The sequence below is a fragment of the Persicirhabdus sediminis genome (assembly GCF_016595495.1).
In the GTDB taxonomy this organism is placed as follows: domain Bacteria; phylum Verrucomicrobiota; class Verrucomicrobiia; order Verrucomicrobiales; family Akkermansiaceae; genus Persicirhabdus; species Persicirhabdus sediminis.
This window is the reverse complement of sequence record NZ_JAENIM010000016.1, coordinates 1-167,354: the sequence shown is the minus strand read 5'-3', so window position 1 is coordinate 167,354 and position 167,354 is coordinate 1. Positions and strand designations below refer to the sequence as shown.

Here is a 167,354-nt window from a genome sequence, read left to right as displayed (position 1 = left end):
AGTGAAAATGGTTATCCATCAAACAATAAGTCAGGATTTTTATGCCTGAGAAGCGCGCCATGCGCCACATGATGCGCAAAAATGCTTCTTTTTCCTGGTCGCCAAACAGGTAATCTCCACCCGCCGTGCGACTCATCACGTGGTAACAATACGAGTGCCGATCATCGCCAACAATGCGCACATGCCCACCCGATGGCGGCGCACAAATCATGCCCGCCGCGCCACCAGAAAAACCCGTTTTACAATCCGCCAACTGCAGCGGCGTAAGCGGCTTACTTGCCACTGGTTTTTGTTGATTCTGCAATGGTTCTGGAGATTTCATAATCACCAATATCGCACAGAATCAGTGGCTTGCATCTCAAAAATGCCGTGCATCTTTTAGCTAGCCCATACATTTTCAACCTCAGACAAAAAAACCTACACAAAAAAGAAGCTAAGCACTTCCATTTTGCGTAGGCTAAATATCAACTCGGACCGTTCAGGCCCTGTGAGCTAATCACACACCAGCGTTAGCCGCTACTCATCACGCCAACGCGGGATAGTTGCCTCCCACTCGTCGATGAGTTTTAACAACTGCTGCACCATCTCTGGATTCTTGGCTGCTAAATCTGTAGTCTCCCCCACATCATCCTTCAGGTTGTAGAGCTCAGGAGGCAGGAACAAGGCGCGATCGCGCTCAGCCTGAGTGACCATGCGTCCTTTTTCATGCACAATACCTTTAGACTTCAACAAGGCGGCCACCTTCCTGCGATCCACAGGCATCACAAGCTTCCAGTCACCGGAGCGCACTGCGATAGCGCCACCATTACGCCAGAAGAGCACTTTTCTGCCTTCAGCTGCAGTTTTCTCGCCGCGGATAAATGGCATCAGATCGTAGCCGTCGGTTGGTTTACCTTCAGGCATGTCAGCACCAGCGATGGCAGCAAATGTCGGCAACATATCTAGGGTGGAAACAAGTCCATCATACTTGGTTCCTGGCTTGATTTGTTTTGGCCACTTCATTGCAAATGGCACCCGCACGCCACCTTCATAGAAGGTGGCTTTACCCGCTCTGTATGGGTCATTCCCGTACTCTTTTTTACCACCATTATCATCGGCAAAAACAATCACCGTATTATCTTCAATTCCAGCTTCGCGCACGGCATCGAGAATCCCACCTACAGACACATCTAGGGCCTGAATCACCCCATCGTTAGGGCTTCCCCCTTCTGGAGTATATTTCGGCGGTGCGAGATCAGGCGCGTGCACATTATATGGCGCAAAGTAGACAAAAAATGGCTCGTCGGTTTTTGCCTCCTGTTTGATCCAATTGGCGGCATCGGCCGTAAAATGCTCTGTGAGATACCCATGCATCTGTACAGATTCACCATTGCGCACGATGTCCAACATTGGCTTTTCACCCTCTTTTGGCGTATATTTTTTACCCGCGCGCGCGGCCTGCACTTCACTGCGGAATTGATAATACCCACAGCTGCCACGGTAACCAAACCAATGGTCAAATCCACGCTGGTTTGGCTGAAAATGATCATTAGTACCTAAGTGCCATTTACCAAATGCAGCGGTCCGGTAGCCGGCTTGTTTGAGCACCGCAGGCATCATCACCTCGTTGACATCCACGCCAAAATCATCCTTGATTCGGCTTTCGGTACTGCCTGGCAAGGTTTCGTAATCAAATCTAGCTTGATATCTACCTGTCATCAGGCCTGCGCGGCTCGGCGCACAGGTCGCGTGGCTAGAATACCCTTGAGGAAAAAATACCCCTTCGTGGAAGATGCTATCAATGTTTGGAGTTTTAGCCTTGGTATTATGTGAGCCAGTGGCACCTAGAGCGCCGTAGTGCATATCATCAGAAAAGATCATGATGATATTTGGCTTCTCGGCAACCGCCAAGCTGGCGCTAGCGAGTAGCCCAATAGTGATTTTTTTTACTAGATTCATGTGCTTCGGGTTAGTTGAAAAATGTATGTATTCATATAATCAACGTGCGCGAAAATCGAATCTGGCTGAAAAACTAATTATTTATCGCATAAATGTTAAACCAACTATGAAGCTGATATGAGAATCCCCCTCACTCAACCAACTGCCACATTTTCAATGCCGAAGCATTAGCCATCACATCGTGCACACGATGCAGCCGCACACCGCGCTGGTGAGCGGCGAGCGTCATTGCCACAGTGGGCACAATTCTGTCATCTATCTTATCGGCGCCGAGCAGGCGGCCAAAAAGCGACTTCCGAGAAATCCCCAACAAAACAGGACGGTCATGCACACCTAGCTGGTTAATATTTTTCAGCAGCGCGATATTATGCTCATCGGTTTTACCAAAACCAATGCCTGGATCAAAACAAAGACATTGAGCATCCATGCCACGAGCCACCAGTTGGTCGTGGCGGGCTGAAAAATATCCAGCTAACTCGGCCACTACATCATCGTATTGCGGGCTGGCCTGCATGGTTTTTGGATTCCCCTGCATGTGCATGAGGCAAACGCCTGCGCCAAGCTGAATACACACATCGGCCATATTTTCGTCACCCAGCAGGCCAGTGACGTCGTTAACAATCTCAGCGCCAGCCAGCAATGCCTGACGCGCCACCTCAGCCTTCGATGTATCAATAGAAATGACCACATCTGGTTGTCTAGCCACCAATGCCTCAATCACAGGAATCGTGCGCGCCAGCTCTTCATCTAGGCTGACTGGCTCAGCGCCGGGACGTGTCGACTCACCGCCTATGTCGATGATTTTTGCCCCTTCAGCCATCATCTGCTGCGCACGACTAACTGCTAGATCCAGCTGGACATTTTCTCCACCGTCAGAGAATGAATCTGGGGTGACATTGAGAATGCCCATCAACCAGCTGGAATCGTTTATTTTCAGGTGTTTAGTCTTGGTTTTCCAAATCATTGTTTTCTTCTTGCCGCGCTGTATAGACCCACTAATATCAGCTGAGTTTGTTACAACAATCATGAAAATCATTCATTCCCTTTCACTGCTAGGCGCCGCATCTCTCGTTTTTTCTGCCACCTTGTCAGCCCAAAACACTGAGGGAGTTAGAGAGAACAAAGTAACTCTCACCGAGCACCGCCACAACAACTCAATCACTGAGTTCAAAGGCACTCCAGATGATCGTGTATTTCTAAAAACCACACTTGGCCCAGCCAAAGCCAATGGCGAGCGCCAGACCGTGATGACCACCATTTATCGCAAAGACGCCAAAGGTCGTCTGCGAAGCTGTAAAATCCACGATGGCGCCGGCAAGTTACTTTTCCGCGTCAGATACGGCTACGACCCAAATACAGGCAGACTGGCACAGGAACAAATGCTCGACGCTCAAGTGAAACGCGTCGACAAAGACGGCCAAGAAGCGCCAGTGCGCACCGTTTACCATACCTACAATGCTCAAGGGCAAGCCAACCGCCCAATCGGCGTGGTTCACATCGCTGGCACAACTGCTGAGAAATTCTTCAGCAAAGACGAAAGCACTTACGTCAACCCAATGACCGTAAACCCTAACGCTCGCCCAGTAGGCAATCGTTAACTTACCAATTTCCAGCTGGATCGCGGCAATATTCGCCGCGTCCGCTGAGTTACATTTTCATGAAAAAAACCGGCCAGCTGGACATCCAGCTGGCCGGTTTTTTTGGTAAATCATTGATCGCGATGAGCCTATGGCACGCGCGGGAATTTTGAGAAATCTGGCTGACGTTTTTCAACAAAAGCATTTTTCCCCTCTTTCGCTTCCTCGCTCATGTAGTAGAGCAGAGTTGCGTTTCCGGCGAGGTCAAGCAGCCCCATCTGACCGTCACAATCAGCATTGAGTGACGCCTTGAGACAGCGCAGAGCCAGTGGCGAATGAGCGAGCATTTCGCGGCACCACTGCAGTGTTTCAGTTTCCAGCTGGTCATTTGGCACCACGGTATTAACGAGTCCCATTTCCAGCGCCTGCTGAGCATCGTACTGGCGGCACAGGTACCAGATTTCACGAGCTTTTTTCTGTCCAACGATACGCGCAAGGTAGCTAGCACCAAGCCCACCGTCGAATGACCCTACCTTTGGTCCAGTTTGGCCAAAGCGAGCATTTTCAGCGGCGATCGTGAGGTCACAAACAATGTGCAGCACGTGGCCGCCACCGATGGCGTAACCAGCAACCATAGCCACTACTGGCTTAGGAATGCCGCGGAGTTTTTTCTGCACATCGAGGATATTGAGGCGAGGAATGCCGTCTTCACCGACGTAACCAGCGTGGCCACGAACTTTTTGGTCACCACCAGAACAGAATGCCTTATCCCCTTCACCAGTGAGAATGATCACGCCAACTTGCGGGTCTTCATGCGCAAGATCCAGCGCAACCAACAATTCCTTCACCGTCTTCGGACGAAATGCATTACGCACTTCTGGGCGATTGATGGTAATTTTAGCAATGGCTCCATCGTCACAAGTCTCGTAACGAATATCTTCAAAATCCTTTTTTGAGGTCCACATGATGCGGGGAAATTAAGCACAGCTCGCTGGAAGAGCACGCCTTATTTTTACTCACCAGCTGGAAATGATAAAAAAATCCGCCAGCTGGTGAGATGAACCAGCTGACGGATGGAAAAATGCTCAATTTGAAATGATTTACTGGGCGAGCTTAGCTGCCTTGATGGTATTGGAGATCAACATGGCGATCGTCATTGGACCCACGCCACCTGGAACTGGAGTGATCGCTGCGCACTTTGGCGAAACGGCATCAAAGTCGACATCTCCAACGATGCGGTAGCCGCGCGGAGCGGATGCATCTTCCACGCGGTTGATGCCTACGTCGATCACAGTGGCTCCATCTTTCACCATGTCTGCAGTGACAAAATTTGGACGCCCAATAGCAGCGACTACGATGTCGGCGCGACGGCAAACTTCAGCTAGATCTTTGGTGCGGGAATGCGCCACGGTGACTGTCGCATTGCTGTCTTTACCCATCAGCAGAAGCGCCATTGGCTTGCCGACAATCATGCTGCGACCAATCACGACCGCTTCAGCACCTGAGGTTTCAATCCCCGCCTCTTTAAGCAGACGCATGCAGCCAGCTGGCGTACATGGCACAAAACCAGTGGCATCTTCCAGCGCGAGCTTGGCAACATTCACTGGGTGGAATCCATCCACGTCCTTAGCTGGATCGATGGCACGCACGATGGCATCTTCGTCAATCTGCGGCGGTGGTGGCGACTGCACCAAAATACCGTGAATCTTTTCATCTGCATTGAGACGCTCAACTACAGCAAGAACTTCCTCATGAGTCGCATCAGCTGGCAGCTCGATCTTTTCTGAATGCAATCCAAGCTCAGCACACTTACGTACTTTTGAGCCAACATAGACCTTAGAAGCAGGGTCATCCCCAACCAATACAACGGCCAAACCCGGAGCGATTCCCTGCTCTTTGAGCTGGGCAATCTCTTGCTTACATTCTTCGATCACCTGTGCGGCGACTTGTTTTCCATCAATCAATTTCATTGCTTTTTAGAGGAGTTGAAAATTTTCGTAATTACCCATGCCACAGTTTCAGCCAGCTGAATACTGCAATTTTTAGTTTTCTTTCACCGCTGGCTCACCAGCCAGCGCGGCAGATTTCATCGTCTCTTCGATGCGGCTGCGCCAATCTTCCAGCTGGTCGTTATCCAGCCCATGCGGGACTTCTATAGCCTCAGCGAATTCCACATCCACCTTAGTAAATGGCACCGGGATCATAAAGCTGTCCCAAGTTTTCAGCCGCCAAACTTTTTGGTATTTGATATGCACGGGCACGATGGGCGCACCACTGGATTCAGCTAGCTTGAGCGCGCCAGCGTGCATGTGGTACATCGGTCCACGTGGACCATCTGGCGTGATAAATAGATTCTCACCCGCGCGGATCAACTTTTGCAGCGCTATCAATGCGGCCACACCACGGCGCGAGCTAGACCCACGCACAGCTGCATGACCGTAAACACCAGCAACTCCAGCCAGCATGGCGCCATCTTTACTTGCGCTCGTAAGCACAGTGCAGCGGATTTTGCTACGTGTGCGATCCCACGCTGGCAAAATGGAAAATAACCGGTTGTGCCACATGAGGGCTATCACGCCACGATTTTGCTCATTATACGCAGCAATGCGATCGTGACCTGTCACGCTGTAACGAAGCGTCAAACAATACAAGCGGATCAGCCAGCCAATAGCCGTGCCGATACGCCTTTCTTTTTTGCTACCTCTGATATCTTGAGCCATGAGATTATTTTCCAGCTGCGGCAAATAAGTAAATCTGCCAAATTGCTGCCGCGCAGGAAGCCAGTAGTATCACCAGCGAGATTGATCCCGCAATCAAATCAGCACTGCGAATACTTGGTCGCGATGAAGAAATTGATCTGGGAAAGGCAATGAAGGCATAAACCATGCCAGCCAGTAATCCACCTAGATGCGCGGCATTATCCACATATTGGAAGCCAAGCAAACCGAGAACTACCATCAATATCAATCCAGCTAGCAAGCGTTTGCGCGCACTGACAGGAACCAAATTTTTATGTAAGGTTTCAAAAACCAGCAAAAACCCGAGCAAGCCCATGATGCCGCCGGAAGCGCCAACTGAGGGCACGGCTGGAACCATGATTTTAGTAGCCAACGAGCCAGAAATGATGGCGACCAAAAAGGCAATCATCAAATACGGCCAGCGCGCTAGCAGCTCGGTGCGCCGGCCAAGGTAAAGCAATCCACCAGCATTGAGCAGCCAGTGAAGGATATTTCCGTGCAAAAACGGCGCGGTAAATTCTCGCCACCACGCACCAGCGCTGAGCAATCCACGGTTGTGGTAAATAACCGCCTGATCCTTGAGTAGACCAGCAGCTTGAATCGACGGATTCAGCCCACCTTTATTTCCCCAGTCGACATACAGCTGGGCCAAACCAGCACACACCATCATGGCGATCAACAAGTGACAAAATGGGATTTTTCCACGCTGCAGCCAGATATCAAACCTCGCTTCAGGCACCTCAGCCTGCATGGCTGCGGCATCGTAGTTTTTCAACACCCGCAGCCGTTTCCACGATTCGTACATTGGCAAAAAGCCAAACATAAAACCAAGCATCAACATCAAGGCTGACGGTGGGTAGCTGAAAACATCTTGCCATTCAGCATCGGGGCGGCGCCACGCATAGCTGGCGGCCCATAGAAATACGCCGCCAAAAAAGAGAAACCTCATCCGAGCCGTGGCAAAATCTCCACGGTACAGCCGGCGCTGACGGTTCTTCCAGGCTGGCAATAATTCAGCCACCTGCTCGGGCGGCACAAGAAATGGATCTGCCGGCGACCAAACCAGATGGACAGGGTCGCGAGTCTTTTCAACTTTCTCAACCAGTTGGTCGATAGAATCACAAACGACCTCAATTCCCCGCTTCCCTATAAAACCAAAAGCACCAGTTGATGGCTTTGCCGGAAAAATATCCGGCCGAGCCCAAACTGGTGCATGCGAGGAATCAGACACAAGGTCGTGATTGGGTCAGCAGAGTAGAATTACTCTGACTTAGGAGCTTCAGCTGGAACTGCAGGAGCAACGGCTTCAACAGCTTCTTTAACTTCAGCGTCAGCCTGTTCAGCAGCTGCTTCAGCTACCTCTTTGACTTCTTCTTTTGCTTCAGCAACTTCTTCAACAGCTTGCTGTGCAGCTGCACCTTCTTCGGCGGCAGCAGCTTCGATTTTTTCTACAGCTTGTTCAACCGCGGCGTCAGTAGCTGGAGCTTCAGCATTTTCTTCAACGATTTCAGCCACCTGCTCAGCATCTACGGTAGATGGAGTAACAATCTGTGCTTCTTCAGCTAGTGGAGCTTCAACAGCTACTTCAACTTGAGCGCTTGGTCCGCTATTGCCAACCTTGCTCTGAAGAACTGCGAGCACCAATGTGATCGCGAAGAATGCGATGCCGAACCAAACAGTAGCTTTTTGCAAAACATCTGTAGTGCGAGCACCAAATGCCTGATCAGTCAGGTTAGCACCGAAGGCGGCGCCTAAGCCTTCCTGCTTGGGGCGCTGCATCAATACAACGAGGCCAAGGAAAAGGCATACAACAACGTGAACCACCAATAACAAATTGATGGAAATAGAGAGCCAATTAGTTTCTGCGAGAATCATGAGCGGCGGAATATGGTAGAGGGACGCTTGCTTGTAAAGACGAGATTTCGAGATTAACGGGCTTTTTTCACCCACCCAGCAGCAATGCCGCACTCGTCCAGCTGGTCACTTAGATTAATTTTCAAGAATGTGAGCGATTAGGCTCCTTTGCGGATAATTTCGTTATCTTCGTTACAAACGATCTTCTTTGGCAAAATAGGCACCTTAGACATGGCAAAGGCCATAATGGTAACTCGTTCGCCTTCCTTAATGAGATGAGCGGCTCCACCATTCATGATGATGCGCCCTGTGCCCGGCTCACCAGCCAGCACGTAAGTTTCAAGCCGATTACCTGAAGTAGCGGATGTCACAAGCACACGTTCGCCTTCCCAGATGCCAGCGGCTTCCATCAAATCAGCAGGAATCTCAATACTGCCTTCGTAGTCGATAATCGCCTGCTTGATGCAAGCGCGGTGAATCTTCGACTTTAGTAGGTGGTGATACATGCGAGGGAAGAAAGCCCCCACAGGCGCTCAAGTCAAATTTCGAATTTTGAAATTTGCATTTGTAGTCATTTTGAACTACTGCCCGCGTATGCTCAGAGCAGGAATCGTAGGACTACCAAACGTCGGCAAATCAACACTTTTCAATGCATTAACACGTACTCGTAATGCAGAAGCCGCCAATTACCCATTTTGCACCATCGACCCAAACGTCGGCGTAGTGACTGTCCCAGACAGCCGTCTCGACGTTCTGGCCGAAATGAGCAAGACTCAAAAAATCATCCCAGCCGCGATTGAGTTTGTTGACATCGCTGGACTTGTGGAAGGCGCATCAGAAGGCGCTGGCCTCGGCAACAAGTTCCTCGCCAACATCCGCGAGGTAGATGCCATCGTTCAGGTGGTACGTTGTTTTGAGAATGACGACATCATTCACGAACTCGGCAGCGTAGACCCGATCCGCGACATCGAGATCATTAACTCCGAGCTCATCCTCTCAGACATCGCAGCGCTGGATAAACGTAAAATTTCCCGCGCCAAGAAAGCCAAGAGCGGCGATAAAGAATCAAAAGCTGAAATCGACCTGATCGACAAACTTCTCCCTCACCTCGACGAAGGCAAGCCTGCTATCACGCTCGAGCTCACCGACGACGAGAAAAAACTACTCAAAGAATTCTTCTTACTTTCATCTAAGCGCACCATTTATGCGTGTAACGTTTCTGAAGACGAGCTTGGCGGCGCACAAGCTGATCCAGACAGCCTTCCATTGGTAGCTAAGGTGCGTGAATACGCAGCTCAGTCACACGATGCAGAAGCGATTGTAATCTCAGCACAAATCGAGCAAGAGCTCGTCGACCTCGACGACGAAGAAGCTGCTGAATTCCTCGCCGACATGGGCGTGACAGATTCAGGTGTTTCCACCCTGATCCGCGCCGTTTACCACCTTCTCGGCCTGCGCACCTACATCACTACTGGTGTACAAGAAACTCGCGCATGGACGATCACCGCTGGCGACAAAGCTCCAGCTGCAGCTGGCGTGATTCACGGTGATTTCGAACGTGGATTCATCGCCGCTGAAGTTTGCCACTACGACGACCTCGTAGCCGCTGGCTCAAAGTCTGCCGCTCGCGACGTTGGCAAGCTACGCATCGAAGGCAAAGAATACGTCATGAAAGATGGCGACGTTGTTGAATTCCGCTTCAACGTATAATTCACCACAGATACATCTTCTAAGAAATAACTCCGCCAGCTGGACATCATCCAGCTGGCGGATTTTTTTTGCGCAAAAATCGATCCGCAAAAAACTCACTCACCCTCATCGGGGTCATTAACCACCACCCATCGGCTGGAAATCACCTTATCCACCAAGAGCGCTTTTTTATGCCGCGCCTCATCTGGGAAACGTAGCCGCAAAATCAATGGCTCACCCAAGGACGAGCGACTTGATATCATACGAAAATAGGCTCGCAGGTATCGGCCAGCTGAAGAATTGCGCTCCACGTAGGCATATAGGTTTTCTTCACCTTCTTTAGCGGTTACCTGATAACATTGGTATTTTGCCTCGTCGGAAAAATCATACACGTAGTGAGGGACTGGTACCACACGCACACGCATATCTAGACTTTCAGTTGGCCGCTGAGCAATAAATTCATCCCACGCCATTGGCATGTAATGCACATCATTCCCCCAATCAACTCGAGCCACACCACTTTCACCCTGCTCAACAACCAATAATCGTCGACCACCATCTTGCACCCTCACTGAAACCATAACAAATGGACGTGATGAAAATGATCGGGGCGCACGAGATAATACCTCTACCACTTCCACCGGCGCAATTTCATGAGTTTGGTAATATTCACGCATCAATGGCTCCACACGCTCCGGATGACGCACCCATTTGAGTTTCTCCTCTACCGATTCAGCCGATAAATAATGGCTCACGACGTCATCTAAATTCGTCACCGATTCTATCAAAATCGCATTTTCATCCACCTGAGCGGCTGCAACCTCTTCCACATTAGGGCGAATCCTGGCTCCACCCCAGAACAAGGCAGCAAGAATGACAATCGCGACCAAGAAAATCCAGCCAACTGGAACCACACGACGCGAGCCACCCCAATCATCTTCTAGATCAACTTCTGCATTTTTGTTTTTCAGCAAATCATAAACATCCGCATCATTTTGGCGCTCAATTTTTGGGCCAGCCTTCTGGTCAGCTGACCGCGGTGCCTCATCTAATACCAAGACCAGATCATCATCCGCATTCAATACCCGCAGTTCAGCCTCCTCTAACTCCCTGCGCCTAGCCTCAAGCGTGCCATCCCCCATCGATCGCCACTTTTTCAGCAGCTTCTGAGAATCGACTTCATCCTCCAAGCCATCGCCAGCTGGCTCATTAGGGTTATTACCATTTTCCATGAACAATCAATTAGGCTAAATGGATCTAATTGACAAGAATCTTGCTAGAAATAATCGAGCCCAGAAAAAACCACTCTGCACGCCCCCAACATCATCAGAATACACGCCTAACTAGTCACACATATCACAGATAAAACCCTCATTTATTTTAAGAATTAAACGATTAATTTAATGCGCAACCACTTGTAGTATAACAGATTATCCAGACGATTAAAACATTACCGTCAAAATAATCCTTGCCGATAAAACCCTCCAAGGTTATAAAACGAACATACGGATTGATAATTATTTATCAACCCAACCCACAATGTAGCTCCCGCAGCTACCCCCTGCATTGTTGCCACAAAGGCTTTCGCTAACAAAAAGCCTCGACAGAGAAACCACATCAAAAAGGTTTGACCTGTGCGCAACTGCACCTTTCCCCTAGCTATTGCAACCGCGCCAGCGTCTCACATTTTTATGCGCGCACCTTACCCGTTACTACCTCTATTCGGGCCCAAAACAATCAAGCAAACCCCCGTAGCTACAAACAAAAACATACATATAATCATGAAAAAATTCATCAGCCTGTGCTTAGCATTACCCGCGCTAGCGACGGCACTTCACGCCGATAACTCTACCCCAACCGGCTCACTTACAGCTCCGACTTCTGTACCAGAAGGCACACAAGCAAAAATCGCCTGGAACATCGTCCTCCCCGACGGCGGCGCTAACATCACGGATCAAGACACCCTTGAGCCATTACAAAAGTCAAAAATTGAAGTTCGCTGCATTGGCGCCGGTTACTGGGGCGGCACCAAGACCGTTAAGCTGCAGATGAAAATCAACAACAAGACATACCAGTTGTTTGACAATAAAGCCAAATACTTCACCTCTGGCACCATCCTAGCTGAGAATATCACCGTAAAAACAACGGACAAAATCAACTTCGGCATGATGGGTGTAAGTAACCAATCAGGTAAATATTATAGATGGTCAGACACCCCGCGCACAGACCCCGACCATTCATTCATCGCTCTAGCCAATGGCGATGATTTTCCAAACTACACACCTATGGGCAGTGACGGCGACGTCGACAGCTACCTTCGCCCATACCTAAATGACGACAGCAATACCGTATCTATCGGACCTAAAGACGTCATCTTCATTGCTGAGCTCGACAGACGATACACCTACGAGCAAAGCGGTGACCCAGCTGATAAAGGTTACGACATGCAAGACATGGTCTTCCTCGTTTCATTCATTCCTATTGGAAATAATTAACCAATTATCAACTCTATTGATAACACAAATTCTTTCCATGAAATATCCAGCCTTTATTGTAACTGCTTGCATCCTGGCATCATGCCCACTTGCTAGCGCTCAAGCCGAAATCCCCAAGGTACGTAAAAAGAAAACTCTTGCAGATTACTGCCTCACGATCACCGGCCCCTCAACATGGACATACATCCCCAAGGGATCTATCATCCACACCCCAAAAAGGCTGAATAATAACATCAACGGCAGTACCCAAAACAAATCAGAAGTTACTTGGCAACAATTCGCGCAAGCCAACCCAACGACAGTCAAAGCCTTCGAGGTCACTATCGAACAGGCTCGCGGCCTCCAACCTATCGCTCAGGAATATAAAGATCAGTTCCTACTTCAGCGAGTCATCGTCGTTGCCGTGCATAACGGCAGCCCAATTCAGATGATCACCCCAAGTAACCCAGTTGCGGAAAACACCAACCAATAATACAAATATTATGAAAAATCTTACCTTAATTACATCGCTCGGGGTTTTAGCGAGCCTTAGCATTGCCTCGGCAGATAACTACACGAACTATATCTTAGAAATTCCTGTAGATGAAAATCTACCAACCCAAACGCATAATCGCCTCGATAACATCGGTGATGGCTTCTCCAAAAATACCGTTGAAGCCGGCGGCACAAACTTCAAGCTGTTCACCACCCATGAAGGTGGCAGCGAATGGCTGCTCGATACTGCATTTGTCGATGCTTCAGCCAAGAGTTCTCTTTTTATCGTTCAATCACAAGATCCAACTGTAGAGAACGGCAACACCTACCGCACAAGGGCTGACAAAGGTTATAGCCTAACGAGCATCACTTCAGGCCTACTCCCGCGCACAGACGATGATCCAGCTACGGCTGATGTCGATGAATCGTCAACCTATACAACATCTTCTGTAGTCCTCAGACACGAATACTCTCTATCTGACGATCCAAATACGCTATATCTGGTAGAAGCCGATTTACTGCTCGCCCCTACATTGGACGAGCTCAGCAGCAGCTATACGTCTGCCGAGCTAGCTCTGATGAAAAGCAATGGCATTCAAGTTCCAGCTACGGATGGTACGGTCTCGGTCACTTTCGAGACCGCGACACAGAGCACCAACATTGAAGCAACTCCAAAAGATCAAGCTTATGGCATCGAGGAAATCAGCATTTTGGGAGTCTCCGCAGTGCAAAATGACAGCGCCAAATCAAACAATGGCCACGGCAATAACGTTGATGGCGTAGACTCTAGCAACCCAGGAAAATCCAAAACTGGCGAAGATACAGATCCTTTAGTTGACGATGAAATCAAAGCCCGCGTGCTGCTTAACCAACTCACAGAAGAGGATCTGATAATCAACACTGCTAAGGTTAAAATTTTCCCTAAACCTACGGGCACAATTTCTGGAATTACTAACGGTCAAAAAATTGGTGCTGATTTCCCATCCATCACACTGAACTATGACAATTTGTACCCAGGCTCCGACACCTACCTTGTCATCTACAAACAAGGAGAAGCGGTTCCAACTAAAGAATTTGGATACAATATGAAGACCGTACGCACCGACCAAGAGCCCGTATCTTGCTCCAGCGTCTTCGACAGCCTTGGCCAAGTAATCGATTCAGAAGGATCATGGATTCTAGAAATCCGCCACGACTCACCATTTGAGATAAGTGAACTCTTGGATGACAGCAATAGCTCATCAGGCACTGGCGGCGGCACTGACGGCGGCACTGACGGCGGCAACAAAAAGGTAATCGAAGTCCTCCCAACAGTGAAAGTCAACGCTGACATCAATACCGTCAAATAATTGAAATAAGAGATCGTGGTAATGATAAATAAGCAACAGGCTAGCATAAGGAGCAAGGGCAGCATCCTTATAGAAATTAGCGCGGCAATCATAGTCATGGTCATGTTGGCCACGATCTCTTTTCAATCTCTCATGAATACACTGTCTACGAGGAATTGGACAATTTCCAAAACTCTCGTGAATGCCTACATGAGCACTGAGGTGGCAAAAGCAAATGCCATCCCCTTTGAACTGATAGACGAGGAAAATGGTGGAACCGACTGGGACAACTACCCTCTCTACATTAACGGTGACGCACCCTATGAATATAATGTCGTTATCGGCCATCGATCAGGAGGCGAAAATAGCAAGGGAGGAATCAACGAGGCCACGCCAGTCAACGCCACCATCACCCGCGCTAGAGAACAGGTCATGATGACTACAGCTGATGGTGACAACCCGCTTTCAGACGCATGGAATATCCGCATTGTGCTGCAATATTCGGTTAATGGCAAAAACTATGTAACCTCCAGAACAGTAGTAAGAGTTGAATAATGAAGCAGCACTTAGACACTAATACCACAAGATCCAACAATTCCCCATTAGAAGTTGGCTTCACACTCGTTGAATTGACCGTCGTCATCGGCATGATGGTCATCATTGCAGGCATGGGCATGGGGCTTCTAAGCCAGCAGGCGCGGCTGCAAAACATCTTATCCAATCAAAACTTTCTGGTAGATGACGCCCCGCAAATAAGCAACATGATAGGCAGAATTTCCCAGCGAGCTGACCGCTACCAAGTCTTCAACAACCTAGCCCAAGCCACCGTCCAGCGGCCCGTTGGCGTAGCCTCTGGTCAAGCCATCACGTTTATTTTCCGCGACGCTCTAGGCAACAAAGAATTTGGTTTACTATCAGGCGCCACCGAAGATGGCATGACCACACTCACCTACCATTATGGCGACAACGCCATACCAGACCAGACCCCGCTCTGGACAGTCGCCCAATGGAAAGCCCCAGCTGATGGCAGCGAAGGGGTTACTTTTTCATCAGAGAATGGCATTTTAACTATTTCCCTCGTCGGGCCACACAATGAAAGGATTACCTATGCAGCAACAGCTCAACTATAATAAGCGTGCCAGTAAAACCAGACAGGGATACGCGGTAATGCTCTCAGTCGTTACCATGAGCGTCTTGGTTTTGGGCCTCATGTTTATTAACTACTCAAAGGCATCGCAAAATTTGCACGTAGCCAAAGATTCGCACCTGCGCATGGACTACGCACAAAAGGAAGATGCTTTCCTCAAAGCACTTGTGCAAATTGTCCCTGAACGTGCCAAAATGGCTATGCAAAACCAGAGCTCAACTGGTGGCAAATATGAAAACATGGTGAGCTGGAATCAGATTTTCCAAGAAGCCTTCGACGCCGCCAATGCTGAAATCTCACAGGACAACCTGATCGAAGCCCTGAGTGACAGCAATACCATCTCAGGCAATGCTGGCGATACAGAAAACACAGGCGATTTACTCAAGACGATTGTCGGCTACAACAAAGCTGCTGGCACATCTGGCATCACCTTTACGATCAAGGACCAATCCATGCCAACTATCTTGCAATACGCTCAAGGGTCGCAACTGAGCCTAGCTGACGATATGTTTGCTCCCATTATTTCTCATGAAAAAGGCTATATCCTTGAGAGTGACATGCAATTCAGCCTCTACGATAGCATTCCTTATCCCAATATTCACTTTGGATATTGCAAACCAGGTGAGCCATTTGTTGCCAAACGTAACTGGTGGGCATTTAGCATCAACTTTGCAGACGACGGCACTGAAAATTACAAAGGAAATACAGCCACTACTGGGTCCACTCAAAAGAATTACATTATCTCGCTCTATGAAGTCCCATCTCAGCTGCCTATTTCAGCTGACGGCTTTATGGCTTTAGGGAGACACGCCAATGACCAAGCATGGGGAGACCGCATCAACATCGAAGGCGGCGTATACGCACGCACCGTTGAACACTCAGGCAATGATACTCAATTTGATCGAGTAGCTGCTACCAATTCTGTTCTCATCACAGATGCCACTAAGATTGGTGATATTGGAGAAGTAGCTGGCGGACAACATGACTACGAAAACCAGAAAGCAAATATCTACGGCGACGTCGAAGGTTTTTACCCCATCTCGCGCTCCTCATCATCTGGCAGAGTGGCCTTCATTCCCATCAACGGCGGCTACGATAGCATCAAGTTCAACGGGTCATCAACCGACAGCTCAGATAATTCACTCTCGCCGACAACTTGGTCAGACTATTCCCGTGGCGCTCGTCAGTGTGAAAGCAGAGTCGAGATCATCGACGTCCGCATTGACCAAGAGAAAATCATTATCGACGGCGTGCGCATCAAACTCAAGAAGTCAGATGGCAACCTGAAAACCATTTTCCTACTCGACAACAGGCATGATCTGGTTGGCAAAAATAGCCGCCACGTAAACTGGAATAATGAAGCTGATACACTGCCCATCATTAGATCATTTAATGAAACCACTCAGCAAACTGTTATTCAGCTAGACATGAGCAAATGGAAAGCATTTGTGGAATCTTGGGACGTAGATCTAGAAGACAACAATACCATCGTCTTTGACTATAAAACAGTTAGCAACTACACCGCCAAGACTTTAGAGGGCGATTATGTACTGAACGACGAGATGTTTGATAACCCAACCGGGGTTACCGACGACGGCCTCAATAATGACAATACTGACATCGCCTTAGAAATTATTGGAGCTAGCGACTTAGCCACTGATTTCAGCTCGGGTTTCTCCATCGTTTCCCCACTCAGAACTTACTTCAAAGCAGATTTTAACAATACAGAGCTGACTGACAAACCCGGCGAATATCCACCAGTATCGGTATTCTCTCCAGAGCCAAGATTTGGATCCTCCGAAATGAAAGATCAGGCACCAGAACTGAACAACTCAAGAATCAATATCCTGCAAGCAAATATCAGATCTGACGGAGCCGAAGAACTTACCTTAAACCCACTCGATTTGAAGTCCGCGTCAGGCGCTAGCTATGGAGATCAGGTCCGTGCTAACTTAAAACCTATCACAGACCCACGCCTCGTTCCACCTATCCACTTCGTCAACTGGCTGGTAGTTGTTGAAGAAGTGATCGACTAACTCCCCCACTCTAGCGGGTCGACTTGATAGTATTCCCTGAGCTGATCGTACAGCTCAGGGTAATTTTTTTGTAGCTGGGCAGGTTTTTCGTAAAATGTCTCCGTGACTACGGCGAAAAACTCCGCTGGATTTGTGCCACCGTATGGGTCGATCACCGTTTTCTGCCCTTTATTTAACTTGGTGGTAAATTTGCTATATGCTGAGTGAAATACTCTAGCCCAGTCGCGATAGCCACCTTGCTCGAGCTCAGGCGCACCATCCGCTTCTCCATCTGCTTGATCTAGCTGATGAGCAAATTCGTGCAGTACCACATCGTGCCCGTCGTTGCTATTTTGACCGCCGGCTAACACACTCTTCCACGACAAAACGACAGAACCGGTGCCCCAGCTTTCCCCAAGGCGCACGTCGGTGCCGCCCTGGTGATTGGTCGCTTTATAGGCATTAGGATAGAGCAAGATCGTACGTAAGCGTGGGTAGAAATCGTGTTTGCGGTTGAGCAATAACAAACAAGCCTGCGCCGCAATAACCTGCTTCATATGCAGCGTCACTTCTTCTAACTCACCACACGGCTCGAATGATTTTTCCTCGATAAAGACGTGAACCAAGCCATCTAACTCGTCGCGCAAATGATCGGGCAATAGCCCATATAGATGAAAATCTTTAGCCAGAGCGGCGCGTTCATCAGCGCTAAGATTATTAGCTAACAAGCTCGCCCGTTTTTTATTTTTCAGGTGGCTGCGCCCGGTGATAGCTGCAAACACAGTCGCTACGAGGCCTGAGGCCACTAAAAGTCCAGTCATATATTTTGATTGTTAGTCTTTAGAAATTTCCACTTCCAAGCCCATACCGCTTTCGGCAGTGATAGTCACGCTTGTGCCTTCGGCTACAAATACCTCCTTGGCAGTAACATCTAATGTCTCACCATCAAATACAGCCTTGCCCGCTGGTCTCAGATCTGTGCTAGCCACACCAACCATGCCGATGCGCTTACTGCGCTCGACTCTATCATCTGTGCCATCACCTTTACCAAGCTTGCCGTCCATCACCATTCTATTAAACAATGGCATCTGCGGTAAAAAGCGCATCAATAAAGCAAGAATTACCAGCGAACCAATAACGCCAATAGAGAGCTGAAAGATTGCACTTTCAAAAGGTGAGAAATCCATGACTGCATCTTTATCACGTCCTTTGAAATCTTCCAATGATACATCATCTATCATAGCGTAGAAAATCGACCCCAGAACCATGCAGCCGCCCACTAAACCCGGAATGATTAGACCGGGCGCGATGAATAGTTCAAAAATGATTAGAATGATGCCAATCACAAAAACCGTTAGCGCACCGTAACCAGCTAGATTGCCAGCTAGGTTATTGCCAAAGAAAAATAACCCAAAAGCAAATAGCGAAATGGCGCCACCAATGCCAAACCCAGGCGTTTTCATTTCAAGGTAAGCCGCTCCTAATCCAATCATAATGAGCAAACCTGAAATGCCAGAAATCCACAGCGCAATTTTCACCATGCCCTCTGGCGCCGCATCAACGACCTCCTTATCAGCCAGTCCTTCTGTAGCGATGACTTCATCTAGCGAATCAATGATCCCAGCTGCTAACAGTGGCTTACCATCAACTTCACGAACAGCCTGCTGGGCATTCAATGTTAGCAATTCGTCACTATCAACAAAGATACTTCCCTCTTCATAGATATACTCCACCTTCATCATGGCGCGCGCTAGTTCTGGGTTATGCCCCTTAGCCTCAGCCACGCCTTCAACCGCAGCAATCAGATACGATTCCGCTTTGGCCCGCTCAGTATCTCCCATTTCACCACGGCTAGAAACAACAGCAGCCGCACCAATGGCAGATGCAGGCGCCATGTAAATCACATCGCAACCCATGCAGATCATCGCACCCGCCGACACCGCACTTGGATTGACATAAGCAATCGTCTTCAGCTTAGTTTTGGCCAAATCCTGCATCATGAACTCCGTAGTTTCCCACGCCAGTCCACCAGGAGTATTAATATCAAAAACAACCGCTGCAGCGCCGTCTTCTTCAGCCTTTCTCAGGCTTCGGCGAATAAACTTATAGCGTTGTTCATAAATCAGATCTTCCTTACCAACCTTAATAACAACAACCTTATCGCGATAGCTAATCGTCTCAGATTTGCCAAATAATCTCTTTGCCGGCTGTTTCTCAGGCTCGCTAGCTGGCTGGGACTTCTCCGCCACTTCTGGCTGGTCAGCCTCGCTATCAGCCAAGCAAACCAGCTGGCTGAATACGGTCAAACAAAAGGTAATAAAGAAAAGCATCGGCTTCATGATGCTAATGTATCGCTGAAGCCGATATTGAACAGCCGAATTTACAAAATCTATCAAGTAAACGCTAGCCGGCAAGCTCCAGCCATCACTACTCGCCTTTTGACTCGGCAATTCGCTTCTTCAGCTCAGGCCACTGATCTTGGCTAACAATATAGCCGATGCAGTTATCACTTCCACAGAGGCAGGGGTGATCTTCATAACAATCAATATCGAAGCCGTAATCAAATGTTAGTTCCTCGCCATCTTTGATGTCTCGCAGGGAGTAGATGAAAATTTGCTCATCTTCAATCCAGGCCTCACAGTTAGGATCACAGGAATGGTTAATCAAACGAGCATCATTCCATGGCACATTGCCGTCGATATCCCACTTTTCATCTAAGGTGAAAATATAAACTGCAGCCTCACCTTTTTCTTCGGCTTTTGCATATTGATCCCAGGCGCGCTCCTCACTCTCCTCTTTGTCAATAGGCTCTCCAATATATTCGATGATCTGAGATTCCTTTTCGATATCCTGAGTCGCATAAACACCACGCCCATGGATTTCGGAATTTCTAACCTCACAGAGCTCGCTCTTACCACGCAAGTAGTGAAGGCGCATTTTGTGCACAAGCTTAGCCTCTTTAGCCAACAGCTTATCGCGCTTAGATTGCTTCTTACCCATTACTTTACTTCCTCTTTTTTACAAACTGGCAACTGCAAACCATTCGCCACTGTTGGGATGGTTGGGAATAGGCTTCGCAAATCAGCTTCACTGATAGTAGCCCCATCGATGAAGGTCCATTCGTTCTTGCCCATCTCAGATACCGCTACTTGAAAGCCGTATGAATCAATATGGTGAACCTTACCTGCCTTTTGATCTATAATGCGAAAACGGGTTACTGTTGGAACCATGGTTAGATGATGCTTAACTACTACTTCCTGTTTGCGCCCGTCTATCACCCGCTCAATACGACTTGGCCATACTTCGTAAAACTGCGTTGGACGATCAGCTCTGAAAGAAATGATAGAAACTCCGGCTCGAAGCAACTCGTCTGGAACCTGCTGCATGCGAGCTACCAGCTTATCTTCGCCGCCCATCTGCATCGCCAAGCGCGACTTCCATCGTGGGTAAATTTTCTCAATAGCAAAGTTCACATTGTTAGCCATGACCTCATTGCCGAGTTTCTGCACTGACTGGCGAGCAGACTCCTCTACATTTGGATCAACAAAAACCTGAGCTGAGGCCAAACCAAAGCTCATCATAAGTATGAATAGACTGCGAAAAATCATCAGGCACATTCATCACCAGCACCTAGCCGAAGTCAAGCATCGAGAAGGATTCTTGCATACTTCCAGCTAGCTAATGCAAACGACATCGCAAATGAACCAGCAAAGTCCGCTTTGGTAAAATATGCGTACATTTCAAACGGATGCGCCAAGCTTTGAATGTCGTCAAATTTGCTCATTGAAATCATGCTTGCTGACGCAATTTGCAACAAGACAAAGTATGAAAAACACAACAACACTACTTGCAGGCATTTTCATGACAGGAGCCCTCACCGCCGGTGAGCCTATCATGGCGCCAGCTCCCTCAGTGGACGCTTTTGCTAGAGCGATTCGCCCTATTAGCAACCCTACCCTGTTTGACCTCGCCAAACCACAAACTAACCTTCACGGCATTTTCATGTACCAGAACCATCCGGACATGATCAATACTACAGCTGGACAGGTTCCTATTGGCGGCGACGTGCAACTCTACGCTCTCCAGCTGGAATACGCCTTCAATGAGCGCATTTCATTAGTAGCCACCAAAGACGGCTATGCTGACTTCAACCCAGACCACACGCTCAACCAAGCCAGAGGCTGGGCAAACCTAGCAGCTGGGGTAAAATACGCATTCATCTACGACGAAGCTAACGAGCACATTCTCAGCGGCACCGCAACTATCGAAGTCCCAACTGGCGACGATGACATTTTCCAAGGCAACGGTAATGGCGCGGTAAACCTCATCCTCAACGACCTCAAGCTCTGGGGGCCATGGCAGTTCTCCGGTTCTATCGGCGCACGCCTTCCATTCGACGGCGATGAAAACTCAACATCAGGTTTTCTCAGCACGCATGTTAGCTACGCCGTGACTGAAAAATTCATCCCTCTAATCGAACTCAGCTGGTTCCACGTATTTAGCGCAGGTGATGGCTCAGCAGACTTTGGCAACCGTCAAGGAAACGACCTCGTCCCTTCAATCGTTGAATTCGAAGGTGGCGATCTGTGGAACCTCGGCGCAGCTAACGCTACTAACAACCGTGATCAAGTCACTCTCGCACTTGGCGCCCGTTACCTTGTTACTGATAGAGTAAATGTAGGTGCCGCCTACGAACTTCCACTCACAGACGAAGAAGACGGCCTACTCGAAGATCGATTCACTCTCGACGTCATCTGGAACTTCTAAGCCCCAAATGGCATTCTCCAGCTGACTAAAATCAGCCGGATGTTCTAACTTTATAGCTAAACGACCCAGTTCCTCAGTGAGCTGGGTCGTTATTTGTTTACCAGAACAACATCTACCACTCAACCAGCCAAAAACCTAACTAAAACAGCCCATCATAACATTCATTCACGCGTCACGCCGGATGGCAACCAATCGTCACCAATCTGCTCAATAGATGACTTCTGGGCACCTTCCACCTCGCCACCGCTATAACTTTTAGAAGCTTCGACCATGGCCACAATGCGCTCTTTAGGTGCGCCACCGCGCATAATGTTTCTCTGCACGCCGCCATGGTAAAACTTCAGTGTAGGCACAGCTGTGATCATCTCATCTTGCGCCCACTGTCGCTGATCTCTAACGTCCACTTTGACAATGCGTACCAAATCACTTTGCTCTTTTGCGATTTGCTCCAACACGGGAGCCAATTTTTTACACGGTCCTCATGTATCGGTATAAAAGTCGACTAACACGACACGAGATTCTTCATTGATAATCTGTTTAAAGGTAGGTCTATCAACCTTATCCACGCTCACCGTCGCTGCCTGCGGCTGGTCCATTTTCTCAACCGCCTCATCGAGAGCATTTTTCACTTTGTCACAGCTAGATAGCAGCAGACAAATCGACGACAGCAAGGCCGTCGAACAAACTATTTTAATCATACTCATAGGGTCAGGAAAGGTGGGGAATGGTTAATATAATTCCATTATCGTCAAACGTCCAATGCCAATTGGCTAACCACACCAGCGTGACAGGTCACACGGCAAACCCCACTCCAGCTGAAAAATAAATTAAATTTGGCATTTTGCTTTTTGCAATTGGAAATTAGAGTCTCGCGCAAGTCGTACCAACCTCACACATATGCCATCCTGGATTATACTCATTGCATCATTCTTATTAGGCTCCATTCCCTTTGGCCTAATTATAGCTAAATCTAAGGGCATCAACATCCGCGAGCATGGATCGGGCAACATCGGCGCAACTAACGTGCTGCGAGTTGTTGGCAAAAAATACGGCATCAGCTGCTTCATTCTCGATTTCTTTAAAGGCTTCACGCCAACTGTAATTGCCGCCGCCGTTTTCCTCATCGAGGGCGAACAGCCACTCATCGCCATTCCAGCGCTGGAGTCATTCGCCACCACATACACCGCGGATCAAAGATCATTGGCTCAAACATTAATCATCCTAACCGGCCTGCTCTCCATCCTCGGGCACAACTACTCACCGTGGGTTGGCTTCAAAGGCGGCAAGGGAATCGCCACCTCAGCTGGCGTACTTGTTGGGCTACTACCATGGCCAGCTATCACCATCCTTGTCCTCGTTTGGGTCATCTTATTTTTCACTACCAAGTACGTATCTGTAGCCAGCATCGGCGCAGCTATTTCCGTGCCCATCGTCTGCATCTACGGCTCATACGCACATGGAAAAATTGCCGACGGCACATGGAATATACCTCTCTTTATTTTCGCCCTAGTCATCGCGGCTCTTGCCACATGGCGGCATAAATCAAACATCCAAAACCTCATCAATGGCACCGAACATAGATTCGGCAGCAAGAAGAAATAAACCTAGACTCTCACAAATATGACGATTGATAGAACAACAGCCGGCATCGTCGGCACAGGCTCATGGGGTAGCGGTCTAGCTTCTCTACTCGCTGGAAATTTCAAGCAAATCAACATGATTGGCAACCACCAAGAAACGGTGGATGAAATCAACGAGCAGCACACTAACAAGCACTTCCTTCCAGCTCTCACACTGCCAGAAAATGTCCATGCATTCATGGATCTAGAGGCTCTCAAAGAATGCTCCATCGTTCTCGTGGTTATTCCAACATCTGGCGTTAGAGCTACGGCAGCTAACATTGCTAGACTCGGATTAGCAAAAGAAACCGTCATCATCTCCTGCTCCAAAGGCATCGAACATGCCACAGGTGATCGCATGAGCTCGGTTCTCAAAGAATTTCTCCCCGATAACCCAATCGCTGTACTATCGGGGCCTAACCACGCCGAAGAGGTTTCCCAACAGCTCGCCACCTGTGCAGTTATCGGCGCCGAAGATGAAGCGCTGGCTCTCGAGCTGCAGAAAATATTTAGCGCTAGCTATTTCCGCACCTACACCAGTGACGATCTAGCTGGAATCGAGCTAGGCGGAGCCATCAAAAACGTATTTGCCATCAGCGCTGGCATCGCCGACGGCCTAGGTTTAGGTGATAACGCCATCGCAGCTCTCGTCGCCCGTGGCCTCGCTGAGATGACACGATTAGGTGTTGCTCTTGGTGGCAGAACGGAAACATTCATGGGCCTTTCCGGCATTGGCGACCTCATGGTGACCTGCTACTCCAGCCACTCACGTAACAACCGCGTGGGCAAGGCCCTCGGACGTGGCGGCAAACTTGATGATATTGTCAACTCACTCGGCATGGTAGCTGAAGGTGTACCCAACACCAAATCTATCTACGAGGCAGCTAGAAAAGCAAATGTCCGCACACCGCTCATCGATGCGGTTTACGACATTCTATACAATGACAAATCCTCCCAAGAAGCGATGCACGAACTCCTCAACGGAGACATGCGTAGCGAAATTGAATAATCCCCTCACAGCACCACAAAGACAAACAACTCTATGAACCAACTCGACCAACTCAAAAAATACACAACTGTAGTAGCTGACACTGGCGACTTTGAATCCATCAAGGCATACAAGCCACAGGACGCGACCACAAACCCGTCACTCATCCTTCAGGCAGCTAGCAAGCCTGAGTACAAACACCTCGTTGAAGCCGCTGTGCAAAAGCACGCTGGCTCAGAGCTAACAGGCCCGGCACTCACAGAAGCAATCATCGACGATGTGCTCATCAACTTTGGCAAAGAAATCCTCGCCATCGTTCCTGGCCGCGTTTCTACAGAAGTCGACGCTCGTCTCTCATTCGACACCGAAGGCACTGTTGAAAAAGCCCGCCAACTCATCGGCATGTACGAAGCTGAAGGTATCGCCAAAGAGCGTGTACTCATCAAAATCGCTTCTACATGGGAAGGCATCAAAGCTGCTGAAATCCTTGAGCAAGAAGGTATCCGTTGTAACCTAACTCTCCTCTTCTCATTCGCCCAAGCCGTAGCTTGCGCCGAAGCCAAAGTGCAACTCATTTCACCATTTGTTGGACGCATCTACGACTGGTACAAAGCGAGCACAGGCATCGACTATGTTGGAGCTGAAGACCCAGGTGTGATCTCCGTTCAGAGCATCTACAACTACTACAAAAAATTCGGCTACCAGACCGAAGTTATGGGCGCTTCATTCCGCAACAAAGGCCAAATCACAGAACTAGCTGGCTGCGATCTCCTCACTATCAGCCCAGGCCTACTAGACGAGCTGCAAAATGCTAACGAAGAGATTTCTGAGAAAATCAACCAAAGCACAGCTGACGCATCTGACGTCGAGCAAATCAGCCTCGACGAAAAAGCATTCCGCTTCATGTACAATGAAGATGCTATGGCCACTGAAAAAACAGCCCAAGGCATCCGCGCATTCTCAGCTGACATCGTCAAGCTTGAGAAGCTGATCGAAGAAATGATCTAATGAATTAGCTTGTCGCCAGCTGGATCTAGCTCCTTGCGAAACTAACTCCAGCCAGCAAACTAAAAAAACTAGCCAATGAGCCAGCCCACGTGCTGCTCATTGGCTTTTTTTGTGTCTCATTTCACAGGCACTGCAACACAACCAAAAAACCGTATCCGCTCGACACACTCCCAGCCTGCTCGCCCCAAACGCGCAGGCTGGGAGATCTATCAATCTCGGACCAAAAAGAAAAATGTTTTGTGTTAGCCCGCCACTGTCATCGCCTAGGCGAAAGGCAAATAACAATGGCGTGCTTAATCGTATGATTAGACTATAACACAAATCGGCCTTCAATAGCCAACGACCACATATTGGCTCATATTCATCCCCATGTCATGCCCACGATGATGCAGAGCATTCATCACCAGCATGAATGATAAAAACAAGATGAAGAGCAGCTGCAGAAAGTACAGGCAACCACTCGCTCCCCCGAGCATCACTTTTTTGAATCTACGCATAGACCCAGCTTAAACGGCTCATCACTAGCAGGCTAACTAAATTAGCAACAAGCCCAACAGGCATGGTTAAATTGATCAAACCCATGACAAAAATAAAGCTTGCAATAGCTCTAATATAGTTAGAAGTAGATTTACAAACAAACTAATGAAACATCGTTAGTTTGCCATATCCCATACATATCCCTATGAACTTACATCAAAGAACTGCTTTTACAGCAGCATTCTCTCTGGTTCTGTGCGCCCAGCACTCTACACTAACAGCTGAAGATTATCAAATACCCGGGCTCCCCACCCCACTCAGCTCATCGCTCCCCTACGATGTTGACATTCCAGCCCTGAGAGCACTCAGCGTTGACCCACAAAAACAAAACCCACCCTTCACCATCCCCGAAGAAAACATCCCCCTAGCTCAGCGCTGGTTTGATATTTTTTCGTGGCAAACATTCCTCGCATTAAACTGGCCAGCTGATGCCTCTGGCAATCCAGATACCAGCAAAACTCTATCAGACAATTCCTCCCCGCGCGTATGGGAAGGATTTGTAGAGATCGGTCAAGTCTTCCGTGAAGACGGCAAAGCTCCTGATGAGTGGTCCCAGGCCGTAAAAAACAGCTGGAAAGATCGCACGCTATGGATCAACGGCATGGGGCTAACTGACTCAAAAAGTACTGGCGACGGCACCATCAACGCTCCCCTGCTAGATGAAAGCCTACAAGCCTTTACCGGCCCTATGATTGACCAAAACGGCAAATGGGTGCGCTACCAAGTTGCCATCAATAATGTAGAATTCGACTATCTAGTAAAAAACGAACTCTACAACCAGGACGGTCAGGCCAAATTTACTGAAACACAGAAAATTCAGTTTCCTGCTAACAATGGCACCGAAAGTTACGGCGCTATGGAAATTAAAATGTCGTGGCTGCAGCTCTCCGAGGAATCGCCACGCGAGCGTTTCTTTATACGCAACGCCAAAGTGATCCCACACACAGGTGAACCATTCAAAGCAGATTTTGGCTTGGTCGGCATGCACATTGCCGTGCGCACGCAATCAGCCCCAACATGGATCTGGGCGACTTTTGAACAAGTCGACAATACCACCACGAATAATCTGGAGCGCGACAGTAAAGGTAGATCATTGCGACCTAACTTCTTCAATCCAGACAACCCAACAATTCCAGTTAACACTCTGGCACCTAAAAATGCGGCCCCTGTTGTGCAATACAATCCAGCTACAGGCAAACTTGATGGCCCCGCTGTCTTCACCAGCTGGGATGAGGAAAAAACCACCACCCCTACCCAGACCTTAATGGTTTTCCCAATCGACAAAGCTACAGCAGCTCTGAACAAACAAGTCCAGCAGCTACTCGCACAGCAAAACTCGGTTTTTCAGTACTACGAGTTAATCGGCACCCAGTGGCCATCCGCTCCTAACTTCCCAGCTTTCTCTAATGGTGTAGCCAATCAATCTAATGGTCTAATGCTTCCTTCATCCCCCGAGAGCATTCTCTATAAGATCCCAGGCAAAGTCGTCCCAGTACATCTCATCAATACAACCATGGAAACATTTTTCCAAGAGGGCAACCAAGTAGCCGGCCCCCTAGCTGATGATTACCGTCTGCCAGCTGGATTACTCGCCGACCCTAACATTGTATTTGCGACTGAGAGCTGTGCTGGTTGCCACTTCTCCGCTGGTGCGGTGATTGGTTTCAAAAAGGACTCACGCGGCCGCTACATTGTGCAGCAGATGAATAACAAAAACTACCGCATTCCCATCTACGGTCAAAATTCAGTCGAAGGCATGACTGGTGACGCAGACTACAGCTGGCTCCTGCAACTCCGCGCTAAGAGTAAACCTTATGAAGGCAAAGATGTTGTTACCCTTGAAGAGGCAGGCGTCTTGATTCCAAACAACCAGATTCTTTGCCCAGCTGAGAAGTAAACTTAAAAATCATTCAAAATAACCCCCAAATTTCTAATCATATCCTCTAATCCCATGAGTTTCCCATTTGTCCCTATCGACCAGTTCACGCCATCAACACCCGCGTGGAGCACCATTGGCAAGATCGATTCTTGGTCCGCCAATACTAACAAAACGCGCTACACCTTTGTTTTTGGTCAACGCTCACTATATATTGAAATCCTCGGACCGCAATCATTCCGACTGCGTTTCAACCCAGCTGAAAATGCTCAATACAACTACGAGACATCTACCGCAGTCATCAACCGCGATCTAGGCATCTCCGAACTAACAATCACTGATAGTCAGCCAGCTGACGATCAGTTAGTCATCAGCACTGGCACCATAGATATTCATGTAGATCTGAGCTCTTTTGAAGTTTCAGTATACAAAGGCAGCCAGTTGATCCATCGCGATGCACCAGGTGAGGGCATCCTCTATATCCCTGGCCAAGAAGTCACCGCCATCATGAAGTCCACTGGCCCAGGTTCAAAATACCTAGGCCTCGGTGAAAAGGCTGGTGCCGAGTTATTCAAAAATAACTTTGCTTATACATTCTTTAACTTCGACTGCTTCAGCTATGGCGGGCCAGCACTCGGTGAACCCGGTCCACTAAACCCAACTGAACCGCTCTACTGCTCGATCCCATTTTTGGTAGAATCTAACCCACAGCCACCTGGACCATTTGCTGGCTCAGCTTACGCTACAGGTGTATTCCTCGATAACCCATCGCAAAGTTATGCTAACATCGCCGCTAATATCTACAATGATATGACTGGCAAATACTATCTTGGCTCGCTCTACAATGAGCTGGATTATTATTTCTTCGCCGGCGACCAAGTCACTGACATTTTATCCCAGTACACCACGCTTACTGGTCGCAGCCAAATGCCTCCAAAATACATCTTTGGTTACCAGCAAGGTGCTTATGGGTACTTCGACCGCTACAAACTATCAATTGCCGCCAATAGCTTCCGCGCCGCTCGTATTCCATGTGACGGCCTGCACATTGATGTCGATTTTCAAGACAACTACCGCACCTTTACCCACAGTGAAATCAAGTTCCCTAACGTCAAAAGTTATTTTGAGGAATTGCACAGTATTGGATTCAAAATGTGCACCAATATCACGCCAGTCATCACCGACAACCCGCTAGACCAGAGCGGGCAGAAAGCGCCATACGAGCAGCGAGATAACCTCTTTGCAGCCGACTGCATGATCTACAATACTCGCTATGAGGGTGGTGAATCAGCTGATGTCTATCCGGGCGGCGTCAACTACGGCTTCAACCGTGGCAACAACCCCTATCCATCGCCACCTTTGCTACCTAACCGCCAAGGATTAGTACCACTAGCAGCCCCAGGCAACTACCCAGATTTTGGCTTACAAAAAGCGCGCGAAACATGGGGCGAGCAATACGACCACCTGATCAATGAAGTTGGCATGGATTTCATCTGGCAGGACATGACCTGCCCCGCAATTAACGCCAACTTGTCGCCTGCTAACGTCTACATGAAAACCTTCCCCCAGGACCTCATGATTGCTCAAGAGCAGACCATGGAGGACGGATCTGTTGAAGTCGTCTATCACCCAAATGCAAAGGTCCATAACAGTTACGTCAATAACTTGCTAGATGGCACATGGAATGGCATTAACAAACTAGCCCCACAGCGCAGAAACTTCATCATCGCGCGCGGTGGTTACGCTGGAATGCAGCGCTACGCAGGTCTTTGGACTGGTGATTCAGCATCTACTTGGGATTTTCTCAAAATCAATCTCCCTGAGGTTCTTAATCTCGGCCTATCAGGCGTGCCTATCAGCGGCTGTGACATTGGCGGCTTTGCCGTTGGTTACGGTCCTAGCTCAGGCACAACCTCTCAGTCATATGTAGACGACGGCGAGATCTTTGGCGGCATCACTAACTACGAACTGCTTACCCGCTGGATGCAACTTGGCTCGTTCCTGCCTTGGTACCGCAACCACTACGATGGATACAACAAGCAGTTTCAAGAGCCATACGCATACCAAGAACCAGTGCCTAGCAACTGCAGAAAGTATGTAGAACTACGCTACCGCATGATGCAGGTTTATTACGATGCCATGTACAACTGGACACAAACTGGCAACCCAATCTGTCGCCCATTGTTCCTCAATGATTCTAATGATTTGGCTAGCTACGATCACGCCAACGACCAATTCTTTGTTGGAGGCGACTTCCTCGTTGCTCCTATCATAACCCAACACGAAACGGCCAACCCGCCAACTCCTCCTACTCGATCTGTCTACCTTCCAGCTGGCTCAAATTGGTATGCATTCATGGATAATGCGAAACCCCTAGCTGGCTCCGTGCAAGGCGGCACACTCATCAACGACTACTATGCAGATCTCTCACAAGTCCCCTGTTACGTTAGAGCTGGCGCCATCCTGCCATTTGGTGAAGTTGAGCAATTTGTTGGCCAACTGAAAGACAACCCAATCACTCTGAACTGCTACCCTGGGCCCGACCGCTGGACGGACGACCAAGCCTACTCCATGTATCAGGATGACGGCATTTCACCTGATGAAGAAGGAACCAACTTCCGTTTAACTAAAGTCTATCAGCAAACAATTACTGATTCATCAACAGTCACTAGAAATATCCGCATAGCCAAACAGACCGACAACTATCAACCTGGCGCTAACTACCATTACATAGCCCTGCTAGGCAGTGTGAGTGCCGCTTCTCAAGTCACCCAAGATGGCGCTAATTTGCCCAATGTAGGAGGTGCTAACAACCTGCAAGCATCAGATTCCCCATGCTGGTATTACAACGAATCCATCGACATCGTCTTCGTCAAAGTTTATGATGACAAGTCGGACACCACCATTTCAGTAAAATACTAACCCCCAAAGATTGAGACCATGAAAACTAGACTCAACCAAGGCGCAACGCCACAAATTACTTTCACCTCCGACTTCCACGAACTCGTCCAAGGCGACCTCGTCTACGGGCCGTGCAAACTTAGATACGACCCGCTGCGCCTACTAACATCCGATCACCGAGGCACCCAACATAAAATCAATGCTCACCTTGTCTTTCACCCTAGCGGACAGGAATGGCACGGCGAGATGACATTGCCAGCCGAAGCTCCGCTCGGCCAGCTAGTAGACGCCTCAGCGCATAAAGGTGTCATGCTAGAAACCACCTTCTCAATCCCAGAGGGATGCGAAGAAATCGAAGCATGGTTCTCCTGTGAACACCCCGATGGCGATACCCACTGGGACAGCAATCTAGACAAAAACTTCCGCCTAAGATTTGGACTTCACGACCTAACGATTGAGAAAGCCATCGTGGTTTCTACAAAGAAATCACCCTGCGACTGGCTAGATATTGCCGTCGATACCAGCTCGGCAGTCGACACACTCAGCATCCGTTGGCACTCGCCATCGCACCCAGCTGAGCCACGCCACCAAACCGCCCTGAGCCAGACCACACAGACAAAAGATAAAAAATCATGGTCGCTCCCTGACAAACAAATCGTCATTCCAAAAGGAGCCACCCTAGCCTTCGACCTTATTTATACAGTCGACGGCAACAAATTTACCGACGACAACCAAGGTCGTTGGTACATTGCTGATTAATTCTGATAAATCACTCAAAACTAACAAAGAGAGCCTCTCACCAGAGGCTCTCTTTTTGCCTACAATAAAAACGACCACTCATTTTACCTCATATTCATTAAATATTCGCTTGCCAGCCAGCCCCTACATGAACTATGAATTCCGCGCCTTGCAATTCAGACTTCATGAAGTCCCAAACAATGGCTACCACACAGTTTTAAAATGCGCCCATAGCTCAGCTGGATAGAGCACCGGATTTCTAATCCGTAGGTCACAGGTTCGAATCCTGTTGGGCGTGCTCTTATTTCCCTTGATATACAGAGAGGTCGGGGTCATCCAGCTGTGCCAAAGTGGCCCACAAGTACTTATTTCGGGTCAACTCGTTGTTATTCACCCCTCTCACATGTGACCTATAGGGCGTACGCGTAATTACCACGAGATACGTGCAATAAATAGCTACCTATGCCAACCGTCAAATAGAAGACATACAGATATGGCAATATGTCACCCTTTGTAACACGAGACCTTTCAACCCACCCAACCAAACTAACACCTTTCTATATATATAACAAGAAAGTTAAAAAATACTCCTCCAACACATCCTATATCGTTGACAAAAAAAATAATCAGAAGATATCTAACGACCCAAATCTATCAACTTTAGATATCGATGACGCAGCAACAAATCAAAGCCACGCAGATACTTAAGGCATGGCATCGAGTAGAGTTTTTCCAAACTTACTCATTACCCGAAGATAGCACACAAGACAACAGTTCGACTAAGATCTCCACTGAAGAGTTCTTCAAATATGGAAATTCCATTCTACCATGGCTTAACGCGAAATTACTAAAAAAAGATAAATCCTGCAGTACTAAAACTGTCTATACTCTACATTTAGGCTTGTTTGATACAGCAGTCATCTCAGATGTGATTAAGCAGCATACAGCATCGATAACATCTGGCAGCATTTCAGCAACAGAATTAGAACAACGTCTAGAGATTAATGGCCTTAGCTGCTTTGCTAAATTAGAGATTGATGAGTTCGGCACCCCCCAGCCTGAGAGTCTATCAGTAAGCTCACTCCCTTGGGCTATTGGAATGCTAATCAACGGCCAGCTAGATGAAATGTCATTTGGCACTTTATCAGAAGACAGCCAAAACCTTAAGGAATCCATCTATCAAATCTTTTCAATTCTACCTGCCTGCAGCCACGATTCAAAAATACAATGCCTTGACTCGCACGCAATAAATCAAATTTGCGTGACTCTGTACAAGTGGGCTGGTTTAACCCAGAGTCAAATTGCTAACTCAGGATCGGCACCTAAATATATTTTCCAAATTCATTCACGTGAAATAAGGATACCAGCTAAAAAAGATGAAACTTCTGAAGATGAAACTTCTGAAGATGAAAACGCTTCGAATCAACTCCCCATATTGAATAGCTTTTACATAAGAGACTTAGAAATCGCGATAAAAACAATCAGCTCAGGAACTGCAGGCAAAGGACTACTTAGATATTTAGGCTTACCCGCAGCACATGACATCGATTTGTATTCCCAAGAAGCTCTACCGAAAATAGCAGAACAACTCCACCCCTCACTTACACCAGAAGGAAGATGGCCCTCTCCTCCCGTTCACAATATGTCATTGATGCAGCAGTTTGCTGTTAATACGGCCTTTGAGGACCTGAAAGAAGAAGGCATCCTATCGGTCAATGGCCCCCCTGGCACCGGCAAAACTACTCTATTACGTGATATCATTGCCCAAAACCTGGTAGGCAGGGCTAAAGAATTATCACGTCTCGATAACGCCCAAGCAGGCCTTAACAAGGACGGATCTTTGATCGACGCTCTTACAGGTTTTGAAATGGTAGTCGCCTCGTCGAATAACGCGGCTGTGGAAAATATATCCAAAGAACTCCCCCAGAATAAATCCATCGACGAAAACTACGCTGATTGCAGCTACCTTCAGCCCGTAGCAAATCAAATTGCAGCTAAAAAGGATAAATCTAAAAAGCTTCAACCAATAAACAATATCCCCGAACAATCTTGGGGTATGATCTCGGCGATATTAGGAGCAAAGAGAAATCGCAGCACTTTCACATCGCGGTTATTCTTCGAAAACCACTGGGGGCGTAACCCTCCAGAAGCGCGTAATAAACCAAATGACTTTTTGAACTTCTGGCAATTTCGAAAACTCTACAAAGGACCTACTTTCAAAGAAGCAAAAGATAACTTCAACGCTAGGATCAAAGATTTTAAACAAGCAAACGCTCAAATTCAAGAATTTGAAGCACTGCTAAAGAGCTGCGACCCAAAGAAATATCAGAACATCAAAAATGAAATATCAGAGAAAATAGACCTAGCAAAATCAGCTGAAGAAAATCTACACTATAAGTTAGGCGAACTTAAGTTTACCCAGGCAAATCTAGAACTTAAGTTATCAATCGAAGAAACATCGTTAGAAAAGGCACGTTTAGATCAACCCAACGTGATTGCTCGCATTTTGAATTTTAAGAGCAATAAAATCTACACCAAAAATCTCAAGACCATTCTTGAAGCTATAGAGAAGATAAAACGTGAACTTTCAGAAACAAATAGAATAATTCACACCCGCCACACATCCTTAAAATCTCTACAAATTGAGCAATTAGGCTTCTCTGACGAGCTCGATAATATAATTACAGAGCATGAAACAAAGCTAGCCAAGCTTTCTAAACAAAGCATACAGTTCGAAGCATTATCAAAACCTGATTACACACAATCAATTGGTGATGCTGACGTCCAGCGTAATGCTTTTTGGCAAGGAGAACAAATTAACAATATCAGATCTAAGGTCTTCATTGCAGCAATGCAACTACACGAAGCTTGGCTTATAGAGGCATCTGATGACAACGCCTTCAGAGCGCAGATATATGGAATACCAAACCTTCTACAAGGCAAAAAAACAGCGTCCTCTGTTAGCTCATGGCAAACCCTTTTTATGATGGTCCCCGTAGTATCAACAACCTTTGCCGCTATGGGCTCTATGTTTTCCGATGTACCGATAAATACTCTAGGATGGCTAATGATAGACGAAGCTGGACAAGCTGTACCACAAGCCGCAATAGGCGGAATCATGCGCTCGAAACGCACTATCGTTGTAGGAGACCCCCTGCAAATTGAACCAGTTTTCACATCTCCTCCAGATCTTGTAAATTACTTGATGTCTTCGAAACTTGGCAAGGAAGGAGGCCATTGGAGCCCTTCCTCTGTTTCTGTTCAGCAGCTAGCAGATCGTATTAACCCACATGGAGGTAAATTAAATGAAACATGGCTAGGCGTCCCCCTGAGAGTTCATAGGCGCTGCATAGAGCCAATGTTTAGTATTTCAAATCAAATTGCATACTCAAACAGAATGATTCACGGCAGCCCAAATGAAGATGCAATCAAGCAAAAAAAACACACCGCACTCGGACCAAACAACTGGATAAATTCTAATGGAAAATGTACCTTCAAGCAATTTACGGATAGTTTAGCTGGAGACGTCCTCGATCTACTGATTAAGGCGACCAGCAAAGGTGTTAGTTTGAATAGCTTCTATATAATCACTCCTTTCAAAGCAGTTAAAGCCGAACTGATCGCCAAGCTTAAACAAGATGACAGTCTCTTACAGATAGGATTCGGAGGCAGGCGCGCTGCATTGAATAACTTTCTCAACAAAAATATTGGCACGGTACATACCTTTCAAGGCAAGGAAAACGATACAGTCATACTAGTTCTTGGGTGTGACGATTCTTCAATAGGTGGAGCCAATTGGGCTGCAAGCAAGCCAAACCTACTTAATGTAGCGGTAACAAGAGCTAAGAAACACCTCTTTGTTGTCGGAAACTCTGAGATATGGTCAAAAATGAAACACTTCAATCAACTACATCAGAAAGTCCACAGTCTTAATGCTAACGAGACATCCATCGTATAGAACCCTCAGATACAATTAAGCGGATGTTTACCTAATCCAGATATCCCATCCCCCCATCGCACACACAGGAGGGCACTATTTTTAAAAGCCACTCCTAAAAGATATACCGCCCTTTACCTTTCGAGCACTAACTAATAGTTCATAATGACCTATGCTCTATGTCAAACTACAGAGTTCATTGTAACGCTTGCCCGATGCTACGCCTTATCCACCAAGCATACTAACCTGCCCCTCTTCTATATTTCATTAGTCAATATGACCTCATACAGTAAAAAAGTATCCCGCCCTTAAACCTAACACCCTTCAGGTCATGGCTGCACATTTTAGCTCAAGCACTTCGCAGATGTTGAGGCATTGGTATTCTATACTATCTACCTGATTGCTGAAGGCACGGTGGTAATGGCCATAAATAGAACAGTTCGCGCCCGATGTGATAAATGTTTCGCTCAAGCGCTGATTCTCGCTTTTCAAATCAGCCATTAGATTGGGATCGTCTGGCAAAAATCGCTTAACAAAACTACTATCCTCGCAGCTTTCAGGCACACCTTCAATAGTAGAACTATGGCTGAGCATAATATTAAAAGTACCTAACTCACCGACTAACTTGTGTGTTTGCTCAACAGCATCTGCAGGCACAGCTTCGGTGTTGGGCCAACAAAACCCAACATCAGTTCTCTTACTCGTTCGGTCTACAGAAATGGCGCCACTAACACAGAGAATATTTACATCTCGCCACTGCAGGCTATCAACTTCAGCTAGCAAGGTCAGATTCGAGTACCTCTGATTCACGTGCTCTCGTTCAGCACGCCAAAATACTGGATTATCATGATTGCCGCGCAATAGGTATGCGTGGAGGCGGTACTGAATGAGTAGGTTATTTAGGTCGCCAAATTGGCTCATGAATTGCGCTGGGTAATCACCCAAAAAGACCACTGCAGAATTTGGCTGCAGAAGTGCCAACATAATCTTCAAGCGGCGCCCTTGCTCGTGATAGTCACCACATACGTATAGGTTTGAATTTTCAATCTTCATCAATCCAGAAATTCTAGCAGTAAAACCTAGCAAATAGCAACATTGAGTTTAACAAATACACAGCAAACATCTATGTCAGCTTGAAGACCTGTACTACGATGACTATGTGGCATCCAAAACCTAAGCTTCAATTTTCATAATCTCACAGATGTCTAACGCTCGAAAATTGGCACCAGAAAAGTCGACGTCGCTAGAGTAATGATAGTGGCCAAAGATGGAGCGTGGTGCGCCAGAAACTTGAAATGCTTTACTCAGGCGCAATGCTTCATTTTTCAGATCATTCTCGAGCTTCTCATCTATGGGCAAAAAACGACTCACAAAGGCAATTTTCTCAGCACAAACAGGCTCGCCCTCATTTGTGCATGTATGACTGAGCATGATGTCGAAGCTACCGAATTCATCGACCAGCGCCTGAGTGCTCACAGCCACATCCATTGGAACCTGCTCATCAGTTGACCAGCAATCAACTTGATCCATTCTATCACCTAGCCGATCAGCCGAAATAGCTCCACCGATGCAGAGTACGTTGAGACCCTGCCACTGCAGAGAATCTACGTCAGCTAGCAACGTTAGATTTGCAAACTTTTGATTAACATCTTCTCTATTATCTCGCCAAAACTGAGGGTTATCATGATTCCCGCGTATCAGATAAGCCTGCAACTCGAAGTTCCCTAGCAGAATACTTAATGTAGCTAGCTGACCAGCATGGTGTATGGGGTAATCGCCAAGGAAAACGACCGCTGAACCCGCTGGGATGCTGACCAATTGCTTTTTAAGTTGCTCCTTCTGCCCATGATAGTCCCCGCAGATGTATAGGTTTGTCGCTTCAATATGCATTTGCTTGTGGCTAACTTAGCCATTTCAGCCAGCAATAACAATTCATCACTTTATATATTGGCAATACACTCGTAGTGCAGCTGGATAAAACATAAATAACTTCGTATCAGTCGAATGATTCACCTTTTTCCGCTAGGAAGATTTTACCGCTTTATTCATTTAGCAAATTGCCTCAGCTTCAGTGGCACCAGATCACAGGTCATCTGGAGGCTAGGAGCAGTCATCAGCTAGTACTATGACTATAACTAACTCCAACAATTCCTGAGCTACTAAATAACAAAGCCCTCATCCAGCCTGCCATGTTTCGTTTCATTCACACTGCCGACATTCACCTAGATAGCCCATTACGAGGTCTCAACAGCCACGCAGATGCCCCTATTGATCAGATCAGAGGAGCCAGCCGACGCGCGTTAGAAAGCATTGTTGAGCTGGCAATTGATAACCAAGTACACTTTCTACTCATCGCAGGCGACCTCTACGACGGTGATTGGCCAGACTTCAGCACGGGTTTGTTTTTCAATCAGCAAATGAACAAACTCAAAGAGGCAAACATTTCCGTCTACCTCATCACAGGCAACCACGACGCGGCATCGAAAATAACAAAAAGCCTCAAACCTCCAGCTAACGTCACCACTCTATCTAGCAAAAAACCTGAGTCCATCATTATACAAGATCTATCAGTGGCCATCCACGGGCAAGGTTTTGCCACACAAAGTGTCCCTGAAAACCTAGCAATCACCTACCCTGAAGCCCTTGCCGATCATTTTAACATCGGCATGCTGCACACTAGCCTAACTGGAAACATCGACCATGACCCCTATACTCCATGTTCACTCGATGACCTAGCTAGCAAGGGGTATGATTATTGGGCTTTAGGCCACATTCATAAACATGAAGTGGTTTCAAAAAATCCACACGTTGTCTATGCTGGAAACCCGCAAGGTCGTCATATTCGTGAATGTGGCGAGCGCGGATGCTACCTCATTGAAGTCAATGACGGGCTAGAAATTGACAAGCTAGACTTTCTAACTACCGACCAGATCCGCTGGCAGCATCTAGAAATCAACCTCACGACTGCCGAGGAAGATGATGATCTTAGAGAACTCATTAGCCGAAATATAAGCTCCGCATTGCAGTCAGCTCAGGGACGTCTGCTAGCCATTAGAATCACTCTTTTCGGCGATACCCATCTACACGACCAACTACACGCAGAGCAAGCGCAGTGGTTCGCAGAATGCCAAAGTATCGCAGAGGAAATCGACGGAGCTAACATCTGGCTAGAACGACTACGTTTAAAAACAAAACCCACCTACGACCCGCAAGAGCTCGCCGAACGAGACGAACTCACTAAACTCGTTCTCGATGCGCTAGGCGAATTCAGCCCAAGCAAGGTTCCTAGCCCTGTAGCCCAGCTCAGCAGCAAGCTCGCCGGGGTTAATAACCAAGAGCTCAAAGAGCTACTCACCCTTGACGACGAAGACGAGCAACTCAAAGAAGACGTCACCGCCATCGTCCTGCAGAGCATTTCTAGCAGCGCACACTAACTACTATAAGCCATGCGTTTCGACTCCATCAACATTCCCGCCTTTGGCCCATTCACCGAATTCAATCAAGAATTTGGAAATTCCGGCTACGACATTCACCTCATCTATGGGGCAAATGAAGCTGGCAAGAGCTCGCTTTTACGGGGCATCCACCAAATGTTCTTCGGCATCCCCAGCCAGACCAAAGACAATTTCATTCACCCTAACCCAAAACTCCGCATTGGCGGAACCATTTCAAATACCGCAGCGTCACTAAGCTTCCTGCGCAAGAAGGGTAACAAAAATACCCTGCTAGATCATCAGGGCAACAGCATTGATGATAAGGAACTAGGCATTTTTCTAGGCAGCGTTAATGGCGAGTTTTTCGACAGCATGTTCGGCTTGGATACCCAGTCATTGCGCAACGGAGCTGACGCTCTTCTTGCAGGAAAAGGTGACCTAGGCACGCAGCTATTTTCAGCTAGCCTCGGCGGCACACCTATTGACAGCGCTATTCAAAAGTTAGAATCGGAAGCTGAGTTACTATTTAAAGGCACCGCGGCAAAAAACAAAACCATCCTACCAGCACTCAAAGCATACAAAGAGGGTGAAAAGTTAGCCAAATCCACAGCAACCAAAGTAACTGCATGGAACTCGCTAATCAAAGAGATCAAGGCAGCTCAAGCGGCATTTGATCTAGCTGACAAGGAATTCAATGCTAACCGATTAGAAATCGTCAAACTCAATTCCCTATCAAGTGCGCTGCCAAGTTATGATAAATTCATACAACTAAGCCGTGATCTAGTTGAGAATGAAGCACCAGAAGTTAGCTCGGACTTCGTCGACCGCTTCCGCCGCACACTAGCCAGCTACAGAGACCTTGCTCGCCAATTGCAAATCCTCCAACAGAACATAGCTACACGGCAAAATGAGTTAAGCAGTATCCCCAAAGCAAGTGAGGTGCTCGAGCAACAAGCCAAGATAGAATCCTTAGGCAGTGGCTTGGAAACCTATCGCGCTAACATAGAAATCGTCGAACACCTAAGGTTAGACATAGAATCAGCTCAAGCGAGTTTAGAGCTTTTTGCCGATCAACTCGATCTAAGCTCAGCAGACCAGATCAACGAGCTAACAACCATTTCGGAAAGTCGGCACAGTCAGTACAAACAGCTCGCACATACGCTGAACAAACAAGAGCAACAAAGACAAAGCGCTGATGCTGAATTGGTCGATGCTGAAGCTCGTATTGCCCGTCACGAAAGCGAACTGAAAAACTTTTCTTCATTCCCTGACACCAGTGAGATGGAGGAGCTGATAGGTCGCTGCAATAGCCACCAACACGAACTCGCACAGCAAGCTGAGCTAGAGGACAAATCCCATGATCTCAGGCACAGCAAAAACATCCTTAAAAAACAACTCCAGCTAGATATTGAGGATGTCGAGATTGCTAGCATGATTGTACCTAGCGAAAATGCCATCCAGCTAGAACAAGAGCGAGAGAACGAGCTGCGAGGAAAGATTGATGCTCACCAACAAAAGATTGAAGACTATAACGAAGAACTGGCTGGTGAGCAGGCGCAGTTAGAACAACTAAAGGCCAACGCAGCCCTATACAGTCACGCCGACCTAAGATCAGCACGGCAAGAGCGCGACAAACTACTAGATCAACTCAGTGACAATCATGCTCTTGAAGCAGAGCAACAGAAACAGGCGCTTTCTCAGTTAGGCAAGCTAATCACACTAGCTGATAAAATTGCCGACACATTGCACAGCAATGCTGAGAACATCGCCAATGCGCAAACCCATCTAGCTAAGATAGAGACGCTCACACTGAAGAAACAAAATTCACAAAACTACAAACAAGAATCTCAGCTAGAGTTAGACGAATGGGCGCAACAATGGCAATCTCGCTGCACGAGCATTCCAGCTAAAACATTATCCCCTGCCGATCTACTCCACTGGCGGTCGCAGTGGCTCGAACTTTGTGAAACAATCAGCGCGCTAGAAAAAATCGACCGCTCGTTAGAAAAGACCCGTGGTCGCAGCGATGAACTAGTCGCAGCTATGCAATCAACTCTTCAGCTAAAAGAAACCCATTTCCCAGCGCTGCTAACTACTCTGAAATCAGAATGCAAAGCGGCTACGCAAGCTCAAGGAAAGGTCGAAGCAACACAAGACTCCCTTGCCGAAGCTAAGCTAAAACGACAGCTCAGCAATGAAAAGTTAGATGCAGCTGAATCAGCCTTAGCGGAAAGCCAAGCGGCCTGGGGAACACTGTGTACGATCGACAATTTCAGCTCCGCAATCACCGCTGACCAAGTCATCGACTTAATTCAATCACGTAAATCAGCCCAACAGGAGATGATTCGCCACCAGGCTAACATCAAGGAACTGACAGTCAAAGATGAAGCTATCAAGGTCTTCGAAGCTGCGACTAGAAAGCTTACTGAATTACTACAAATCGCAGACCAAGCGGACGTCAATACCAGCGTCGCCATGCTTAAACAGCAGTTGACTACCACACAACAAGATCACACCAAAGCCAACACCATCACTGCGGCCATTGAATCCGAGCAGAAGAAGCTGCCGCAGATCGAGCTGCAAATCAAAGATCTTAAAAGCCAGCTAGAAAAACAAATCCAGCTAGCTCAGGCAAATGGACTGGATGACATGGAGCGCGCTATTCTTGCCATTGAGAATAAAAAGAAACTAACTGAGTCACTAAATTCGCAACGCGACACCCTGACTCAGCTAGCTAAGGGGCTAGAGTTAGATGCTTTCATTGAAATACTGGACGGAGTAGAACGCGACCAGCTGGCCGACAAGCTAGAAAAACTAACTAAAGAAGCGCAACCGCTGCAAGAAATCCGCGACACAGCGCTCAAACATCTCGACGAGCTGAAACATCAACAGAGCCAGCTGGAGCTAGCCAGCGCTGCTGCCGCTGGCCACAAACAAGATGCCGCTAACGCCCTAGCCATTTTAGTCAAAGATAGTGAGCGATTCATCCGTCTGCAATACGCGATTCATTTCCTCAAAGATCAGGTCGAGGCCTATCGCAAAGAGTCACAAGGGCCGATGATGGAAAAAACCTCACACTACTTTAGCGCCCTAACGAGTCATCGCTACAGCGGGGTGGCCGCCCAGCTAGACGAAAAAGGCCACCCACAGTTAGTAGCCATTAGACAAGAAGGTGAGGCTCAAACTGAAATTCACACCACAGGTCTATCAGAAGGTACCGCCGATCAACTCTACCTCGCGCTGAGGCTAGCTGCCATCGACTTGCACCTAGACAAGCACACCCCAATTCCACTCATCCTAGATGACTTATTGATCACCTTTGATGATGATAGAACCAAGGCGCTATTGCCAGTGCTCGCTGAGCTGAGCAAAAAAACTCAGGTATTAATTTTCACCCACCACCAGCACATCTGCGAAATCGCTAGAGCACATGCGCCGGAAATCAACTATCACCAGCTGCCAGCATGACCTAACGATAGCCGACTTCCCCCATCAGCTAGCAGAGAGCAAAATGATTGATTCGCTAGCTAGATTTGCTATCTCGATGACATGCAGCCAGCTGATTACGAAACTATCGCCGAGGGCAAATACCTCGGGCTCTACAAACGCGACACATGGGAATTCAGCGACCGACCAAATTCCAAAGGCGCGGTTGGCATCCTAGCCATCACGCCAGCTAAGGAAATCGTATTGGTTGAGCAGTTTCGTGTGCCTATGCAGGCGCGCGTCATTGAGATTCCCGCTGGCCTGACTGGTGACATCCCAGAGCACGCCAATGATTCTCTGGAGCAATCCGCCGCGCGTGAGCTAGAGGAAGAAACTGGCTATGTGGCTGGCAAAATAAAACACCTGATCAGCTCGCCAACGTCCGCGGGAATGACATCTGAGTTCACCCACCTGTATGTGGCCACTCAGCTAGAAAAAATCTCCGCAGGCGGAGGTGTTGACGGCGAGGACATCGTGGTGCATGTGATTGCTCTCGACGAGCTGCACAACTGGCTGAGCAGCCAGCAAAGCGCTGGAAAATTGATTGATTTCAAAATCCACGCGGCGCTCTGGCAAGCCAAGCAGCTAGAAATTATCTGAATAAAAAAGAGCACTAAAATATGGACCCAATCTGGCTAGAAAGATTCGGAGGCATTGGCCGACTATACGGAGAAGATGAGCTGAGATCCTTTTCCCAAGCACACGTTCTGGTTGTCGGTATCGGCGGTGTTGGCTCATGGGTGGTGGAAGCGCTAGCTCGCTCAGGCATTGGCCACATTACCATGATCGATCTCGACGAGATCTGCGTCACCAACATCAACCGCCAGCTGCACGCGATGGATGGCGAAGTAGGCAAACAAAAAACCACCGCCATGCGCGACCGCATTCTGGCTATTAATCCAAAGTGCGAGGTCACCTGCGTGGAAGGGTTCTATTCTGAAAAAAACTCCAGCAATCTGCTGCATGATGGCATCGACTACGTGATTGACGCCATTGACGTCATTCCCCCCAAGGCACACCTGCTCGCCGAGTGTGTGAAAGCCAACATCCCCGTGATCACCTGTGGGGGCGCGGGCGGACGCCGAGACCCAAGCGCCATTCGCGTCGGCGATCTGGCGCGGACTTCCGGTGACAGTCTGCTAAACCAGGTGCGTAAAAAATTGCGCAGCCAGTACGGGTTTCCTAAAGGAATCGTCAAAGGCAGAGCAAAAAAATTCCATATTGAAGCCATCTATTCTACCGAACAACCCGTTTACCCGACCTGTGACGGCGGCATCAGCAAACAAAAACCAAATAAGGAAAGCATGCGCCTGAACTGCGCTAGCGGCTTCGGTAGCATTACCCATATGACAGCTACATTTGGTTTATTTGCGGTTTCCAGGTGCCTAAATAATATCGGAAATTTTAGTAAACCCGTTTAAACTAACTGCAAAAACCCTCCATAACCCCTACCCTTTGATAGAATTAAGCATCCCGTATTACACCTAGCGGGCAAAAATAAAGAACTTGCAGATTAGGGTAAATTCCCATATTCTGTATGCCTATTCCGAAAGGAACAATACAAAGCAGCCCGATTGGTAATACAGTTCACTAGGTTATGGGGGTTTCCTATTGAACTAACGCCAAGCGGGCTGTTTCATTTTATAAATCGGTATTTTCCACCGCAGCCATCTTTCATGGCGATTTCTTGAGCCCCTTTTAATCGACGGCTCCATTTGCACTCACCCTGGATATCTGATTGGTATTATTTGGCCATCTCATTGATGGAAAAAACGGCCCTATATCAGCCATTTAAATGCCCAGTAATCAGCTTAGATTCATCATTCGAGGATGGAGCAAAGCGTCCAAAAAGGTGTCATCCCCAAGCAGTGAAATCGCGTCACCTGACAATACAATAAAAGTCAGCGTCGTCCGGACAAAAGATAGAGAAACCTGCAAAATACGACAAATAGGTCACTATAGCCTAGAAAAAGCGACACTAAACCCAAGTGACGCGTGTTAGCAGTTTTCCAAAAATCTGTAAGTTGCGAAACCAAAGCAAACATAATGCGACACTAGACAAGGGGCACCTCTTAGACAAATGATTGGAAATGTGAAATATTTCTGCAAAACAGATAATATTTAAGAGCAAAAAAGAAATTCACCAATTAAAACCTAAATCGCCTATGAAATTTGCCACTTATACGTTTCAATAATTGGAAACTCTCACCAGAAACACAAACCATTATGGCTATTCACGCATCCTTATCACCCGAAGCATTGTCTGCTCTGCACAAGCAACAACGCAACTCAGCTATCAGCAGCGGAATCATCGCGCTGCTTACCATCGTATTGGCAGCCGTCATCCTCACCCTGCTATTTGTCCAAGTCGTAGAAAAAGATAATACGCAAATCGTATCCTACACGGGCAGCCCTGAAGCCCAAGAGGAGACGATGAAAAAACGTCAAATTAATCGACAAATTGAGCGTACACCTAGCTCCCCATCATCTAGTCAAGCACGCGTAATCGCAGCCAATACGGTATCGAACATTGCCGTCCCTGTACCAGAGAAAGTTAACGTAGAACTTTCAGAGGACTACGGTGATGGCGATGACTTTGGCAGTGGCTGGGGCAGCGGTGACAGCTTTGGCGGCGGTGGCGGACCCACCTTCTTTGGGCAAAAAGTAAGTGGTGGCAATATCGTCTACATTATCGATTACTCAGGCTCAATGAAAGGCCGACGCGAACAACTCATGCGCGACGAGCTATGCAGATCTATCAGCGAGCTAGCACCGGGAACTAATTACCAATTGATCTTCTTTGCAGGCCCAACATGGATCGCTGGTGACGAAGTCATCGGCAATTGTGGCACAGGTGATCGCACCGCCGAAGTTAAAAGCAAAGGCGGCAAAACTTACAAATATACCAATAGCGGCGGTTGGCACGGCTGGAACTTCGACGGCAAAAAAGTGACTGCAGATTGGCTAACAGTTAAAGATTCCAACATCAAAAACAGCATCAACCTGGTTAGGGATCAAAAACTCATTAACGGCACTGTCTGGAAACTTCCGCTAGAAGTCGCCATTGATATGAAACCCAAACCAGACACCATTATTTTCATGACCGACGGCATCGCGGGCAAAGACTCGATGGAAGTCGCCGAAGAGTACGCAAAACAAGCTCGCCGGAAGAAAATTACGATCAATGCCATAGCCCTAATGGAGCCTAAGGCATACGAAGCAATGAAGGTCCTAGCAGAAGAGACTGGCGGCACCTTTGCTCTCATCAACTCTGATGGAAAAAAAGAAGATGTGAAAAAATAAATACACACACTAAAAAAAAAGGCTCACCATCACTGGTGAGCCTTTTTTGTTATTTAGAAATATTAGTCTGTCTCTTCACCACTAACCGCGCGCACCTGCCCCGGTGTATGCTCAAAGGTCATCTGCATCTTCTCCTTGAAGAAATCCAAGCCCACCTCTGGATGATAGGCCGCCATGCCATATAACCATGATGAATAATCAACACCAGCAATGCGGCGTGATTGCCAGCCTGGAGTCGCTGGCGACCAACGTGGTAGAATACGCCCAAAGCGAGTCACCTGCTGTTTTTGGTGGTTAGCGAAGATCATACGCAGATCGTCAACTGCGACTGGATTAGTTGGGATAAAACCAGCAATGATACGCGGTGTGACCACATCCTCTTTGTTATCATTATAAAAGGCATCCACCGAATAACCACGCTTTGGCGTTGAGCCAGGAGACACTCCCCACGCCGTGCGGTTTTTATATTTCTGAGTGCTCCACATTCTATCAGCCCACCCTTGCGCTGCTTGATAGCTGAAGAATAACTCGTCACCACAAAGGTCCGTCATGTAAAATGGAAACTGCACATGGAATGATGGAAGCATGCCACCAAAGATGCATGAAGGAACAACTCGGCCCATGAAGACACTCTTTGTTACGTCTTCTAATGGCGTCATGATCTGCCGCGGATTTTCAGCGACCTGATCTTCGTATTTCTGGCAGAACCAAGCTAACATAATGTACTCGCTGAACAAAATGGTGATCTCATCCTTCACGCCATCGATGCTCTTGCCTGTCATGTGAAAACTCTCATTTTCTAAATCGGCAATCGCTGAGGTCCAGTCGATAGAACTCCAGAGCTCATCAGCTTCAGCGCGGATCTCGTCACTATCAAAAGTATTGCGCGCCATCAATGCACCCGCCACGAGGATACAGGTATCGATGGTAGAAAACTCAGAATTACTTTCCCCCGTGCGGATATTAATAAAATGATGCCTCCAGCCAGTATGGTGGCGGCGCGGATGAATCGTCTCATGTTTATTATTAAACAGTCTAAGTGTACGTAGCGCCTTAGCTTCAGCTTGCGGATCTCTACCAATGTGATGGTTGATGCTATAAGCCATCAGCCCTTGGCCACAAGTGGCTACAGAGGATGTAGTTGCCGGATCGGCGCCGTGTTTATAGTAATTACGCACAAAACCATCCTCGCTAGTCTGGTAGTCATAAAAATCAATGCCAGCAAAAAACAGCGGCTCTAACTCAGCAGCAAAATCGCGCTCACGAACCAGCTCAATCTCGTGGATTTTCAAACTCGCATTTCCAGCTGGCTGGAATTGATAGAGCATTTCTAACTCCACATCATCAGTGAGATCAAACGAACCCCAGTACTCACGGAAATAATAAGCTTCGATTTTATCGCGATTCTCCTCTAACTCGTCTGCTTCGATTTCTGTACCATCGGTGAGATAGAACTTCTTGAATGTCTCAGCGCCTAGATACTGGACTGGCTTGGATTTTTCCTCGCCGTTAAACTTGAGTCGCGCATGAGCTTCTGCGTGGTCACTAAAATAAGTCACCCACAGTTGGTATTTCCCTTCCTGCTCAACCTTGCCTTGCCAAGTGAAACCACTGGCTGGATTCTGAACTACCAGATCACCATCTGCCAGCGCAACCTGTCCAGCATGCCCCAGCTTCTCAGCCGCAAGCTTGAGGTCAGCTAAGCCCATTGAATCTTCCAGCTCGCGTAGCTTCTTACGCACGTTGCCACAGTCTTTATTGCAGCTCACTTGAGTGAGCAATAATCCAGCTAACATGCACAAAGTCAGCAAGGTATTCAGCTTTTTCATGAATCGTAATTGAATCGATATTCCCATCACAAATGCAATACGACAGGAAGCCCGCAAATCATTCACCGCCAATTTATTAAAATTAAAACAACCGCATGCTTATCCACTTACCGCAAGTAATGGCATCAAATCAGCTAGCACCACCAGTTGCCTTGTTAGCCGAAAATCAAAACCTTTGCGCATAGTCAACTGCAAGAATGGCATCAACCATCGCGAGCTGTGAGCCATAAACAACAAATTCGCCGAGCCTCAATGAGACTCGGCGAATGGCTATAAAAATAATAACAAATGCTAACTAGCTGGACTACTGCTTAGCTTCAGCCAAGCTCTTCACTGCAGATAAATAGGTCGCTAAACTTTCTTCTGGCTGCAATTTCAATGCAGATTCTAGCAGCGGAATAGCATCGACGTATCGACGTAGAGCAACAAGCATTTTGCCGTGCTCTAGCTTGGCCTCACGTTCCACTTCAGCTACTTTGGCAGCTTGCTCAAAGAGCATTGCCGCCTCCTCAGTGCGTTGCTCAGAAATACGGAATTTTGCTAATAAAACGAGCGCCTCGCCGTCGAGTGGATCCTCAGCAATCAACTGCTCAAGAATGCGCACACCATCGGCTGGCGCGGATTCTGAATCGATACTAATGATAGCTGATAGACGGCGCTGACGACGGTCTAGCTGAATGTCTTCGCTCTCAGGCCAAGTGCTTTTTACCGCCACCAAAAACTCACTAGCTAGCTGCCACTCGCGCAGAGAAACTACATACTCAAGGCTATTGAGAGCCGTCGCCAGAGCCGGTAGTTTTTCCTGTTTAAGTGCATTTTGAAGCACTGGTCTAGCCAGCTCTAGCTGACCAAGTTGCAGGTGCAGATTAGCTAACAACAGCTGATTCTCAGCGTCCAACTTTTCATACCGTCTCAGCAATTCCAGATTCACTCTGGCGTCAGCTGGACGTCCCATTGCCAGCTGGATAGAAGCCTGCAACAAGTAATAACTATCTTCATCAGGACGCGACTGAATCACTTCTTCAATCAAGGCTAAGGCCTCTTCATTCTGATTCAGGAACTGCAAACACTGAGCCACACCAGCCTTCCAGTCGAGGCTATCAGGCTCAGTGATCTGCGCCATGCGATATGCCTGCAGAGCCGATGCGTATTGCTCTTTTTCCATGCGACAATAACCTATCAGACCATAAACGGATCCACTCTGGTCACCTAACTCAAGAGCTTGCACCAGGTGCGGCAAGGCATCATCCCACTTCAGTTCACGGGCGTAAACGTAGGAAATGTTGCGGTGAGCACGGCGAAATGTTGGTAACTTTTTCAGCGCGCTCTGAAAACTTTCCAGCGCCAGCTCGTTCTCCCCTTCTTCAAAATACAGGTTACCGAGGTTGAATTGAATGGCAGCAGAATTTCCAGCTAGCGGGCTCGCCTTGAGTTTATCAATCGCCGCCTGCCGCTGGCCGTCAGCCATGTTTTTTTCTATCGAAACCAAAAGAGCACGCTCTTCACCCGTGACGTTAGGTTCAACACGAGCATTGATGCGGTACGAGCCATTGAAGGCTTTGAGAAAGGCATCATCCTTCCAGTAATGCGACGACAATGGCAGTGGATCAGCTGCACTGAGTGAGCTGAATGAACCGCCGAGAATAATAAGACTGAGGAAACTTGAAATGGCTTTCATGTTATTTGATCGTAATCGGCCAGCGCATGCGCACTTTGACCGGCTTTCCTTTATGAGTGGGTACAGTGAATCGTGAACCGTTAGCGATACGTGTCGCTTGCGGGATGAGTTCACGGTTTGGTGAATTGACTTTGCCAACCAGACGAGTTCTGCCAGAGGTATCAATTTCCACCTCCACAGTAACTCTGACACTACGTACACCTCGGCGAGTTAGAGCCGATGGATACGTGATCGATGGCGCATGTAACAAACGCGGCGCTGAATCTAACTCACCAACGGAATATGTTGAGCGCGGCTTTGGGCTAGCCTTACTTTTGGGTTTAGCCGGCGGCGCTACAGCCTTTGGTTTTGGTGCAGGTTTGGGCACCGCAATCGGTGATGGTGGCGTATCACTAAAGAATGTTTCGACACTCAATGACGGGTCAAACTTCAGCTCCGACATCATCATTGCTGGGCGCGCCACATCTTGCGTGATCTGCAAATCAGCTACCGACGGTGGTGGCGGCGGCGCGTCTTCTGGCGGAACTTCCTCTGGCTCAGGAGTAGGAGGTTCGGGCTCAGAAGCAACTGAGATCTCAGTGATTTCAAAAACCTTCTCGTCGGGCTCGTGAACCATCAGCCGCGTCATCACTAACACCCCCATGAGGATGGCTGTGATCGCTACTCCAAAAATAATTGCTCTGATGGCCATATGGGTAATTATTTTGCCGTTGCTAGAGAAACACTCTCGGCGCCACCTAACTTTGCAGCATCAAGAACTTTAACCACTGCTCCGTGGCTGGCTCCTTCGTCACCTTGAATGATGACCGGCATGGTTTCATCTTCCTGCAGGCGAGCCGAAACGATGCTCTGCACACCATCTAACCCGACCACTCTACCACCATGATAGATTTGGCCGTTAGCGGTGACAGCAAAGAGAATCGATTGTGCTTCGAGGTCCTGCGCAGAAGCAGCACGTGGTTTATTGACATCCACACCGGTCTGCTCGTTGAAAACAGCGGTAACGATGAAGAAAATCAAGAGAATGAAGACCACATCAATCAATGGTGAGATGTTGATCTCAGAGGCCGCGCCGTCCTGGCTATTAAAATTGCGAAATCTTCTCATAACTAACTATTTTTTACTTTCATTTCGACCAAGCCCATGTGCAACCCTTGCTGCAGGTAATCATGGGTTTCCGAGGTTTTTTTACGCAAAACCGCTAATAAAAACGCTGCGGGAATGGCTATCAACAAACCTGCTTGCGTGGTGACAAGCGCTTGTGAAATACCCGCGGAAATTTTGTCTATCGGCTGAGCTTGGCTACTGGTGGCCAAACCAGAAAACATGACTAACATACCAGCTACAGTCCCCAGCAAGCCAAGTAGTGGCGCGACGCTAGAGAGCACCGCAATAAATGGAATGCGCCGCTGGACCCAAGCTAACTCATCGAGCTCGAACATGGCAAATTTGCGCTCGACCTGTTTGATATCATCGACCTCAGCCAGCTCTTGGCGATGCGCTTTGATCTGCCTACGCACACGAATCAAGCCAAGCCAAGTCACCGCTAACATCATGTAGACAGATAAACTCAAGGCAATCAGCCCCCAGAGGATAAATCCCCCGTGCTCGAGCATGATTTTGAGTTCGTTTAGAAACATATCAACAGTAAGTATTAGTTAGCTTTTTCTTCACTACCACCGCGCAGACCATTTACAAAGGTAAGCCCTAACTTCTCCGCTGCCTGTGAAATACCCTGACAACGTCTAGATAGGAGCGCATGTAAAATCAGTGCCGGAATCGCGACGATAAGACCAAACAATGTCGTTACCAAGGCCTCGGAAATACCACCAGCTAGCGGACGAGGGTCACTCGTGCCAACCACAGTGATGACGTTGAATGTTTTGATCATGCCGGAAACAGTCCCCAACAGACCGATCAATGGCGCTGTAGCTGCGGTAATGGCAATGAATGACAGCCACGTTTGCAGTTTGCTCTGCACACCTATCAACTGCTCATAAACCACTTCCTCAACAACGTCTGGGCCAGCTTTTATGAAATCGATAGATTTTTTGATCAACCCACCTACCGGATGGTAAGCGCGGTCACAAATCTCCTTCGCATTCTCAAGCTCCCCTTCGCGCACAGCCTCGAGAATTTGCGCCAGCCAACCGTCACTTGGTGTGCTCACGCGGTAAATTTGAGTCGCCTTAATCAAGGCGCAGATGAGTGAGATCAGAGCGATGCTGATGATTGGCCAAATCCAGAAACCACCTTTTTTGAACAATGACCAACGGTCGAAGCTGAGCTCAGCTAAAGCCTGTGCTTTACCGCCGGTGACATCAACCATCACCTTGGCTTCACCGCCAGCTGCTAGATACTTTACATCACCAGCATTGCCTTGGCTAACCATCGGGATGGCACTGCCTTTTTCGTATACTACCGAGCCAGCTAGAGAACTATCATCAGCGACAAACCAAGCCAGCGGACCAGCTAGGTAGTAGTTACCGGTTTTCACTTCACCGCTCACCGCGCTGGCTTTTCCAGCTACTACGGCTCCGCCCATCAGTTGATCAAGTCGATCCACACCTAGCTCGAGCACCTTCACGCCTTGAGTTAGTTGATCTTTTGTAGACAGCGACTTCGCGCCGAGCAGTTGGTCAAATGTCGACTTATAAGCTTCTTTCTCTCCAGCTAGCAGAGCATTTTCAAACTTGATGCCAAAGTCACGAGTCAGGCCTGATAGGTATTGAATATCTTGCCCTTCAGTATGCTTGCGGCGTTTGAGTTCTTTGAGCAGCGACTCCCTATCAGCTTCCGTCATGCGCGCCAGGCGCACCTGACGGCGACGCTCTAGCAAATCAGCTTTGGTATTTTCAAATGCCTTTGCTAGCTGCGGTTTTTCCTGAGCGATTTCAGCTCGTTGCTCGCTGAGTTTTTCAATGGCGAGCTTGAGGTCTTGTTTGATAGAATCATTCTCAGCAAACAAGCTGGTGGCAGCCATAGCTGAACAAACCCACAATGTGATCAATTTTTTCATGACGATAGATTACTTGCTGATAGTGAGTGGGAGTTCGGTAAGTTGCGGTTGAGCTTCGCGCTCGTAGATGGCAATCGCTTGGCGGATAGATCCAGCTAGCTCGGGTTTAGCAGTCCACTGCCAGCCATCAGCTGATGGTTTCCCCGTACCAGCATTGCTGCCATTTCCAGAAACATAATAGGCCTGCGCGAGGCCAAGATAGAGCACCTTGCTAGCGAGCTCTTTTCCATCAACCGTATCGATACTATCAGCGATGGTGATGCTGCGGTTAAAACGTGCCGCACCAGAAATAACAGCAATCATCGCCTGCAGCACCTCACGTGGTTTGTCGATTGCACTCAGCTCATTTAAAGCCACTAGATCTGCATCCAGCTCAGTCTTCAATGGCTCAGGAAATCGCACGGCAACACTAGCTAACTTTGGCTGCAAACGCACTAAATTTTCAGCTAGATAGCGGCGATTATCACGATGCTCAGCCAGATCAGCTTCCAGCTCTTGTTTTTCTTCGTTCACCAAAGCAGCAGCTTGGCCAGCTTGGTCGATCTCCTCGCTGAGTAATTTCAGCTCTGCCTGATAGAGCTCGAGCAGCTCTTGCATATTGGCTTTATCCGTCTGCCAGCTGGCGAGTTCCTCAGAAGCTAACTGTTCAGTTTGCACCCACTGACGAATCATCTCTCTATCTTCGACAGGATTGATTTTAGCGGCGTTTTCATCTACGGCATCTGGCTGGGCTAGCAGGCAAGCTGGCACAGACATTAGGACCATTACAGTTAACTTCTTCATAGGATTAATTTTTAAGTGCTGACAGCGAACGCCCTATAGGACGCTCGCTGACAGACTACCAGTTCTTTATATTATGTATTATGAACAATGAACAAAAGATTTTGATTAGAATGTCACTTCGAAGCCAGCGTAGAGCTGACGTGGAGCGCCACTGCGAGGTCCTTCTGGAAGACGAGTGGTAATGTACTGCTCGTCAAACAGGTTGTGGACGCCACCGAGGAGTCTCCAGTTTTCGTTGATTTGATACCATGCTGAAACATCAAACAGAAGCGCATCGTCGATTTTTCCTTCGCGAGCAGAATCTTCAGGCGCGTCGAGGTTTTTAGCCGTGCCGTAGCTACCACTAACGTAAGTCATATCGAGGTTAGCTCCCCAGTTATGAGCAGCGTAGCCCACACCTGCAGCGAGCTTCCACTCAGGAACGTATGGCATCATGGCGCCATCTTCGCCGCCAGCCCAGATTCCGTCGCCACCGCCTTCTTCTAGCGCATTCTCCAGAGTCGCCTTTGAGTAAGTCAGAGAGAGGTATGTTGGCAGGTTGTAGCTAAATCCGTTCTCAGCTGCGTAGTCGTAGCTGATCAGAGATTCGATGCCCCAGATGCGTGCATCACCAGCATTTTCATCATCGTTTTGACCTGTACCAATGCTCTCACGGGCAATCAAGTTAGAGTAATCAGTATAGAAACCAGCAAGGTCAATCAGGACACCATTTTGCTTGGTTCTCCAACCTAACTCCAGCGAGAGGGATTCTTCATTCTCCACTGACGAAGTAATTGCAGCCTTAGCACCGGGAGTCGAGATACCACGGTAAATACCACCATAGAATAAGTTGTTGTCATCAAGAGTATAAGTTGCGCCGATGCCACCAGACACCGCCGTTAGTGAATCTTCCTGAGTTTCTGCACCATCTCCTTCACGGAACTCGTAGTTCATGTGCTCGATACGCACACCTGGCTTTACAGTCCAAGCACCGAAGCTAATATCATCTTCTAAGAACAATGAAGTCGCAAATGTGCTATCAAAACGTCTAGCATCATCACCTGGATCGATAGCAACAGGGCCAGAGAAGTAACCATTGCCTAAAGAATTGTATTCATCAGCATAATGATCGCGCTGCACACTGTCATAGTGGAAACGAAGTCCGCTAGAAATGTTGTGATGTACTTCACCGTGCTCTAGCTGGAAATCTCCAACAAACTGCACACCGTAACTATCATAGGAGCGGTTATTGCCTTTAACATCAATAGTACCAGTTGATGTACCTTTCAAAATAGAAACACTAGCTGGATCAAGCAGGGCCTTGTTAAGGCTTTGATCATCCACCTTGTTGAGCTTGTACCAATTACGCTTAAATTTGTTATAATAAGCAGTGGCATTCAGCTGGACATTGTCCTGTGGGTGCACGGTGTAGCTCAGCGCTGTGCGGTGATGCGAGCTATCCATGTTATCAAACTGAGTAGCGGCATAACGGTCGTGTGGGTTGTTACGCACATCGTATTCAGTTAGCCCAAGGTAACCTTGATCTTGCTCAAAATCAGTATAACCATATTTGAACTCAACGCGCTGGTAAGCAGCTGAATCTGGCTCCCAGAACACTTTGAACATTGGCTCAATGCGCTGATAACCTGTATCACCACCGTTAGGTAGTTTTTCGTAACCGTCAGAGCTCTGGTAGAGAAGCTCAGCTAGATAGCCCACTTTACCATTTTTGGTCTGCACGGTATTGCCGTAGTTAGCGTGTAAGAACATGGAATTCCATGAACCATAAGTCGCCTTGGCGTAAAATGTTTCTTCTTCAGGAACTGGTGTTGATAGATAGTTAATCACACCGCCAGTTGTGTGCGGGCCGTATTTGATCTGGCTAGATCCCTTAAGGACCTCAAGGCCAGCCATACGAGCTACCGCTGGAGAATAATAAGCAGCTGGAGCTGAATAAGGAGCTGGTGCAGCAATCACACCATCTTCCATCAGCGTAACTTTTGAACTACGAGTTCCATCCACACCACGGATAGAAATATTTGGGAAATTACCAAAACCATCTTCCTCGCGTACATATACACCAGGAACTTTAGCCAGCACGCGGTTCACATTGTTATAACTCTGATCGCGAATATCAGAAGTATCCAGGTAAGCTGCCGATCCAGCTAATTGCCAGGCTTTTTCTTTACTACCAACAATAGTCGTAGTGGCGAGCTCTTCTAAAATCGATGACTCAGTGAGAGAATCAACAGGCTCAGCCTGACCTTCTACCTCAGCAGCAAATGCAGCTGAGCAACCTAGACTCATAATGGAGACGGCAAAGTATAGTGTTTGTTTTTTCATAGGGTGATGTTGACGCTGGCTGCGCCGGCGGCGTTTTATTGCAATCGATTCTCAATAGCAAGTAATTTTGACAGGAAATCAGAAAATGCCACACAGTAAACACTGAAAGTGAGACACTTAGAAATGAAAATTATCCACAAAAAATCACCCCAAAGGCACAACAACAGAAGCAAACAATACAATTTACTCAACAATGACATCTACGCGACACCCCAAAGCCACCCTCACCAATCGGAGCTCATAACCGAAGTCCAACAAAGCAAAACAAACATAAAACCCCAGCCAGCTAGAAACCCAGCTAGAAACCCAGCTAGAAACCCAGCTAGAAACCCAGCTAGAAACCCAGCTAGAAACCCAACCAGAAACCCAGCCAGAAACCCAGCCAGAAACCCAGCCAGAAACCCAGCCAGAAACCCAGCCAGAAACCCAGCCAGAAACCCAGCCAGAAACCCAGCCAGAAACCCAGCCAGAAACCCAGCCAGAAACCCAGCCAGAAACCCAGCCAGAAACCCAGCCAGAAACCCAGCCAGAAACCCAGCTAGAAACCCAGCCATCTGACTAACCCGAAGGGTTATAAGACTTTAGCCGCGGGTCAGCGAGCGCAGCGAGTGCAACCCGTGGTTACCGGCTAGCAGATGATTCCCCGGAGGGGAAATGGAACCAGCGTGACGTGACACACCCTGCGCCGTGAGAAAAACCTATTTCCCCAAACAGAAAGTGCTGAAAATTTGATCCAACACATCGTCAGTATCAATGCGACCTGCGATCTCACCGATGGAATCCATCGCATCGCGAAGATCCATAGAAATAAACTCGCTGCTCACGCCATCAACTAAGGCCTCGCGGCCAGCTAACATAGAAACCCGAGCGCGCTTGAGGCAATCTTGGTGACGAGCATTGATAGCCACCGCGTGGCCACCCCACTCACCTTCACCCATAGAAAGCTCGTTGATAATCACATTCCCTAACTCGTCGACGCCATGATCCTGCTTGCAGGAAATACGAACCCCCTCAACCTCAGCCCAGCTGGAATCTTCACCGAGGTCGGATTTATTAAGAATTAAAATATGGTGACGCGCCTGTACACTAGCTGCATCCACAGCTCGATGGTGCGGCTTACTAACATCAACCACCTCAAGCACCAAATCAGCCTGCTGCAGCTGCATTTTTGCACGCTCCACCCCCTGCTGCTCGATGACATCTTCCGTCTCACGCATGCCAGCAGTGTCTACCAGACGCAGCGGAATCCCCTGCACATTAACCACCTCTTCAACGGTATCGCGGGTTGTACCAGCTAGATCGCTAACAATAGCACGCTCGTATCCTAGCAGACAATTCAACAAGCTAGATTTACCAGCATTTGGCTCACCGGCAATCACAGTACGCACACCCTCACGGATAATGCGACCTTGCTCAGAGCTAGCTAACATCTTATCAATACCAGCTAGGATCACATCCACCTTGTTGACTAACTCGTCGCCAGTCTCAGGGTCGATATCTTCATCTGGAAAATCAATGTAAGCCTCGACGTGTGCCGTTAGCTCAATCAACCGCGTGCGAATTTGCTCCGACTGGTTACCTAACTTACCTTGCAGCTGCTCGTGAGCTGCGCGCACTCCCAACTCAGTTTGCGCAGAAATCAAATCCATGATCGCCTCCGCCTGAGTCAGGTCCATCTTACCATTAAGAAATGCACGGTGGCTAAACTCACCCGGAGACGCCGCGCGAATGCCTAACTCATGCAGGCGCTCGAGCACACGGCGCGTGACTAACACACCACCGTGACACGCGAGCTCAACGACATCTTCGCCAGTAAAGCTTCGCGGACCATGGAAACAGGTCGCCAGCACTTCATCGACTATCTCACCATCAGCATCTAGTAATCTAGCTAAAACAGCCTGGCGATCCGGATAGTCGGCCACAGCGCTGAGCGACTTTGGCACCGCCTTCAGGCTATCACCAAAAAGCGTAAATGCATCAGGACCAGAAACGCGCACGAGAGCCACAGCTCCCATTCCAGGCGCGCTAGCTAGAGCCGCAATGGTATCAGAATTCATCATCAGACTAGAAAGATAGAGTTAGGGATAGATAGGAAATTCAGCCAGCTGGAAATTACGCCTTAGCGCAGTCAAGTACTTGATCGAGCACTTCGATGCAGCGGGTATTTTCCGCTTCAGTACCGACAGAAATACGCACCCAGCCAGGAAGTTTGTAGCCACTCATGGCACGCACAATCACGCCCTGCTTGAGCATATCAGCAAATAGCTTGTCGCCATCACCCACATTTACTAACACAAAGTTAGCGTAGCTTTTCACATACTCCAGCCCGCGTTCATCAAATGCCTTTTCGTAAAATGCCAGCCCAGCATCATTCATCGCAATGGTATCTGCAACGTGCTGAGTGTCTGCTAGAGAAGCCAGCGCCGCCTCTTGAGCCGCCGCATTTGTATTAAATGGCTGACGTGCTTTTTGTAAAATGCCAGCGACTTGTGGCGCGCACAAACCGTAACCAATGCGCAATCCAGCTAGCCCGTAGGCCTTTGAGAAAGTTCTCAGAACCACCACATTTTTTCCTTCACGGATATATTTCACCGTATCTGGCGCGTCGTGGACAAATTCAAAATAAGCTTCGTCAAATACAGCCACCACATGCTCAGGCAGTCTATCAACAAAAGCATCTAGCTGCGCCTGTGTCACCATCGTCCCTGTTGGGTTGTTTGGATTAGCCACAAATACCAGACGAGTATTTTCTGTGATCGCGTCCGCCATGCCGTCGAGGTCGTGGATGAAATCAGGATCCGCCACTTCTACATACTTGGCGCCAAACAAGGTCGCCATCAGCTTGTAGACCACAAAAGCATGCTCAGCGGCAATCAGCTCAGCATCGCGGTTAAGATAACAATGGCATAACAGCTCAATGATTTCGTTAGAACCATTACCGAGAACGATATTCTCCATGCCGAGGTCGTATTTCTCAGCCAGCGCGCTACGCAGCTTGTAGCCACCACCGTCTGGGTAAATGTGCAGCTCATCGACCATGTCACAGAGCGCTTTTTTCGCCAGCGGCGCAGGACCAAGCGAGTTCTCGTTAGATGCGAGCTTCACAATGGAATCGGGATCTAACCCAAGCTCACGGGCAGTCTCCTCAATTGGCTTTCCGGGTTCGTAAGCCACGAGGTCGCAGACAAATTGATTGGCGAATTTCTGAGTCGTCATGCGCGCAGATTAGCGCGTCTAGCCCGCTTGCCAATGGCGAATATCATGAAATTAGCGTGTTTTTTTTCACCACGCGACCAGCTGACAGCATGCACCTCGCAGCGCCGCCAGCTCACTCCCGCTGACTATTTGTAAATAGACTTCTGCACTTTGCTGGGAATCACCTCTTGATTCACCTGCATCCATTCTTTCGCGCCAGCTGGATCCTCTTTCATCCAGCGCCCTAAGATGGTGGTAAAATGCTTATTTCGCTTCTGTTCGTTTTGAATCAATGTCGCCCCCTCCAGCGCAGCTCCCGGGTTATTTCTAGCTGCGGTATAAGCTAAAATTTCCTGCGCCCGAGACAGGCTAACATCATCTCCCATCGAGTACAGCCAGTCAGAGGCCGCATAAGGATCTGTCTTGGCTAACTCACGCACCAGCTCCGCGGCAGCATCTCTACGTCTTTCGCTAGGCAAGGTTTCCACCCATTTTTGCGCCTGCTCGATGTCCGTCTTCACCCATTGTTTGGAAACTGCAGCCAATACCTGCGACTGAGTTTTGCCATCTGTAATTTCACTCGCCCACTCACCAGCTCGCGCCGCGTCTAAGTCGGTCATCTTTCTAGCAGCCATGCGGTATGCCTCATTCTGCAGCGAGGCATCATCAATGCTAGCCAGCCACGTCTGCGCAGACTCAAATCCGCCAGCTGTAATATATGGCATCATGCCAGCTAGCGCTTGCCGCTGACCACCCGCCCCCTCAATTTCAGCTAACACAGCCTTCGCCGCATTCACATCCTGCTCCGCAATGCCACGCGCCACGCCCGTTAGCCACTGCTCACTTCCATCTAAAGCTTTCTGCTCGCGCGCCCATACGACCGCAGCTGTTGGATCGTTAGCCGCCCAGCCAGCAATCGCATTCATTCGCACGCCGGGAGCTGGATCATTTTCTATCACATGCTGCATTGCCGCATGCGGATCTTTTTGCACCCACGCCCGATAGAGCATAGATAATTCACCACGTCTAACGTCAGCTAGCGGATGATCGCAGATCGACTGACATGCTTCGGAAAATTGTGCACTATCCATATTTCCAATCAGCGAGATCATCGACTCCATGCGCAATAATGAGTCAGTCTGATCCAACACAGACATCAACTTAGCACTCGCCTCATCCTGAGTATAACGCACGCGTTTGCTAGCCACCCCGGTGCGTTTACTAGCAGAATGAGAATCTGCTCCCGCCGCCATCTGGCTAGCTAATCGCCGCTGGCCATCCGCTGAAACATCCACTCTAGCTTCATCATCTGGCGCCAGCCGCGAGCTAAGACCCGCGCCCATCATTCCACCAATAACAAAACTCGCCGCCACCATCACCGGCATCACGGACATCTTCTTTTCAGCTGGCTTTTTCATCATAGCTTACAACGATTGCAAAAAATCGATTATCTTACAGATACGTCAACTCGCGGCAAATTGTTCAACAACTATGGCAAAATAACATCAAAAAATGCCATTTACCCCCAAACCACAAGCAAACAGCTGTATCAACCCAAAGGTGACAGATGCGAAACAAATGCACTCAGCCAGTCGACAGTTCACGCTAACAATGCTAACTTCGGCTAAATGAAAATGACCTCATCCATTGCCTTGCAGTATTCAGAACTCTGCGACAGCCCAGCAGAAGAGCGCGCCAGCATGCTCACCCATGCATTTGGCGTCGCGCTCAGCTTGGTTGGACTCGTTGGCATGCTCACGGTCACCGCTGGTGATGTCTTTCGCATTGTTTCCGCCAGCATTTTTGGCGCCACACTCATTCTGCTCTACCTCGCCTCCACCCTCTACCACAGCTTCAAATCTCACAAGCTGAAGTCGATTTTCCAAACCATCGACCACGCCTGCATCTACTTGCTGATTGCTGGCAGCTACACCCCACTCACTCTCGTTAGCCTTCGCGGCACCTGGGGATGGTCACTCTTTGGCACCGTCTGGGCGCTCGCCGCCACCGGCGTCATTATCAAAACATGCTTCAAAGGCAGAAAAGACAGTTGGGCATCCACCGCCCTCTATCTCCTCATGGGCTGGCTTGTGGTCATCGCCATGAAACCCGTCATCGACGCACTTCCCGCCGCAGGTCTATCATGGCTCGTCGCCGGCGGGCTTTGTTATTCAGCTGGCATCATCTTCTACGCATGGGAAAAATTGCGCTTCAACCACGCCATCTGGCACCTCTTTGTGCTCGGCGGCAGCGCCTGCCACGTCGTCGCCACCTGGGCATACATCCTGCCTAATGGGTAGGTCTTGCTGGCTGACTCAGCCGGCCACCTGCCCATCTTGATCAAATCACCCACCACCTTGATGGATGGGATCTCCACTGTTTGTTATTACACATCATTGCTAGCGAAAATCTGCGGCTCAAAACGCTAGCTGGCTTGCAAAGCACCCAGCCAGTGCAGCCAACAGATTTCCCCCCTCTAAGTCAACAGGTCCAAAGGACCGAGAGATTACAGCCCTGAGCAAGGCAGAGCTGAAAGCTCAACGCAGGTCAGGGTAAACAGAAAAATAGCCTTCAAGCCCCAAAGGGGCGAGAGAAAGCTTAGCTACTAAAAAAACCTCCCCCCACCCTCTAATCGAATTTCCTATTCATCAGCTAGACCACCACCTAGCTGCCAGTATCGATAAAAGGAAATCGCTGGACGCTAACTGATAAATCAGATAGATAGCATTACTAAGATATGCTCAACTGTATAGACCCCAAATTTATGGAATTTTTAAAAGTCGCCCTAATGCTCATAGGTCCTCTAATTGCTGTTTTCATTTTCTTCGGTACTCAAGTCATCACCTCGAAAAGAAATTTGATAGAATCACTTATTACAAGGCGCTTAGATCTACACGCCGAATTTTCTCAGCTTTTCCTAGAGCACAATTTACAAGCTGTTGGTATATTAAGAAGTATAGAAACTGCTAAATTCTCAAATCACGCATATTCTAAACCCCACGAGCACGTGACCCCTTATCTTAACGAACTAACACTAGAAGCAGAATTGAACAGGTTCGACGCAAAAAAGAAGCTAGCGCTTGTCTATACAAAAATAGAACTCTCTCACCCTGATAGACTTTATCAGATCTACGGGAAAGCATTCAGCTATATCACCGATACAGATAAGAAAATCAATGAGATTGTAAAAGACGCAAAAAAGAAACAAGACCCAGACCGCCCTCTAAAGGTTAAAAATCTTGCTGACGAAATCAAAGATAATGATGCCGCCACAAATATTCAAAAAGCGATCAAGGCTGACATTAAGAAAAGCTCTATACTCTCCCAATCATTACCTAAACTGCTCTTTTGCAAAGCTGAAGTTGATATGGACGCAGCTGATTATATCTAATTTACCATTTCCTCACCCTGCTGTTTTTCAGCTTCAGCCAGCGCTTTCACCGCTGGCTCGACGATGGACCAGATCGCGAGCGCGTATTTCAGGCAATCGAGGAAACAATAACCAAGCACTAACAATAGATTCAGAAAATCTAAGCAAGTACCCCAGGCAGGAATCGAACCTGCATCTAAGCTTTAGGAGAGCCTCGTTCTATCCATTGAACTACTGGGGCAAAACCAGCGGTTTTTTATAGAGTCAGCCAGCTGGATGCAAGTGAAGAATGTGAAAGCTTTGCCCTAGCGGACTAAAAAGCCAGTCCGCTTACTTCATCAACTCTTCAGCCTGAGCGATGTCGTGCGGGAAAGTGATTTTCGGGTTTGGGCTAGGATTTTGCACCAGCTTGGTGGCCACGCCTATCAGCTGGAGCGCGGAAACCTCGTCGGTCACTCGCTCATTTTTCTCAGCTACAGCGAGGTACGCGCGCTTGAGCAACTCAGCCTGAAATATCTGTGGCGTTTCCATCAACCAAAGGTTATCGCGGTCCACTGCCTGAGTGACAAAACCGGCTTCGTTAGAGCGCTTGACGGTTTCCGTCACCAGTCGCGCGCTGGTTGCCGCGCGATGCTCAACCGCCTCAGCTAACACATTTTCTATCTGCTCTGGCGTGATCAATGGTCGCGCACCATCGTGTACCGAAACAAAATCATACTGGCTAGCGCTAGCCGCCAATCCAGCAGCCACAGAGTCGTGTCTATCAGCACCGCCATCCACTCGCTGAATTGGTTTTTCTCCCGCTGCTGATTTCACCAATTCATAGCGCTCGGGCGAAGTCACCACGATGATCTCAGCCACCGCATCACATTGAGCAAAGGCAGCCACCGTGCGCTTGAGCACTGGCTCACCAGCTAAGGGAGCTAACAATTTATCAAAACCCATACGTCGGCTACTACCGGCAGCAACGATAATTGCGGAAATTTTCACTGATTCAGACACGCCCACATCCTGTCGACTCTGACGAACGATGCAAGTCATTAGAGGCATACCACAGTCTCAAATTCGTCAGCCCGGCGACAACCAAAGATCAAAGAAGATGGCTTCATGCCAGTGGCATCCTACAAATGGGTAAACGGCTATGTTGTTGAGTGGCGTAAATAATCCCAAGCTAACTACCCTATAAAAAAACAGAGGGCACCAGCTGGCACCCTCTGAACGCTTGGGGATTCCTCTCCGATCCGAAGATGGAGTTATTTTACATCGTAGTGTTTGGTATACTTGAAGTCGTCGAGCACAAACACCAAGGGGCTATCCTCTGGCCAATCTTTGGCATCTAACTTAGGCACCTTAATTTCTATCTGCATCTTATCATTTAGCGCGTACTCAATTGGCTGATCATAACCAAGCAGACGAATCGGCTTCTCCTCGCGCTCGACAAAAAATGACTCAATAATCAAGGTTGAGTTAGGCTTTGGTGCCTTCATCACAATCGCATAAGTCATCTTGCCATCTTTACTTTGCGTGAATCGCATATCCTTGTCGTGATAAGGATTAACTCCTCGAGCCGGCTTTGACCTGAGATGCGGACCTTCTGCAGCCACGATAGCTGGCTTCACCTCCTTCACGGCTGCGGCATTGCGCTTCAACCACTCAGCATCTTCCTGCAACTTCTTCCAGATGGCATGATATGGCCTCATGTTGTTAGTCCCTTCTACCAGCTTTGGCGCCTTGGCATCAAAACCCTCAATAGCAAAAGCTACTGGGATTTGTTTTTTGAATTTTTCATCAGACAATGCCGGCACCTCAATGGCGAGTTTACCGTCAGCTTTCACATTGAACCCAACTGATCCATCTCTACCAAGAATGCGGATGTTAGCCTCCTCTCCTGCTTTGAACTGACCATCTATCAATAGCTCGCCAGCATCTGGCCTAGCCATGACAATCGCATAGAGAATCTTACCATCCTTAGAAGTGGTGAAGTTTACATCTGCGTTAGTATATTCACTCTCATTACCTTTAACGCGAGCCGACTTACGGTACTTCTGCCAGATAGGTCCCTGAGCACAAGTGCCCCAAGTGCGGGTATTGTAAATGCTCTCACCATTCACCTTGAGCCACTCACCCGTCTCCTTCATGATCTGCGTTTGATCATCAGGGAAAAGTCCATTGGCATCGGGAGCGACATTCAGCAAAAGGATGCCATTTTTAGAAACGATATCGATCAACATACGTGTCACCTCCAGCCCAGTCATGATGCCTAACTCTTCCTGACGCCACTTGTTGATATACCAGAATTTTTTCCCAACAGAAGTGTCTACCATCCAAGGAAATGTCTGCAGGTCACCAAAGCGACCGCGCTCGCGGTTCACGCTACCAATCTGGCTACCATCTTTGTGGAAAATAGTGCCATCCACTTTTTCTTTCTCACACCAGTTGTAGTAGTTAGCTGAAAATGAAGTCCGTTGCTCGTCACTGAGTTTACCAAAGCCATAATCAAAATAGATCGCCGTTGGTTTGTATTTCTCCAACACCTCAAAAACACAATTTTCCCAAAAATTGAGAATCCTATCAGAATAGGGATCTGTCTTTTCGTGCGGCTCGTTGTATAAATTCACATGATCACCAGGAACTTTGCCGTCAAACAAAGTTGCCCTATGAAACCATGTCCAAGATACCAGACTATGAAAAGTGGTCACAACTGGCATATCGCGCTTGGCAAATTCTGCATTTAATAGACCGGTAATATCTTGTTTGGGCCCCATGTCAGCAGCATTCCATTTGGTCACCTCACTGTCCCACATCGCAAAGTTATCCACCCACATCACATTGATACCGGCAAATCTGGCACCCGCATCGTGATAGGTATCAGCCCAGTGAACAGCATCAAAGTGCTTTGGCTGAAAATTGCCAATGACATCTTTATACCCAACCTCGTTAGGATCACCATAGTGTTCTTTATGATAGGCGTTAGCGGCCCGCTCCTCCATGTACATCTCCGACAGATAGTGGGTATGCTTCACGGGAATGTTCTGCCTAAACCAGCTCGTTGGCCCCCAATGAGCCCATAAGCCAAATTTGGCATCGCGCAGCGTCTCTGGCATCGTCTGCTTTCCACGTAGTGATTCCCATGTTGAATATGGCCCATCAATGGTTACTGGCGGCAGCACATCCTCAGCACTAACTGGAAATGTGATGCTAGATGCCATCACTACCGAGCAAAGGGACCAGTTTGCAACTTTTCTGTTTCTTCGATTCATTGTCATTGTTAGTCAGCGTTTACGGTCAGGTTTATGGAATGCACACGGCTACTAGCTACAACCGCACACACCCCATAGTGGACTTAACTAAGATACAAAAATCAAACACCCTGCCTATTAATTTCGACCCGGAAACACACAACTCACTCTGAACAAATAACTAACGATAAATAATAATTTCCAAAAGCAAAAAAAACCAGCTAAACCAAGGAAAGAAAACATGGACAAATCAACTATAAAGCTGAACACATCAAAGATGAACCATACTGCACGCCATCAAACTTCCCTACTGCGCTGCAACTCAATGGAATCAAAAAATGACCATGGTGAAAGCTAACAATGAAGCATTCAATACGCCACCTAACAAATCACACCATGCACTGGATAGACAGTCAAAAACAATCACCGAAAACTAACAAGAGATAGACTGCAGCAGTCAAATAAAGTCTCCACGTTGATTAAATAGCAAATTGGCCATTGATGCCAATCTACCACTAGCTAGAGCGGGTTTTCGCTAGGGTGAGCCCAATGCTTAAATTTATCATTAGAGGCACGCACATTAAGTATTTTCCCATCCATACTCAGTCTAATCACCCAGCCTTCATAGTTTTTGCCGTGACGAACGGTGCTGGTTACGTGGGTGGAATGGTTACCAAACCCAGTATTACCGTGGTTAGTTGTCGATGTGACTTTCTCACGTTTGGGTTTTTCGTATAAAAAGTCAAAGTACTCAGCCTTCTTTAAACTACCATCTACCGTGTAGGTCCTGCGATCACGCTTGAGAATTCGCTCTGTGGTATTCACCCCTTCTTCGTAATTACTGCCAAGCCAGAATATATCTAACTTCAACGTACCCGACCCTTTCGCCTCCATCGCCACCTTAACAATTTCGCCACGATAACGCGCGCGCTCTACGCGACTCCAATCATTCGCCCAGTAATGCTTGATCACTTCTGGACTCTTTTCATCCCATGCACCAAAGCGCACTAACTTAAATGGTCCAGCATCCACGGAGCCGGACTTTTTATCACTAGAACCACTGCGACTAGTAGATGAAGTTGACTTCTCGACATCCTCTTTAGCTACCGCTGGCGTCGCTAACTTTTTTGCGATGCGAAGCTGATCAGCACGGTCACCTTCGCGATAAGCCTTGGCCTTCTCCGCATCAAAACCGCCAAGCTCTTCCTGTATCTCCTTAGTCAAATCTTCATAAGCAATGGTCGCACTTCCCGCAGCATGGAAAATCTTAATCCCATCTGGCAAAATCTCTCTAATCGTTACGCTTTCATAAACTTTACCCGTCTTCAAGGTCAAGGTCTCAAGATCTGAAGCGTGAACGCTAACAACGGAGGCAGAAAATAGCAGTGAGGCCATCAAGAGTTTGTAATATCGCATGTCAGTTTATGAAATCCATTTTTATTTAGAGTGATACAAGCGCATTTTGCAATGCCATATTCAGCGTTAAAAATCCATATGACACCCCATCCTCCACAACATCTGGGCAAGGTGATAGACTCCAGAAAGGCAAATAAACACGCAGCGTAATAACAAATCCCAGCAGTAATACAAAAATAAAGACATCTATTTAAACAATATACATCAATTCGTTAGGACGATAAACTTATTACCCGAATAACATTAATGCATATAGCGATAACGGAATTCAAACAAACGTTTTCAGCTGAACTCCAACAAAATCGTTAATGTTTAGGACCCTGTATTATTGCCCTTGCCGTGAGATAAAACTTTTGTTTTTTCTGTTTATGTAAGCGAAGTTTGTTGGACTAGTCTTATGCCTGTTGCCTCCTACCTCCCTATCCCCCAACACAAATATTAGTCCATCTAAAGATTCGTGAGACTTGTTATTCAGGGGATAGAATTATGTCAAAGGTACAAAATTATTTAAAATCTAGCTATTTAGTTAGTCTTCTAATCATTATCAGCTTCATCAAGTGTTGGGCTGTGGTTTATCCAGATGATGATTTTCTACTCGCTCGCGAGCGCGAACGTCTAGCCGCTCTAGCACTGGTCAACCCAGACTACGCCACACACGTGAGCATCAAATCAGGTTCGTGGTCAGACACGGCGACCTGGTCCAATGGAGCCATTCCTAGTCACGGTGCACGGGTAGTCATCAGTGACGGCCAGAAAGTCACTATTGACGGCGTCATTGCTGAAGCCGCTATGACCATACGGGTGGACGGAACCTTATACTTTACCCCTGAAGCTAACACGGCTCTCAACTTCGACACGATGGTCGTTAGCGAAAGTGGACTTTTGCAAGTTGGCACCACCGAAAACCCAGTAACTGAAGATTTCACTGCAACTATCACCATTGAAGATCTCAATGGCGGCTTTGACTCTAACCCGGTCAGCCCAGACTACGACTTCTACCAGCTCGGCCAAGGCATTGTTGTTCTTGGAAGAATTGAAATGCACGGCGCAGCCAAAGATGGCTACGCCGCCATCGAAGCAATACCTGTTGGAGTCACGCAGTTGAAGTTTCCAACAGCTCCAGCTGGCTGGCAAGTTGGCGACCTAATTGCTATGCCCGGCTACACAGGCAGCAACACCGGTGACGAACTTCGCCAAATCAGCGCGATCTCTAGCAATGGACGCAACATCACCTTCCAAGCGGTTTCTCAACCAGATGCGATCGTAGCAGGTCGCACATTTAGCAGCACAGCTGCAACTATCGAACCACGCGAGATCATCACAATTGCTGATCTCCAAGAGATTGACCCGAGCATTGACAGCTGGGAAAGCTTTACTGAGATCTCTAAATGGAACCATTTCCCTCGCCAAGCATGGCGCCGCGACGAGGACAATCAACTGATCCCTCTAACGAATCAGGAGAAACAAGCTCATTCCGTTAAGGCCATGTTACATGTGCTAAACCTTAGCCGTAACGTCTCAATTGTTAGCCGTTTCGACCAGCGCAATCAGACCGTCACACAATATATCGACCCAGACGGCCTCAATACCGAGGTTATTGAAAATACCGGCCGCGGTCACGTGATGCTACTGCACAACAACCGCGGTGACATACGCAACGTTGCCTTTAATGGACTTGGTCGCACAAACCTAGATCAGCCAACTCGCAACCCCTTGTACGACGATGAAGGCACTATGACTAGACAGGCATATAACCCGCTTGGCCGCAGCGCATTTACTGCTTTTTACGCGCAATCAGTCTCAGGCCCATCTGACCCTGCTAGAGTTTATGGCTGCACATTTACAGACAGTCTTGCTATTGGTGCACTCAACTATGGCTCTAGCATGCGCGTTGAAGACTGTGCAGCTTATTCATGTCAGTACGCTGGCTTCGGCGCCTACCAACAAGACTGCGTTGGTACATTTGTTAATAATGCTGCCCTCTGTGGAGAAACGGGCTTCACCATCGAGGCTCACTACCTGCGCGTCGAAGATAACATCGTGTCAGGCTTCAGCGGAACCGCCTACAATTTTTCATGCCCAGGCGGCAACGAAAATGCATTTTCATATAGCCGCCCAACTTATTTCGACATCGAAGTAGACAATGACCCAGAGAACATGAATCCGCTGCTAGACAACGGCGAACTTCTCAGCCGCTCATCTATCGTAACGCGCAATAATACCGCATACGGCGGCAACCAAGTCTTGCGAGGCAACTACTATCAAGGAGCAACGCATATCAATATGTTCGGCCACGGTGTTCTCAATGGATTTGCCCGTTGGTATTCTTATAACACAATTTGCATTAACCCTATCTTGATACACAACAAGAGCACCAAGTTCGGTCAAGGGTATGGTATTGGCTCGCATAACAACTCAGGACGATGCTCATTTATTAACCCAACAATTTTCGGCTTCAAATTTGGGGTTCACGCTTCGGCATCTGGCCACGAAGAAGTCATTGGTGGACGACTAGCGAATATCATTCAGATCCTCACTAATACGCGACCAATGGGTGCGCAAACCACCAAACTCTTCCAAGACATTACCTTTTTAGATCTGGACCCAGAAGTTGAGCCAGACGAGCGCCGCGCAGACATCTCGCTAACCAGAGCTAACCACTTTAATGGTGGAGCTGACGGAAAAACCGACATCATCGAACTCAAAAGAAATGGCTCTAGCTACCGTCTCTATCCAGCTCGTGAAACTCACCCAGATTACATTCCTCACTTAGTCACTGATATCCCTCAGGCTGAGCCGCAGAGTGTGAGATATTTTGGCTACAGCAACGAAGAAATCTACACATCTAGCGAATTCCAATACGATGCTGATGATGTAGAAAGATTAGGCACTCCAGCCTACTGGTTTGCTAACTGTCGACCACCATTTGAAGAATCAGATAGACTCGTTTTCCCAACTGGTTACAGCCCAGACGATACTCTCGATCAAACAGAACGCCCTACTTATGCAAAACACACATGGGCTGACTATTGGGTTGAAGGAAAAATCGCTGGCCTCGAACTCCAAAATGTCACGATTGACAAAGGCCATACTTCAATCCTGCGCCCACGCGTGATCCGAGTGAACAACATTACGGTCAATGATGGCGCTCCCCTAACTATCGATGATCTTGTGTTTGATGAAGAGACAGGAACCTATTATTACGAAATCGACTGTTCAGTAGCATTTTACGATCCTAACGAAGACGACGGCATTCTTCGCAGTGAATACTCAGTGACTTACAATTCCTTCATTGAATCCTCAGATGGAACCGCGGTTGTTTCTGATGCCAGCTTTATGGAAGAAGGCATTCTACGCCTAACCATCAACACAGAGACTAGTGGCCTTCACTACCTCACCGTTCAGGGAATGAAAGCTAACGGCTACGGCGTAACAATTAATGAAGACATCCTCATCAATTTCCAGGGCAGCACCTATACGGGTCCGCTGCTCGCCGTTGACGACGGTCCTATTTCAGCCAATGATCAAGAGGCAACCTTGATCCCTATCAGCTCATTATTAGCTAATGATAACGAAGCCATCACTGCAGCCAGAGAAGAACTAGAAGCGCAAGGGAACACCTTAACCCCGCAGCTTGGATTTAGACTCGCTGGAGTAGATACCACTTCACAATATGGAGCATCACTGGCTCTGGTAGAAAACCCAAACCGAAACCTGCTTACAGGAGAGCTGAACTTTGATGGCTATCAATTAGATACCACACTCGATGCTCAAGAATACATGCTCAGCCTAATCAATGGCGACGTTGATGATTACGCTCAAACACTAAAAGGCGGTGATTCCTCATTCATGCGTATTGAGTTTCCTGAAGATCTAGTTGAAGAAATCAACTTCTATAGCAATAATAACAACTTCTTCTACAACGTCTCCATGACTCTGGAGCACAATGGCGAAGTTGTTTATGAGCAAATATTTCATACTCCAGAAATGGGCACTCGCCAGCCAGGTGGATGGACTAACATCATCCTACCACCGGGCATCACAGCTGACGCTTGGCAGCTCACTCTGTTATATAACAGCAACTACGATGCTGTTGCTAATGGCTCTGGCAATTGCCGCATACGCCTTTGTGAACTCGAACTCCTAGGGCCGAAATACGAATATATCAGCTACACACCAGGTAATGAACATTATGCCATCGGTGACGGTGATTCCATCCTTGACGCGTTCAACTACACCATCGAAGACTATGCCTACATTGGTGAGTACGTTAAAAATAGCAAAACTGACATCATCCCTGGTGCATGGAGAACAGCTAGTGCCGAAGTGAGCGTAAATGTCTCAGGTAGCAACAAACCACCACTGGCTCTAGACGACCAAGTGAAATCTGGTGACATCACGTCTAGCGAATGGTACGCCTATCAGCTACTCGGTAACGATATAAGTTCATCTAATGGCTCATTGGCCATCCACAGCATCGATGCCACAAGTGCTATGGGAGTTCCTATTAAATGGAACGCATCTACAGGAACTATCACCTACAAACCGGATGGATATTTCTCTATCGCCGAAGGTGAAGAAGCCTGGGACAGCTTCAGCTATACACCTATTGACAGCAACGGCATAGCTGCGCAAGAACCAGCAACGGTGAACGTTAGAATTCTCGGTGAGTTCAAAGAATCAGTCGCACATGATGATACTTTTGCCACCTTTTCAATGAGTCCGCTGTTCATCAGCACAAGCGAGCTCTTCGCCAATGATGAAAACAAAGCAATGGGTGAGCTCAGCTTAATCAGTTGGTCTGCTATATCTAACCAAGGTGTAAGCATCAACTACAACGAGGAAACAGAGACGCTAGAATATTACACTCCTGCAGTCTACGGCAGCATGGCGACTGGAGATACAGCGTCCGACAGTTTCAATTACACCATCGAGGATTCCAATGGTATCGTTAGTTCAGCCAAGGTAAGCATTACTATCACAGGCAACTACGCCAGCCCGATAGCAAACAACGATTTGCATGGTAATCTTGACACACTGATAGTCGCTGCTGACTACCCGCATCACCCTATCCTGCTCAGCACCCTGCTAGCTAATGACATCACACCTGATCCTAACCCAACATTCAGCTGCGACAGCTCAACCTCAGCAGGCGGCACAATCAAGTACACAGCAGGCAACGATGTCCTCTATTACGACCCTACGCCTATTCTCCAACAGGCCGATTTCATCGCTACGGGCGCATGCATTGACACCTTCACCTATCAAATCACTGATAGCCAAGGCGGATCAGATACGGCTACGGTAAAAATTCAGGTTCTAGCTAAAACTAATACTGGATTCTCTAGAAAGATTAAATTTGGCACAGCAATGCCACGTTACTTGGTCCCAGTATACAGTGGCAATAAATCAGATCCAATCGATCCGATCTACTTAGATTCCGACTGGGTATTTGCCAATATGGATCCAGTTTCTGAACAAGCTGATGGCAGCATCTTTGGCTGGCGTTCAAGTGACAACTCCAACCTATATACTGGCCGTTCAGTCAAATGCTACTTCCCTAACATGATGGACTTCTACACTGCCAAAAACATTTACGAAATGGAGTGGTCTTACGCCGTCTTGGGCACTGATGATGTGTGGGAAATTGCAGTACCAAAAGGCACCTACGAAGTTTACATGACTCTTGGAGCCGCTGACTCTAGACTAACTGATGACAGCATCAAAGTTGAGGGAAAAACTTACTTCAGCGAGAGCGAGCCTGACTACAATCGCGAAGTTACCGTAGTAAAAACGATCGATGTTTCTGATGGATTCCTATCTATCTACTCGATGAATGAGTCAACTCCAGTAATCGTAGCATTAGAAATCAAACAGGTAGACTACCCAGAAGAAGGTTTGCTGGGTGCTGCGCCTGATACTTATGATGCCAATCAAGGGGAAACTCTGTTTGTCGCCGCTCCAGGACTGCTAGCTAATGATGCCTTCCCCGAGGGATCGGTATCAGCAATCGTATATGGTGCAGCCAATAAATCTACAGCAAGAGGTGACCTATCTGTAAACGCCGATGGTAGTTTCTCCTACACTCCGCCGTCAGTAGCCTTAGGCACGGAGACATTCTCATACAAAGTAGAAGTGACAGATGCCGATGGAAACACCAGAAGATCTAACCTAACCACAGTAACCTTTAATCTACGTGGTTCTGTAGGAATGAACGTCATCTACCAAAATAGCGACCTTGCAGGCAAAGCCAACAGCGAAGGTCTATCATGGATTGACGACAACGGTATTTCCAATAGCAACCTAACTGAAATGCAGCACGGAATGAACTACGGTTGGAGTTCTAACCTAGGCAAGGTCAACTCACGTTTGAGTGATGAAGATACGGTTGGTCCATTGTATGCAGCCGGCGCAGTGCTCGGCGAAAACAACCGCTCATGGTACATGTACGACCTCGCGCCAGGCATCTATGAAGTAAGCTGTTTGATGGGGAGCACCACAGAAGAGCCAAACAGTAAAGGCTATGATAGCTATCCGCAGAACAATGGCCTCTGCATCAATGGCATTCAAATCTATGATGCCACTACAGCAACCGAACCAAGCCTAGATAACTTAGAACGCATCACTACGATTGTTGAACTGACAGCAGCTAACACCACTATCCATATCGAAGCTGGTGAAGAAAGTAACTATCCTGTTCTAGCGGGTCTAACTATCCGCTCAGTTATCGCGGGCGCACCAGAGCCAATCGACCAGTATGTGACGCTTGAAGAAGACCATTCAGTAGAGGTCACCTTGTCAGCCACGAATATTGACAGCGATACCATCAGCTACGAAATCGTCGATCTACCAACTAACGGCACGATTTCTATCAATGGCAACATGGTTAGCTATACGCCAGATCCTGATTTTAACGGCATGGACCAGTTCTCATATAAAGCGAGGAATGGTGACACCTCATCATTAAAGCTCGGCTATATCCAGCTGGAAGTGATCGCAGTAAATGATGCTCCTATCGCCTACGATAACTCTGTCACAGCATATCGAAACAGCTCAGTTAATATTGAGCTTACCGCTTCAGATGTTGATGGAGATGAGCTCACATACCACATCATTGACTCAGCCAAACATGGTACAGTCTCAGTAGAAGGCAAGCTTGTTACTTATACTGTGACGCCTGGCTACCACGGAATTGATAGCTTCACCTTCGTAGCTAACGATGGCGAAATTGACTCGCAAACAGCCATGGTTGACATTTTCGTTAGCTCAACGATGAGCCCACAGATCACTGACATCATCACTGTCGGCTCTGAGTCCCCTACTGACCCAGGAACAACAACGGGAACTTATGTCATTCGTGAGCGTAAGACTGATCTCGACCCTGAAATGCATATTTCCGCATTTGTTAACTTCGACGTTTCCAGCATAGGAGATTTTGATCCAGCTCGCGGTGATACAGCTGAAGTTTCATTCGTGCTAGATGGCACACTTAACACCAACAACAATGCTGCGCTATACCTAGCACGCGTTACTGGAGGTGAGTGGAATAGCTCCAACAAGCTACCAAAATACGCTTGGGCTACTCGCAGTAACGAGCCGCTAGGACCGGGCACACAGGAAGATGAAATTCAAATAGCTTCCAATGTGCTAGACTACGAGATCGGTGAAACACTGAGCGTAGACATCACACACCTGATCGATGCATGGATTAACGGTGACATTGAGAACTATGGCTTTGCCATCTATCTCGCTAACAGCAATCAGGGAGCTGGCTTCAGTAACCTCAACGTGTTCATTAACAAACAAGATGAGGGCTCAGGCGAATCTGGCTACACGGCTTGGATTAACAACTACACTGACCTAACCAGTGACAATCAATCCTTATTAGCTGACCCAGACAATGACGGCATGAACAACTTACTAGAATATGCATTAGGTGGAGATCCCGCTGACTCTAGCAATCAACCCTTCCCTGTCTACAATGATGGCGAATTGAGCTTCAACTATTATGCGGAGCGCAATGACATTGCCTATATCGTGCAAAAATCAGCTAATTTGTTGGATTGGCATAACATCGCCACCCTGCAGGGGGATAACTATGCTAGTGAGCTGAGTGACGACTACAGCCTGTTCTCTGACAGCGGATCGCCTGAGAAAATATCGATCTCTCCAAAGTCACAAAGCAATGAGGCAAAGGTATTCCTACGACTAAAGGTAATCGTAACAGAGTAAGGTCAAGATCTAGCAATTACCATTAGGCTAGTGATTTCCTAGTCTGACAAGCGCAGTGGATTTATTTCCTCTGCGTTTTTCAGCTAAGAATCATTAGCCTTTTTTTGTCTATCATTTTCACTAAGCGTAGAACTTACACCCGACGGCATTATCAACTACACCTCTACAGGAATCTGCAATGTATCAGGTGGATCGCTAGAAAAATTAATCATCACACCGACAACAGAAAATTCTGATACTCACGTATTCACGCGACTTCGTGTCAATGTATGTAAAAAAGCATTCCCGGTTAGTCTCACAGCAGAGCCAGCCTAACAATAAAATTTAACAAAACAAACGACCTGCGGTTACATCTACAGAAAAAGCGATTAAGCTAGCTACATCCGACCATTACACTTGTCGTCATACAGATATTTTGCTTTTTGTAATTCGCAACAAAGTGTTCTGGATTGAGCTTAGCTAGATTTGTCCACCACATCGTATCCCAATCATCAGTGAGTTCGAGATATCAATTTGTATAAATTGTCAGAGCGAGGGGTAGAGATATGGTCCAAATTAAAAATTATATAACATCGGCGTGCTTAGTTAGTCTGCTAAGTATATTCATATTCACAAATGGCGTAGCAGCCATACCGCCTGATGCTGATTTTCTCGCTGATCGCGACCATGAACGTGCGGCAGTCATGGCGCTCGTTAGCACAGATCACTGCACCCATGTTAGTGTCACCTCTGGCTCGTGGTCTGATACAAATACTTGGGCTAGTGGATCGGTACCAACTCAGGGCGCTCGTGTCTTGATTAGTGATGACCACGTGGTCACGGTGGATGAAGTCCACACCGAGTCAGTCATGACCATACGTGTCGATGGCTGCTTGAAATTTGCAGCCGATAGAGACACAGCATTACGCTGCGACACTCTCGTCGTTAGTGAAATCGGATTCCTGCAGGTTGGCAGTCAATTAGAGCCAATCGAATCGGCCTACAATGCGACTATTACCATCGAGGATTTGAATGGTGGATTTGACACCAACTCCATGAGCCCTGATTACGACCCCTACCACCTCGGTCAGGGAATTATTGTGCTCGGCAAAGTAGAAATGCACGGTGCCAGTAAAGATAGCTATGCAGCGATTGAGGCCATTCCAGCTGGCTCCACCAGCCTAACATTTCCTACCACCCCACATGGCTGGAAAGTTGGTGATCTGATAGCATTGGCTGGATATTCAGCTGATGGTAGTGGTGACGAGCTGCGCCAAATTAGCTCTATCAACAACAACGGGAGAACGGTTCATTTCACTACAGTCAAGCAACCAGAAGCTACCGTCTCAGGGCGTATTTTCAGCAGTACCGCGGCGACTGCTAAGGAGCGTAATCTCGTTAGCATAGAAGAAATACAAAGCATCGACCCAAGTCTAGACAGCTGGCAAGCTCTCACAGAAAGATCTAATTGGAATAATTTTCCACGCCAGCCGTGGAGACGCGATGCCGATGGCAATCAAATCCCACTGACAGATGAAGAACTCGCCCCGCAAGAGGTGAAAGCGATGTTGCACGTCATCAACCTAAGCCGCAACGTATCTATTGTTAGTGAATTCAGTCAGCGAAACCAAACCGTCACCTACAAAGACGCCGCTTTGGGCTTAGGTGGAAATGATAACGACATCACCGAATTCACCGGTCGCGGTCACATGATGCTGATGCACCACAACCGCGGAGACATTCGCAATGTCGCCTTTGACGGTATGGGTCGAACAGATTTGAATGAGGTCCAACGAAACCCAACATGGTCAGCCAATGGCTCACTAGCAGAACCAGCCTACAACCCTTTTGGTAGAAACGCCCTAACCATTCAATTTGCCCAGGCGATGTGCGGCGCATCTGATCCAGCTAGGATTTACTCCTGCACCTTCACCGACAGCATTGGCATGGGACTTTTGAATAAGGGGTCCAACGTGCGTGTTGAAAACAGTGCTTCATATGTTTGTCGCCTAGCAGGTTTTGCAGTGCACGAACAAGACAGCATTGGGACATTCATCAATAACATCGCACTATGCGGTGAGACTGGCTTTCACATCGAGGCGCACTACCTGAGAGTAGAAGATAACATTGTGGCTGGATTCAGCAGAGCGGCATACAATTTTGATACCAAAGGTGGGGTCGAAAATGTCTTTGATCTGTCACGTCCAACCTACTTTGATGCTGAAATTGACGGTGATCAAGAGAACCTCAACCCCCTGTTTGATAACGTCCTTACTAGCAGGTCTGCAATCGTAACTCGCAATAATACTGCTTATGGTGGCCACACTCTAATCAACGGCAGCTATTATATGGATGCCACCCACATCAACCTATTTGGTCATGGTATCCTCAACGGCATGGACCGCTGGTACACCTACGATACTGCCTACATCAACCCTATCTTATTACGCGACCATAATAGCGGCTTAGGCATGGGCGATGGTTTGGGGCACCACAATAACTCAGGTAAGAATTCGTTTATCAACCCAACCGTTCTCGGCTTCCGTGTTGGAGTCTATATTTCAGCTGGCGGACACGAAGAAATCATTGGTGGTACGCTAGCTAACATCATGCAGATTCTATGCAATACACGCCCTGAGCCATCTGTCTCCTCTAAGATATTCAAAGACATCACCTTCCTAGAGTTAGACCCTGAAATTCAGCCAGAAATGCGACGCGTAGACATCAGTCTAATGCGCGCTAACCATTTCAATGGCGGAGCTGATGGATACAATGATATCATTGAGCTTCACTTGGGTAACAATGCCTATCGCTTATACCCAGCCCGCGAAACCCACCCAGACTATATCCCTCACCTAGTCACTGACATTGCTCAGCCCGAGCCGCAAACCGTTAGGTATTTCGGCTACACCAATCAACAAATCTACAACAACGCGTCTTTCCAATACAGCGCAGAACAAGCAGCGGATCTTGGAGCAAAAGCCTATTGGTTTAGCAATTGTCGACCACCATTAGAAAACTTAGCCAACCTAACATTCCCTAGCGGGTATTCACCAGATGATCACCTCGACCCAACAGAACGACCTACCTATAACAAAGAAGAATGGATGGACCACTGGGTGCAAGGACGTTTTTCTGGGCTAGAACTACAAAATGCCACCATCGAGAAAAATTACACCGCTCAACTGCGCCCGCGCATCTTTCGTGTGCGAGATCTAATTATCAACAATGGCGAACCACTAACTGATCAAGACCTCAGCTACGATGAGGCCAGCGGTAGCTACTATTACGATATCGACTGTAAAAGTGCCTACTTTGATCCGGCTGAAGATGATGGCCTATTGCGCAGCGAGTTTGAAATTGCATACAGCAGCTTTATCGACTCTATCGACGGACGCGAAGTAGTCACACATGCAGAGTTTCAAGATGACGGCATATTACGCTTAACCTTCAACCCAGATACATCAGGGCGGCATTACATTACAATCAGCTGCCCAAAAGCTAACAAATACAAAGCCAACATCACGGAAAGCATCCTAATCAACTATCAAGGAAGCCTTTCAGCCGGCCCACTCGTCGCCGTTGATGACGGCCCTATAGCTGGTAGCGATCAAGCTGAGCTTATCATTCCTATCAATTCACTACTAATCAACGATGCTGAGGCTATCAGAGCAGCTCGACAGGCAATGGAAGCTGAAGGCAAAACACTCGCCCCCGAATCTGGCATTCGTCTAGCGCAGGTTGACGCCATATCGGAATATGGCGCTGAGATCAGTGTGATAGAGAATACTGAGCGCAACGTGCTCAATGGCGAAATTATATTCAGCGGAGAAACACTAGACACTACTGAAGATGCGCAGATATACATGGCGAATTTGATAGATGGTGACACCGAGACCTTCTGTTGGACTAAAGGTGCGGTTGATTCGGCTTATATGAGAGTCGAATTCCCTGCATCACTGGTTGAAGAAATCAACATGTACAGTTCAAACAACAAGCTGTTTTACAACCTAGCACTCACGCTAGAACTCAATGGCGAAGTTGTCTATCAACGCGAACTCTACACACCTGAATCCGGCACTTGGCTAGAGAGCAATTGGTGCAAAATTATCGTTCCTCCGGGAATTCAAGCTGACGCATGGCAGATCACTTTGCTGTATCATAGCGACTATGACCAAATTGCTAATGCTAACGGTAATCGCCGAATTCGTCTAAACCAACTGGAAATTCTCGGACCTAAGTATGATGCTCTTCGTTACCTACCAGGCGAAAATCATTACGCGTTAGGCAATGGTGAAAGCATGCGAGATACTTTCAATTACACCATCGAAGACTACGGTTTTGTTGGAGAATATGTCAATGGGTCGAGAACAAACATCATTGCAGGCGCATGGCGGCAAGCCAGCGCCGAGGTCGTCGTAAATGTCTCAGGCAATCACAAACCGCCGCTTGGTATCGACGATCAAGTCAACTCTGGCGACGTCACCCCGAGCCAATGGTATGCCAGCTACCTACTAAGTAACGATATCAACACCTCTACGGGTCCGCTGGAAATCGACCACATTGACTCCCAAAGTGAGCACGGTGTACCTATCTCATGGGACGCTAACAACGGTACAATCGCATATCATCCAGCTGGGTATTTCACCGTCCCTCAGGGAGAAGTCGTATGGGATAGCTTCACCTACACACCACGCGACAACACGGGACAAGTTGCCCAACAAGCAGCCACCGTGAATGTCCGCATCCTAGGCGAACAAAAAGAATCAATTGCGGTTGACGATGAGTTCACCACCATGGGCATGAGTCCGCTAAACATCACCACTGATGAATTGTTTGCCAATGACGTTAACCAAACAATAGTGCCGCTCACCCTAACGAGTTGGTCTAGCGAGTCGAAACATGGAGTTAAAATCTCCCTCAACGAAGAGAACCATCTCAGCCTGATTTACGACACCCCATCAATCTTTGGGCCACTAGCTCCCGGAGAAACGGCGCTGGATGAATTCAGTTACACAATGAGCGACGCGAATGGATCAACCAGCACAGCCAAGGTCACCGTCAAGATCACCGGCAACTACGCAGCGCCTATAGCTATCAATGACCACCACTCTAATCTAGCTGATCTTACTCTAGCGGCAGATTACCCTAACCACATCATTGCAGTCGGCAGCCTGCTAGCTAATGACATCACGCCTGATCCAAACCCTACATTCAGCTGTGGCACGATCACCTCAGCAGGATGTTCACTGCGCTACACAGCTGGTGATCCCGTCATCTATTACGATCCGACTCCTATCCTGATGAAGCAAGAGTTTCTAACTAATGGCGAATATGTAGACAGCTTCACCTACACCCTGAGTGATAGCCAAGGAGCCAGCGACACGGCAAAAGTGACCATTAAACTCTTAGCAAAAGCTAATACTGGCTTCGCTAGAAAAATCAAATTTGGAGTTCCCATGCCGCGCTACCTGCTGCCCAAATACAGCGGTAATACTGCGGATCCAGGCGAGCCCGTCTATATCGACTCCGATTGGGTTTTTGCTGGCATGGAAAGCGTGAGCGAGCAGCTAGACGGCAGCATCTTTGGCTGGAAATCAAAAGAAACCGCTAAGATGTATACTGAGCGAACCGTCAAAGAATACTTCCCTAGCATGCTAGATTTCTACACCGTGATCGATAAATACGAAATGGAGTGGTCGTATATCGTGATGGAAAATGACGACGTCTGGGAAATCGCTGTGCCCAAAGGAGCCTACGATGTACACATGACCTTAGGGGCAACAGACACCCGCCTATCAGACGACAGCATCACCATCGAAGGTAGAACCTACTTCCTCGATGATGGCATTGATTATAACCGCGAAGAAACCGTCACTAAAACCATAGAAGTGGCTGATGGATTCCTAACGATCCAAGCACTTGGCGACGCCACTCCCGTCATTGTCGCCATTGAATTATCCCAGCTAGATTACCCAGAAGAAGGGTTGCTAGGCGCTACACCTGATAACTATCAAGCCTTCCAAGGTGAAACCTTAGTTGTCCCAGCTCCCGGACTGTTAGCTAATGACGCCACACCTAGTGGCGCCACCTCTGTAATCGTCAAAAATGCGGGCAACAAAAAAACCACCCGCGGACAACTGAACGTCAATGAAGATGGAAGTTTCACCTATGAGCCACCAGAAGTCGCGCTAGGCCGCGAGACATTTGAGTATCGATTAGAAACCATCGACGCCGACGGCCAAACACGCATGTCCAACACAACAACCGTGACCATAGATCTACGCGGCGCTGTCGGCATGAATGTAATCTATCAGGCTAGCGAGCTGGCTGGAACTACCAGTGGCGAAGGTATCCCATGGATAGAATGCAATGGCCTATCAGCTAGCAATACAACGGATCCATTCGATGGACTTAATTACGGATGGAGTTCAAATCTATATTTGCTCAACTCTCGCCTCAGCCCGCTGGAAGATGTTGGAGTATTGTATGCGGCAGGTGCGGAAATGACTGGTAATAATCGTTCGTGGAGCATGTACGACCTAGCGCCTGGCCGCTACGAGCTCAGCTGCTGGATGGGCAGTACCAGCGAAGACCCAAACAGCCGCGGCTATCACAGCTACCCGCAAAATAACAGTCTATGTATCAATGGAGTGGAAATTCATGACCCAACGACTTCAGATGGACCAACGCTCAATAATCTCGAACGCGTCACCACAATTGTCGAAATTGATGAAGACAACCCTAACATACGCATTGATGCTGGCGAAAACAGCAGCTACCCTGTGTTAGCGGCTCTGACTATTCGATCAGTCATCGATAATGCACCCGTCGCGCTGGATCAATCTGTCGCCCTTGATGAAGACGACACGATAGAAATTATCTTATCGTCGAAAAGTTCTAGCACACACTCTCTCACCTACACCATCGTTGATCCGCCAGCCAATGGCAATGTGTCGCTAGACGGCAACATTGCCAGCTATACCCCAAGAGCTGATTATTTTGGCATCGATCGATTTTCATTCAAAGTAAACGACGGGTCCCTAGCGTCATATAACCTTGGATACATCCAGCTAGAAATAAGACCTGTAAATGATGCCCCAGTTGCAGAAGATGCCTTTGTCTCCATGCATAGAAATGGCTCGATTGCCATCGAGCTGCTTGCGAATGATGTGGAAAATGATCCGCTCACCTATCACATTGTTGACTCACCACGCTACGGCAAAGTGACAGTGATAGACAACATTGCTAACTATACGGCTAATGTTGGATACTACGGCAATGACAAATTCACCTTTAAGGCTAACGACGGCGAGTTTGACTCACAGCCAGCGACCATCAGCATAGACATTAGCTCAAGCATCAATCCACCGCTAACAGGCGGCATAACAACACCAGCAGCTGAACCCGCTGATCAGGGCAGCACGACGGGTAGCTATGTCATTCGCGAGCGCGGCAACGACGATGAAGCTAATAGACACATCTCGGCATTTTTCCAGTATGACCTCAGCCTAGTAGGCGACTTCGACCCCGTGCGCGGTGACAGCGCCGAAATCACCCTAAGCTTTGAAGGCATACTCAATACTGGTGGCCAGTCAGGTTTATGGTTAGGGCGCATCACAGGGGGGAGCTGGAATACCACCGACAATAAACCTCAGTACGCATGGGCCACGCTCAGCGGTGAGCCCGTTGGTCCTGGTTCGCAGGAGGATGAAACCTTGATCACCTCAAATGTCACCACCGTCGAGATAGGCACACAGCTCATAACAGACGTCACGCACATCGTAGATAGCTGGATTAATGGCACCGCCCCTAACTATGGCATTGGCATCTATCTGGACAGCCTAACTCAGGGAGCTGGATTTGGTCAGCCAGAGTTGATCATTCATAAAAATGACGCCCCGACTGAGCTCACCGGCTACACTGGCTGGATCACTAACTACTCAAGTCTATCAGACGAGAATCAATCGATGCTAGCTGACCCGAACAGAAGCGGGCTGAGCAACCTGCTCGAATACGCATTAGGTGGAGACCCAACCAGCTCTGATAGGTCACACCATCCACGCCTGCAAGAAGACGAATTTACCTTCAACCGCTACCCGGACCGCGACGACATCGAATACATTGTGCAACAGTCCACTGACTTAGCGAGCTGGCAGCCAGTGGCGACATTTAGAAGTCACGGACTAACTGGAGAAGTTAACCCAGATTTCGACCTGCGCACCACAGCTGGTTCACCAGAGTCCATTGCCATTTCGCCAAACCAAAACCATAGCGCGGCAAAATCATTCATCCGCCTGCTCGTCAGAGTCATTGATTAATCAGACATCCCAGCTGGTTAAGTTTGCGCTTAGCTAGCTGGAACGACAATTTACCGCTCAGGCAGATGTTGAGCGACAACTCCCCCAGAAGTCGAACAAGCATTGTCGCTAAGCGACAGGCAGTCGTGCAAAACCTCTTAAACACCCGTCGCGTATTGCTTACTCATTAACTATGGGGGTGCAATCGGCGTATATGATGGTATAAATTTAAGATTATGCAGTGCCGACCAATAAACGATAATGACGCTTCCTCGATCGAACGAATCCAACGACTTTGTTTTAAAGACGTCGGAGCCGAGGAAATTGATGTTTTAGCCCACAAATGGCATGAGAACCCAGACGCCTGCTGTGTCTGCACCGACGACCTAGGTCGCGTGCTGGGCTACGTGCTAGCCCATCCATGGGAACAAGGCTCAGCGCCAAAAATGCACGAATTCACCGACTTCCCAGGCGATGGCGATACCTTCTACATCCACGACATGGCGGTATGCCCAAAAGCGCGCAACATGGGCGTCGCCCAGCACTTGCTCGACTATTGCAACAACTACGCAGCGAGCCACAGCTATAAACGCATCAGTCTCGTCGCCGTGCAAGATGCCCCAGACTATTGGTCGAAAAAAGGATTCACCCCAGCGCAGTGCAATGCCGACCTCTCCGGCTACGGATCGCGCCCGTGTTACATGGAAAAAGCGATCGCCTAAGCTCAGGCATTCCCTATATCGCCAGATTAACGAAAAAACCACAAGGACGTCCCACCGTCATTGTGGTTTTTTGTTGGAAAAATTTCACCCCTAGCAGAGGTAATAAAAAATACTAACTTAGATACCTACGGCTGCTGTTTGGTTGGCGCCAAAACAATCTCGCGGATGCAAACATTTTGCGGTTGTTGATAGGCAAAGACCACACTGCGCGCAATGTCGTCAGAATGGATAGCTCCGTTGATAGATTCCTTCCATTCGTTGTAACCCGCTTTGATTTCATCTGATGTCGTATGGCTGAGCAGCTCAGTCTCCACTGCGCCTGGAGCGATGGTGATCACACGCACGTTAGTTCCAGCAACTTCCTCACGCACGGTTTCGCCAATTGCATGAACGGCAAACTTCGTACCGCAATAAGCGGCATGGTTAGGAAACCCTTTGCGTCCAGCTACTGAGGAAATATTAATGATCGTTCCATGCTCGCGTTGTTTCATCGGCTCCAGCACCGCCTGCATGCCATTGAGCAAGCCAATCACATTGACGTCATACATGCGCTTCCATTCATCTGCGTCCTGATTAGCAATATCACCTAGCAACATGATCCCCGCGTTGTTAACCAAACAATCCGTCGGACCATACTGAGCTTCAGCATCGGCAATCGCCTTAGTGAAAGCTGCCGCATCAGCAACGTCTAACTCAACACACATGCAGTTAGGCAAAGCCAACGCCTGCATATTTTCCAGCCTCCTAGCTAACAATAACAATGGATGACCTTGCTGAGAAAAATGCTTGGCAATAGCTGCACCTATTCCTGAACTCGCACCGGTTATAACAACTAATTTTTTATCTGACATAGGCATGCAATATACAGAACTTGCATGTCTTGGCAATAAACGACCATATATGATGCCAACAAGCACTCACCGATAACCAAAGCCTAACCAACGACATGAAATCCTGCCCGTACCTTCCGCTGCCCAAGCACGCATTGAAGCCATCTGATACCCGTGTGTGGCGTGACGAATGCGGCCCTAACTACTATCAGATCTGTCTCGAGTGCGCCCAATCATTGTGGCAAGCCCACCTGCCGGCACAGGCGCTGCTACAGCTGAACAAATCATTCATGTGTCAGCTAGATCCAGCTGATAGCATTCTACAGAAATTCCCGCTCCCCTATCGCGCGATTCGTTGGATGCTGGCCAACTACCACCCGGAAGATTTCATTGGCAACCCGGTGCGACATTTCCAACATCTAGCCAGCCGCATGAGTGCAAAAAGCCCACAAGCTGAGCTGCGCACATGGCGCGCGTGGGCGTGTTATCACATCGCCAGCCGCGTGCTCGACCACGATGATTTTCCACCTGACGAACAACAAATTCGATACGAGAAATTATCCATCCCCAGCGTGACGGAAGTTTCCAGCCAGCTAGAAAAACTCGGCCTAACCGGCGAAGTCGATCTTTTCAAAAGAGAAATAGAAAAGTGATTTCCAGCTAGACTCATCACCCCAGCTAGACTCATCACCCCAGCTGGACTCATCCCACAGCTGGACTCATCACCCCAGCTAGACTCATCACCCCAGCTGGACTCATCCCACAGCTGGACTCATCACCACAGCTGGACTCATCACCACAGCTGGACTCATCACCACAGCTGGACTCATCACCACAGCTGCACCCATAACCCCAGCTGCACCCATAACCCCAGCTGGACTCATCACCACAGCTGGACTCATCCCCTCAGCTGGACTCATCACCACAGCTGGGAATTCTCAGCTGGCTAGCTCGGAGGGCTATGGGACTTTAGCCGCGGGTAAGCGAGCTCAGCGAGTGCAACCCGTGGATCACCGCCGCTATGACAGGGTTTCCCGAAGGGAAAATGGAAAAACTCAGCACAGCAAAATAGGTAGCTGGGGAAACCTCCCCCCATAGCCAGAATTTATGCCACCATCACCTCCATTCCATTCTGCCTTCGGCAGACCACCTCTCGGAATCACCTTCCGTGGGTGGCACTCGCGGAGCTCGTTGACCCACGGCTAAAATCTTTAAAGCCTCCGGCTTTGGAAGAGTGAATTTGCATTAGATAAGAGAAAATGCCAGCACGACGGAATGGTCGTGAACTAACTAGCCAATCACCACAGCTGAACTCATATCCCCAGCTGGACTCATTACGCCAGCTGGGAATTCTCTGCTGGCTGGCTAGCCCGGAGGGCTATGGGACTTTAGCCGCGGGTAAGCGAGCTCAGCGAGCACAACCCGTGGATCGCCACCGCTATGACAGGGTTTCCCGAAGGGAAAATGGAAATGTATTGGGTCAAAAATGAGGCTAGAAAATGGAGGCGGCATCTAACTCACCTCACTATCATTTCCTTCAGCTTAGCTGGCCGATGAGCTTAGCAAAAACCAGCTCGCAAACTTGTTTTTTGAACTCGGCGCGACCTTGCGGAAAACATGCAAGCTGCGTTTGTGTTGGCTGGCCGGCGATGGCTAACGCGACCCAAACCGTCCCGACGGGTTTATCTGCGGTTCCACCAGTTGGGCCAGCTATGCCGGTGACGGCGATGGCAAAATCAGCCGCGGCATTTTTCAACCCACCTTCTGCCATGGCCTTGGCCACTGGCTCGCTCACCGCGCCGTGAGTTTCTAGCAAATCAGCGGGCACACCAACAAGCTGCGATTTTGCTTCGTTAGAATAGGTCACCCAGCCGTGAGTGAATACTGCAGAGGCGCCTGAAACGTCAGTAATGCGTGCGGCTATCAGGCCGCCAGTACAGCTCTCAACGGTAGCCACAGACAGACCTAAGCTGGCTAGCTTATTAACCAGCTGAACTTCTAACTCATCCGAACCCAATGATGCCTCACTATTACTCATCTGACGTAAATATTTACTTTAAAAGACTAATTGCCAGCTAGATAAAAACCACCCACCCAGCAACAAAAAAAATCCAGCCGATTGGCTGGATTTGATCAAATAAATCACTTACTCCGCGGCGGCTTCAGTTTGCCACTCCACTTCTGGAGCATCACCCCAAAGGTCTTCGAGTCCGTAGAGCTCGCGCATTTCTTCATGCATCACGTGCACCATGACGTCGATGAAATCGAGCACCACCCAGCGGGCGTCGCCTTGACCGTCAACAAATGCTGGCTTTGAGTTATATTCTTCGAGAATGTGTTTCTCGATATCACGAATCACCGCGCGCAGATGCGGCATCGAGTTTCCTGAACAAACTACCATGTAGTCAGTCAGGGTGGAAATTCCGCTCACATCGAGGACCTTAACATCCTCTGCCTGAATTGCATCAGCTTCTCGGGCACATGCCAGCGCCAACTCTAATCCTTCAATCGCCATATAATTTTTTTGTAAAAGTGTGTATCGCTCTGAGGCGATGATCCCCTAGAGATAACACGCCCAACCAGCTAGCGCAACCGTAGCTTTAGGGAATTCTCAGGGTTCAGCTAACTGGCTTATACCATTCTCCCAGCTAGCTTAGGCATCTTTGCGCATCGGTCGCACGCTGATATCATGTTTGGCAAAATAAGCCTTAGCTTCAGCTACGGTGTGCTGGCCAAAGTGGAAAATACTCGCCGCGAGCACGGCGTCTGCTTTGCCCTCTTTGAGAACATCCACCATGTGCTGCAGATTTCCCGCGCCGCCACTGGCGATCACTGGGATGCCCACCGCTTCACTCACCGTGCGAGTCAGCTCGATGTCGTAGCCATCTTTGGTGCCATCGGCATCCATGCTGGTGAGCAGGATTTCTCCAGCGCCGCGGTTATAGACTTCTTTCGCCCACTCGATAACATCTAAGCCCACTGGCTTGCGGCCACCGTGGGTATAAACGCCCCACTTGCCGTTGCCCTCGCGCTTAGCGTCAATCGCCACCACGATGCATTGGTTGCCGTAAGCATTAGCACCGGCGTCTACCAGCTCAGGGTTGAGCACAGCAGCAGAGTTCATGCTCACTTTATCCGCGCCAGCTAGCAGCATTTCGCGCACGTCTTTCACGGTACGGATACCACCACCAACAGTGAGCGGGATGAAACATTTCTCAGCGGTGCGGCGGACTACATCCACCATCGTATTGCGCTCATCAGATGAGGCGGTGATATCGAGAAATACCAGCTCGTCGGCTTCTTGATCGTTGTAGGCAATGGCAGATTCTACCGGGTCGCCAGCATCGCGCAGGTCGACAAAGTTAGTGCCTTTGACCACGCGGCCGTCAGTAACATCGAGACAAGGAATGATTCGCTTCGCAAGCATGCTGGGTATTTAGGAACGGAATCGCTAGGGTGCAAGATCAATTCATGCCCCAAGCACCTAACGCCATTGATTTTGCCCGTTTTTCCAGCTGATAGAGGTATTTTTTCTGATCACTGGCAGATTTGCCATCCGCCATCGTCGCCCCTTTGGTATGGATGCGCACCAGCCCATTTTTCACCAAATACTCGTGCAGGTAGTGAGTTTTGCCATCCAGCTGGATTTGCACAAAAGCATATTTGCGATCTGGCCCGTAAACATTCTCCCAGCGCGTCAACACCGTAAATGGGTTTTCAGCTAGCAGCTCAAGCACCTGCTTTTTCGCCTCGCGCCCCAGCTGGGTTGCCTGTTTGTCAGTGATAGAAAAATACCGCGCCTGATCTGCGATGCGTTTGTGGTTATTATTGCCGTCGCGGTAGCTTTTGAATTCGCTCTCTGCTGTATCCACAAAATACAGCCGGAACATGGTTTTTTCACCCCCGTGAGCGACCAGAAAACTATCTCCATCATTGTGTCGATGGTTTACTAGCTGGCAGTTTTGCAGCACGTCGTAGTCGCCTATTTTTCCAGCTGGCCCACCACTCCCAGCCACAGCTCCACTACCAGCTGACGACGTCGAATCATTACCACTCAAGAAATCGCTACCATTTTGGCTCAACCAATTCACTGCAGCAAATAGCACCACAAGCAAAACCACCCAGCGAGGAATCGACTTCTTTTTGTTGGCAGACATGCCCCACACATAAACCATCGTTCCACACCCCGCCAGATTGTTTTTTGCACTCTAGCTAGAGAACAAGTGCAGAGGACAAGCCTCCACTAGCTACACCTTTTCACACTTGAAATCAGCACCAGAAACGATAATGTATCATCATGATTTCGGATGAGCTCAAAACCAAAGTGAAAAGCCTCTCCGACAAAGAGAGATCAGCTCTATCTACCTACATTACATAGCTCAAGCTTGAGGAAGACTCCGAATACTGGGCAGTAATTCGTGAAAGAACTGACTCCTACGGCCCCTCAACAACAATTAAGATAGAAGACTTGTAGCACTTTAGAAATGCCGTCTGACTATCGAGTTTTAGTAGATCTAGCTTGTTTATTCCAGCTGCCAAAAACTGGCCAGAGAAGGGATGAGATCATTGGATCTCGCCAAGATCTAAGTCACACATTTCACCTTCAAGGAGACTTCCAGGTCTGCGACCATGAGACCTTACGCGCCTTCGAAGTTTCGCTCATTGCAGGCTATGTGATTACATGGTGGGTTGATGCCCCTGTGAAGAGAGTTGCATTGTAGACATCCGGCGCAGGCCAGCTGGCACTCAGCATAGATGACGGCGCTGGCTCCGTGAAACCGCAAACTGATCTCACTAACGGCTGGTTTGTTTACGCAGAAAATGCTGACCAGATCTGGTATTGCAACGGCAGTGACCTCTCAGTGCTGAAATTTGAAGAAAAGCTAACAAAAAACAGCTCTGTACTCATTGACTCTTCACTCATCCCAACGATCCCACAGAAGGTATTAAGCCATGCACCAAAAGAACTGATGGAAAAAATCTCCTCCGCACAAGAGGCAACAACCACTCACTAAGCAGCTAGCTCAGCCTCCAGCTAGAGAATAAGCTAGCCACGCATATATCAGCCGCTCACCATCGTGGCAGCATGAACAAATTCCACCACCTCATTGGATCCATCATCTTGCTACTCGCTTCATGTGAAGGGCTGTTCATGCCGAAGGATTACAAGAATTACGAAGAATGGGCTCAAGTCGAAGATTACATTATTGGCTCTGAATACAAAATTTCCTTAGTCGACGGCAAAACTCCAACACGCTTGCAACATGGAAAGATGGTCACAGTTGTTCCTTTAGTTGTTATACCAGCTGGAAAACATGTTTTGACCGTCATCCCATTTGACTCAATAAATCCAAATAAAAAGCTGGCCGAAAGCACAGAGCTATCCGTCACCATCAATAAAAGCGGTCACTATAGATTAAAGACCGTTGATGGCGCTCCAACATTGATTGACCTATCTGATGAGCCCAGGCGGTAGATAAATTAATGAGCCAGCAACATAAGAAATAGCTGGCGCCAGTGAATTGAGTCAAATTCGCCATTCTCAGCTCGCCATTCTCTATTCTACAGCTTGTGCCTTGACCGCGGCAGCTGGCTGGGACAGCATGCCGCGCAGACCGATTCACTAATTTATGTTCGACCTCTTTACACCCAAATGGAAAAAAGAAGCTGCCTTGCTCGTCAAGGGCGGCCAGAAATTCCTCAACTACAAACGCGACTTGCTGAGCAGCGATCGCGTTGACGAAATCGTCTCACGCATTGATGACCTGAAAAAGACCATCAAAGCAGGTGACAAAGAGGCCTGTGAAGAAGCTGGCAAGCAGCTGCGAGCGACCTGCGAAAATGCGCTTCCACGCTACAAAGCACCATCTGCGGTGGCGGAAAACGTCGAAGTCTTTTTTGTCGCCATCGTCATTGCGCTGGGCATCCGCGCGTATTACCTGCAGCCATTCAAAATCCCAACTGGCTCGATGCAGCCAACGCTGAATGGTATCGTTGGCCACCCGACGGACTCTACTGATGAATTTCCAGCTTTGCCGATGCAGTGGGCACAAAAAGCCACTCACGGGCGCAACTACGTCGACCTCGTTCTCGACAGCGACAAAACATTGCGTTCGCAAAATCCTATCGTGGAAAGCCCCTTCATGCATTTCTTCACCCGTACCAAGATTCACTTTACAGATGGCACTAGCCTAACATTTCCGGGACCCAAGTCAGCTCTAATGCGCGATTTTGGTTTTGCTGATCTGGTGAAATCACCAAACACACAAGAAGAAGCGATGCGTTATGGGTTTGAGCATCAGCAGAAGAAAACCAAGATAGCCAAAACTGTCACGCCGACGGGAAAAACCATCGAAGCCTTTTACAATATCGAGCTGAAAAAAGGCACGGTGATCGCGCGCGGTCACATCGATACTGGTGATCTCGTTCTGGTGGATAAATTCTCCTACCACTTCCGCACGCCAACTCGCGGCGAGGTATTTGTTTTTGATACCCGTAATATTGAAAAAATCCACCAGCAAGCTCGCTCGACTGGATCGCCAGCTGGCTCACATTACATCAAACGCCTGTGCGGTGTCCCCGGTGACTCACTCCAGCTGAAAGCTGGTGACGACTACGATGATGACAAACAAAATGGCGCCATGCTTTACATCAATGGTGAGCTCGCCAGTGAGTCTGGTATTCAAAAGGTCATGAGCAATGAAAATGGCTACCACCGCTACCAGCTGAATGGTCATCTTGCTGCAGGTCGCACATTTAAAGCTCGCAAATCTGACACCCCTGGTTTTAACGAATACATCGCCCTCGGCGACAACTCATACAATTCATTCGACTCCCGCGGATGGGGCACTGTGAAGGAATACAACCTGATCGGCCCAGCAGCCATTTCACTATGGCCATTTGGCTCAGGCCATTGGGGGTTCATCAAATAAACTCAGCTACAAATCAACACCTTGTCAGAAGTCGACAACATCACTCAGAAGGCCAAGTCTAACTTGGCCTTCGCCTTCATCTGCCTACCGCGCAAACGCCGCGAGGACATGGTGAAATTCTATGCATTCTGCCGCGTCATCGACGACCTCGCAGATTCGCACGAACTCACCATTGAAGAAAAACAAACTGGTTTCGCCCGCTGGAAAGATGGGCTCGCCAATGGCTTCAAAAAAGCTGATGCCGTGGAGCAAGCAGTCATCGAGCTGCAAGCTGACTACGACATCCCTACTGAGTTATTTTTAGAAATCATCGCCGGCTGCGAGTCTGACCTGCAGCCACAGCGGTTCGAAACTTGGGACGACCTGTCCCAATATACCTACAAAGTCGCCTGTGCGGTTGGCTTGATTTCCATCCGCATCTTCGGCTGCGTGCACGAGCAGTCGGAAAAATACGCCATCGCTCTGGGCCACGCTCTCCAGCTAACCAATATCTTGCGCGACGTCGGTGAAGATCTGGAAAACGAAGATCGCATCTACCTGCCGCTCGCCGAGCTAGAAGCCTTCGGTTATACCGAGCAGGACTTGAGAAATCGCATTTACGACCATCGCTTTGTCGCCGCCATGGACCATCTGGCCGAGCGCGCCGAAGGGTTTTACCGCGAATCGCTCGACTCCATGCATCCAGTGGACCACAAAGCACTGAAATCAGCTGAGGCTATGAGCGGCATTTACCACGCCATCCTCGAGAAGATGAGGGATGATAAATTCCGTGTTTTCGAAAAACGCTACAAGCTCAGCAAACTGCGGAAAATTCTTATCCTCATCGCCAGCATGATGACACATTCGAATCAATATCGCTAACTTTCCAGCTGCTGATTTTCCCAGCAAAAGCCATTCAGCCTCACCGGCTTCCAGCTGATAGCTATTTCTGCTAACAGCTTCACGCGCAGGAATTAAAGATGTATTTTTCTCCAGAAAAAACAGACGTCCAACCACTACATCTTGCGCAGATAATTTTTGATCACGCTAAATATTGACATTCACAAGATATGCGGCAAATCATGAACTTCCCTTCGGGGATGAATTTCGCCATCCCACGGCACCAATAAATATCCACCATGAGTACTGTAAACGCGACAGCAGATAAGAAAGAAAACAAGCAAGGCAAAGGCCTTAGCTTTGAGCGTGTCTTCAGCCAGCAAGGCACTCACCCATTCGACGAGCTCGAATGGGAGAAACGTGAAGTAGCCATCACTGGCGACGACGGAGATGCTGTCTTCGAGCAGAAAGACGTTGAAGTACCAAAAGGCTGGAGTGAACTCGCCAGCAAAATTGCCGTTTCTAAATATTTCTACGGCGACATCCAGCGCGGCACCGTGCCTACTGAAGGCGGTCGCGAGAGCAGCATGCGCCAGCTCATGGAGCGTGTCTGCCGCACACTAGCTGACTGGGGCCACGACGACGGCTACTTTGCCAGCAAAGAAGATGCCGATACTTTCTACAGCGAGCTCGTGTGGCTGTGCATCAACCAGTTTGGCGCATTCAACAGCCCAGTATGGTTCAACGTTGGCCTCCACCACCTCTACGGCGTGGGCAAAGACGGCGACCTCGGTAACTACGTTTACAACCCAGAAACCAAAAAAGCTGAGCGCGCACGCAGCCAGTACAAATACCCGCAAGGCAGCGCCTGTTTCATCCAGTCTGTAGAAGACAACATGGAAGACATCATGCGCCTGGCGAAGAGCGAGGCCATGCTTTTCAAATACGGCAGCGGCACCGGCAGTGACCTTTCTACCCTACGCAGTACTCGTGAAAAACTGAGCGGCGGCGGCCGCCCAAGTGGACCACTTTCATTCCTCAAAGTCTTTGACCAGATCGCAGACGTGGTCAAGAGCGGCGGCAAAACTCGCCGTGCAGCCAAGATGAACACCCTCAAAGACTGGCACCCAGACATTGAAGAGTTCATCGTTGCCAAGACTCTGGAAGAGAAAAAAGCTTGGGCATTGATCGACGCTGGCTACGGCGGAGCCTACAACTGCGAAGCTTACGGCGCAGTGATGTTCCAAAACGAAAACCTCACCGTGCGCGCTAGCGACGAGTTCCTCGACGCAGCTGAACGTGGTGGCGAATGGTGGACACGCACCGTCACCGACGGCAAGAAGTGTGAGAAAAAAGACGCCAAAGCATTGCTCAAGGCGATCGCCAAAGGCACCCATATCTGTGGTGACCCAGGCATGCAGTACGACTCAACCATTCACAAATGGCACACCTGCAAATCATCTGGCCGCCAGAACTCAACCAACCCGTGTTCTGAGTACTTGTTCCTCGACAATACCGCCTGCAACCTCGCTTCTCTCAACCTGATGAAGTTTAAGAAGGCCGACGGTGAGTTTGACCTCGAGCGCTTCAAATCTGCCGTGCGTATCTTCATTACCGCGCAGGATATTTTGGTCGACCGCAGCAGCTACCCGACCGCTGAAATTTCAGAAAACAGCCACGTATTCCGCACACTCGGACTTGGCTACGCCAACCTCGGCTCACTCATCATGAGTTACGGATTTGGTTACGACAGTGACGAAGCTCGTGGCATCGCCGGAGCCATCACCGCTGTGATGACTGGCCAAGCTTACCAGCACAGTGCGGTTATGGCGGAGAAATTTGGTGCCTTCGAAGGTTACCACAACGCCGCATACGGAAAATTCCAGAACCCAGAAAATCCTGATAACGTCGAGAGCATGCGTGAAGTCATGCACTTGCACCGCAATGAGATCAACAACATCCACGTCACAGCTGGATTCGAGCACCTCGTAGACGACGCACGCAAACTCTGGGACGACGCCATCACCACGGGTGACGCCAGCGGCTACCGCAACGCCCAAGTAACTGTGCTCGCACCAACAGGAACTATCGGCTTCCTCATGGACTGCGATACTACTGGCATCGAGCCAGACATCGCGCTGGTGAAATACAAACTTCTAGCTGGCGGCGGCATGCTCAAGCTAGTCAACCGCACCGTGCCTGAAGCGCTTACTAAGCTCGGCTACGACGACGAGACTCAAGCAAAAGTCATCGCTCACATCGAGGAGTTTGACACTGTGGAAGATGCTATCGATCCAGACACCGGCGAATGCCTAGCAGCTAGCCCACTCAAGCCTGAGCACATGTCTGTATTTGACTGCGCATTCTCACCACGTTGTGGTTCACGCAGCCTCAGCTACATGGGCCACCTGCGCATGATGGCAGCTGCTCAGCCATTCCTCAGCGGTGCTATTTCTAAGACCGTCAACATGCCAGAAGAGGCCTCTGTAGACGAAATCATGCAGACATACATCGAAGCATGGAAAATGGGCCTCAAATGTGTAGCCATCTATCGTGACGGCTCCAAGCGCTCAGCTCCAGTGGTTACTGATAAGAAAAAACATGGCCCTAGCAGCGGTGAAGATTCAGAAACACTGCAGATCGAACTGCTCGACAAAATCGACGGCCTGCAAGGTGAAGTTGACCGCCTCAAGCCGCTCGCTGAGCAGCCAACACGCCGTCACCTCTCCGACACCCGCACCTCTCTAACGCATAAGTTTGAGATCGCAGGTCACGAAGGTTACCTGATGGTGGGTCACTACGAAAATGGCGACCCAGGCGAAGTCTTCATCCAGATGTCTAAAGAAGGATCTACCATCGGTGGACTGATGGACACCGTGGCGACACTAACATCACTAGCGCTGCAGTACGGTGTACCTCTTGAAGATCTGGTTAACAAATTCGCCTATCAGAGATTTGAGCCTAGCGGATTCACTAAGAACCCAGACATCCGCAACGCCACCAGTATCATTGACTACGTCTTCCGCTGGCTCGGCTGCCAATACATCGCTGGCTACAAGGAAGCTACCGCACCAGGCGGCAGCACCCCTACTCTACCTGGCATCGAAGAGATCGAAAAAAAGGCAGTCAACCGCCCAGTTAGCGACCTCGCCGTGCAGAGCTCAGCAAAAGTTCCAGCTAACAAAGTAGACGACAACCACCCAGATCGTCTCAAGCGCGCCTTCGCCAATGTTTACATGGACACACCGTGTTCTAACTGCGGCAGCTACAAGGTCATCCGTGCTGGCGCATGTGGATGCTGCACCGAGTGTGGCACCAGCCAAGGATGCAGCTAAGCTGATCTAGCAGCTGGCTAAAACCTAGCCAGCTAACAAACAATCACTAAGAGTCTGAGGTCTTTCACCTCAGGCTCTTTTTTTTCGCTATGCTTAGCCAGCTAGAAAATTAGAAGCCATCGCTGAATACGACATTGAACACGCAGCTTAAAACTAACGAGTACACCCAGCTAGATTAGCAAGCACGGCTAGGATTTATCGTAGCGCACCTTTTTGCGTGGTTTTTCCTTTGGCAGCGCATCATTGCCAGCTCCCCCGTCACGTTTCTCCAATTCTTTGATTTGGTCGCGCAAGTGAGCAGCTTTTTCGAATTCGAGTTTGGCTGAAGCCTCTAGCATTTGCTCACGCAGCTCAGCCATCAATGCAAAGGCATCGAAGTCGGCAGCATCTTCCGCTACCATTCCAGTCGCTAGGTTCTTGACCTTTTCCTGGTAGTTAGGGTGGTGTAGACTTTCCTGCACTGGGCGCACCACACTCTTCGGCGTGATCCCGTGGGTCAGATTGTATGCCACTTGTTTTTCGCGACGGTACTTACTAACGTCTAGCAGCGCTTGGATAGAATCTGTGATTTTATCACAAAAGAGAACACACTCGCCACGCTCGTGACGAGCTGCTCGCCCAGCGGTTTGGATCAAGCTCGTTTCATTACGCAGGAATCCTTCTTTGTCAGCATCAAGAATACAAACTAGCGAAACCTCTGGTAGATCTAAGCCCTCTCGCAGCAAGTTGATGCCAACTAGCACATCAATCTCAGCGGCTCGTAAAGCACGCAAAATTTCTACTCGTTCGACGGTATCCACATCGGCATGAATGTAGCGAACTTTTAGACCCGTCCCCTGAAGGTACTCGGTCAGATCTTCAGCTGTCTTTTTTGTCAGCGTCGTAACGAGAACACGTTCATTAACAGCCACCCTGTCTCTGCAAAGCTCGATGGTCGAGTCGATCTGGCCAGCGAGTGGTTTCATTGTAATGATAGGATCTAGCAAACCCGTTGGGCGAATGATTTGCTCAACCACCAAGGTCTGCCCACGACTGCTAACATCAAAGGCATCTATCGTCTCGTCTGATGGGCTAATGCGGATATTTTGTTTGATCTGGCGCAGTGCGGCGTTAGCTGATAGCTCGCCACGCTTCCACGGAATGAACTTCTTGTTATCTGAGCGCGAGTTCATCAACTCAAATGGACCTGGAGTCGCTGACACATAGACACGGTTGCCTGTGGCGCGCATGTATTCCTCGAATCGCAGTGGTCGGTTATCTAATGCACTCGGCAGCCGGAACCCATGATCAACCAGCACGGTTTTACGGCTTTTATCACCCTCGTACATGCCGCCAATTTGCGGTACCGACACGTGACTCTCGTCTACCAATAACAAAAAGTCATCAGGAAAGAAGTCTAGCAATGTATATGGAGTTGCGCCCGGCCTTCTCCCAGTTAGGTGGCGCGAGTAATTTTCAATCCCCTGGCAAAACCCCATTTCCTGCATCATCTCGATGTCGTACTCAGTGCGCATACGCAATCGCTGAGCCTCCACTAACTGGTCATTTTTTTCAAACCACTTCACCCGCTCTTCCATCTCCTTGCGGATCAAGACAATCGCCTTCTTAATCTTATCAGCTGAGGTGACAAATTGTTTGGCTGGAAAAAATGTGTGATCATTAAGTTTGTCACACTGCGCACCCGTGGTGGCATTGACTTCGCTAATTCTATCAATTTCATCACCAAAGAATTCTACTCTAATCGCGGTATCTTCTAGGTAAGCTGGCCGCACCTCTACCACATCTCCACGTACACGAAATTGGCCGCGCTCAAAGGCAATATCATTGCGCTCAAACAAAAGCCCAACAAGTCGCTCAAGAAAGCTTTCGCGGTCCATAGTCTGACCCACTTGCACCGGCAACATCATGCCTTCGTAATCTTCTGGAGAACCCAAACCGTAGATGCAGCTCACCGAGGCGATGACTATCACATCTTTCCTTGTTAGTAATGAGCCCATGGCGCTCAAGCGCAGCCGCTCGATCTCATCATTAATCGCGCTGTCCTTTTCAATGTAGGTATCCGTGCGCGGAATATACGCCTCTGGCTGGTAATAATCGAAGTAACTAACGAAGTACTCAACCGCGTTGTTAGGAAAGAAATTTTTAAACTCTGAGTACAGCTGGGCAGCTAGCGTTTTGTTATGGCTCATGATCAGCGTCGGCTTCCCCACCTGCTGAATCAAGTTTGCCATGCTGAATGTTTTACCAGACCCCGTCACGCCCATCAGCGTTTGGTGTTGGTTTCCAGCCGCTAAGGATTTTACCAATTTACCAATCGCCTGCGCTTGATCGCCTTGTGGTTGATAGTCACTCTGTAGCTCAAATCTCATGATCTGAGTGAACCATGTCACCATCTCGCCAGCTGGGCAAGTGATACACCTGCAAATCTACAGTATCACTTTTGCTTCGCAAAACGCCCATTTCTCGCTATTAAAGTTCACGGACAATGAAAGCCTTAGTCACATCCATTTCCATCTGGCTGATGGTAGCTGCTGGTCAGGCAGGCATAAGCTTGCAAGATCAACTCAATGAAGCTCACGAGCAATTTGTGAGTGATGTTCAGGAGCGCAACCTCGCGGCACGTTTTAAGGTCTTTGAGGCCCCGCCAAAAGCGCGTGAAATTGCCGAAGAAGCTCAAGAATGGCAAGACAACGAGCACCCGTGGCGCCGTGGCATCACCGCTGATATTTTCTATATTGGCCAGAAGCCATTTCGCGGCAAAGGTAAAGATTACTCCAAAAGTGCTTGGGATCCAAACTGGCAAGAAAACTACGGCGGAGTCGACCACCCGGTTTTTCGCAAGGGCTATGCGCCGCGTGATTTCATCCCCAAGAGCAATCCATTTTATATCGCACTGCCATACAATGACCTACTAGCTAACGGAGCACGCTGCCCCTACGCCGCTGAAGCGGTGCCGTGGTTCTGGAAGGTTCAACATACCGAGGGGAAATCAGTCTGCCAAAACCGCTGGGTCGCGCTGCATTATCGCGGCAAAGTTTGTTACGCTCAATGGCAAGACGTCGGCCCCTATGCTGAGGACGACTGGGCTTATGTATTTAAAGCTCGTTATCCAGCGCTACGCCTCGCCAGCTCACCAGCCGCCATTCAGGTCAGCCCAGCGGTGCGCGATTACCTAGGCATGCAGAAAAATTCACGTATCAGCTGGAAATTCATCGAAGAATACGAGGTCATCAAAGGCCCGTGGCTCGACTGGAAACTTCCAGGCATGTAATTTGCTAGTTAGCGCAGATGGCAATTCAGCAAGCATGAGCTCATAGCTGGTTTGACACTTTGACATTCCCTTGCACCTCACAGACGTTTAATCAATCGCCCCCCCAAGGCAATCAATTCAACTACAGTGAATTAATCAGCCAGCCAGCAAAATAAGGCCACATATTGAATGGCGAATTAGGCTTAATACTAGCGACTCAGTAAACAATAGCTTTATTTCGTGAATAACCCTCAATCGTTTGACCGTAAGCGTTTCAAGAATAGGTTTGCTCCGCCATGCACCACGATCTTAAAACGGTTAAGATGAAAGCCGCAATTACCTACGGAATAATTGCCCCCATCCTCATTGCTACAGCAGTCGCTGATAATATCCCGACTGGCCAACTACTTCTGAACGCACGTCAGACAGCAGGAGGTTCCATCCCCATCGTTTCCTGGGATGTCCAATACCCAACAGACCCTAAAATCGATGAGCAAAATCAGCTCATCGCCTCTGAAGACAGCTTACTAGAAGTTAGAGCCATTGGTTCTAACTACTGGAATGGTGAGAATCAGATTCAACTTAAGATAAATACTGAAAAAAGAGAACAGCTCATTTTTAGCGGTCTCTCTAAAGAATTTGTCACCACCGAAGAGCCTCTATTCAGCACCACTGTGGCCGCTGGCCAGAAAATCAACTTTGGCATGATGGGACTCAGCGAAGAGTCAGGCAGCTACTTCCGTTGGACAAATACACCACTGGATAACCCTGATCATTCCTTTGCAGTACTTCGCAATGGTGATGAATTCCCAGCTGTCACGCCTATGGCTCGCAATGGACAAGTAACTAACTACTTGCACCCATATATTGACAAGGAAACAGGCCGCGTAAGCATCGGCCCAGCTGACGTTCTCTTTGTTGTTGAGCTAGATAGAAGATTCACATTCGAGCAGTCAGGTGACCCAGCTGATAAAGGTTACGACATGCTAGACATGGTCTTCTTAGTTTCTTTCAAGTAACAGACAACCTCATTGTCCCTACATGAAATCTATCATCTATGCGGGTGCCTTGGTATTGGCATCTATCCCAAGCTATGTGTTTGCTTCTGAGCTCCCTAGACGCTCACAACTGAGCATCATGGAGACTTCAGAAATACTCAGTAACGGATCTACCTGGACCATCGTGCCAAAGGGATCCCTGCTGCACGTACCTGAGTACCTGAAAAAAAATGTGTTAAGCAAACCGCAAGGCGAACTTGTTGATTGGCAAACATTCACATCTACAAACCGAAGTTTAGTGCGCGCTGAGGAAATCAGCTACGAACAAGCAAAAGGTAACATCGCCATCGCCGAAGACCGCCAAGAACTCTTCGAGATGCAGCGCGTAATCGTTGTCGCCACCAATGCTGGCAGGCCAATTGAAGTTAAACCCCTCAAACAAAATACCGAGGATAACAACCATCAGTAATGAAAACGAATTTCGCTAAATTAAGCCTACTAGCCTGCACATTTCTCGCAGCTATTTACCAGCCAGTTCAGGCGCAAGCCAATATGAACAATGGTAACGGCAATGGAAATAACAAGAATTACCAAAACTTCATCCGCGAAGTACCGGTAGACGAAACCCTACCAATCGCCTACTGGGAAACCAAACAGCAACGTGGTACCGATGATGCGCAAAATCCAGTGTATGAAGGTGGAACCGTATTTGAGCTCCATTGCATAGAAAAAAACGGCAATGGTTCATGGATGCTAGACCACAAATTCATCGATGCAGTGGTCCCTTCTATCGAATACTCGGTCTACAGCCCTGACCCATACAACCCACATCCTTACGACCCCTCTGATCTTAGTCGCGGCGGTTCAGAAATGCGTACTCGAGCAGATCTTGGATATTCTATCGTCATCGACGTTGAGGGACTTGTTCCATATACAGACGATGACGCGACTCTCGTGACTAGTAATGTAATCAAACATCACGAATACGACAAAAACCCTCCAGGTAAAAAGCGAGAAGAAGTCAGCGCTATCGGCATCAGCCAAGACGGTAGCTATGAAGATGATTTCACAGGAGCGGTCAATATTGCAGCAAGCCCGCAGGACCAAGCTGACGGATGGGAGTACATCACCGTCTACTCGATCCCGCTGAAATATAATGGCAACAACGGCCACGGTAATAATACTGGTGGCTGGGACCCTAGTAACCCAGGGAATAAACCACCGCCAGAAGGTAATGACCCAACTATTGATGACGAAATTATTAAAAACGTCCTACTCAATAAGCTAGGTGAGGAAGAAATCCTCAATACTGTGACCATGCGGGTATTCCCAATGCCAACAGCTGCTATTTCAGGACTAGAAGCGACATCTTCGTACTCTAGCGTTGAACTGCCTCAGGTCACTGTAGACTACAACAAGCTCTATCCGGGAAGTGATACCTATACGATCATCCGCAAAGATGGGCAGCCATTTAACCCTAGCGTAGAAAACGGAATTCTCGTCAAAACAGTACAAACTGATAGTGAGCCAATTTCCACCAGCAATATAATTCAGGATCTAGGAGCCTACGCTACTAGCGGTGGCCACTGGCACATCGAAGTCTATCATAGTTCTCCAGTAAAATCTGAACCAGAGCTGCTAGCTAGCGAAAGATTCTACATTTATCCAAGGATCAAGGTGAATGCCGACATCAATGGCATACAATAAAACCTAGTTACAAAACTAACTGACTGACGATGATAATGCAACGCTCCCACCAATATCAAACAAGTCAAAATGGGTACGCCGTCATGCTTTCTGTTGTTAGCATGGGCGTACTCATCATGGGCGTAATGTTCATGAACTATAAGTTCACGAACACCATGAATGACGTTTCTAAAGAAACCCACCTGCGCTTAGACTATAGCGATAAAGAGGATGCCTTTCTACGTGCCCTAGTTCACATCGTTCCTGAACGAGCGCAGAAAGCGATGATGGACGGTTCTGGAGCTGGCAACTCACCTGTCACGGATATTTCTTGGGCGTCAATTTTTGAGTCTGCCATTCAACAAGCTAACGCAGAGAGCTCACTAACTGGAATTGTAGCTAGTATCAAAAATGATAGCCAGATCATTGGCAACAGCGGTGACACTGACAATTCTTTCCTAACTAGTATTCACGGGCTAACCAACGCCGGGCTAAATAATGGCAAATATGTCTTTGTTGAACCTAGCAGCAAAGTAGATACACCTCAGCCAGTAAGCTATAGTAATGCAGCACTGAGCCCTGGCCACGACCTCGAGGCTCCTGTTATCTGCCTAAGTAAAGGATACTTCGATGGTAATTCTTTTAATCAATACACACTAACGCCCTACCCTAACATACAATTTGGATATTCTAAACCAGGCGAGCTAATCCTAGCCAAACACAACTGGTGGGCATTTGCCGTCGATTTTGCATCTGTAGACAGCGACAATACCAAGCTTGGAAGTACAACCAAGCACTACATGATATCGCTGTACGAAATCCCCTCACAGCTCCCCATTTCAGCTGATGCTTTCATGAAGATGGGACAGCATGATAACAACAGCAACTGGGGTGAGAATAATATCAACATCGAGGGCCGAATCTTTGCATCCGAAGTACGCCAGGCTGCCGCAGGAACACAAGTAGATGGCATCGCAACAAGACGTGGCGGTGAAATCTCAGATATGAGCGACATCACGGGTATTGATCTAGCGCAGATGTCTCGCGAAGACTTCAATAACAAAAATGCTAACATCTACTCAAATGAGGAGAATTTCTTCCCCATCTCTCGCTCATCTGACTCCGGTAAAGTTAACTTCATCCCCATAAATAGAGGGATCGACTTCTTCAAGTATCACGGCAACTACAATAATAACGGAACATCATTTTCACCAACGGCATGGGACGACTATTCACGTGGTGCTAGACAGTGCTCCCTGACAATCGAAATTGTTAGCACCTACCCACACCAAGGATCCACTAGTGTTGACGGCATCTGCATCACAGCTACCCAGCTTGGAGGTAGTCAACGCAGCCTGTACTATCTGCGGCCAACACACCCACTCGTTGGCTCGCAAGCACACTACCGTGCGTGGAATTTTAATGATGAATCTTTCCCAATCCAACCGCGTACCGTGAGCGCTACCAAACAAGGTGCCATTGCTCTAGATCTAAGCAAACTTCCAACATTCCTAGCAGCTGAGTCATTTGCGCCAGAATTGAATAACACCATTCACGTCACTCATAGAGCTAGCGATGACAATAACTTCTATGTTAGCGAAGAAAACTTCAAATTTCCCCCAGATGACAATGATGTTGCATTAATCATCGAGGGGGCAGACGACATGACTCAGCACTACTCTCATGGCTTCGCCCTAGTTTCTAACTTACGAACCTTCTTTGACAGCAATCTAAACTTCACATCTCATGCCGATGGCACCTATCCAGCTGTAGCCATCTTCTCACCAGAGCAACGTTATGGAGCTGAAGATGTAGACGTTGGTATCGAGCTGCGCGGACGTGTTAGTATGATCAGTAGCGATGCTGATAAGGAAATTGCTCCGCTAGATTTAAAATCTGCTTCAGGTGAAATCTTCACCAGCGAATTAGAGATCGATCTCAAACCAATGAAGAGACTCGATGACCTGCCGCCAATCCACTTCATTAATTGGCTAGTAGTCGTCTCTGAAATATAAAGCCTGCCACCTAGAACATCTAACGACCGCCAGCTAGAACCTGGTTGTAGATGTTCTGGTTGCGGTAGATGACGGTGAATTTGGCAGCGGATTTTCTGCGTAGTAAGTCCTCAACTTTTGTCATCATCACAATCAAACTCAGCCCGTCAATCGGCTGAATGCGATAGGAATTTGATAGATAGCGGAATTGATCCACCGTGCGGTCGCGCTCAGCGTCGGGAACAAAGTTACCGTATTGCGCTGCGAGATCTTTTCTAACTTGGTTCAAATCACGCTCGACGGCTGCAGTGCTTTTCCCTTTGCCATCATATTGCACGCGCACCTCATAGAGCTTATCTTTGAGGTAATAAACCTCTAGCGAACTAGCTAAATGGGCTGGCAAATTACCGCTTTTCGAATTGATAATCACCTCACGAAGACGCTGATCTTTGGATGGGAACTTAACGCTAATTTCTAGCTTCTGCTCCTGAGCCCAGTGAATGACATGAGATGTGCCCTCGCCCCACTGCAATCCAAATGGCGGCGCTAAAATAGGAGCAGCAATGGCTGAACTAGCAGTGAGAAATACGCTGCCTATCAGAGCGGCTACAGGTTTATTCATCATCACGGCTTAAAGATATGACTACATCTTTGGCGGCAAAAGCATATGATCACCAGCAAACTCTGTCTGCGCCTTAGGCGGCTCATATTTAAGCTTCAACGGACGGAATGACTCATCGTGAGTATCCACGCGAAAATGTAATTCTGTGAGATCACGATTGGTTTCAGCCAATTGGCGCTGGAAGTTTGCTTGTCGTTGATCAAGGCGATCCATCAATGAAATCACTCTGTCTAATTTTTTGTCCAGCTCGGCAGCATAGGCCGCATCAACTTCACCCGAGGCAGCTACATTTTCCCCGCCATGACTAACCAACATCACCTGCTGCGATTGCGTAGCGGTAGTTGTAAAATCAGGCGATTCCCCCTCTAGCGGCATGGTGTTTTTATCTTGCAGCTGGAAATCACTAACCAATTCAGCTGATTGCCGGTGCGTCATAATGGCCACCACTAACATAGTGACAATCAAACTAGCACAAGTGAATACAAATGAACTCTTCATGGATTTGTAGCTGGTAAAGTGTCCAACAATGCCTGCAACTGATCAATCGCGCTATTCGCTTGTTTGCTAGCAGATTCTAATGATTTTTGATTTTTCTGAAGCATAGCTCCGACGGTTGAATGCTGAGCGTAACCTAACGCGGCATCATAACCTGGCTCAGAAACCGCCACACCACGACTCATCTCAGTGTCAGGGATGAGAATATAGGGTCTCACAGCTAGCTGGATGCGGTCATTTGATGATAATTTTACAGTCTCAGTATATTCAGGAACAATACTAGCCGCAGGAATCAATTTCCATCCTACTGGAGTTTTACTGAGTGGCTTAGGTGCCCATGGAGATAAAATTTCTAGATTCGGAGAGCGGCGATAATTTCCGCCACCTTCTAACTCGATAACCATTCGCGGTGTCTCCTGGACTTCATTCTCGTCAACATACGTCGGCAATGTTTCCTCTACCACTTCAGCCAGTGTATCTGTTGGATCGGAGAGCATGACGCTATCTTCATCAATTTCTACCACCTGTGGAGCCGTCTCAATTTCTTTCTCGTCAACCTCTTGAGCAAACGCAGATGAACTGGCTGCTAGAAATGCAATCGTCGCTAGAGAGAAAAGAGAGCCATTTACATCTATTAGATTCTTCATCATTCTGATTACTTAATGATTTCTACTTGTTCGTTTCCAGCTGGCAGCAAGTTAGCTTTCCCCCCTGTAATGGTCTGATTGAGGCTTGGGCTGTCAGCCCGCAGTGTATCCACAGGCATACTACTCTCAGCTAACATATTCCACTGAAGCATGATGGCGTCCCCCTCAGCCTTCAAACGGGCGATGTTGTTTTCATAAATTTGTAACCTGCGGAGAATCTCACGAGCCTTCCTGATATCATCAGCCGTCCAATGAAAACTCCGGCTATGGTAAAGAACCGGAACTTCTAGCATAATTTTCTGCTGGCTCCCATTGCCCCACTGAGCATTAAGCACATGTTGGACTTTGAGGTTAGTCGGCTCCCAGCCATCTTCTGGATTAGCATTTTTCACCTCGGGAGTGTCGATATCAACACTAGTAAGATCAACTGCCTTAGGGTGATTTGTCTTGGCTGGCTGCTCTTCTCCTACTTCAGTAACTTCTCTACCAGGAAGTACATTGGAGTTTGGAGACACATTAACAAGATCATCTTCAAAATCAAAATCCGCATCAGTTGCTGGCGGACTGGAGTAGTCCTGCTTATACATTTCCTGCTCCATCAACTCGTAGGGATCCACCGTCTGAGGAGATTGCTGTGTAACCATTGGAGCATTGTACACAGGCTTATTTAGATAAAGGATGAACAAAACCGCACTCAGTAACATGCTGGCTGAAAATAACCACGGAGGAATTCCGCCCATCTCCTTACGATAATTTGGTGCCGTTTGTCGAGGGGGCGTTGGTGTTAAAGTATCCGGTTTCATAAACTTGTGACGTTAATTATTTATCAGCTCACGCGTCGCTTGTCACTCCATCAAATGGCATAAAATTTGACTAGTGATTGATTATTCAGAAATCAACAAATCGATCTAGCCAGAACATAATCAATCAACCTACCAACCCTGATAATCAATAGCTTAAACCAAAAGCAATTGGCTATTTCGCAACAGCCGTCGCCCGCATGATTACTATCTGCGCCGAGCGTGGCGGAAAGGAGGTCAAAACCAGTTCATTTTCCGTCAAACTAAGCTGCCGAAGAATATTGCCATTAGCTGAAAATGCCTGCAAGCCAGGAGCTAAAGTTAGGTCGCCTGAATCATCAAGATGAGAAACACCATCTGCGCGGTAAACCTCGTAACTCGTGTGGTAATTTGTCGCCTGATTGAGATACAAACGAACCTCCATGCCATCAGTATAAACCCAATAGCTAACAGGTTTGATATCAAACTGAACAACATCTTGTCCTTCGACCTTGGTTTTAGACACGATCTGGTAGTGATTCACCAAGCGGTAACCATCTGGCAAGTCAGATGGATTAGCTGACAAACCTACGACCAATAAAAACCAGAATGAAAATATATATCGAAGCACAAATCAAAAAAAGAAACTGCCTTGGCAAGCTAGCAAGGCACATCAGCCGCACCAAAAGCATTCGCTATTTGATGCGGCTGAAATAAATTAATCATTAGCTAGAGGATTCCATTGGCCATCCTCCATATCATCGCTTCCACCTGTCGGGTGTCCGCTAAGCGTTGGGGGTACGGTCGTAATCGTTACCTCAAGCGGCTTATCATCTTTATCTTTAAAGGTAGGGAAAGATGCTTGGTTAGGCATGTATGGCGTAATCAAAGCCTCAGTCAGCGTGCTTGGCCCCTTAGTTGGATTATCCGCCAAGTATGCTTTTTGAGACATATGAACAGATCGCAGGTCTTCGATAGCCTCCTGCTTCGTAGCCCAATCACGATATTGGTTCATAGACATCGTAGCCACCCCCATAATGATCAAGATCACCATGATGACGATAGTCATCTCAATTAATGTCGTTCCACTTTTGGTCGACCTAGTTTGTATATTCTTCATACTTATTTCCGCTTTTAATTGAAGTCACCCGAAGTGAACTGATAGAAGGTTTTTTTAATAATATCCGATAGTTCAGGTGTTGCCATAAACCACTTAAAGCAGACCCAAGAGCTATATAAAGCTCCAACCGTCATTATGGAGAACACAATCCTGTAGGTAAAAGATTGTGATTTCGGAGCGATGAATCGCCCAAACCATGGATTAGACTCAACCACTTTGACCGCATACATCTGCCGACTATCTCTCAGCTTATTCGTGAGATCTTCGACGGCGGAATTAGACGCTACAATAATGCGAAGGCTGTAGTTACCTACTTTCTCTGCGCCTAACTCCTGTACTTTTGAGCCACGCGGCAGTTTAAAATCCGGCATACGCAGCACATATACATGAGTTACGTAAATGAACTTCTCCTTAAGCCAGCGGTCGAGTCTAGTTTGAACCATAATAATATTATGTTAGTGAGCCTGATTCATCATCTTAGGTCCCATCAAGAAGATAGGCATGAATGTTCCAATGAAAATAGCGGCAACTAATACACCAGCCATAATCAAAACAACCGTACTAATAAACCCAGTAAAGGTATCCATCAACTCATCCGCGCTTTCCTCATACATCTCTGCCAACAATTCTAACTGAACGTCGAGAGAAGCAGATTTTTCACCAATCGCCAACATGTGTACAACTTGCTGGTCTACCGAAGTGAACTTGGCAAAAGCATTTGATAAGGAGAGACCTTGCTTTTCATACTTTTCTGCAGCTGAATTAAGCTCACCATAAAATGGTGTTCCTTTAACAGAATTTGCACTCACCTTGATAGACTTAGCTAGGCTAATACCATTAGAATAGAGGAGACGCATGGTTGAAAGGAAAGTCATCTGCCTCAAACTCATAATCAATTGCCTGATGACCTTAATCCTAGCCATACAGATATTAAGAATAATGTTCTTAACCACGGCTGATAGGAAAATGGTAACCACAATAGCAATCATTGATAGAACCACTAATACCCAATATTCTTGGGTATATTCACTGATAGTGAAAGAGAGCGCAATCATGCCATCTGGCTCCTGACTCATACCGCTCATCATGCCTTGCACCTGCGGTACAATTTTCACCTGCGAAGCAATGAAGGCACCCATCAAGATAGGCATCACGATACATGGAATCATAATCGCCTTTTTGATTTTCTTGCGGAACGCCATCTCTGTAGTGATACGTTTGGATAAATCAGCAAACGCCTGATAGAGCTGACCAGAATCGCCACCCGCTTGAACAAGACCGATAGTCATCTCGTCAAACTTCTTCGATCTCCGAAATGCTTCGTGAATGGAAATACCATCATTCACATCATGGGCTATTGCCAACAGAGCGCCGGCCAACACTTTATTAGGGTGGCCGTTAGCATAGAATTTGAGCGCATCAGCTGTACTAATCTGCGCTTTCAGCATGGAAGCCAAGCCTTTAAATAAGTGGACTTGTTCTTTCTTGCTAAAGAGCTTTACCCCATTTCCAAATAAATGGATCTCCTTCTGGCCTAAGCCTTGTTTCTTAGTTGTCTTACGTCTCGCCACGGTACGAGCGCGCCCTTGGCCCCCTCCATCCTGGCTAGCAGCCGCTGGCGCGGCCTGAGTTTGTGCTTGTTCACTCATTATTCTGTATAAGTCATATCAATCATTTTACTGATTGCCTTTAGATCGGTTTTCCCTTCTTTGAATAGCCTCAAGCCGCTACGACGCAGGTTAGGCAGAACTCCCTCTTCATGAATTTTTACTTCAAGCTCGTATGGGGATATTTCTCCTTTTGATAACATGTCAGAAATTTTAGGGGTAATAGGGATGATCTCAAGGATAGCTGTTCGTCCGACATAACCACCTCCATGACATTCCTCACAACCTTGTAGATTACGCTCATAGACTTTAGTCGTCAACCATTCATCTGGTAGATTGAATAGACGGCAATCCAGTTCTGAGACACCTTCGAGCTCCACCTTACAGTGAGGACACAGGGTCTTCACCAAACGCTGAGCACAAGCTGCCTTCAATGTCTGAGCGATCTTCCAACGCTCAATACCTAGCTGTTCGAATCGCTCAAGAATCTGAGATGCTCGCGGGGTGTGAATTGTTGTCAGAACTTTGTGACCAGTAACGGCAGCCTCAATAGCTAGTTCAGCAGACTCAATATCACGCACCTCACCCATGAGAATAATATCTGGATCAGAACGCATGAAACTTGAAATCATAGGCTTAAACTCATCCGGACTCTTCAAGTCACAGTGAGTAACGCCTGGAACTTCATCCTCAACCGGGTTTTCCAGAGTAAGAATATTCACCTCCGGAGTATTCAGTTCACGTAGAATTGCGTTCAATGTGGTAGATTTTCCTGAACCCGTAGGTCCACTCATCACAATAATTCCAGCTGGAACTTTCATCACACGATAGAGCTCAAACAGTGTCTGCTCATCAAAGGCCAGAGAGCCTTTACCGAGAGCAACGTTCAAGTGCCCTTTATCGAGCAATCGCATGGTAATGTGATAACCTCGATAGGTCCTGTGACGTTCATATCGAATATCAATCGGACGCTGGAAGTAGGAAATCGTGAAACGGCCAGAGATACCTGGTTTAACATTTCGTTCCTCAGCCGCCAGCTTCATCAAGTTCAGCAGGTACGCGTCCAGACGATCCTTGAGTTTCATTGGCACCTCAGTGCGCTTACCCAAATCACCATTGACCCGGAAGCTGTAATAGAAAATTTCCTTTTCCACCTTGAAGTGAATATCTGACGCACGCTGGTTAACAGCATCAGCCATGATAGTCGCAATCAACTGCGCGATTGGCTCATCATATTCCTTGGTGACATCAAAATCGGTAACATCATCCTCAGTATCCTCAACATCGATGGCCTCTAACTGCTCCTGACTAGGAGCGGCTGAAGTAGGTGATTGGCCAATGGCGCTGGAAATTTCCGAAGCTAGAGTAACTAACTTAACAATTTCCGTATCAGGAAAGCGCAGTGCGATATACTCATCAGGAGCTGTATTCCACGGGTTAACAACAGCAACAATCAAGCGCCTATCGTCAAAGCACAAAGGTGTAAACCCCTCGCGAATAAGTACCTGTGGGTCACAACGCTCAAGCAGTTGCTGCTGGCAAAAATCTGCTACCTTAGGAAAAAATGGCAAGCTGTTAACTTTGGCCATCACTGCTCCAAAGGCGATCTTAGTGACTTTTGAATCTAGCGCATTTGGCTCACAATCTTTTAAACTAGCATCATGCTCAACAAGAGCAGCCATGACTCGCTTAGAGATCAGTTTGTTTAATTTAATTCCGTCAAACTCGATCATATCTTAAAGTGGGTTTTACAAAGTTTCTGCCAACTAACTGGCTCAAGACGCACAATAGTAATAATTGGTTTGGTGCCCAATTGGGCAAAAATTTGTTTTTCAATAGACTGGGCAAATGCCTCAGCAAAATATGGATTAACCGAGCCAATACCAATCACGTCAGCTTCCTCAGCATACAAAACCGGAGCTTTGTAGTTTCTGGCTAACTTCTGTAAATCTGGATATTTGTCGTAAAATGCCATTGGCATCTCAAATCGAGATGCAAACGGAATACGAGCAGGCGGGATCACACACGATCCTGCCAATTTTTGCGAAATCCTTTCGATAGACTCGTCAAGAATCTCATCAGGACGCCCCTGCATTCTGGCCAGAACCTCAACCGCATCCGCTGGCTGTCCCAGCTCCCATTTACCACGGACCTTCATACGAACCTTCATGCACTCGTCATGGGTTGCTAGATCTAACTCCTGAATAATACGAAGTGTATGCAAAAGTGAGTGCTCCATGTGTGATGGCACAAATGCACTTTTTACATTAATTTTCGGCAATTTAGGCTCTCCTGCTCCTACTTCCATAATTTAATATTAACGGGTTTTAGGGGTCTACGATGTTGGAATAAAAATCCCCTCCCCTGGATGACTCCAGCGACGAGGGGATTTAAATTAAACAACCTAAAATTACTTCCCTGCAGCTGGTACAGCTTGATTTCCGTGAAGGAAATTATGCGCTTTATTCGAATGATGATCATTCGCTGAGCGATCAGCTGGGTCATATGAAGTCGGAGTAATGATGAAGCAAAGGCTAGCTTTCTCCTGAGTATCAGACTCACTGCCGAAGAAGAAGTTAAGAACTGGAATCTTGCCTAAGATAGGGATACCATTCTTGTCCTTGCGGCTTTCTTCAGTGAAGAAACCACCGACAACCAGTGAGTGACCATCTGGGATACGGGCAATCGTATCGATTGTGGCTTCGCTAACACGTGGATATGTGTTCTCTGTAACTGCGCTAGAAATGAACTCCGTGATCTGAGCTACACGAGGACGCATATTCATACGTACTGTGCCATCAGGAAGCAGTGTTGGAGTTAAAGATAGTGTCACACCAATCTCACGTGTATTTTCTGGATCAGTAGAATCACTTTCATCAATTGTGTAACGAACTTCCTCAGATACAGAACTTGTGCTTGTTCCTTGGTTAGTTGTTGTTGTGATGATTGGGTAACGATCAATGAGAGCTACCAGAGCAGCTTCGTTATCTTCCGTGATCACAACAGGGTTTGACTGTTGTGTTGCAATCCCGTTTTCATCCAGTGCGCGGACAACGGCCTGCAATTCAACAGGGCTCAAAATCACGTTAGCTGTAGATGTTTCAGAGAGAATTGCTCCTCCAGAGATGCCTACAGCATCACCTACAGCGGCAGATGGGATACCAAATACATTGTTCAAACTTGCAACTGTATTGATTGAAAGTCCGCTGCGACCCAAAGTGCTAGACCAATCAGTACCACGGTAGCTACCTTCATTACGGTTAACGCGAAGAACTTTAACTTCCACAACGATTTGCCCCTTAGGTTTGTCAATCTTAGCGAGCAGAGCTTTCACTCTTTCCATGCGATTGACTGAATCAATAATCACAAGGGTATTTGTTTTTGGCTCAAAGTTGACGATGCCACGACCTGGTGTGAGCAATGGAGAAATCAACATTTTGATTTGGCTCATGTCAGATGGACGAAGATAACGCAGTTGGTAGCTCCACTCAGTAGCTGGAAGTTGGTCAAGCTGAGCTTCTGTCATCGCGTAAACAGTATTACCGCGCTCATACATACGAAGACCGTATTGGTAAGCGAGCTCCTCCATTTGCTTCAGTGGATTAAGATCACCATTCAAGTGACCAGTTACTGTACGCTCTGCAATTTGATCATTGTAGAAATACTGCTTATCAGCCTTCTTCGCGAGTAATAGGAAAATATCATTCAGCTTTGCGTTGGTGATTTTATAAGATCCATCACCCGCTTGCACTGTGTCCTGCTCTTGGCCGTCAACAACAAGCGCTTCACCTACAACTTCCTCCGTAGCAGGCATTTCTTCGCCTACGACATCCCCTTGCGGGTTGGCCGCCTGATCAACAGCCGCTGCTGCCTGTTCTACCTGCTCAACTACAGCTTCACCTGCGCCTGCAGACATATCCTGCGCCATTAGCGGCGTCACTGGCACCGACAGTGCCATCATGGTCATTACTAGTTTTTTCATCGTATTATTTTTAGTTACCTATGTGTGGGGGTATTCCCTTATATATGTATTTGGGTGTTATTAAGGGGGGCCCTGGGGTTAAATATTACCGAACCTCGATCGGAGCCTGATTCGCTTCATCCGCACGCTGAAAACCTTCCACAGACTGAACGCCTTCAACTCCTTCAAGTTCATTGACGCCATCCGGCAGCTCGTTCATTTTACGTACTACCTTTTCTTTGCTCTCCAAATCCGTAAACACGATCACGTCACGGCCTACCTCAGTGATCTGAACCCGCTTCTTCTCTCCGCCAAAGATCATCGGAATAACCTGCCCCTCTTTGAGGATACGAGCGCCGACCATAAACTCTTTTGAAGCTGGCATATGAGCATTAATCACCAATTCATTAACAACGTCCTGAAGTGGCGTCGCCCGCTTTACTGGCGCTAGCTTAGGAGCAGCTGCTTTTTGCACTGGAACCTTGTTAGGGTCTTGAGGTAAACCAAATGGATCTTTCTCTCTACCTCCCATAGCGAACTTAGCTGAAACCTCTGAGATGTACGCGCTTTTATTTTCCCCCAAAAAACGTGACTGCCCTATCTGAGCATCATCACCTTCAGCAGCCTCAGCAAATGAGCTTAGCGAAGATACCAATAAGATAGTTATTATGCATTTCGAAATCTTCATTTTTCCCAAGATGTGTAGTTAAGGTTAAATTGTAGCAAATTTTCATTGCTAGCTTTACGGATAGTCATTTTATCCAATTGCATCTGCGGCATTTCAGTTTCAAGCTCAAACAGGGCTTTTTGCATTACCGTTAAAGTGCCGTTATAATCAAAGATCCAGCTATTAGAGGTCTGTTTAGTAGTTTTCCCCATGCCTGAGCTTTGGGTTCCTTTATTGGCTGAATTTCTTCTCAGAACATCACTTGGGTACTTTGCCTGCAATTTACGAAACTCATTACCGAGCTGTACAATGCTCTCCTCAGAAACCTGAGCTTCCCATGCTTCCAGCTGGTCCTTCTTTCCAGATAAGTCTTTTTGCAGACGATCAATAACCTTCTGAGACTGAATTTCAGCGAGGTAATCAGATTTGTTTTTTTTGTAAGTTTTTTCCGTACTGGATTTATAGCCATAACAAACAGCTATCACGATCAAACTAAGTACCACAGGAACAACTAATCCAAAGATTATGATGCTAGTTTTATATAAATTCGTTTTCATCAACGTTTCTGAATAATCTTAATTTGATGACAATAAAGCCAACGGATCATCTTTAGAGTATTTCTGGGTTATTTGCAATGTAAAGCTGTAAGGCAGCCCCTCATCACCACGTGAATTTGCACTACGGTATTGGAACGCAATGCCGAAATCCCTAGTATCAGCAGGCTCAAAGGAAGCAATTTTAGTGGCCTCAAAAAGCTCAGAAAAAAACATCTCTCCACCATCTCGAGTATCATACTTGATCAACTTATCGATCACATTTGCATCAGCATTACCTGTTATCGAGTAGCTTTTGTGAAGCCCTTCATCGTCAGATCCAACACTGCGCGTAGACTTCTCCTTCACGGTACAATCATAAGTCACATTAGTGAGTTCAACGCCACCATCGGAAAAGGTACGTGACACTAACTCAATCACCTCCCATGCCTTAGAACGATCTGCTAATAAATTATCCCATTTTTTATAAGCGTTAATCTGTTGATTGATTTTAATTTGAGCAGCAGCGTGATTCATTGCTCTATGCCCCCATTCTGGTTTAGCCATTGTTGAGACCGCTGACAAACTAAAGTAGATGGCAATCACCGCAGCCAATGCAAATACCGCTAAACGGATTTTTTTTACCATCTGCATTAGCTTAATTTCACCATGCACAGGGTAAACCTCCTGCATATCAGATGGCGGCACTAAAAAGTCTTGCAGATGATATTTAGACTCTAGCAAGTCTGTAAAAGTCTTATTCTCGACGATTGGATAAACACTAGGATCGTACACTTTATTTACCAGAGCAGCCTCAACAAAAACGCCTTCTTGAAGCCCCCCTCGTTGCTGTAATTCAGCAAATGTCACCTCACGTATCTCCGACGCATACATCGCACTACCGATATTCAAAATAACATCAGTAACGTCGTGATCAGCCATCGAAATGATGTGTACATCAGGGTCCTCTAACTCCATAGCCACAGCAGTCATCTGCACAGTGCGACCAATATCTTTAGGGCACTGACTACCCTCGTGATGCTGTAGTGTACGCAGAGTACACAGCTCGCCTTTAGCATCAAAATAGGCCAGCATTGAAAAGGTTCTGTAGTTGTAGACCACAACAACACCCCTATCATCTCTGGAAGCCCAAATAACTGGCAATGCTAACAAGGCACAAAGCGGAGCACTAACAGCGGCAACAACAATAGGAAAATCTTTTTCGTCCGCAATTTCACGGAAATTATCAACAATACCCTCGTATTCACGAGATAATACAACCACGGTTGACTGATCATTACCTCCAGTAGCCCCCTGGTAGGGGAACAAACACAAAGCTCGTTCATCAGCGACCATCGACTTATCTTCAAGAACTTCAGCTGGACTTACCGTCAGCTCCTCAACTAACTCGGCGAAATTCGACTTTAATTTATGATCAGGCCCGATAGCTGCGAGTGAAAACTCATTGGCTAAGTAGAAAACAAATCCGATCGAATCAGCTGCTCCGCCTTCGCCGGCAAGGATCTTGCCAACAAACTTAACCTGCTGCTCTTTGTCTGACAGGTCCTCAAGGCTGATTGAGCCTGACTTGGTATACAAACCTTGCTCTGTAGACCAAATGAAATAGTTAACGGAATCTGAACCATCGAGGTACAGATGCACTTGGCAATCCTGCTCTACAGGGGATTTATACCAATTTTCATTACTGCCGCGTGTCGTCTTTTTTGCGAAGTATACCGCTTGTCGATAAGCAGCAAAGGGGTTTTGATCCGATGGGTGATAGAACTCTTTCAAAACAATAATTCAGTAATGGGATCGCGATAAAAATAATCCCCTTCCCTATACCAGGAAGGGGACTAAGAAATAATAGGTTGAGTCAAAAAACTCAGGTATTACCAACCTTCAGTTGAAGCTGGTGCGTGTGGGCCATTACCGTTTGTTGTAGTACATGAGATGTAAGCTGTACCTACTACCGGGTAAACATCGTCCTGCATACCAGCATAAAGATTATCTGGCTCGGTTGGTTCAGTTGGCTCAGAAATGATACCTGTAGCACCAAAAACTTCATCGTGCGGGAATGATTCGGTATCATTCTTAGCATTCATGTTCTGGTGAGAACGAACAGCTTTCTGAACTTGCTCTTGGTTAAGGATACAAGTGGCGTTATCAGCACCTTCTTTATAGGCCTTAGCACCAATGAACAGCACACTGATGAGTGTGATCAAAACGAGAATTACGATTGTAAGCTCGATCAGTGTCATACCTGGCTTGAGTACTGCCTTATTTGTATTTAGTTTCATATTCGTATTATATTTTGTTTTTATTTATGGGGTGTATCAACGGAATTTTACTTCCGCCAAATTTTTATATGCATTTGATGAAAACCAACTGTGTTTAGTTATGTATATTATATATCAGTAGATTCTCTATGCATGCGTGCATTTTCATACACTTCAACAGAGATTTTGCCCTGTTCGTAGAGCCGTTGCAAGTTCAAATCCCAAGGAATATTGCCCGCGCGTTTAATTGCATCCTCTAGCGCCCCTGACCCCTTATCGTAAGCGCCTATGGATGAAGCAACTGCATCATCACTATTTTGCAGAAATTCGTAGGTTAGAACGCGCCCACTTTGTCCATTTAGTAAACCCTGCGAGTGAATGAAAATTAGAATTTCACTTAATCGATTCAAAACAGCTGGATGACTTTCGCGTGGATACATCTCCAGAATACGACCAATCGTCTTAACGGCGCCAGTTGTATGCAAGGTTGAAAGTACTAAGTGACCTGTTTGTGCAGCTTCCATACAGGTTTCCATGGCTTCGCGATCGCGAATCTCACCAAGGAGAATAATATGAGGCGCTTTACGCAAAACATCCTTCAACCCCTGCCTGTAGGATTCAATATCACGCCCAACTTCCTGCTGGGTGACAATACTAGGAGCCATCACCTTAAAGCCAGGTCGATCAGGATCATCCATATCGTTAGGATACTGGTATTCTACAGGATCCTCACAGGTGACGATGTGCTTCGGGAAATTGCGGCGAGCCCAATCAATCAAGGCTGCCAAAGTAGTTGATTTACCTGAACCTGTCGGCCCAGTCACCAAACAGAGCCCAGCACGACGCTGCACAGCCATCTTTAATGTGTGAGCTGTATCCTGGTCAATTCCCAGAGACTCCAAATTTGGAATCGAGTCATTGAGAATACGACAAGTAATGCCAAGACCATTTGCCGATAAGTGAGTCTGAATACGCAGACGTCCAGAATATCGATCAGTGCCAATAATCTTGATACCATTACAAGAAAAGTCATCCACTTTAGATTCCAAGAAATCCCCCATCTTATCTTGGATTTTGTGCTCTGCGTGCATTTCCGCTGATTCAGAAAGACCAAAACCATGACTGCCGCTTTCTCGATGGCGAATCAACTCCTTGTAGATTTCATCAACCTGAGGAGATTCTAATACCCCAAGATGATCCAAACACTCCATACCTAGGTGAGTTTCGATATAGATAGGCAAGCCAGATCGTATCTGAATATCAGAGACCCCTCGGCTTTCACAAACCTTAAACATCACCCCTAGCAACTCCGCTCCAGTCATTGCTGGCTGGAATGTTAAAGCCTCAGCACTTTGAGGAAGCGGAGGGGGCGAGATAGCATCATTTTGATTAAACATAATTACAATTATTAGATATTATTTCATATCCCGCTCAAAAACAATAACAAAGGACTCAAACAGTCTACTCAGGAACCTATACCGCTCATCCATATCCGCTCGCTCTTGCGCGGAAACCATAGCCAATCTCCCCTGACTCTCAGCTGTAGCCCTCACCTCAATATATTTATTAGAAAAGCTCTCATACTCAATGACTAACTTATCAGTATCAGCGGATGTATACTTACCAGGATTACGCGTGACCATATACATCCTATTGATGATCGCATTCATCGCAGTGAGTTGTGCGCGCGGATCCTCGTTATCGTTTGCCACGAATTTGAGGGTATTTTCAGTCAACATATCCAAATCATATTCACCTACCTCAGTTGTACCTAAGCCATCTGAAATCTGCAGATAGAAATAATAGTTAGAGTAATTAACATAATTGGTCGGATCTAACTCGTAGGCAAACTTTAACAACTTTTCGGTCTCTTGCCTCAAGTAATAATCATGCTGATCAGTCAGATAGAAGCCACTGTTATTTCTATGAACCGTAGCTTCCATTAACTCAATATGACTCAATGCACGCACACGTAGCGGTTTATCCTTCTGTTGAGAGGAAACAAGATCGGGCCCGTGATCGCAATTTTCATCATGCACATGCACACTAGCAGCATGCGAGTCGCACTCTTCGCACTCTTCACCCAATGCGTGGTTATGCTCGTGAGAAGTTCCACGGTGGAAATAAAAACTAACATCGCCTTGAACCATTTTACCAGCAACTTTCCCATAGGCGCTCCCCTTCACGCCTGCAATATTTGGATCGTATTCAATCAACCCTCGAGTATCCAGCGCGGACACCATTGCAAGAGCGGCAGCTAGAGAAACTAACATCAAAGCAAACCAAGCAAACCGATATTTCATTGAGACACACATACGATATCTAAAGACACATTAAACAGCTTTAGCTTTGAATATAAGCGCGGACAGAGAGAATAACAACATCGCCAAACAACAGAAGTACCCCACTATCGGTATGAAATCGCTGACCAATAGGTGCCCCTGTTTGAATACCATACGTGTTGTCAACTCAGCTAAATGGTAGTGCGGCGAAACAACATAGATCCACTCAAGCGCTGGACTCATGCGCATCGTCGTCATCGTCTGCAGGTAACCTACACCATACATACCATATAGGGCTAAAAAGACAGGGACTACATAAGCAATCGTTGATCCAAACCTACTACCTAAAGCCGTGGCCAATAACATCAATGGAGCCATGCTTAATAATACTAGAACAAAGTATTGCCCGTTCAGTAGACGCCACTGTGAAGCCTGCACTGGATCCTCAGGCATCGCAAAAATCAAACACATCAGAACGGTAATAACCAACAAGGCAAGCAGCATGCTTAGATTCGCGAGCCATAGCTGTAGTAGTTGCTGCAAACGTCCCTGACCGCGACTAAGGAAATAAGCACCCATGCCAGATTTACTATGATCTTCACCAAATCGCGCCGATTGAAATAGCAGCCAGAACAAAGTCAAAATCCATAAAATATTCCACGCCATCTGCGCTCGCGCTGGCGGCAGCAGAGCAGGGCTAACATCTACCGGCGTCATGTAGGGCAGCACCATCGGACAGAGGAGCGCTAACAATAAAGCGATCACCCAGACTTTACGCTGTATCAATGTTGCTAAACTTAATCTAAAAATAGTCATCAGCCTATTAGTGTAATTCTTTCTTTAGTTCTCTCCACTCTGCAGCCTTTTCAGCGCCCGCCAGATGGTAGAGCTTGCCATCACTAATGATCAGAGCGCTCTCCATAACCATACTGTCTTGATCCGGATGACAGCTCAGAACCCGCAATATACCATTCTTGCGTGACTTCCAAAGGTCTTGAAAAATTTCACGGGCATACACATCCATGCCTGTGAACGGCTCATCCAATAACAAAATATTTCCCTGATCAGGGTCGACTGCATATTCAGCCATGATCAACGCAACCTTGCGTTGGTTACCAGTTGAAAGCTTGCCATATGGAAGCTTGGTATCCAGCTCAAGCTTGTCAGCCAAATCCATCACTTCGCCCAGCACCTGCTTCGGCAGCAGACATCTAAAAATCAACTTAGCTGGCAACTCACGATCAAAGCAAATATCCTCACTTAAAAACTGATTTTGCCCCACTATAGTGAAATCACCGCCTCGCAACTGCAAAACTCCAGCCAGCGAGCGCAAAAGCGTTGTTTTCCCTCGCCCATTACGGGCAAGCAGATAATGCGTACCCTCAGCTAACTCCACCTCATCAGCCGCAGTAGCAAGGGCACTTTTGTACCCAATCGCAAAGCCAGCTTGTATGCTTATTTTTGGTCCAGCCGATTCTAAATCACTCATAAATCCATTAAACACCCACAAGGAAGTATCTAATAATTACGACCCGACTAATGATATGACAAGTTGAAAAACTAAACACAGGTTAACTAAACGTTAATCTTGAGCACAAATTCATGACAATCAAACAATAGCGCCGCCATACACGAACGTTTCACAATAACCGACAAATCAACCATTCCCATCAACATGATCATACACATCACTATAAATGCCAACCACCTTACAGCATTGATAAATCATTACTTCTAGATAGAACTAACATAACAAGTACAAACCAGCTACCAAAAGTCACTAAACATCTTATCAGCCGCTTACTCAGCAACTTCTAGGCAGATATGCCATCACCTAGTCACGACCTCAAAAACTTCGACTTTGAGACGGATTGTGCTCTCTTGAAAAAATCTAGAACCATAGAACCTTTCTCCAGGTAGAGAATACCCCTCGGCAAACACGCAGCATCTCGAAGGTAAATAATCACCCTGCGTCGCTTGCATTCATACTCCAATAACAGCCTCACCACGGGTCCGAGCCAGCTAGTAAGTATTTCCATAGAACCCTCTACAGTACAAAAAAATTAAGCGAGGCCCAGAAGGACCTCGCTGAATTTAAAGCTAATGAATTGCGCTAAGCGGTGAAAATCTACTCGCCGAGCAGCTCAACGATAGCCTCGACGAGGCCGTCTAGGTTGTGAGGGCTGGCTTCTGTACCAATTTCGAAGCCTAGCTCTTTGAGCGTGCCGCTGGTTTGAGGGCCGATGCTGGCAGCTTTGCATTCAGCTGGCCACGGCAGCTCGAGGTCTTTGAAATGTCTTGCGGTTGACGAGCTGGTGAAAGTCACCAAATCAGCACCTTCTTCGGCAAATCGTTTGGCAGCACCCGTTGGATCTTCGGTTTCGGCCTCAATTTTGTAAGCGATGCATTCATCGACGATGGCGCCTTGTTTGGCCAATCCGTCACCGAGCACTGGACGAGCATTTTCTGGGCGAACCCAGAGCACCGTTTGGTTTTCGATATTTTCATTTTTCTCAAATGCCTCAACCAGCCCTTCGGCGATGTGGCGATCTGGGATCAAATCAGTAGCAAATCGATACGCTTTGATTTTTTCAGCCGTACCTGGTCCGAGAGCTGCAATACGACAGCCGCCGATGCTACGCGCATCCGCGTAGGTGGCAAAAAAGGCCTCGAAGAATCGCTCCACTCCATTTGGACTAGTGAAAACGAGCCAGTCGTAGGTGTGCGCGTGTGCCACCCCTTCGGCAAATCCTTGGCGATCACTTGGATCTGCCACCCGAATCACTGGCAGCTCGAGCACGTCGGCACCAATGTCAGTGAGCTTTTTACTCAGTCTGCTCGACTGCATCTGAGTTCTTGTCACCACGATGCGTTTGCCCAGAAGTGGGCGGTTTTCATACCATTGAATCTTGTCCATTTTCTCGATAATGTTGCCTATCACCCCAACAGCTGGAGCTTTAAAATTTTGTTCTTTAACGATGTCTACGATAGTAGCCAGCGTGCCACGGATGGTTTTTTGCCTACCAGTCGTCGCCCAGCGAGTGAGCGTGATTGGCGTATCAGCGTCTGCACCGTATTTGATAAACTCACTAGTAATGCGCTCAATCTGCGACACCCCCATGAGGAAAACTTTGCAGCCGCGAGTTTTTGCCAGCAGCTCGTAGTCGACGCCACTCGATTCTTTCCCCTCAGCCTCGTGGCCAGAGAAAATTGTCACCTGAGCGCCATGTTCGCGGTGAGTGAGCGGAATGCCAGCGTAGACTGGTCCTGCTAGCGCAGAGGAAATTCCAGGAATCACCTCAAAGCGCAATCCAGCTGCAGCCAGAGCTTCAGCCTCTTCACCGCCGCGCCCGAAGATCATCGGATCGCCACCTTTCAGGCGCACGACTTTATTCCCTGCAGCCACTTTTTCCACCAGCAGCGCGTTGATCTGCTCCTGCGGTAAGGTGTGCTTGTTGGCGCGCTTGCCAACGTTGATTTTTTCGCAATCTGCCTTGGTCCAGCTGAGAAGCTCAACGCTGCTCAACGCGTCGTAGACCAGCACGTCAGCTTCAGCAATTCGATCACGCGCCTTCAGAGTGACCAGTCCAATGTCACCTGGCCCGCCACCGGTTAAATAACAAATCCCCTGCTTACTCATGCTAGTTTTGCAAAAAGTTCACCACCAACGACCAACGGCTGGTCGATTGGACCAGATGCTTTTGATTCTTTTGGCGGCTCGTTTCCTTCGTCTGGGAAAACACGCGCCGCCATCACAAGCTGACCGTCAATCAGCTGAGTATACACACCCACTGGAGTATGACAGCCGCCGTCGATCAGGCGTAAAAACTCGCGTTCAGCTAGCGCCTGCATCATGGATTCGTAATGCGTCACCCCCTCCACAATCTTACGTGATTCTTCGTCATCGCTGCGGATTTCAAATCCAACAATGCCCTGACTTGCAGCTGGCAAAAACTCAGCTGGATCGAGCGCTTGCGGGTAAACCACGCCAGCTGGAATTTCCAGCTCACCGTCGATTGAATAACCCAGTCGCACCAAACCAGCTTCAGCTAGCATGATGGCATCGTAATCTTCTTTGATCAGCTTTTCTAGCCGAGTCGGCACATTGCCACGGATGTCAACCAGCTCGAGGTCCGGACGTAGGTAAAGCAGCTGCTTTTGACGGCGCACACTGCTTGTGCCGACGCGCGCACCTTTTGGCAAGGCATCGAGACCACCAGCCTGAGCACAGACCAAAACATCACGCAGTGGAGCTCGCTCCAGCGCGCCAGCAATTTCAAATTCATCATCCAGCACGGTTGGCACATCCTTAAGGCTGTGAACGGCCACGTCGACTTCCTTAGCCAGCAGAGCAATTTCCAGCTCTTTAGTGAAAACTCCCTTATCGAGCACACCTTCCACTTTGGCGACGTCTTTCAAAGGCACATCCGTGCGCTTGTCGCCAATCGTTTTGATCACCACACGCTGGTATTCCAGCTGGGAAAATTTTTCACGCAGCGCAGATTCTGTCATTTCAGCCTGCACTAGTGCTAGGGCGCTTCCGCGTGTCCCTACCTTGAAAATTGCTTGTCCATCACTCATGTTTTTAAATTTGTTTTGCACCCAGCTAGCCGAGCATTTTTTCTACTTCCTCTTTAATGATTTCGTCGCAAATGCGTACCTGCTCGAGGCGTCTCTCGCGCGCGTCAGCCGCCAGCTCTTGCAGCTGGTCCATGTCGTAGAGGTAAACTTCTTCGATCTCACCAGTAGCTGGGTCAATGTCGCGAGGCACGGCAATATCAATCAGGAAGAGCGGTTTGTATTTACGTTTCCTGCGCACCTTCTGCACGTGCTCAGCCAGTAATACTGGATGTTGAGCTCCTGTCGAGGAAACCACCACATCCACCTTAGCCAGCACATCCTCCCATTCATCAAAAGCCACTGCTGTGCCGCCTAAGCTGCCAGCTAGATCTACAGCTTTATCCAATGAACGGTTGGTAACAAACAGCTCCTTAGCGCCGCGAGACATAAAACTCTGCGAAGTGGTACGCCCCATCTCTCCAGCGCCAATCATCATCACGCTGCAGTCTTTGAGTTTGCCAAAAATCTTCTCAGCAAGATCAACCGCCACCGAGCCTACTGATGTTTGCCCGCGTTGGATATCCGTCTGCGTGCGCACTTTTTTGCCCACACCAAAAGATTTCTGGAACAAGCGGTTCAGCACTCCCTTAGTCGCCCCCTTATCCAGCGCCTGCTTATACGCCTGCTTCACCTGACCAAAGATCTCGGTCTCACCAAGAACCATGGAATCCAGCCCGCTGACCACACGGCATAGATGCTGAGCAGCCTCCACACTGTGCTTTTCATAGAAATGCTCAGCGCTAGCGTGATCGAGCCCACGAGTTTCTTCGAGATAATTGCGCAGCACCTTAGATCCAAGCTCTAAGTCCTCCACAGCCACATAGATTTCCATCCTATTACAGGTAGAAATCACCACACCTTCAGCCACGTCGTTGAGCTCAGTCAACTTCGCACCCTCATCCCCCAGCAGGCCGTCGGGCACAGCAAATCGTTCGCGCAACTCAACTGGCGCGCTCTGATGGTTCAGACCGAGACAGATTAAATTCATTAGAGCAGTGGGAAAATAACGAGTGAAAACACAAAGAGAAAGACAGCGGTGATTGAGAATGTCCGCGGCGGCATGCCACGAAATTGCCAAACTGACAACAAAACAAGATAACCAATCCACACAGCAGTCGCCAACCAGAGGTGATTACTGATTCCGCCTTCATAGGCTGCAGTGAATCCAAAGATCACCCCCACAGATAAAAGAATCAGCCCAAGGAATAGCAACCGAGCCACGCTTTGTGTCAGAGAATGAATAGGTGGCAGGTTTCTAAATAAGCCAGTGCTTGGGTGCCCACCCTTCAGCTGCTTGTCTAAAACCAAAAACATTACCGCAGAAACTGCCGCCAATCCAAAAGCGCCATAAGATAAAACCGACAGCGCAGAATGAATCGCCGTAGCCCCCTGATGGTCACTCACCGGCTGTGGATCTGCATCCAGCGCACCGGGAACCAGCGCCGCCAACATCAATACCAAAACAAGCGGTGCAGTAAATACCCCCAACAAAGACAAACGGTAAACCGAGCCCACCATCAAATAAAACATCGTCAGCGACCACGCTGCAAAAATACAAATCTCGCCAATATCCATCAGCGGACAGGCTGCTCGAGCCTCACCTCGAATACCCAACTCACTAAGCTGCAGCGCAAAAACTACTATCATCAATGGTAAGGTCCATTGCGAACGCTCACCTACGTGCACATATCGCGCACCCATTACGGTCACGATAAGCGCTACAATACTTGCCAATGTTATGAGTACAGACTCCATCCTGACGAATACATAGAACGCTTTCCCCCATTGAGAAATACTAAATTTCAAGGAATGTGCAGCAATCTACCTAAGACACAAATTCAGTTAGCTCAAATACCTGTTTACATAACCAGAAATGCAGCTCGCAAACACCAACATATACTGAGCGCTCGCCAGCCATTTAGCGCAGTGATTTTCGTATTTCCATGTGCCCAGCTGGTCCAGCTAGATGAAATCCCACGACCAGCCAAGCTGGCGACCAGCTTCGCGTCTATCCAGCAGGCTGTCAAAAAACCGCCCGCGCCCGATTCCACCTGCAATACAGCCAGACAACTATTCAATCTTTACTGAAAATTAGGGTTTCGTTTTGTAGCCTCTGGAGTATTGTCCGAGTATGTCTGCACTGTCATTCAGCCCCGTCGAAGAAATCATCGCGGAAATTGCATCTGGCCACATGGTAATCGTTGTTGACGATCCATCGCGCGAAAACGAAGCCGACCTCGTTGCGGCTGCGCAAGGCATCACGCCCGAGACCATCGCATTCATGGCCAATAACGGTCGCGGGCTCATCTGTGCTCCTATTTCTCAGGAAAAAGCAATCGAGCTGGATCTGCCACAAATGACAAAACATAACCGCGAGGCACTGGGCACCGCATTTACCGTTTCCGTAGATGCCGCCAAAGGCATCACCACTGGTATCTCAGCAGCAGACCGCGCGCTCGCAGCTCGCCTGCTAGCTGATCCAAAAACCCAGCCAGAAGACCTCATCCAGCCGGGACACATTTTCCCACTTCAGGCAGTACACGGCGGTGTCTTGCAACGCGCTGGCCATACAGAAGCCTCAGTTGACTTAGCCATTCTAGCTGGCCTTGAGCCCGCTGCGGTGATCTGCGAAATCATGCACGCCGATGGCACCATGGCCCGCAGTGGCGACCTCGGTGAATATCAGGCCGAGCACAATCTGAAAGCTTGCACGATTTCAGAACTCATCGAGTACCGCCGCATGTCTGAAAAATTAGTTCGCCGTGAACAAAGCATCAAACTGCCAACAGACTACGGTGAATTTGACTGCCACCTCTACACCCACCTCACTGATGGCGAAGAACACCTTGTGCTGCAAAAAGGAGCCATCGACCCAGAAAAGCCTACCCTCGTGCGCGTGCACTCAGAATGTCTCACGGGTGATGTATTTATGAGCCGTCGCTGCGATTGCGGCGGACAGCTCCACCAAGCACTCGAGCGCATCGCCGAAGAAGGCGGCGTATTGCTCTACCTACGCCAAGAAGGACGCGGCATTGGCCTAAAAGCAAAAATCCACGCCTACAAACTTCAAGAGCAAGGGTACGACACCATCGAAGCAAATGAAAAGTTAGGTTATCCGTCTGACCTGCGCGACTACGGCATGGGCGCGCAAATGCTCAGTGACTGCGGCATCACCAAGATCCGTCTAATGACTAACAACCCGAAGAAGATTATCGGCTTAGAAGGCTACGGGTTAGAAATCGTCGAGCAAATTCCTATCTCTCTACCATCAAACCCAGATAACGAGAAATATCTGCAGACGAAAAAAGACCGCATGGGCCACAAGCTCTAGGCTTTGCATTTTCATAAAAATTACTTTTGCTGCTAATATCCACCAGCTAGCTTTGTTTTAGAAAAAAACAAACATTCATCCCTTAGCAACCAATATACTCATGCGCATCGCCATCTACGCGGGGTCATTTGACCCACCTACTAACGGCCACATGTGGATGATCAAAAAAGGATTAGAAATTTTTGATCACCTATACGTAGCCATCGGCAGCAACCCAATGAAAGCCTACACATTCAGTGTGCAGGAACGCATGGAACTACTTGCTAACTCACTACCTAGCAGTGAGCGGCTCACTGTAGCCGAGTTTGATAACAGCTTTTTGGTAGACTACGCTAACAGCGTGGGAGCGCAATACATCCTACGAGGCATTAGATCATCACACGATTACGAATATGAACGAGTGATGCGCCACATCAATGCAGACATGGCTCCTGAAATCAGCACCGTTTTTCTCATGCCCCCCCGTGATATTGCCGAGCTATCTTCCAGTATGGTTAAAGGGCTTATCGGACCAAAGGGCTGGCAAAAAACAGTTAGCCGATATGTTCCAGCGCCAGTATTTTCAGCGCTAGAAGAGTCCCTAGCCGAACCTAGCTAAGCCATGCCAGACTTCACCCCAGTCATCGAGTATTTCAACCTGCTCCTAGAAACAAAGGATGACTGGTGGCAATGGAGTTGTATAGCCCTCTGCATCGGCCTAGCATTCCTAGCGGTTCACCTGCTTAAAATTACCCTTTTCGCTGAAAACTCCAGCTGCAAAAGGTTTTGCCTGCGCTTCTTCAACCCGGGCTCGAAAGTATCCGGCTTCCCAATCGTGCTCAGCTTGCTCTTCTGGCTATCTTGGGACATCAGAGAAAACCTTGGTTACAGCAACCACTATCTGTTCAACGCGGCCTTCCTGACATCAGCATACAGCGTCTATCATATCGTCAATTCGATAACCAAAAGCTCGTTTATCCCCAGAACTCTCGGCGCGACTATTCTAGTACTCTTCACTCTAAAACTAGTCGGCCTATCACAACCGTTATACAAAAGCCTCAGTGGCGCGTCTATCAACTTTGGCGCCATCAGTATCAACTTCTGGAATATCTCACTAGCCATCATCGCTTTTGCCATCATCATTTGGCTAGCCCACCTAACTGAGAGATTCACCAAAGCGACTTTGGGGTCACGGAGCGACATCCCACCATCAATCAAAGTCCTGCTTTATAAGGCGACCAAGTTTTTATTTTACACTGTTGCCACACTAGCCTCCTTGTCCATTGCCGGCGTGGATCTAGCCTCACTAACTGTATTCACAGGTGCCCTTGGTCTTGGTATCGGCTTTGGTTTACAAAAGGTAATCTCAAACCTCATCTCAGGTGTCATCATCCTGCTAGACAAATCAATCAAACCTGGCGATGTGATCGAAGTTGACGGCACATACGGCTGGATCAACTCACTCCATACACGCTATGTCTCAGTGAGAACCAGAGACCGTAAAGAGCACCTCATCCCAAACGAAGACCTTGTCACTAACAAAGTCATCAACTGGTCGTTTTCAGATAACAATGTGCGCATCAAAGCTGACGTTGGCGTCTCCTATGATACCGACATCCCACAAGCACTTGAAATACTAACATCATGCGTCGAAGGTATTGACCGTGTACTGAAAAACCCCAAACCTGTAGCACTATTGATTAGCTTTGGTGATTCCTCCATCAACCTCCAGCTAAGATTTTGGATCAATGATCCCGCTGCCGGCGTCACTAACTGTCGCTCACAGGTTATGCTAAATATCTGGCAGAAATTCAAGGAAGCTGGGATTCAAATCCCCTACCCTCAACGTGACCTTCACATCGTCAGTTCAAAAATATCAACTGAATCCAGCCAGCTAGACGGTACCGCAAACGACACAGCGCCTAGCAGCTAGATAAGCTCTACTCCCTATCTTCTTTTTCCTCCTCAGCTGGCTCAGCGCGCTCACTAGTCGATCCTGGCAATAAGCCAAACACTCCGCGAATTCCTCCCTCAACAGCTCCAACTCCTGAATCAATGACGCCAGCACCAGTCTTCACGCCTTCAGTGAGAACCTCCGTAGGTAGAGCGCTCGCGCCGGATTCTATCAGGCCTGTTCCAGTCTCTATCACACCTCCACCTGATCCCACGATACCCGATGCCCCTTCACCTAGCGCCTTGCCGGTGAGCTTCAGCACCCTAACACCAGTTTCAGGAATAATTTCAAACAACCTCTCTCCAGCTGCCTGAATTAGCCTTGCGGTGAGATCTTCTGTAGGCGCAGATTTAGTTCCTCCAATGCGTATATCAGTCCAACGCATACCTAACTCACCAGGAAGAAATACCTTCGTCTCCGCTCCAGGAATATGAGCCAATGTGCCCGGTGTAATCCCCACCTTAAACTTACCATCCAACTGCTCACCATTAATATGCAGATAACCTCGCAGCTGAATCAACCCTTCGGAGGCAATGAACATATCATCTAACTCCAACACATCCCCGTAGCGCTTAAACTTCCAGCTGACATCAGATAGACTTAGCCGAGTAAAACGGCGATTCATGGTATAAGAGGCAATCACATCCAAAGGTTCTAGCCCCGTTAGCACACCTTTTTTCACCTTCATCTCACCCTTCGTGACAACCTGACCACTGTAGTTAGTGACATTCATGCGCCCAGCTAGATCACCTTGGCAACGTTTACTCCAAACATTGTCTAGCAACTCCTCGCATCTAAGGCCGCTAACCTCTGTGTAGATATCAAAACTATTCCCCTGCAATTCGCCTGAACACGACAGCAAACCATTCTTGTAGAAATCAGCCTTAGCGTCGTTGATATAAACTTTGCCGTTTTGCCAACGACCATTCGCCTGATGCAACTCAAGCTCCGACTTTATCCACGGTAATACTAAGCTACCATTACGTAAATCTACGGAGTAATTAGACTGTCCACTTTGCTTCTCTACTTTTGCTGTCACGCCGGAAACTATTAGATCACCTTCCAGCAGTTTTGCCTGTGCATCTAGCTGATAGACATCCATCGATTGGACTTCAGCGTACTGCGGCAAAAACCGGCTCCAAAAACTCTGCTTATGACTAACTGCTGTGGTATCCACTTTTACCGGATTGGCATTGCCTGACATGGCTACCTCCCCTGAGTTAACGACGGGAGCAGGTTCTTCCCACTGAATATTCAAGCGGCTAGCGCGCAAGTTAGGAATCTCCCAAACACCACGTTTCACGCCCTGCAGTTGGATACTAGCTTTCAAGCCTTCAGCCTGTAAATCAGGACTCCCATTGTGGCCAGTTGAGGAAAATGTTGGGCTGGAAACACGCATCCCCTCCCAGTGAAAATTGCCGTAATTCACATCTGATTTCAAAAAACTACCCGTCAACTGGCCCATCAAATGACGAAAATCTTCGCTGTGTAAATAGCTACGCAGCCACCGGTAGGATACAAAACTACCCAAAGTAACAAACAACATCAGCAAAAATACAGCTCGCAGTATCCACTTCGACCATGAGCTAGATGAGTGTTTCCCCCTCCTACGTTGACGTCTCGACATACAGGCAAGATATCCAGCTAAACCACCGACTCAAGTAGATATCTCACAACTAGCAATATGCAGTGAATACAAAAAAAGCGCATTTTTAGAATTCATCTTTAACTCATCGTTCTCTAATGTCCGCTTTGTGTCGGACTATCCAAACGAATTTCAACGCAAAACTCTGTGGAGCGCCCTAACTGGCATTGCCATTGTTATCATTGGCCTGCTAGTTATAGGTCTCATTTGGCTAACAAGTAGCATCTTCAGCTACCTACAGGCGGTTCTCTTGCCTCTAGCTGTTGCTGGCATCATCGCCTACCTGCTAGACCCAATCGTTAGCTCTTTACAGAAAAAGGGACTATCACGGCTAAAATCTGTGCTCGCCGTATTTTGTTCCTTTTTCATCGTCATCATGGCTATCAGCGCGTGGATCGTCGTGCCTCTTCTGAATGACGACTTAGAAGACACATCGGTATCAGCTGAAGTGATCGCCGCTGAGAAAGATGCCAAGCGTGACAAACTCATTGACGGCATCAACGCCAAAATGGAGAAGCTTTCTAAGACGCCTGCCATCCGTCCAGTTATCGCCTACCTTAATGAACCCGTCGATAGCGAAGGCGAACTTGTTCTAGCTGAAGACACCAAGACTAAGGTAGTATCCAAGCCGCGCTGGCACTTCTACCTCATCAACTACTCCACTACCATTGCCAGTACCGCCACTAGCTGGCTCAGCTCAGGAACCACTAAATTCCTTGGCCTCATGGGCCTCGCCATTGGTTTCGCCATGCTACCCATCTATCTATTCTATTTCTTGATAGAAAGCGCCGCGATCAAACAACACTGGAAAGAATACATTCCGCTGAAGTCGTCAAAATTCAAAGATGAGCTCACCGGCACCTTACAAGAAATCAACGGTTACCTTATTTCCTTCTTCCGCGGGCAGGTGCTTGTAGCTTTTATTGACGGTCTCCTTGTTGGTATTGCCCTGAGTATATTCGGGCTCCCCTATGGATTTGTCATTGGTCTATTTCTCACGGTTCTCGGCATTATCCCATATATCGGAAACATCCTCTGCCTGGTCCCAGCCTGCATCATTGCCTTTGTCCATTTTAGTCAAACAGGAAACCAAGGCTTCCTCGGTGAGAACCCATGGTTCTACGTCCTAGCAGTCATCGGCATTTTCTTCATTGTACAACAAATCAACTCACTGGTTACCGCACCAAAAATTGTCGGCGACTCTGTTGGGCTACACCCAATGACTGTGATTTTCTCCATGCTGTTCTGGTCTATCATCCTAGGTGGTTTTGTTGGAGCCCTACTTGCGGTTCCACTCACAGCAGCGCTTAAGGTGTTATTCCGCCGTTATGTTTGGGAAGCTTCACTCAGTGACGCCACTGAAAAGAAAATCGCCAAACTAACGAATAGCGAAACCCCAAGCTAAATATGAGCTCTCAATCAACATCCGAAACGGTCGCCATCATCGGTGGCGGACCAGCTGGCCTCCGCGCCGCAGAGCTCATATCAGCTGCAGGAATTAGCTGCGTGCTTTATGATTCCATGCCATCTGTTGGTAGAAAATTTCTCGTTGCAGGAAAAAGTGGCCTCAACCTAACTAAAGATGAAGACCTCGACACCTTCATTAGTTACTACGGCGGCAGTCACAACGGCCAATTTGATCTACAGAGATGGGCTTCTATCATCAAAGAGTTTGATAATAAGATGATTCGTGAGTGGGCTGAAGGCCTAGGCATTACAACATTCACAGCTAACAGCGGAAAAGTATTCCCAGAAGCAATGAAAGCTGCGCCATTATTGCGTCGCTGGGTTCACAAACTCCGCGAACAAGGAGTAAATTTTCGCATGCGCCACAAACTGGCTAGCATCGCGCCAGCTGAAAAAGAACAAGGATACAAACTAACATTCACAAGCCCACTGGACGAAAGAACTAGCTACAATCATCGTTATGTCGTCCTCGCTATGGGCGGCGCCTCATGGCCACAAACTGGCTCTGATGGAGCATGGAGAGACATCCTCGACCAACAGCAAGTCTGTTATCAAACCTTACAAGCTGATAACTGCGGGTGGATGCATCCGTGGAATGACGAATTTCTCAAAATAGCGGAAGGCAAACCACTGAAAAATATTCACCTCAGCTGTGGGGATCAAAAAGTGACTGGCGAGGTAATGATTACCAAATATGGCCTCGAAGGTAGCGCCATCTATCAGATAGGACGAACACTCCGTAGCTTGCCAAAAGCCTATATCGAGATAGACCTCAAACCTACATTTACACATGACCAGTTAGTGGCGAAAATGGGCGGCAAACAACACGGCTTATTGCGAGAAGCTAAATACCGCTGGAAACTCTCGCCGCAAGCTATGGCGCTGATCAAGCACCAATACAAACACACTAACGACGTCAACCTTCTAGCCACTCAGATAAAAGCCTGCCGTATTGACCTCGACTCCCCTCGCCCAATCGATGAAGTCATTTCAACATCCGGCGGCATATGCTGGAGCGAACTCAACGAGCAATTAATGCTCAACAAGCTGCCTGGAATTTTTGCCTGTGGAGAAATGATAGATTGGGAGGCGCCGACGGGCGGCTACCTCATGCAGGGATGTTTTGCATCGGGCACACGTGTCGGGAAATCAATCATCCAGATGAGTGCAGAGGAATAGGTTTGCCAGCCACTAATCAACTTTTTAAAATCAACTTCATGGATACTGAGCCAGACAGAGACAGACCAATCATAGGAGTGATAGACTCTGGAATTGGCGGGCTTTCTGTGGTTCTCGAGATCTGCAAGAGACTGCCTAACCATTCGATTCGCTACATTGGCGACTCGTCGTGGTGCCCATATGGCAATAAATCCCCTGAGCAGATCCAACAGCGCACAGCAACAGCTACCGAAAAACTCATTAGCATGGGCGCTGAGTGCATTGTAATTGCCTGTAACTCAGCGACAATTCACGCGATAGAGTATTTACGGGCACACTTCCCCCTGCCATTTGTCGGCATGGAGCCAGCTATTAAGCCGGCCTGCAAACAAACCAAAAACGGCATTGTTGGAGTATTTGCCACCGAGGCCTCTATTGCTGGAGAAAAATTTCACCGCTTGATTTACGACCACGCTGGAGGGGTCAATGTAATCACTCGCCCTTGCCCCAAATACGTTGAGCTCGTGGAAGCTGGCATCTTAAACGGACCAGAAGTCGAAGACGCGATAAATGAATACGCTGCCCCCATGCTCGAGGCAGGGGTCGACACAATTGTTTTGGGCTGTACTCATTACCCATTCCTACTACCAAGTATGAAAGCCATTCTCGGCAACTCCATCCAGCTGATAGACACAGGCGCCGCCGTTGCTGAACAGGTTGCTAGAGTTATTGGCAAGTCAGAACCCCAGCCAGCAGCTAGAGATATTTTTGCCTTCAGCACAGCTGACGCCGAAAAATTCCGAAAACTCTGGCACCTCCTTGCTCCAAACCTACCAGCTCAGTGCGCAGCCATTAAGCTGTGATACTTCTAGCCAAACACCTGCATAAACCCAACCTCAAGAGCCAGCTGCTCTTGAGCGTTAGTTTCGAAGACTGACTTCATCTTCACTAGGGCGTCCATTCGTACAACCAGTTGCTCAAGGGATTGATCCTCAGCTAAATCTTCATAAATTTTCCGGTGCTGCGGGAAATCCAATTCTGATTGTGAGTGACATTTCACCCTCACAACATCTCCTAACCAGGACTCCATGACATCCAATAAGCCTGCTCTAACTTGCAGGTAATCTGACTCCACCTGCGCCTTAAAAAAATCTTCTCGCTGTTTTAGCCAATCCCCCTCTGTAGCTTGCTTGTACTTCTTAATCTCCTCTTTCTGCTGAGTTTCGTAGCCCTTCGCGATCAATGATTTTTCCTGAGCTAGAACTTTGGCAAAACTCGACTTCAAAGAAAGCGCAGCTTGTACATTACCAAAACCCGAACCGCCAAACTTCCCTAATGCTTGTAGCAGCGGCTCAGATCCAGCAACCACAACTTCTTTCTCGTTTTCAGAAAATAGCGTTAGAATAAGACAGCGCGATAGAATAGTAGGTAACAACCTCTCAGGGTACTCAGTTAGCATCAACAAAAGACAATCAGCTGGCGGCTCTTCTAGAGTTTTCAAAAAAGCATTTTCAGCCTGCTCATTCATACGGTCAGCATCCGTAATCACACCCACTTTGAATTTGCCAGTGGGAGCGGAAACACGAAATGACTTCTCCAACTCACGCATGGCATCAACGCCAATGCGACGCGACTTCATCCGCGGCTGCACAATTCGCACTAACTCTCCTTCCAGTTCCTCTAAAGGAGGTGTTTGAGGAGGAAGGGTTTCGCCAAAGAAATCCATCGCCTCCTGGGTATTACCTCCATTGACCATTGTGATCATCCGCGCTGCTAGTTCACGTTTACCGCTCCCCTTTGTCCCTGTAATCAAAAAGGCGTGGCCGAGTCGGCCTCTCTCGAATGCCGATTCCAATAATTCCAGTGCGCGATCTGCTGTGAATGCCATGACGTCAATATACTGACCAGTGCTCCAAATGAGGCAATCTCATATTTACTCGCTAGAAAAATTATCCTAGCAAGTCAGCTAATAAGGCTCCTACAGATCTCCTACCTATCAGTTTTAAAAAATGGAGAATCTTCTAGATTCACGCCCTGATCCTCTTTTGATTCAGATTTATTCGAGGAATCATCTCCAGGCATGAGCTTACCTGGGTTGAGTAATGCCCCCCATCGAGCTTTCACTCCAACCTTATTCATCATCAACTGCCCGTCGCGGCTAGAAATAGCGAGTGATAACAATATCCCAGATAGAACGACCAATACCAATGACCTCCAAACCTTTTTAGGATAGGTAGCACAGAAGATAACATCCACGAAAGTCTGCAAAATCATTCCCCATAAAAACCATTTCTTGCTCACCTTAAACTCGCGGAACTTAAGACCTAACCAAGCAATAAATAACAAGCCCATGCCGCCAATGAAATAAATCAACAGGCTTCCCATCTGGTAAACAAAGCCAAGCAGCAACAAATCGACTAAAAAAACAAGTGCCACGGAAAGCTCCAAAGACAAGCATTCAACAGCATTTCGCAGCCATTTGGGTAAGCGCATCCCAAACTCTTTGCTTTCTTCGACGGGTTCTCGATCCGGCAGCTTGGTGCTCGCAAAATCGACATCTTTCACCTCTAACCAGCTATCGAGGGTTGGGCTCCAAATCAAATCCTCCGCTGATAGAACTGCCTGAGCGACAAATTCTTTAATCGTCGTCCTATTGTGTGGCCCACTAACACGAGACCCTTGCGCGTAATACCACGTATTATAAGGGTCGGTTGTATTCACCTCAGATGCACCAGATGGCTCGTGAGATTGGCTCGCCTCTAACTCCTTTTTACGTCGCAGTCGCGCCGCGTATTCTTTTTGCCTATCTAACGAGCTCTTTCCTTCGCAATTATAATGATCGAGAAACTCCGTCATCACCTCCTGCGGAGAGCCCGGTCGCTTAGCTGGGTCGTGAGCCAGTAAACGCATCAGCCAAGTATCTAGCCAAACAGGCAAATCTGGTCGCAACTCCAACAAAGGCGTCATGCGTCCCTGAATATGCGAAGCCATTACTTGAACAGCACTATCACCATCAAACGGGTGAACCCCCGTCAAACAGTAATAATAGATGCAGCCCATTGCATATTGATCACTCTCAAAGGTACCAGGTTTACCCTCAAATTGCTCGGGAGCCATGAAGTAAATTGAGCCCCTCATCGCCTGCTTCGATGAGCTGGTTTCTACGTCCTTGTTGCGCGTCAGACGAGCTTGGTCAAAGTCTAGCAACTTGTACTGTACCGACCCACTTGGCAGCGGCGAGCACATGATATTTTGAGGTTTCAGATCACAGTGGACAATATTTGCCTCCCGCGCCGCGCTGAGAGCATCTTGGGTTTGTACCACCAAGTCTCGCAACTCGATCAAATCGCACTCCTGCCTTTCTACAGCCTCATTGAGCGTTTTGCCTTTCAGCAACTCCATGACCACAAGCACCCCGTGATCATCGTTACAAATATCATGAATCGTAACGATGTTAGGGTGCTGCAGTGAGGCCAATACTGCGGCCTCCTCATAGAGCATCTGGGTAGGCAGAGCACGCTTCCCCTCACGCTGTGGCAACATGCGTTTGATAGCAACCTCACGTTTGAGACGTTCGTCTACCCCTTGATAGACAACACCGAAGCCACCTGCGCCAATTTGACGAGTTGTCCGATACCTCTCTGAAATCTGCTCAGCTTCCTTCATGGCCCATTTATGCTCAAGATCGTATCCCCATTTGGGGCCACAGACCAAACAACAAGACCTTAAATTTAGTAAAGTTTAGTAAAATTACAATGCCTATTTCAGGTCCGCTCAGCAGCTAACTAGAGCCTTGCGAGGGAAATCAATACTTTTGTGTGACATATTTCACTCAAGCTGTCTCACTTCAGGTTCGATATCAACCATTTTGCCATCATCCGTATTTTTTGGGCTAACGGATGACTGTTCTTGCACAGGTACTACTTTAATATCGACCTGTACAGGCACTGAACGCAACCCACTAATGAGCGACTCAATTTTAGCAAGTGTTGGATCATCTAGCTGCTTGGGAGCGGTGAAGACAGAACCTAATGATTGCAATCCACCATTGATAGCTGAGAGACCATCATTGAACTGAGACATCTGAGCGACCACCCTAGCCACGGGATCATCATCACCAGCTCCACCGAGAAGTTTCTGTTTAGAAAACTCATCTTTGATCTCCTGCCAACGTGCTGATTCGCTAGCGGTTTGTATCCCCTCCATTTCTTTGAACTTTAAAAGGTTAGCCTCCGCACCCGTCGTTAAGGTCTGCGACTCACTCTCGTAGTGACTGATCACGAGCTCGCTAACTTCTTCATCAGTCATCAGAGGAATCACCTTCTCAGCGATACGGTTCATATTACGGTAGGAACCCTGTAGCTTGAATGCTGGCTCCACGCGGTAATTATCTTCCTGAGCCGCACTGTGGATGTACTCTAGGTTTACCCGAAGAATGGAATCTCTAACTCTATAGAGATGTGTCATAACACGAATAAAATCTTCAACTTCCGAGGCGGAAAACGGTGCCTCAAAATCAATCTCATCACGAGGAGCCCCCTCTACTAACTTCATCACCGCATAGACATCTTGCTGGCTGCGACTACTAAGTTTTGACAGTACAGCGTTAGATGTCAGTGAGTTCTCAATATAGGACGCCTTAAAGGCAGCTTCATGGCCCCCCAGAATATCACCTAAGTTATAGGTGTCAGCGCGGTTGGCTAACATATCAGGAATCTGGAACTTACCACCAGTCTCTGTATAAGGGTTACCCGCCATCACTACGGCTACCTTCTTACCTCGCAGATCATAAGTCTTTGCCTGACCTTTATAGACACCTTCGATCTTGCGCTGACCATCACATAACGAGATGAACTTCTGCAAAAACTCAGAGTGTGTATGCTGGATATCATCGAGGTAAATCATGACATTATCCCCCATCTCCAGAGCTAAGTTAAGTTTCTGAACCTCCTCACGCGCTGATGCGTTAGGAGCTTCAGCTGGATCTAGCGACTTCACCTCGTGCCCCAGAGCTGGCCCATTGATCTTCATGAAAGTAATGCCAAGTCTATCGGCGATATACTCCATCAAAGTGGTCTTACCATAACCTGGAGGAGAGATGAGCAATAACATGCCCATTCTATCTGTGCGGGTATCTTTGCCAGCTGTACCCATCTGTTTCGCTAGATTGTCTCCAATAATTGGCAGATACACCTCGTTGAGTAGACGGTTACGGACAAATGATGACATCACACGTGGTTTAAATTCGTCGAGACGCATCTCATCGCGCTTGAGCTCCAACAACTGTGACTTCGTTTCCTGGTATGATTGATAGACTGGCACATCGTACTGGCTAAAATCTAGCATCTTACGGATGAATAAATTATAGTGGAAATGATATTTCCCATCACTAACTACTGCGTGTTGCCCTAATAAACCCTCACATTCAGCCATCAACTCCACCCTAACTACTGATTTAGGGTCATGGCCACCATACAGCAGATGGGCAGCAGCCTCCTGCAAATACATCATCTGCAGCTCAGCATTGTATGCGTCCAAGTCGTCGGTCACACTCGCTGCAAATCCACGCAACCAAGCTCCAATCACTTGGTACTGGCCAATAACATTTCCATCTAACTCAGCTAGAGAATTATCGTATTGGTCACCCACGCGCTTCGCACTCAATGTTGTGTGGAACTTCTGCACCCATTCAGCGGCTTGGCTGGAAATTTCAAAACTCTCAGCTCTAGCAAAATGCGCGATCAAATATTCCGCAGCGCGTTGAACGATAGTCACTGAGTTCAAATTCTGGCTACCAGCAAACTTGTCAATTTCACGCTCTAGTTCCGCTTGGTACTTTTTGCGCTCGTTTCTATCAACAGAAACAAAAACTGCCTCCACCATGCCCTGAGCTCTGAGCTTCACCTCTAGCTGGCTTTTATCTTCATGATGCCATTGCTTCCAGAAAAGCATCGCAAAAGCGCGTACAGCGGGGCTGTACCTCAGCATACCCACTTCATTGTGCATGGGCAGTAACTTACGCAAAATCAACTCAGCATCATGATCATGAACCCCTTTAGTGTAGCCCTCAGAGTATCTATTGTTAGCAAATGCCTGAACCTGGCTGAGCAGATCATCAGAAACTTCTAGCTGGCCATTTTCTTCAGCATGCAAAAGGTATAAATAAGCCAGATATTCAGATCTATACACTGCACGATTTTCAGAAACTAACTCCTGTGACCACACTGAGCGGGTCTTCAAAAAATCAGGATCGTCAATTCGCTCAAAGAAATCAGTTCCCGCTAGATGGAAACTCATTTCATCACCTTGCGGCACCACAGTTAACTCAAGCTCTTGAGTATTAACCGTGAATTGATGCTTACCAAACTGAATGATGTTAGTCCCATCAACAAAGAGCTCGTTTCTATCTTTCAGCTGACGCACCGCATCTTCACGCAGTGTCTTCAAACGAGTTTGAATGTCGGCAGCCTTCACGCTGTCTCCGAGCTCATCTAACTCGTCAATAATTTCACGCACCTTGGAAACCATCAAGTCGCCAGCAAAATAGCCGTTAATCTCATTGATTTCAGCAAATGATGCTGCACGGTTTCTCACCCCAGTAAGAATACGTTCAGCGGACTTGATCAGGTTGTTAGCACGCTTGTTGCGTTTCTCTAGCAAGGCAACCTTGCGCGCCTCAAAAGCGTCGTAAACCTCCTCACGCTTGGCGGCTAGCTGCTCGAGGTATTCATCAAACTCAGAGAATTTTCCATCCAGCTCCTCAATCTGCACCATCACCTTGGTGAGGTATTCGTCACACTTCTCAGCCGTGTCACAAAGGTCTAGGAAGTTGACCACCGCTTGCCCCAACAACTTCATTTGCGCGGCAAACTGCGCTACACCTTCCGACTTTGCTAGATCGTGGCGCTTCCCTTTGAGAGATGCCCGCACCGCATTCAGTGTAGAATAAATCTCTGAAATGCTTTCGATGATTGCCGTCGTTTTGGTCGCGTCATCGATTTTGAGATTGCTGACAATTTCGATCAGCATCTCTAATTCAGAGCCAGCTTTGTCTAACTCAGCCCCTGTTGCATCAGCATCAGCTACCTTCTCGAGATTTTTAACCGCCTCACTCTGCGACTGAACCGCCTCACGATATGGATCGAGCGCTTCTTCCGTGAGCAAAAACTTCACTGTGAGATCGGACAAAATCTGAATCTGCTCAACCAAGCTTTGCTCGATGAGATCAATTCTAGCTGGCTCATTATAACGCAAATCACGAAGCCCTATCACCTCACCACGCATCCGTCTCAGCTGAGCTAGGTGATTAACAAAACCAATGATATCATCAGCTGGTGAGTGCTCGATTTCACGAATGAGCTCTTTCGCTGCAGACTCTAAATCGTCTGTCTTTTGTTTAGCTGAATTCCTCAGCTCGAGGACTTTTTCAAATTCCTCAACCGCTGATCTAGCAGCAGCATTGATCTCGCTGAGTGGTTCAGCTAGATCAAACATCTCGTCTTTATTGAGCCAGAAATAAGCATCAACGAGGTCGCCAGTTTTCTTAACCAAATCGAGATATAGGTCGGCGTATGAATCGTCTTTACCGAGCAGGCCCAATACCTCACGGCATTCGGACATACAGCGCACGATATCTTGGTTGCCGATTTTGCTAATAAATGAGCCATTACCAGCAGTCTCTAGCGTCTGATATTCATCATTGATGTATGGCGTTTGCCAAATCTGAATCACATGATGTTTCTGCGCTTCATCTTCGTTGCGGAAATACAGCAGGCGACCATTTTCAAATAACGAATAACCACTACAGATAACAGGCGTATCAATACTGCGTGTAATTAGATTATAAGAAAGCAGAACGTAATCACCACTCTGACGATTATAGAAAACAAAAAATGTATCCTCACCATTGGCGCTAACAATACGCTTTTCAAAGCGCATATCGAGCAAACCATGATCGAAGGTTTTGAACTCGCCACTGAGCAAGAGATAGCCGTTAGCAAATATCAATCCGTGGTCATCTGGCAATAGAACACAAGAATGGCCAATTGCGTCACAGCGCACCACCGTCTGAGTTTTCTCATTATAGACAAGGTATCGATAGTGCTCTTCACGGTATGGCAGCACCTTGAGAACTATCAACGGCCCCACGGTAGCGTATAAAATCTCAGCATCGTCGAGAGTCTGATCTGGATCATCTACCAATTCCTCGTAAATCCCTTGGCCAGTCTCTGTATTGTCTTCGATCTTGATCGTTAGATCACCACCAACCGTTTCAACAAACAATCTATCCTCGATAGAAACGTGTGGGTGCTCACCAGAACGCTGCATGTCGCGATGCGCGCGCTTCCACTGGAATTCTTGCTGCTGAGGAAAGACATATTCGTGATCTGAGCGGTTTCCAAGGTAATCGAGCGATCCATCACCTTTGAGAAGCCACTTGAAGCACTTAATGTTAGTCAGCTCTTTGCCGACTCGCATGCCCATGAAAAGATGAGGGCCAATCACCATGAATTTTACAAAGACGGTATCTTTATAATATTTGTACAGTGATTTAAAATCTTCCTCAAACTCAGCGCCAAATAACTCAGCTTCATCTAACTTATGAAAAGTGTGATCTGCTGGATGATATTCGTAGAGGTCAAAAACATCGCCTAACTCTGTAGTCTGTTTGAGGCCAAAGTGAATGTTATAACCAAAGATGAAGCGGTTCTTGCCGATAGAAACCATATCGCGAGAGACACAATTGTGCTGTGTACTAATTCGCTCAGTGGCTAACAAAGCTGGCTCAATTGAACCGAACACATCGCGGCGTTCATCATTGAGCTGATTCAAGCGCTGCTGCAGCTCAGTACCATGTTTGGCCATACGGGCACGGATCACCTCGTAAGCTCCACTCTCTAGCTGATTATTCTCTTGTTCCTCTGACATCTTGTTCATCTACAGGTGCTAACACCCTTACTCTCTATCAATAAAATTCTTGGGGGAAATGAGCGCTCACCGTGGCCACCTCATCACTGACCTGTAGCCACGATAAGCGCTTAATCTATCAGCCTGATTATTCAGGCTAATGGGGAGCCTAGCTCCCCATTATATAATTTGTTATTTAATGAAGTTGGACGCCTTAAGGTCCTTCACTCCATATCGCTCAGCAGCGCCAAGGAATCCCATGAGCTTGTCACGGTCATCACCATTAGACTGAACAATCAGCTTACCTAGCAGACCGCCAACTGAGAGATTTTTGATGTCCTCAGTGGATACACCAAATTGATCAATCCAAGTAGATACTTGAGCTTTGAAGTACTCAGGGTCACCATTGAAGAAGGTCTCTTTAACATCGCCGATAACTTGGCTATTTTCCACGGTACGATCAACCACCTTACCAGTAGTGATAGCGTTAGTAATGCGATCGAAGAACTGAGTTTCTCCACCAACGATGTCGATTTTCGCGCTCTTAAGCGCTTCACCAACAACGAGAGCTTGTTGCTCAGCAATCTGACGTTGAACGTCAATTTCAGCCAACTCAACTACTTTCTCTTTCTCAAGCTTGAGTTTGAATTCTTCGTGTACTTGACCAGCTTGCTCAAACAGTTTCATTGCCTCAGCCTTCTGTGTGATACCGTCAGCGTCAGCCTGGTACTTGAGTCTCTCAACGGTCGCCTCAGCAGTACCCTGCTTCTCAGTAGCATCTGCTTTAGCTAACATGACTTCAGCTTCACCAAGACCAATAGCGGCAGCTTCCTTAGCAGTAGCCTCAGCTAACATTTTCTTCGCAGTCGCTTGTTTGTCCGATGCTGTTAGTTCAGCGTCAGCGGAAACAACCACCTCTTCAGCATGCAGCTCAGCAGCTTGGCGGTCAGCTTCAGCAGCTTTCACGCGCTTGTACATTTCTTCATCAGCCTTGAGAATAGCAGCTTCTTTCTCAGCTTCAGCTTCTTTGACCGATTGGATCAATACTTCCTGAGCTGCAGCTTCAGCTAGAGTGACTTTGACTTGCTTGGAACGGTCGGCTCCCGCAAAGGCTTCGGTATCGAGAATTTTCTGCTGTTCGATAACAACAGTCTTTTCAACAGCAACACGCTGTTTGATGACGTCTTGAATTTCTTTCTTCTGAACTTCAACCGCTTTATCTTTTTCAATGCTCTTAAGCTCAGTGAGGCGCTGACGTTCAATCTCTTCGAGTTGATGATCACGCTTCACACGCTCTACTTCCACCACGTCTGTACGCTCTTTGTTGCGTTGAGCGATGAGAACTTGGCGCTCTTTGTTCTGCTCAGAAATACCAATTTCTTCTTCAGCAGCAATGCGAGCTTGCTCAGATTTTTGGCGTTCTTCTTCAGAAACTTTGGCAGCTGAGGCTTCTTCACGTGCTTGGGCATTAGATACCTCACGTGCCTGACGAGCTTCGGTTTCAGCTAGCTGGCGCTCTAACTCAAGAATTGCTTCGCGAGCTTCCACATCTTGCTGTTTGATTACTTTTTCTTTCTCGCGCTGGATATTGTTAGACAGCTTTGCTTGATCAGCGGTGAGATCAGTAATCTTTTTAATACCTTCAGCATCGAGAATATTATCTGGATCTAGCAACTCGACCGGAGTCTGCTCAAGGTAATCAATAGCCGCATCATCGAGCACAAAGCCATTGAGGTCAGTACCGATAACTTTGAGGATTTCATCGCGGAAGGTATCACGCTCTTCGTAGAGAGCGATGAAGTTGAACTTCTTACCTACGGTCTTAAGCGCTTCTGAGAATTTGGCATCAAAGAGAATGCGGATTTCTTCAACAGATGAGGCGCGGTCACAACCGATAGACTCAGCCACACGAATAACCTCTTCACGTACATTATTCACGCGTACAAAAAAGGCCACCTTGATGTCAGCTCGCATGTTGTCTTTACAAATCAGGCCATTTTTCCCTGTTCTATCAATAACAATGCGCTTGAGAGAGATATCCATGAGTTCCACACGGTGAAAAACTGGATAAACAAACATACCCGTGAAGGTCACCTTGGTTTCCCCCCAACCCGTTCTAATCATCGCGGTGCCTTTCTCTACCTTTCTAAAGCATTTTGATAGGCAGATAAAAAAGGCAAACACTGTACCTATCACCGCTAGAACTATCAGTCCAATAGTCTCAAAAAGGAGCGCTAAGTTATATACTGGCAAACTCGCCAGCCCATCTATCATCCCTAAGGAATTCGTTATTTCATTCATCATTTTGTATTACTTTGATACTTACTATTTACTGTGAAATTTACTATCTCGAAAAGAACTTACCGTAGTTCGCTAGGTAAGGCTGTTACATTGTGATCAGAATTTTGTAAGCCAGTCAGAAGTCTATTAAACGCTAACAGATCAGCTAATCTATCAATCATTCGACTGTCCTAACCCCAATCATCACCATAAGCAACCTTACTATCATCACGCTCTAACTCACTAGCCAAACGAGCAATAAACAAGCCCTCTGATTTACCTGTGACTAGTACAAATTCATCCTTATTAGCCACTTGAGCCCCATCTTCAAGCTTTGCATTAACTAGTGCTGGCGCTCCTTTCATGCGCGGAACTAACAACTGACCATACTTCTCAGTTAGTTGGCTAGACTTCACTTTTGCGACACGTCCCACAACTGGCTCATCATTATTTTCACCTGCACGGAATGAGCGCAAGAATGGACTTAGTGGCTTACTAACTAACCTCATGATGATTACACTGATGAAAAAGGCTACAAGAGCCAAGATGCCAGCCACTAACCATGTGCCATCGGGGTTGAAATAATAATTGAGACACAAGTTAGCCCCCCACATAAAAATCGTGAACAAGCTGAGCAATAACATCAGCGGAATGTCAGAACCGTTAACTAACTTAAGCACTGAAGCAAACAAGCCAGCGTCACTAGCTCCTCCTGCATCTAAATCGGAATCGAGCCCATCGGTATCAAAATCAAAATCTAAGAAATCTAAATCTACCGCGCCTAGAATTAACAAAAAAACATATAACCCAACAAAGCCGAGCATGATGGTTAGGGGTAGATTATACGGTAGTAGAGCCTGCTGCCAAATTTCCTGCATTACCCCTATATCTAATAGTTATATTTTTTCAGATGACCATTACAAATCTCGGTAATTTTTACAGCTAGCGACTAACGGCCGTTAGCATGATAGGATACAAAAAGAAAGCCGTCGGGACACTCATCCCAACGGCTTCCTAACCCATATTAACAAATGAAAAAATGAATACTAGATACTATTACGAGTAGGTTAGTAACTCACTTTTTGTTGCTCAACACTTCACAATCGAGCGAACTCAGTAGAATCAAACAGACGTCATTTGGAAAGCATTTTTTTCTAATAAAATGAAAAAATCACATGAATGCAACCAGCTACAATGATCAAAAGCCACCAAACTACATAAATAAGCGCCCTATATCCCCTTGTAATGGATAAGATTACAATCACCTTACAAAAACTGCTAACAAAACAAGATTACAACGCAAGCATAAGTAAATTGCGGGAAAGAAATATTGGGACACGCTCAAATGTTCCAAATGGGAAACAAAACCGCCTCTAACTAGCATTTCCCGGGCAAGAAATCGACCTGGTTGGTGTCACTTTTGCGCCATTAGCTGAGTATCATCTAAAGAGAATAGAATATGAGTTGGCAAAACGAGAGATTTACATAGAGTACGCGCGTGCTTCCTTGGTTTCAAAACAATCAATTTCCGCTGTATCTTGCCCCGATGGCAGGAGTAACTGACGTCGTCTTCCGCACTATCTGCAAAGAACTCGGTGCCGATGTGATGGTCACAGAGTTTGTCTCTTGTGAGGGTATTATCCAGCGCGACGATAGAACTCGCAGATACACAGAGTTTACTGACGAGCAGCGCCCTGTGGGCGTGCAGATTTTTGGCGCGAATGGCAAGCGCATGGGCGAAGCCGCCAAAAAGATTGTCGACTGGAAGCGCCCAGATTTCATTGATATCAATTTCGGCTGCCCAGTGAATAAAGTGGTCGGCAAAAATGGTGGTTCGTCACTGCTCAAAGATTGCCCGCTATTGACAGAAGTCGCCAGCGAGGTGGTGAAGGCGGTTGGCCACATCGTTCCAGTCACTGGAAAAATTCGTACTGGCTGGGACGAGAAACACATCAATGCCACGGAAGTCTGCCACATTCTCGAAGACTGCGGCATGCAGGCGATTTCTGTTCACGGGCGCACGCGCTCGCAAGCCTACCGCGGAGAAGCCAACTGGGACGTCATCGGTGAGTGTGCCGAGTCGGTAAAAATTCCGGTTGTTGGCAATGGCGACATTTCCTCAGGCGAAGACGTCAAAAAACGACGCGAAGAAACCGCCGTATCTGGCGTGATGATTGGCCGCGCCGCAATGCAAAACCCATGGGTATTCCGCGAGGCCAAACACTATCTGGAAACAGGCGAACAACCACTACCAGTGCCTATTGGCGAACGCTGGCAGCTGATTTTGCGCCACTGCGCGCTAGCGATGGAAAGCAGCCGCTACGGCAACGAAAGACAAACAATGATGGCCATGCGCGCCCGCCTAATGGCCTACTGCAAAGGTTTCCCTGGCGCCAAACCACTACGCACGCGCCTATGCCACGTGGAATCGTACGCTGAGATTCAGGACATCGCTGGCGAATACCTCACGCAGCTCGATGCTGGTGGATTCGCCCCAACATCCAGCTCTGTATAACCCAGCTATGGCATCCATTCTCAAATCACTCAAATTGTTAGCTGACGCCACTCGCATCCGCATTTTACTCTTACTTGAGCACGAATCACTCAGCGTTGTTGAGCTACAGGAAATCCTCGGTATGGGGCAAAGCCGCATCTCCACTCAGCTCTCCGCGCTCAGACAGGAAGAACTCGTCGCTAGCAGTCGGTCAGGAAAAAATAACATCTATACCATCACCGCCCCAACAGCGTTGATGGAAGTCGCTCGCCAAGCTGCGGTGGAAATCCCAGAAACCGACTCAGACACCGCCAGCTTAAAACATATTTTACGCAAGCGCCGAGACAAAGCTCGCGCATATTTCGATAGTCTAGCTGGAAATTTTGGCAAAAACTACGTCCCTGGACGCAGCTGGAAATCATTAGGTGAAGCCTTGATCAAAGTGCTTAATTATCGTGTGGTCGCCGACCTCGGCGCTGGCGAAGGCACCTTATCCCAACTGCTAGCTCAGAGCGCCGAAAAAGTCATCGCAGTAGACAATAGCAAAAAAATGGTTGAGCTTGGCCAGCGTCTAGCGGTCACTAACGAGCTGCCTAACCTACACTACCGTCTTGGTGATATTGAATCGGTCCCCATTAGTGACGGCAGCGTCGATCTAGCCATTTTATCACAAGCACTACACCACGCTCACCGGCCAGAACGCGCCCTAGCTGAAGCTTTTCGCATCCTCCAGCCAGGTGGCAAACTGATGATTCTCGATCTGCTACAGCACAACTTTGAAAAAGCACGCGACCACTACGCCGACGTCTGGTTAGGGTTCTCAGAGGTAGAGCTAGCGGAAATGATGGAGCACGCAGGTTTCATCAAGATCCACACCACCATCGTCGACCGCGAAGAACAAAGTCCACATTTCCAAACACTTCTAGCCACCGCTGAAAAACCCAACTAAGCCTGCAGTATTCATGACCTCCAGCCAGCCCACTCAGCATAGCCAACAACGATCCATTTATAACATATCCTGCCTCACCCTGCTCGCTGTTGGGCTGAGTTCGTGCCAACCTTTTGATCATAAGAGGCAAGCGGAGGAGATCCACATCCCCCACCCATCGGTCCACCTGCAGGACAAACAGAATAAGCTCACGCAAACTGAGCCTCTAAGCCCTCTGAGCCAGCCGCATCTAGCTAATACTAACAACGAAAGAAAAACGTCCACCGCGCACAAAAGCAAACCATCAGCACAAGCGCGCACCACACTCAAATTTATCGATACCAAGAAAAACGGCATCGACCTGAGATTTGTCCGCTTTGACGATAGAGATCACAAACTTGTTGTCGCCGACCAGCCAGCTGGCCCAGGGACACGTTGGTTCACCGCTCGCCAGTGCGCTGAATCTCAGCGCGGTCTAGCCGCCATCAATGGTGGATTTTTCACCCCAGAAGGAAAACCGCTAGGCAAGATTGTTAGCCAGGGAAGAAGTGCGGGTTATATCAACCCGAGCTCGCTCGGCACCGGATTTTATTACACCTCAGCTACGGAAACCCAGCTGATTCGCCGGCAGAAATGGTCAAATTCATTAGGCGCCGTAGAAGCCCTGCAAACTGGTCCATTTCTCATAGAAAATGGCAAAAAAACATCTGGTCTAAATACGTCTAACCAGCGTGTGCGCAGTTTCATCATCTGGAACGGCCAGCACCACTGGGCAATTGGTTACAGCTCAATCTGTTCACTCAACGATCTAGCAGCCGCATTGAACTCAGATAGACTGGTCGGATTCCCTATCAAATACGCGCTCAACCTAGACGGCGGGAGATCCTCAGACATGTGGGTCAGCGCTGATGTGCCGCATGGAAAAAAGGAGTTTCGTGCATTCTGGAATAAAGATGTGAGAAATTTCCTCGTATTGAAGGAACGTTGACATCGCTCCATATGCGTATAACTGGTGTTTACCACCTGCTGTAGTCCACAAAAACCGCAACACCATGAACCTTCATTGCCTACCCCTCACCCTCGTCGCCATGACCATGGCGCTCTCGTCTAGCTTCGGCCAGCATCTCGCTCTGGAGCTCCCGGTAGGCTACAATGGCAGCCAGCGTACCGTGCATTTTTTCAGCTTCGACAGCCGCAAGCACGACATCCTCATCATTGACCAAGAAGGGATTTCCAAACAAAAATACGCAAATCTCAGAATTGCTATGGCCAAGCGCAACTGCATTGCTGGCTGTAATGGCGCTAGCGCAACCGCATCTGGTAGTCACGAAGGTTTGGCGGTTTGTGATGGCAAAGTGATCTCTAATACCTTCAGCACAGCTAACGAACAATGCGCCATCTTAGCCACAGACGGCACTAATGTTAGACTAGAACCTAGCAAAGAATATTTACAATCACCGCTGAAAAATCCGGAACAACTTCTGCAGAGCGGCCCGCTACTGATCTCTGATGGCAAAACCTCAGCCAAGCTCAACGCTCACTCATACAAGCGACGCACCTTCATCATCCACGACGGCGGCAACAAATGGGCGATCGCCTACTCGCCTGCCTGCACATTGAAAACGCTGGCATACACACTCAGTAACCATGCCAAGATTCCATTTAAAGTTGAAACAGCTGTCGTGCTCGGTGAAGGGTCAGCTAGCGGGTTCTGGACCAAATCCCAGCTAGCACAACCGCTCTACCTACGTGAGCTTAGACGGTCACGCAGCTTCATTGGCATTGCTGAAAAATAAGACCCGCTCGCTGTAGAAATTGGCAGCAAGCTAGCTGGCGGAGAAAAAACATCACAACTAACATCATCGATGCTTGGTTGATAAGCATGCATGGTCTATTATTAGCCACACAATCATTCGTTGCCCACAGCAAGAAAACACAATCAGCAGCCATTTCAATCAAGCCGCCCACCCTATCTAGCTGACACCTCGCAGCTCAGCTAGAGCTAGGAATTTTCTACCCGTCACCCACACGCAGAAATCAACGGCACAACCCAATACCACTTTCATGTTCCAATTTGACCGCAAGCTCATCCTTACTCTAGCCGCTGTTATCCTGATGCTTGGCATCGCGGTCATTAGAAAAGCAGCCCCTGATGAAGAGACCAACAAAGTCGTCAATCAAGCGCGAACAAACACCACCCAACAGGCACAATCGACACAAAGCCCAGCCAGCCAGCCAGCTAACTTTCACGCGCCAGATGCCGCTCAAGCTGAGATCAAGCTAGACGAAAAAATCCTCACATTTACTAGCCAAGAAGAACTCGATCTATTTCTAGAAAAAATCGCTGCGGCAGACCAATCGAAGATCCGCCTCATCGGCGTGGTCGACAAATTACTCAGCGCTCGCGTGCGCTTCATCTCCATCGACGAACTGAAGAAGGTAGCTGGCGATGCCAAGCAAGACGCTAACTACCTAGTCACCCCGCCACCAATGCCGCCAGCTGGGGAAATCCAGCCAGACGCTTTGGGATTTGGCCAAGATTACTTATCATGGTTAGGCATTGAAGGAGACAATTCTAGCTGGGGCAGCGGCGTCACCGTTGCCGTCCTCGACTCAGGCCTCTCCTACCATCCAGCTATTGGTGACAATGTTCAGCGCATCGCCATCATGCCGCTTACTGAGGGCTCCACTGAGCACCAGCACGGCACAGCCGTTAGCTCCATCATTGTTGGTCAGAGCGAGATTACACCCGGCATAGCTCCAGCAGCTGAGCTCATGTCACTGCGTGTAGCTAACGAAAATGGTCTATCTACAGCCTATCACATCGCCGAAGGCATCATCACCGCAGTGGATTCAGGCGCGGATATCATTAACATCTCCATGGGCACTTATGGCGATAGCGACATTCTAGCCAATGCCGTAGATTACGCAGCGTCTAACGACGTTCTCATCGTCGCAGCCTCTGGCAATAACGGACTCGATCACGCTGCCTATCCAGCCGCCTACCCGTCCGTTACCTCAGTGGGAGCTATCGACGCCAATGCACAACATCTCCTATTCTCCAACAGTGACCCCTCGCTGGATTTTGTCGCCCCTGGCTACCAACTCAACGCTGCATGGTCCACAGACAAGCTGATCCCATTCACTGGCACCTCCGCCGCCGCACCAGTACTCACAAGTATTATCGCAGCCACCATGTCGCTCTATCAAGTAGATGCTTTCCAAGCACAAGAAATCGTATCCAGCTATGCTAACGACGGCGGACTAGCTGGCCCAAATGAACAATACGGCAACGGCATCCCTGCAATGGATCGCGTGCTCAATGGAAATCAAGCTGGTCGCTACGACCCAGCGGTTTCAGGTTATGCTGTCGTCGAACAAGGCGCAGCTAACACCCCTTCATTGATTCAGGTGAACATCCAAAACCGCGGCACCGAAACACTCATCAACACACCTATCAGCATCAATGCAGCGGGCAACGAAAGAATTGTCAACATCACCAGCTTAGCTCCGGGTGAAGTGTTCAGCTACGAGGCGCAAGTACTTACTCCAGCTGATGGCACCTACCTGCCTATCACTACCACCATTGCCGATCCTGAGATTGATGCGAGGCTTGATAATAACTCCCTATCAGCCAATATTCTAATCAACCAACTCGAAGAGTAGGCAGATGGCGGCACGCTGACTAAATGGGCACATAAAAAGCTGCTCCATGACATCACAGAGCAGCTTTTGAAATCATACACGCCCAGCTGGAAGTCATCCAGCTAGACAATGATAGAGAAGACTATTTGGCTGACAGACTAACACTAGTACGTGTCTCACCGTCTTCTTCACGGATATGCACAGTCAGCTCGTCGAGCTCAGCCATAGCATCAAGAACCTTCTGGATCTCACCTTTGTTAGCTAGGAAATCTTCCTTAGCTGACTCAGAGCCCATCACAGCATCAGCATTTTTCTCGATGAGAGCAAACCAATCCGTAGCTAGCTTATGTGCCACTTTGAAGTCTAACTTCATGTAGCTACCGCTAACTGTTGCAGATTGCTTCTTCATGCTGATTTCATTGAGCTGCTCAGCAAATTGCTTAGAAGTCGATGAAATGAACACTGTATCACTAACTGATACAGTCAAATTAGCATTATCATGAGCACCTGGAATAGCAAATGACCAACTAGTTAGGCCATTCATCTGGCTGCTCATTGGCTTTTGCATTGGAATTTCCATACCAGTCATCGCGCCCACACTCTTCAGTAGGTTTTGCGTTGAGGCGTTCACCTTTTCCCATGACGACTGTAGTTTGCTGCGATCTTCCACTGTGCTCACGTATGCGAGACGAGGAACTTTTGCTTCATCCACCAAAACCTGAGGAATCATTGGCACTGTTGGCAGACTACCAGCGGTATCAATCACCACTGCAGATTCATCACCAAGACCACCAGCTAGATCTCCACTCAGCGCAGTCCACAAGCCCAACAGATCAGCCTTGAAGCTTCCATCAAACATCTGGAACATCATCTTGAACTGCTCAAACTCAGGATCATCAATATCCATCGCTGATAGACGGTTAGTTAGCACATAGGAAGTAGCGCCAATCGTCTCAAAGTACTCCAGCGCCTTTTGGCTGTACTCTTTGTTGTTCATTTGGTTAGCAAAAAACAGAATGTTCTCACCGGCACCAAGCTCGCTCAAAGAATGCGTTTTGCTGAAGTTTACCGCTGGTGCGTTAGAACCACCAAACATCTCCGCATGTAATCCACTGTCAAACCAGCAAACCATGCCCATGCCTTCAGGTTTATACATTGCCTGCAGCGCTTCGCCTTGCTTCTGCAAGCTATCTAGCAACACAGTAACATCTTGAGTATCTCCCAGAGCGGTAGCATTTTCTACACCTTCTTTGAGACCTTTGAAACCAGCATTAAGCAGCTGCTGGAAGAGTGAGCCGTAGGACCCAGCTGCTTGCATCATCTCTTTTTCAGCCAGCGCCACGCTAACTAACTTTTTATCTAAGTAGTCATCTACAAAAGCAATCTTGTCGCTAGCAACAATAGAGTCTGATGGCTTATCAACAAATACACATTGATCTTCGTTAGAACCGATGAAAATCACCACATAGTCACCAACTTCAGCAGTAGCTAGAACCAGCGTCTTTTCAGCCATGGAGCTTTTGAAATTCTCGAGATTTTCAGCACCAAGCATCTCAGACATTATTCCGTAGCCTTCACCAACATTTTCCTCATTGATGAGAGCAGCAATGCCTGCGCCGTTGATTTTATAACCAGTGAATTCAGCGCCTTGACGAGTGAACTGAATCGACTCAGAGATGCCCATTTCTTCGGTATAACCAAACATCATGGCATACATGACATCCATTTCATCCTTGTTAGCTGCGCGATCCTCAGCATTAGAAATCTTGTAGCCTTGATAATACGCTGGCATTTCGAACTCGCCAAACAAGCCTACCAACTCTTTAGGAAAACCTTTAAGCGGGCCATCCATCAGACCACTCACAAATGTTAAATAATCATCAGCAAATCCATCCCCATCGCGTTGTTGAGCATCTATTGTGTAGATAGATGCGTTAGTACCATAATACGCTAGCTGAGTGATGAAATCCACCGCATGCCCAGCGGCTTTGCCGCCACCTTTGCCGTAGGCTTGGAAATAATCTTCAGCATATGGTGCGAGCTGTGACTTCATCTCAGGTGAGCCCAGCACATCTTCAAATGTCATACCCTCAGCCTCCATGCGCTCTATCAGCAACTGGCCCATTGCAGAGCTTTGAAATGCCGCAAACAATTCCGCGCCATTCTGCACAGATGAATAATACTCGATATCAGCTGGTAGATTCTTTGCAAAACCTAACTTCGCAGCGCGCTCTTCAGCTGACTTACCCGGTGAAACAACCTGCTTCACGGCGTCTACTACCTTATCTTCAATGCTAGCAGATTCACCACTAGCGGCTTCACCATCTTTCTGTTTACAAGCTGGCATGAGCACCATACTTGATAGAATAGGTATATAGAGAACTTTTTTTAGTTTCATGCTAGGCAAGTATCTATAAAAGTCAGCTCCAGCTGACAATAGAAATCCCAACTTTTTCACCTATCATTATGCCAGAACTTCCCGAAGTAGAAACCACTAGACGCGGCATAGAACCGCACCTGCTCAATCAGGTGGTCGCCGATGTTATTGTACGTAACGCAAACTTGCGCTGGCCAGTCAGCCCAGAGATCAGCGAACTGATAGATCAGAAAATAAACCAATTAGAACGACGCGCTAAATACATCATCATCCACACTAACAAGGGCAAGTTACTCCTCCACCTCGGCATGTCAGGCAGTCTGCGCATCTGCCAGCCCAGCGATGATCACAGAAAACACGATCATTTGATTATCCAGCTAACTTCAGGCAAGGAAATGCGCTTGCACGACCCGCGACGATTTGGCTGCGCGCTGTGGACAAAGGAAGATATCCAACAACATGCATTGATTAAAAACCTTGGTCCAGAGCCTCTAGCAGACGAGTTTACCGCTGACTACTTAGCTGAGCAGTGCGCGCGCAGCAGGGCATCTATCAAATCATTTATCATGCAGTCGAAAGTGGTGGTTGGCGTCGGAAACATCTACGCCTGTGAGTCCTTATTTCGCGCTGGCATTCACCCAAAGCGCGCAGCCAACAAGGTCTCACGTGCGCGGCTAGACAAGCTTCACCGTGTCATCCGCGAAGTCCTAGCTGAGGCAATCAAACAAGGCGGCACCACGCTGCGTGACTTTGTTAATGCCTCTGGCCAGCCAGGCTATTTCAAACAATCACTCGATGTCTATGACCGTGAGGGAGATAAATGCCACCAATGCCAAAAACCTATCAAGCGCATCGTGCTAGGCCAGCGATCTACCTATTATTGTGGCCATTGCCAAAAATGAACACTGGCAAAAAAAGTGCAAGTTTCTCACCTGTGATGTTGACATTTTCGCCACAATGAAGAAGATTCGCCGCGTCACGCCGGCATGGCGGAATTGGTAGACGCGCGCGATTCAAAATCGCGTTTCTTCGGAAGTGTGGGTTCGATTCCCACTGCCGGTACTTTCTTTACTTAGTACCTAGTGACAAGATCAAAAAAGCTAGCCATCACGGCTAGCTTTTTGTGTTTCTACGTATGAATTCGCTAGAGATCTCATTCTCTAGCAAATTTCTACCGTCTAGACTTCGAGGTAGCTTTTGAGCATCCAGATGTGCTTCTGGTGAACTTGCGTTCTAGCAATCATGAGATCCTCGGTTTCTGAGTCCCCAGCTTCGCCAGCCAGATCGCGAGCAGCCGCTAGATCTTCTACCAGCTGAGCATTCACCGCGGCAATGTGCGCCGCCATATCAGCCGCTTTTGCGTCTTCTGCAATCTCTTCTACCTGACCGATGGCGGCGAGGCTAGCCAGTCCGCCTGGAGCGAGCTCACCCAGCGCTCTGATGCGCTCAGCGATCTCGTCGATAGCAGCAAACAGCTCAGTGTACTGCTCTTCGAAGGCTGTATGGAGGGAGAAAAAGTTAGCTCCACGGACGTTCCAGTGGCACAGGTGAGTTTGCGCCATGAGCGCGTAGCTAGTTCCTACTACTTTACGGAGGGCTTTTACAACATCTGCGTTTTTATTCATAACAACTTAGAAGTTACACGGATAAGGCAGATTGCAAACCGTTCTCTAATAAACAGTTATTTAAAGCAGGAGAAATCCCTAACCAGCAGCTAACTAAGCCTTTCGACTTGAGCCACCTGGTTTTGTCCTATGGTCGCCAAAATATTTCTCACTGCGGTAGCGCAGCCAGACACGCAAGACCTGTGGCACCTGCTCGCGCTCAGCTGTACTGAGCCGCTCGTAGAGCACGATAGCGGCATCGCGCTCGCGTCGGCACGCCTTGTTGCGATGTGCATCCCACAGAGATCTAGCCAGTCTAATCCTGCGGTTAACTTCTTTGATTAGAGCTTTACCTTGCAGCTGATCGACTGGTTTTTTCTTCGCTGGCATATCAGCACAATAGGCGATCGATCTGGCGAGAAAACAAAAAAAGGGAAGCCCAATTGGACCTCCCTCATTTCGTTGTGTTTTATAAGCAAAAGAATTAAGCGCGTTCCTGAAGAACTGGCAAGATGCGAGCAACTTTCTCTTTCATCTCTTTGCCTGGCTTGAACTTAACAACCGCACGTGGTGGGATTGTCATGTCTTTACCTGGGTTCTTTGGATTACGTCCAATCTTTCCTTTCATTTCACGTACTTGAAATGATCCGAAGTTACGCATTACTACTGAGTTACCCTTAGCGAGTTCTTCAGTAACGGTCTCGAGCATTGACTCGAGAACGCTCATAACTTCCTGTTGATTTAAGCCAGTTTTATTGCTGAGCTTCATGACCAAGTCGCGTTTTGTAATAGTATCCATTGTTCGTTTTTGAGTACTGGGCTTTGCTGAGTCTTGAAAAACCATAGGTGGCTGAAATTGTCCATTATTTCTTACCACTTATTGGGTGGTTTATCTAAACACTCAATATAGATTAAGTTACGCAGAATTAGCCTTCTTCTTTCTTCGGCGCCTTGCGAGCGGCCTTCTTAGCCGCCTTCTTTTGAGCGCTCGTTTTACGCGGTTCAAACTCGAAGCCAACCTTGCCAGTCTTTATATCTAGGGTAAGGAAGGCTGAGAACGGACGTTTGGTTCTTCTTGATACGAACCCTTTAATCAGTTTAGTTTTACCTTCGCTAATTAATTGGATCGCGTCCTCGTTTTTCAGCTCATGTTGCAAAATAACTTTCGATATACGCAGACCCTCAGGATCGTTCTTGGTGACCAATTCTGGTGCACGCCACGCCTTAGCGGTCTCGTAAATTTTCACCTCTTTACCAGTTGAGACCTTCACATTGGCAATCACCATATCATCCGTCAGGTCGTCAACGTCGTCGTCGTCCTTCTCAAATACGAAGTTTACCTTGAATTTCTCGTCTAGCTCGAGAGCGGCATCAAATGGTTTATTGAAGCGCGATTTGAACCCTTCCAGCGGCCCGATGAATTTCTTCGAGAACAGCTCCTTAGCTTCCGGCTCAGTAAGCAAACGCGTAGCGATGTACTTATTGGTCTTAAACTTACACTCAGGGTTAGTGCACTCGTAGGTGGCGTCAGTTTGCTTGATTGGCTCACTGCCACACATCGGGCAAGCGGCATCCAAGTCAGGAAATTCGCGGTTTTTGAGCTCATTAGTGTACTCCTTGGCGCGGTTGACCACGTCCTTGGTGAATTCAATGATCTCGTGCATGAACTCAGAGCGAGCGAGCTTACCCTGCTCCATCTGGCGCAATTTGTACTCCCAGTCACCAGTCATGCTCGGCGATGCCAGCTGCTGAATGCTCAGCTCAAAGACGATATCAATCAGCGTGAGCCCGCGGCGTGTCACATGAATCTCACGGCCGTCGCGCTCGATGTACTTCTGACGGATCAAACCTTCAATCGTCGCCGCACGCGTCGCTGGAGTGCCCAGACCGCGCTCGCTCATGGCTTCGCGCAGCTCTTCATCGTCGAGCAACTTGCCTGCACCCTCCATCGCTGAAAGCAATGTGGATTCGTTAAATCTAGCTGGCGGGCGAGTTTCTTCATGTTTCACTTCCACATGGAGCGTCTGCGCCTTCTCACCTTCCTGCACAGCACACAGCTCGTCTTTACCAGCTGAAACACCTGGACGGCGACCGTAAACAGCCAGCCAACCTGGTTTCACCAGCACTTTACCAGTCGTCAGGAATCCGTCTACCAATCCACCACCGTGGTCGATACGGGTCATGCGACGAGTATTCATGAACTCAGCATGCGGGAAAAATACCGCCAAAAATCGCTTGGTTACGAGATCAAACAACTTAGCAGCTTGCTCGTCCATTTTTACAAATCGGCCAGTAGGAATGATCGCAAAGTGATCAGAAATCTTCGCGTCATTGAAAACGCGCTTGGTCAAAATAACACGGTCATTTTTCAGCGCATCTTGTGCGTGATCGCCCAGCTCACCACCATTGTCGCGGATAGCCGCCACTGTGGTTTTCACTTCGCTGAGGTAATCTTCAGGAAGGTAGCGAGAATCGGTACGTGGATAAGTAAGCATCTTGTACTTCTCGTACAATGCCTGCGCCAGCTGCAGCGTGCGCTGAGCAGAGAATCCAAAACGGCTTGATGCCTCACGTTGAAGTGTGGTCAGATCGTATAGCTGAGGAGCTGCCTGTTTGCTTGGCTTTTGCTCTTCGCTAACTTCAGCTACCTTGCCGTCACAGCGTTCGCGAATCGCCTCAGCATCTGCTTTGTCCCAGATGCGCTCGGCACGACCGTGTGGTTTTTCCGCATCTTTTTTCCATGATTCGTCAATCCAGCGGCCAGCGTATTCACCTGAAGAAACTTCAAAGTCAGCGTGCACCTCTGCATAATCTTCAGGCACAAATTTCTGAATCTCTAGCTCGCGCTTCACCAGAATCGCCAAAGTAGGCGTCTGCACACGGCCTGCTGAGGTCACATTAAATCCACCGTGACGTGAGCGGAAACAGGTCAATGCGCGAGTTGCATTCAAGCCAACCAGCCAGTCAGACTCAGATCGGCATTTAGCAGCGTCACGCAGATGGCTCATCTCCTCGGCGCTACGCATGTTCTCCCACGCTTGCAGGATAGAATTTTGTGTCATCGACTGCATCCACAGTCGCTTGACAGGCTTCTTAATTTTGCCCAACTCAATGATATAGCTGAAGATCAGCTCACCCTCACGGCCCGCATCGCATGCATTAATGATGTCATCAACGTCCTTGCGGCGCGCTAGCTTGAGCAACTGCTTAAGACGTGGCTCTGATGCCTCGATGGGCTGCAGAGTGAACTTATCAGGCACTGCTGGCAGCACATTAAAGTTCCACGGCAGTTTCTTGCCAGTAGGCCCAGTAGGCATCTGCAATTCAACGAGATGACCTACCGCTGAGGAGATAACAATGTTATCATTCTCGTAATAGACATCTCTCCCTTTTCCCTTCTTCTCGAATTTTCCAACTCCTGGAGCTTTTGCTAGAGCTTTGGATAAATCCCCCGCGACAGAAGGCTTCTCGGCTATGATGAGTGACTTTGACATCGATGACGTTGAGTAGACTTGGTTTTGCCTGTTGAAAAGGCAAATCTTCAAAGAATTATCCTCCAATCTCTACGCAAACTTATTTTTAGCAAAAAATTTCTAGCGAACACACCATTCATGGAATAATTATTAGCCTGCATTCTCATTCTATTAATATGACACTAAAAACCATGCTCGCTGGCGCTGGATTTTCCATCGTTACAGCCACCGCCACCCTAGCCTCTACTGACGGCTGGCTCACAGACCTAGAAGCTGCTAAAAAAGTAGCTACTGCGGAAAACAAAGACATTTTCATCAACTTCACTGGCTCTGACTGGTGAGGAGCTTGCGTAGATCTTGAGGAGCGTGTCTTCTCTAAAAAGGAATTTGCCGAGCAGCTCAAAGATGCCTTCGTTCTCGTAGAAATCGATTTCCCTCGCCAGAAGGAAATGGACGCCAGCCAGCGCGAAAAAAATGATAAACTTTCCGACCTCTACAGCGTGGAATATTTCCCCACCCTGCTATTGCTCGATGCTTCAGGACGCCCGTACGCGGAATCCGAACGCGCCGCTACGCCCAAGGAATTTGCCGATAGCCTCAAGGAACAGGCCGACATCCGCGTGCAACGCGACAAGGACCTAGCTGCCGCCGACAAACTTGAAGGTGTGGAAAAATCAAAACGCATCATCGAGATCCTCTCAGGCCTGCCCGTGCAGCAGAAATATGTGCCAGGGTTCTACAGCGAGCAAATTCAAGCTATCAAAGACTCCGACCCTAACGACGAGACCGGCTTCACCAAATACATCGCTGGCCAGAAAGCCATGGCTGGACTCGAGGCAAAAGTCGAAGAGGCCTATAAAAAACAGGATTTCGATGGCATGATCACTATTGCCGACGAGCACATCAAGCAGTTCGAGCCAGCTGGCGAAGACCTGCAAGAAGTCATGCTCATCAAAGTGGCCGCTCTCGCCGAACAAAAGAAATTCGACGAAGCCATCGCGCTAGCCAATGAGATCCAGGCGATTGATGCTCAATCAGAAACAGGCCAGCTCATGCTGCGCGCCATTGAACATTTTAATCAGCTCAAGAAATCCGCAGAATAATAGTTAAGAAAGGTAAACTAATTCACCAGAAAATCCGTCTAGCTAATCCAGCTAGGCGGATTTTTTCATTCTCGCTATCTAGCTGATAATCAATCGACCACAGCCGGGATACGCAACACAAAACAAGCGCCCACACCATCACCACCGTCGACCAACTCCAGCGACCCGTGCATTTCTTTTGCCAGACTAGAGCTCAACGCCAAGCCTAAGCCAACACCGGGTTTCGAATGCGCCGCCTCCGCTGCACTCTTGTGAAAGGGTTTGAAAATCTTGCGGCGCTCAGCCGCGCTCACGCCAGCGCCACGGTCGCCAATTCGCAGTTCTAACTGGTCACCGCCATCAGCTAGCTGGCTAGAAAATTTCACCTGCACACAACCGTCATCATCAGCGCCGTATTTGATAGCATTATCCACTAGATTAAAAATCACCTGCTCGATGGAAGTGACGTCCACACGCAGCAACCTATCAGCTAGATCATCATCTAGCGGATCCAGCTGGAAATCTACCAACTCACGCTCACATCGTTCAGCCAGACTTTCACCAAGCCGCTGGATTAGCTGTCCATAACTCAGGCTCTCCACCTGAGCGCGCGCACTACCACGCTCAATGCGCGAGTATAACAGCACATTCTCTACCAGATGATTCAGCCGCATCGACTCGCGCTTCAAGGTCTGCAAATACTGCTTTTGTTTTTCCTCACTGCGTACCATGCCACTGGCTAACATGTCTGAATACAAACTGAATGTCGTTAGCGGCGTGCGCAACTCATGAGTCACCGAGGAAACAAAGGACGCTCGGCGCTCGCTCAAGCGCATAATGCCAGCAAACAAAACAAATACGGCGACAATCATCAGCAAGGCACCCAGCCAAGCCATTGCCAGAGTCTTGCGCAGCTGACTTCCAGCTAACACAGGGTCGACAATTTCCTCGCCAGCATTCAATACCAGCGGAAATGTAGACAGCGCCATCACTTGCTCCAGCTGCCCAGCGTCGTCAGCTAACGCTAACAAACTGGCATTCGGTAGAACATCCTCCAGCTCAGCTAAGAGCTCGTTCATCAAGCGTCTAGCATCTAATGTATAGGCCTTAACTTGGCCATTCATCATGCGTACTAATGTGAGCTCACCGTCTACCCAAGCAGCGCGAAATGGTGATAGCTCAGCGGGAATAACAAATTTACTAACATCCCCTAAGACTTGCCCTGACGGCTCCGCATCAGCGACATCCCCAGAATCTAATGATGCGGATCCAGGCTGAGCAAAACTCTCAGCGAGATGTGAATTGGCGGAAATATTTGAACGACTAACAATGCTCTTGCGTTTCAGACTCTCAACCTGCTTGCGCTGAATATTGTATCCCAAATCTTGCCGCAACTCCCCCGCTTTGCCTTCAGCGCGTTGCTGCGCCGCCCATTGCTGCGTATGCTGAGCCTGCTGCTCGCTTTCACTGGGCTCGCTAGATTGAGCTAGCTCCTCGGTTTGCAGCGCCTCAACGGCTAGAGCATTGAGCACTTGTAGTTTGCTCTGACTCGGCTCAGCTGATTCTTTAATGTTCGCCGTATCTTCCCGCGAACGCAGCATCTCAGCTGGCTCCACATTTCCAGCTGGCTGAAAGGTAAACTTCCCGTCATCACCACGGCTGATGATGATCTCGTCTTTGATCAATTCATCCCGCTGACCAAGTGCAATCTCAGCCAGAATCGCCGAGGCTAAAGTGTCCATCCGCCATAAGGCCGAACGCACACGATCATCTAACTCAGCCGCAGCTTGCACTCTAGCATTTTGCCTTTCCAGCTGCAGCACGTTGCGGCTCATCCAGCTCATCGCCAGCACGATGACCGCCGCGCAGGAAATTAACAAAACCCAAGCCCATCTAGTTTTAGCTCTCATCACACAAGATCATCATATACCCTTTTCCGCGCACCGTCACAATAACGGCCTGATCTTTATCACCTAACTTCTCGCGCAGATTGGCAATATGCATGTCCACCGTGCGCGTATGTAAATTCTTCGGGTCAATACCCCACACATGCCGCAACAGCTCTTCACGAGAAATCGCTCGTTCATTGTTAGCTGATAAATACTTTAGCAAATCACACTCACGCTCAGACAAACTAACCACCTCGCCTGTAGCCAAAATCATCTGCATGCGCGCAAAATCCAGCTGGCCAGTCGCACAGCGCACCTTACCCTGCTCAGCTGGCCGCTCAACGGTGCGCCGCAGCACTGCATCCACTCTAGCTAGCAGCTCCCTAACGCTGAATGGCTTCACTACATAATCGTCAGCCCCCATGGTCAAGCCTTTCACCCGATCTGCCTCTTCGCCACGGGCTGATAGAATGATAACCGCCTGTCCGGGCCGATGTTTTTTCAAACTCTGCAACACCTCAAAACCACTGTGATGCGGCATGACCAGATCCAACAACATCAGCCGGTAGCTAGCATTCAGCGCCTTATCCATCGCCTCTCGTCCGTCGCGCGCTTCTATCACTTCGTAGCCAGCAAAACTCAGGGTATCCACCACCCCGCAGCGCACTGCCTCATCATCTTCGCAAACTAATATTGTAGGAACCTCGCTCATCATCACCTTATTGCCATGCCATCATAAACACATCCGCCCCCGCCAGCTGTAAAAACTTTGTAAAATCACCAAGCAGCAGGACGTCCAGCTAGCGCAGCTCACTGACTGAGCCGCTCGCGATCGGCTTTTTTCAAACCCGCCACAACCAGCTGATAGGAATGGTCGATCAACTCACGTAACAAATCTGCTGGCACAGAGCCATCTAGCAACACGGTATTCCAGTGCTTTTTGTTCATGTGATAACCCGGCAAAATGGCTTCGTATTGGTCACGTAACTCTACGGCTCGCCCAGGCTCACACTTCAGGTTCACCCGCGATGGCACATCATCCACCGCGCTGAGCGCAAACATTTTTCCACATACCTTATATACCAATACATCCACACCAAAGGGCGTCGTCTCTTCTACTTCAGCTAATGATAGACAATAAGCAATGACATCGGGCAAATCTTTCATAATTCATCTCTACGCTAGATCGCTTTACCTAAATAATCAAATTAACCACGTAGGCAAAAGCTACTTTTTTATATAAACCAACTATCTCTAGCCAAAATCTAGTTAAAAAAATGAAACGGCTATTGACTTCCAAGGTGTACAGTGATGTGAATATCTCAAATTCACAGGCCAATTCTTTACAAGTTAGCCGACGATAATACACCAAAACCCGTGCCTTGCCCCACTCCTGCACCCCCGTGCAGAGCAAGACCACAATAAGACAATGCCCCCCATTCCCATTGCCAGCTAGTTTACTTCACCCAGCCTCAGCTCCACCCAGCCACAGGCTACTAGCAGCAATAATCTCAGCTACTTCCAGCTACCGCTAGAGCTAACTGACCCCACAGATAACAAATACACATGAACATCCTCCACAAGCTGCTTATCCTAGCAACTATCGCTACCTGCCCAGCCATCGCCGCTGAGAGCAAGCTCGCGCCGATAGATCTCGAATTACTAGCATTCGCCGATACCGGCGACATCGCACTCTTAGATAAAATCACCGAGATCGCCCTAGCTGATCCACAGAACTCATTGCCAGTAATCAACAAGCATTACCTGACAGCTAGATCTAACGAAGAGCAACTGCTACTCCAACACCTGCTGCGCACACTCTTTGAGGCAACCGTCGAGCTGCCGGGACCAAGTTCATTTCACGGTATCAAGCTAACCTGGTACATCGACTACAGCGACGGCAACCTAAGCACCTACCCCTTAGTAGCTAGAGTGGAACAAGACAGCCCTGCCGAACTCGCGGGTTTTCGCGAAGGTGACTGCATCGTATCTATCAATAGCAAAGATTGCCGAGGCCATAACTCCAAGCTCGTCGCTCTGGAAACTTTAAATACAGTCCAGCCAGATAGCGAAGTCGTCATCGAAATACGCAGAACTGGCTGGGTCCTAACTGGCCAAAATTTAAAAAACAAACCACACACGCTCACCTTAAAACCTATCAAACTAGAAACCCAACATGACTTGACCGACTATCAAGACATGATGTTTGGAGTTTGGTTGAGCAAGATTGGCCACTAATTTTATTCTACTTTTTCGTACGGCCAAGTGTCGTCAATCACCCCATTTTCTATCAAGTACTCATAGGCGGGTCTGCGGAACTCATCACTCAGCGGATAATCTCGCCTAATCAAACTATCCGCTCTAGCAAGCTGTTCTTCATTCAGCTTTTCGGCGCACACTTTCAGCCGCTTCAAGTCGCGGTTCCAGCCATCAGCCTCATAGCGTTTGTACACAGCATAACATTTTATATAATCGCGCATCGACTCAGGAACGAGGAAATGCAGCTCGGCCACACTGCGCGGATAGCTATAATGAAACGCGCTATTATAAATGAAAATAGCCTCGGCGAGCTCGGCATTATAATACTCTTCCTCCTCCGCTACACAGTGCAATCTACCCAAATACTCTAGCGCACAATGCCGCCAGCGGGGGATTTTTTTCAATTCGTGAATGATAGGTTCCGCCATAGCATGTTTGCGCACATCATCATTTCGCGGAAACAAACACGACCTAACTGTCCAGTTAAGCACACAACTATGTCGACCGCCGCGCGCAAATGCCTCTTCGGCTATTTTATAGGTCGTCACCATATCCCCCAGAATAGTTGGGTATTCGTTTTTGCTCAGCCCCCCGTGCGCTAGGCACACCGCACAACTAACCGGGAAGGAACGTTGATCCTCAACCGCCTCACATAACATGGGCACACCGCGATCATGCTGGCCAGATTTACAATAAACCTGACCGAGCATCGCCATGGCATTGACGCCACCTAACTTAGCCGCCTCACTCACCCTATCCAAACAAGCTAACAAAACTCTCTTATCATCAAAATAATCGTCCTTGGCGTGAAATACTATCATCTGCGCGACCCACAGCGTATGATGCTGCAAAAACAAATCGATCATCGTCTCTGCGCCCTTTTGTTTGTCTTGTTTGTAGCCACCCAAGCCGTAATAAATATTGCACGCCTCCCTAACCTTCGCGTGTACCACATCAGCATCAATCGCAATATCTAACCACTCAGCCGCTAGCTCGGGAGAAAATTGCACCTTTTTGGTTTCAGCTAGCCTAGACGTATACATCTCAGACATCAGGTAGAGCGCATAAGCCTGCTCATTAAACGCTGACTGGTAACACAACTCCACCGCGCGCTCAGCATCACGTTTCACCCCAATCCCTCGCCAATAACATCTAGCTAGAAATGCAGTAGCCAATTCATCTCCATGCTTGTGCGCCACCTCTAACTTACGAACAATCTCATCTGGTTGATAGGCCACACCTCCCCATGAATACATCGACCACTGCGCCCACTCAACCATCGCCGCCGGATCACCTTTTTCTAATCTATCTTCCAGCTCAGATTGATCCCACGCTTTACCATTCCACCAACCGTCATCAGCTGCCAGCCATGGCATCAGGGCCATACTGAAAATCAGAAAAATACTAACACAGATCAAACGCATGCCCGAATATCAACTTTCTAGCCAAGATGAAAAGAGCAAATTTGTTTGATTAGAAACCATAGCCAATGCCAAGCAAAATCAGTGACACTGAGAGGGCTGTAAGTTCATTCGTAAAAACTAACACCAACTCCCGCCACACGCTAGACATTCAACGGCAATAAAGATGAATCTCCTACCCGTCCAACGGACTTATCACACCAGCTCGGCTGAGCCGCTCTACCACATGGGTGTAGATCATCGTCGTGGTCACATCCGCATGACCTAGCAGGCTCTGTAAAGTTCTAATATCCGTGCCAGCCTCTAGCAAGTGAGTCGCAAAGCTATGCCGCAAACAATGACTAGTAACCCGCTTGCTAATGCACGTTCGCTGCGAGGCGGCGCGCAGAGCATGACAATAAACGCCCGCAACCACATGGTGGCGGCGCACCACACCACTTTCAGGATCACGCGACGTTTTCCCCTGAGGAAATATCCAAAACCACGGCCAGCGTTCACCAGCGCGTGGCATTTTTCTAGCTAGCGCAGGGGGCAGATAAACACCCGCTTGGCGCTCTAGTCGATCAGCTAGATAGACTTTGCGGTTCTCCTCTATCAATGTTTCCAGCCGCGCCTGCAAACTACGCGGCAGCACCGTCACCCTATCTTTATCTCCCTTACCACAGCGCACCGTTACCGTACTGGCCTCCAGATCTATATCCTTCACCCGCAGCTGCAGCAACTCTCGCAGACGCAGGCCCGAGCCATACTGCAGCTCAGCCATTAGCCTATGCATTGGATCTTTGATCTCGGCAAACAACTGCGCCAACTCAGTGCGATTCAGCACCACAGGAATTCTCTTCGCCCTTTTACGAAAGCGCACCTGCAGGTCCACCTCCTCCATGCCGCAGACATCTTTATACAAAAATACCAACGCATTCAGCGCCTGCTTCTGAGTAGAAAAAGCCACCGCGCGATCCACCACCAAATGACTCAACCACTCGCGCGCCACCTCCGTATCCAGCACTCTAGACCTACTACCAGCCCATAGCGCATACCGCGCCGCCCAGCCACCATAGGTCAGCCGCGTACGGTAGGCTAACCCGCGCCGAGCCCCCGCATGATCCACTGCTGAGCGCACCCGCCCAGCCAGACTTTCGCAGCATTTGCCCTGCTGTTGGCACAGCTCCAGCCAGCGCAAATACCAGCTGATAATCGCAGCCCACTGCTTTTCCTGCCAGCTAGTGCGCTCTTTACTCTGCACCTGCGACCGCCAGAAACCCACCGCCGACGCCCGCTCTGGGGCCAGGTGACTTTTCGCCCGCCAGCTCTCAAACCAGCTAAGCAGAAATGTATACTGCGCCTTATCGTGACGTGTCAGATCCCTAGCGGCAGATAAATCTGCCCACCACTCAAACTGCTCTGGATTGGGGGCCGAAAATGACCGCCTCTCATTCCTAGCTGACACCTTACCCGCCGCCATAGCCACGTCGGGCGACGATTTATGCAATTTCGATTCATGCGATTTCGATTCATGCAGCTTCGGCCCTTGCTGCGAGCCTCCAGCCGGTGGCGATTCCGCAACATACCTACGCGCAGGGCTGCCACCTCGTCGCCGCTGTGCAGTTGATCCAGCCAGCCCATTCACCTTGGCTGGCCTCCCATAAGACTGTTCACGAACACTGCTCATAAGAACACAACCATATCCTTATTCTGCTATCTGTCTAAAAATAAATCACTCATTCGCTTTACTCGATCTTCCAGCTTTGTTAGTCATTTAGTTAATTCTACAGCTCATCAAATCTCAAAGCATCCTTCACCATCCACCTATCCAAAACATTACTATCGGCAATCACCCATTTTAACCTTTCCGATCATGAAAACTATCAATCTAGCTAAACATCCCGCCCACCAGCTCAACAAAAATAATGATCGCAGCCTCGGCTAATCGCGCCGCAGAAATGTTAAATCACTCAACCATTACTACGAACCAATACTGTTCTGCCAAAAAATATCTCAAATACTAAGAATCCTAACCAAGAAAAGACAATGATCTCATTTAAACCACTCGACGAAACCTGTCCAATCCATCA

133 protein-coding genes, 3 tRNA genes and 1 pseudogene are annotated in these 167,354 nt (G+C 48.0%); 55 read left to right on the top strand and 82 right to left on the bottom strand.

The features are described 5' to 3' along the window. From JIN82_RS03385 to folP, 3 genes are all read right to left on the bottom strand, one after another. The coding region (locus JIN82_RS03385; protein WP_234041741.1) for a transposase at positions 1-322 on the bottom strand (322 nt) is incomplete at its 3' end. A gap of 194 nt (positions 323-516) precedes the next feature. Further along, positions 517-1,938, bottom strand: coding sequence for a sulfatase-like hydrolase/transferase (locus JIN82_RS03380; protein ID WP_200310230.1), 1,422 nt, complete (start codon positions 1,936-1,938; stop codon positions 517-519). Between the two features lie 130 nt (positions 1,939-2,068). Further along, complete coding sequence (gene folP, locus JIN82_RS03375) at positions 2,069-2,902, bottom strand: dihydropteroate synthase (RefSeq protein ID WP_200310234.1); 834 nt, start codon at positions 2,900-2,902, stop codon at positions 2,069-2,071. A gap of 61 nt (positions 2,903-2,963) precedes the next feature. Between folP and JIN82_RS03370 the strand changes: the two genes are divergently transcribed. Further along, positions 2,964-3,536, top strand: a complete 573-nt coding sequence (locus tag JIN82_RS03370; protein ID WP_200310229.1) for a hypothetical protein — start codon at positions 2,964-2,966, stop codon at positions 3,534-3,536. A gap of 128 nt (positions 3,537-3,664) precedes the next feature. Here the strand turns inward: JIN82_RS03370 and menB are convergent, their stop codons facing one another. From menB to JIN82_RS03340, 6 genes are all read right to left on the bottom strand, one after another. Next, complete coding sequence (gene menB, locus JIN82_RS03365; protein WP_200310228.1) at positions 3,665-4,480, bottom strand: 1,4-dihydroxy-2-naphthoyl-CoA synthase; 816 nt, start codon at positions 4,478-4,480, stop codon at positions 3,665-3,667. A 135-nt stretch (positions 4,481-4,615) separates the two neighbouring features. Then, the gene (gene folD, locus JIN82_RS03360; RefSeq protein WP_200310227.1) at positions 4,616-5,485 is read right to left on the bottom strand and encodes a bifunctional methylenetetrahydrofolate dehydrogenase/methenyltetrahydrofolate cyclohydrolase FolD; all 870 of its coding nucleotides are present in this window, start codon (positions 5,483-5,485) and stop codon (positions 4,616-4,618) included. A gap of 72 nt (positions 5,486-5,557) precedes the next feature. Beyond that, positions 5,558-6,235: a lysophospholipid acyltransferase family protein gene (locus JIN82_RS03355; protein WP_200310226.1), complete on the bottom strand. Its 678-nt coding sequence runs from the start codon at positions 6,233-6,235 to the stop codon at positions 5,558-5,560. 4 nt (positions 6,236-6,239) lie between these two features. Next, entirely contained in the window at positions 6,240-7,484 is a 1,245-nt protein-coding gene (locus JIN82_RS17540) for a rhomboid family intramembrane serine protease (protein WP_200310225.1), read from the bottom strand. A 29-nt stretch (positions 7,485-7,513) separates the two neighbouring features. Next, entirely contained in the window at positions 7,514-8,128 is a 615-nt protein-coding gene (gene secG / locus JIN82_RS03345; RefSeq protein ID WP_200310224.1) for a preprotein translocase subunit SecG, read from the bottom strand. 137 nt (positions 8,129-8,265) lie between these two features. Beyond that, positions 8,266-8,613 (bottom strand): aspartate 1-decarboxylase, encoded by a 348-nt coding sequence (locus tag JIN82_RS03340; RefSeq protein ID WP_200310223.1) that lies wholly within the window; start codon positions 8,611-8,613, stop codon positions 8,266-8,268. An 88-nt stretch (positions 8,614-8,701) separates the two neighbouring features. Between JIN82_RS03340 and ychF the strand changes: the two genes are divergently transcribed. Then, entirely contained in the window at positions 8,702-9,817 is a 1,116-nt protein-coding gene (ychF, locus tag JIN82_RS03335; protein WP_200310233.1) for a redox-regulated ATPase YchF, read from the top strand. Between the two features lie 95 nt (positions 9,818-9,912). Here ychF and JIN82_RS03330 read toward each other — a convergent pair whose 3' ends face one another. Beyond that, on the bottom strand, positions 9,913-11,028 hold the full coding sequence (locus tag JIN82_RS03330) for a 6TM ABC transporter family protein (protein ID WP_200310222.1): 1,116 nt from the start codon (positions 11,026-11,028) through the stop codon (positions 9,913-9,915). 549 nt (positions 11,029-11,577) lie between these two features. On the opposite strand from JIN82_RS03330, the gene JIN82_RS03325 reads away from it, so the two are divergent. The 6 genes from JIN82_RS03325 to JIN82_RS03300 all read left to right on the top strand — a co-directional run bounded on the left by JIN82_RS03325 (position 11,578) and on the right by JIN82_RS03300 (position 17,276). Then, on the top strand, positions 11,578-12,291 hold the full coding sequence (locus tag JIN82_RS03325; protein ID WP_200310221.1) for a hypothetical protein: 714 nt from the start codon (positions 11,578-11,580) through the stop codon (positions 12,289-12,291). A 37-nt stretch (positions 12,292-12,328) separates the two neighbouring features. Beyond that, on the top strand, positions 12,329-12,763 hold the full coding sequence (locus JIN82_RS03320; RefSeq protein WP_200310220.1) for a hypothetical protein: 435 nt from the start codon (positions 12,329-12,331) through the stop codon (positions 12,761-12,763). A gap of 10 nt (positions 12,764-12,773) precedes the next feature. After that, entirely contained in the window at positions 12,774-14,114 is a 1,341-nt protein-coding gene (locus JIN82_RS03315; RefSeq protein WP_200310235.1) for a hypothetical protein, read from the top strand. A gap of 132 nt (positions 14,115-14,246) precedes the next feature. Beyond that, positions 14,247-14,648, top strand: coding sequence for a hypothetical protein (locus JIN82_RS03310; RefSeq protein ID WP_200310219.1), 402 nt, complete (start codon positions 14,247-14,249; stop codon positions 14,646-14,648). Further along, complete coding sequence (locus JIN82_RS03305) at positions 14,648-15,223, top strand: PulJ/GspJ family protein (protein WP_200310218.1); 576 nt, start codon at positions 14,648-14,650, stop codon at positions 15,221-15,223. The genes JIN82_RS03310 and JIN82_RS03305 overlap by 1 nt, the downstream gene beginning before the upstream one ends. Next, complete coding sequence (locus JIN82_RS03300) at positions 15,186-17,276, top strand: hypothetical protein (RefSeq protein ID WP_200310217.1); 2,091 nt, start codon at positions 15,186-15,188, stop codon at positions 17,274-17,276. The genes JIN82_RS03305 and JIN82_RS03300 overlap by 38 nt, the downstream gene beginning before the upstream one ends. Here JIN82_RS03300 and JIN82_RS03295 read toward each other — a convergent pair. From JIN82_RS03295 to JIN82_RS17080, 5 genes are all read right to left on the bottom strand, one after another. Continuing rightward, positions 17,273-18,076, bottom strand: a complete 804-nt coding sequence (locus JIN82_RS03295; RefSeq protein ID WP_200310216.1) for a M90 family metallopeptidase — start codon at positions 18,074-18,076, stop codon at positions 17,273-17,275. The two genes, JIN82_RS03300 and JIN82_RS03295, sit on opposite strands and share 4 nt — an antisense overlap. A 12-nt stretch (positions 18,077-18,088) precedes the next feature. After that, positions 18,089-19,594, bottom strand: a complete 1,506-nt coding sequence (locus JIN82_RS03290) for an NfeD family protein (protein ID WP_200310215.1) — start codon at positions 19,592-19,594, stop codon at positions 18,089-18,091. An 88-nt stretch (positions 19,595-19,682) separates the two neighbouring features. Next, positions 19,683-20,255 (bottom strand): SET domain-containing protein, encoded by a 573-nt coding sequence (locus JIN82_RS03285; RefSeq protein ID WP_200310214.1) that lies wholly within the window; start codon positions 20,253-20,255, stop codon positions 19,683-19,685. Next, complete coding sequence (locus JIN82_RS03280; RefSeq protein WP_200310213.1) at positions 20,255-20,836, bottom strand: hypothetical protein; 582 nt, start codon at positions 20,834-20,836, stop codon at positions 20,255-20,257. Before JIN82_RS03280 ends, JIN82_RS03285 begins: the two co-directional genes overlap by 1 nt. Positions 20,837-20,895: 59 nt before the next feature. After that, positions 20,896-21,039 carry a hypothetical protein gene (locus tag JIN82_RS17080; protein WP_234041740.1) on the bottom strand — a complete coding sequence of 48 codons (144 nt, stop codon included), beginning with the start codon at positions 21,037-21,039 and terminating at the stop codon, positions 20,896-20,898. A 41-nt stretch (positions 21,040-21,080) separates the two neighbouring features. Here JIN82_RS17080 and JIN82_RS03275 point away from each other — a divergent pair, with 41 nt between their 5' ends. After that, positions 21,081-22,022 carry a hypothetical protein gene (locus JIN82_RS03275; RefSeq protein ID WP_200310212.1) on the top strand — a complete coding sequence of 314 codons (942 nt, stop codon included), beginning with the start codon at positions 21,081-21,083 and terminating at the stop codon, positions 22,020-22,022. A 161-nt stretch (positions 22,023-22,183) separates the two neighbouring features. Here the strand turns inward: JIN82_RS03275 and JIN82_RS03270 are convergent. Next, positions 22,184-22,489: pseudogene (locus JIN82_RS03270) on the bottom strand (thioredoxin family protein); the annotation flags it as partial. A gap of 12 nt (positions 22,490-22,501) precedes the next feature. Then, a complete protein-coding gene (locus JIN82_RS03265; protein WP_234041739.1) occupies positions 22,502-22,651 on the bottom strand; it encodes a hypothetical protein in 150 nt (49 codons plus the stop codon). 268 nt (positions 22,652-22,919) lie between these two features. On the opposite strand from JIN82_RS03265, the gene plsY reads away from it, so the two are divergent. From plsY to tal, 3 genes are read left to right on the top strand one after another with little or no spacing between them, the layout of a single operon-like run. Next, positions 22,920-23,624 (top strand): glycerol-3-phosphate 1-O-acyltransferase PlsY, encoded by a 705-nt coding sequence (gene plsY / locus JIN82_RS03260; protein ID WP_200310209.1) that lies wholly within the window; start codon positions 22,920-22,922, stop codon positions 23,622-23,624. A gap of 18 nt (positions 23,625-23,642) precedes the next feature. Continuing rightward, a complete protein-coding gene (locus tag JIN82_RS03255) occupies positions 23,643-24,650 on the top strand; it encodes an NAD(P)H-dependent glycerol-3-phosphate dehydrogenase (protein ID WP_200310208.1) in 1,008 nt (335 codons plus the stop codon). A 33-nt stretch (positions 24,651-24,683) separates the two neighbouring features. Continuing rightward, positions 24,684-25,637, top strand: coding sequence for a transaldolase (gene tal, locus JIN82_RS03250; RefSeq protein WP_200310207.1), 954 nt, complete (start codon positions 24,684-24,686; stop codon positions 25,635-25,637). Positions 25,638-25,966: 329 nt separating this feature from the next. On the opposite strand, the gene JIN82_RS17075 is transcribed toward tal, so the two are convergent. Next, positions 25,967-26,134: a hypothetical protein gene (locus JIN82_RS17075; RefSeq protein ID WP_234041738.1), complete on the bottom strand. Its 168-nt coding sequence runs from the start codon at positions 26,132-26,134 to the stop codon at positions 25,967-25,969. 185 nt (positions 26,135-26,319) lie between these two features. Here JIN82_RS17075 and JIN82_RS03245 point away from each other — a divergent pair, with 185 nt between their 5' ends. From JIN82_RS03245 to JIN82_RS03225, 5 genes are all read left to right on the top strand, one after another. Next, positions 26,320-28,071 carry a hypothetical protein gene (locus JIN82_RS03245; RefSeq protein WP_200310206.1) on the top strand — a complete coding sequence of 584 codons (1,752 nt, stop codon included), beginning with the start codon at positions 26,320-26,322 and terminating at the stop codon, positions 28,069-28,071. A gap of 54 nt (positions 28,072-28,125) precedes the next feature. Next, complete coding sequence (locus JIN82_RS03240; RefSeq protein WP_200310205.1) at positions 28,126-30,972, top strand: glycoside hydrolase family 31 protein; 2,847 nt, start codon at positions 28,126-28,128, stop codon at positions 30,970-30,972. An 18-nt stretch (positions 30,973-30,990) separates the two neighbouring features. Continuing rightward, a complete protein-coding gene (locus tag JIN82_RS03235; RefSeq protein ID WP_200310204.1) occupies positions 30,991-31,710 on the top strand; it encodes a hypothetical protein in 720 nt (239 codons plus the stop codon). A 203-nt stretch (positions 31,711-31,913) separates the two neighbouring features. Further along, positions 31,914-31,987, top strand: a tRNA-Arg gene (locus JIN82_RS03230). Positions 31,988-32,359: 372 nt separating this feature from the next. Then, positions 32,360-35,647 (top strand): DEAD/DEAH box helicase, encoded by a 3,288-nt coding sequence (locus JIN82_RS03225; protein ID WP_200310203.1) that lies wholly within the window; start codon positions 32,360-32,362, stop codon positions 35,645-35,647. Between the two features lie 303 nt (positions 35,648-35,950). On the opposite strand, the gene JIN82_RS03220 is transcribed toward JIN82_RS03225, so the two are convergent. Both JIN82_RS03220 and JIN82_RS03215 read right to left on the bottom strand, forming a co-directional pair. Further along, a complete protein-coding gene (locus JIN82_RS03220) occupies positions 35,951-36,679 on the bottom strand; it encodes a metallophosphoesterase (protein WP_200310202.1) in 729 nt (242 codons plus the stop codon). Positions 36,680-36,799: 120 nt separating this feature from the next. Further along, complete coding sequence (locus JIN82_RS03215) at positions 36,800-37,516, bottom strand: metallophosphoesterase (protein ID WP_200310201.1); 717 nt, start codon at positions 37,514-37,516, stop codon at positions 36,800-36,802. A gap of 299 nt (positions 37,517-37,815) precedes the next feature. Here JIN82_RS03215 and JIN82_RS03210 point away from each other — a divergent pair, with 299 nt between their 5' ends. The 5 genes from JIN82_RS03210 (at position 37,816) to JIN82_RS03190 (ending at position 45,849) form a co-directional block, all read left to right on the top strand. After that, positions 37,816-39,060, top strand: a complete 1,245-nt coding sequence (locus JIN82_RS03210) for a metallophosphoesterase family protein (protein ID WP_200310200.1) — start codon at positions 37,816-37,818, stop codon at positions 39,058-39,060. A 12-nt stretch (positions 39,061-39,072) separates the two neighbouring features. Beyond that, positions 39,073-42,528 (top strand): YhaN family protein, encoded by a 3,456-nt coding sequence (locus JIN82_RS03205; protein ID WP_200310199.1) that lies wholly within the window; start codon positions 39,073-39,075, stop codon positions 42,526-42,528. 81 nt (positions 42,529-42,609) lie between these two features. Continuing rightward, positions 42,610-43,146 carry an NUDIX hydrolase gene (locus JIN82_RS03200; RefSeq protein WP_200310198.1) on the top strand — a complete coding sequence of 179 codons (537 nt, stop codon included), beginning with the start codon at positions 42,610-42,612 and terminating at the stop codon, positions 43,144-43,146. A gap of 20 nt (positions 43,147-43,166) precedes the next feature. Further along, on the top strand, positions 43,167-43,967 hold the full coding sequence (gene tcdA, locus JIN82_RS03195) for a tRNA cyclic N6-threonylcarbamoyladenosine(37) synthase TcdA (RefSeq protein WP_200310197.1): 801 nt from the start codon (positions 43,167-43,169) through the stop codon (positions 43,965-43,967). Positions 43,968-44,772: 805 nt separating this feature from the next. Beyond that, positions 44,773-45,849, top strand: a complete 1,077-nt coding sequence (locus tag JIN82_RS03190; RefSeq protein WP_200310196.1) for a vWA domain-containing protein — start codon at positions 44,773-44,775, stop codon at positions 45,847-45,849. Positions 45,850-45,911: 62 nt separating this feature from the next. On the opposite strand, the gene JIN82_RS03185 is transcribed toward JIN82_RS03190, so the two are convergent. The 8 genes from JIN82_RS03185 to JIN82_RS03150 all read right to left on the bottom strand — a co-directional run bounded on the left by JIN82_RS03185 (position 45,912) and on the right by JIN82_RS03150 (position 55,480). Next, the gene (locus JIN82_RS03185) at positions 45,912-47,678 is read right to left on the bottom strand and encodes a hypothetical protein (RefSeq protein WP_200310195.1); all 1,767 of its coding nucleotides are present in this window, start codon (positions 47,676-47,678) and stop codon (positions 45,912-45,914) included. 304 nt (positions 47,679-47,982) lie between these two features. Next, the gene (locus JIN82_RS03180; RefSeq protein WP_200310194.1) at positions 47,983-49,356 is read right to left on the bottom strand and encodes a tetratricopeptide repeat protein; all 1,374 of its coding nucleotides are present in this window, start codon (positions 49,354-49,356) and stop codon (positions 47,983-47,985) included. Position 49,357: 1 nt separating this feature from the next. Continuing rightward, complete coding sequence (locus JIN82_RS03175; protein WP_200310193.1) at positions 49,358-50,047, bottom strand: energy transducer TonB; 690 nt, start codon at positions 50,045-50,047, stop codon at positions 49,358-49,360. Positions 50,048-50,055: 8 nt separating this feature from the next. Next, complete coding sequence (locus JIN82_RS03170) at positions 50,056-50,463, bottom strand: ExbD/TolR family protein (RefSeq protein WP_200310192.1); 408 nt, start codon at positions 50,461-50,463, stop codon at positions 50,056-50,058. A gap of 2 nt (positions 50,464-50,465) precedes the next feature. After that, positions 50,466-50,996, bottom strand: coding sequence for a MotA/TolQ/ExbB proton channel family protein (locus JIN82_RS03165; RefSeq protein ID WP_200310191.1), 531 nt, complete (start codon positions 50,994-50,996; stop codon positions 50,466-50,468). Between the two features lie 14 nt (positions 50,997-51,010). Further along, complete coding sequence (locus JIN82_RS03160; protein ID WP_200310190.1) at positions 51,011-52,375, bottom strand: MotA/TolQ/ExbB proton channel family protein; 1,365 nt, start codon at positions 52,373-52,375, stop codon at positions 51,011-51,013. Positions 52,376-52,384: 9 nt separating this feature from the next. Then, complete coding sequence (locus JIN82_RS03155; protein WP_200310189.1) at positions 52,385-53,158, bottom strand: DUF3450 family protein; 774 nt, start codon at positions 53,156-53,158, stop codon at positions 52,385-52,387. Positions 53,159-53,263: 105 nt separating this feature from the next. Next, on the bottom strand, positions 53,264-55,480 hold the full coding sequence (locus JIN82_RS03150; RefSeq protein WP_200310188.1) for a TonB-dependent receptor family protein: 2,217 nt from the start codon (positions 55,478-55,480) through the stop codon (positions 53,264-53,266). Positions 55,481-55,603: 123 nt separating this feature from the next. Here JIN82_RS03150 and JIN82_RS03145 point away from each other — a divergent pair, with 123 nt between their 5' ends. Continuing rightward, the gene (locus JIN82_RS03145) at positions 55,604-56,038 is read left to right on the top strand and encodes a hypothetical protein (RefSeq protein ID WP_200310187.1); all 435 of its coding nucleotides are present in this window, start codon (positions 55,604-55,606) and stop codon (positions 56,036-56,038) included. A 140-nt stretch (positions 56,039-56,178) separates the two neighbouring features. On the opposite strand, the gene mnmE is transcribed toward JIN82_RS03145, so the two are convergent. The 3 genes from mnmE to JIN82_RS03130 all read right to left on the bottom strand — a co-directional run bounded on the left by mnmE (position 56,179) and on the right by JIN82_RS03130 (position 60,096). Then, positions 56,179-57,540, bottom strand: coding sequence for a tRNA uridine-5-carboxymethylaminomethyl(34) synthesis GTPase MnmE (gene mnmE, locus JIN82_RS03140; protein WP_200310186.1), 1,362 nt, complete (start codon positions 57,538-57,540; stop codon positions 56,179-56,181). A gap of 52 nt (positions 57,541-57,592) precedes the next feature. Continuing rightward, on the bottom strand, positions 57,593-58,696 hold the full coding sequence (gene hisC / locus JIN82_RS03135) for a histidinol-phosphate transaminase (protein WP_200310185.1): 1,104 nt from the start codon (positions 58,694-58,696) through the stop codon (positions 57,593-57,595). 125 nt (positions 58,697-58,821) lie between these two features. Further along, positions 58,822-60,096 (bottom strand): hypothetical protein, encoded by a 1,275-nt coding sequence (locus JIN82_RS03130; protein WP_200310184.1) that lies wholly within the window; start codon positions 60,094-60,096, stop codon positions 58,822-58,824. A gap of 207 nt (positions 60,097-60,303) precedes the next feature. Between JIN82_RS03130 and trhA the strand changes: the two genes are divergently transcribed. Together trhA and JIN82_RS03120 are read left to right on the top strand one after the other, a co-directional pair. Beyond that, positions 60,304-60,975, top strand: coding sequence for a PAQR family membrane homeostasis protein TrhA (gene trhA / locus JIN82_RS03125; protein WP_200310183.1), 672 nt, complete (start codon positions 60,304-60,306; stop codon positions 60,973-60,975). A 437-nt stretch (positions 60,976-61,412) separates the two neighbouring features. Then, on the top strand, positions 61,413-62,066 hold the full coding sequence (locus JIN82_RS03120) for a hypothetical protein (protein WP_234041737.1): 654 nt from the start codon (positions 61,413-61,415) through the stop codon (positions 62,064-62,066). On the opposite strand, the gene JIN82_RS17440 is transcribed toward JIN82_RS03120, so the two are convergent. From JIN82_RS17440 to JIN82_RS03100, 5 genes are all read right to left on the bottom strand, one after another. Then, complete coding sequence (locus JIN82_RS17440; protein WP_267906497.1) at positions 62,063-62,185, bottom strand: hypothetical protein; 123 nt, start codon at positions 62,183-62,185, stop codon at positions 62,063-62,065. The two genes, JIN82_RS03120 and JIN82_RS17440, sit on opposite strands and share 4 nt — an antisense overlap. A 29-nt stretch (positions 62,186-62,214) precedes the next feature. Further along, positions 62,215-62,286 (bottom strand) — tRNA-Arg (locus JIN82_RS03115). 89 nt (positions 62,287-62,375) lie between these two features. Next, entirely contained in the window at positions 62,376-63,035 is a 660-nt protein-coding gene (gene ispD / locus JIN82_RS03110; RefSeq protein ID WP_325099462.1) for a 2-C-methyl-D-erythritol 4-phosphate cytidylyltransferase, read from the bottom strand. Between the two features lie 263 nt (positions 63,036-63,298). Continuing rightward, a complete protein-coding gene (locus JIN82_RS03105; protein WP_200310180.1) occupies positions 63,299-65,254 on the bottom strand; it encodes an alpha-L-fucosidase in 1,956 nt (651 codons plus the stop codon). 549 nt (positions 65,255-65,803) lie between these two features. Then, positions 65,804-66,700 (bottom strand): hypothetical protein, encoded by an 897-nt coding sequence (locus JIN82_RS03100; RefSeq protein WP_200310179.1) that lies wholly within the window; start codon positions 66,698-66,700, stop codon positions 65,804-65,806. Positions 66,701-67,186: 486 nt separating this feature from the next. Here JIN82_RS03100 and JIN82_RS03095 point away from each other — a divergent pair, with 486 nt between their 5' ends. The 3 genes from JIN82_RS03095 to JIN82_RS03085 all read left to right on the top strand — a co-directional run bounded on the left by JIN82_RS03095 (position 67,187) and on the right by JIN82_RS03085 (position 83,933). Then, positions 67,187-74,932 (top strand): Ig-like domain-containing protein, encoded by a 7,746-nt coding sequence (locus JIN82_RS03095; protein ID WP_200310178.1) that lies wholly within the window; start codon positions 67,187-67,189, stop codon positions 74,930-74,932. Between the two features lie 683 nt (positions 74,933-75,615). Beyond that, positions 75,616-83,232, top strand: coding sequence for an Ig-like domain-containing protein (locus JIN82_RS03090; protein ID WP_200310177.1), 7,617 nt, complete (start codon positions 75,616-75,618; stop codon positions 83,230-83,232). A 215-nt stretch (positions 83,233-83,447) separates the two neighbouring features. After that, entirely contained in the window at positions 83,448-83,933 is a 486-nt protein-coding gene (locus JIN82_RS03085; protein WP_200310176.1) for a GNAT family N-acetyltransferase, read from the top strand. Between the two features lie 125 nt (positions 83,934-84,058). Here JIN82_RS03085 and JIN82_RS03080 read toward each other — a convergent pair whose 3' ends face one another. Further along, a complete protein-coding gene (locus JIN82_RS03080) occupies positions 84,059-84,784 on the bottom strand; it encodes an SDR family oxidoreductase (RefSeq protein ID WP_200310175.1) in 726 nt (241 codons plus the stop codon). A gap of 95 nt (positions 84,785-84,879) precedes the next feature. On the opposite strand from JIN82_RS03080, the gene JIN82_RS03075 reads away from it, so the two are divergent. Then, on the top strand, positions 84,880-85,416 hold the full coding sequence (locus JIN82_RS03075; protein ID WP_200310174.1) for a hypothetical protein: 537 nt from the start codon (positions 84,880-84,882) through the stop codon (positions 85,414-85,416). A 102-nt stretch (positions 85,417-85,518) separates the two neighbouring features. Here JIN82_RS03075 and JIN82_RS03070 read toward each other — a convergent pair whose 3' ends face one another. The 5 genes from JIN82_RS03070 to JIN82_RS03050 form a co-directional block, all read right to left on the bottom strand. Then, complete coding sequence (locus JIN82_RS03070) at positions 85,519-85,683, bottom strand: hypothetical protein (protein ID WP_234041736.1); 165 nt, start codon at positions 85,681-85,683, stop codon at positions 85,519-85,521. A gap of 617 nt (positions 85,684-86,300) precedes the next feature. After that, positions 86,301-86,801 (bottom strand): CinA family protein, encoded by a 501-nt coding sequence (locus JIN82_RS03065; RefSeq protein ID WP_200310172.1) that lies wholly within the window; start codon positions 86,799-86,801, stop codon positions 86,301-86,303. 108 nt (positions 86,802-86,909) lie between these two features. Continuing rightward, positions 86,910-87,278 (bottom strand): ribosome silencing factor, encoded by a 369-nt coding sequence (gene rsfS / locus JIN82_RS03060; RefSeq protein ID WP_200310171.1) that lies wholly within the window; start codon positions 87,276-87,278, stop codon positions 86,910-86,912. A gap of 138 nt (positions 87,279-87,416) precedes the next feature. Then, entirely contained in the window at positions 87,417-88,190 is a 774-nt protein-coding gene (hisF, locus tag JIN82_RS03055; RefSeq protein ID WP_200310170.1) for an imidazole glycerol phosphate synthase subunit HisF, read from the bottom strand. 37 nt (positions 88,191-88,227) lie between these two features. Beyond that, positions 88,228-88,920, bottom strand: a complete 693-nt coding sequence (locus JIN82_RS03050; RefSeq protein ID WP_200310169.1) for a thermonuclease family protein — start codon at positions 88,918-88,920, stop codon at positions 88,228-88,230. A gap of 615 nt (positions 88,921-89,535) precedes the next feature. Between JIN82_RS03050 and JIN82_RS03045 the strand changes: the two genes are divergently transcribed. The 5 genes from JIN82_RS03045 to JIN82_RS03025 all read left to right on the top strand — a co-directional run bounded on the left by JIN82_RS03045 (position 89,536) and on the right by JIN82_RS03025 (position 95,849). Beyond that, positions 89,536-89,778, top strand: a complete 243-nt coding sequence (locus JIN82_RS03045) for a hypothetical protein (protein ID WP_200310168.1) — start codon at positions 89,536-89,538, stop codon at positions 89,776-89,778. Between the two features lie 71 nt (positions 89,779-89,849). Continuing rightward, a complete protein-coding gene (locus tag JIN82_RS03040) occupies positions 89,850-90,239 on the top strand; it encodes a hypothetical protein (RefSeq protein WP_200310167.1) in 390 nt (129 codons plus the stop codon). A 154-nt stretch (positions 90,240-90,393) separates the two neighbouring features. Beyond that, positions 90,394-91,695, top strand: a complete 1,302-nt coding sequence (lepB, locus tag JIN82_RS03035; protein ID WP_200310166.1) for a signal peptidase I — start codon at positions 90,394-90,396, stop codon at positions 91,693-91,695. A gap of 21 nt (positions 91,696-91,716) precedes the next feature. Then, entirely contained in the window at positions 91,717-92,556 is an 840-nt protein-coding gene (locus JIN82_RS03030) for a phytoene/squalene synthase family protein (RefSeq protein ID WP_200310165.1), read from the top strand. 257 nt (positions 92,557-92,813) lie between these two features. Then, positions 92,814-95,849: a vitamin B12-dependent ribonucleotide reductase gene (locus tag JIN82_RS03025; RefSeq protein WP_200310164.1), complete on the top strand. Its 3,036-nt coding sequence runs from the start codon at positions 92,814-92,816 to the stop codon at positions 95,847-95,849. Positions 95,850-96,037: 188 nt separating this feature from the next. Here JIN82_RS03025 and uvrB read toward each other — a convergent pair whose 3' ends face one another. Beyond that, on the bottom strand, positions 96,038-98,218 hold the full coding sequence (uvrB, locus tag JIN82_RS03020; RefSeq protein WP_200310163.1) for an excinuclease ABC subunit UvrB: 2,181 nt from the start codon (positions 98,216-98,218) through the stop codon (positions 96,038-96,040). A gap of 116 nt (positions 98,219-98,334) precedes the next feature. Between uvrB and JIN82_RS03015 the strand changes: the two genes are divergently transcribed. The 5 genes from JIN82_RS03015 (at position 98,335) to JIN82_RS02995 (ending at position 103,798) form a co-directional block, all read left to right on the top strand. Continuing rightward, the gene (locus JIN82_RS03015; protein ID WP_200310162.1) at positions 98,335-99,120 is read left to right on the top strand and encodes a hypothetical protein; all 786 of its coding nucleotides are present in this window, start codon (positions 98,335-98,337) and stop codon (positions 99,118-99,120) included. Positions 99,121-99,395: 275 nt separating this feature from the next. After that, positions 99,396-100,118, top strand: a complete 723-nt coding sequence (locus JIN82_RS03010) for a hypothetical protein (protein ID WP_200310161.1) — start codon at positions 99,396-99,398, stop codon at positions 100,116-100,118. Between the two features lie 22 nt (positions 100,119-100,140). Then, complete coding sequence (locus tag JIN82_RS03005; RefSeq protein WP_200310160.1) at positions 100,141-100,566, top strand: hypothetical protein; 426 nt, start codon at positions 100,141-100,143, stop codon at positions 100,564-100,566. Then, positions 100,566-101,804 (top strand): hypothetical protein, encoded by a 1,239-nt coding sequence (locus JIN82_RS03000; RefSeq protein ID WP_200310159.1) that lies wholly within the window; start codon positions 100,566-100,568, stop codon positions 101,802-101,804. The genes JIN82_RS03005 and JIN82_RS03000 overlap by 1 nt, the downstream gene beginning before the upstream one ends. Before the next feature lie 35 nt (positions 101,805-101,839). Continuing rightward, complete coding sequence (locus JIN82_RS02995) at positions 101,840-103,798, top strand: hypothetical protein (protein WP_234041735.1); 1,959 nt, start codon at positions 101,840-101,842, stop codon at positions 103,796-103,798. Between the two features lie 19 nt (positions 103,799-103,817). Here JIN82_RS02995 and JIN82_RS02990 read toward each other — a convergent pair whose 3' ends face one another. From JIN82_RS02990 to ccsA, 23 genes are all read right to left on the bottom strand, one after another. Further along, positions 103,818-104,405, bottom strand: coding sequence for a hypothetical protein (locus JIN82_RS02990; protein ID WP_200310157.1), 588 nt, complete (start codon positions 104,403-104,405; stop codon positions 103,818-103,820). 15 nt (positions 104,406-104,420) lie between these two features. After that, positions 104,421-104,897: a hypothetical protein gene (locus tag JIN82_RS02985; protein WP_200310156.1), complete on the bottom strand. Its 477-nt coding sequence runs from the start codon at positions 104,895-104,897 to the stop codon at positions 104,421-104,423. Continuing rightward, complete coding sequence (locus JIN82_RS02980) at positions 104,894-105,544, bottom strand: hypothetical protein (protein ID WP_200310155.1); 651 nt, start codon at positions 105,542-105,544, stop codon at positions 104,894-104,896. The genes JIN82_RS02985 and JIN82_RS02980 overlap by 4 nt, the downstream gene beginning before the upstream one ends. Positions 105,545-105,549: 5 nt before the next feature. After that, on the bottom strand, positions 105,550-106,344 hold the full coding sequence (locus JIN82_RS02975; protein ID WP_200310154.1) for a hypothetical protein: 795 nt from the start codon (positions 106,342-106,344) through the stop codon (positions 105,550-105,552). 172 nt (positions 106,345-106,516) lie between these two features. Further along, on the bottom strand, positions 106,517-106,846 hold the full coding sequence (locus JIN82_RS02970; protein ID WP_200310153.1) for a hypothetical protein: 330 nt from the start codon (positions 106,844-106,846) through the stop codon (positions 106,517-106,519). Positions 106,847-107,038: 192 nt separating this feature from the next. Continuing rightward, positions 107,039-107,440 (bottom strand): hypothetical protein, encoded by a 402-nt coding sequence (locus JIN82_RS02965; protein ID WP_200310152.1) that lies wholly within the window; start codon positions 107,438-107,440, stop codon positions 107,039-107,041. A gap of 14 nt (positions 107,441-107,454) precedes the next feature. Then, positions 107,455-107,883: a hypothetical protein gene (locus JIN82_RS02960; RefSeq protein WP_200310151.1), complete on the bottom strand. Its 429-nt coding sequence runs from the start codon at positions 107,881-107,883 to the stop codon at positions 107,455-107,457. 12 nt (positions 107,884-107,895) lie between these two features. Further along, positions 107,896-109,089 carry a type II secretion system F family protein gene (locus JIN82_RS02955; RefSeq protein WP_200310150.1) on the bottom strand — a complete coding sequence of 398 codons (1,194 nt, stop codon included), beginning with the start codon at positions 109,087-109,089 and terminating at the stop codon, positions 107,896-107,898. Further along, positions 109,089-110,780: a GspE/PulE family protein gene (locus JIN82_RS02950; RefSeq protein ID WP_200310149.1), complete on the bottom strand. Its 1,692-nt coding sequence runs from the start codon at positions 110,778-110,780 to the stop codon at positions 109,089-109,091. The genes JIN82_RS02955 and JIN82_RS02950 overlap by 1 nt, the downstream gene beginning before the upstream one ends. After that, positions 110,777-111,355, bottom strand: a complete 579-nt coding sequence (locus tag JIN82_RS02945; protein ID WP_200310148.1) for a hypothetical protein — start codon at positions 111,353-111,355, stop codon at positions 110,777-110,779. The genes JIN82_RS02950 and JIN82_RS02945 overlap by 4 nt, the downstream gene beginning before the upstream one ends. 102 nt (positions 111,356-111,457) lie before the next feature. Continuing rightward, positions 111,458-113,029 (bottom strand): type II secretion system protein GspD, encoded by a 1,572-nt coding sequence (locus tag JIN82_RS02940; RefSeq protein ID WP_200310147.1) that lies wholly within the window; start codon positions 113,027-113,029, stop codon positions 111,458-111,460. An 85-nt stretch (positions 113,030-113,114) separates the two neighbouring features. After that, the gene (locus JIN82_RS02935) at positions 113,115-113,696 is read right to left on the bottom strand and encodes a hypothetical protein (RefSeq protein WP_200310146.1); all 582 of its coding nucleotides are present in this window, start codon (positions 113,694-113,696) and stop codon (positions 113,115-113,117) included. Next, positions 113,693-114,232 carry a hypothetical protein gene (locus tag JIN82_RS02930; protein ID WP_200310145.1) on the bottom strand — a complete coding sequence of 180 codons (540 nt, stop codon included), beginning with the start codon at positions 114,230-114,232 and terminating at the stop codon, positions 113,693-113,695. Before JIN82_RS02930 ends, JIN82_RS02935 begins: the two co-directional genes overlap by 4 nt. An 18-nt stretch (positions 114,233-114,250) precedes the next feature. Then, complete coding sequence (locus JIN82_RS02925; RefSeq protein ID WP_200310144.1) at positions 114,251-116,002, bottom strand: hypothetical protein; 1,752 nt, start codon at positions 116,000-116,002, stop codon at positions 114,251-114,253. Positions 116,003-116,100: 98 nt separating this feature from the next. Then, complete coding sequence (locus JIN82_RS02920; RefSeq protein WP_200310143.1) at positions 116,101-116,508, bottom strand: type II secretion system protein; 408 nt, start codon at positions 116,506-116,508, stop codon at positions 116,101-116,103. 107 nt (positions 116,509-116,615) lie between these two features. Further along, entirely contained in the window at positions 116,616-117,884 is a 1,269-nt protein-coding gene (locus JIN82_RS02915) for a type IV pilus twitching motility protein PilT (RefSeq protein ID WP_200310142.1), read from the bottom strand. Positions 117,885-117,902: 18 nt separating this feature from the next. Continuing rightward, positions 117,903-118,790 (bottom strand): hypothetical protein, encoded by an 888-nt coding sequence (locus JIN82_RS02910; RefSeq protein WP_200310141.1) that lies wholly within the window; start codon positions 118,788-118,790, stop codon positions 117,903-117,905. Between the two features lie 30 nt (positions 118,791-118,820). Further along, the gene (locus JIN82_RS02905) at positions 118,821-119,585 is read right to left on the bottom strand and encodes a hypothetical protein (protein WP_200310140.1); all 765 of its coding nucleotides are present in this window, start codon (positions 119,583-119,585) and stop codon (positions 118,821-118,823) included. Positions 119,586-119,592: 7 nt separating this feature from the next. Continuing rightward, positions 119,593-120,258, bottom strand: coding sequence for an ATP-binding cassette domain-containing protein (locus JIN82_RS02900; protein ID WP_200310139.1), 666 nt, complete (start codon positions 120,256-120,258; stop codon positions 119,593-119,595). 639 nt (positions 120,259-120,897) lie between these two features. Continuing rightward, on the bottom strand, positions 120,898-122,409 hold the full coding sequence (gene cobA, locus JIN82_RS02895) for a uroporphyrinogen-III C-methyltransferase (RefSeq protein ID WP_200310138.1): 1,512 nt from the start codon (positions 122,407-122,409) through the stop codon (positions 120,898-120,900). After that, positions 122,406-123,350: a hydroxymethylbilane synthase gene (gene hemC, locus JIN82_RS02890; protein WP_200310137.1), complete on the bottom strand. Its 945-nt coding sequence runs from the start codon at positions 123,348-123,350 to the stop codon at positions 122,406-122,408. The genes cobA and hemC overlap by 4 nt, the downstream gene beginning before the upstream one ends. A 25-nt stretch (positions 123,351-123,375) precedes the next feature. Then, positions 123,376-124,377 (bottom strand): glutamyl-tRNA reductase, encoded by a 1,002-nt coding sequence (hemA, locus tag JIN82_RS02885; RefSeq protein ID WP_200310136.1) that lies wholly within the window; start codon positions 124,375-124,377, stop codon positions 123,376-123,378. Beyond that, the gene (gene ccsA / locus JIN82_RS02880) at positions 124,377-125,195 is read right to left on the bottom strand and encodes a cytochrome c biogenesis protein CcsA (protein WP_200310135.1); all 819 of its coding nucleotides are present in this window, start codon (positions 125,193-125,195) and stop codon (positions 124,377-124,379) included. The genes hemA and ccsA overlap by 1 nt, the downstream gene beginning before the upstream one ends. Before the next feature lie 325 nt (positions 125,196-125,520). On the opposite strand from ccsA, the gene JIN82_RS02875 reads away from it, so the two are divergent. From JIN82_RS02875 to JIN82_RS02865, 3 genes are all read left to right on the top strand, one after another. Continuing rightward, positions 125,521-126,720 carry a bifunctional 3,4-dihydroxy-2-butanone-4-phosphate synthase/GTP cyclohydrolase II gene (locus tag JIN82_RS02875; RefSeq protein ID WP_200310134.1) on the top strand — a complete coding sequence of 400 codons (1,200 nt, stop codon included), beginning with the start codon at positions 125,521-125,523 and terminating at the stop codon, positions 126,718-126,720. 100 nt (positions 126,721-126,820) lie between these two features. Continuing rightward, complete coding sequence (gene coaD / locus JIN82_RS02870) at positions 126,821-127,318, top strand: pantetheine-phosphate adenylyltransferase (protein WP_200310133.1); 498 nt, start codon at positions 126,821-126,823, stop codon at positions 127,316-127,318. 3 nt (positions 127,319-127,321) lie between these two features. Next, positions 127,322-128,632, top strand: coding sequence for a mechanosensitive ion channel family protein (locus JIN82_RS02865; protein WP_200310132.1), 1,311 nt, complete (start codon positions 127,322-127,324; stop codon positions 128,630-128,632). A gap of 7 nt (positions 128,633-128,639) precedes the next feature. Here JIN82_RS02865 and JIN82_RS02860 read toward each other — a convergent pair whose 3' ends face one another. Beyond that, on the bottom strand, positions 128,640-130,280 hold the full coding sequence (locus tag JIN82_RS02860; protein WP_200310131.1) for a hypothetical protein: 1,641 nt from the start codon (positions 130,278-130,280) through the stop codon (positions 128,640-128,642). A 127-nt stretch (positions 130,281-130,407) separates the two neighbouring features. On the opposite strand from JIN82_RS02860, the gene JIN82_RS02855 reads away from it, so the two are divergent. From JIN82_RS02855 to murI, 3 genes are read left to right on the top strand one after another with little or no spacing between them, the layout of a single operon-like run. Next, complete coding sequence (locus tag JIN82_RS02855; RefSeq protein ID WP_200310130.1) at positions 130,408-131,703, top strand: AI-2E family transporter; 1,296 nt, start codon at positions 130,408-130,410, stop codon at positions 131,701-131,703. Between the two features lie 2 nt (positions 131,704-131,705). Next, the gene (locus tag JIN82_RS02850; protein WP_200310129.1) at positions 131,706-132,944 is read left to right on the top strand and encodes a BaiN/RdsA family NAD(P)/FAD-dependent oxidoreductase; all 1,239 of its coding nucleotides are present in this window, start codon (positions 131,706-131,708) and stop codon (positions 132,942-132,944) included. Between the two features lie 38 nt (positions 132,945-132,982). Then, positions 132,983-133,786, top strand: a complete 804-nt coding sequence (gene murI / locus JIN82_RS02845; protein ID WP_200310128.1) for a glutamate racemase — start codon at positions 132,983-132,985, stop codon at positions 133,784-133,786. A 5-nt stretch (positions 133,787-133,791) separates the two neighbouring features. Here the strand turns inward: murI and JIN82_RS02840 are convergent, their stop codons facing one another. The 5 genes from JIN82_RS02840 to JIN82_RS02820 form a co-directional block, all read right to left on the bottom strand. Continuing rightward, a complete protein-coding gene (locus JIN82_RS02840; protein ID WP_200310127.1) occupies positions 133,792-134,811 on the bottom strand; it encodes a hypothetical protein in 1,020 nt (339 codons plus the stop codon). 101 nt (positions 134,812-134,912) lie between these two features. Continuing rightward, on the bottom strand, positions 134,913-136,589 hold the full coding sequence (locus JIN82_RS02835; protein WP_200310126.1) for a protein kinase domain-containing protein: 1,677 nt from the start codon (positions 136,587-136,589) through the stop codon (positions 134,913-134,915). A 162-nt stretch (positions 136,590-136,751) separates the two neighbouring features. Further along, complete coding sequence (locus JIN82_RS02830) at positions 136,752-141,851, bottom strand: DNA repair ATPase (RefSeq protein WP_200310125.1); 5,100 nt, start codon at positions 141,849-141,851, stop codon at positions 136,752-136,754. 171 nt (positions 141,852-142,022) lie between these two features. Further along, the gene (locus tag JIN82_RS02825; RefSeq protein ID WP_425511510.1) at positions 142,023-144,104 is read right to left on the bottom strand and encodes a flotillin family protein; all 2,082 of its coding nucleotides are present in this window, start codon (positions 144,102-144,104) and stop codon (positions 142,023-142,025) included. Positions 144,105-144,301: 197 nt separating this feature from the next. Beyond that, a complete protein-coding gene (locus tag JIN82_RS02820) occupies positions 144,302-144,988 on the bottom strand; it encodes an OB-fold-containig protein (protein ID WP_200310123.1) in 687 nt (228 codons plus the stop codon). 620 nt (positions 144,989-145,608) lie between these two features. Between JIN82_RS02820 and dusB the strand changes: the two genes are divergently transcribed. The 5 genes from dusB to JIN82_RS02795 all read left to right on the top strand — a co-directional run bounded on the left by dusB (position 145,609) and on the right by JIN82_RS02795 (position 151,198). Then, positions 145,609-146,625: a tRNA dihydrouridine synthase DusB gene (dusB, locus tag JIN82_RS02815; RefSeq protein WP_200310122.1), complete on the top strand. Its 1,017-nt coding sequence runs from the start codon at positions 145,609-145,611 to the stop codon at positions 146,623-146,625. Between the two features lie 7 nt (positions 146,626-146,632). Then, on the top strand, positions 146,633-147,553 hold the full coding sequence (locus JIN82_RS02810; protein ID WP_200310121.1) for a metalloregulator ArsR/SmtB family transcription factor: 921 nt from the start codon (positions 146,633-146,635) through the stop codon (positions 147,551-147,553). A gap of 13 nt (positions 147,554-147,566) precedes the next feature. Then, the gene (locus JIN82_RS02805; RefSeq protein WP_200310120.1) at positions 147,567-148,520 is read left to right on the top strand and encodes a phosphodiester glycosidase family protein; all 954 of its coding nucleotides are present in this window, start codon (positions 147,567-147,569) and stop codon (positions 148,518-148,520) included. Between the two features lie 64 nt (positions 148,521-148,584). Then, positions 148,585-149,328 (top strand): phosphodiester glycosidase family protein, encoded by a 744-nt coding sequence (locus JIN82_RS02800; RefSeq protein WP_200310119.1) that lies wholly within the window; start codon positions 148,585-148,587, stop codon positions 149,326-149,328. Positions 149,329-149,596: 268 nt separating this feature from the next. After that, positions 149,597-151,198 (top strand): S8 family peptidase, encoded by a 1,602-nt coding sequence (locus JIN82_RS02795; protein ID WP_200310118.1) that lies wholly within the window; start codon positions 149,597-149,599, stop codon positions 151,196-151,198. 121 nt (positions 151,199-151,319) lie between these two features. Here the strand turns inward: JIN82_RS02795 and JIN82_RS02790 are convergent, their stop codons facing one another. Then, the gene (locus JIN82_RS02790) at positions 151,320-153,575 is read right to left on the bottom strand and encodes a hypothetical protein (protein WP_200310117.1); all 2,256 of its coding nucleotides are present in this window, start codon (positions 153,573-153,575) and stop codon (positions 151,320-151,322) included. 68 nt (positions 153,576-153,643) lie between these two features. On the opposite strand from JIN82_RS02790, the gene mutM reads away from it, so the two are divergent. Together mutM and JIN82_RS02780 are read left to right on the top strand one after the other, a co-directional pair. Continuing rightward, entirely contained in the window at positions 153,644-154,456 is an 813-nt protein-coding gene (gene mutM / locus JIN82_RS02785) for a bifunctional DNA-formamidopyrimidine glycosylase/DNA-(apurinic or apyrimidinic site) lyase (protein ID WP_234041733.1), read from the top strand. A 78-nt stretch (positions 154,457-154,534) separates the two neighbouring features. Next, positions 154,535-154,616, top strand: a tRNA-Leu gene (locus JIN82_RS02780). 116 nt (positions 154,617-154,732) lie between these two features. Here the strand turns inward: JIN82_RS02780 and JIN82_RS02775 are convergent. The 4 genes from JIN82_RS02775 to JIN82_RS02760 all read right to left on the bottom strand — a co-directional run bounded on the left by JIN82_RS02775 (position 154,733) and on the right by JIN82_RS02760 (position 158,652). Further along, entirely contained in the window at positions 154,733-155,179 is a 447-nt protein-coding gene (locus JIN82_RS02775; RefSeq protein WP_200310116.1) for a Dps family protein, read from the bottom strand. Positions 155,180-155,272: 93 nt separating this feature from the next. After that, positions 155,273-155,548 carry a Precorrin-3B methylase gene (locus JIN82_RS02770; RefSeq protein WP_200310115.1) on the bottom strand — a complete coding sequence of 92 codons (276 nt, stop codon included), beginning with the start codon at positions 155,546-155,548 and terminating at the stop codon, positions 155,273-155,275. Between the two features lie 94 nt (positions 155,549-155,642). Further along, positions 155,643-155,957 carry an HU family DNA-binding protein gene (locus tag JIN82_RS02765; protein WP_200310114.1) on the bottom strand — a complete coding sequence of 105 codons (315 nt, stop codon included), beginning with the start codon at positions 155,955-155,957 and terminating at the stop codon, positions 155,643-155,645. 127 nt (positions 155,958-156,084) lie between these two features. Then, on the bottom strand, positions 156,085-158,652 hold the full coding sequence (locus JIN82_RS02760) for a DNA topoisomerase III (RefSeq protein WP_200310113.1): 2,568 nt from the start codon (positions 158,650-158,652) through the stop codon (positions 156,085-156,087). A gap of 155 nt (positions 158,653-158,807) precedes the next feature. Here JIN82_RS02760 and JIN82_RS02755 point away from each other — a divergent pair, with 155 nt between their 5' ends. Together JIN82_RS02755 and JIN82_RS02750 are read left to right on the top strand one after the other, a co-directional pair. Next, positions 158,808-158,972, top strand: a complete 165-nt coding sequence (locus JIN82_RS02755) for a thioredoxin domain-containing protein (RefSeq protein WP_200310112.1) — start codon at positions 158,808-158,810, stop codon at positions 158,970-158,972. A 108-nt stretch (positions 158,973-159,080) separates the two neighbouring features. Continuing rightward, on the top strand, positions 159,081-159,734 hold the full coding sequence (locus JIN82_RS02750; RefSeq protein ID WP_200310111.1) for a hypothetical protein: 654 nt from the start codon (positions 159,081-159,083) through the stop codon (positions 159,732-159,734). Between the two features lie 89 nt (positions 159,735-159,823). Here JIN82_RS02750 and JIN82_RS02745 read toward each other — a convergent pair whose 3' ends face one another. The 3 genes from JIN82_RS02745 to JIN82_RS02735 form a co-directional block, all read right to left on the bottom strand. Then, complete coding sequence (locus tag JIN82_RS02745) at positions 159,824-161,593, bottom strand: sensor histidine kinase (protein WP_234041732.1); 1,770 nt, start codon at positions 161,591-161,593, stop codon at positions 159,824-159,826. Between the two features lie 19 nt (positions 161,594-161,612). Then, complete coding sequence (locus JIN82_RS02740; RefSeq protein ID WP_200310109.1) at positions 161,613-162,317, bottom strand: response regulator transcription factor; 705 nt, start codon at positions 162,315-162,317, stop codon at positions 161,613-161,615. Positions 162,318-162,412: 95 nt separating this feature from the next. Beyond that, positions 162,413-162,769, bottom strand: a complete 357-nt coding sequence (locus tag JIN82_RS02735) for an MmcQ/YjbR family DNA-binding protein (RefSeq protein ID WP_200310108.1) — start codon at positions 162,767-162,769, stop codon at positions 162,413-162,415. A 399-nt stretch (positions 162,770-163,168) separates the two neighbouring features. On the opposite strand from JIN82_RS02735, the gene JIN82_RS02730 reads away from it, so the two are divergent. After that, positions 163,169-163,840: a PDZ domain-containing protein gene (locus JIN82_RS02730; RefSeq protein WP_200310107.1), complete on the top strand. Its 672-nt coding sequence runs from the start codon at positions 163,169-163,171 to the stop codon at positions 163,838-163,840. 2 nt (positions 163,841-163,842) lie between these two features. Here the strand turns inward: JIN82_RS02730 and JIN82_RS02725 are convergent, their stop codons facing one another. Both JIN82_RS02725 and JIN82_RS02720 read right to left on the bottom strand, forming a co-directional pair. After that, positions 163,843-165,285 (bottom strand): tetratricopeptide repeat protein, encoded by a 1,443-nt coding sequence (locus tag JIN82_RS02725; protein WP_234041731.1) that lies wholly within the window; start codon positions 165,283-165,285, stop codon positions 163,843-163,845. A gap of 172 nt (positions 165,286-165,457) precedes the next feature. Continuing rightward, a complete protein-coding gene (locus JIN82_RS02720; RefSeq protein ID WP_325099461.1) occupies positions 165,458-166,951 on the bottom strand; it encodes an integron integrase in 1,494 nt (497 codons plus the stop codon). Between the last annotated feature and the right edge of the window lie 403 nt (positions 166,952-167,354).

Bases quoted from the DNA above. Each gene is read 5' to 3' on its own strand.
- JIN82_RS02770 (WP_200310115.1), bottom strand. From the start codon at position 155,548: ATGCCAGCGAAGAAAAAACCAGTCGATCAGCTGCAAGGTAAAGCTCTA.
- JIN82_RS02905 (WP_200310140.1), bottom strand. From the start codon at position 119,585: ATGACTATTTTTAGATTAAGTTTAGCAACATTGATACAGCGTAAAGTC.
- plsY (WP_200310209.1), top strand. From the start codon at position 22,920: ATGCCATCCTGGATTATACTCATTGCATCATTCTTATTAGGCTCCATT.
- JIN82_RS03205 (WP_200310199.1), top strand. From the start codon at position 39,073: ATGCGTTTCGACTCCATCAACATTCCCGCCTTTGGCCCATTCACCGAA.
- JIN82_RS03155 (WP_200310189.1), bottom strand. From the start codon at position 53,158: ATGAAGAAGTTAACTGTAATGGTCCTAATGTCTGTGCCAGCTTGCCTG.
- JIN82_RS03285 (WP_200310214.1), bottom strand. From the start codon at position 20,255: ATGGGTAAGAAGCAATCTAAGCGCGATAAGCTGTTGGCTAAAGAGGCT.
- JIN82_RS03185 (WP_200310195.1), bottom strand. From the start codon at position 47,678: ATGAAAAAGCTGAATACCTTGCTGACTTTGTGCATGTTAGCTGGATTA.
- JIN82_RS03240 (WP_200310205.1), top strand. From the start codon at position 28,126: ATGAGTTTCCCATTTGTCCCTATCGACCAGTTCACGCCATCAACACCC.
- JIN82_RS03000 (WP_200310159.1), top strand. From the start codon at position 100,566: ATGAAAACGAATTTCGCTAAATTAAGCCTACTAGCCTGCACATTTCTC.
- JIN82_RS02850 (WP_200310129.1), top strand. From the start codon at position 131,706: ATGAGCTCTCAATCAACATCCGAAACGGTCGCCATCATCGGTGGCGGA.
- JIN82_RS17080 (WP_234041740.1), bottom strand. From the start codon at position 21,039: ATGAGCAAATTTGACGACATTCAAAGCTTGGCGCATCCGTTTGAAATG.
- lepB (WP_200310166.1), top strand. From the start codon at position 90,394: ATGTTCGACCTCTTTACACCCAAATGGAAAAAAGAAGCTGCCTTGCTC.
- JIN82_RS03100 (WP_200310179.1), bottom strand. From the start codon at position 66,700: ATGCGATATTACAAACTCTTGATGGCCTCACTGCTATTTTCTGCCTCC.
- JIN82_RS03165 (WP_200310191.1), bottom strand. From the start codon at position 50,996: ATGTTTCTAAACGAACTCAAAATCATGCTCGAGCACGGGGGATTTATC.
- JIN82_RS02935 (WP_200310146.1), bottom strand. From the start codon at position 113,696: ATGAAGATTTCGAAATGCATAATAACTATCTTATTGGTATCTTCGCTA.
- JIN82_RS03320 (WP_200310220.1), top strand. From the start codon at position 12,329: ATGAAATATCCAGCCTTTATTGTAACTGCTTGCATCCTGGCATCATGC.
- JIN82_RS02750 (WP_200310111.1), top strand. From the start codon at position 159,081: ATGGACGCCAGCCAGCGCGAAAAAAATGATAAACTTTCCGACCTCTAC.
- JIN82_RS03130 (WP_200310184.1), bottom strand. From the start codon at position 60,096: ATGATGAAAAAGCCAGCTGAAAAGAAGATGTCCGTGATGCCGGTGATG.
- JIN82_RS03160 (WP_200310190.1), bottom strand. From the start codon at position 52,375: ATGAAAAAATTGATCACATTGTGGGTTTGTTCAGCTATGGCTGCCACC.
- JIN82_RS02775 (WP_200310116.1), bottom strand. From the start codon at position 155,179: ATGAATAAAAACGCAGATGTTGTAAAAGCCCTCCGTAAAGTAGTAGGA.
- JIN82_RS02865 (WP_200310132.1), top strand. From the start codon at position 127,322: ATGCCAGACTTCACCCCAGTCATCGAGTATTTCAACCTGCTCCTAGAA.
- tal (WP_200310207.1), top strand. From the start codon at position 24,684: ATGAACCAACTCGACCAACTCAAAAAATACACAACTGTAGTAGCTGAC.
- JIN82_RS02830 (WP_200310125.1), bottom strand. From the start codon at position 141,851: ATGTCAGAGGAACAAGAGAATAATCAGCTAGAGAGTGGAGCTTACGAG.
- JIN82_RS03315 (WP_200310235.1), top strand. From the start codon at position 12,774: ATGAAAAATCTTACCTTAATTACATCGCTCGGGGTTTTAGCGAGCCTT.
- JIN82_RS03015 (WP_200310162.1), top strand. From the start codon at position 98,335: ATGAAAGCCTTAGTCACATCCATTTCCATCTGGCTGATGGTAGCTGCT.
- hisF (WP_200310170.1), bottom strand. From the start codon at position 88,190: ATGCTTGCGAAGCGAATCATTCCTTGTCTCGATGTTACTGACGGCCGC.
- JIN82_RS02900 (WP_200310139.1), bottom strand. From the start codon at position 120,258: ATGAGTGATTTAGAATCGGCTGGACCAAAAATAAGCATACAAGCTGGC.
- JIN82_RS03305 (WP_200310218.1), top strand. From the start codon at position 14,648: ATGAAGCAGCACTTAGACACTAATACCACAAGATCCAACAATTCCCCA.
- JIN82_RS02735 (WP_200310108.1), bottom strand. From the start codon at position 162,769: ATGAAAGATTTGCCCGATGTCATTGCTTATTGTCTATCATTAGCTGAA.
- murI (WP_200310128.1), top strand. From the start codon at position 132,983: ATGGATACTGAGCCAGACAGAGACAGACCAATCATAGGAGTGATAGAC.
- JIN82_RS02975 (WP_200310154.1), bottom strand. From the start codon at position 106,344: ATGAAACCGGATACTTTAACACCAACGCCCCCTCGACAAACGGCACCA.
- JIN82_RS02730 (WP_200310107.1), top strand. From the start codon at position 163,169: ATGAACATCCTCCACAAGCTGCTTATCCTAGCAACTATCGCTACCTGC.
- JIN82_RS03210 (WP_200310200.1), top strand. From the start codon at position 37,816: ATGTTTCGTTTCATTCACACTGCCGACATTCACCTAGATAGCCCATTA.
- JIN82_RS03225 (WP_200310203.1), top strand. From the start codon at position 32,360: ATGACGCAGCAACAAATCAAAGCCACGCAGATACTTAAGGCATGGCAT.
- JIN82_RS02980 (WP_200310155.1), bottom strand. From the start codon at position 105,544: ATGATGAAGAATCTAATAGATGTAAATGGCTCTCTTTTCTCTCTAGCG.
- JIN82_RS03150 (WP_200310188.1), bottom strand. From the start codon at position 55,480: ATGAAAAAACAAACACTATACTTTGCCGTCTCCATTATGAGTCTAGGT.
- menB (WP_200310228.1), bottom strand. From the start codon at position 4,480: ATGTGGACCTCAAAAAAGGATTTTGAAGATATTCGTTACGAGACTTGT.
- JIN82_RS02760 (WP_200310113.1), bottom strand. From the start codon at position 158,652: ATGTCAAAGTCACTCATCATAGCCGAGAAGCCTTCTGTCGCGGGGGAT.
- JIN82_RS02920 (WP_200310143.1), bottom strand. From the start codon at position 116,508: ATGAAACTAAATACAAATAAGGCAGTACTCAAGCCAGGTATGACACTG.
- JIN82_RS03220 (WP_200310202.1), bottom strand. From the start codon at position 36,679: ATGAAGATTGAAAATTCAAACCTATACGTATGTGGTGACTATCACGAG.
- JIN82_RS02840 (WP_200310127.1), bottom strand. From the start codon at position 134,811: ATGGCATTCACAGCAGATCGCGCACTGGAATTATTGGAATCGGCATTC.
- mutM (WP_234041733.1), top strand. From the start codon at position 153,644: ATGCCAGAACTTCCCGAAGTAGAAACCACTAGACGCGGCATAGAACCG.
- JIN82_RS03095 (WP_200310178.1), top strand. From the start codon at position 67,187: ATGTCAAAGGTACAAAATTATTTAAAATCTAGCTATTTAGTTAGTCTT.
- JIN82_RS02915 (WP_200310142.1), bottom strand. From the start codon at position 117,884: ATGTTTAATCAAAATGATGCTATCTCGCCCCCTCCGCTTCCTCAAAGT.
- JIN82_RS02995 (WP_234041735.1), top strand. From the start codon at position 101,840: ATGCAACGCTCCCACCAATATCAAACAAGTCAAAATGGGTACGCCGTC.
- JIN82_RS03050 (WP_200310169.1), bottom strand. From the start codon at position 88,920: ATGTCTGCCAACAAAAAGAAGTCGATTCCTCGCTGGGTGGTTTTGCTT.
- JIN82_RS03200 (WP_200310198.1), top strand. From the start codon at position 42,610: ATGCAGCCAGCTGATTACGAAACTATCGCCGAGGGCAAATACCTCGGG.
- ychF (WP_200310233.1), top strand. From the start codon at position 8,702: ATGCTCAGAGCAGGAATCGTAGGACTACCAAACGTCGGCAAATCAACA.
- JIN82_RS02740 (WP_200310109.1), bottom strand. From the start codon at position 162,317: ATGATGAGCGAGGTTCCTACAATATTAGTTTGCGAAGATGATGAGGCA.
- JIN82_RS03330 (WP_200310222.1), bottom strand. From the start codon at position 11,028: ATGGAAAATGGTAATAACCCTAATGAGCCAGCTGGCGATGGCTTGGAG.
- JIN82_RS03120 (WP_234041737.1), top strand. From the start codon at position 61,413: ATGCTCAACTGTATAGACCCCAAATTTATGGAATTTTTAAAAGTCGCC.
- JIN82_RS03090 (WP_200310177.1), top strand. From the start codon at position 75,616: ATGGCGCTCGTTAGCACAGATCACTGCACCCATGTTAGTGTCACCTCT.
- JIN82_RS02835 (WP_200310126.1), bottom strand. From the start codon at position 136,589: ATGAAGGAAGCTGAGCAGATTTCAGAGAGGTATCGGACAACTCGTCAA.
- JIN82_RS03085 (WP_200310176.1), top strand. From the start codon at position 83,448: ATGCAGTGCCGACCAATAAACGATAATGACGCTTCCTCGATCGAACGA.
- JIN82_RS02810 (WP_200310121.1), top strand. From the start codon at position 146,633: ATGGCATCCATTCTCAAATCACTCAAATTGTTAGCTGACGCCACTCGC.
- JIN82_RS02940 (WP_200310147.1), bottom strand. From the start codon at position 113,029: ATGAAAAAACTAGTAATGACCATGATGGCACTGTCGGTGCCAGTGACG.
- JIN82_RS02965 (WP_200310152.1), bottom strand. From the start codon at position 107,440: ATGAAGAATATACAAACTAGGTCGACCAAAAGTGGAACGACATTAATT.
- JIN82_RS03170 (WP_200310192.1), bottom strand. From the start codon at position 50,463: ATGAGAAGATTTCGCAATTTTAATAGCCAGGACGGCGCGGCCTCTGAG.
- JIN82_RS02910 (WP_200310141.1), bottom strand. From the start codon at position 118,790: ATGAAATATCGGTTTGCTTGGTTTGCTTTGATGTTAGTTTCTCTAGCT.
- hemA (WP_200310136.1), bottom strand. From the start codon at position 124,377: ATGAATTTAATCTGTCTCGGTCTGAACCATCAGAGCGCGCCAGTTGAG.
- hemC (WP_200310137.1), bottom strand. From the start codon at position 123,350: ATGAGTGATGGACAAGCAATTTTCAAGGTAGGGACACGCGGAAGCGCC.
- JIN82_RS03235 (WP_200310204.1), top strand. From the start codon at position 30,991: ATGAAAACTAGACTCAACCAAGGCGCAACGCCACAAATTACTTTCACC.
- JIN82_RS02720 (WP_325099461.1), bottom strand. From the start codon at position 166,951: ATGAGCAGTGTTCGTGAACAGTCTTATGGGAGGCCAGCCAAGGTGAAT.
- JIN82_RS03370 (WP_200310229.1), top strand. From the start codon at position 2,964: ATGAAAATCATTCATTCCCTTTCACTGCTAGGCGCCGCATCTCTCGTT.
- JIN82_RS03300 (WP_200310217.1), top strand. From the start codon at position 15,186: ATGAAAGGATTACCTATGCAGCAACAGCTCAACTATAATAAGCGTGCC.
- JIN82_RS03075 (WP_200310174.1), top strand. From the start codon at position 84,880: ATGAAATCCTGCCCGTACCTTCCGCTGCCCAAGCACGCATTGAAGCCA.
- tcdA (WP_200310197.1), top strand. From the start codon at position 43,167: ATGGACCCAATCTGGCTAGAAAGATTCGGAGGCATTGGCCGACTATAC.
- JIN82_RS03010 (WP_200310161.1), top strand. From the start codon at position 99,396: ATGCACCACGATCTTAAAACGGTTAAGATGAAAGCCGCAATTACCTAC.
- rsfS (WP_200310171.1), bottom strand. From the start codon at position 87,278: ATGGCGATTGAAGGATTAGAGTTGGCGCTGGCATGTGCCCGAGAAGCT.
- JIN82_RS03275 (WP_200310212.1), top strand. From the start codon at position 21,081: ATGAAAAACACAACAACACTACTTGCAGGCATTTTCATGACAGGAGCC.
- JIN82_RS02755 (WP_200310112.1), top strand. From the start codon at position 158,808: ATGACACTAAAAACCATGCTCGCTGGCGCTGGATTTTCCATCGTTACA.
- coaD (WP_200310133.1), top strand. From the start codon at position 126,821: ATGCGCATCGCCATCTACGCGGGGTCATTTGACCCACCTACTAACGGC.
- JIN82_RS03180 (WP_200310194.1), bottom strand. From the start codon at position 49,356: ATGAAAGCCATTTCAAGTTTCCTCAGTCTTATTATTCTCGGCGGTTCA.
- JIN82_RS02930 (WP_200310145.1), bottom strand. From the start codon at position 114,232: ATGAAAACGAATTTATATAAAACTAGCATCATAATCTTTGGATTAGTT.
- JIN82_RS03145 (WP_200310187.1), top strand. From the start codon at position 55,604: ATGAAAATTATCCACAAAAAATCACCCCAAAGGCACAACAACAGAAGC.
- JIN82_RS03280 (WP_200310213.1), bottom strand. From the start codon at position 20,836: ATGATGAGCTTTGGTTTGGCCTCAGCTCAGGTTTTTGTTGATCCAAAT.
- JIN82_RS17075 (WP_234041738.1), bottom strand. From the start codon at position 26,134: ATGCGTAGATTCAAAAAAGTGATGCTCGGGGGAGCGAGTGGTTGCCTG.
- JIN82_RS03070 (WP_234041736.1), bottom strand. From the start codon at position 85,683: ATGAGTCCAGCTGAGGGGATGAGTCCAGCTGTGGTGATGAGTCCAGCT.
- JIN82_RS03290 (WP_200310215.1), bottom strand. From the start codon at position 19,594: ATGAAGCCGATGCTTTTCTTTATTACCTTTTGTTTGACCGTATTCAGC.
- JIN82_RS03105 (WP_200310180.1), bottom strand. From the start codon at position 65,254: ATGGCATCTAGCATCACATTTCCAGTTAGTGCTGAGGATGTGCTGCCG.
- JIN82_RS03255 (WP_200310208.1), top strand. From the start codon at position 23,643: ATGACGATTGATAGAACAACAGCCGGCATCGTCGGCACAGGCTCATGG.
- JIN82_RS02875 (WP_200310134.1), top strand. From the start codon at position 125,521: ATGTCTGCACTGTCATTCAGCCCCGTCGAAGAAATCATCGCGGAAATT.
- JIN82_RS03065 (WP_200310172.1), bottom strand. From the start codon at position 86,801: ATGAGTAATAGTGAGGCATCATTGGGTTCGGATGAGTTAGAAGTTCAG.
- JIN82_RS02765 (WP_200310114.1), bottom strand. From the start codon at position 155,957: ATGGATACTATTACAAAACGCGACTTGGTCATGAAGCTCAGCAATAAA.
- JIN82_RS02825 (WP_425511510.1), bottom strand. From the start codon at position 144,104: ATGATAGATGGGCTGGCGAGTTTGCCAGTATATAACTTAGCGCTCCTT.
- JIN82_RS03355 (WP_200310226.1), bottom strand. From the start codon at position 6,235: ATGGCTCAAGATATCAGAGGTAGCAAAAAAGAAAGGCGTATCGGCACG.
- JIN82_RS03245 (WP_200310206.1), top strand. From the start codon at position 26,320: ATGAACTTACATCAAAGAACTGCTTTTACAGCAGCATTCTCTCTGGTT.
- JIN82_RS02950 (WP_200310149.1), bottom strand. From the start codon at position 110,780: ATGATCGAGTTTGACGGAATTAAATTAAACAAACTGATCTCTAAGCGA.
- JIN82_RS02725 (WP_234041731.1), bottom strand. From the start codon at position 165,285: ATGCGTTTGATCTGTGTTAGTATTTTTCTGATTTTCAGTATGGCCCTG.
- JIN82_RS03325 (WP_200310221.1), top strand. From the start codon at position 11,578: ATGAAAAAATTCATCAGCCTGTGCTTAGCATTACCCGCGCTAGCGACG.
- JIN82_RS03190 (WP_200310196.1), top strand. From the start codon at position 44,773: ATGGCTATTCACGCATCCTTATCACCCGAAGCATTGTCTGCTCTGCAC.
- JIN82_RS03340 (WP_200310223.1), bottom strand. From the start codon at position 8,613: ATGTATCACCACCTACTAAAGTCGAAGATTCACCGCGCTTGCATCAAG.
- JIN82_RS02795 (WP_200310118.1), top strand. From the start codon at position 149,597: ATGTTCCAATTTGACCGCAAGCTCATCCTTACTCTAGCCGCTGTTATC.
- uvrB (WP_200310163.1), bottom strand. From the start codon at position 98,218: ATGAGATTTGAGCTACAGAGTGACTATCAACCACAAGGCGATCAAGCG.
- trhA (WP_200310183.1), top strand. From the start codon at position 60,304: ATGAAAATGACCTCATCCATTGCCTTGCAGTATTCAGAACTCTGCGAC.
- JIN82_RS03215 (WP_200310201.1), bottom strand. From the start codon at position 37,516: ATGCATATTGAAGCGACAAACCTATACATCTGCGGGGACTATCATGGG.
- JIN82_RS02945 (WP_200310148.1), bottom strand. From the start codon at position 111,355: ATGGAAGTAGGAGCAGGAGAGCCTAAATTGCCGAAAATTAATGTAAAA.
- JIN82_RS03175 (WP_200310193.1), bottom strand. From the start codon at position 50,047: ATGGCCATCAGAGCAATTATTTTTGGAGTAGCGATCACAGCCATCCTC.
- cobA (WP_200310138.1), bottom strand. From the start codon at position 122,409: ATGAGTAAGCAGGGGATTTGTTATTTAACCGGTGGCGGGCCAGGTGAC.
- JIN82_RS03380 (WP_200310230.1), bottom strand. From the start codon at position 1,938: ATGAATCTAGTAAAAAAAATCACTATTGGGCTACTCGCTAGCGCCAGC.
- JIN82_RS02860 (WP_200310131.1), bottom strand. From the start codon at position 130,280: ATGTCGAGACGTCAACGTAGGAGGGGGAAACACTCATCTAGCTCATGG.
- JIN82_RS03295 (WP_200310216.1), bottom strand. From the start codon at position 18,076: ATGACTGGACTTTTAGTGGCCTCAGGCCTCGTAGCGACTGTGTTTGCA.
- JIN82_RS02960 (WP_200310151.1), bottom strand. From the start codon at position 107,883: ATGGTTCAAACTAGACTCGACCGCTGGCTTAAGGAGAAGTTCATTTAC.
- JIN82_RS03080 (WP_200310175.1), bottom strand. From the start codon at position 84,784: ATGTCAGATAAAAAATTAGTTGTTATAACCGGTGCGAGTTCAGGAATA.
- hisC (WP_200310185.1), bottom strand. From the start codon at position 58,696: ATGACGACTCAGAAATTCGCCAATCAATTTGTCTGCGACCTCGTGGCT.
- JIN82_RS02985 (WP_200310156.1), bottom strand. From the start codon at position 104,897: ATGAAGAGTTCATTTGTATTCACTTGTGCTAGTTTGATTGTCACTATG.
- JIN82_RS02790 (WP_200310117.1), bottom strand. From the start codon at position 153,575: ATGAAACTAAAAAAAGTTCTCTATATACCTATTCTATCAAGTATGGTG.
- mnmE (WP_200310186.1), bottom strand. From the start codon at position 57,540: ATGATGAATTCTGATACCATTGCGGCTCTAGCTAGCGCGCCTGGAATG.
- folP (WP_200310234.1), bottom strand. From the start codon at position 2,902: ATGATTTGGAAAACCAAGACTAAACACCTGAAAATAAACGATTCCAGC.
- JIN82_RS02955 (WP_200310150.1), bottom strand. From the start codon at position 109,089: ATGAGTGAACAAGCACAAACTCAGGCCGCGCCAGCGGCTGCTAGCCAG.
- folD (WP_200310227.1), bottom strand. From the start codon at position 5,485: ATGAAATTGATTGATGGAAAACAAGTCGCCGCACAGGTGATCGAAGAA.
- JIN82_RS03040 (WP_200310167.1), top strand. From the start codon at position 89,850: ATGAACAAATTCCACCACCTCATTGGATCCATCATCTTGCTACTCGCT.
- JIN82_RS02820 (WP_200310123.1), bottom strand. From the start codon at position 144,988: ATGCAGGAAATTTGGCAGCAGGCTCTACTACCGTATAATCTACCCCTA.
- JIN82_RS02805 (WP_200310120.1), top strand. From the start codon at position 147,567: ATGACCTCCAGCCAGCCCACTCAGCATAGCCAACAACGATCCATTTAT.
- JIN82_RS02800 (WP_200310119.1), top strand. From the start codon at position 148,585: ATGAACCTTCATTGCCTACCCCTCACCCTCGTCGCCATGACCATGGCG.
- JIN82_RS03005 (WP_200310160.1), top strand. From the start codon at position 100,141: ATGAAATCTATCATCTATGCGGGTGCCTTGGTATTGGCATCTATCCCA.
- JIN82_RS03025 (WP_200310164.1), top strand. From the start codon at position 92,814: ATGAGTACTGTAAACGCGACAGCAGATAAGAAAGAAAACAAGCAAGGC.
- JIN82_RS03310 (WP_200310219.1), top strand. From the start codon at position 14,247: ATGAATACACTGTCTACGAGGAATTGGACAATTTCCAAAACTCTCGTG.
- secG (WP_200310224.1), bottom strand. From the start codon at position 8,128: ATGATTCTCGCAGAAACTAATTGGCTCTCTATTTCCATCAATTTGTTA.